Source organism: Labilibaculum antarcticum, from assembly GCF_002356295.1.
GTDB lineage: Bacteria > Bacteroidota > Bacteroidia > Bacteroidales > Marinifilaceae > Labilibaculum > Labilibaculum antarcticum.
In genome coordinates this window covers 403,700-634,385 of record NZ_AP018042.1, presented here as the reverse complement: position 1 = coordinate 634,385, position 230,686 = coordinate 403,700, and the positions used below count along the sequence as shown (strand labels likewise).

Here is a 230,686-nt window from a genome sequence, read left to right as displayed (position 1 = left end):
AAAGCTTTCTTTTAGTTCCTGCTTTTACTTCAAACGTATAATTGCCATAAGGGATATTTGTATAAGTAGCCACCCGTGTGTTTTTAGTTGTGATCCAGTCTTTATCAAATCCTTTAAGTCGGTAGGCATAAAAATAGTTTGGATCCAGGTGATCGTTTATTACTGAGAATTGAAAAGAAAAAGAGGTTTGCTTATGATTGAGCTTTAAAGTTTTGATTTGCTCTATCCCAACGGAAAGTTGTTCAGGAATTAATTCTTCCGCATCTCTGTTAACAATTTTAAGCTGATTAATGCGAAGCCGTAACTCCATTTTTGTTTTTTTTATTCGGGCCGGATCAAAATGATTTAATCCTCCCACACCTCCAAAATAGAGGATACCATCTTTATCTTTGGCAGCACTTCCTGAAAGAAAGCGATTTTTTAATGTTCCGTTTTTCCATGAATAAAAATAACTGTGACCTGTTGAAAGATCCAGATGAGAAATACCGTTTATTCGTGAAACCCATAAATTAGAGCTGTCTTCAGCAATCACAGCTACTACTCCGTGAATCTCTTCATCACTAAATCCGATAATAGGTTTTGTTTTTTTTTCCTTAGTATTGAATTTAAGTAGTTTGGAATAAGAATTTACAAAATAGAGATTTCCTTGATCATCTGAAGCACCATGACTTATACTATTCTCAACCTTATTTTCAGTATTTACTAATTGAAAAGGGATGAAAAAGGAATCTTCCAATGTTTTTTCCTCTTGAAATAAGAACAATCCACCGTCAACCATTCCTATCCAAATCTGATTGTTTTCATCTTTCAAAAAGACCTCTGCGATACTTCCTTTAAGACCGTTTTTATTGTGCGGATAAAAGGCTATTTGTTTGTCAGATAGTGAGTAGACAGATATCCCCACATTGCTGCCAACCCAAATTCTATTTTTACTGTCGATGAATAAAGACCTGATATCTGTAGCTATCTGTCCGACCTTATTTACTGTTTTTATCGATGAGAATTTATTTGTCTTTGTATCGTAATGGAGTAATCCGTTAAGGTAAGTTCCAATCCATTTGTTTTGTTTTTCGTCCTCAACTATTGTTTGTATGTAATCTCCGGTCAGGCCATTGGCCGTGTTGGTTTTTGCAATGAATTGCTGAATTGCTTTTCCTGTGTTATCAATTATGGTGATTCCTTCTCCATCGGTACCAATCCAAAGATTGCCATTTTTACATTTTAATATGGATAGAACTCTTGTAGGAGAACCGGAAATACTGCCACTAAAATATCCAAAAGTAAATGATTCACTGAGTAAGATATTGATATTGCCATAATTTGTGAATATCCAAATGTCATTGTTGTTTGTTTCTCCCAGTCCTATAATCGTATTGCTCTGTAACGAAAATTTATTGGTTTTAGAATGAGTATATCTTCTCACTTCTTTTGTTTTCGGATTCACTCGGTAAAGTCCGCCACCATCCGTACCTGCCCAAATGATTCCTTTACTGTCGCAAAAAATGCGAATGATCATATTGGTTGGAACGAAATGTGAAGTCTTGGCTTTGTTGTAAAAATGTTCGTAGGTTTCAGTTTTTAAGTCATAGAAGAACAATCCGTAAAGTTCTGTTCCAATCCAAAGATTTCCATTTTTATCGTTGCTTAAAATGATTGTGTTAAAGGGATTACTGAAAGGTCCTTTTAGTTCTGTTAGGGCCATAGTTGATGTATTTCCCTTAAAGATCCGGCCTTTGTTGGTACTGAACCATACAGTATTATCTTTTCCTTCAGCGATAGAGGTAATAGTTTCACCGGATGAGTAAATGTCAAAGCTAATAATTGTTGAATCTGCAAAAGATTGACCAATTACAGTTCCGAAATTGCTGCCTAACCAAAGTCTCGATGAACCAATCTTTAATGACTCCAAGCTTTGATTCTCAGCCAACTTTGTAATACTGGAATATTGTGGTACAAACTTTTCTGATGGCATCAGTTTGGATATTGATCCTTTTTTAGATACACACCATATGTTACCATGAGAATCTTTTGATAAGTCTAGAATTGAGGTTGAAGATGCATCCTTACCAAATATTTCACTGTTTGAATATTGACGGTAATCATATCCGTCAAAGCGTAGAATGCCTGTCTGAGAATTGAGCCACAGATAGCCAAGTGAATCTTCAACAACGCTTGTGGCAATAGTTTGCTGTTGACCTACCTCTGCTATTACATGGATAAAGTTTGTGGGGTCATCTGCATATGAAAGGAGAAAAGTATTGCAAGCTATTATTAGAAGAATAGATTTAGTGATATACAATTTAAATTTAAGCATGATGAATTCGTTTCTACATTTTGGTCATGGTAAAAATACAGTTATGCCTAGAATAATCACAATAAAAGCACGATGAAGTTATTCTTAAATCTTAAAATGAATATCTTGCAAACTCGCTGTTTATGAAGGATTGTGAAAATTTCCCCCTATTAGACTAAAATTTCTGCTTTATTACAAAGACTATTAGTCAATTTTGAAACTATAGAAGTGACGACCAGTAGCAACCAGTGCTATAATAAGAAAGGGGGCGTTATTTCGAATCCCTAAATTAAATATATTTCTAACTTAATTTTAAAATTTATGAAAAACATCTTATTGACTATTTGTCTCTGTTTAATAGGTATGTCTTTGCATGCTCAGAGCTCAGTCATTAAAGGAACGGTTCTGGATAATAGTGGACTTCCTCTTCCTGGAGTCAATATCATTGTAAAAGGAACCATTAATGGAGTTTCCACTGATTTTGATGGAGCTTACGAATTAACATGTAGCATGGGAGATGTACTTGAGTTTTCTTTCATGGGATTTAAAACGCAAACGATTACTGCGTCATCTTCTGTTATTAATTGTACCATGGAAGAGGAAACAGAATTGCTTGACGAGCTTGTTGTAGTTGGTTATGGAACACAGAAAAAGGTAAATATGACTGGGTCTGTAGTTTCTATTGATGCAAAGAAAATTGAGGATAGACCATCCGAAAACATCTTGAAATCACTTCAGGGAGCAATTCCAGGAGTAACTATTATCTCTCGCCCAGGTGGGACTTCAATCAATATTCGTGGACGTGGTAATTTAGGTTCATCTTCTCCTCTTTATATTGTGGATGGTATCGAAGTGAGTTCTGATTTTTTTAGCAATATGGACCCAAGTGTTATTGAGAATCTTTCCTTCTTAAAGGATGCTTCTTCGGCTGCTATATATGGGGCAAAAGCTGCTTATGGGGTTGTTTTAGTGACTACTAAAACAGGAACCAAAGGGAAGTTGCAAGTGGTCTACAATGGATCTGTAGGATTTAGCACTTCTACTTATACACCTGAAGTTGTTGATTCATGGACTTATGCTGAAATGTATCGTACTTCGGAGTTAAATAGTGGTGTTGGTGAAGATGGTTTGCGCTTTAGTGCTGAAGATGTAGCAAACTACAAGGCAGGTACAGATCTTGATCGTTATCCAAATACCAATTGGTTTGATGAAGTATTGGATGATAAAGCTCTTTTCACAAAGCACAACATGTTGTTTTCTGGAGGTGGTGATAAAACAACATATGCTTTTGGTTTGGGTTTTTTAAGAAACGAAACTTTCACTCCTGGAGAAGCAACTAATCGTTATAATTTTTCATCGAAAACGACTTCGAAATTAAAGCCCTGGTTGACTGTTACCTCTAATGTGAATTTTATTTATAAAAAATACGAAAGAGAGAAGGGATATGCTGCACTAACTGAGTTTTTACGTGTTCCTCCAACGCAAGTAGCGAAACACACCAATGGAGACTGGGGATCGGTTCGTGATAATTCTATGGCTTCTCCTGCACAGATTAATGCTAATCCTCTTAGAACCCTGGAAGAAGGTGGCCGCGCTAATTCTGACACCAAACATCTTTTGGGTTCAATGACAGCAGAAATCACTCCGATGGAAGGTTTAAAGATCAGTAATCAAGTTGGTTATAGGTACTGGGATTACAGAGGATTTTCTTTTCAGAATAAAAAAGAAGGTGTTCCTAGTTTTCTGAATCCTTCCTCTGGACTTATTTCAGGTACTGAATCGGATGTGAATCAGATGGATGTGAATTGGCAGTATTCAGAGAAATTGAATTACGATGGATGGGTAAATTATGAAAAGACTTTAAATGAGGTTCATAATATTTCTGCTATGGCCGGAATACATGCCGACACCTATACTTTTAAGAATTTAAAGGTTGGACGGAAAGATTTTGCCAGTAATGAGATGAATGCTTTAGATGGAGGATCCAGAGATCCAGAAAAGCAATTGACAACAGAGGGGGATGTACAAGAATCAAGTACACTGTCTTATTTTGGACGATTAACTTACAATTACAATCAAAAATATCTATTTGAGGCTAATTTACGTGCTGATGCATCTTCCCGTTTTGCTAAAGAAGGACGTTGGGGATATTTCCCATCATTCTCAGCAGGATGGCGTATGGATCAAGAAGCATTTTTAACTGATGTAGAATGGTTAGATAATTTAAAACTGAGAGCTTCTTGGGGACAGAATGGTAACATTAACAATGTTGGTTTGTATGATACTTATTCAACTTACGAAGCAAGTGGGACAGCATTGGTTAGCGGAAACGTTCTCCCAACTTTAGTTGAAGGACGTATTGGAAATCCTCACTTAACATGGGAGACTGCTACTACTACTAACTTTGGAGTTGATGCTATTTTTGGCAATGGTCTTTTAGGGTTTTCAATGGATCTTTACAACAGAATTACTGATGATATCTTAATCCAAGCAGAGGATGTTTATGCTGAAACAGGATTAAGTAGTGATAAGGTTCCTGCACGGAATGTTGGAAGTGTTCGTAATCGTGGTATCGAATTGGCTTTGACTCATCGTAAAGACATAGGTGATTTTTCTTATCAGTTTGGTTTTAATTTAGCGTACAACAAAAATGAAATATTAGACCTTGGTGATAAGGTTGATCAATTACCTCCTGATAGTTATTTTATTTTAGAAAAAGGTGAGTCTGTTGGGTCTTTTTATATGTTAGAGGCAGATGGGCTTTATTCTACAGCAGATGAAGATGCTGGTAATCTGATTCCTTACGGTACACAAATGCCGGAAGCTGGTATGGTAAAGTTTGTAGATCAAAACGAAGATGGTGTAATTGATGCTAAGGACAGAACTATTGTAGCAAAAGATGTTCCTGATTTTACTTATGGTATAAATTTGGAGCTTAATTATAAGAATGTCTCTCTTTCTGTTACAGGGCAGGGTGTTTCTGGAGTAAAGATGTATATGGATAATGAGGCTTCTCAGGCATTCTTTAATAATTCAGTACCTCGTAACTGGCAAAAGGATAACTGGACAGTAACAAATCAAAATGCTAATTATCCAAAGTTATTTAGAGAAACAGATGACCGGTACACATACAATAACAAAATGTCTTCATATTGGTTGTTTGATGCTTCTTATTTCCGGATCAAGAATATCTCATTAAGCTATAATATCTCTAAGGAACTTGCACGAAAAGTTGGTCTTAACAAAGTAAGAGTTTATTTATCAGCCGATAATCCTTTTACAATTAGAGGTGATCACCGTATGAAGGATTTCGATCCTGAAAGATCTTCAGGACGTGGAGCTCAGTTGGGTGTAAAAACATTTACATCAGGAGTTTCGGTTACGTTTTAATTAGTGATAACAACATAGCCCTTGAGTTATGTCAATATAAAAAAATAAAATATGAAAAATATTATAAAACTCTTTATTGGTGCAAGTCTTTTGATAGGGACGGGTTGTTCAGATGATTTTCTGGATAAATCACCACAGGGGTCTTTAGATCCATCAAAAGTAGATGCCTCTCAATTACAGAATTTAAGAAATTCAGTCTACAACCAGGTTATTGGTTCTGATGTTGCTTTTTATGAAGGATACGCTGACAATGGTTATTCACGTAATTCCTGGGATAGTCACGGAGCTAAAATTCAAACGAATACCGTTTCCGGATCTGAAAGTTTTGGATATGGAGAATGGAAGAATTATGGTGATATGGGCAATACCTATGGTTCTGTAAGAGTTTGTAACCTGATTATTAATAAGGTTGATGAGTTTGACAAGGTTGATGAGGCACTTCGCAGCAAGTATAAAAGTGAAGCTCGTGTTATGAGAGCTTGGCATTATACAAATTTGACTCTGTTTTATGGTGATATTTCCTTGGTGAAAACTGTTGAGAATGAATTTGAAATTTTAACTAGAGAACCAAAAGAAGAGGTTCGCGCATGGATTCTTCAGGAGTTCGACGAAGCAATTGCTTTACTTCCGGAAGTAAATGACCCTGGTCGTTTTACAAAGTCTATAGCTTATGCATTAAAGGCTCGTTCAGCTTACTATTTTGGTGATTACACAGCTGCTGAAGGTGCCGCGAAATACGTTATTGATAACGGGGGTTACCAACTTTACACCATTGGAGAATTAACTGATGAGATGAAAAAGGATGCTGAATTTTTTAAATCATTGGTAGATTTTGATCAATTAGGTATTGATGAGAATGCGTTCATTAAAGGGGTTTTTAACTACATGAACTTGTGGCATGTAGATGGTAATACAGAAACAATACTGGCAAAAGAATATGCGGCAAATGAGGATTTTGGCGATTTTAACCCTGTAACTTCTTTCTTGTCTCCAAATTTAACGAGCAAGCAAGGTTGGGCAACTATTGCTCCAATTCAAGACTTGGTTGACGTTTACTGGATGGGTGATGGAAAAACAAAACCTGCTCTGTCACCAATTACTAGTCGTGTAGAAGATTTTAAAGCCTTAAAGAGCGAAGTTAGAACCATTCAGAATGGTGCCGATGGCAATGAAAGTACGGTAGAGGATAATATCTCATTTAGTGATGCCGTTTCAACGATTAAAGATGAATTGGCTAATAAAAAATACATGCAGCAATTTCTTAACCGCGATAGTAGAATGTATGCTTCAATAGTTTTTCCTTTTTCGGCGGTAAATACCTTTGTTGATGACAGTTATTTTGAATACAGGCATGATAATAACAATTACGGACAAACCGGTTTTGTTTTTCGTAAAATGAGTGGTGGTGATGATGTTGCCTCAGTATGGGGCGATGCTTACCATATGAGTGGAGCAGATTTTCCGGTAATTCGTTTAGCAGAGATGTATTTGATCTATGCAGAAGCCCACACTCAAACAACAGGCTTTGACGGAAGTGTTTCTGGTGTCTTAAATGAATTACGTACTCGTTGCGGAATGCCAAATGTGCCTGCCGGTTTAGGTAAAGATGCTGGTGTTAATTTTATCCGTCGTGAAAGACGTGTTGAATTAGCTGGAGAAGGTCTGCGTTATTTTGATATTCGTCTTTATGAGGATTCTGAACGTAATGGTGGAATAAAAGGCGATCAGGCAGCAAGTGTTGTGATGAATGGTCAAACCTTAGATCCTATTGGAAACAATAGTGCTAATAAAGTTTGGGCACCTCGATTGATGTTGATGCCGATTCCAACCTTAACGATGGATAAAAATCCAGATATTATACAAAATGATGGTTATTAGTTAGTAGTGTGATTATTAAAAGGTGCCTTAAGGTGTTTAAATAACACTGTAAAGCACCTTTTTACTTTAGTGGATTTTGGTTTACCCTTTTGGTTCTTTACGATATTGTGCAGGAGAGATCCCGACAACTTTTTTGAAGATACGAGAGAAGTAATAAGGATCTTCATATCCAACATGATTACCCACGTCATTAATACGACGCTTTGTAGCATCAAGTATCTGACAGGCCTTTTGTATGCGTAAATGAATGAGATAGTCCATGGGCGGACGTTTTGTTTTATGTCGAAATAGCATTGAATAATGGGAGGGCGAGAGTCCCGAGTGGCTTGCAAGAGTTTCAAGATTTAGTTTATTTGATAGATTTTCACGCATATAAATGATTGAGGTTTCAATCAGATCTTTTTCAGGTTTTGTTCGTATTTGTCCAAATTGACTCGGATATTTGAAAGAAGCTAAAAAGTGCCACAAACAGATATTGGCATAATATAGATTTTCCTGACTATAACCCATTTCCAGGTTTTGAATGATTTCCTCAAAAAGTTGAATTCTATCGTTAGTCATTGCTACAATAGGAATATTTTTTATTTTAACTTTTCCTGAGGGATCATCAAAATGAGTTGCTAAATGCCCGGAGTAGTGTAACCAGTAAATACTCCATGGATTATTGTTGTTGCTTCCGTAGTCATGGGGAGTTCCTTCGGGGATAATGAAATACTGATTGGCTTTAATAGGTGTTATTTTACCAGCAATAGAAAGCCAACCTTCTCCTTGGGTACAGTAAATAAATATATTTTGCTTGCATCCTTCATTTCGCGAACGTTGGTGTGATTTAGCATATGGATAAAATCCTATATCACTCAGATAGAGTTGACACCCTAATTCATCATTACGAAGTTCGTTGAGAATGAATTGAGGAATAATAACTGTTCGTTGACCTGTAAAGCCCTCTTTCTTTTTCATTTGATATGCTTAGAGCTGATGTTTAAATGTAAAAATAGTAATATAGTCCATTCTTTTAAGGAGAACTTCCATTTTTTATTCGCTGTTTATAAGCTTATTTTGAGATATATAATAAAGAGTAGTAAAACTTAGTAAATCAATACTTTTAAAAATGATTAAATTTAATTCGAAATATATTTTTGCTATTTCTATGGTTTCAGCCATGGGAGGCTTACTATTTGGGTATGATTGGGTGGTTATTGGTGGTGCAAAGCCATTTTACGAGAAATTCTTTGATATAGCACAATCGCCTAATTTACAAGGATGGGCAATGAGTTGTGCTTTGGTTGGCTGTTTGTTAGGATCAATTATTTCCGGAATTTTAAGTGATCGCTTTGGGCGTAAAAAATTATTGATATTTTCGGCTTTTTTATTCTTAATATCAGCCTTAGGAACAGGTTATTCCGATATATTTAATGTTTTTGTTTTTTATAGGATATTAGGAGGTATTGGTATTGGGTTAGCATCGAATTTATCGCCCATGTATATTGCAGAGGTTTCCCCTGCAAGTATGAGAGGGCGTTTTGTTTCTTTGAATCAGTTAACTATTGTAATTGGTATTTTGGCTGCACAATTGGTTAATTGGCAAATTGCCGATGTGGTGACAGTTGATGCTTCGGATGCTGAAATACTTGCTTCATGGAATGGCCAAGTTGGTTGGCGTTGGATGTTTTGGGCTGAATTATTTCCTGCAGGTTTGTTTTTAGTTTTGATGTTTTTTGTACCTGAGAGTCCTCGTTGGTTGGCTAAAAACGGAGCAGAAAAAACGGTTGAAAAGATTCTGACTCGTATTGGAGGAACTATTTATGCCCAATCAGAATATGTAAGTATTAAGGAATCTTTAAGCTTGTCTCCAGAGAAAGTAAACTGGCGTCAATTGTTTGATCCAAAATTGAAAAAAGTATTACTTATTGGTATTGTATTAGCAGCTTTTCAGCAGTGGTGTGGTATTAATGTCATCTTTAATTATGCCGATGAAATTTTTACAGCGGCAGGTTATGGAGTTTCTGATATTCTATTCAATATTGTGATTACTGGTAGTGTAAATCTCTTATTCACTTTTGTAGCAATTTACACCGTAGATCGCTTTGGAAGACGAAATTTGATGCTTATTGGTGCTGGAGGATTAGCAGGTATCTATGCACTTATGGGAGCAGCATATTACTTCCAGTTTAGTGGATTTATCTTGCTTTTCTTGGTTATTTTAGCAATTGCTTGCTATGCAATGTCATTGGCTCCTATTACGTGGGTTGTTTTATCTGAAATATTTCCCAATAAAATTCGTGGAGGCGCAATGGCTGTGGCCACAGTTTCGCTTTGGACAGCAAGTTTTCTTCTTACATATTCTTTTCCTTTTCTTAATAAATTGCTTAATGCCTCAGGTACATTTTGGTTGTATGGATTGATATCCGTTATGGGATTTTTATTTATTTGGAAAAAACTTCCTGAAACAAAAGGTAAAACATTAGAAGAAATAGAACATGAGCTAATCAAGTAGATTGGATGTCTAATTTTATGTGTCGTAATTTTAAAACTTCAATAATGAAAATATTAATATCATCTATAATGTTACTATTTGTTCTTGTTGCTTGTAACAGCGATGAGAATGTAAAACAAATAAATGTTGCTGATTTTGGAATTGCAGCCAATACAAATCAAAGTGTGACTGCTTTGGCAAATCAGTTAATTGAGAACCTGGGGGATGAGCCTGTGAAAATTGTTTTTCCAAAAGGGCGTTATGATTTTTACCCCGATTCAAACTATTACAAAGCCTATTTTGAAACCAATACCTACGATGTAAATCCTAAAAGATTAGCGATTTTGATTGAAGGGAAGAAAAATATTACGATAGATGCTCAAGGCTCCGATTTTATCTATCATGGACATATACAGCCATTCACCTTGGATCATTCTGAAAATATTACTATTCAGAATGTAAATATCGACTGGGATATTCCTTTAACCGCTGAATCGGAAGTTGTTGAGGCTGATTCAATCCATATTTTAGTTCGAATTGATACTCTTCAATTTCCCCATAGAGTTCATAAAAAAGGATTGACTTTTATTGGTAAGAATTGGGAAGAGGAATGGAAACTTTCAAATGGCTCATGGTTGATTGAATACAACAATGATCACATAATTCCAGCATTTACAGGGGGACATGGTTGTGTGAATGGAGATATAGAGAATGTAAAATATACCGAAACAGCGCCAGGCCTTATTTTAATGCAGGCGGATTTCACCAAAACACCTGCTGTTGGGAATCATTTAATCATGCGGCATAGTACCCGGGATCATGCAGGAATGTTTTTATTTCACAGTAAAAATTCGAAACTGGAAAATATTAATGTATATCACACTTCTGGCCTGGGTATTCTTTCTCAATATTGTGAAAACATAGAGATGAGAAATGTAAATATGATACCGAATCCACACAAAAAAAGATACCTAAGTGGCCATGATGATGGTTTGCATTTTATGGGATGCAAGGGAGAAATTATTATTGATGATTGTGACGCCCAGGGTTTAATGGATGATCCAATTAATATTCATGGAACCTGTGTTCCTATTGTTGATAGAATAAATGATTACTCGTTGAAATGTAAGTTCGCACACAGCATGAGTTGTGGATTAAATTGGGCTGAGAAAGGGGATAAACTTAGTTTTATTGATAAAAAATCAATGAATTCCATTGGCAATGGAATGGTTAAAAGCTTCAAACTTTTAACAAAAGATACTATCATACTCGAATTTGAATCCGAAATACCTAAAATTTTAAATGCCGGATATTCTATTGAGAATTTAAGTTGGACACCTAATGCTACCATAACAAATTGTTTTGTGGGGAGCTGCAGAGCTCGGGGGTATCTAATTTCTACACCAGGCAAAGTAGTGATTGAAAATAATGTATTCGAAACGAGTGGTTCTGCCATTTTAATTGCGGGAGATGCTAATAATTGGTACGAAAGCGGTGCTGTTACAGATGTTACCATTAGAAACAATGAGTTTAGAACACCTTGTAATTCTTCCTTTTATCAATTCTGTAATGCAATTATTAGTATTTACCCCGAAATTCCTGAGCCGGATTCATTGCGCCCATTTCATAAAAATATAAGAATCGAAAATAATTCATTTGCACCATCCGATTATCCTATTCTGTACGCCTTATCAGTTGATGGTTTAAGTTTCATGAACAACATCATTACACGTAGCTACGACTACAATCCCTGGCACTTTCAAAAGGCTTCTTTTTTGATTGATGCATGTTTGAATGTGAAAATATCCGGAAATAAAATAGGTGAGGATGTCTTGGGTAAGAATATTGTGTTAAAAAGAATGAACAGGAAGGAAGTAGATTTGGATAATGAAGAGTTGACGATTCAGTAATTGAAGTATAAGCTGAGATCGTGAAGCCTTTTGAACTTGGTAAATAGAAAATGAACTTAAAATTTAATGAAATGAAACGGTTAAATTTATTACTAATTATATTCATGTGTCTTTTGGGAGCATGCGCACCAATTCAAAAATCACAAGTTGATCTGTCTGGAGAATGGGCTTTTCAACTCGATCCCGAAAATGTAGGTGTTCAGCAATCTTGGTTTAATCAAGATCTTAAAGATCAAATTAAGCTTCCGGGTACAACAGATGAAGCTGGGTATGGTGAGAAAACAAGTGGATCTGACTATGGGATTTTAACCCGAGTACATAAATATATTGGTGCAGCATGGTATCAGCGCGAAATAGAGATTCCAGAGGAATGGAAAGATAAGGAAATTACTCTATTGTTAGAACGCGTACTGTGGCAGTCTAAAATTTATGTTGATGGCAAAGAGTTAAGCACAAAAGATGCTTTAGCAACGCCTCACGTGCATCATTTAGGAGTTCTTAAAGAAGGAAAACACCGTTTAACATTGCGAATTGACAATAGCCTCATTCGCAATATGGGCGATAAGGGACATGCTTACGGAGAGTACACTCAATCCATATGGAATGGAGTTGTAGGTAAAATAGAGTTACAAGCCCGCAACGATCTTAATATTGAGAGTATTCGTACTTTTCCCTATGCAGAAAACAATCAACTTGAACTTGATGTGAAGCTTTCAAAAACGGGAGGATTAACTACTTCTCTTGAAGTAAAAGTGTTCGATACATCAAATAATAAGCTGCTTGTTGAAAGCTTGGTGTCAGTAACAGATATGCAGCAACAAGTTGTTATTCCCATTACTAACAAGATCAAACTGTGGAACGAATTCAACCCGGCTATTTATCGATTGGAGGCAACTTTGAAAGATGGAGAATCTGTTGATACTTACGAAACAAATTTTGGTTTTAGTAAGGTTTCAGCATCCAAAAGTCATGTTTTAATAAACGGCGAATCTGTTTTTTTACGAGGAAATCTGGATTGTGTTCATTTTCCATTAACAGGTTATCCAAGCATGGATGTAGAAGGATGGAAGCGTATTTTCCGAATTTATAAAGAGTATGGATTAAATCACGTTCGTTTTCATTCATGGTGTCCGCCCGAAGCGGCTTTTACAGCAGCCGATGAGTTAGGAATATATATTCAGGCAGAAGCTTCAACATGGATCGATTGGTGGATGGCTTTAAGTAAAGAAGAGTCGAAAGACAGACCCGAAATGTACACACAAGGTGAACCTAAAGGGTTAGGACCAGATAACCCCGACGCATCAGAATTTGTAAAAGCGGAAATTAATCGTGTTCTCGACACCTATGGGAATCACCCGTCTTTCATTCTGTTTTGCATTGGAAATGAGTTAGGAAACTCCGATTTTGATGTAATGGGTGAATGGATGCGTCAGGCAAAAGAAAAAGACTCACGTCGTTTGTATGCAGCCTCTACAGCCCGAACGGTAACCCCAAATTGTGAATACTCAGCAACCCATAGTTACCCTGGCATTGGAGGAGTACGTCAGCACATGACCAACAACAACAATTGGGATTATGAGAAAAACTACGGACAAACACCTGTTCCTGTAATTGCCCATGAAATTGGTCAGTGGCCGGTTTATCCTGAATGGAAAGAAATTGACAAATATACTGGTGTGCTTCGTGCCCGAAATTTAGAAGGTTTTAGAGAACAGGCTAAAAAGAATGGTGTTTTTTCTCAGGACAAGGAGCTGCATCAAGCTTCGGGTAAACTTTCTGTTTTGTTGTACAAAGATGAAATAGAATCCTTTATGCGCACCCCTTCTTGTGCGGGAATTCAGTTGTTGAGTATGCAGGATTATCAGGGACAAGGAGAAGCTTTAATTGGGTGGTTGGATTGTTTTTACGATTCGAAAGGAATTGTTACCCCCGAAGAGTTTCGCCAATTTAGCAATACCATTGTTCCTTTGGTAAAATTACCGTCCTATACTTTTTGGGGAGGAGACTCATTAAAATCAGAAGTTTTACTACATCATTTTGGTGAAGCCGATTTAAATAATCAAAGCATTAGATGGAGTTTGGTTTCGGATATTGAAGAAGAATTACTTGAAGGTGTCTTTTCTGCTGCTGATTATCAGAAGGGAACATTATTAAAAGTTGGCGTTCTGGAAGTAAAATTACCCGACGTAAAGAAAGCTTCCCAATACACATTGCAACTAAGTGTTCAAGGTACCGAATTTGTGAATGCCTGGCACATCTGGATTTATCCAAAACAATTGGACTTGAAGCAGGATGACATTTTAATTACCGAAAGTTTAAATTCCGAAGCTTTTAATAAGTTGGAACAAGGAGGAAAAGTTCTGCTGTTGGCTCATCAATGCGGAGATCCTGCTAATACAAAGTTTGCAGCATGGAAACCTTTATATTGGTCAGCATCTTTCTTCCCGGGTCAAAGCATCGAAACTTTAGGTTTAATTGTACAGGATAAACATCCGGCTTTTGCCGATTTTCCAACAGAAAATTACAATGATTGGCAATGGTGGAACATTTGCAAAGGAGCTCATGGCTTTGCTCTGGATTCTTTCCCAGAAGACTATAAGTCAATTGCTCAGCCTGTAGGCGATTTTCATTACAACCATAAATTGGGATCTATATTTGAATTAAAATATGGCAAAGGGAAATTATTGGTTTGCGGTTACGATCTTTCTGAAAGCAGAACTCAATTTCCAGAGGTACGCCAATTAAAGTATAGCTTGCTAAATTACATGAAGAGTGATCTGTTTCATCCAAATTTAGAGCTTGACAGACCTTTTTTAACTGAGAAATTTAAAAAGTTCGAGCTCGCAACTTCGTTAGCACCCAAAGGATTCGAAGAGGCGATACTCTACGTGAAATCAGCAGCCAAGATGAAAAAAAATGGTAATTCATCATGGGCAAAAGAAACCGATCAGGTAGTAATTGCGAATAAAGTAGATTATAAAATTGAAAAAGGAAACTCGTATAAAGATGAACAAAGCTCTTGTTGGGTAGGTAGCGAGCTGGAGATTTTGATAAAGACGCCGGAAGGAATTAAAGGAGAATTTTATGTGTTTTTTCATGATTGGAACAACCAGGGAAGAAAAGGTGTTCTCAATTTTGAAGGACGTGATTATATTTTAGGAGCTCATAGTAAAGAGGGAGAATGGGTGAAGCTGAATGTAATGCGGGAAGACTCCAACGACGGAAAACTGATACTAAAAGCAAAATGCACAAGAGGTGGCAATCTCATGATTAGTGCCATTGCTTATATTACTAAGAATTAGATTGTGTAGAAGAAAAATTAAAATTCACCAACAGTAGTTTGAATGCATCTGTTGGTGAATGGTAAGGATTGTTGCGTTTGAATGTAAATAAAAAAGAGTGAAAATTGGCAAGAGAAATTTCTTGCTGATAAAATAAAGATGTATGGAAAATACAGTAAAAGCCTGGAAAGAAAAAGTAGTGATTCCTACCTATGGGATTGGAAAACCAGAGAAGAATCCAATATTTTTGGAGAAACGGGTTTATCAGGGAAGTAGCGGATCAGTTTATCCTTACCCCGTTATCGAAAAAATAGAAGACCTAAAAGAAGATAAAGAATGGGATGCCATTTATCTGGAAAATAAATATTTGAAAATCATGATTCTTCCTGAGTTAGGAGGACGTGTACAAATGGCATACGATAAAATCAAGCAACGTCATTTTGTTTATTACAATCAAGTAATTAAGCCGGCTTTGGTTGGTCTTACTGGTCCTTGGATATCAGGAGGGATTGAGTTCAACTGGCCACAACACCACCGACCCTCCACTTACGATCCTTTAGACTCTTTAATTGAGCAAAATGTCGATGGAAGCGTAAGTGTTTGGTGCAGCGAATTGGAACGTATGTTTCGCACCAAGGGAATGGCTGGTTTTACCCTATATCCCGATAAGGCTTACATGGAAATTAAGGTGAAACTGTTTAATAGAACGCCTTTCCCTCAAACTTTCTTATGGTGGGCAAACCCTGCCGTTAAGGTAAACGACGATTACCAATCCGTCTTTCCTCCCGATGTGAATGCAGTTTTCGATCATGGAAAACGTGATGTATCTGATTTTCCAATTGCAAAAGGCACCTACTATAAAGTCGATTACTCGGCAGGTGTAGACATTTCTAAATACAAGAACATTCCCGTTCCAACCAGTTATATGGCAATTAACTCGAAATATAACTTTGTAGGAGGTTACGAAAATGACAGTAAGGGAGGCTTACTACATGTGGCCGATCATCATGTGTCACCTGGTAAAAAGCAATGGACCTGGGGAAATGGTGACTTTGGACAAGCATGGGATAGAAACCTAACCGATGAAGACGGCCCATACATTGAACTCATGTGCGGTGTATATACCGACAATCAGCCCGACTTTACCTGGTTGCAAGCCTACGAAGAAAAAAGCTTTAAACAATATTTTATGCCTTATCGCGATTTGGGCGTGCTAAAAAATGCAACGAAAGAGGCCATGCTTAATTTGGAGATACAAGACGGGAAAGTACGTGTTCGAGTGTACACAACCGCTTTATATCCTCAGGCAATTATTCGCTTAGAGGAAAAAGGGAAATTGATTATGGAACAAGTCTTGGATTTATATCCGGAAATGAGCTTCGATCAATCCTTTGATGCACGCGTGAACAGAGAAGATTGTTCCCTGACTGTTCGAGATCATCAAGGGAATTTATTGGTTGATTGGCAAGTAGAAGAAGCCGAAGAAAACAAGCCCGAAGCAGCAAAACCCGCCAAATTACCAAAGGAAATAGAATCAATCGAACAACTTTATTTAAGAGGCTTGCATCTGGAACAATACAGACATGCAACTTATGATCCAACCGATTATTATTTGGAGGCCTTGTGCCGGGCACCAAGCGATGCACGCAACAACAACGCCATGGGTTTATGGCTTTTGCGTCGCGGTCAGTTTTCTAAAGCCGAAATACATTTCAGAAAAGCCATCGAAACACTTACCGAGCGAAACCCCAATCCATATGATGGAGAACCATTGTACAATTTGGCTTGCTGTCTGCGAATGTTAGGAAAACCAAACGAAGCTTACGACAAATTTTACAAAGCCACGTGGAATGCCGCTTTTCAGGACAGTTCATTTTTTAATTTGGCTCAAATAGCTGCTGAAAAAGGAGAATACCATAAGGCATTGGAACTTATCGATCGCTCTTTGTGGAAAAACTGGGTGAATCAAAAAGCAAGACACTTAAAAGTAAGTTTGCTGCGAATTGTAGGACAAAAAGAGGAGGCGCTGCATTTAATCGAAGATTCACTACAAATGGATCGCTTTAATTTTGGAGCACTTTACGAAAAATACCTTCTTCTGAATGATACTGCAATCTTGTTCGAACTAAAGGAATTAATGCGTGATAATGTACACAACTACATCGAATTTTCTCTCGATTACGCCATGAGTGGCCTCTATACCAATGCAAGCGATTTTATAACACTTTATACCCAAGGCAAAACCGAAATTTACCCAATGGCTTTGTATAGCAAAGCCTGGTATTTACAAAAAGCCGGTTGTGTTAAGGAATCTATTGAAAATTATAAGATTGCATCTCAAATGCCGGCAGATTATTGCTTTCCAAACAAGTTGGAGGAATTACTTATTTTACAGCAAGCAGTTGAAGCAAACCCCTCCGATGCTCGTGCATACTATTATTTAGGGAATTTATGGTATGCAGCACGTCAGTATAATGAAGCTTTATTTTGCTGGGAAAAGAGTTGTCAGCTAGACCAAACCTTCCCGACAGTTTTTCGCAATTTGGCTTTGGCTTATTACAATAAACAGAACAAACCTGAATCTGCGAGAGAAGCTATGGAAAAAGCTTTTGAATTGGATAAAACTGACGCCAGAGTTTTGATGGAGCTAGATCAGCTATATAAGAAAATGAATGTTTCATTAGAGGATCGTTTATATTTATTAGAAAATTACCCAGAACAAGTTGATTTTAGAGATGATTTATATTTGGAGAAACTCAATCTTTATAATTTGAAGGGAGAAGAAGAGAAAGCTTTGGAATTGATCATGAGACGAAAATTCCATCCTTGGGAAGGAGGAGAAGGAAAAGTAACAGGTCAATATCTATACAGTCATATTGAAATTGCTAAGAAACTTATCGAAGAGAAGCAATATATTGATGCTATTAAGTATTTGAAGGCTACCGAAAGCTATCCTCATAATTTAGGTGAAGGGAAATTAATTGGAGCTTTGGAAAATGATATTCATTATTGGATGGCTAATGCTTATGAGGGATTAGGAGATCTGAAACTGGCCAATAAATATTGGGAAAAAGCCAGTGAAGGAGATGCTGTTCCCGCAGCAGTTATGTATTATAACGATCAGTCGCCCGATAAAATCTTTTATCAGGGAATGGCTTTACGCAAGTTAAATCGTGAAGAAGAAGCCACAAGCCGATTCCAAAATTTATTGGAATATGGATTGAAGAATAAGGAGATACCTTTTAAAATGGATTATTTTGCAGTCTCTTTACCTGATTTGTTAATTTTTGAAGAAGACTTGCAAAAACGACATAAATTATTTTGTATTTATTTAATTGGATTAGGACAGCTTGGTTTAGGAAATATAACTAAAGCTAAAGATGCATTCAATGCTGTTTTAGCAGAGGATAACTGGCATATAGGTTCAATTATTCATAGAAAGTTTATTTAATGATTTTAAAAACTCGTTATTGAGCGTAACTTGCTTTTATTGAGCCGATTAGAGAGGGGTTGGAAGGCTCGTCGAAACGACATAAGAATTAAAGAAAGGAATGAAATAAATAAAATGATTAAGCTGTACAGAAGAGTTACGTTTATTTAGATGAGAAATCAAAAATGAATAGGGATATCTTTCCTTCTAGGGATGCTAGGTACTTATGATCTGGGAGATGCTAATTTGACCAGAATTGAATAGTTTTTGCAGAATAATCGAATAGTGTTCTGTATAATTTTCACCAAAATTTAATGTATAAACAAATAACATGATAGGAAAACAAGATTATAAATTTAAAAGATTTATTGCAATAGCAGCAATGTTGATAATGATATGCAGTTTTGGCAATGCAACCAACTATTCAGGTAAAAATCCTGGTTCTGCTAATTTAATAAATACAGGTAGTCAATATACCTTTTCAAACAATGTATTGTCATTCACATTTCAGTTAGATTTTAATAATCTTTCAATTACCACTATTTCAGATTTAGAAAACAACTCTAAAAACTATCTGCAGGTGGGTGAGCTTTTTAAATTAGTATTAAATGATGAAAGTACAATTATTGATTCAAAGATGACTGCAGGAACGGCGTCGATAGAAAAATTGATTGGTAATTCACAATCTTTAAGAGTTAGGGAGCGATTTAATGGATGGAAAGTTGTTATTCCATTTATTTATAGTTCTGGAGATAAAGAACTATCGTTAACATGGAGTGCAATTTTAAGAGATGAATCCAATTATATCAACCAGGAAATAAGTTTTACAGCAACAGCCGGAGATTGGGATATCGACCGCATTTATATGATTGATATCACAGGAGCAGGTGCAATAAAAGTAGATAGAGATGCTGGTTCTCCCTTTTTGGCAGGACAATTTTTCTTTGGACAGGAAACGCCTGTCGCTCAATGTTTTGTTACTAACGATCAGGCAACGGCTTATTTTCCTCGACAGTATTTAACCCATGAAGGTGAGAGTTTTACGCAAACCTCAGCCATTGGTGTCTTTTCTAGCAATCAGGCACGCCGTGGTTTTCAATACTATCTAGAGCGTGAAAGAATTCGTGAGCATTATGCATTTCTTCACTACAACACTTGGTGGGATATTAATGATTCTGCTGTTAATGAAACCAATATAATAGATAGAATCAATGCATTTGGTCAGGAATTGGTTGTTGAGCGAGGCGTAAACTTAAAAGGTTTTATTGTTGATGATGGTTATGACGATCTTAATAATAATACTGCCAGTACGATCTGGGAATTAAATAAAAGTCAGTTCCCAAATGGTATTTCCCCATTAAAAGAAGCTGCTGCTAAATATGGAGCCAATATGGGATTTTGGATGTCTCCTGCAGGTGGTTATGGCGGTGTGGCCGAAAGAGTTGCAATTGCCAGGAAGGTTAATTCAAATACCGAAACTCATACTGATGGTACATTTAAAATAAGCGGATCAAATTATTATTCTATTTTCAAGACTGCTGTTTTTAAAAAGATGGATAGTGATGTGCAGAGTTTTAAATTCGATAGAATTTCTGGTTCTGAAGATGTATATGCAGTAGCTAAGTTGTCGCAGGAGATGAGGAAGAAAAACAACCAGGTATTTATTAATGCAACGGTTGGAACTTGGGGATCACCTTACTTTTTGTGGTTTTTTGATTCATTTTGGAGACAGGGATATGATGCAAGAGGAGCTGTTGATGTGACAAGAGATCAGCAAGTCACCTATAGAGATTCAGAATCGTATAAGTTAACTTATCACAATCCGTTGGTTCCCCTTAATTCACTTATGATACATGGAATTGGCCAGGGTGTAAGTTATCAGGGAAAATCATATAGTCATGATGCAGACGGTAATCCGCTTGATATGACTAAATTTGCTAATCTACAAGATTTCCGAGATGAAGTAAAAAATTATTTTGCTCAAGGATTAAACCTTCAGGAGCTATATATCACGCCTAGCTTAATGACTGAAGAATGCTGGGATGTGCTAGCTGAAGCAGCCAAATGGGGACATGCCAATCATGATGTTTTGTTAGATGCACATTTTATTGGTGGTAATCCAGGACATAGTGAGTTGTATGGAGTTGCATCATGGAGTAAAGACAAAGCTATTTTAATGTTAAGGAATCCATCCGCAAAGGCAGATACTATTTCATTAGATCCTTTAACTGCTTTTAATATTCCAAAAAGCGATTATACTGATTTTATACTAGTAGACCCTTTTGACTTTAGTGCCCAAAGATTATCTTTTGAAATTGGCGTTACAAGAATCTTCACTATTCCTGCATCATCAATATTATTATTTGAAGCTATTCCAGTAAAAGATATCGATCTAAAATAATCAGCAATACGGTAAATCTTTTGCTGTATTTCATTTGTAATCAAAATATGCGAGTGGCATACATCTCTTCAGTTTACGAGTCTATATAAATACTGGGATTTCTGTAAGGCTTGTAAATGTTTGTTATCGTTTTGTGATTATTTGAGTTTCTTTTTAAAATAAATTGGAACGTAAACAAATAGTCTTGTGATTAAAAATTATGATTTGGATATTTAAAACGAAATAGAATAACCTGTGGGTTATTGGTATGGTTTATATATTTATGCTCTTAAAAAGAGAATGAATAGTAATTTATTACCTTTTTAATATTGATAATGAAGAAACTACTTTTAAGTTTGGTGTGTATTACAGGAGTAATTTTTGTTTCTGCACAAAATAAATTTCCTTCCGAATTAGAGAATCCCGAAATGGTGGGAAGAGGAAAAGAGAAAGCCCGTACTGAATTTATTTCCAATTTGGACGATAATTCCGTTTTATCTCTAAATAGTAAATGGCAGTTCAATTGGGTGAAAAACCCGGCCCATCGGCCTATTGGTTTTCAAGAATCCAGTTATAGTACAAATAACTGGGACGAAATCAATGTGCCTGGTAATTTCGAAATTCAAGGTTTTGGGGTCCCCATTTATGTGAACACAGAATATGAATTTGCTGATACCCGTGCGGTTATCACCGAACTCGAAGCGCCCAATCCTCCTCATGTACCTCACGATTACAATCCGGTTGGTTCCTGTCGTAAGACTTTTACCTTACCATCAGGTTGGGATCATAAACAAGTGTACTTGCGGTTTTCTGCTTTAAAAGGCGCTTTCTATGTTTGGTTGAATGGACAAGAGGTAGGAATGAGCAAAGGGTCTAAAACTCTGGCTGAGTTTGATATTACTTCCTATTTAAAAGAAGGTGAGAATTTATTGGCCGTTCAGGTGTTTCGCTGGAGCGATGCCAATTACCTCGAAGCTCAGGATTTTTGGCGACTGACTGGTTTCGACCGTGATGTATATCTTTTTGCTCAGCCAAAACTTAGAATTGAAGATTATGCAGTCATCACCTCTCTGGACGACAGTTTTCAGGACGGAGTATTGGATCTGAAAATCAATCTGGAAAATAAAACAGGGAAAAATAAGAAAGTGATTGTTGGCTATGAATTGAAGAATGCTGAGGGCAAACTTGTTTTGGCTGATGAGCAGGAGCAATCCATAGATGCAAATTCTTTTAATGAATTTCGTTTCGAAAACAAACTTAAAGATGTGAAGAGCTGGTCAGCTGAAATCCCTGAATTATATGACTTGACCATTCTTTCAAAAGATAAAAAAGGAAATGTGCTGGAATCGGTGAAGTCCCGAATTGGATTCCGTAAAGTGGAAATTAAAGACGGATTACTCTTGGTAAACGGTGCTTATGTATTGCTAAAAGGTGTAAACCTGCACGAGCATCATCCGGTAAATGGGCATGTAATGGATGAGGAAACCCTTCTGAAAGATCTGGCTTTGATGAAGGGCTGTAATATCAATGCGATTCGCACCAGTCACTATCCTCATACCAAACGTTTTTATGAATTGTGCGATCAGTATGGATTTTACGTGATTGATGAAGCGAATATTGAATCACACGGAATGGGGTATAGTCGAAATGTAGGTGGAACTTTGGGTAATAATCCACAATGGATAAAGGCTCATTTAGATCGTACACAACGAATGTGGGAAAGAGATAAAAATCATGCTTGTATCATTATTTGGTCTTTAGGGAATGAAGCCGGTAATGGCATCTGTTTTTATGAAACCTATTCTTATTTGAAGAATCAGGATGATGGAAGAATTGTTCAATATGAAGGAGCAGGAAAAGAATGGAATACAGATGTATTTTGCCCTATGTACCCATCAATTGAATATATTGGTAAGTATGCAAATAGCCAGCCGGTTAAACCTTTGATTATGTGTGAATATGCTCATGCAATGGGAAATAGTTTGGGGAATTTGAAGGAATATTGGGATATGATTGAAAAACACCCTGCCCTGCAAGGAGGGTTTATATGGGATTGGGTTGATCAAGGAATTCTTCAGCATGATGTAAAAGGTGAACCTTATTGGGCTTATGGTGGTGATTTTGGACCGGAAGGAACTCCCAGTGATGGAAATTTCTGCATCAACGGCGTCGTTTTTCCTGATCGGACTGCACATCCAGGATATTTCGAGGTGAAAAAGGTTTATCAACATGTGAAATTTATTTCTGAAAACCTCGCTGAAGGTAAACTTACTATTCAAAATAACTATGCCTTTCTTTCTTTAAAAGAGTTCCAATTGAAATGGCGTTTGGAAAAGAATGGTCTGGTTCAACAAGAAGGGACAATACTTTGTCCTGATGTGAAAGCTGGAGAAGAAAGTAAGATCGAACTGTATGATCAACTTTCCAATTTGGAGGTAGATGCTGAATATTTCCTGAATGTCTACTTAGTGAAAGAGGATGTGGATGCATTGTATCCTGCAGGACATGTATACGCCAGCGAGCAGTTTAAGGTAGATTTTGATGAGGCAGAACCAATTTTAAGTAGTGTTAAAGGTGAGCTTCAAATAAAGAAAAATAAAACATCCGTACTTGTTTTCAATGATCTTTTTTCAGTTCAATTCAATCATGAAAAAGGACAACTTGTGTCTTGGAAATCCAACGGCAAAGAAATTTTGGAAAATGCTCTTGAATTTAATCTATGGAGATCACCTATTGATAATGATTATGGTAATCGTTTGGATAAGAGATGTCGTATTTGGAGAGATGTGAAATCGAGACTGAAGGTAACAAATTATGATATTGAAAGGATTAATTCGTCTACTTATAGTATTCGTTATCAATTTGACTTGTCTGATGAGGAAGGTAATAATATAGTCGCAAACTTATCGCAAACTTATTTGATACAGGCAGATGGTAGTGTTACAATCCAACAACAAATGAGAAAACTAGATCAAAACTTACCCGAGTTACCTCGTTTTGGTCTGAATTTTATTGTGAATCAGGATTTTAATCATGTGAAATGGTTTGGTCGTGGACCATTCGAAAATTATTGGGACAGAAAAACAGCCGCTTTTGTTGGTCTGTATCAGGCTTCTGTTCAAGATCTTTATGTACCCTATGTTCGTCCTCAGGAAAACGGAAATCGATGTGACGTAAGATGGGCAGAATTGAGCAATTCAAAAACAGGTCAAATAATTCGCATGAGTACGAAAACGCATTTTGATTTTAGCATGTTTCATCAATTTAATAGTGATTTTGAATCGGCAGAAAGATCCGATGGCAGACAGAAAAAAGGTGTGAAGATCAAAAATCGTCACATCAACGATATTGTAAAGCGGCCATTTACAATGATCAATCTTGATGATCGTCAGATGGGTGTTGGAGGTGATAATTCCTGGGGAGCGAAAACTCATCCTGAATACCAACTTGAAGGAGATATCTTCAGTTTTGAGATTCAATTGAAATTAGAAACGTTAAAATAGTTTCAACTATCCTTCTGAATAATTATTGAAGTTTAAAATATAGATAATGAAAAAGGCATTATTATTAGTGGCAGCAGGTATACTTTCCTGTGGATTGTTTTCTCAACAAGTAAAAAAGCCAAATGTTCTTTTCATATTAGCTGATGACTTTGGGTATTATGACATGAGCTGTATGGGGAGTAAGTTTTACGAAACACCTAATATTGATGGTATTGCTAATCAGGGAATGATATTCACCAATGGTTATGCAGCCTGTGCTGTTTGCAGTCCTTCCCGTGCGAGTATTATGACAGGAAAATTTACTGCAAGACATGGAGTTACTGATTGGATTGGTGCACCATCCGGAGAAGCCTGGAGGAATATGAAAAGGCACAATAAATTATTACCTGCTTCTTATGTGCACGATTTACCATCTCAATTTGTTACGCTTCCTGAGGCTTTAAAAGAAGGTGGATATAAAACTTTTTTTGCTGGTAAATGGCATCTTGGAGGTAAAGGTTCTTGGCCCGAAGATCATGGTTTTGATATTAATAAAGGAGGTTATCATGCAGGACATCCTGCCAATGGATATTTTTCTCCATATAAAAATCCTAATCTTAAAGATGGACAAGACGGAGAGAATCTTTCGATACGCTTAGCTGATGAAACGATAAGTTTCTTGAAAGAGAATAATTCTAATGAAACAGGACAGCCGGTATTTGCATTTCTTTCTTTTTATGCAGTTCACGGACCAATTCAAACAACTCAGAATAAATGGAATAAGTATCGTTTGAAGGCAGAAAAAAATGGGCTCAAAAATAAGGGGTTCGAGATGGGACATTTTTTACCAACTCGTCAGGTTCAGGATAATCCGGTATATGCGGGTTTGGTGGAATCAATGGATGATGCCATTGGAAAAGTAGTGAGTGCATTGGAAAACTTAGGATTGGATGATAATACCATCATAATTTTCACTTCTGATAATGGTGGCGTATCTTCTGGAGATGCTTTTTCTACATCGAATTTACCCTTAAAGGGAGGGAAAGGATCTCAATTTGAAGGAGGTACTCGCGAACCTTTTTTTATTAAAGTACCTGGGTTAAATGCAGGTCAGGTTTCTGATACTCCCGTTATGGGTTCAGATTTCTACCCTACAATATTAGAACTTGCAGGATTGGATTTAAGGCCTGAAGAGCATAGCGACGGACTTAGCTTAGTTCCTTTACTTCAAGGAAAATCAATTGAAAAGAGACCATTAGTCTGGCATTATCCACATTATGGAAATCAAGGTGGTGAGCCTTCATCAATCATTCGTATCGGAACGTGGAAGCTTATTCATTATTATGAAGATGGACATAAAGAACTTTTCAACTTAGTAGATGACTCGGAAGAAATGAATGATTTGGCAGAGGAGTATCCGGAGTTAGTTGGTGAATTAAGTGATAAATTATTTGAGTATCTGGATAATGTGGGAGCAATTTATCCGAGAAAGGATCCGGAATACAGTGAGTTTTTGGAACAAAAATATTTAGAAAATGTGAAAAATAATTTACTGCCTCGTTTGGAAAAAAAACGCTTGGAATATCTTTCAAAAGATTTTAATCCGGGAAACAACTGGTGGGGTAGTATCGTTACACATGACTAACTGTTTTATTTTTTTTTTGCAAAAAAATGAATGTTAAGAGGATTCTCATCTTAACATTGGTATGTAACTAAAAGTAGCTCTGTACCGGTATTTTCAGTAAAATAAGTGATTGTAAATTGCTAAGTTGAATGGATTGCGGAAAAATCTACCTTATTACTAAATATGTCCACTTTTTTATAATGGAGATTTTTCATTTTTGAGGTGTAAGAGAAACTAAGCTTACTACTGGTTTTATAAGCCTATTCTAAATTTGTAAAATATATTAAAATGAAAAAAAATATACTTGTACCATTTTCCTAATAAGCCTATTGTTTAGTTTTCTCCTGAGGAAATACTGGATGGTTCCTTTTATCAACGAAATTGAATAAAATAATTAAACTGTTTTTGATATGAGTTATTGGATATTTAAAGTAAAGGTCAATTTTTTTCTAAAGTAAACCATTTAATTATCGTTTAAGTCTGCTAATATCAGTTGACTCGTGAAATTTTTAAGCCTGTCGTATCTAAGCTTTTGAAAAATACAAAGTAAATAAAAGAGACTCTATGAAAAAAACTGTAATCGGATTGCTTGTGTGTTTTGCTACACATTGTTATGAAGCCTCGGCACAGCTTGAGGGCTTCACCTATGGTGATAAAAATGCTCCGACTGGTGAAGAGTGGGAATTACCATCTCACATCGCTCATAATAAAGAACAGCCTCGTGCTACTTTTTATTCTTTTAAAGATGTCGAAAGTGCTCGTAAAGTACTGCCAGAAAATGCGGAGTACTGGAAGTCACTTGATGGTGACTGGAAGTTTAACTGGGTAAAACGTCCGGAACTGCGTCCTGTAGATTTTTTCAAACCTAGCTTTGATGTAAGTAACTGGAGTGAAATTCCTGTTCCTTCTAATTGGAATATTTATGGTCTTGGTAAAGAGGGCGGTCAGAAATATGGTACGCCAATCTATTGTAACCAGCCTGTTATCTTTCAACACAGTGTAAAAGTTGATGACTGGAAAGGCGGCGTGATGCGTGAGCCTGCGAAAGATTGGGTAACTTACGAAGCACGTAATGAAGTAGGGTCTTACCGTCGCGATTTTGAAATTCCAAAAAACTGGGATGGACGCGAAATATTTGTTCAATTCAATGGTGTAGATTCTTTCTTCTACCTATGGATCAATGGGAAATACATTGGTTTCTCAAAAAACTCACGTAATGCGGCTACTTTTGATATTAGCAAATATGTAAAAAAAGGCAATAACGTAATTGCTGCTGAAGTTTACCGTAACTCAGACGGTTCTTTCCTTGAAGCACAGGATATGTTCCGCCTTCCAGGTATTTTCCGTACCGTTCAACTTTATTCTACTCCAAAAGTACAGATTCGTGACCTTTTCGCAATTCCTGAACTTGATGATAACTACGAGAACGGCTCACTGAAAATTACTGCCGATATCCGTAACTTCACTGCAAAAGTGGCTAAAGGCTATAAAGTAGACTACTCACTTTTTGCTAACAAACTTTATTCTGATAACAATGAAGTTGTTGCTGGTGCTATTGCAACGGCATCTGTTCCAGTTGTAAATGCTGGTGCTGAGAAAGCGACTACAACTGTCATGAACGTGACTGCTCCAAACCAGTGGTCTGCGGAATTTCCTTATCGTTATACACTTGTTGCAGAACTGAAAGATAAGACTGGCAAAGTTGTTGAAACGATTTCTATTTACACTGGTTTCCGTGAAGTGGTCATCAAAAATACTTTGGCTAAAGACGATGAATTCGGTCTAGCTGGTCGTTACTACTATGTAAATGGTAAAACAGTAAAACTTAAAGGTGTAAACCGTCACGAAACACATCCAGAAACAGGTCATACTTTGACTCGTGAGAATATGAAAGAAGAAGTGATGCTAATGAAACGTGCTAACATCAACCATGTTCGTAACTCTCATTACCCACCAGCACCACACTGGTACTACCTTTGTGACAAATACGGTATCTATCTGGAAGACGAAGCCAACATAGAATCACATGAGTACTACTACGGTGAGGCGTCTCTTTCTCACCCGCCAGAGTGGAAAAATGCTCACGTTGGTCGTGTTGTAGAAATGACTCACCAGAATAAAAATCACGCATCTATTGTTATTTGGTCTCTTGGTAACGAAGCAGGTCCAGGTAAAAATTTTGTTCATGCTTACGATGCACTGAAAAAAATTGATGCATCACGTCCAGTTCAGTACGAACGTAACAACAGTATTGTTGATATGGGTTCAAATCAGTATCCATCTATTGGTTGGATGAAAGATGCGGTAACTGGTAAAATGGATATTAAATATCCATTTCATATCTCTGAATATGCCCACTCTATGGGTAATGCCTGTGGTAACCTAATTGATTATTGGGATGCGATTGAGTCTACCAATTTTTTCTGTGGTGGCGCAATTTGGGACTGGGTTGACCAATCCATTTACAACTATAGAAAAGATGGTACTCGTTACTTAGCGTACGGTGGTGACTTTGGTGACAAACCCAATAGTGGACAGTTTGTAATGAACGGTATCATTTTTGCTGAGCGCGATCCAAAGCCTCAGTACTATGAAGTGAAAAAAGTATACCAGAATATTGGTGTCAAGACTCTTGATATCAAAAAAGGATCTTTCGAGATCTTCAATAAGTACTATTTTAAATCTCTTGCCGATTATGATCTGAAATGGTCGATTTGGGAAAATGGTTCTGAAGTTGAAGATGGTAAACTTACTCTTTCTCCAATCGATGCAAGGACTAAAACAACTGTTTCAATTCCTTATAAATTTGCCGATCTAAAACTTGATTCTGAGTACTTCGTAAAACTTCAGTTTACACTGAAAGAAGATCAGCCTTGGGCAGACAACGACTTTGTTCAGGCTGAAGCTCAGTTCTTGATCAAAGCGAAAAGCGAAATTCCAGCAATTGCTGATGTAGCTAAAGCAAATGGCAGCGATAAGGTTGAAATCTTAGATGCTGGCAACAACATCAAGATCCTTAGTGGGGAAGACTTTTTAGCTAAATTTAATCTTGCTGATGGTTCACTTTACGGACTTACTTACAATGGTGAGACAATCATTGCCGATGGTAATGGTCCAAAACTTGACGCATTTCGAGCATTTGTAAATAATGATACATGGGGATACCGCAGCTGGTATGAAAAAGGTCTTCATAACCTGAAACACAAAGCGACTAGTTCTAAAATTCGCACCAATGCCGACGGAACTGCTACATTGGCTTTCACAGTTGTTTCTCAAGCTCCAAATGCGGCACGCCAGCATGGTGGTACAAGTGGCAACGTAATTACAGTTGAAGAGCTTACGAATCATAAATTTGGGGAAGATGATTTCCGTTTTGTAACGAACCAGATCTGGACAGTTTATCAGGACGGATCAATTGAGTTACAGTCAAGTATTACTTCAAATGAACCAAATTTCGTACTTCCACGACTTGGTTACTCAATGACAATTCCAAGAGCATATAATTACTTCACTTATTACGGACGTGGCCCTATCGGTAACTACAACGACCGTATGACAGGTCAGTTTATACAGAAATACACAACTACTGTAAAAGAAGAATTTGTAAACTTCCCAAAACCTCAGGACATGGCAAATCACGAAGAAACTCGCTGGTGTGCTTTGACCAAGGGTAGTCAGGTCGATACAAAAGGAGCTGTATTTATTGCTACTGGTAACATGGCAGTAAGCGCACTTTCTTATACTGCACAGGATATGGGAACTGCCGCTCATATTTATGAACTACCAGAAGCAGGAGCCACAACACTTCATCTTGACGTGAAGGTTTCTGGCCTTGGTGGTGCAAGTTGCGGACAAGGTGGACCTCTAAGTCATGATCGTGCTTATGCTGGTCAGAACGACTTTGGTTTCATCATTCGTCCTGCCAGTCATGAATTGGACAAAATTGCCAATGTATCTCCTTCGGGCGAAGTGCCAATTGCTATCACACGTTCTTATAACGGCGAAGTAAAAATTTCTTCAAGCAAAGCTAATGCAGAACTATGTTACTCTGTAAACGGTGGTGCTACTAAGTATTATAGCGAGACTGTACCTTTACGTGCTGGGGGAACAATTAAAGCTTGGTACAAAGGCAACGAAGACTCAGAAGTTACAATGAAGTTCAGCAAAATCGAAAAAGTTGATACAATTGTAGTATTCACAAGTAGTGAAGAGCCGGGCAGCGATAACACTGCTAAAAATCTTGTTGATGGTAACCCTTCTACAATCTGGCACACGATGTACTCAGTAACTGTGGCGCAGTATCCACACTGGGTCGATTTTGACTGTAGCGAAGCCAAAAGCATCAAAGGTTTCTCATACTTGCCTCGTCAGGACAGTGGAACCAACGGTGACATCAATAACTATTCTATTCACGTAAGTCTTGATGGCAAGAACTGGGATAAACCAATATACGAAGGTAGTTTCTCTAATGATAAAAAAGAGAAGCGCGTATTGTTCGATAAACCTGTAAAAGCGCGTTTCATTCGCTTTACTGGCAAAAGTTCACAGAACGGACAGGATTTTGCTGGTGGTGCAGAATTCAGTGTTCTTGCCGACTAATACAGCATTTTAACATTGGATGTTCGAAGTTGAACGTCCGAAGTTAAAATATTTGCAAAGGTGCTTCCTTCGAGGAAGCACCTTTTGTTAACAAGTATGAATCTTTTCTCCTTCCTGAAGGTTCTTTTTTATAAATTCAGTATTCAATATGAAAAAACAGACACTTCTACTTCTATTATTCACTGCATGCTTTAATGCTAGTTTCGGTCAGAATAATCCAATTGTATTAGGCAATGCACGCTTTACAGTCATCACGCCAGAACTTGTTCGTATGGAATATGCTGAGGATGCTGAGTTTATTAATGAACCAACACTTTTTGCGATTAATCGTGATGCTACATGCGATGATTTCAAGTTGTCGACATCAAGCAAAGGCTGGACTCAGATATCTACTTCTCGAATGAGGATAGAGTATCTTAATGATGGATTTCCTTTTGGACAATGCAATTTCAGAATCTTCTACAAAAAAGGCAAGGAAGAGAAAAGGTTCATGATTTATCAGGAAAATAGTAAAGAGAGCAATCTAGGAGGAACAGTTCAAACTCTTGATGGTGAAAACGGACGCATTGAGGTTGATAATGGAATTTTGAGCCGTGATGGATGGTTTGTTATTAATGATGATTACAAACCCATTCTAAAAAATGGATGGATTGAAAATCGCCCCAAAGCGAGTATTATGGATCGTTATTTCTTTGCTTACGATAAAGATTATAATGCAGCTTTAAAGTCCTTAACTGCGATTAGTGGAGAAGTTCCATTGCCTCGTAAATCTGCTTTAGGCGCGTGGTATTGCAGATGGTGGGATTATTCGGAAGATGAATATCGCCAAATTGTGAAGGAATATAAAGAGCATGATTTTCCTTTGGATATTATGGTTTTTGATATGGGGTGGCATACTCAAAAAGATGCAACAGAAGGAACAGGACATGCTGGTAATAGAGGTTGGACTGGTTATTCATGGAATAAAGATCTTTTTCCAAACCCTGATAAATTGATAAAAGAGTTTAATGATGATAACATTCAGGTTGCTTTAAATGATCATCCACATGATGGCATTCGAACCCATGAAACTACTTACAAAGAGTTTATGAATAGTTTGGGAAAATCGGCAATTGACCGCACACCACTATTCGATGCGGGCGACTCTGTTTATATGAATTCCTTTTTTAAATATGCATTGGAACCTCATGAAAAGATAGGGGTTGACTTTTGGTGGTTGGATTGGCAACAGGATTATTTGTACCCATATGTTCGTGGTATATATGGTTTAACTCACTTAGAATGGTTGAATCATTTGTATTTTAAACATTCTCAGAAAGACAATAAACGAGGGATGAATTACAGCCGTTGGTCTGGATTTGGGAGTCATCGCTATCCAATACAATTTTCGGGAGATTATGTGGGGAGTTGGGAGTCCTTGGAATACCAGATTCCGTTCACAGTAACGAGTGGTAATTCTGCATGTTTCTTTTGGGCGCATGATATAGGTGGTTTCTATGGCGATTCAAAAGAAAAGGCTTGGGAGCTTTATACACGTTGGACTCAGTTTGGTTTAACAAATACATCTTTACGGATACATTCAGTATATGATGCTAACTTGGACAGAAGACCATGGCTATGGGGCGAAACTGCAGAAAAAAGTATGCGTATTATTTACCACATGCGTTCAGAACTAATGCCTTATTTGTACTCAACAGTTTGGCAAGCACACAAAGAAACTTTGCCAGTGTTAAGGGGAATGTATTTTGAGTTTCCAGAGAATGAGAAAGCGTACAAACAAGAAGGTCAGTATTTTTGGGGCGATGCATTTTTATCTGCACCGATAACTGCAGCAGGCACAGGAGCCAATAAAATTGCAAAAAAAGAGGTGTGGCTTCCTGATGGCATTTGGTATAACTTCTTCGACAATAAAAAATATGAAGGGAATCAAACAATTACTGCTAGTGCAGATATTTATGAATTTCCGTTATTTGCTAAAGGTGGTATACCAATACCCATGCAAAAATACACCGATAGGATGACAAGTAAGTCTCTAGACAAATTAGTGATTAGGTGTTTTCCAGGTGTAGATGGACAGTCATCGACATTTGAATTATACGAAGACGATGGTGTAAGCCTTGATTATAAGGAAAATAAAAAAGCACTTACTAAGTTGAACTATTCCCGTAAGAAAAATGTTCATACTATTACAATCGATCCTACTCAGGGAATGTACGAAGGTCAGCTAAGCAAAAGATCGTATGAGATACAGTTAGCAGCAACACAAAAAGCAAGTAAAGTTCTTGTTAATGGGCAAAAGGCAAAGTTTACATACAATTCAGAAAATAGGATAAATGAAATTGCTATATCCGATAAGAATATTAGATCACGTACTGTTGTTGTAATCACCCTACCTTGAGGAAATTAGGTGAAAGTGTTTAGGTGTTAGTGCGTTAAAGGCTTAACTGTTGTGATATCAATTGAAATAATTTTTAAAGTGTTTCATTATTGGTGATGGAATAATTCGTCTTTATAATTAAGATCGTGGTCTTGTTAGGGCGAACTTGAAAAATGTACTTTTTGCGATAATAAATTGGAGTATGGACAATGTTTTATTTGATAATATTGAGAGTTTTCAATGAAGAAATTTTACTTAAGACAATTGACTGGAATAAACAGTTTAATAAAGAGAGGTTATATGAAAATGAATCAAAGTTTACTATTGCTCGTAACTAGTCTTTTTTTGAGTACCTCATGTGTAAGTTCGCATAAAAGTAAACTCGAGCAAGCCAGTCCCAATATTATCTATATTCTTGCTGATGATATGGGCTATGGAGATTTGGGTTGTTATGGACAAAAGATCATCGAAACACCCAATCTGGATTTAATGGCCAGTGAAGGTGTTCGATTCACAAATCATTACACAGGTAGTACGGTTTGCGCGCCTTCACGTTGTGCATTACTTACAGGTAAACATACAGGTCACTCTGTTGTGCGGGGAAACAAGGAGATACAGCCAGAAGGGCAGATGGCTATGCCTGCTGGCACAAGAACGGTAGCTCATCTTCTTCAGGAAGCAGGCTATAGTACCGGATGTGTGGGAAAATGGGGTTTAGGCTATCCCGGATCGGAAAGTGATCCTCTAAATATGGGATTTGACTATTTCTTTGGATACAATTGTCAAATGAAAGCCCATCATTATTTCCCTGAATATTTGTGGGAAAATGATCAAAAAATATTCTATCCCGAAAATAGCAAAGGGCAGCAGAAAATGTACAGTCATGATGAGACAACAAGAAAAGCAATTTCTTTCATCAAAGAGAATAAGGAGAAACCATTTTTCTTGTATCTGGCTTATGCAATACCTCATGCCGAATTGGTTATTCCTGAAGAGTATCTGGCTAAATACAAAGGCGAATTTGCCGAAACTCCTTTTGCAGGCGGTCATTATGGGAAACAGAATTATCCAAGGGCGGCTTATGCTGCAATGATTTCACATTTGGATTCTGATGTCGGAAAATTAAATTCATTATTAAAGAAATATGGTTTAGACGAGAATACAATCGTGATGTTTGCTTCGGATAACGGACCTCATGTTGAAGGAGGAAATGATCCACTCTTTTTTAAGAGTTCCGGTGGTTTACGTGGGGAAAAGAGATCCTTATACGAAGGTGGAATTCGAACTCCTTTTATCGTGAAGTGGTCTGGGAAAATAAAATCAGGAGTGGTTTCGGAGCATGTTTCTGCTTTTTGGGACGTGTTTCCAACACTATGCGATATTGCAGGAGTAAAAGCACCTGGCGATTTGGATGGTATTTCATTTTATCCTGAATTAATGGGCGAAAAACAGAAAAATCATGAATTGCTTTACTGGGAGTTTCATGGTTATACTGGCGATAAGCAAGCTATCCGAAAAGGAAAATGGAAAGCTGTTCGGAATAAGATTATTGAGGTAAATTCGCAAATTGAACTTTACGACTTAGAGTTAGATCCTTTTGAACAAAACGATGTATCAGAGCAATTCCCTGAAATTATTAATGACATGAGAAGCTTGTTCGATAAAACCCATGTTCAATCAGAGGAATTCCCATTTGAATATGAATTGTAAAATTAACAAAGAACTAAATGATATTAAGTTTGAAAAAAATGATATTGCTCTGTTTGATCTTTCTTTCCTTTTTTAATGCCAAAGCGATTGAAATTACGCATGGACCCTATTTACAAAAGGCAGGAACTAATGATCTGGCAATTTTATGGCATACTAATAAAAAAGGGTTTTCATATATCGAGTATGGTGAAAATAAATTGGATTTGATTTCGAAAGCATCTATCCATGGTCAGTTTGATGCAAATAATTCATTTCATAAAATTATTTTAACAGACTTAAAGCCAGACACGAAATATCAGTATAGGGTGCTTACGGTAGATATTTTAAAAATGGCTCCTTATCGGGTAATATATGGTGACACCATTAAAAGCGAAATTTTTTCTTTCACCACTCAAAATAAGGTTTTCGAGACGTTTTCCTTTTGTACCGTGAACGATATTCATGGACGTTCTGATGTATTGGATTCATTGCTTAAAGTTGGAGTGAAAACCAATCCTGATTTTTATTTCTTTAATGGAGACATGATTAACGATTTTACAGATGAAAACCAACTATTTAATGGCTTTTTGGATGTAAGTGTGAAGCGTTTCGCATCAGAAAAACCATTTGTTTATGTTCGTGGTAATCATGAAACAAGAGGGAGCGAATCTCGAAACCTGGGTGCTTTTTTGCATTTTGATGACGGTAAATACTATCGTGCATTTACTCATAAGGGAGTTAATTTTATCATACTTGATTCTGGCGAAGACAAGGAGGATTCAAATAAATATTATTATGGCTTAGCCGATTTTGACAGTTATAGATCAGAACAGGAGAAGTGGCTTCAAGCCTATGTGAAAACGTCAGAGTATGTAAATGCGAAATATCGAATTGTTCTTCTTCATATGCCTTTTATTAGTCAGGAATTTTATGATGGTGAATATGTTACGCCATCCCATGGAATTCAGGATTCTCAGAAGAAGTGGGCTCCACACTTGAAAGATATTGATTTATTGGTGGCTGCTCATACTCATGAGTATTCTTTTCTTAAAGTTGGAGAAGACAATAATCAGTTCCCAATTTTGATTAATGATGATGAAAGTATTGTAAAGGTAGAAATTACACCTAAGGGATTAAAATTTGTCGTAACGGGAACGAAGGGTAATATTATTGATCAGAAGTTTATTCCAAAAAAATAGGTTTATCCAGAAGAGCTTGCAATGAAAAAACAGATTGTTTTAAACCGAAAGGGTGTCCAAAAATGGACGCCCTTTTTTTTACACAATCACTTGATAATCACATGAACAACATCATTTTTAGTGTGTTAAGGTATTAAAAGGTCTAATTTTAAAGAGTATAATCAAGGTCAAATAAGTATGTTTCCTGAATGACTTGATTTCTACATTCCAGAGAATTTTCCTGTTAGATTTGTCAGCTCTATTGTTGACCAATTAGATATTTATAAAATAATGTTTGGTTACAAAGTAGGAGGTTGTAAGGGATATCAACCACGTATGCTATTGAAAGTAGTTGTTTTTAGCTATTTGAACAATGATTTTTCATGCCGTAAGATGGAGAAAACTTTGAGAGAAAATATCAATTATATGTGGCTCTAAGGTAAACAGTTTCCCAAACATAGTTGTATTAACGACTTTAGGAGCAAAAGACTCAAATCACAAATCAATAAGTTTTTACAGACGTGGTCATGATCTTGTTAAAGCTATTTTTGGATCATTTAGATTAAAAAGAGGATGTCCTTGATTTTGGACACCCTCTTTTTTTAGTGAAAAATGAGAAAGAGTATGCAGAAAGAGTTTTTTTAGTAGCAGTTTGCGAAAAAGTCGACCTTGTAGCCTAATATGTCTACTTTTTTGTAACGAACATTTATCATTTTTGAGATTGTAAAAATAAGACAAATGAAAATAAGCAGATATTTAATACTAGGTTCTTTTCTGATGGTTTGTATTCTATCAGCATGTTCTTCAAATACAAGCTCGAAGAGAGCCACAGATCTGTCAATTGAAGATTTAGTAATAGAAGTGCCGCTTAGCGGAAATGCCTGGATCGTTGATGATGTTTCTTTAAATGAGAGCATGATCATTGAAGCTGGTCTCTCCAATTGGTCGGAAAAATCAAATCTCATCCGAACTTATGTCAGAGTAAATAGTCCGGGTAAATTGAATTTGGGAATAAAAGCCAAATTGCTTAAGGGATCTTCAAAAGTGAAAGTAACCATTGGGGATGAATCTAAAGAAATAGTGATTAAAGATATTCAATCAACACTTATTCCTGTAGGAGAATTTGATATTTCAGAAGAGGGATATGTTCAAATCGATTTACAGGGCATTTCTAAAACAGATGTTTTTTTTGGGGAGGTGTCTCATTTTGTAGTAGGAGGAGAAGCAACTGCTAAGGGAACCTATTTTGTGAAAGATGATTTTTATTGGGGACGACGCGGTCCTTCTGTTCATTTGGGCTACGAAATACCTGCCGAAGCTGGCGATATTGAATGGTTTTATAATGAAATTGAGGTGCCTGAGGGAAATGATCTTGTTGGTTCGTATTATATGGCAAATGGTTTTGGCGAAGGTTATTTCGGTATTCAAGTAAATTCCGAAACAGAACGCAGAATCTTATTTTCGGTATGGAGTTCCTTTAAAACAGATAATCCTAATGATATCCCGGAAGATGAGAAAATTAAGCTTTTAAAAAAGGGGGATGGAGTTAAAACAGGTGAGTTCGGTAATGAAGGGTCTGGCGGACAGAGTTACAGAATATACGATTGGAAAGCCGGAAACAAATACCGTTTTCTGTTGGGAGCTAAACCGACTAATGATAATTCAACTGATTATACGGCCTACTTCTTTGCTCCTGAAATTGGGCAGTGGGAGCTGATTGCAAGTTTTAGAAGACCAAAAACCTCAACATATTTAACTCGTCCACATTCTTTTCTTGAGAATTTCATGACCGAAATGGGGCAATTTACCCGTAAGGGAACTTATTTAAATCAGTGGGTGAGAAATACTGAAGGCACTTGGTTCGAAATGACCAAAGCAAAATTCACTGCCGATGCTACAGCGAGAAAAGATGCTCGTTTAGACTACGCAGGTGGTGTTGAAGGAGAGTGTTTTTATTTGAAGAATTGTGGCTTTTTTAGTGAAAAAACAAGCTTCGATACATTTTTTAATAGAACGGAATTGGGCATAGAACCTATGATTTATTTTGAAAAATTACCCTGAACGCATTGAAATTATTATATACGCATTTAATTAAGGTAAATTATGGTAATGAAACCAGAGAGTAGGCTTGGTTATATTCGGCTCTCTTTTTTGAGCGTTTTTCTATCCAAAACCTGATGACATATTAGACTATTTTAAAAGTTATTTAAATAAATTATGATGGATTTTCACAGCCGAATGAATTTGTTTCTTGGATCAATATTGTTTTTGACCGCAACTCTTCCTTTTTCAAAGGAGGTTTATTCGCAATCTCAACAAAGACCTAATATTATTCATATTCTTGCCGATGATGTAGCTTTTGATGATTTGAGTTGTTTCGGCTCCAAGGATATCAACACCCCAAATCTGGATTCATTAGCAGGACAAGGTGTTAAGTTTACCAGTTTTTACGCTCCTCATGGAACATGTACCCCCTCTAGGGCAGCCCTTTTGACTGGGCGTTATGCTCCGCGTATTAACGACGGAAAAGGGTTGTTTGTTTTGTTTCCCCATTCTAAAGAGGGATTAGAAGACGAAAAGGAAGTTACCATAACCGAACTATTGAAGGAGCAAGGTTACATTACAGGATTGTATGGTAAGTGGCATCTTGGCCATTTACCCCAGTATTTGCCTTGTGTTCATGGTTTCGATGAATTTCTGGGTATACCCTATCCCAACGATCATGGACCTGAGCGAATTGGAAATACCGGCTTTAGATCCAATGGAATCAGTGATCCGAAAATTCCTTTAATTCAGCAAGCGCAGGTGATTAAGAGATGTAATAACAATGATTTGGCAGAATTGCCGGCTTTGTTTACAAGGGAAGCCTGTAAATTTATGTATCGGGCTGTTCAGGATAATAAACCATTCTATTTGCAGTATGCCAACATCGAAACACACACACCTTGGTTTGTTCCCAAAGGTTTCGAAGGAGTAAGTAAGGCTGGGGCTTATGGTGATGCTGTTGAATATCTGGACAGATCAGTAGGGATAATCATGAATGCCTTAAAGAGATTAAAAATCGAAGATAATACGATCATTGTTTTCTCTTCGGATAATGGACCCTTGATTCATAAGGATGAGGAGCTGGAGAATTGCTACGGACGATTTGGTGCAACCGATCCGGATCGGGAACATGTTTTGCGAGAAGGAAAATACCAGGAACGTTACGATGGCGGTATTAGAGTATCTTGTATTATGAAATGGCCTGGAGTGATTCCTGAAGGCATAGAATGCGATGAAATTGTAGGAGCCTTTGATCTGTTTACCACCTTTGCCAATATTGCTGGTGCTGATATTCCAACAGATCGTATTATCGATGGTAAAAATATTCTCCCCTTGATGAAAGGTGAAGATGGAGCCGTTTCACCTCACAAAGCCATTTATGGATTTAAGGCTAAAGGAGGTTTAATGAGTGTTCGTTATAAAAATTGGAAATTGGTACTTCCGGGCAAGCATTGGACAGGAACTTTTGAAAGGGCACAACTATATGATTTAACTCAGGACATTGGCGAGAAGAATAATGTGGCAGAAAAACACTCAAAAGTGGTGAAAGAGATATTGAAAATGGCAGAAGAGGCCGAAAAAGCAGTTGAAGAAAATAAATCAATCGAATAAAAATATATTATGGCAACAGACAGAAGATCATTCCTTGGGAACCTGGCCTTAGGCGCGGGGATTCTTGCAGCAGCCCCATTGGCGGCTTGCAGCGGACCAAAAGAAGAAAGTAAATTATCATATATTAAAGATTCAGTAGGGAAAAATCCTAAAATGAACTTTAATATGTGTGGTTACGCTGCACCCAAATTAGAGACCGTTCGTGTTGGCTTTGTTGGTATTGGCGATCGTGGCTCGGGAGCAGTAAAACGTATGACATTTATCGAAGGTGTTGAAGTTACTGCTTTATGTGATATTCGACGAGCAGCGGTTGACGGTGGACAAAAAATACTTTCTGAAGCAGGCCTTCCTAAAGCAAAAGAGTTTGTGGGCGGAGATCTTGGGTTTAAGGAATTATGCGAAAGCGGATTGGTTGACTTGGTTTATATTGCAACACCATGGGAATGGCACGTACCTGTTGCTATTGCAGCTATGGAAGGAGATAAACATGCAGCAGTAGAAGTTTCAACGGCTAAAACACTGGATGAGTGTTGGCAAATGGTAGAAACATCGGAGCGTACCCGCAAGCACTGCGTTATTCTGGAAAATTGCTGTTATGATTTCTTTGAGATGTTGACATTGAATATGGCTCGACAAGGTGTGTTTGGAGATTTAGTTCATGGTGAGGGTGCGTATATTCATGATTTGGACTATTGGCAATTTAACAAGCCTAAAGACAATCAAATGACTGATGGTGCTTACACCAAAATGTGGCGGATGCACGAGAACAAGCGAAAAGCCAACGTGTATCCTACCCACGGTTTAGGTCCAATTTGTCAGTCAATGAATATCAACCGTGGTGATAAAATGGATTATCTTACCGCAATGATGTCTGATGATTTTACCTTGAAAAATCGTATCGCGGAAAAGGCAAAAGAAGATCCATTTTTTGAGCAGTTTGTAGGATGGGATATGCGTGGTAATATGGATATGCAAATGATTCGTACCAATAAAGGTCGTACCATCATGATTCAGCACGACATTAGCTCACCTCGTCCTTATTCTCGTATTCACATGCTAAGTGGAACGAAGTGTTTTGCTCAAAAGTGGCCGTTGCAGCACATTGCCTTTGGACATAATGTAGTTGACGATGTTCAGATGAAAGAATTGGAAGAAAAGTATACTCCAGAATTGATCCGTAAAGTAGGTGAGATGGCCAAACAAGTTGGTGGTCACGGTGGTATGGATTTTGTAATGGATTGGAGATTAATCGATTGCTTGCGAAATGGTTTGCCTGTAGATATGGATGTATATGATGCCGCATCATGGAGTTGTATAACCCCATTAAGTGAATGGTCTATTGCGAACAAATCCAATTCAATTGAAGTACCAGATTTTACAAGAGGTGCATGGGAAACCAATGCTCCAATTGACCTAACTTTAACCGGTGCAGGAACAACTGAGGTTCGAAATTTAATAAAAGCGAATTCTAAAGGACAATTAAACGTACATTAATTAGGCAACTAATTTTATAGAATGGTGGGGGAATATCAGTATTAGGTTTCCCTTTCACCTTTCCAAATGGTGGGCAGAGAGGATGCTGTATGGATTGTATTTTTCGGACTGTAGAGAGAATAATAAAGTGATTTAAAAAAATAGTTTCTCAGTTGGGACATCACTGAAGAAAGAGATTTTGAGAAATGTTGGAATTTGTGGGTTAAGTCATTTGGTTTCATTTAAACTAAAATCTTCTACTAACAGAAATTGTAACTACGGATGATTTTCGGGAATTTAAAATTGAATTATTCGACGAACTAAAATCAATCCTGAAAGAACATTACGGACAATTATCCAGGAAATGGATGAAACCTTATGAGGTTTGTGAACTACTATCTCTTCAATGTAGATCCCAATGATAGAAGCAATAAAAGGATATTCAATGGCGGCTTAGTTTCGTAAATTGATTAAACAGACAGATAAATTATTCAATTAAGATGAAGAAATTAGTGTTAAAAGGTAGTGCATTCTTAGCGTTCATGTTTTTTATTTTGACGCCAACTTTTATTGTGGCTCAAAACGACGTAAAAACGGAAACAGGCACTCAGCAGGAACAACTAAAACTGGTTGCCGCCCGAAAAACAAATCCCACAACAGTCGAAATCGAATTTTCCAATTACCAGAAAATGTTGATTGATTTTTATGGAAACAATGTTTTCAGAATGTTTCAGGATAACAGTGGTAAAGGATTGAGAGCCCCTCTGGCAGAACCAGCGGCAGAAATATTAGTGAAGGAGCCCCGAAAATCGGTTTCGGAACTTGATGTGGAAGACAAGGGAAACAAGATTACCATCAAAACGCCTGCTATTCAGTTAACGTTTTACAAAAACGAGACAACTTTCGAACTTAAAAACCTGAAAACGGATAAAATAGTTGTCAAGTCGATGGCTCCGATTGTATTCAATAAAAACAAAGTGAAAATTGAATTGAGCGAAGATCAGGATGAATACTTTTATGGTGGTGGTGTGCAAAACGGACGTTTTTCGCACAAAGGAAAAATCATTGCCATCGAAAATCAAAACAGTTGGACCGACGGAGGTGTTGCTTCTCCAACACCATTTTACTGGTCAACCAATGGATATGGTTTTATGTGGTACACTTTCAAAAAAGGAATGTACAATTTCGATGCTAAAAACGAAAATAAAGTAAGCTTATCGCACGACACCGATTATTTGGATGTATTCTTCATGGTAAACGATGGCCCGGTGGCTTTACTGAACGATTTCTATCAATTGACCGGAAACCCAATATTGATCCCTAAGTTTGGATTCTACGAAGGTCACCTAAATGCATACAACCGCGATTACTGGAAAGAGAATCCTAAAGGAATTCTTTTCGAGGATGGGAAACGTTACAAAGAATCGCAAAAAGACAATAGTGGCACCAAAGAATCGCTAAACGGTGAGAAAGATAACTATCAATTCTCGGCCAGAGCCGTTATAGATCGCTATAAAAATCACGACATGCCATTGGGCTGGATTTTACCTAACGATGGTTATGGTGCCGGATACGGACAGACTTCAAGTTTGGATGGCAATATTGCAAACCTGAAAGAGTTTGGCGATTACGCCCGTAATACTGGTGTTGAAATTGGTTTGTGGACTCAATCGGACCTGCACCCCATTGATACCATTGAAGCACTTTTACAACGTGATATTGTGAAAGAAGTTGGGGAAGCAGGTGTTCGTGTACTTAAAACCGATGTGGCTTGGGTAGGTGCTGGATATTCTTTTGGATTGAACGGAGTACAGGATGCCGCTGAAATCATGCAGGAGCATGGAAATAAGGCCAGACCATTCATTATTTCACTCGATGGCTGGGCAGGAACGCAACGATATGCCACGATCTGGTCGGGCGATCAAACCGGCGGTACTTGGGAGTACATTCGATTCCACATTCCAACATTTATTGGATCGGGCTTATCGGGACAACCAAACATCTCAAATGATATGGATGGTATATTCGGAGGTGGTAATCAGATCGTTAATACGCGCGATTTTCAATGGAAAGCATTTACGCTTATGCAGTTGAATATGGATGGCTGGGGTGCAAACGAAAAATATCCGCACGCTTTGTGCGAACCTACAACGTCAATCAACCGCAACTATTTGAAGCTTAAATCGGAATTATTGCCTTACGTTTACAGTGTAGCTCATGAAGCGGTTGACGGAATGCCAGTCATGAGAGCAATGTTCCTGGAAGAAGAAAATCCTTATACTTTAGGAGAAAATACCGAATATCAATTTATGTTGGGCCCCAATTTCCTTGTTGCTCCCATCTATCAAGACACAAAATCCGACACATTGGGCAACGATATTCGAAACCATATTTATTTACCCCAGGGAAGTTGGGTGGACTATTTTTCAGGTCAGGTTTACGAGGGGGGACGAATCATCAATAATTTCGATGCACCAATTTGGAAATTACCGGTATTCGTAAAAAGAGGAGCCATCATTCCAATGGCGAATCCGAACAATAATGTAAGTGAAATAAACCGGCAACGGAGAATTTACGAAATTTATCCCTACGGAAATTCATCCTTTGTTGAATACGATGATGATGGTTTAACCACCGATTACATTCGTGAGCAATACATTACAACACAGATTGAGTCGGTGGTCGATGGCGATGTGGTGAATATCCTTGTAGAACCTACAAAAGGGTTTTTTAATGGTTTTGTAAAAGAAAAAGAAACTGAATTCCGGATCAACGTAAGCAGTCAGCCACAAAAAATTACAGCTAAAATAAATGGCAAAAAAGTGCGCATGAAGAACGTGAAATCAATACAAGACTTCAACGCTCGCACGAATGTTTACTATTACAATCCGGAGACAAACATGAACCAGTTTGCCACAAAAGGAAGTGAATTTGAAAAAGTAAACATCACCAAAAATGCGCAATTGTTAGTGAAGGTTGGAAAAACAGATATTAGCCAAAACAACATTAGCCTTAAGCTTACCGGTTATGAATTTAATTCGGTAAACCAGATACTTAAAAATACCGGGGAGTTGTCGACAGTGAAAAATCCGACTGTTCTTGACAGTAATGCTACGGCATATACTTTGAAACCAATCTGGGATAAAATAGCCAATGCTGATTGCTACGAACTTCAGTTTGACGGAATGTTGTATTCTAACATCAAAGATAACGAATTGCTGTTCGGAAATTTAACTCCGGAAACAGAATACACATTCAAGGCCAGAGCCGTTAATAAAAGTGGAAATTCAGAATGGGCTAACTTCACTGCTAAAACACAAGGTGATCCGCTGCAATTTGCCATTAAGGGAATCACGGCTGAAAGTGCGACTATGATGCAGGGTGGACATGGCTTTAATCGATTGTTCGACTTCGATGAAAATTCAATGATGCACACCAAATACTCAGAGAAAGTCGATCACTTTGAAAGCATAATCGACTTGAAATCTATCAACCAATTAGAGAAAATTGTTTATTTACCACGCCTAAGCGGAAGAAATGGGATCATTCAAAGTGGTAAATTCTTGTACAGCGACGACAAAGAAAACTGGACAGATGCTGGTAGTTTTGAGTGGAAAGCCGATAATGAAGTGAAAACATTCATATTGAAGGACCAAGCGGTAGCTCGTTATATCAAAATGGTGGTTGATAAAACGAATAACCACTTTGGTTCGGGCCGACAACTTTATATCTTCAAAGTTCCGGGAACAGAAAGCTTCCTGCCGGGTGATATCAACAACGATGGCGTGATCGACAGCAACGACCAGACATCGTACATGAATTATACAGGCTTGCGTGAAGGAGATAGTGATTTCGGGTATGTAAGTCGTGGGGATGTAAATAAGAATGGATTGATCGACGCTTACGATATTTCAAATGTAAGCACTCAACTTGATGGTGGAATTAGTAACACACCAATAGAAAAAGTGAAAGGGAAACTAATTTTGTCCGCTTCGAAAAGTAAATACCAAGCCGGGGAAATGGTTGAAATTAATGTGGATGGCAGTATGCTTAAGTCAGTAAATGCCTTTAGTTTTGCTATTCCATATAACAGCAGCGTTCTTGAGTATGTTGGCTTGAAATCGGTTGATACAAAAGAAATGGACAACATGACTTACAACCGATTGCATTCCAACGGCGATAGAGTTTTGTACCCAACTTTTGTAAACGTGGGCGATCAGCCAACCTTAGAAGGCGACGGAACAATCCTGATTCTTCAGTTTAAAGCTAAACGTTTTTTTGAATTCAACTTAAAGTTACAAAATGGGCTGGCTGTTGATAAATACCTGAATACGGTAAAGTTCTAAATTAAAGCAATTGCCAAATAACGAAATAGGCTGTCCAAATGTGGACAACCTATTTTATGTTCGAATGCTTACATTACTTTTAGTAGGTGGTTGTGGAAATTTGAGGCGTAGAGTTCACCCAAGTCCTGGAATCTTCAATTTTACTGAAAGTTTTAAGTTTCTTTTCCGCTAACAAAACCAAATCAATCGAAGACCTTGCTTTTACTCGCGGGGCATGGGAAACCAATACTCCAATTGATTTAACGCTAAAAGGAGCAGGCATAACAGAGGTGAAAAACTTAATTAAAGCAAATTATAAAGGACAATTCCATTTTCATTAAGAAAATTATAGGCTTAGTTTAAGCAATAGTGAAGTATTTGTCTTTATTGATTATTAGACTACACTATTATTGTTTTTGATTATCGATACTAAATTATATTAAATGAGCAAACAAATCCTTGTTACCGGAGGCACCGGTTTTATAGGTTCACATACCGTTGTTGAATTGCAAAACAGTGGCTTCGAGGTAGTCATAGTCGATAACCTTTCGAATTCGAAAGTTGAAGTGTTGAAACAGATTCAGGAAATATCTGGCATTCTTCCGAAATTTGAACAGTTTGACTTAACGGACAAACAAAAAGTAAAGGATTTCTTTCAGAGATATCCTGATTTGGACGCCATCATTCATTTTGCTGCCTCGAAAGCGGTTGGCGAATCGGTCGAAAAACCATTGATGTATTACAACAACAACCTGAACTCTTTGATGAATATCATGGAGTGCATGATTGAGTACAAGGTGCCAAATCTTGTGTTTTCATCATCGTGCACGGTGTACGGACAACCCGATAGATTGCCGGTAACCGAACAAACTCCCCGCAAAGAGGCCGAATCTCCTTACGGAAACACCAAAACCATTTGTGAAGATATTATTCGCGATACGATTGCTGCCTATTCGGGTTTAAAAGGGATCGCATTACGATATTTTAACCCGATTGGAGCACATGCTACGGCTAAAATTGGTGAGCTGCCACTGGGAGTGCCCAACAATTTAATTCCTTTCCTAACACAAACCGTGGCAGGAATTCGCCCCGAATTAAGTGTGTTTGGCAATGATTACGATACGCCCGACGGATCGGCAATTCGTGATTACATTCACGTAGTAGATTTGGCAAAGGCTCACGTTGTGGCCATTGAAAGGTTGCTGACTAATAAAAACAAAAAGAATTACGAGTATTTTAACGTGGGTACGGGGAATGGAGTTTCTGTTCTCGAGATCATTAAATCATTCGAAAGAGCAACGGGAGAGAAAGTTCCTCACAAGATTGTAGTCCGCCGTGCAGGCGATATCGAAAAAATATATGCAGATACGAGCCTGGCAAATGAAGAATTAGGATGGAAAGCAGAAAGCACTCTTGATGAAACGCTTCTTTCGGCATGGAAATGGCAAAAACACATAATGTAAATTGTTGAATAAAATAATTAAGATAGTAGTCGGGGAAATTTTACTGTGATTTTTATTGCTGATATTCTATATTGACAAGATTCTTTGGTGAATTACTTGATTTAAATTGTTTGGTCTTAAAATAACTCCAATACAAGGAATGGGGAAAAAACTGGATTGCACAGCAGATACAGATGCAAGAACAGAGGAAGCTCAGCGAAGTATAATGCCTTTAATGATTTTGTAAAAAATCAGAATCATTAGTACTGAAAATCATTAACACTTGAAGGTTTTAAAGAAAGGATAATGGTCTGGTTAAAAATGATAACTACAATCTTAAGAGGGGCATGCAAGATGTGTTTTTGTTCCACAAAAACTCTTGTGCCTTCCGGCAGGGACTTTTCATCCCAGGATGAAAAGCTTGATTGTCCAAAGGACAAAGTAAGGGGATAAGAGTTGGTGATTTATATATTTACTTGATAATAAAAATACCTGTGTAATAGATAATTTATTTTTACAGAAGATGGATGGCTGTCGAAACCTGAGTGATATTTTAATTCGCATTCAGGTTTCCAAAGCCTATTAAAGCCATCTGATCTTCGTTAATCACTTCAGATCAGATGGTGTTTTTTGAGGTTTTTATATTCCCAAAAGATTTAAGGTAGCATTAATGGTTTGCATCCGTTAATTACTTCTTTCTGAGAGATAAAGTTATTTCCATTTTGAAACCAATTAGAATAATGGCGTAAGATTGTAGTAAATTGTAAGATACAGACCTTAATACATGCGTTAGCAAAGTTGGAATCGGCCGTGGATTGACAAAAGCGTTCGGCATAAACGCGCTCAATCATTTCAAAGCGTTTTTTTCTTACGCACAGGCCAGGCAGCAAAGAGCTTTGTATTGATTGCATTCTGCAAAATACAAAGCCCATTGCCAAGCCTGCTTAAAACACATTGAAATGATTTTCACAGCCGGCGCACAGGCCATTTATTCCGTTTCCTTTTGGCAATTCATGACCTGAAATTAAAAAGGGATGCTTACGCAAGTATGAAGGCCTCCTTGTATGAAAATAAGATGAAAATAAAATGGTTGATTCATTTACAGGTTAAGTTATCACTTTGAAGATGTACTAAGCAAGTTTATGTTTTGGTGCGACCAAAACCTTAATAACATCCCGGTGGTCTCTATTTAGAAATTGTATAGTAAAAGAATATTAAAAAGGGGAGGAGTTAAAATGGGAGAACAATCTTATTCTATGGTAGTGGAATGGGTCAAGTAAATTATAATATTTTTCTGAGTTTGTTCATGTCTTTGCTGACTTTTTCATTGACCACCTTCGAATAGATTTGAGTAGTTCTAATATTTTTATGACCAAGCATAGAACTAATAGACTCAATAGGCACACCATTGGCTAAGGTTACTGTAGTTGCAAAAGTATGTCTGGCTATATGGAAGGTTAAGTTCTTGTCTATAGAAGCCAAGTCTGCCAGTTCTTTTAAATAAGCATTTAATTTTTGGTTACTCAAATGTGGGAGAATATGCTCCTCTGTTTTTTTTGCAGGGAACAATTTGTATTTATCAATTAGCTGTATTGCTTTTGGAAGCAGAGGAATGTTAGAAGGTACTTTGGTTTTCTTTCGTTGTGTAATAATCCAAAGATTACCATCTATACCATTTCTAATGTTATTCGTTGTAAGATTTGTAACATCAATATATGCTAATCCTGAATAGCAGGAGAATATAAATATATCCCGAACAATATCTAATCGAGGTGTCGATAGTTTTAAGTCTTGAAGTTTTAGTAATTCTACCTTGTTTAGATATTCTCTTTTTACGTCAACTAAAGTTGATTTGTATTTTGCAAAAGGATCTTTGTTTAGCCAATCATTTTTGATCGCAATATTAATTACTTTTTTTAAATTTTTGATATACTTATAAGTGGTGTTGTTATTGCATTTCCGAACTGTTTTAAAATAGTGATCCAAATCGACTATAAATGAATACTTAATCCGGAATAAAGCAATATCCGTTAGCTTGTATTGATGTTTCAGAAAACTCTTAATATGATCTAATGTCGTAATATACCTTTGAATAGTAGCAGGAGCATATGAAATGCCGATTAACTCTGAAATTTGCTTGTTATGGTATTCAAATACCTGTATCAGAGTTTTTTTGTCTTCATCAAGGCCAAGAAACCGAGCTTTCAATTTTTTAGCAGAAATAAATTCACCATTTTTTACCATTTCAGTATGATGCTCATAGATTGCATTTTTAAGAGCATCTAAAAATTGATTGATTTGAATACCACCTTTCTTTTTAGGAAAAGCTTTATTCAATTTGCTATTCCAATTTTGGAAATTAATGTATCTGCCAGTTGCAATTTCCACACGTCCCACATCTACAGAGATACGCATATAGATTGGAGCCTCACCCTGTTTATTAGAGCGATTCTTTCTAATTAAGAAACTGATATTAAGTGCTGAAAAGGTGTTCATGCTTTAATAAAATCAATTCATACTAAATGTGAATTTTTCAGAATTTTGATTAATTATTGAATGATGTTTAATAAATTTACTAAAAATCAAGTACAATTAAAATTTTATTTTTGAAGTTTGTGCGGTTTAACCTGTTTTGATACAGTTTGTTATATTGGTTTTGGTGAACAAAGTGGATTTTGAAATCTGTTCACCGGAGAGTTCTTACTCCTATTGATATTATTTGTAGTAGAATGAATAGGGGAAAAACAAAAAAGACTGTAAATCAGTAGATTTACAGTCTTTTGGTTTAGGATGATTCCTAAGTTGCGGAGAGAGAGGGATTCGAACCCCCGGTACCTTGCGGTACACATGCTTTCCAAGCATGCACAATCGGCCACTCTGTCATCCCTCCAGATGATATCCAATAGGATAATTGTGCGGGACAAAAATAGAACAAAATAGTTGATTACAAAAGATATTATGAGAAAAATGATTGAGAACCGTCAAACGATTTTTTTAGGTTATCCATTGTTTTTTGGAAATAACTATAGATGTGCTTTTTAGACCATTTTAAATAATTTGTGAGCCATGGAGAGCGAGAAAAAACGTGGTCTAATACCTATGGAATAAATGTAGAAAGCTATGTTTAGCATGGCGAGATGTAGGCTACGAATTTATCCAATCGGTATTATTGGTCAAATCTTACTGATTGAACCCCGTTTTTTCAATTTGTAAAATGTCCTTTTCTAAATATTCAATTTGTTTTCCCTTTTCTAACTTTAAAATGTTTTGAACACTTTTCGGTATGTCGTGATAGTAATGGCTCACATATATTAAACTTACATTGCTGTGTTCACATATTTTTTCAATAATGTATTTGAAATTATTTTGTTGATGGCTGTCCAAGCCTTGAGTTGGTTCATCGAAAATCAGCAATGGCGGATTTTTTACCAGCGCACGGGCAAGCAAGCACAATCGTTGAGTACTTGCCGATACATTTTTGAATAGTTTGGTGGCAGAGTTCTCAATTTCTAGGAGTTCCATCCATCGTTTTGCAATTTCAACTTTTCCAGGATTTGATTTCCGAAAGAGACCTAATGTGTCGTAAAAACCTGATTCAATTACCTGCAGGCAAGAATTTCCATTAGGAAAGTATTGAAAGAATTCAGGAGAGACAAAACCGATTTTCTTTTTAATATCCCATATGCTTTCACCGCTTCCCCTTTTTACATCAAAAAGAGATATGTTGTTGGCATATGCCTGCGGATTATCTCCGTTGACTAAGCTTAGTAAAGTTGATTTTCCCGCGCCATTGTGGCCAAGTAATGCCCAACGTTCACCTTGCTTTATAGTCCAGTTTACATGATCAAGAATGGTGTTTTCACCATATTTAATCACTACATTTTTCATTTTAACGATGTTTTCAAAATTTTCTTGCCTGCTTGACGCCAGTAGTTTTTTTAGTTCTTGGCTATCAATTTCCGATATGGCTGAGAAATGTAAATTTTCCGGTTTGAATTCATATCGGGGAAGGATTTTTGCGATTTTTCCATCCTCAAGAACAGCAATGTGAGTAATTGCCTCTGGTATTTCGTTTGGTGAGGTCGCCATAATGATACTAATACCAGATTCTGATATTTCAGTGATCAGATTATTGATATCCTTTCGTGTATCTATATCGAGTCCGGTGAGTGGATTGTCTAATAGGATCAGAGAGGGATTTTTTAGTAATGCTTTGGCGATAAGTAGTCTTTTTGTTTCTCCATTGGAAAGTTTAATCAGATGTTTGTCTTTCAATTCTTGAAGATGCAGGCGATTCATTACTTTATTTAACGTCCATGTTATGGCCGAAGTTGATGATTCTATTTGTGAAAGAAACTGCTCAACGGTTAAAGTGTCCTCCGAGTCGGAAGAGTTAAAGCGTTGTTGGTAGTAAAAAATGGTGGTGTTGGATAGATTTGTGAAGTTATGCTTTGGCGAAACCTGACTGATTAAATTTTTCCAGGTAAAGAGAACTTGTTTCTTTTTTTTAGCTTTTTCATCCAGAAATGGATGTGTGAATTCTCCTTTTGAGATATGGAATTTGCCTGCAATTGTTTTTAAAAGAGCACTTTTCCCCGAGCCGCTTTCTCCGATTACGGCCCATTGTTCACCCGATTTAACAGTAAGACTAATGTTTTCAAGTAGAATCTGATTAAGATATTGCACATATGCGTTTGTAAAGGAAATTACGGTTTTATTGCTCATTAATAGTGCTTTAAATTTTTAGAGAAGTAAAGATAATTTTTGTCTTGGATTTTATTGTGTTGGAGTGACGAAAAAGTCAGCTATTAAATTGAGTATACTATGTTGATGGCAGAGAATTGTAGCTTTCAGGGGCACATAAAATTACTCTATATGGAATTTGAATTGATCCGTTTGCAACCTTTCTAATCTATAGCGAATGCCACACCTTTTTCTTCTATTGCATTTCTGCATGGCGGAGAGAGTGAGTTTATTAAATAAAAGAGCTTGATTTACAGTCGTTTATAGTGGTGTGATTATTTATGTTCCCTTGAGAGTACAGCAATGTTTTAAGAAAGGGGCAGTAATAGGATGTATCTTTATAAATAAATGGTTCTATAGTAATAATTAAATGAATTTCTCTTGATAGCTTTTTATCTTTTAAAAAGCTATCGTTTTTTCTTTCTCTAACTTGTTGCATTTTATTCGGATATAATTTCAGAAAATAGAAATTATTTAACTCAAGTTTCACACCCAGATAATTAGAATATTATAGGCATAATAAAAGTAGCATGTAGCCAAGGCAAGCCATGGTTTTATTGTAACTACTAGATTACTAGACAAAAAACACAAAACATGTTACTACGCGAAGATATCTCTAAAACTAAAGAAATAAAAATCAAATTTAGAGAAAATTGGATCAGACCAGACTTCCTTATTTCTCATCTTGAAATTTAAGGATATAGTAAGATCAAGAAACGTTTTGGCCTTGTAAAAAATCGGGTATATCTTTAGACTCTTTAGTCATCACATTGCTTGTTTTACCAATTATTGGATTTAATACGATTTCTTCATTAACAAAAAGGAATGAACCTCATATTAGTATCTTAGGTTAAGATAGCTCTAAAAAAAATACCAATTTTGCTTAGTGATTAAAGATTACTATTTTGACTGATAGGTAGTAAATGGAAAAAAAAGAATAGAAACATTTTCAATTATGATTTAGCTCTAATCTAAATAGGAGTTTTTGTTATTCGTAATAAGCCATAGCAGCTTATTAAGCTGCTATTCTACGGTTTTAATGTATCTATTTAGATGTTCTGCAATTTTAATATTTGGGGGCCTTTTTTTCGTACTTAATAAAGATGTCTTTTGGTATTTAGTAATGATCTATATAAAATAAAAAATAGAGTTGTTTCGATCATAATATTAATCAATGTTGATTTAGCTTTCTTTATTGGTTACTTCGCTTTGTTTAATGTATTCGGTTGGACTTATCCCATATTCTTTATTAAAACATTTACTGAAATACTTTTGATTATTAAAACCGGTCATGTAAGCAACTTCAGAAATGTACATTTTGTTTTGCTCTAATAATTGTGCGGCTCTTTTTAGTTTAATGGTTTTAATGAAATTTATAGGTGTATCATTTAAAATTGTTTGCACTTTTCTGTAAAGATTTGCTCTACTCATACCTATTTCTGATGCTAGAAATTCAACATTCAAAATGTTATTATTCATGTTGTCTTCAATAATTTTAATGATTTTTTTTATAAATTTCTCATCATTTGAATCTACTTGAATATCTATAGGAGCCGTAGTTATTAGTTTGCTATATTTAACTTTAAGGTCTTGTCTTGTTTTAAAAGTGTTTTTTAATTTCCATTTTAAAAAATCTAAACTAAAAGGTTTTTCTATATAATCATTAGCTCCAAGACTCAAACATTCAATTTTCGATTCGCTAGAGTTTTTAGCCGTTAACATAAATATTGGAATGTTATTAAACTCAGGATTTTTCTTAATTTGTTTAAGCATCGAAATACCATCCTGTATGGGCATCAAAATATCACTTATAATAAGATCTGGTTTTTCTTCTAATGCAACTTCATAACCTTCTTTTCCATCTGATGCTTCTATGATGTTAAATTCTGTACTTAATTCTTCTTTAATCATTTGTCTTAAATCATCATTGTCTTCTACAATAAGAATTTTTGATTTTTTATGTTGTTTTTTTTGTTCAATGTTAATAAAATCATTAGATGGTTTGTCGATAACTTGAAATTCTGAAGCTTTAATGAAATTTCTCTTTAACGGCATACCTTTATCCATAAGCTCATTTTTCTGGTATCTGTTTTTATAAATTGGAAGATAAAAGGTGAATTCTGTATAAACATGTTCTTCACTTTCAACCATGATGTTGCCATGGTGCCTTTCAATTAGTTTATGAACAAGCTCCATGCCAATACCAGTTCCTGGAATTTGTTTTCTTTGTGATTTTGTTGCTTGGTAGTAGCGGTCAAAAATATAATTTAAATCCTTTTTTGGAATACCAATACCGTTATCCCTAACACTACATTTTATTTTATTACCATTTAAACTATGCTCATCAGTTGAGGGCTCTTTTGGTTTTATAAGGCTTAATGTCACGGTTATTTCTCCTTTTTCCTTAGTATACTTAAAGGCGTTTGATAGAAGATTAAAAAGTATTTTTTCTAAAATATCCACATCATACCAGCCTGTAAGTATTTTCTCTTTTGATATAAAATCATATTTTATATTCGAATTGTTGGCGAAATCATTAAAGGCGTTTTTGATGGTTTTAATGTCGCTTATAATATCATTTCTTGAGATATTTAATTGAAGTTTTCCTTCATCAAATTTTCTTATATCCATAATTTGATTGATAAGGCGATGCATCCTTAGTACGTTGTTGTAAATACGCTGAGAACTTAAGGGATTTAAAGTAAACTCTTTGTCTTTGACTACTTTTTCAATGGTTCCAAGTATAAGGGATAATGGCGTTCTTAACTCATGAGAAATATCTGTAAAGAAAGCCATTTTCATTTTGTTATGCTCATTATCTTTTTCTCTACTTATGGTTTCTCTCACCAAATTTTTCTTCAATAAATACCATCTTCTAATTAATAGGGCATTTATATATATTATTAATAATACTATTAAAATATAGATTAAAATGGCCCAAGTGCTTTTCCAAATGGGGGGGGCTATGGTGAAGGTTACTTTTGATGGTTCTTCGTTCCAGACCCCATCACTATTAGAGCTTTTAACCATAAAGGTATAAGTTCCTGGGGCAAGATCGTTATAATTGGCATTTCTATTAAACGCACTGGTGTATACCCAATAATTATTAAGTCCCTTCAATTTATAAGCATATTCGTTTTTATTTGGTGCAGTTAGGTCTAAAGAGGAGAAGTTAACTGCAATGTTATTTTGGTCATAAGGTAAAATAATTGGGTTGTCAGAAAATATATTTATTTCGTTTGACGTATTTGCAGTATTATTTAAATTGTTATTAAAGGTTTTACCAAGTGTAGAAAAACTTGTTATAACTGTAGAAGGTAAAATATTTTGAGTGCTTAGTTTTTGTGGGAATACACTATAAAAACCATCCGAACAACCAAAGTATAAAATAGTTTTTTGTGCATTAGAACTACTAGAGTTAAATACAAATTGATTTTCATTTATTCCATCTTCAACACCAAAAGGCATAAATCTTTTTGTTGTTAAATTTAGCATCGTAATACCATCTCTAGTACTCATCCAAATATTACCATTAATATCTTCTTCTATTGCAGAAATAATTTTAGGACTAGCAGTATTGGTATCATTGAAGTTTTTAAAGATTTTTAGTTTTTTTTCATACATATTTAAACCACCACCTCTGGTTCCTATCCAAATATTCCCACTTTTATCTTCATGAAGAGTTAAAATAGCATTAGAGGTTAAACCGTTTTCTAATGTTGGTAGATAGTGTTTGTAATTTTCATTAACTAAATCTACGATGTATAATCCTTCACCTCTAGTGCCTATCCATAATTTATTTTCTCCAGTTAATAAAAGTGTTGAAGTATGATTGTTTTTTAGTTTGTCTCGGATTTGTTTTTTAAATTCAGACAAGGGATTTTCATTGTTAATAATGTCTATGCCTTGTTCCCAAATTGCTACCCATACTTCGTTTTTGTTAATAGGGACTATGTCTTTAATTCTGTTTGAGTAAGTTTTAATTTTCATTAAATCAAACTTAGTTTTATCAGGTTTGTAATTTTGAGTCTTATAGATGCTTAATTTATCGGCTATAAAAAATTCTTTTTTTTCATAGCTCTTGTTAATAATACTTACATCTCCAATATCATTTTCAATTTTTAAGTTGGTTTTAGTTTTGTTGTCATAATTATATAGACCATTGGTCATCCCTACTAAAAGATGTCTGTAATTTTCACTATATAAATTGCTAGCTAATTTGTTATCGGTAGTGATTTGATTATATTCAAAAAGTGATGTTCTTTCCAAATATTTATTTACCCCTTTTGATGATCCAACCCAAAGATTTCCATATGTATCAAAGATTGAAGATGTAATATTATTATTTAATAAGTTAATGTTATTAGCATGGTTTGAATAATAGGAAAAATGATATTTATTATTTTTTCTATTGGCTTTTATTAATCCATCTGTTGTACCAATCCAAAGGGCATTGTTTTTCTTGTTAATTGCTATTGTACTTAAGGTGGCATTTGAGTTGAAATTATTTAAAATATTTGGATAATGTTCAAGAATTTCTAATTTACTATCCGATTTATTATACCCGAAAATATACATGCCATTATGGGTAATGGTTATAATTTGATTATTACCAAAAAGTTTCATGCCTACAATTTTTTCTTTAAAATTTGTAGGAGTGAATTTGCCGTTCGCATTTAGAATGAAAATACCCTCATTTGTTCCAATCCAATTTCTTCCCAAGCGATCTTCAATTAATGCAATTACAGTTTTCTCTATTTTGTAAATATCCTTACTTATTTTAGGAGTAAATTCAGATACTAAATTTATTTTGTTAAAATCCTCATTAGTTTGAATTTTTAGCAAGCCATAATTTTCTAATCTAACCCATATATTTCCAGTTTTAGTTATATTCTTAACAATAGAAGTTTTGTTTTTTAAGAAGCCTTTAAACTTGTTCTTTTTTCTATTATAGGTAATTAGATAGCTTTCACTACCTATCCATAAATTATGAAAATCATCTTCAAAAATTGAATTTATATTATTATTTGGAAGAGAATAAGGATTAAACACATCATTTTGATATTCGGTAATGTTGTGACCATCATATTTGTATAAGCCAGAATTACTACCTATCCATAAATACCCAAAACTATCTTCAAACAAGGTGCTAACGTTTGCATTAAATAATACACCATGAATATCTAATTTACGAAAATTAATTGTTTTAGATTGTGAAAATATGGTTAATGAAGTTAATAGTAAGGTTGTTAAGACAAAGAGATTTCTAAACAGTTTTATGATTTTAAAAGTTTCCATAAATATTCTAACTAAGAATGTTGCATAATAGACTGATGTGAGATTTTAAGCAAAGTACATAAGTTTACTGAATGTTTTAGCCTTGCTGATTATTTTTAGGGGTAATTATGCTGACAAATAGGGGGTGTAATGTTGCATTTTCAATGTTTTAGAGGGATTGGTCTGTAGTGCAACATTTATAGGTCGCTTTTGGTATTTTTATTTTTCATTTCAACTGTATATTTGAATTTACTGATGTGTTAAACTTTATAGCACATTAGTGAAATTCAAATATAACTATATATGAAAAAAGGTATTCAAATTTTATTATCAGCTATTGCTGTCATGTGTATGTTCTCATGTGCGATTAAATACAATAAAGCAGGTGGAGAATTGGCTTTAGCTGATGAAAACGAGAAAAAGCCAAATATCATCTATATTCTTGCTGATGATCTTGGTTATGGAGATTTGAGTAGTTACGGCCAAAAACAATTTAGCACTCCGAATATTGACAAACTTGCTTCACAAGGACTGGTTTTCACACAACATTATGCAGGTAGTACAGTATGCGCACCATCGAGGTCTGCTTTGCTGACAGGTATGCATACGGGGCATACACCTGTTAGGGGGAATAAAGAAATTCAACCAGAAGGTCAATATCCAATACCTGATGATACTTATACTTTAGCCGAAACCCTTAAAAAAGGAGGTTATGTAACGGGTGCATTTGGTAAATGGGGTTTAGGTTATCCAGGTTCCGAAGGAGATCCAGTTAAGCAAGGGTTTGATGTTTTTTACGGGTATAACTGTCAGCGTTTAGGTCATAATTATTATCCGTACCATTTGTGGTCAAATAGAGATTCTATAGTTTTAAAGGGTAATTCGGGACACAAAAGAGAAGAATATGCACCAAATTTAATTCAAGAAAAAGCTCTTGAGTTTTTAGAAAAAAATAAAGACACAACTTTCTTTATGTATGTGCCAACTATTATCCCACATGCCGAATTAATTGCGCCAGATTCCATTATGGCTAAATACAGAGGTAAATATTTGCCTGAAAAGCAATTTAAAGGTACGGATGATGGGCCTAATTATAGATTGGGATATTATGAGTCTCAAAAGGAAGGACACGCTGCTTTTGTTGCTATGATAGAAATTATGGATAAACAAGTGGGGGAAATCATGGATAAAGTGAAAGCCTTGGGAATAGAAGATAATACTATTATAGTGTTTACTTCAGATAATGGCCCGCATACAGAAGGTGGTGCAGATCCTAGATATTTTGATAGTAATGGACTTCTTAAAGGATTTAAAAGAGATTTATACGAAGGTGGTATTCGTATTCCTATGATGGTAAGATGGCCAGGTAAAATACAGGCTGGTAGTAAAACAGATTTGATTTCTGCATTTTGGGATGTTTTTCCAACATTTTCAGAAATAGCTGGAGTAAATGTTCCTGATAATTTAGATGGTATTTCTTTTTTACCAACATTATTAAACAAATCAGAAGAACAAAAACAACACGAATATTTGTACTGGGAGTTCCATGAAAATGGAGGAAGGCAAGCGATTAGAAAAGGGAAATGGAAAGCTGTAAAGTATAATGTTTTAAAGCATCCTGATGCACCGATTGAATTGTATGATCTTTCTACAGATTTAGGAGAAGAAAATAATGTAGCCGAAAAATATCCTAAAGTAGTAAAAGATATGGAGCGTATCTTAAAAGAAGCCAGAACTCCATCTGAGATATTTACTTTCGATCAGGTTTCGTTTTAAGTGAAAATAAAAAGTCCATTGGGTGTAGTTTTTATAAAAAACTAGATCTAATGGATTTTTGCAATTTAAGTTCTTCATGAAAATTAAAATGTCAAAAAAGATACAGCTTGTTCTTATAGTATGCTTGTTACAAGTGACCGGAGTAATTGCTCAAGATGTGAAATTTATTGAGATAGATACCACCCAAGGACATGCTATAAAAAGAGGTGCAAGTGGTTTTAATGTACGAATTGCTGATAAAGTTTGGAGTTATACTCATCCAGATTTTATAGAAGTTGTAAAAGAACTAAAACCAGGTTGGTTGCGTTACTTTTCTGGAACTATGGGGGATGCTTTTAGCAGTGCTACAGGACAGTATGATTTGGATTATATTGCCATGTTCGATCATCCAAAGTCTTTTTTAAAAGGACATCGGTTTTTAGAAACAAAAGGAGCACATAGAATTATAGATTTATATCAGCTGTTAAGTGAGGTAAATGGAAAGTTGGTGGTCACCGTAAATGGATTTACCGACACTCCAAAAATGACCTTAGAGTTGGCTAGATTCTGTAAGAACAACAACATAAAAGTAGAAACGTGGCAATTTTGTAACGAACCTTACTTTTACGTTCCTAACAGAAATCGTTATTGGTGGAACGATGGCTATGACTACGCTGCAAAAATGCAAGCTCATGCCGAGGCTATTAAACAAATTTTTCCTGAAGCAAAATTAGCGCTGAATTATACTTGGGACGGGGTGTGGACTTTTATGAAAGAAATTAATCAATTTCAAAAAAAGAACGGAGCTTATTGGAACGTGTTTTCGAAACATTCATATGCACCACATACGGGAAAGAAAGAAACTGTAGAACAAGCATACCAACGAGCAAATTCAAAGTTGTTAGAGGCTACTTCTGCTTCTGCAATGAAAGACATCGAAGCTTATACATGGAAAGATGTCCCTATGGTAATTACCGAGTTTGGAGTTTGGAACAAACCTTTAAACGGAATTTATGAGAGTGTATACAATATAGAGTATGTAATGAGACAGTTGGAGCATACCAATACTCGATATGTAGGAGTACATGAAATAAGTAGTAAATACACTCCATTAAAGGATAAAAACAAGATCATTGAAAATGCTTTTGAAAATCACATAGAAATTGATACAGATACGCTACTAACGGGAATTCGTAGGAATTTAGAAGGAAAGGCTTATAAAATATATCACGAAGCAACCAATAATTCCAATTATTTGTATGAGACTTCTATTGTTAATAACGTTCAAGTACAAGGTCTGAAAAGTACAAAAGTGAATGGAATGTTTGCTCAAACATACAAAGGAATCAACGGGTATAATTATCTAGTCATTACCAATAGAAGTGGAGAGTCTAATCAGTTTCAAGTAAAAATCAATGGAGCTGTGCTTCAAAAAGAATTAAGGACAGCATATATTTCAGGAAATTCATTAGCTACTAAAGATACAGATATTCATCATACGGTATATGAAAACGGAACCATTATGGTAAAGCCTTATAGTGTTTCTGTAAGCAAATGGAGATCGGATGAATATAAATTGCAACAACCTTGTATATATAAAGCAACTGTAGAAAAAGATGGTGTTTTGTTAAAATGGGGAGTTGTACCAAATGCTACTGGCTATAAGATTCATTACGGAACAGAGGTGTCCCATATAAACAAGACCATTGAGGTAGATGCTGAAAATAGTTTTTTGATAAAAAATCTGATTCTCAATAAAAAATATTTTTTTAGAGTAGAAGCACTAAATAGCAAAATAAATAGTGTTTTTTCAGAGCGTGTTTCGTTAGGGTATAAATTGCCTATAAAGCCAAAAATATTCAAAGTTTCAAGAAGAGATCATACTGTTACACTTTTTTGGCAAAGTGTAGCTAGTGCAACAGGTTATTTAATAAATTATATCAATACTGAAGGGAAGGATATATCAATAAATACGAACAATGTTTATGGATATAGAATTGAGGGCTTGAAAGATAACACAAGCTATCAATTTTCTGTAACGGCATACAATGGATTAGGAACAGGAGTTGCTTCAGAAAAAGAAACGGTTTTGGTATCATCAAGAGTACCTTTAAGTCCAAGAAATGTATCGGCAATCAAAAAGACATCAAATAGTATTGAGGTAAAATGGTTTGCTCAAGATATAGTATTAAGCAATACTTGTTACAATGTTTATAGAGGCGAAAAATTACATGAGTTTACCAAAATAGCTAGCTGTGTACAAGACAGTGTCTATGTCGACAATTCTATAGTGGAGAATAAACAATACTATTATACCGTAAAATCGGTTACAGAAGTAGGCGAAAGTAATTTTTACCCAAACATAGCCACGGCTTTTTCTTTACAAAATAAAAACAAAATGAATATTCAATTCATACAAACTCAAATAGATGGCTATTTGGTTAGGGTGAATTTAAATGAAATGAGCCTAAAGCCTAAAGATTCTTATGGAGTAATCATTAACAATGTTTCTTATTTAAATGTAGAGGATATTAAGATTTTAGGAATCCCAGAAGAAGAAAAGCGAAACTCTTTTCAAGTGTTTATTCCAAATTCAAAAGTAAAAGAAAACTCAAATTATGCTATTAAGACCTTTTTGATAAAGGATGGCAAACAGATTGAAAGTGCTATTGTAAATCAGTATATAATAAAAAAATAAAATGAATAAGTATTTAATCATTCTCATCACGATTGTTTCTTTTATTTCTTGTAATAGTCAAGTAGAAACAAAACCTATTTATGTAGCTGATAAATGGGAAAATCCAGAATGGGAAAACCCAGAAATATTTCAAATAAATAGAGAAGAACCAACAGCTACATTTTATAGGTATGCAGATGAAAGATCGGCATTAGAGCATGTTAGTTGGAAAAACTCGCCACTATATCAATCCTTAAATGGAACGTGGAAGTTTTATTATGCAGATAGTGTACAAGCTAGACCTGCTGATTTTTATAAAACAGATTTTGATATCGAACAATGGGATACCATAACGGTGCCATCAAATTGGGAGTTAAAAGGACACGGAATCCCTGTATATACCAACAGAACCTATATGTTTCCTCCAAACCCACCTTATATTCCTCACAATATAAATAGCAACGGTAGTTATAAAAGAGATTTTGAAATATCTGATGATTGGAATGGTAAAGATATTTATCTTCATTTTGAAGGGGTTAGTGGCGCTATGTATGTGTGGTTAAACGGTAAAATGCTAGGTTATAATGAAGGAAGCAAAACACCTGCCGAATATAAAATTACAGATTTTGTAAAAGAAGGTAAGAATAGTTTAGCGGTGCAAGTATTGCGTTGGTCTGATGCAAGTTATATGGAAGATCAAGATTTTTGGAGATTGAGCGGTATTGAACGTGATGTGTATGTGTATGCTACTAATATAGTAAGCCTAAGAGATTTTAGAGTAACATCAGATTTAGAAAATGATTATAAAGATGGTGTTTTTAAGGTAGATTTAAAAGTTGATAATCATACAGATGGAATCGTTGAGAAAGAAGTGAAATTTCAGTTGTTTGATAGGAATATAGAAGTTTTTGCTGAAACAAAAAAAGTAGAATTAAAGCAAGGAAGAACAAGCATTAAGTTCAAAAAAAATATTCCAAATGTAAAAAAATGGAATGCCGAAACTCCTAATTTATATACACTTTTACTAAGTGTAAATGGTGAATCAACTGCGATAAAAGTTGGATTTAGAAACATTGCTATTAAAAACAATCAGTTTTTAGTAAACGGTCAACCTGTATTGTTAAAAGGAGCAAATCTTCACGACCATAGTGATACTGAAGGCCATGTTATTTCTGAAGAATTAACCTTGTTAGATTTAGAAGTGATGAAACAAAACAACTTAAATGCAATTCGTTGTAGTCATTATCCTAAAAATCCACATTTTTATAGATTGTGTGATAAATATGGATTTTATGTGGTTGATGAAGCTAATATAGAAACTCATGGTATGGGAACAACCAACCAAGGTTTAGACAAAAACATAAAAGCACAAAAAATTCATCCAGCCTATTTACCACAATGGAAAGGTATGCATATGGATAGAACCGTAAGAATGTTTGAGCGCGATAAAAATCACCCTTCTATTGTAATATGGTCCCTAGGTAATGAAGCTGGAAATGGAGAAAACTTTTTTGCCACTTACGCTTGGTTAAAAGAAGAAGATACCACTAGGTTAACGCAATATGAAGGTGCAACTAAATATACTAATTCGGATATTCAAGCACCTATGTACTGGAGCATACAACGTATGATACAGTATGCAGAAAACAATCCAACACGCCCGTTAATTCAATGTGAATATGCACATGCCATGGGGAATAGTACCGGTAATTTACAAGATTATTGGGATGTGATTGAAAAGTACGATATTATGCAAGGCGGTTTTATCTGGGATTGGGTAGATCAAGGCATTTTGTCCAAAAATAAAAAAGGTGAAGAATTTTGGGCTTATGGTGGCGATCTAGGAGGAGCTGACTTACAAAATGATCAAAATTTTTGTTTAAACGGTATTGTAAATCCTGATAGAACAGCACATCCTGCTTTATACGAAGTAAAAAAAGTATATCAATACATCAAGTTTAAGAATGTAGACATCAGGAAAGGAAAGATAGAAATTAAAAATAGATATGATTTTACCAACTTAAATACCTTTGATTTTATTTGGAGATTGTTGAAAAATGGTGAAGAAATAGCAAACGGTACGTTGCCAGTTTTAAATGTGGCTCCTTATACTTCTAGAAAAGTAAAAATTAATTTACCTAAGCTATATGATGCAACTGCAGAATATCATGTAAATGTGTATGCAACAACTAAAACCGCTACAGATTTAGTGCCAAATGGTCATATTGTTGCTTATGAGCAATTTGAGCTGGCAAGACCAAATGCTCAAACAGTGTTTTCTAAGAATGATGGTTCTTTAAAATTAAACACAAAAGAATCGTCTATTCAAATTACTGGTAACGGATTTAATATGTCCTTTAGCAAAACCAGTGGTGAGTTAACATCGTTAGATTATGGTTATGGTAATATATTATTAAGAGGTGTTCAAGTTAATTTCTGGAGAGCAACTACCGATAATGATTTTGGGTTTAAAATGCCAAAAAAACTAGCTGTTTGGAAAGAGGCTTCAAAAAACCAAGTATTAGAATCTTTAGAAACCATTAAAAATGCAACTAGTAATATTGTTGTAACAGCAAAGTATAATTTAAAAGACGTTAAAGGAAATTTAGTTATTGATTATACAATTGATGCTAAAGGTAAAATTTTAATTAAAACAAGTATTTCAGGCATCGATTCTGAATTACCAGTGTTACCAAGATTTGGAAATAATTTTATTGTGAAAAATGAATTTAGCAATGTAAAATGGTTTGGAAGAGGTCCTCACGAAAACTATCAAGATCGTAATACATCGGCATTGGTAGGCTTGTATAAAGCATCTGTTGAAGATTTGTACTTCCCATACATTCGTCCGCAAGAAAATGGATACAAAACAGATACACGTTGGGTATCGTTAACAAATAAAAAAGGTAATGGGATAAAAGTAATAGCTACAGATCTAATTTCATTTAGTGCACATCATCAATATAATGACGATTTTGATGCAGGTAATGTAAAGGCTCAGCGTCATACCACGGATATTATAAAACGAGATTTGGTAAACATTAATATAGATTATAAACAAATGGGTGTTGGTGGTGATAACAGTTGGGGTCGAATGGCTCATGATAAATATCAGATCAAAGCTCGAGATTTAAGTTATAGCTATAGTATTGAGGCTATAAAAGCAGAAAAATAAATAAATTGTTAAAGTGAAAATCCTTTTGTAATAATAGAACTCTATGTCTAAACATATTAATAATTGTAAAAAAATCGGAATATATGCTGCCCTTTTTTGTGTAATTAGTTTTGTACTACTAGGATGCAAAACTAATTCTGAACAAATAAATACTAGATTACGGTTAAGTTTTGATACAGATTGGAAATTCATACAGAAAGATGTAGCTGAAGCACAGCAGGTTATGTTTGATGATGCATCTTGGCGAACTTTAAATTTACCACACGATTGGAGTATAGAAGGTGAGTATGAGGAAAATAACCCCATGGGAGACGGGTGTGGTTATTTGCCAGCAGGTTTTGGATGGTATAGAAAAACCATTTCTGTTCCAGAATCATGGAAAGGAAAATACGTTGATATTGCTTTTGATGGTGTGTTTATGAATAGTACAGTATGGGCCAATGGACAAAAGCTAGGAACGAGACCGTATGGTTGGACTTCTTTTGCTTATGACATTAGTGAGATTGTGCAAAAATCAGATAAAATAACTTTTGCAGTGCGCGTTGATAATGATAAACAACCATCTGCACGTTGGTATACAGGTAGTGGTATTTATGCACATACTTGGATTGATATAAAAAATAAAACCCATATTTCTAGAAATGGAATTTTTATTAAAACTAAGGGTAAAAAGGTTTTTGTTGAAACAGATTTATCTAATGTAGATCTAAAAGTTAAAAGTGGGTTATTAATCACATCCGTTATAGATAATAATGGAAATACAGTTGCTACTAGTAAAGATGAAATAAAAATACATTCAGATTCAATTGTTAAAACAGAGTTGGTAATTAAAGAACCTAATCGTTGGGCAATAGAAAATCCGTATCTCTACAGATTAAAAACCGAATTACTACTAAATAATGAAATAGTAGATGTTGTTGAAACTAAATTTGGTGTTAGAGATATTGAATGGAAAGCCGAAACAGGTATGTGGTTAAATGGTGAAAACGTGAAGTTACAGGGTGTTTGTAATCATCAAAGTGCTGGTGCTTTAGGAGCAGCTGTGCCAAATAAAATTCTTCGTTTTAGAATTCAGCAATTAAAAGATATGGGAGTAAATGCCATTAGAACAGCTCACAATCCACAAACTCCTGTTTTTTATGATATCTGTGATGAACTGGGGATGTTCGTAATGGATGAAATTTTTGATGGTTGGAAGAAAAAAGCCAAAAATGATTATGGAGCACGTTATTTTAATGATTGGTGGAAACAAGATTTAACCGATTGGATCAAACGCGATAGAAATCATCCTTCTATAGTCATTTATAGTGTTGGTAATGAAACAGGCGGTGAGGTTGCTAAAGATTTGGTAGAAACGTGTAACACTTTAGATCCAACCCGGCCAGTAACTTCAGGTCATTCAGGTTCAGAATATATGAATGTTTTAGGGGTAAATGGCAGTAGCGAAAAGAAGGGCTATTTAGAAAATTTAGAGGCTAATCAAAAAGGAAAGGTTTTTATTGGTACTGAGAATACACATACATGGCAGGTGAGAGGTTATTACAGAACAAAAACATGGTTTAGAGATGGTTTTCCAAATAAAAACCAAAAACCTTATGTATTGCCAGATTTAACAGAAAAAGAAGTGTTTACGAATGATTGGATTGATAAATTTGATAGAAAAAATAGAAAGCAAATTTTTAATTCAAGTTATGATAATGCTACTGTACGTGTATCTTCTCGTTTAAATATTGCACAACTTCGCGATATTCCAGCATATTCTGGTTCTTTTCGTTGGACAGGTTATGATTATATAGGCGAAGCGGGATATGTACATGGTGGATGGCCATTTAAAGCATTTATGGGAGGGGCCATAGATTTAGCAAATTTCAAAAAAGATTTATTTTATCTATACCAAAGCCAATGGACAAACAAGCCAATGGTACATATCTTACCACATTGGACACATCCTAAAGTTAATCTTGGAACAGAAATTCCTGTTTGGGTATATTCTAATTGTGATGAGGTTGAATTGTTTTATAATGACACATCATTAGGGAAAATAAAACCAGGAACAAAGTGGGATAAAATGCAATGCCAGTGGCTAGTAAAATGGCAACCAGGAACTTTAAAAGCAGTTGGGTATAAGAATGATAAAATCGTTTCAGAAGAAATTATAAAAACGGCTAATGAACCTTCAAAAATTAAATTATCCATTGATGGGGAATCTTTAGAAGATACTGCAAATGATATTGTACAAGTTAGGGTAACAACTACAGACAAGGCAAGCGAGTTTTATCCTTATGGTGAAAATAGAACCTATTTTAATGTGATAGGAGCAGGAAAAATTAAAGCTTTAGACAACGGAAGTCCAGTGGATATTGAACAACATGTGGGGCCAAATAATAGAAAAGCATTTTATGGACTAACACGTGCTTATATAGAATCTACTGACAATTCCGGAGAAATTAACCTTTTAGCCAGTTGTATTTTAGGGGAGAAAAAATTAATTACTTCTAACAAGGTAAGTATCGATACAGAAATTATCAATTTAAGAGGAAATAAAATTCAACCAAAAATTGAAATTTTCTATACAATAAATGGAGACGAACCAACTACTAATTCAAAGAGTTACAAAACCAGTTTCGAAATTGACAATGAAACTACTGTAAAAGCATTACTAGTTATTGACGGTCTCCCAATTCAAGTTTTAGTAGAGCGATTTGGAAAAAACGAAGGATTTACTTGGAATGAAAACTCGAGGAATGATGCTCCAATTGGTGAACAGGCTGAGGATGCCAATATAATTAGTGGTAAGGTTCAATCAAAAGGAGCAAAATTTAACGGTACTGGTTATGTAAGTATGGATAAAAAAATTGGTGCTTCTGTAGCCTGGTATCAAGAAAATGATGGTGGAGCAGGAAATGCAGATTTATATATTCGTTATAGTTCTAAAATACAGAATGCTAGTGGAACTTTCATTAAAATTAATGTAAATGGTAAAGTTGTGGAAAATAAATTTTTCTTACCAAATACAGACAATTTGGGCGGTTCTTGGAATAAAGTAAAAGTTCCAATTCAAATAGACCGTGGAGCCAATACTATAAAAATAGAAACGCTTGAGGATAAAGGACTTTTAATTGATGAGATTGTGATTAAATAAATGAGGTTTGGTTATGAAACTCTAGCTCCATGGCCAAGAACGCTGGAAATTATAAGAGCATCTATTTCGATTATTATGGGTTAATTAGCCATCTGGATGATCGAATTGGTGATATCATTCAAATATTTAAAGTTGTATGATAATATCATTATTGTTTTCACTTCAGATAATGGTCTTGCGATAGGAAGTCATTGGGTACTTGGGAAGCAATTTTTTTTATATGACATTTGTCCAACATTTGCAGATTTGTGTCAATTACGAAAACCAAAAAACATAGATGGTGAAAATTTTTACTTTTTTATTAAAAGGGGTAAATGAATACATGTAAATTCTTATACTCAGTTTATCTGTTCTAACAGCTAGAGCTGTTAGAACAGATAAAGTGAAACCTATTACAACTCCCTGCAAACGGGAATGTATAAAGATTATATAATCGATCAACTTATTGCATTATTGGTCGATCAGGAATGGGAATATAGATACAATAAGAAAATCGCAAATTTAAAAGTATCAGCCAAATTCAGAAATCTGGCCACTGTTGAGGATATTGATTATGCAACAAGTAGATCACTTGATCGAAATGTTCTGGAACGCCTCGCATCATTTGATTTTTTAAAACGAAAAGAGAATCTAATCATCACAGGATTAAAGGAAAAGGTAAGAGTTATATTGCCCAAACATTAGCACACCGAGCTTGCATGATGCTGCACAACCTTGTATTATAGCTGATTTATTGATGATATTAGACTCTCTAGAACCGAAGGCACTTTTATCAAGCTATTAATAAAGATTGAAAAGGCAGACCTATTGATACTTGATGATTTAGGATTGAATAGTTTTAATGCAATTGTGAGAACAACTCTACTGGATATCGTAGAAATTAAATACGATAAAACCTCAATTATTAATACAGGCCCTTTAGCATCGGGTGAAATATACCCAGTAGATATAAAAGTATTACGCGAAGTTAGGTACTGAAATTAGAACTAAAGGTTGGACTGGAATTCTAAATTCTTAATGATAATTATATGTTAAATTAATCTCTAGAAATAGATATTTGCAGCAAAATGACTCAAATACACTTGAATAGAAAGTGGAAACCTACAGATAAAGCTAAAAAGCAACATTTTGACCCCTTATTTGAGAATTTTAAGATTTCAATACTTACTATATTTACAGCAATGAAATCATAAAACCTATATGAAGTTAAATTTTAATAATTAAACTATGAAATTGATTTTAATGACATTTATTCTATGCTGTTTTAATTTTGGCCCTTTGTGGGCACAAAACACAGTCTCTGGAACAGTAACCGATGAAGGGAGTATTCCTTTACCTGGAGTATCCATCGTAGTTAAAGGAACGTTTACTGGAACATCCACGGATATTGGAGGAAATTACACAATAGACGTAGCTAAGAATGAAACCCTAGTGTTTAGTTATTTAGGGTTTACTGCACAAGAAATTTTAATAGGAGAAAAAACAAACCTTGTAGTAGTCTTACAAGAAGATTTTACTAAACTTGAAGAGGTAGTCGTTATTGGATATGGTACGCAAAGAAAAAGCGACCTTACTGGTTCTATATCATCTGTCAGTAGTGATGAACTTACAGTTAGACCCGTTCAATCTGTTGGGCAAGCATTACAAGGACAAGCAACAGGTGTGCAGGTAAGAACTAATTCAGCTGCTCCTGGCGGTGGTACATCAATTGTTATTCGTGGACAAAATTCAGTAAATAGTGGTTCATCTCCTTTATATGTTGTTGATGGTATACCTTTAGATAATATAGATAATATTTCTGTTGGAGATATTGAATCTATAGAAGTGTTAAAAGATGCTTCTAGTACAGCAATTTATGGTTCTAGAGGGGCAAATGGGGTTATTCTGATGACTTCTAAAAAAGGAAAAGTTGGTAAGCCAAAAATTTCATACTCTACAAGATTTACTGTTGAAAATATTGGTACAGATCTTAATTTGATGAATGCGAATGAGTTTGCTACTTTCTTCACAGATTGGGAGATTGCAGGAGGTACGGATCCAAGTGAAGTGTTCTATAATGGTAGTTCTATAACCCAACCATCTCCATCATCTTTAGGAGAAGGAACTGATTGGTTTGATGAAATAACCAGAACTGGTTATGTGCAGAGTCATCAAATTAATATTTCGGGTGGTACTGAAAATAGCCGTACGAGTGTCTCTCTTAACTATCTTGATCATCAGGGAATTATAAAAGGTGGTGATTATAAAAGATATGGTGTGCGTTTAGCAAATCAAATGGATATAACACCTTGGTTAACTACGGGAGTTAACGTATATCTTACTCATGAAAACACAAACGATTCCGGAGAAAACACTTCTGGTGAAGGTGGGGGAGGAACCATTAATCAAGCCATTAAAATGTCGCCTGCATTACCTGTTTATAATGAAGACGGGACATATACGGCTAACAACTTACCTGGTGCTCAGGGAATAGAAAATCCTCTGGCAACGGTAAATGAGTTGACAAATGGAGCAAGAAATTGGGATGTCTTGGGAAATTTTAACGTAACTGTAAAGCCTTTCAAAAATTTCAGTTTTAAAACAAGTTTCGGAGGAGATTTTAATAACTATAAACAAGGTACTTATAATCCTACTACAACAATTACCGGAGGATTGGTAAATGGAAGAGCTTCTATTGTGAATAGAAACACTTCTCACTTCGTGACTGAAAACATTTTTTCTTATAACAATGTTTTTAATGATAAGCATAGGCTAGATGTAGTTGCGGGTACAACATATGAAGAACAGTCTTATGAATCTGTTTCTGTTTCTGCAACAAATTTTTTTACAGATGCATTTGAATATAATAATATTAATGCTGCATCTGAATTTGGAACGCCTTATTCCAGTAAAAATAAATGGCAATTGTTATCTTATTTAGGTCGTGTTAATTATTCTATGGATGGTAAGTATTTGGTTTCTGTTTCTGCCAGATATGATGGTAGCTCAAGATTTGGTGATGGAAATAAATGGGGGTTTTTCCCAGCAGCATCTGGTGCTTGGGTAGTTTCTAATGAAGATTTCATGGAAAATACTAAAGATGTAGTTAACAGATTAAAATTGAGAGTAGGTTGGGGGAAAACAGGAAATCAAAATATTGGACTACAGAAATCATTGGCAGTTTTTGGTTTAGCTAATTATCCTGTAGGAACTGCTATTGAATCAGGTGTGTCTGCAACTAGACTTGCGAATTCTGATTTAAGGTGGGAAACTACCAAAAGTATCAATATAGGCCTAGATGCTAAGTTATTTAAGAGAGTTGATTTAACTATTGATTACTATGAAAAAACAACTACAGATCTTCTTTTAAGTGTTAGTTTAATTGAAACTTCTGGTTTTAGTAGTGCATTATTAAATACTGGGGAGTTGCAAAATAAAGGATTTGAAATTTCGGCTAATACTAGTATAGTAGACAACGATAATTTTAAAGCTAGTATAAAAACAGATTTATTTTTAAACAAAAATGAAATTGTTAGCTTAGTTGGAGATGCTACTCAAACATGGAAAATAGGAGAGTCGTTAGGCGTTCAAAGAGGTTATTTTAGTGATGGAATCATTCAGAATCAAGAAGAGCTAGATGCTTATTCAGATAGTGATGGAAATCCAATTAACGGTTTATCTGTAGGAGATGAACGAGCAGTTGACATGAATGAAGATGGTGTAATAGATGGTGATGATTTAGGAATTATTTTTGATCCTAATCCAGATTTTTCATATGCAGTTAGCGCTAATTTTTCTTATAAAAGGCTATCATTAGATCTTTCCTTTTATGGTGTTCAAGGGAATGAAATATATAATGGAACTTCTTCATATTTGGAGGGCACTAAGATAATTAGAACTAATTTATCAACGAAATTAATTGATAATACTTGGACACCAAGTAATCCTACTGCGAAATACCCTAGACTTACAGGGGAAACTGAATTTAGTAAGCAGAGACTTCGGGTAGAAGATGGAAGTTATTTAAGATTACAGAATATTCGTTTAGGTTATACATTACCAAAATTTGGTGTTTTTGAGAATGCCTCGTTATATTTTAGTGCTCAAAATGTTTTCACAATTACTAAGTATTCTGGTTTTGACCCTGACGTTAATTCAACACCAGGTAATAATACATTTGGAGTTGATAGAAATTCCTATCCTAATCCACGATCATTTACTGTAGGATTTCAGGTCAATTTTTAATTTTAAATTTTTTTATGATGAAACATATATTTATATTATTAGCAACAGTATTATTACTCTTTTCTTGTGAGGATGTATTAGAAGAAGAAGTGTATGACGCTGTTACTCCGGAAAACTTTTTTCAAACTGAAAACGATGCAATTGTTGGCGTTATAGGAGTTTATGATGGATTGCAAAATAATAATTATTGGTATCAACAATTTATGTTGAGTGAAGCCTTACCTGGTTCATTAGGTCATTTTTGGGATCAAAATTTCAATACGTTGACATATACTGATAATACAGGGGGTTTATGGGCACTTTGGACGCAAGGCTATAAAATTATTGGAACAGCTAATTCGATGATTTCAGTATTAGAGAATTCTTCATTAGAAGATGACTTAAAGAATCAGTTATTAGGTGAGGTGAAGTATATTAGAGCAATGGTATACTTTAATACAGTAAGAATGTTTGGTCACATACCATTAGTAACTGTTGTTCCAAGTTCAATTCAAGATGCTGTTACGCCTTTAGAGGGAGCAGATGAATCTGTTTTTGAATCTCAATTTTTAAAACAAGTAGATAGAAGCGAAGTGTATGATTTTATAGTTGAAGATCTGCAATTTGCAGAAGCCAATTTACCTGAGGCTTCATTTGCAAATGGTGTTGAAAACGGAAGAGCCAAAAAAGGGGCTGCTACTGCACTTCTAGCAAAAGTTTACTTAACCCAAGCAGGTTTGCAATATAATTATACATCAGGAACCTTAGATCCTGGTGATGATTCTAAATGGGCTTTAGCTGCAGAAAAATGTGCAGAATTAATTACTAACGGTCCATATGCTTTAGAACCAAATTTTGCCGATATTTTTAAAAATGAAAATGAAAATAACGAAGAAATTATTTTTTCAATTCAATATTTAGAGTCTAGTATAGCAGGTGTTACTGGAGAAGGAACGCAAGCTGCTGCCAGATTGGGTATAAGAGGAGCTGATATTACACCTTATGCATGGAAACAAGCTTTTTCTAATAAAAGTTTCTTTGATCAGTGGGTTGATACTAATGGAGAATCTGATAACAGGTTTAGTACTACATATTTAACTAGTTATGTTGATAATAGTGGGGATACAATAAACTATGGTTCGGGTAATTTCTTACGTCCTCAGGTTTGGAAATTTGCTAGTGATTATGACAATCCATCAATTAGTGCTCTTGGTTCTGGTGATTATGGCGATAATACTGTATATATGCGCTATGCAGATGTGTTACTTATGCATTCTGAAGCATTAAATGAAGCAAATGGTGCTCCTGATAACAATACTATTTTTGGAATTAATGAAGTGAAGCAAAGAGCCGGACAGCCTTTAATTGAGCTGCCAATTTCTAAAGAAGAGTTAAGAGAAGCTATTTGGAAGGAAAGAAAATGGGAATTAGTATATGAAGGACATTACTTTTATGATTGTCAGAGAACAGGTAGGCTAAAAGATGAAATTGAGCTTAACTGGGATGTTAGTGGTGGAACTGTTAGAAAAATTACTCTAGATGCCATTACTGATAAATTTTATATTTTACCTATACATTTTAATGCACTTTCATCTAACACAAGTCTAATTCAAAATTATGGCTGGTAGTTCATTTTTTTTAAAAGTAAAATCAAGAAACGATATTTTTAATCATGTTTAAATACAATATAATACTCGTGATTTGAATATATTTTATTTTTAACTGCCTTTGGTCTAAAACTGAAGGCAGTTTTAATTCGCAGTCATTTGTAATGCTTAGAATTAATTTTGAAGGAATATTTTAGAATAAATATTTTAATAAAATAGCTGAAAATTCATACAGAAATCACGTCAACAAATCTATTGTGTCTTGAAGGAGTTAAATTATTCTTTATGATTTCTTGACTTACACTTTAAAATATTATTTGTGATTCTAAATTTTAAATAATCAATTAAAACCTAAAAATGAAGAGTTTTTATATGTCGGTTTTTTTTCTTTTATGTACGTTATTCTTAACGTCGTGTAAAGAAAAAGTTGAAAATGTAAAACCAAATATTTTGTTTATTCTGGCGGATGATTTTGGATATTACGATACAGGTATAATGGGTAGTAAATATTACGAAACGCCCAATATTGATAAGATTGCCAGTGAAGGCATGAATTTTACGAATGGTTATGCCAATTGTTCGGTTTGTAGTCCTTCGAGAGCTAGTATTATGACAGGAAAGTATACTGCTCGACATGGAATAACTGATTGGATTGGTGCAGCAGTTGGAACAAAATGGAGAAAAAAGAATAGACATAGCAAATTACTTCCTCCAGACTATAAACACCAATTAGACTCGTCTTATGTTACTATGCCAGAGGCTTTAAAGGAAGAGGGATATAAAACATTTTTCACTGGCAAATGGCATTTAGGAGGTTTAGGTTCTTCTCCAGGAGATCATGGATTTGATATAAATAAGGGAGGATGGGAAAGTGGTAGCCCTAAAGGAGGTTATTTTTCTCCATGGGTAAATCCATCTTTACCAAATGTAAAAAAAGGTGAAAACTTGTCTATGCGCCTAGCGAATGAGACAATAAATTTTATGAAAGAAAATAAGGATACCACCTTTTTCGCTTTTCTTTCATTTTATGCTGTACATGGTCCTATTCAAACTACTCAGGAAAAATGGGGTAAATATCAAAAGAAGGCTAAAGATCTGGGTATTGCAGAACAAGGCTTTAAAATGGGGCATTTTCTTCCAATCAGACAGGTGCAAGATAACCCAATTTATGGCGGACTAGTTGAAACAATGGATGATGCCATTGGGAAAGTAATGAATACGTTAAAAGAAATGGGACTTGATGAAAATACAATTGTAATATTTACATCAGACAATGGTGGTGTGGCTTCTGGAGATTCATTTTCTACATCTAACCTTCCATTGCGTGGAGGAAAAGGGTATCAATTTGAAGGTGGAATTCGGGAACCTTATTTTATAAAAGTTCCAGGTTTAACAAATGGTCAAAAAAACAACACTCCTGTAACTGGGACCGACTTTTTTCCAACTTTATTGGAATTGGTAGGGGCTGATCTTTTGCCAGAAGAACATTCTGATGGAGTGAGTTTGGTGCCGCTTCTTAAGGGGGGAACTATTGCTGAACGTCCACTAATTTGGCATTATCCGCACTATGGAAATCAGGGAGGAGAACCTTCTAGTATTATAAGAGAAGGAAATTATAAATTAATCCATTATTATGAAGATGGACATAATGAGTTGTACAATCTTAAAAATGATATAGAAGAATCTATAAATATTGCTGAGAATAACCCTGGATTAGTAAAAAAGATGAATAAAAAACTTTTTGATTACTTACATGAAGTTGGTGCAAAATTTCCAGAAAAAGATGATGAGTATAATGCAGAGTTGGAGAAACAATATTTGGAATCGGTTGTGAAAAATCAATGGCCTAAATTAGAAAAACAACGAATGAAAATGCTTTCAAAAGACTTTGACCCAGATAATAGTTGGTGGGGTAGTTCAATGACAATTGATTAAAGATGAAACACGTCAATATACGATTGAAATACCAAAGTCATTCAATTCTTTACTTTTCACAAGCTTGTTAAATACCTCGTGGGCTTGCTCCGAGGGTGTTTATTATTTTTTAGTGTATTGTCGCCTAAATTATTGATAGTAAATAAAAATTAAAAATAGATGAAATTAATTAACATACTTTTAGTTTCTGGTATTGCCATAACTTCTATGGTTTTAATTACCAGTTGCAGTAGTTCTGAGAAAAAAGTAGTGGAAAACACGAAGCCTATGAACGTCATTTACATTCTTGCAGATGATTTGGGATACGGAGATGTAGGCTACAATGGTCAGGAAATCATCAAAACACCTAATATTGATGAGATGGCCAAAGAAGGAATGAAATTCACCCAACATTATGCAGGCTGTACCGTTTGTGCTCCTTCTCGTTGTTCTTTAATGACGGGGCTTCACACAGGACATGCTCAAATCCGTGGTAATAAAGAAATTGAGCCCGAAGGACAAGCTCCAATGAAAGCCAATACTTTTACTTTGGCTGATATGTTTAAATCTAAAGGTTTTACTACTGGCATTTTTGGCAAATGGGGACTTGGTTTACCTGGATCTGTCTCTACTCCGAATAAATTGGGTTTTGATGAATCTTATGGATATAACTGCCAGCGCCAGGCTCATGATTATTATCCAGATCATTTATGGCATAACGGAAAAAGAGTAGAATTTCCTGAAAATGAAAATTATGGTCGTAAAACATATTCTCACGATCTGATTCATAAGCAGGCTCTTAAATTTATTAAAGACAACAAAGGCAAACCATTTTTTGCCATGCTTACTTATACATTGCCTCATGCAGAGATAAATTTACCTCACGATTCTGTTTACTCTAAATATCAGGCTATATTTAAAGAGAACAGTACGAATCGGGAACCAACAGAGAAAGATACTTATTATCCATCTGATCGTCCACATACTTCTTTTGCGGCGATGGTTTCTCGTCTAGACAAAAGTGTAGGAGAAGTTCTGACAGAATTAAGAGAACTTGGTCTTGATAAAAATACGCTAGTTATTTTTTCAAGTGATAACGGCCCTCACAATGAAGGTGGTGCCGATCCGAAGTTTTTTAATAGTAATGCTCAATTTCGTGGTATCAAACGCGATCTTTATGAAGGCGGTATTCGTGAGCCTATGATTGCGTGGGCTCCTAATATGATTAAAGCCAATTCCACAACTAATCTTATAAGTGCATTCTGGGATGTTATGCCTACACTTGGAGATTTGATAGGTAGCAGTTATCCTGAAACTACTGATGGTATTTCGTTTCTTCCAACCTTGCAAAATTCTAATAAAAAAGAAGGTGATTCTGATGTGGAAATTCAGAGAATACATGACTATCTTTATTGGGAATTTCATAGCCATACAACCAACAAACAAGCTGTCCGTAAAGGAGACTGGAAATTAATCAGGCTTGGTATTGGCAGTAAAAAAGGTCCGAGGGAAGAACTTTACAACATTAAGGATGACGAGAGTGAAACAAAGGATTTGTTTAAATCTAATCCTGAGAAAGTAAAAGAGCTGGAGGATATAATGAAAAGCGCACATACCGATTCTTCTGTCTTCCCGTTATAATTCAAAATTATCACTCCAAAATAAATTATCAGATTAAAAATAACCTACAGAAGCTACTTATTTAAGTGATTGTGTAGGTTATTTTATGATTTTCATTTTATATCAGCATTGTTTCTGGATTATAAATTTTATTGCTATCGGCAGAGATTTTTAATTATTCAAAAACCAAACAAGTACTGGTAGAACCTGATTATTACGTTTGGGGATTATCTGTAGTTGTATGGAATAGGGAAATACCACGAATACTGTTCCCTAGTTTATTAAACGCATCAGAAGCTAAGTTAATACATCTAAACAAGATTACTATTTACCGTTTAAAAGTCTCCAATATTCAAGAATAAAATCTATTTCGTTCTAAAAATATAAAGTGTGATTGGGTTCCTTTAATTTATAAAAAAGCAATTTTTTTATAAAACAAGCTATATCATACCAGGAAGAATAATAAATGAAAAATGTAAATTTTACTGTAATATCTTATAAAAAAATGATTCCCAATTTCATCTATCTTAGATAAAATAGGGAATTATGCTATTCTGAAAGTTTTATGCAACATTATGAACCCTCTATTGAGAAGTTTTCACCTTAAAAAAACACTAGTTTTAACTCTATAAAATTAAAAGACTTATATTATTTAATATTTCAAAAAAAATGAAAATTAAACTACACATATTGCTTTTAACAGCATTTTTAATATTTGTAAACTTTAGTTGTAAAAATCATCAAACTACAACTTCAACATCTACTGATGAAAAACAAAAACCAAATATCGTAGTCATCGAGCTTGATGATTTAGGGTATGGAGATTTAAGTTGTTATGGTGCTACCGAAATAGAAACTCCTAATATTGACGCTTTGGCAAAAGGAGGTCTAAAATTCACTAATGGTTATGCATCCTCGGCTACTTGTACTCCCAGTCGTTATGCTTTGCTAACTGGTATATATCCGTGGCGTAATAAAAATGCTAAAATTTTACCAGGAGATGCTCCTTTATTAATAGATACCCACCAACAAACATTACCTAAATTACTTTCAAAAGCAGGTTACCAAACTGCAATTGTTGGTAAATGGCACCTAGGTTTAGGTTCAGGTTCTGTTGACTGGAATGAGACTATAAAACCGGGACCCAATGAAGTAGGTTTTGATGAATCTTATATTTTTGCAGCAACTCAAGATCGTGTGCCTACAGTATATATTGAAAATGGAAATGTTGTTGATTTAGATAAAAAAGATCCGCTAGAGGTTAATTATAAAAAGAATTTTCAAGGAGAACCTACAGCACTATCTAATCCTGAACTAACAAGCATGAAATGGCATCATGGTCACAATAATAGTATTGTAAACGGCATTCCAAGAATTGGCTATATGAAAGGTGGAGATGCTGCAAAGTGGAGTGATATAGATATTGCTGATACTTTTTTAGAAAAAGCGCAAACGTATGTTAAAGAGCATAAAGATGAACCATTCTTTTTATATTACGCTATGAACCAGCCACATGTTCCAAGAACACCACACCCTAGATTTGTAGGTAAATCAGGTATGGGACCCAGAGGTGATGTTATTTTAGAAGCAGATTGGTGTGTAGGTGAGTTTCTAAAAACCTTAAAAAAAGAAGATCTTTTAGAAAATACACTTATTATCTTTTCTAGTGATAATGGTCCAGTTTTAAACGATGGATATTTTGATGATGCTGTAGAGAAATTAGGTAATCATGATCCTAAAGGAGGTTTGCGTGGTGGTAAATACAGCCTTTTTGAAGCTGGTACACATGTACCCTTTATTACATATTGGAAAGGTCATATAAAACCGAATGTGTCTAACGCCATTGTATGTCAGATTGATTTGTTGGCCTCTTTAGGTAATCTTGTAGGTATAGATGATGTAACAACAGATAGTGAAAATATACTAGGTTCACTTATGGGTGAATCCAACAAAGGGCGTGATCATTTAATTCTAGAAGCAAAATCTAAGACTGCTTTACGAAGTGGCGATTGGATCATGATTCCTCCTTATAAGGGGAGCTCTATGAATAAAAAAGTAGGTATAGAAACAGGAAACTCACTAGAATATAAATTGTTTAATCTTGATAAAGATATTGGACAACAACACAATTTAGCAGATGAAAATCCTAAAAAACTAAAAGAAATGATTGAGATTTTTGCGAGTTTAAAGCAATAAAATCTCTTGGATTTAAACTCGGTGTAGGAGGAAGTTTAGGTGAGAATGATATTAACATGAAACTACCTGTGGTAAAAATCAAATATTGATATTTCTGTGATAGAACTAATCTTGAATACCGAAGATTAACTGTGCTTCGATAGAAAACAGAGACTTATTTATGATAATTAAAGTATAGAGGTTCATATTTATATGAAAAATAAATTAAGTGAAAATGAAAAAAACGATTAATTGCTTTTTAATTTTATTTATAATTATTCTATCTGCTTGCAGTGCAAAATCAAAGCAAAAGGATAAATTAAATAAACCAAATATCATCTATGTCCTAGCTGATGATTTGGGATATGGCGATGTACAATGCTTCAACGCTGAAGGAAAAATACCTACACCAAATATGGATGGTATGGCTGCTAATGGCGTCATGTTTACTGATGCACATACCTCATCTGCCGTTTGTACACCAACACGATATGGTATTTTAACAGGTCGCTATAACTGGCGCTCTAGATTAAAAGAATCGGTATTGGGAGGATACTCAAAATCACTGATAAAACCAGATCGTGTTACCGTTGCTCAGATGCTAAAAACACAAGGATATGCAACGGCTTATATTGGCAAATGGCATTTAGGCTGGGATTGGGCTATTGAAAATGAAGATTCAAATCTAAACCTAGACACACCAAAAGCAAGACCAAAAGTAGATTTTAGCGCCCCTATTAAAAATGGGCCCTCTACACACGGATTTGACTATTCATTTGGATTTTGCGGATCACTAGATATGCCGCCGTATGTATTTGTTGAAAACGACATGCCGACTATGGTACCAACAAAAACTACGTTTTCTAATGATAAAAAAGGTGTTTGGAGAAAAGGACTCACTGCTGATGATTTTGTACATGCAAATATACTACAAGACCTAACCAACAGGGCTATTGATTACATCGAGAAAAAAGCAAACGGAGAATCGCCTTTCTTTTTATACTTTCCTCTACCTGCTCCACACACACCTATTTTACCTACTGCTGAATTTTTAGGCAAAAGCAAAACTAATGAATATGGGGACTTTGTAATGCAGGTAGATGATGTACTGCGACAGATCAGAGAAACACTTAAAAATCAGGGTATTTCAGAAAATACAATTTTGGTATTCACTAGTGACAATGGTTGTTCTCCCAAAGCTGATTTTAAAGAACTAGCCGAGGTAGGTCACGACCCAAGTTATGTTTTTAGAGGAATGAAATCTGATATCTTCGAAGGCGGTCATCATGTGCCTTTTATTGTTGAATGGCCCAATAAAGCGCTAAAAAATGCAAGCTCTGATAAAACAATTTGTACCACCGACTTTTTTGCTACTTGTGCCGAATTAACCAACTATCAAACTACAGATATTGAAGCCGAAGATAGCTACAGTATGTTGTCTTTAATAACAGGTGAAAACGGAAAAGATATACGCGAATACATTATTTATCACTCTATAGATGGTGCATTTTCTATAAAGAAAGGTGACTGGAAATTATGTACCACCGCTGGATCAGGCGGATGGAGTTACCCAAGAAAGCGTGATGTAAAAAAGGAAAACTTAAATTTACCATCAATGCAGTTATATAACATAAAAGAAGATGTAGCTGAAACGAACAATTTAATAAATACAAATCCTGAAAAGGCAGCTGAATTAAAAGCAGCTTTGAAAAAAATCATTCTCGATGGACGTAGCACGCCTGGGGCAATTCAGACAAATGAAGGGATGGAAGGCTGGAAGCAAATTGAAGATATTGTTAATTAACTGCTAATCCGTAAACCGATTGTTCTAATTATAATATGTAAGGCAACTTCTTCTCTAAATCAATAAAGGAAGGGGTTGCCATATACAATCAATTGTATTTATTTAAATACGAATATGAAACACCATTTATTACGAACATTGAAAGGTGTAGGAGTTGTTATAATTACGCTCTTTTTGTGTTATGCTTGTTCGGTAAATAAAAAGCTCAAAGTTATCGAAACAACTAATAGTATTAAAGCTGATTCTATTAGTTTCCATTATTCCAAAATAAGTGGTGTCGGATTCGATTCTGGATGTAATCGGCGCGACAATAGCGACATCATAAAGGTGGATGATAAATATTACGTGTATTATTCAAAAATGGACAGCTTAACAACATCTGGTTATTGGGCAAGCATTTGGTATGCAACTTCTGAAGATGAGGGATATACGTGGCAAGAACAAGGCATCGCTTTAGGTCTTGGCGAAAAAGGAACATTCGATAGCCATTCGGTATTTACGCCAAATATACTTGAATACGAAGGTAAATATTATTTGTATTACACTGGGGTAAAACCTACTCCAGGAAACAAGGATAATATTTTTGAAAGTAATTCGACAAACGATTATACAGCCATTGGACTTGCTGTTGCAGATAGTCCAAATGGACCATTTCTTCGGTCTAAAAACAATCCTGTTTTGGAAATAAGCCAGGTAGCAGAAGATTTTGATAGCTACCGAATTGATGATGCAGCTTTATTGGTTCGCGACAATAAAGTGTGGTTGTATTATAAAGGACGATCTATTCTTTATGGAAAAGAAGGGCCAAAACATACAAAAATGGGACTTGCAATTGCTGATAAACCTGAAGGACCATTCATAAAACAGACTAAACCCTTGATCGATAAAGGACATGAGGTAATGATTTGGAATCAAAATGGAGGAATTGCATCACTAGCATCTCTGAGCCAATCTATTCATTTTGCAGATGATGGCATTCATTTTTCGCCTATATATATAGGCTTAGTAAACATTCCCAAAGCTCTTGGTTTGTACCGTCCGAGTTTAAACGATGGTAATAGAAATGCTCAAGTACCAGGCTGGGGTATTGCTATGACTCATAAAAATAAACGGGTTTATTTAATGAGATATATAATGAGCAAGAAATAATATATGAAATACACAAGAGAAATTAGTACAATCATCCTACTTATATTTATTATTTATGGATGCAAAGGAGCTAACAAATCAATTAATAAACAAAAAAGAAAGCCCAATATTGTTTTAATAATTGCTGACGATCTTGGCTATTCTGATGTGAATTACATGCATCAAAAATCTGAGATACAAACGCCAAATATTGACCAGCTAGCTAAAAGGGGAATCGTTTTTAGTGATGCTTATGCTGCTTGTCCGGTGTGTTCACCAACAAGGGCAAGCTTGATGACTGGTAAATACCCAGCAAGCTTAAAAATCACATGTCACATTCCGGGAATGGGAATGGATAAGTATCTAGCGAAGCTTAATAAAGGAAAAAAGTTAAAAGAAGCTTTCTTTTTAGATCATTTACCAAATGAAGAAGTAACCATTGCTGAAGTTTTAAAAGAACAAGGATATGCTACTGGGTACTTAGGAAAATGGCACCTAGGTGGTGAGGGTTCTATCTATACAAAAGATGGAATTGTAAATAGAGCTTACAATCCCGATGCTCAAGGATTTGATGTAAACATTGGAGGTTGTGCATATGGACAACCTGCGAGTTATTTCTCCCCTTATCGTAATGGCACCATTCCGGATGGCCCCGACGGAGAATATCTTACAGACAGACTTGGTGACGAAGCTGTAAAGTTTATTGAAGAAAAAAAAGATCAACCATTTTACCTCAACTTGGCCACATATACCGTGCATACTCCTTTAGCAGCTCCTACCGAATACGTTGAAAAATACGGAGGGAATAAATATTTTGCTATGATTGAAAAGCTTGATCAAAATGTTGGTAAAGTAATGGATAAGTTAAAGGAATTGGATTTATTGGAAAATACGATCGTTATTTTTTATTCCGACAATGGTGGATTATGGGGTAACCCTCCGTTGAAAGGCAAAAAGGGAACTTTGAATGAAGGTGGCATACGTGTTCCTTTAATTTTTAGATGGGATAATAATATTAAAGCCGGAACAACTTGCGATAAACCTGTTACAACAGTCGATTTTTTTCCAACAATGCTTGATGCTGTAGGAGTTTCACCTTCGGATTATCCACAATTAGAAGGACTTAGTTTACTCTCCTTACTAAAAGGAAAAAATAAGTTTCCTGAAAGATCCATCTATTGGCATTTTCCACATCACCGTAAAGAAGGATTATCTATGGGTGCTGCTGTTCGAAATGGTAAGTGGAAATATATTTATGGGTTTGAATCTGAAAAAGAATACCTCTATAACCTAGAAGAAGACATTACAGAACAATTTAATTTGATGGAGAAATATCCTAAAAAGGCAAAAGAGCTTTCAAGTGATTTGAGAGAATGGCAAGCAAAAGTTGGTGCTGAGATGCCAGAAATAAACACCGCTAATTAAATTTTACTTTAGAAAGTATGAAAAAGGTTTAGCGAGAGTTATTACATTCAATATCAGATCATAAAACATCTTAATGGAAAAATTTAACGGATGAAACGAATTGTCTTTATTATATCAATAGTAGTACTCGGCGGACTTCTGAATGCATGTTCTGACCAATCGAATCATACTTCGGTGCAATCGCCCGATAATTTAGTTCAACTATCAATTAATAATATAGGTGGCACAATTAAATATGAGCTACGTTGGCAAAACGAACTAATTATAGATTCGTCTACAATTTCGATATCACAAGATGTTCCAGTTAAAATACTGAATACCAAAATTCAAATAATAGATTCAACATGGAATCCGGTGTGGGGTCAGTTTAGTGAAATTCGTGATAATTACAACGAAATTGTTATGACCCTTGATGTAAACGGCAAGTCAGGTAAACTATTGGCCAGGGTTTATAACAATGGGATTGGATTTCGATTTTTATTAAACGACGTAAAAGCAGAGGACGCCCTAAACTTTTTTTGCGAATACAATCTTGCAGATGGGGATAAGGTTTATTATCCTTCGGGTGAAAATGAACCTAAAGGGCCTATCGCCATATCAGATTTGATAAATCTGAATTCAAATGCTAAAAAAATAGCCATACCAGTGGTTGTTGAGAGAACAAATAAAAAACACCTTTCTATATTAGAGTCAGATCTGTATTCTGCGAGAGGATTCGCTACCATGCGAATGCAAGTTAATGCAGAAACCGGGCAACTTTCGTCAACAAGTAAACTTAAGGATCAAAAAGGAAAAGTCGTAACACCATGGAAAGTTATTTTATTGGGCGAAACTGCTGGAGATATGCTTACCAATTCAGTTACGATTAATCTGGCAGCACCATGCGAGTTGAAAAATACAGATTGGATTAAACCCGGAAAAACACTTTGGGATTGGCGTGTTCATGGTTATACTGCACCCGATGGATTTGTATATGGCATTAATACCGAGAGCTACAAAAGATTTATTGATTTTGCTGACGAAAAAGGGATTGAATATTTTTTGATTGATGATTCCTGGTATAAACATGCAAGCAAAGGTCATTTTGAATTGTCGGACGAACTTGATTTGCAGACAGTAATTGATTATGCAGCCGATAAAAATGTAGAGCTCATACTTTATTACGACCGAAAACATGGAGAGTACGGCGATGCCGAATTGTTCTCCTATTATCAATCACTTGGCATGAAAGGAATAAAGTACGGTTTTATGGGAAATAATACAGATTTTTCGCGCGATGCTATTCGTTTAAGTGCACAAAATGAGTTACTCATAGATTTTCACGATGGGCCCGTTCCTTACACTGGTGTTCGTAGAACATCGCCCAATGCAATTACACGTGAATATTGCCACGCTCAACAAGATTCAAGAAGAGCATTTACACCCGAAGCTTTTATTAAAATGGCGCATATAAATGCCTTGCAAGGGCCTTTGGATATGAATAACGGCAACTTTGATTTGAATGGAATTAACAGTGGCAAAAGGCAAAAAGGTCCTAAGAAGTTGAATTCTTATTTATCAACCGTAGTTTCAGAAATGGCTCGTACTTTAGTCATTTTTAGTGGTTTGGTATGCATTCCTGATGCACCTGAGGCGTACGAAGCCAAAGCTGACTTATTCGATTTCATTCAGAAGATGCCTGTTGGAAAATGGGATGAAACTCAGGTGTTGAATTCAAACATAAACAAATTTATCACGACTGCCCGACGACATGGAAAAGAGTGGTTTATTGGTAGTGTTATCGTCCAGCATGGTGGCACATTGGATATAAAACTCGATTTTCTGGAAGGAGGTCAGACCTACGAAGCAACTTTTTACGAAGATACCGAAGACACCAATTGTAGAACCAATCCGGAGGCATATCAAATTCGAAAAGCTAAAGTTAAAAAAGGTGATTTGATTCAGGCAAAGCTGGCTCCTGGTGGTGGTCATTGTATGTGGATTCGTCCTGAAATAATTAACTAATATTTTGATGAGTTTAAATAAGCCAGGTTGTGAAAAGAATCACCACATACCAACATTTGTTTATTTTGCTATTACAGTTTGTTCTGACTTTACTTAAGTTAGTTCTTACTCAGGAGTCGAATAATATCACGAACATACAAAATGGTGGAATGAAGATCATTTAGGACTGTTTAATTGTTAGGGGGAAATATTCCATTACTACATCATAAAAAGAATTGTTCATATTAAAACCTAAGCAACAATATTAATTGCGCATTCGCAATAGGCACTATTTAAGAAATTATAAAATTATATAAAAAAAAGCATGATGAAAATACAAAAGTTTGCAATAGTAGCGATACTGTTGGGTATATGCTTAAGCTGTACAAACAAGACTAAGAAGATGAAATTAACCTATGTTGGTGTAGCAGCAGAACAGGAAGGCATGCATGTATGGGGATCATCTCCCGTTATGGACAAAGAAGGCAAAGTGCATCTTTACGCAGCTCAGTGGCCAACGTCCACACAAACAAATTTTAGCGGATGGTTCAAAGATTGTGAAATAGGTCATTACGTGAGCGATAGTCCCGAAGGTCCTTTTAAATATTTAGGTGTGGCTGTACATGATAGAGATAGCTTATTCAACTCACCACATAACCCTACCATTAATTATATCGATGGTAAATATGTACTTTGTTTCATTGTAAACGAAAATAGTAAATTAACCACACAACGTATTGTGATGTATGTGGCAGACGACCTCAATGACAACTGGCGTCCAGCAAAAGGAGCTGAGGCAGATGGGACAGTAATACGAAAACCCCAAGACTCTACCATATGGAACTACAATGCAAAACTAGGCGTTTCGAATCCATCATTAATAAAATACAAAGGTCAATATCTTTTGTATCATAAATCGGTTATCCCAAAACAGCCAAAGGGTTCTGCTTATACTTATGGCGTTTCTGTAGCCAATAAATTGGAAGGTCCATACATTCCTTACCCTGAAAAAATAACGCCCCCTAAAATGCAGCTCGAAGATGCTTATGCCTTTACGATGAACGATTCTGTATATCTTATGAGTCGTGATTTCGTGGGTTCGTTAGGAAGCAGAGGAGGAGGTCTTTTATGGCAATCGGCAGATGGATTTCACTTTGACAGCAAAAGTACAAAGAGAGCTTATGAAGACTTAGAGCACTATGTAGGTAAAGCACATCTAGAAAACGCTACGGCCTATAGAGGGAAAAAAGATGGACACCTTGAACGAGCACAAATATTATCTATCCAGAACAAACCTGCGTACCTATATTTGGCTACTGGCGTTCAAGTAAAACCCGGTTATGGCAGTAGTTCGCATGTATTCAAAATTAGTTTTGAATGATATAACAATGGTCACGGTCAGGCAAAGCGTTGATACCAATTATGGATTAGGATTTTCTATAAAAAGAAGTAATTATCAAAATAGGATGATGAAGGTAAACCTGAATTTTTATTTGTGGCCACTATATACAAGGGAGTCAGTGATAATAATGTGATTAAAATAAATGAAAATTAGTAAAATGAAATCAAGAAAAATCAGATTAACGCTTTTACTATTAGTATGCACAATTTTTACTGTTGAAGCTCAAAATATTGTGCCGGATAAAAAATTACTATACAAAGAAATAAATGGGGATAGCCTTTATTTGCATGTGTTTGAACCGCAATTATCGAAAGAACCGACAGCTGTTATCGTATTCTTTTTTGGAGGAGGTTGGACAGGTGGTAATCCCAAACAATTTTACCAACAAAGTAAATATTTGGCTTCGAGAGGCATGTTGGCGATATCTGCTGAATATAGAATAAAGAGTGTTCATGGCACTTCTCCTTTTGATTGTGTTGAAGATGGGAAATCGGCCATTCGTTGGATTCGCAAACATGCTTCGGAACTAAATGTTGATCCGAATAGAATTGTTGCTAGTGGAGGTTCTGCTGGTGGACATGTTGCTTTATGCACTGCTGTAGTTAACGGATTAGAAAATCCTAACGAGGACTTATCCATAAGCTCAGTTCCAAATGCTGTGATTGGATACAATCCGGTGTATGATACGACAGACAAAGGCTATGGCCATAAAAAAGTTGCTGGTCGCGAAACGGAAATATCTCCTTGTCATCAAGTAAAAAAGAATATGCCTCCCATGTTATTGTTTCATGGAAAAGAAGACAAAACGGTTCCTTTTGAAAACGCTAATCGTTTTAGAACACTGATGAAAGAAGCAGGGAATTCAATTGAGCTTATAGCAATAGGTGACGTTGGGCATGGGTTCTTTAACGGTGATTTTTTTAGAAAAGGCACTGGAAATAAATACTTTAATTTAACAATGTATGATACTGACTTATTTCTAGCGAAAATGGGCTATCTTACTGGTAAGCCAGTGATTTCAAGAGATTTAAAACACGTATCATGTGTTGGCGATAGCAATACCAAACGCAAATATCCCCAATTCCTGCAGCAAGAACTAGGTGATGAATATCAGGTGAAAAATTATGGAAGGGGTGGAGCAACCCTCATTGATGGATCCTTATATCCATACTTTAAAACAAGCGAATACAAAAACTCGCTGAAATTTATTCCCGATGTTGTTTTAATAATGTTTGGTACAAATGATGCAAACCCCAGATGGAGCTCAGATGCTACTCGTAAAACTAAATTTAAAGGTTCACCTCAAGAGGAATTTAAAAGTGAATTTATTAAATTGATAAATACATATAAGGAAAAGAACAATAAAGCTCAAATTTATGTTTTAACTCCTATGCCGATTTGGGCAAATGAAAATCCTAAAAAAGAAAATATAGTAGGGCGTAAAGAGCAACTCAATAAATGGGTAATTCCTATGGTTAAAGAAATTGCACAAGAGCAAAACGTCAAATTGCTAGATGTACATAAATTAATGAAGAAAGGATTTAAATACACTATTGATGGCGTACATCTTAGTCGTGAAGGGTATAAAGTATTGGCGAAAAAAATTGCAAAGAAAATAAGGTAATATACTTTTTGTTTAATTATTAAAGTTAGATTTTTTTAAAATGAAGAATTTATATATCATAGTATTTTGTGGACTTTTATTATCATGTAGTTCGCAAAAGCTAGAAAAAAAAGATAGTAAACCAAACGTCATTGTTATTTTAATTGATGATGCTGGTTATGCAGATTTTGGATTTATGGGTTGTAAAGATTTAGAAACTCCTAACATTGATAAACTCGCAAAAAGTGGTGTTGTACTTACGGATGCACACGTAAGCGCAACAGTTTGTGCACCAAGTAGAGCAGGTTTAATTACAGGTAAATACCAACAACGTTTTGGTTTTGAAGCTAATAATACTGGAGATGAAAATTCAGGAGATATTGGGCTTTCAGATGATGTAGTAACAATGGCAGATGTTTTTAAAGAAAACGGATATAAAACAATAGCATTAGGTAAATGGCATTTAGGAGCACATAAGACTGATCATCCTAATAAGCGTGGATTTGATGAGTTTTATGGTTTTGAGGCAGGAAGTAGATCTTATTTTCAGATAAAAAATCCTAGTAAAGCTAAAATGCTTCAGCATAATCTAAAACGTGTACAATTTGAAGGTTATTTAACGGATGTTTTAGGCGATCAATCGGTCAAATATATTGAAGAAAATAAAGACAATCCATTCTTTATGTATCTTGCTTACAATGCAGTACATACACCGTTGGAAGCTAAGGCTGAGCATTTAGAAAAATACAAAAATCATTCAAGACAAAATTTGGCAGCTATGACTTGGTCTTTAGATGAGAATATTGGAAAGCTACAAAAGAAATTAGTAGAACTTGGAATAGCAGAGAATACGTTAATTTATTTTTTAAGTGATAATGGAGGAGCTGCAAATAACACTTCGAGTAGCGGACCATTAAAAGGATGGAAGGGAAATAAATTTGAAGGAGGACATCGAGTGCCATTTATTGTTAGCTGGCCATCACATATTAAATCAGGACAAACATTTGGTGGGCTTTCATCTTCTTTAGATATTTTCACAACTTCTTTGGCTGCTGCTCAGATTAAAAAGGATAAGGATTTAATTTTAGATGGTGTTAATCTTTTGCCATATTTAAAAGGAGAGAAAAAAGGAGACCCTCATGAAAAACTATTTTGGAGAAAATTAGAAGAAGCAGGAGCTAGAGTGGGAGATTATAAGATGATACGTCTTAAAGATTACGGATCTACTTTATATAATCTTGAAACTGATTTAGGTGAAATGGACGATTTAAAAGATTCTAATAAAAATGAATTTAATAAAGTAGAGGAAGCATTAAAAACATGGGAATCTGAAATGATTACACCCCTTTGGATTGAGCCTAGAGATTGGATGGATGTTACCTATCATATTCATAAACGTTTAATGCAAAACAAGAAGGTATTGTATTCTAATCCTTATAAAATGAGGCAAGTATTGTCAAAAGACAAATGAAAACGACAATAGATTTATATTCTTTTGAAGTTGGCTTTGTTTTTCATATCAGGCCCAAAGATGTTATAATCACAGGCACAGATAATCTCAATAGTTTCACCGATACAATCAAGACTGTTTTTCCTGATTCTACAAGCCAAATCTGTGTGGTACACTAAATTCTGAATTTCTATTAAAAGTACTAAAGAGGAATTGAAGGTTTATGGAGTTTGATATTTATAATTTAAGTTTTCTAATTGTTAGATTTATTTTATTCAGGTTGTTATGTTTTAAAGGTATATAATAAAATTAATCAATTTTTACTAGCCTATTTTTTTAGCGTGGGCTCGTTAATTAACCCAATTACTAATTATGAACACAAAAAAGATTTCTCTTTTATTTTGTCTGGCGATACTTGTATTTTCCGGACTTCGTGCACAGCAACACGACTGGGAAAACGAACAGGTCATTGGAATCAATAAGGAACTTGGACATAGCACATATGTGCCATACGCGACTATTTCACAGGCATTGTCGGATTATGCAGAAGATTCCCCGTATTACGAATGTTTAAACGGGACATGGAAATTCAATTGGTCAAAGTCTCCTGATTTAAGACCATTAAGTTTTTACAAATCCGATTTTGATGTAAGCTATTGGGATGATATTGATGTTCCCTCAAACTGGCAGACGAAGGGATACGGTAAACCTATTTATACAAATGCTAAATATCCCTTTGGCAAAAATCCTCCGTATGTAATGGGCGAAAAAGTTCCCGATACCTGGACGCATTCAAAACTTCCGAATCCAGTAGGCTCATACCGGCGTACTTTTGAGATTCCTGATAGTTGGGATGGGAAGAAAATTTATCTTCATTTTGCAGGTGTTCAGTCAGCGATGTATGTATGGGTAAATGGTGAAAAAGTCGGATATACTCAGGGAAGTATGACGCCTGCCGAATTTGATATAACACCATATATCAAAAAAGGTGAAAATATGATAGCCGCTGAGGTATACAGATGGAGCGACGGCAGCTATTTGGAAGATCAGGATTTTTTTCGTTTGAGTGGTATATTCAGAGACGTATTTGTTTTTGCTGTTCCCGAATTGCATATAAGGGACTTTTTTGTTCAGTCAGAATTAAGCAGTGATTTTTTATCAGCGGTACTAAAAACGAATTTATCATTTAGTAATGATAAATACAGAGGAGCCGCGAGCATAGAAGCTTATCTTTTAAAAGACGGTGAAACTTATAATGGAGAAAAGCCTGTTTTTGTGAAGAATATATCAAAAAGAGAAAGTGCAAAAAAAGATTTTAACCTGAATATAGAAACAAATATTGAGCATCCAAAACTATGGTCAGCGGAAATCCCCAATCTTTATACTGTGGTATTTGTACTAAAAGATGCATTAGGGAATACAACGGAAGTACTTGGAACGCCTTTTGGATTTCGAAAGATAGAAATAAAGGATTCCCAGTTATGGGTAAACGGGAAAAGTGTGAAATTAAAAGGAGTAAACAGACATGAAATCGATCCTGTAAATGGAAGAGCATTATCTTATGATTTGATGTTAAGGGATATCCGTTTATTTAAACGTTTTAATATAAATACTGTAAGAACATCCCATTATCCTGATAATACATGGTTTTATAAATTATGTGACAGGTATGGAATATACATGATCGACGAAGCAAACCTTGAGACGCACGGATTTGGATACGGAAAAGAGTCCCTGGCACATGATGCAAAATGGCAAAAAGCACATGTCGACAGAAATGTTTCCATGGTAGAGAGAGACAAAAATCATCCGGCCGTGATTATATGGTCCATGGGAAACGAAGCAGGTCACGGCGTTAATTTTGAAGCATGTCGTAAAGCCATAAAAGCAATTGATAGTATACGACCTATTCATTATTCGATATACAATAAAGTAGCAGATATAGAATCAAAAATGTATCCTAGTGTGGAATGGCTTGACAATACCGGAAAAAAGGAAAGCCCAAAACCTTTCATTATGTGTGAGTATGCACATGCTATGGGAAATGCAGTCGGTAATCTTCAGGAATACTGGGATGTAATTGCAAAACATAAAAGACTCATAGGAGGATGTATCTGGGACTGGGTAGATCAGGGGCTAAATAAGGAAATATCCGGTAAACCCGGTGAATACTTTTTTGCATATGGCGGAGATTTTGGTGATCGGCCTACAGACTGGAATTTTTGTGTAAACGGACTGACGACACCCGATCGTAGTATCACGCCCAAGATGGAAGAAGTAAAAAAAGTTTATCAATATATCACTGTTAGCCCTGAAGATATAGTTAATGGGAAGATCGAGATCAAGAATAATTATCAGTTTATTAATCTTAATAAGTTTGATGCCAGCTGGGAGATGAGTTGTAATGGAAAAGTTATTGACGCTGGATCTCTGGCTTCTGTAAACTTAAAGCCGGGAGATTCCAAAGAATTAGTCATTCCATTTACAGAACCGCAATTACAACCAGGTGGCGAATATTTTCTAAAAGTTTTGTTTAAACTTAAGAAGGACGAATTATGGGCAAAACGCGGATACTTATTAGCATGGAATCAAATGGCAGTACCCTTTGATGTTCCAGAGGTGAAATCGGAGCAAGATATACCCGGTGGAATACAGTATGAAGAAAAAGGAGACAGGATTGAGGTGTTAGGAAAATATTTTACATTATGTTTTAATAAAAAAGTAGGAACAATAACAGACCTTAGCTATTGGGGTACAGATATATTTAAAACAAATGAGGAGGCCGTCTATGGAGGCAAAAGAATAGAGGACCAGAGACATACTATATGGCAGGATACAATAACCAGTGAAAAAGTGGCTGGCCCAATGCTGAATATCTTCAGAGCACCTACAGACAACGACAGAAAGATTAGTCAGAATTGGAGAAAAGCAGGAATGGATGACATGCATCCTGAAGTAAAAAGCGTAACAGTTTCTAAAGATGACGGAGATGTAAATATTAAGACATTTATAGTTTCAAAATCATCGGAAGGATATATCGTACGACAGCATACCAGTTACAAAATCTATGGAAATGGTTTTATTGATGTAAACACAGAATTTGATCCTGATACCCTGGACTATTCACTGGCAAAACTTGGTTTTATAATGAGAATGCCCAAAGGTTTTGAAAAGGTAAACTATTATGGTGCTGGCCCTCATGAGAACTATAGGGATAGATTGCATTCAGCCTCTATCGGGCAATATAAAACTACGGTAAATGATATGTTCGTGCCTTACTTGAGAACACAGGAATGTGGCAATCGAAGTAATGTGAGATGGTTTACAATAACAAATTATAATGGTATAGGAATGATGATAAAGGGAGATCCAATGGTGAACTTCAGCGCCCTGCATTACACGCCTGAGGATTTGGATAGGGCAAATCATCCCTATGAATTAAAAAAACGTCAGGAGACGATTGTTAGTGTTGATCTTGAACATCTTGGTCTGGGCGGAGGAAGCTGTGGTCCCGGTCCTTTGGATTGTTATCAGTTAAAAACTCATAAGGCAGTTTTCAGCTTTTCAATTCGTCCGTATTCTGATATTATGGGAACCTTTTCGCAGGTTGCAATTAAGAAGGTTGGGGAATAAACACAAAATTAAATGGATGTTTTGCTTCTATTATAAAATTAAATATATGCTTATTTTATTTTAGGAGCTGACTCAATAAAACAGTACCGACTAAATTGGTTCACTTGACAATTCAGGAGGATTTTATATTAGTGCAATTTTTTTTAATATTAATTGAAATAGAAACTTAGACCCAAGGATAAATGAGAAACTTCACACATTCCGTAATCGGCCTAATTCTTTTTTGGGTCGTGCTTAGCGGATTCACCGAAAAACAACCAGACACTTATCAGCAACGTCTTTCCTTGTTAAATGAGAAAATTAGCGACGTAAAATCAGTTCTTGAAGACGCTGAAGGATTTCAGAAGAAATCAGGAAACATCGATCTGCAGACTGCAGAGTTCTTTTCTGAATATATTGCTTGGGAAATTGACAATCCTGAAATTACTAAAGACGCTCTTATGGGTAACGAAGCAATTGTTATTTCTGTTGGAGCCTCATCTCTTGCAGTTAAAACGGGTGCAAATATCGATTCTTTGGAGCGTGAAAAACGTTACCATCATCTTATAAATTTTGAGCTGACAAGTTCCATGGAGATTCTTGACCAAGCATTGATACGTCTAAAAAAAGACGCAGTGTGGCCAGATCAAGAGGACATCCAATGGGACCAGATGAAGTTCGAAAATGGCTACTTTCGCATAAATGACCGTCCGGTTTTTTCTGGAGGATTTAATGTAATAGATCACAGTTTGGTGGATGCCGACAAATACCCCGAGTGGGCAGAAAAGGATAAGACCTTAATACCATTATTTCTTAAAAAAATGCAGGGGCTAGGTGTTGGTATTATCAACATGAATATAAATGTCCCTAATTTGATAATGAGCGACGGGAGTATCGATAGAGCGAGTATCAAGGTATTTACTGATAAGATCCAAAGCTATGATCAAATGGGTTTTAAAGTTGATGTTAGATTAGGATGGAGTGGAAGTAGGGATGTTCTGGAAAAGTTCTGGCCAGGTATCACCAAATATTATGCACATTCTGTCCCTTTTGATATTGATCACCCAGGGGTCAATGCAATGATGTCAAAAGCTATGGACGTATTGATGCCCGAACTGCAGAAACTTCCTGCAATCATATCCTGGGACTTGGCCAATGAACCAGGATTCTATCTTCATATGTGGAGTCCACATACCTTAACGAAGTATCAAGCACGGCTTAAAGAACAACATACAACGGTAGAACGGTTGAATACAGCTTGGAAATCAAATTATTCTAGCTTTGCGTCGATTCCTCTTCCTACGGCTAAAAAGCCGAATCAATGTTCGCCTGGTGAATGGTACGATATTGCGACATTCCAGAGTTACAGGGTGAAGCTATTTTTTGAATTAGCACAGAGCAGTATTCGTAAATATGTGCCTGATGCCACTATTCACATGAAAGCCCAGGATAATTCAAGCCTTGGGCCTAGGCCAAACGCAGTGACTGATGGCATAGATCGTGAAATGTTGACACCTTTGTTGAGTCTGCAGGGGGTTGACACCCGTCCGCTGCCAGTAACTGAACCTCGTATGGCTGCAAGTAACTATGATGAATCTATCTATGGATTTCACTGGTTAGGCCAATCGTTTTTATATGACTATCTGACCTCCCTGGAGCCCCAACACTCAGTGGTAGATTTCGAATACCATGCTTTTTCTATCAATGGCATTCGCATTCCTGATATGCCACAGAATCATTCCAAAGCTTCGCTTTGGTTGGCTCAACTTCACGGACAAATTAGCAACATTACCTGGTATTGGCATCGTCGCTACGGCCCCAACCCCTTTTATAATGAAAGAGCTCGATTGTGGTTTTATGGAAACATTTCTACGCAACCCTTGGTTGCCGCAGAGTATTTTCAAACCATGTTAAGACTTAACACATTCGCTGAGGAAGTGGAAGCCTTGGCAACCGATCCGATTGGACCAGTTAGGTTACTGGTTTCTAAACCGTCCTTTATTCAGAATCAGGCGCATATCGATGCTTTGCATAGAGTATATGAAGCCACCTGTTTTCATGGTAGGCGTATTGGTTTTGTAACCGAAGACATGCTAAAAGTCAATGGGATTCCAGAAGGGTGCAAAATGATCATTATCCCCGATGTTGAGTATGTAAGTGAATCAGCCTTGCAAGTACTTCAAGAGTCTTTGCAACAGGGTGTACAGTTGGTACGGTTTGGCGACATAACTCCTGCTTTTGATCCCCATGGCTTACCACATGCTCCGTCAAGACTTGAATTTTTAGAGGATGTGCCTACGTATAAATATGCATCAGCACCAGAGCTTTCAATGGCATTTGAATCTATGCTTGCACCTTATAGTAAAGATTTACCTGTAAAGGTTAGTGTCGTAAATAGCAAAGGTGCTTTCGGCGTCATGCACAGACAGGTTGAAGTCAATGGCAAAAGGGTGGTATTGCTAGTAAATGTGTCTGACAAACCTGTACAGGTGCAATTGCAATCGAAAAAAGGAAGAGCAATCGACGGCTATGATATGCTAAGTGGAGAGGAAGTAAAGGGCGATAATATCAACATGTCTTTTGAGGGTGTTCGGCTCATAAGGGTAAAATTATAATATGGACATATATATTGGGGGTACAATAGAATATTAGTTTTTATATTTGTAGTCTCAAATCAGAATTGGTGGTACTTCCTAGGAGTACTGCCTTTTTTTATAAAAGAATAATTGTTACAAATATCTGTACTTTGAGTTGTGGTTTTGCTTTGGAAAAAGTATTATAAATTAAGTACTACTACTACTACTAATTTAGTGGGTAAAAGTTATAACAGGTTATTTCTTGATATTATCAATAGGTTTAAACATATTGATTATTGTGCAATTTAAGAGATTCACTTCAGTTGCAAAATATCGTTTGCTATAATATTATTCAATCTTCCACTAAAATGGTAGTAGAACCCTAAATTAATATTTCTAATTCGAAATTGAATGAAGTTAATGACTAAGATTTAAGTCTTAAAAGTTTTGTTCAAAGATTGGCGCGTTATTTTTATCCAGTAATTCGAAGTAATCGATATAACCACTGCCATGAAATCTTAGCGAAACACCCAGTACTTCACCTATTGAGTTATTGTATTCTTCCTGAAAGACTATTGCCGAATTGATGTTTACCTGAACGTGTTGATTCGTGTTTTTAATTTCAATTTCATTCCAGCTTTTAATATTCAGTGAAAAATTTGTTAAGTCGGCATAAGACCCCTGTGCTGTTTTTTCACTTAAAGTAAACTCCCCAAATTGGCTACATCCTTCGTTGGTAAGTTTAAAACTTATCAATCCACTTTCACCAATGACATTAATGTAGGCAGAATAACAGCGAATAGTTGGCCAGTAGTTTATGTTTTTTATCCGCGTTTTTAAGTTGAATGTATCGCCATTTATTCCTGTTTTTTTGAAATTATCCAAACGTAGAACAATGATTTGAGTGGTGTCCATTCCAATATTTGCTAAATCTTTTCGTGTTGGATGGAATCCTTCATCACCTGTTGTCAATTCTATGGGTACGGGAAAATACCTTTCGGTATAGTTTTGATGATAATAGTGGGCCAAAGCTTGCCAATCGGTAGTCGGAATAAATAGTTTAAGTGTATCAGATAATACTTGTCTTCTAGTGCTTACGTTAACATTGAAAATTCCCGGATGGCGATAGAAATGTGAAATTAATTGCTTTGTTGCCAAAAGATGCTTTAGTGGGTATTCATCGCCAAACGAAACAAAAAGGGAGTCTTTCGTATCTGGAATTTCATAATGAAAAAATGCCGTTGCCGGGTTGGCTCCATCTATTTTTTTTAATTCAATTTTTGCCGAGATTAATTTATCTGAGGAAGATATTTGTAATCGATAAAGAAGTAGTATACCAGCAATCAGAATGGGAACAATTAGTAATAAGAAAGTTGTCTTTTTAAAGAAATGCAGAATCGTGATCTTTTCATTTACTGTTATTGTCGCATACTTTTCCATCGCTTCTAGTGTCGATTCCTGTGGATAGTATTTGTCAGAAGTTTTACTCTTACCAAAAATTCTTTTTAAGGTGGTAGCACTGATTAAAACCTTGCTTGCCTTATTAATGTCAAAACTTAAATCTTCAAAATCACGATTTCGCCAGTTTGTGGATTGACCTTTTCCAAACTTTTGTATAACTCCTTTTTTTATGAAGTTAAGACGTTTTTTATATTTATTAGTGATCAAAACCATAATTTACAACCATCAATTAGTCAAATATTTAAGTTGTCCATAGTTCTGTTTTCACTATGGACAGCTGAAGATCGTAATTTTTGTGGACATTTTAATAGTTTCGAAGAAGATATCGGTGAAATGGAGGATCTTATTAAAAACTCATCCTGTAAAAATGCAATTGAAGAATTACAAAAACGGGTTGACAATTCTAAAGTGGAGATCCTTACTATTGAATGATTTCTTTTCGCTTTCCTAGAATTTGAATAGTACTTATAATTGAAATACATATTCCTTTATTAAAAAATAGTAAACTTATAATTATGAATAAAATACTTTCTTTTTTAGCAATTCTTCTTTTGGCTTTACTATTTTTTTCATTCAAAGTACCTGAGAAAGAATCGAAAAATCAACCTAACATTATTTTTATTTATTCCGACGATCAACGGCAAGATGCAACTGGATTTAATGGGAATGAGATAATTATTACCCCTGAGTTAGACCGGTTTGCACAAGAAGGCATACGATTTTTAAATGCGAATGTTGTATTTGCCCTTTGTAGCCCAAGTCGTGCAGCACTGCTCACCGGTCGTTATGGAAGTGCAAATGGTGTTTTGCATTTAAATAGCGATTTAAACGAAAATGAAATTACTATTGCTTCTTATCTGAAAGAGGCGGGCTACAATACGGCCATGTCAGGAAAGTGGCATTTAGGAACAAAACCAGAGGAGGCTGGATTTGATTTTTACTGTTATTTTAAAGGAAATGGAGCTTATTACGGAAGGTCAATTTTCGATATGGGCAAAAAAGTGAATCCTGAAATCCACTGTGACGAATATTGTGTCAATCGTTCAATCGACTTTTTAAAAGATGCCGCGTCGAAAGATCAACCCTTTTTTCTTTTTCATAACACCCAGCTACCACACATGAATGGCAAATTAATTTGGAATGCAAAACAGGAAACGCTTGATAAGTACAAGCAGGAAGAGATGCCGGTATCTACAACTCGTCTTGATAACCTGAACAATAAGCCAGATTACCTAAAAACAGTACGAAATTGTACGAAATCCAAAGATTACGGATATCCCGATTCTGTAGCCATTCAAAAACACACCAAAGAGTATTATTCGGTAATCACCGAGATGGATGATGCTCTTGGGCGCTTGTTTAAGACAATTGAGGAACTGGATTTAATGGAAAATACCTACATATTCTTTATGAGTGATAACGGTTGGATGCTTGGCGAACATGGTTTTACTAGCAAGGTATTACCTTATCAGCCGTGTTCATCTGTTCCTCTTTTTGTTGTAGGTCCAGATATTAAACCCGGTTTAAACAATAACCTGGTCTTGAATATTGATATGGCTCCCACAATTATGGAATTAGCAGGTATTGAAAGTTCGAGTGCTATTCATGGGAAAAGTATTGCTGGCATTCTTTCTGGTGAAAAACTGTCGATTCGTGATGCTTTTGTTTACGAAGGCTTGGGGAATTATGGAGGAACCTTACCAAACCTTACGGTGGTGTCAAAAGAATACAGATACATTGTAACCTACGAAGATGAAAGCTTGAAAAAGGTTGTTTTCAGAGAGTTATATAACCAACAATACGATGTCGACGAAATGGATAATCTTATTGAAAAGTCTTCCTACAAAAAAGTTATTAAAGAGCTTCAGAAATGGATTGACAAGCATAAAGAGGAAGTACTCGGTATTCAATAATCTCTTTCCCGTTTTCCGAAATTTAACTAGACTCAAATAATACTAATACAGATCACTTAATTAACTGCAAACTAATAATTATGAGGAATTCACTTTGCTTATTAGCACTAATTACACTTCTTTTTTCGTGTCAGAGCACACAGACGACAACGAAAAGTCCCCGTCAAGTGAGTGGGATTTATCCACACTTGGCGATGTATAACAGCCAAGGTGAGTGTGGAACAGGTGCTATTGTGCCCTGGGCCGATAGGCTATGGGTGATTACTTATGCTCCTCATTGGCCTGTTTATACCGATGATAAACTGTACGAAATAACACCTGATTTACAGCAAATAGTGAGAGAAGAAAGTCTTGGAGGAACCCCTGCTAATCGTATGATCCACAAAGAAAGCCAACAGCTTTTTATTGGACCTTATGCTGTTGATACAGCGAGGAATGTTCGAGCTATTCCTTACACAGATATGCCAGGTCGCCACACGGGGAATGCACGTCACCTCACTGATCCCGAGAATAAGATTTATTACGGAACAATGGAGGAGGGTTTTTATGAAGTGGATGTCAAGACTCTCGAGCATAATGAATTGTATAAAGACAGAAATAATGAAAAAGGAAGGATTGCTCAACATCCTAAGCTTAATGCCAATCAAAAATTGGCTGATTTACCAGGGGCACATGGTAAAGGTTTGTATTCAGGACAGGGTGTTATGGTATTTTCTAATAATGGAGAAGCTGGTAAAAAAGCTAAAACCGATTTTGATACAGAAGCTGGAGTGCTTGCTGAGTGGGATGGTAAAGACTGGAAGGTTGCACGCCGTAACCAATTTGTCGAAGTTACCGGGCCTGGTGGTATTTATGGTAATAAGAATCCTGAAACTGATCCCATATGGGCAACAGGTTTTGATTACAAATCTATTATTTTAGGTGTTAGAAATGCCACAACGGGCTGGGATTTTTACCGCTTACCAAAAGCCAGTCATAGTTACGATGGGGCGCATGGTTGGAATACAGAATGGCCACGTATTAGAAATGTAGGCACCACAGAAAAATCCGATTATTTAATGACTATGCACGGTATGTTTTGGAAATTTCCAGAAACGTTTACAGCTAAAAACTCTGCGGGGATTCGTCCACGATCAGCTTATTTAAAGGTTATTGGTGATTTTACACGATGGAATGATCAATTGGTTTTTGGCTGCGATGATTCTGCTCAAAAGGAATTTCTGAATAAAAGAAAGCAAAAAGGCAATATAGAAGGACCTGGACAATCCAATTCAAACCTATGGTTTACTTCGTTCGATAAACCTGACCAACTGGGACCTAATACGGCATCTGGTTCAGTGTGGTTAAATGATAAAGTAGCTGCCAATGAAACGTCAGAACCTATGCTCTTTGCTGGATGGCCTAAACGAATGGCTTGGATTCAGAATGGAGGAGCTTCGGATACTAAATTCGTTTTTGAGGTAGATAAAATGGGGAATCAGAATTGGGATGAAATAAAAACGGTAGCATTAAAAGCTGGAGCATCAGCAAATGTTGAGTTTACTTCAGAAGAAAAAGGGGAGTGGATTCGCGTACGTTCTACATCGAAAACGGTGGCTACAGTTAGTTTTAACTACTCTGATATAGATGAAAGACAAAACCAAGCTGCAGCCATGTTTAATGGTCTAGCGAAAGTTGAAGAAGCCAATGTAATGGGTGGCTTGTTATATGGTTTGGGTGATAACCGTCGTGCGCTTGGTGTTTCGTCTAAGACTTTTGAGAATGGAGTGGAAAAAGAAACAGGATATTACGAACTGGATGATGCGTTTAATCTTGTTAAGAAAGAGGATGTTAAAACCAATACATTCATCAATGAAAAATTTGCTATACCCGAGAATGCAGTAGATATTCAAGAATCGTCGGTTTTAATTGTTGATGATAGAGATCGTAGATGGCGTTTGCCTTTGGGCAGTGAGCTGTATGAAGGATTAACTAATCAGGCACAATTAAGAATCTGTCGCGAGGTAGCCACAGAACGTGACCTACTAAGTTGTTCAGGTACATTTTACGAATTACCAGCCGAAAATGCTGATGGCTTTGCTAAGATAAGACCTATTTCGTCTCATCATTTCCGCATTCATGATTACGCTTCGTACAGAGGTATGCTTGTGATGACAGGTATAGATACTGACGCAAAAGCTGGAGAACACATTGTGCGTTCTGATGATGGTAAGGCAGCCCTTTGGTTAGGTGCTATTGATGATCTTTGGACTTTGGGTAAACCCGTAGGTAGAGGTGGGCCATGGAAAAATACGGCTGTAAAAGCTAGTGTTCCTTCTGATGCCTATCTAATTGGGTTTTACGATAAAAGATCTTTGTCCCTCTCGCATGATTCGGAAGAAACAGTTACTTTTAAAATTGAGGTTGAACCTATTGGGCATGGACCTTGGATGAACTATAAAGAGGTGCAGGTAAAACCTGGAGAAACATTCGAATATGAATTTCCTACAAGCTTTCAGGCACGTTGGATACGATTTGTATCTGATAAAGACTGTTCTGCAACAGCTTGGCTGGTTTATCAATAACACTAAATATAATATGAAGCAAGAGTAAATAATTATTAATTCACACACGAGAATCGCCAGATCGACGAAATTAATGATTATTTGCGAATTGATAAATCGGCGTAGCCAATTGAAAGTTCCATATGACCATTGAAAGACAAATAGAAACATATGAAAACACTAAAATTAATTCTATTTATTTGTATAACATCATTCTATACAAATAGTGTAGCACAGGATGTATTAATAGAAGCTGAAAGTTTTGTTGATAAAGGAGGATGGGTTGTAGACCCTCAATTTGTGGAACAAATGGGGTCACCTTATTTAATGGCTCATGGTATGGGAGTTCCGGTGGAGAATGCCATTACTAATGTGAATTTTAAAGAAAAAGGAAAGTATCATGTTTGGGCTAGAACTAAGAACTGGGCTCCAGGAAATTGGGATGCTCCTGGGCAATTCAAAATATCTGTTAATGGAAAGGTCTTAAAAAACACACTTGGCCTTACTAGTGGATGGACTTGGGAATATGCTGGGAAAGTCAATATAGAATCTAATGAGGTCGAAATCCAATTGTCCGATCTAACAGGATTTAATGGTAGATGTGATGCTATCTATTTTAGTCAATCAAAGAAAATGCCCACAGAGGCGGAAACTAATTTGGCTTCTTGGAGAAAAGCTAAATTAGGAGAGACTACCATTCCTGAACAACAAAAATCTTACGATTTAGTCATCGTTGGAGGTGGTCTTGCAGGCTGTGCCGCGGCTATTTCTGCCGCAGAACAAGGATTAAATGTAGCTTTAATTCATGATAGACCAGTGTTAGGAGGTAATGCCAGTGACGAAATTCGAGTGCATACCTTAGGTATATATGGAAAGTTCGAACGCATCTTAAAAATGATTGATACTGAGCACTACCCTAATGGTTCTTATAAGGCAAAATATGACCAGGAAAGACGCGATAAAAATGTTAAGAGTTATAAAAACATAGATCTCTTTTTGGATTGGAGAGCATACGATGCTATATCTGAGAATAACGCTATCAAATATGTAGATGCGAGGAATACAGCTACAGGGGAACGTATCCGCTTTAAAGCACCGCGTTTTGTTGATTCAACAGGTGATGGATGGATTGGTTTTTGGGCTGGGGCCGAGTTTTCATATGGCCGAGAGAGTTCAAAAACCTATGGCGAGGCTTGGGATAAATGGGGAGAGCTGTGGAGCCCCGAAGAAGGGGATGATTTTGTTATGGGAGCTTCTGTGCTTTGGCAGAATGAAAAAACAAATGAAGTGCATGATTTTCCAGAATTACCGTGGGCTGCGGATGTAGCTAAAGAACATAAAGCTATTGCAGGCGAATGGCAGTGGGAGTTCTCAAGAAATGACCTCCATCAAATTGATGATGCCGAAGAAATTAGAGATCATATGTTACGTGCCATCTATGGCTCGTTTGCTAATGCAAAGAAATTAGATGAGAACAAGAATTATAAATTGGAGTGGGTTTCTTATTTAGTAGGAAAAAGGGAATCTAGAAGATTAATAGGAGATTATATATACACTTTTAACGATGTAAAGAATCTTACAAAATTTGAAGATGCTGTAGTAGAGGAAAAAAGAGCCGTTGATGTTCATTATCAAATAAATCTAAAAGATAGCGAAGAACCCGATTTCCTTTCGGAAGCGCTCTTTTATAAAGGCCCGAAGTATTATATTCCGTACAGAAGTTTGTATTCCAAAAACATAAGCAACCTATTTATGGCGGGTCGAAATTTTAGTTGTTCTCATATAGGTTTAGGCGGTCCAAGAGTAATGCTTACTACTGGACAAATGGGGGCTGCCGTTGGAATTGCAGCCGCAATATGCGAGAAGTATAACGTGACGCCAAGAGAGGTATATACAAAACACCTTCAAGAATACTTAGAGGTAATAGAGAAGCAACAATAATGTGTAAAAAGTTAGCATTCATAATTATACTATTCATTAGCGTGGGGTTCCAGGAACAACGTAAATCTGATTATAGCCCTATGTTTTTTAGTATGACGAATGAATGGAAAGATATTTCTAAAGATGAGTTCATTTTCGAATTTGAATCTTTAGACACTGTTTACCATACTCAAATAAGTCATCAGGTGCGATTGTTATCTAATAGTGCAGGAGCACCTCGATTATTTTTCTCAGAAATAGAAACGCCAGTTTGTGCTGATGGTGTGTGCCAACTAGCACATATTAATGTGTACTGGGATTTATTGGGTAATTATGTGGGGTACGGTATATCTCCAGAGTTTCAACTGACTAAGTTTGAACACGAACAATTTGGAAAAGAGGATTATATTAAGCTGCATCAATTATTATTAGATGATAATTCGATTCTTAAAAGGCGAAAAGTATCTGACTTAATTGATGAAGCACCAGTGGCGACTTCAACTATAGACTCAGAAGTTATTGATGGAATTTCTGGAGCTACAAAAACAGAAATTGCAGAATCGCTTGTGAAAGGTGGCTTGTATTCCTGTTATACGATATGGCACCTAGTACATGGCGAAGCACAAGAGAAAATGGAAAAATATTTGACATCGATAAGTTCTGATACGTTGATGCATTATTTTTTATATGCGCCATATAACGATTATCAGATGTTTGCTTTAAGGGAATTGCCTAAAGAAGATTTTAAAGAACATGCCACACAAATCTTAAACATATTTAGGACAGCTGATGGGGTAGGCAAAGCTTATATTCTAAAAAAGATACCCAGTGATATTTTATCTGAAAAAGAAATAACGAGCCAATTTTATAATGAATTTTCGCTAATAGATGTCAATTCAAGGACATTGCTGATTAATAGATTAAAATCGGCACACCCAGATGCAATAGAAATACTTTCAAATTATTTAGATCGTATGACCAGAAATCAACTGAAGCTTTATCTAAAGTGCTTAAATTCTGATCCCAACTTTATCAGTAAAAATTGTCTGTCTAATCTAAAAAAAGCAAGTAAAAATACGGGGTTTACTTATCATTATTTATTAAGAGAGTTTTTAAATAAAATATAAAATGATCTCTAGGACAATCTATTATCGAATAATTCTGATAACTATAATTGGCTTCTCTAGTTGTTTTCTATCAGCAAAAAATGATAAACCCAACATCATAGTCATCTTAGTTGATGACATGGGTTACTCTGATCTGGGTTGTACGGGTTCCGAGATAAAAACCCCAAATCTCGATAAAATGGCTTCGGAAGGAGTCTTGTTTACCCATTTTTACAATGCCTCGCGTTGTTGTCCTTCGCGCGCCAGTTTGCTCACAGGCCAGTACCAGTGGGATGCCGGTATCGGACACATGGATTATACAAAGTCTGAATTGCCCGAATATCAGGGCTACTTGAATAATCAGAGTATAACCATTGCTGAAGCTCTAAAAGATAATGGTTACCAGACTTTTATGAGTGGTAAATGGCATGTCGGCAACAAACAACGCGAATGGTGGCCCGATCATCGAGGCTTTGATCAATTTTATGGAACTCCGGCAGGAGGGGGGCTTTATTTTTACCCGTCACAGTTTTATGATCGCCCGGTTTATTGGAATGGTGAAGAGCAAACACCAGACAGTACTTGGTATTCTACCGATGCTTTTACTGACTATTCTATTGACTACATTAAAAATCGTAGAGATAAGGGAAAGCCCTTTTTTATGTACTTGGCCTATGTTGCACCACATTTTCCTCTTCAGGCTAAAATGGAAGACATCGATAAATACCGTGATACCTATAAGGTCGGTTACGATGTGATTCGAAAGGCGCGGTTTAAAAAGCAAAAGCAGCTAGGCATAGCGTCAGCTGATTTGCCTGCGTCAGAACCGGTATACGGCGATTGGGAAACAGTAGAGAATAAGAATAATGAAGCCCTTAAGATGGCTGTTTATGCCGCCATGGTTGACTGTCTAGACCAAAACATAGGAAAGTTAATGAGTACACTGGCAGATGAGCATATTGATAAAAATACAGTGGTCATGTTTTTGTCGGATAATGGCGCTTGTCAGACTTCATGGAACAAAACACCAGAAGCCAGACTGGGAAGTCGGGATTGTAATGCTGCTTATGGAACTTGGTATAATGTGAGTAATACACCTTATAGGATGAGAAAGTCTCAAGAGCACGAAGGCGGAATAATAACTCCTTTAATAATGCATTGGCCAGAGGGTTTAAAAGGACGAGGGGTACGTATTTCAGAGCCGGCACATATCACAGACATCATGCCTACTTGTCTCGATATTGCGGAAGCTAAATACCCCGTGTCATATAAGAATAAGGTATTGGATCCTTTAGATGGTAGAAGCTTCATGCCTCTTACTCGTGGAATTGAACAAGATAAAGATAGGGCTTATTTCTGGGAGCACGAAGGTAACCGCGCTGTTCGTGTGGGTGACTGGAAACTAGTTAGTCTTCATAAAAAAGATTGGGAGCTTTATAATCTTAAGGCAGACCCCTATGAAATGGATAACTTGGTAGAATCACATCCTGATGAGAAAAATGAACTGCTTAAAAAATATAAAATTTGGGCCGATGAACATGGTGTTCAGAGGTGGCCATTGAAACGTTAATAATAGTTGATACTGCATTCAAATAATGAAAATTCTCTCTTTAAAAAAGTATAATATGTGCAAAATAATTGATGTTCGAATATTACTATTTCTAGTTTTATTGACGGGTTTTAGTCAGCAACTATTAACAGCCCAAGAAACTCAAGTAGAAATAAAACCAGCGCAGATTTGGGTGGATACCAACGGCCATCAGATCAATGCTCATGGTGGAGGTGTCCTCTTTCATGATGGTGTTTACTATTGGTATGGCGAGCATAAATTGGAAGGCAAGTCGGAAGCTCAATTTGCTGATGGCGGTATTCATTGTTATTCTTCCACAGATCTGCTCAATTGGAATGATGAAGGTCTTGTACTGAGTGTGGACTATGAGGATGAAGACCACGATTTGGCTTATGGTTGTATCTTAGAACGTGTAAAAGTCGTTTACAACGAAAAGAATAAGCAGTTTGTGGCTTTCTTTAAACTTTATTTGAAGGGCGTTGGATACGAGAGTAATTATGTGGGTGTAGCTGTTGCCGATAAACCAGCAGGACCATTCACCTATCACCATAAATTTCGTGGGGGAGGTACCTCAAAAGGCTCAGGCGATTTTTCCATGTTTAAGGATGATGATGGTACGCTTTATCACTTAGCAGTGCGTAAACCAGATAAGGCATTTGTTATAGGGAAACTGGATGCCGATTACTACTATCCCGATGGCGAATATCAGATAGCCGAAGGTGTTAAAGTACACACCGAAGCACCAGCAGTCATTAAAAGAAATGGGGTGTACCATATGTTGGGGTCTGGATCGAAAGGATGGAATCCCAACCCAGCTCGTTACCATACAACAGATAACCTTCTAGGGACATGGACTTATCACGGCAATCCTTGTCGCGGTTTCAATGCTATTGATAGCCTAGGTGTCGAAAAAACGTTTGGTGGACAAGCCTCCTACATAATTCCAGTTCAGGGAAAGAATGATGCCTACATTGCGATGTTTGATATTTGGAGACCCAAACAACCCATAACAGGAAGATACATTTGGTTGCCCATTAAATTTGTGGATGCTAAAATGTTAATCTCATGGCGGGATACTTGGGGTATTGATGTCTTTGATTTAGAATAAACGTCTGTTGTTAATAAGGTTTGTTCTCTTATTAATATAAATATTTTGACATTAGGTCGTATTTATTGTAGACATTACATAAAAGTAATAATATGAAATTTAGAATTAATAGAATAGAAATATTATTGTTGCTAATAGTTTTTCCTTTTCAAGGCTGTCAACACAAAGAAAAACAAGATGAAAAAGACAAAAAGCAAAAAACGTATACCGTCCTAGGTTTAGGAGATTCTATTACGGAAGGGAAAGGTGAAAAACAAAGTTATCTTTTTCCTCTTTGGGAGAAACTTTTTTCGGCAGGTTATAGGACTGAATTTATAGGTCCTAATGTGCATAAGTGCCGAATAGGAAGCATTATGAATGCTGGTTTTAGTGGGGAAAATGTAGAATACCTGAATGCACACATTGATAGTATTTATACAAAGTATCCTGCTGATATCGTTTTATTGCATGCAGGGCATAATCATCTTGCAGAAGAGCTCCCTATCCCTGGTATCATTACCATGCATAAATCAATCATAGCAAAAATTTTTGCCATTAATCCAGAGGTGAAGATTTTGGTGTCACAAGTTATTCAAAGTGGTAAGTTGCCTAAATATTCCTATATACCAGAATTAAATGAAAAAATAGCACTGATGGTACAACAGCTATCTAATGAAGGTTATCCACTAACCTTGGTTAATCAGGCTGAAGGGTTTAATTGGAAAGAAGACTGTTTACCAGACAAAGTACATCCAAACATAAAAGGGGCAAAAAAAATGGCCAATAAGTGGTTCGATGCCCTTGAGGCTGTTTTAGAAAAACCTTTACAATCATTCAATCCAGAAGAAGTTGTTTATAAGAGAATAGATTCAACTGAATTAAAACTACATATTTTTAACTCATACCCATCTGATACAGAAAAGAAGAAGGCATGCATTGTTTATTTTTTTGGTGGTGGATGGAATGTGGGTACACCTCTTCAGTTTTATAGGGAGTGTGCTTACTTTGCATCGAAGGGAATGGTTTCCATTAGTGTCGATTATAGGATAAAACAGGAGCATGGCACAAGTGTTTTTGAGAGTGTTCGTGATGCCAAATCTGCCATCCGCTGGATAAGGGGAAATGCAGATAATTACAACATTGATACAGCTAGAATTGTTGCTGCTGGAGCATCAGCGGGTGGGCATTTAGCTGCAGCAACGGGAACGCTTAGTCAGTTTGATGAAGTTGGCGAAGATCTATCTATTAGCTCAAAACCTAACCTTTTATTACTCTACTATCCAGTTGTTGATAACGGACCTGGTGGTTATGGGTCTAAAGAGATGAAGAAGAGGTGTGAAGAAATTTCACCCATGTATAATATTGACTCGGAAACACCACCAACTTTAATAATAGTGGGAACCAATGATCCTTTGGTCTCTGTTAAGCAAGCTGAGTTATATCAAGAAAAAATGACAAATGCAGGGGTATCATGTGAGTTGAAATTATATGAGAAAGCAGGTCATCCAATATTTTATTACCGTAAAGGAGTGTCAAACTATTACTACAAAATATTAGAAGATTCTGAGTCATTCTTAGAAAAGCACGAATTTCTTTAAGCTATAATAAATTATCCAAGTTTTAAAAACGATTAATAGGATAAGAAAAAAACGTGCTGTAATAAATAGGAACGGTCAAGACCCAGCGATTAGTTCCGGTTGAACCACATCCAGGCCATTATTTAAGCTATGTACTTATCTACGTTTCCGGTATTTCGGATTTAAAAGAAGAAGTTAAGAAGCGCTACAAAAGAAATATAAACCTACGGCATTATCCCTAAGAGGTCTCCTATACAAGAAAGAAGTTTTTAAAACATTACGATATTAGCAGGCATTGGTGTCTGCTAAACTTTTTAAATTATGCGCACAACTCTATATTTATAGAACCTTGAGAGTTATTGCATTAAGATAGGGCTCATTTCCGCTTCAGAAAAACGATGGTTCTTTGATACCTTTTAAATTAAAATTCCATCAAAAATTTTCGTTAAAAAATCAGACGGATTGGCGTCAAAATATTCGGGCTGTTTGAGCGCAGCGAGTTCCTGAATTTTAGCCAAGTAGTGGACATGTTCTTGGTCATATTATACTCCACTTTAGTCAGTTTGTACTAGTCGCGAATTCTTATTATTCGTTGCTTTACTAATAAGGTCGAATAGAAATAGAATATTCTTTTGACTATATTTTTTACAATATGGAATGTTTGTAAATGGTGTATTAAAATATTCGTAAATGGTTTTTTCAATATAGATGTAATATAAGAGTGGCTCATACAATGTGGGAGATTTGGAGCCTACTTTGTTTTTATTATCTTTGAAATTCATGAAAAGAATTGGATGCGAGGAAGGATTTTAGTTTGCAGTGTTGTTTTTCTTTTAATATTCAGCTCGAAGCTGCAGGGAATTCAGTATTTTCAAAAACTAGCTAAGTTCACCACAGAACATGGTATTCCTAATAATACAGTTTTATCTTTATTTCAGGATTCTTCAGGTTTAATGTGGATAGGTACTTTGGAGGGCTTAAGTAGTTATAACGGTGCGGAGTTTGTCAGTTATCCAATGTCAGACTCTATTGTAGGACATGCCATTCACTTTATTGACCAAATTAATGTAAATCAACTTCTATTGGGAACTAATAAGGGAAATTATATTTTCATTATTTCTGAAAGAAGATTTGTGAAAATTAATTTGCCTCAAAAGGTTTATTCTTCGATAACCACTCTTTTTCGAATTAGAAACAAATTATATATCGGAAGTGAATCTGGAATATTCGAGTATGATGAAAACAAACAAACTGGAATACAAAAATCAAATAAAGCAACTATATGTAAACAGTTATCACCAAATGGGCAGCTGTTCTTGGGGACAAAGGCGAATGGTATATGGGAAGTAAACTTAAAATCAGATACATTACTATTGGTTCGTTCTTTTCCAAAGCTTAAAGATGAAAAATTGATATCTATTGAATATCAGGAGGATGGAACACCTGTGTTTTTAACAGATAAAGGTCTTTGGATTTCTGGTAAAGAGGAAATAAGAATGGAGGAATCTGGTTTCTTTACATCTTTGAGCATTTCGCAAAATGACGAGATTGTAATAGGAACAAATAATGAATTCATTAAACAGGTACAGTTTGCTAATGGGATTTATAGCTTAAAGAATTACATTATCGGGGAAAATGAAATATTTAATGATTATTACGATTCTCAAATAAATGTACTTTTTAGTGATTATTCCGGGGCTATTTGGATGGGGACAAATAGAGCTGGATTAAATAGAATTGATCGCAAAAAACTGACATATAAAAAATATGGAAATTGTGATCAGAAACAAAATTGTGTCGCCGGTTATATAAATGGTTTAACCCAAGGGGATGATGGTCAGATATGGATTGGAACCTCTGGTAAAGGCTTGTACTTGCTTAATCAGGAAAAAGTAGAGTTAGAGCCGATTCCTATTTTACAGGGGAATATGAATGATTTATTTATTGAAGCCATTTTGCAGTTCAAGAACAAACTGTATATTGGAACCAGACATATGGGTATTATTACGGCTAATTACCCATATGTAAGTTCGAAAAAAGTTGAAGCATCAGGTCAATTGTTTTCTGCTGAAGCAGGATTGAATAAAAATGACTATATCTATGCACTTAAGCAGTTTAATGGGAAACTTTATATTTGTTCAAATAAAGGAAGTTTTGTTTGTTCGGGCGAAGCAGATGATTTAGTAAGACTGGATAGTATGTCTTGCATGGATATAGAAGTGGATTCCTTAAATAATATGTGGGTTTTATCTTTAAATATGGAACTGTACTATAATTTGAATAAATATGAACTAGGTACAGAAGTTTCGGATTTCTATATAGAAGATAGTAAAGAAATATGGGTTACCACATCAAAAGGACTCGCATTAATTCAGATTGATGGAACCAAACCTGTTTTTTTTAATCCCCCTGATAAGGTAATTGAATTTACTTCTATCGAAAAGGATAAGGATGGGCAATTTTGGTTGGGATCAAGAATGGGGATGTATCGGTTTGATTCCCAAAACAAATTGTTTGCAAGTTACCAGATACCAGGTGGTTCAAAAGCGAATAGTTTTAATCATGGGAAATTGATTTATAGTCAGTTGGGTGAGTTGTATTTCGGAAGTAATGATGGGGTTGTTTCTATTCTTCCAAATTCAAATAGCTATTTATCAGAATCTTTGTATAAAGTAGAACAAGGTACAAAAGGGACAGAATCTGTTTTTAAGGTTTATAGCTATTCTTTTAATCATCATGATGAAAATGGGGTAGCTTATAGATTCTCTCATCCTGATTCTACATGGAACTATATTTCTGGAAATCAATCAACTCTTGATTTTTCTCATTTTAGAAAAGGATCTTACCAACTTGATATTACTACTATAAATTCAGATGGAATAGTAAGTCCGGAATATGCCTCATTCCAATTTAAGATGAAGCGTAGTTATAATGGCTCACTGATATTGTGGCTTGTTTTTGCTTTTATTTCAGGCGTAATTATTTTACTCTATTGGAGATCAAAGAATGCTGTTACATCATTTATTGTTGAAGATGAAGAACCTTTCGTAATAGAGACACCAGTAGATATTATTTACAATGGGTGGATGAGAAGTGATTTTATGCAAAAAGCAATTGTTTTGATTGAAAACAACCTCTCTAATAGTTCCTATGGTGTAAATGAACTTTATGCTGGAATTCAAATGAGCAAATCAAACTTTTACCGTAAACTAAAAACCAATACAGAATTATCTCCGAATGAATTAATTCGTTTTGTGAGACTTAAAAAATCAACCCAATTATTAATTGAAGCAAAATTAAGCGTGAACGAAATTGCTTATGATATGGGTTTCAATTCACCTTCCTATTTTACCCGTTGTTTCAAACAACAATTTGGAATTTCCCCATCGGAATACAAAAGTTATTACGAAAGTCTTTGTTGCATTCCAGAACCAGTACAGTAATTCGCACAACTTTTAAAGCTTCTATTTTGAATATGCATGAGTTTTGAATTAACTTTTTTCTCAACTCATGCATTTTAATGCAAATTGGTCATTTCGTACTCAATTTTGGTCAATCCGTACAATCATTTCCCTCCTATAATCACGTGTTTTGAAAGGTCTTTAAGAGACAATAAGAAACTTGTGGGATTATCTCGAAAGAGTGAATACTAGATCAATATTCTTGGGAATGCTCCCACCATCCCACTTAACCAGATGTATTAATTTTAATCTAACCTAAAAATTTATGAATCAAAACTCAAGAGTTTTAGCAAGGCAAAGTAGCCTTCTAAAGAAAAGTTTTTCATGGATTGCAAGCTTGTGTTGCGCCGTTTTTTTTATTTCGGTTACACCAGCATATGCATCTTCCGATAATGGAAAAATGGAAACAACTGTACTCCAAACTCAGGAATACAATGTACAGGGAAATGTGGTTGACAAAAATGGAGAAACTTTAATTGGTGTGAATATCATTGTTAAAGGAACTACAACAGGTACCGTTACTGATTTTGATGGAAATTATCAAATTAAGGTTCCGAAAAATTCGACCCTTGTTTTTAGCTTTATTGGTTACTTAAATCAAGAAATTGTAGTTACGGACAATGCAATAATTAATGTTAGTTTATTGATGGATGCCCTAGGACTAGACGAGGTTATAGTTGTTGGTTATGGTACTCAAAAGAAGGCAAATCTAACAGGATCAGTATCTTCTGTTAAAGGAGACGAGATGGTTAAAAAACCAATGACCGATGCTCGACAGGCTCTGCAAGGAGTTTCTACAGGTGTAACAATCGTTGATCGTGGAGGAGCTCCCGGAGACGAGAATCTTAACATCAATATTCGCGGAATTGCGAGTATTCCAGATGCCAATAATGCTTCAAAAACTTCGCCCTTAGTGTTGGTTGATGGAATTGAAATGTTATTACGAGATGTTAATTCAAATGATATCGAGAGTATATCTATATTGAAAGATGCAGCATCGTCATCTATATATGGAGCAAAAGCTGCAAATGGCGTTATTTTGATTACCACGAAAAGAGGAAAAGTAGGTGAGTATAAAGTTGATTACAATGGTTATTATGGATGGCAGACGCCCGCAACACTTCCTGAATTGGTTGATGCCGAAGATTATCTTAATCTAGTTAATGAGGCACTTGTAAATGCTGGCTTAAATGCAAAGTATACTGATGAATATATCAGAAATACAGTAGCTGGAGATGATCCAATTAACTATCCGTACGTAAATATTCTTGATGAATTATTTGAAACAGCTCCAATATTTAATCAATCAATTCGTATTAGTGGAGGAAATGAAAAGTCAAGAATTGCATTATCCTTGAATCATATGGATCAACAGGGAATGCTTAAGAATGTAGAGTCAAAAAGATTTGGATTTAGATTGAATACGGACTTTCAGGTAAAGGATAATTTAAAAATTAGAGCAGATATTTCATTTAGTCGTAAAAATAATGAAAGACCATATAGGTATAACTCCGCTTTAAGTGAAATGATTAACACCTCGCCCGTTATGGTATTAAAATATCCAAATGGTGCTTATGGTTTAAACAAGGACAATACAAATGCTCTTGCTTCACTTGAGGTCGGGGGAACAAATAAAATTGTAAAAGAGGCGCTTAACATGAAAGTTGGAGCTGATTTAGAGGTTCTTTCCGGATTAACTTTAAAAACAGACCTTTCATACAAGAGCATTAATAATCGCTATAAGGAGTTCCGAGCTGAATACGATTTTGTAGATCCGCAAGATACTGAGAGTGTTATACAGAAATGGTCGCCAAGTAGATTGGTTGATAGACGTTTGCAACAAGAGGAATTAAATTTTAAAGCTCTACTAAATTATAATAAGACGTTTGGAGATCATCAATTGGATTTATTAGCTGGTTCTGAAATTACTGAAAATACGGCCTATGTACTTAGAGGTATGAGAACAAATATATATGCTGAGAACTATGATGAGCTAAATACTGGTGATGCTGAAGGTCAAACTAATAATGGCTATCAGGAAGATTGGTCATTACTATCTTATTTGGGGAGGGTTAATTACTCCTACAAAGGGAAATATCTCTTAGAAGGTAATATTCGTTACGATGGTTCCTCAAGATTTGCAGAAGGACATAAATGGGGTGTTTTTCCTTCTTTTTCAGCTGGCTGGAGAATGAGTGAGGAGAACTTTATGGATCGCTTTAGTGAAATTGACAACCTTAAGTTGAGAGCCAGTTGGGGACAATTAGGCAATCAAAATATTGGACTTTATAGATTCACATCTACTGTGTATGCTGATTATTCATATAATTTCAATGATAATGAGGTAAATGGATATTCTCAGAGATATTATGCAAATACAGATGTAACCTGGGAAACTACTGAGATGATTGATTTTGGTTTTGATGTAAGTTTATTCAACAACAAAATTGAAATTGTAGCTGATTGGTATCAAAAAGACACAAAAGATGTGCTCCTGAATTTACCAATTTCTTATTTAACAGGTTTAGAAGCGTCTGAAACAAATGCAGGACAGGTTCGAAATACTGGATGGGAATTAGCGATTATTCATCGAAATAAGATTAATGATTTGACTTACTCAGTTGGTTTTAATATCTCCGATGTAAAAAATGAATTGATCGATTTTGCTGGGAATGAACCATCAATAAGTGGTTTTAATATTTTAAAAGAGGGAGAGTCGATTAATTCTTTCTATGGATATGTATCTGATGGTTTATTTCAAACTCAGGATGAAATTGATCAACATGCAACTCAACCAAATCAATCCGATTTAAGACCTGGAGATATCAAGTTGGTTGATCAAAATGGAGATGGTGAAATAAATGATGATGATCGAAAAGTGATTGGTTCTCCTATTCCTCACTATACCTTTGGTTTAAATTTGTATATGGAATACAAAGGCTTCGATTTTAGTGCTTTTGTGCAAGGTGTTTTAGAAGCTGAGAATTACTTCTATGGAGCACCAAATGAAGGTCCATCATATGAAATATTCACAACCAAAAGAGTTTTAGATCGTTGGACACCTGAAAATACTGATGCATCTTTTCCACGATTACAGGCTGCTTCGAACAAAAACAACTACTTGTATAATGATTTTTGGATAAGAGATGCTTCATATATTAGACTCAAAAACCTACAAATAGGTTATTCTTTTCAAAAATCAGTTCTCGAAAAATTAAAACTTGAGAAGCTTAGAGTTTATGCTGGAGCGACAAACCTTTTTACCATTACAGATGTTGAATCTGGACTTGATCCGGAATCTTATGACGGTAGACCAAGTTACTATCCTCCGGTTTCAACCTACACGGTTGGAGTACAAATTCGTTTTTAATAGAATACAAGAGAGAAATAAGTGAAATTTTCGATAGTTATCGGATTATTTAAAAATTGATTATATGAAAACAAATATAATATGCTTAGCCACAGTTTTTTTGATGGTATTCGCAGGCTGTAGTGATGATTTTCTGGAGCGAACTCCCAGTGATCAGGTTTCTTCAGCAACATTCTTTACTCAAGAAAAAGATTTAGTTTATGCCGTTAATGGAGCTTACGCATCCATTGGTTTTAATAACTGGGGAGTAGATTACGGTTATTCGACAGATTTATTGCGAATTGAAGCAATTACGGATAATGCTCTTGACCATCACTCTTGGAATGAAGGTTACCGTTTGGCTGACGGAACTGCATCTGCTTATGATTGGTATGTGGAAAGCCGTTGGATGGAACGCTACAAAGGAATACAGAGAGTGAACAGAATATTGGAAGGCGCTGAAGGTGTAACGGATATAAATGCAGATTACAAATCTCGTTTATTAGCTGAAGCAAAATTTTTAAGAGCATTTTTCTATTTTGATTTGGTGTACTTGTTTGGAGATGTGCCATTTATAACTTCTAGTCTTACTCCTGAAGATACAAGTCCAGAAGAAGATGCAGAGGGCAATAAAGTTGCTTCTGAAACTACTCGACGTACCGATAAAAGTGTTGTTTTGGATGCTATCGTGAAGGATTTATCAGAATCCGCTATTATTCTACCAAGTTCATATGGTAGTGACGATGAGGGAAGAGTAACGAAAGGTGCTGCAATTTCACTGAAGGCTAGAATTCTTCTTTACCAGGAGAAATGGACAGAGGCAGCTAGTACGGCAAAGGAAGTAATGGATTTAGGAGTTTACACAATTTATCCGAGTTACGAAAAGATGTTCACGTATGAAGGAATTGGAAATTCAGAAGTGATATTTGATCTTCAGGAATTAAAAGAAAAGCAGTACAATTTTACGGTTAAAAACTATGGCCCAAATTCAGTAGGAGGATGGAGTAGTGGTTGTCCAATGCAATCTCTTGTTGATGCTTATGAATGCATAGATGGAGAGCTTATTGGTGAATCAGGTTTGTTTGATCCTAATAATCCATATACAAATCGTGATCCTAGATTAACTTATTCTATTCTTTATCCTGGCCATGACTGGAGAGCCGGAGTTTTTAATTCTATACCAGGTGCTACGTACCCAGGAAAGGAAATAGTTACTGGAGATGATTTAACTGATGGAACAGGTGGTCAATGGAATAAAACGGGTACTGGATACAATTGGTTAAAATACATTTCTGAAGAGGATGTTGATAATGGTGATTTGTGGAATGGTTCCATTCATTATATTCTGATCCGTTATGCAGAAGTGTTATTAACTTATGCAGAAGCTAAGATAGAAGCTAATGAAATTGATCAGTCGGTTTATGATGCGATTAATGAAGTGCGTCAACGGGCCGATGTTAATATGCCAGTTGTAACATCAGGTAAAAGTCAAACGGAACTGCGTACAATTGTAAGACGAGAGCGTAGAGTAGAATTAGCTTTTGAAGGATTGCGTTTACTAGATATCCGCCGATGGAGAATTGCTGAAACGGTAATGCCTGGAGTTCCAAAAGGACTTACATATACCGACCCAAATAGTTTAGAAGAGGTAACTCTTTCATGGGGAACACGTTCCTTTGATCCAGGCAAACACTATTTGTGGCCAATTCCACAAACAGAGATTGATCTGACTCACATAGAACAAAATCCTGGATGGTAATAATTAGAACATATTCCTGGAGTGATTACTCCAGGAATATTTCATAAAATCACAAATTTACAACAGAATATTTCAAATTATATCTAACTTTTAGTTGTTAGCGAAATGAGTTGAATTAGGAAAGAAAAAACTAAAATGAATAGACTATTTTTATTAATCATCTGTTTACACCTCTTTCAAACTGTCATTGGACAGGAAAAGGTGTTCCCCGGAGCCAATGAACAGACTCCTTCCAGAGCTCAGTATTTTTCATGGATCAATAATACTAATGAAGGAGCTACAGAAAAACAAACACTAATAAATCTTGAGTTTTTTAAGTGGCTTCAAGATGAATATGGTATGATTTTGGATATTTATGCTTTTGATGCCGGGGCGATTGATGGGAAACGATTTTATGGTGACATTCATTCCGAACGATTTAAAAAACAATTTCCAAATGGTTTTGATCCGATATACGAAAAAGCAAAATCAATCAATACACGTTTAGGCGTTTGGGGTGGTCCCGATGGTTTTGGAAATGCTGAGTTTGAAAAGGAAGCTAGGATAAATCAGATGGTAAGTCTCTGTAAGGATTATGAGTTTGCCTTGTTTAAATTCGATAAAGTTTGTGGGCCTTTGCGTCCTGAAAAAGAAGATGCTTTTATTGAGATGATGAAGGAGTGTCGTCGATATAGCCCAGATTTAATATTGCTTAATCATCGATTAGGCTTAAAGAAAAGTAAAGCACACGCAACAACCTTTTTATGGGGTGGACAGGAAACCTATATTGATGTCTTTACAACCAATGCTACAACAGCGCCTCATCATAGAGCAGGAGCTTTGGATAGAGGTTTAGTACCAGGTTTAAAACGATTAACCGAAGATCATGGTGTATGTATTTCATCATGCATAGACTATTGGGATGATGATCTGATTATGCAATCATTTAATCGCTCCATGATACTTGCTCCCGAAATTTATGGTAATCCATGGTTACTTAATGATGGTGAATTCGCGAAACTGGCAAGAATCTACAATCTCCACCGGAAATATGGAAAGATATTGGTGGATGGGAAAGTCCTGCCAGAAGAGAAATACGGTAAATCGGCCGTATCCCGAGGTGATGACAATACCCGTTTGATTACCTTATCGAATCTAACATGGGAGCCGATTAGCTATAAAATCAAACTTGATGAAGAGGTCGGTTTGAATACTGATATAGATATAGAACTTAGACAACTTCACCCAACTGAAAAAATTATAGGGAATTATAAAAAGGGATCAGAGCTTGAAATTGAAGTTGCACCTTTTCGCTCTTGTCTGCTTATTGCTAGTTCTCAACCGAATGACGAACCAAGTTTAATAGGTACTGATTATCAATTGGTACGCAATGTACCGGATAAATCTGTTTTGATTAAAGTTTTGGGAATGCAAGGTGGCAGTACTAAAATTAAGCTTAAAAATGCAAGTGATTATAAAACGGCTAACCTTAACGGGAAAGATGTAAGTGAATTATTAAATGATAAATCGGTAAAAGTAAATTTCAAAGGAGAATTGTTGCAAAATGCACCCCATCGAAAAATAGCTGATTTTAAAGCAATTGAAACACCTGCAGATGCAGAGGCATTATACGAAGCTACTTGTTATGCGGCAGACAACAATGCTCTTGAAGTGAGATCACTTGAACGATCGGGCGCTACATCAATTCCTGAAGTGCAAAAAGCCAGAGATGCCTTTTTTGAGCAATCAGCATTTGTAAAGCGTGGTATATGGGACAAGAATTTGTTCGATGGTGATATGAAAACAGGATTCTGGCCATCTAGAAAATACGATATCGACTTAAAAGTAAAGGGTGGTTGTTTTCGGCTTGATTTAGGTGAAGTCACTGATATCGATCAGATCATTATTAAAGTACCTGATGATTTTTCTCTTCAGCCACTTTTAAAGGATGAGGGTAATTATGCTGAAGTTTCTTCGGATTTAAAAAACTGGACAACCATTACCTATTATGCGGGCGAGGAAATGGTGATTGACGTAAATGATTCTATTCGTTACCTAAGATTGAAGGCTCAGCCAGGACGCATTGTTGAAATTGAAGCAGTAAAAGAGGGTAAGTATATAGAGAGAGAGAAGTGGAGAGCATCTAACTTATTTGCTCATGCCGATAAAATGAAAGTTGTGAAAACCTGGATGTCGACATTCAAGTTAAATGAGATTCCTGAAGGTTCGTATCTGTCGTTTGCTATCAATGGAAAACATGGTGTTGAAGGAGCTTATGCTGCAGTCAAAATAAATGGCAAATACCAAGGTTGTTTTGATCGTAGTGTTTCATTCCCGTCGAATACTTGGGAGTATGTAAATGCCGAAAAAGATAGTAATTATACCTATTACCTGCCTCTAGATGAGACCATGATAGGGCAAGAAATTGAAGTGTTTGTAATGGGATATGATAGCGAGAATATCGATTTAAAACCCGAAGTATGGATTTCTGCTAATCCTACGCCATTTGTAGAGCAAATGTTGGAATTGAAACGCTAAACATTAAAGCTAGCCAATAAGGCATTTTAGCTAAAGCTTAAGACTATAAATAAGAAACCAAATATCAAGTAATTTAAGATAATTATGAATAAAAGAATACTAGGATTGTTTTGCTTTTGCTTACTGATAAGTACAGTTTTTGCAAAAGATTATAAACTGCAATCGCCTAATAAAAAAATAAGCATAAACTTATCAACTGATAGTAAATTAAGTTTCTCAGTATTTCATAATCAAACGCAACTTATTGCTCCAACGACTATTTCTATGGAGTTGGGGAATGGCATTATTTTAGGTGGAAATCCTCAGGTTATTAAAGATATTGATAAAAGCGTTAATCGAGAACTAAGACCAGTAGTTCGCGAAAAAAATGAAATTATAGTTGAAAACTACAACGAAATAAAGTTATCATTCAAACAAAATTTCAATCTGACTTTCAGAGCTTATGACAATGGAATAGCTTACCGTTTTGAAACTAAATTTCCAAATGAAATAAAGATCAAAAAGGAAACAGGAGAATTTAATTTCCCTGATAACAAGCTCGTTTATTGGCCAAGAGAGAAAAGTTTTCATTCAAACAATCAGGTTTATTATGATTTTACTTCTTTAGGTGAACTATCATCAAAAGATCTTGGATCTCTACCTGTTCTTATGACATCGGAAGATGCGCCAAGTATTCTAATAGGAGAAACTGACCTTGAAGACTATCCTGGTATGTGGTTTCATGGAGCCGAAGGGAATGCTTTAGTTTCAACATTTCCAGCTTATCCTGACAAAACAGAACAAGTAGAAGATAGAGATGTATTTGTACGAACAAGAAAAAATTACATTGCAAAAACAGAAGGAACAAGAACTTTTCCTTGGCGTTATGTTGCCATTGCTGAAAATGATGGTGATTTAATCACCAATCAATTGTCTTGGTTATTAGCTGACACTTGTGTGATTGAAGATCCAAGTTGGATTAAGCCTGGTAAAATCGCCTGGGATTGGTGGAATGCAAACAATATTTATGGGGTAGATTTTCGTGCTGGTGTAAATACAGAAACTTATAAATATTATATCGACTTTGCTGCTGACTATGGTTTGGAGTACATCATTATGGACGAAGGTTGGTATGAGCTGGGAGATTTATTAAAAATTGTACCTGAAATTGATATGGATGAATTGACATCGTACGCTAAGGAAAAAGGCGTAGGTATCATTCTTTGGGTAGTTTGGAAAACTTTAGATGATCAACTAGAAGTAGCTTTAGATAAATTTCAGGATTGGGGAATTAAAGGAATAAAAGTGGATTTCATGGATAAGGATGATCAATGGATGGTCAACTATTACCATAAAATTGCTCGTGAATCTGCTAAACGTGAACTATTAGTTGACTTTCATGGTTCGTATAAACCATCTGGCATCAGAAGAAAATACCCTAATGTATTGACACGTGAAGGTGTAAATGGAGGGGAACAGTACAAATGGAGCATGAACCAAACACCAGAACATAACTTAACAACACCCTTTTCGAGAATGGTTGCAGGTCCTATGGATTATACTCCAGGAGCAATGAATAATGCACAGAAAAAGGATTATAAGCCTATTTTTGATACACCTATGAGTATGGGAACTCGTTGTCATCAATTAGGAATGTATGTTGTTTACGAGAGCCCTTTACAGATGCTTTGCGATAATCCATCAAACTATAAGAAAGAGCCAGAATGTATGGAATTCCTTTCTGCTGTACCTGCAGTATGGGACGAAACAAAAATTTTAAATGCCAAAATATCTGACTATATAACTGTTGCAAGAAGATCAGGAACTGATTGGTATATTGGAGCAATGACAGATTGGGATTCACGTGATTTGGAATTTGATTTATCATTTTTGAATGAGGGAGAGTATAAAATGATTCTTTATCGTGATGGTGACAATGCTGATCGTAATGCAATCGACTACAAAAAGGAAGTTCAAACTGTTGATTCAACAAATAAATTAAAAATTCATCTTGCGCCAGGTGGTGGTTGGGTTGCTAGATTGATTCCTATGAAATAATTTGTTATATGTAGGATGAGGTATTGTAATCCCAAAACTTCATCTTACTAACTAACTAATAATGATTACAATTAATAAATAAACATAATTTTGTCAATTCTTTTTTTTAAAATATAATCATGAATTTTTTTAAAAATGTAATTCTATTACTAATTATTGCGTCTACTTTAGTTCTAAATGCATGTAGTTCAGTATCAAAACCGGATAAAAAGCCAAATGTTCTATGGATAGTCCTAGAAGATACAGCTCCACTTATGGGCTGTTATGGCACAGAGATTATTTCAACTCCAAACATTGATAATCTTGCCAAAGAGGGTCTTACATTCACAAATGCAATTATGCCAGCACCTGTTTGTTCTGCGAGTAGATCTAGTATGATTACAGGAGTAATGTCTACAACATTCGGTGGTCATAATCACCATAGTGCAAGAACTAAAGAGTCTGCAATTTATCTACCAGAGTATATGAAAACAATTCCTGAGTTGTTTAAAGATGCTGGATATTTTACTTTCAATAATGGCAAAGATGATTATAACTTCACTTATAACAGATCTGACCTTTATACTCAAAAACACCGAGCACATCCATTATATGGAAAAGGTGGAGTTAGAATTCCTCTTGATTCATTATCTAGCAAAACTCCATTTTTTGGACAAATACAACTTGATGGTGGAAAAGAAATCTTTAATGGTAATTTTGAAGGAAGAGTAAAAACACCTGTAGATAGATCTCTTATTAAACTTCCACCATATTTACCAAATAATCCCGTAATTATTGAAGAATATGCTAATCACCTTGATGCTATTCAAATTACTGATGAAATTCTTGGTAATATAATTGAAAAATTAAAAGAAAATGGTTTACTAGAAAATACAATCGTATTTTTCTTTTCAGATCATGGTATGCGTTTAACACGTCACAAACAATTTTTATACGAAGGTGGAATTAAAGTTCCTCTAATTATTGCTGACTTTACTAAATCAAAAATTACTAAATCAGGAGAAGTTTTTGAGGGTCTAGTGAGTGGAATAGATTTTGGACCAAGTTCTCTTGCATTAGCAGGTATTGCAATTCCAGAATATATTGAAGGACAAGATTTTTTAAGTAAAGGTGCTAAAGAAAGAGAATATGTAATTTCTACTAGAGACCGTTGTGATTTTACTATTGATAGAATTAGATCTGTTCGTTCTAAAGATTTTAAGTATATCAAAAACTTCATGTTAGATCGTCCTTATACTCAACCTACTTATATGGATGTTGACGGCATTGCTTTCGTAAAAACAATGAATGAGTTAAATAGAGACAATAAACTAGATAGTATTCAGAAAATATTCTTTGCCAAAGACAGAATCAGTGAAGAACTTTATGATCTTAAAAATGACCCTTACGAAATTCATAACCTTGCTCTAGATCCTAAATATGCTTCAGAATTAAAGAAACATGCTGATATTTTAGAGAACTGGATTAAAGAAACAGATGATAAAGGTCAATATCCTGAAAACGAAGAAAACTTAAAACTAATGCTTGGTATATGGGGCGATAATGCTACCAACCCTGAGTTTGATGCTTTAAAAGTAAAATACCCAGACCTAGCAGGATCTCAATTTTGGTTGAAGAGCGAACATTGGGGAGCTATAGAAAATTAATATCATGAATACCGATTAGGCTAAGATTATACAACATGGTGTTTTAATATTTTGAAACCCTATTATTGCTATAATTATCCAATCAATAATTATAAACTTTTATTAGGTTTTTATATCTAATAAAAGTTTATAATATCTTTAAAAAGGCACCTCCAAAGGTTCCTAATCAAAATAGTGAAGACTGTTTAATACTGATTTAATGAGTGGACTTGATATTGGAACTACTACATTAGGATTAGCGGGTATTGAAAAACCTTCATACACAGAAGATCAGGATTTCTTAGCATCAGATTACACTCCCAGAGAGTATGTTATTTCAACTAGAGATCGTTGCGATTTTTCCATTGACAGAATTCGATCAGTACAATCTAAAGACTTCAAGTATATTCGTAATTTCATGACAGATAGACCATACATGCAACCCAGTTATATGGATGCAGATGGAGTAGGATTTGTAAAAGTTATGAAGCAGTTGCACGATTAAAATAAACTGGATTCTATTTAAGATCTATTTTTGTTGGATTTTAGACCCTCCGAAGAGTTATATGATTTAAAAGAAGATCCATTTGAATTAAATAATCTTGCATTAAATCCAAAATATTCTGAAGAATTATCACATTACTCCCAAATATTAAAGAATTGGATTATTGAAACAGATGATAAAGGACAATTTCCTGAAAAGATAAGGAGCCTTAAAATTAATGTTGGGAATATGGGGTAATTATGCAATCAATCCAGAATACATTCCGCTAAGAAAAAAATATAAAGATTTATCGGGGTCCTTATATGAATTAAAAAATTTAGAATGGAAAAAAGTGGTTAAAGATTAATTGACTTTTAATATTATGGTAGCATTTCTTAAAAAATATTTTTATATATACCTGAACCGTTTTATAATGGATTAGGGGAAAATAAAACAAAAGACTGTGAATATTCAGATTTACAGTCTTTTTACTTTAGGATGATTTTTAAATTGTGGATATAAGGAAGTTTACAAGTTCAATTTTGCTTAGTCAATAAGTAGTTTTAAAATTGGTTCGATAATAGTGGAGGTTATTCCATACCTGTACTCGATAATATCCATTAGATCTAACTGCTGCTGTTGTTCCAAATGAGTGAGTCCAAAATCATCAAGTATTAGCATATCTGTTTTGGTCATCTTTTCAAAGAACTTGTAGATGGTTGCTTCGATGCGGGTCACTTTGGTTTTCTGCAATTCCAGCTTCTCTAAAAAAGCCTTGAATACTGACTGGTAAAGAGTATCTCTAGCATGTCAATCCACCAGTTCTACACTTGCTTTTCCCAATTCTATGTTAATTAATCTTTTATTACTAACCCTTAATTTTTTATTGTCATGGGAAAATACTCTCAAGGGATCCAGGGCCCGTTCTCAGGAAAAATAGGAACCGTTGTTGGTTCCAGTTGGAAAGGTGTAAATTACATCAAGTCACTTCCGGTCCAAACACCTCCAATACGGAGAAATAGAAGGAGCAGAGAAGCTGGTTTAAATCGGTAGTAAGGTTAGTATCCTTGCTTTTGGCAATCCTGATTCGTCCGGTATGGAATCTTTCTGCAGGGAAGATGACCGGTTACAACCTCTTTGTAAAGACCAATGTTGCTGCTTTCGATGAAAGTGGTGAATTGACCAATTTTAAGGACTTCAAAGTATCAGTTGGTCCTTTGGCTCTTCCATCTGGTATTAGTATTGCCAATGATATGGATGTGAGTTCTGGAATCACAGTCTCCTGGACTGATGATAGTGCAAATGGAATTGGCAAAGCCGATGACCAGTTGGATCTAGTCGTTTTGAAGTCAGATGATGATGTTCAGGTTTTGCATCCGGGAACTTTACGTTCTGCCGAAACTGCAGATGTGACATTACCATTTAGCATGGCATGGTACAGGTGTATGCTTATTTTGGTTCTACAGATGGAAGCGAATTTTCATCTAGTCAGCACCATTTGAAAAGAATCTATTCTTTAAGCTGCTGCGAATTTCGTAGCAGCTTTTTGTTTTCTAGAGCAAAATAGTAAGAGATTTGTTGCAACTAAAGATTATTTAATACAAACAAAGCAGCATCTTAGATGCTGCTTTGTCCGTAAATACTGGCGGAGAGAGAGGGATTCGAACCCCCGGTACGTTGCCGCACAATAGTTTTCAAGACTACCGCATTCGACCACTCTGCCATCTCTCCAATATTTTTTTGAGCTTTGATTATTGAAATCATTACCCTGATATCTCTTGTGATAACGGGTGCAAATGTAGGACAAAAAATACTTACAGCCAAACATTATTTTACTTCTGAGAGTAATTAATTTGAAATAGCTTGATTCTCAATTCAATTAATTTTATTTACCCATGAATATCCAGCTCATTCATCATGTAAAGCGAGTGTTCAATGGTCTTAAAAATCTCCGCGCAGTATTCATTTACGGCTTTTGGACTACCAGGCATGGTGTAAATTAGAGATTCATTCATAACTCCAGCAATGCCACGACTAACCAATGCATTTGGCTTTTCCATCCCATATTTTACCCGAATCAACTCCATGATTCCTGTTATCTCTTTTGTGATGTGTCTTTTTACTACATCAGGAGTAATATCTTTGGGTCCTATTCCGGTTCCACCTGTAGTGAAAACAAGATCGAAGTTCTCTTTTTTTGCTTTTTCCAGCAAATTAGTCAGGTCGGATTCTTTGTCAGGAATAATAAATTTTTCTATTTGATAATGGCGGTTTTTAGATTTGAAGAAGTCTTCAGCCAATTTCTCCAATAAAGGCCCGCTTTTGTCTTCATATTCACCTCGGCTAGCTCTGTCGCTAAGAGTTATTACCATGGTTTTAATAATTCTTGGATGATAACTAAGCACATCACCAGCTTTCAAATTACCTCCATTTAAAACTCTGCAAAAAATACCTTCTTTTGGCATCACGCAGTTTCCTATTTCACGAAAAATACTGCAATTGTCACCATGGCATTTTTTACCAATCTGAGTTACTTCCAAAACCATATCACCAATGTGGAAACGATCAAGTGGAGCAGTATGGTGAAGCCAAAGCCCTTCAGTGGTAATGTTCTCGGCAAATTCGCCAAAATTGATTTTACGTTTGGCTTGTATCGAAAATTTATCGATACTTTCTTTAGCCAGCAAGCTAACCTGACGGTGCCAGTTTCCCGCATGTGCATCATTTACAACACCTAGTGAATTCAATTCTATAGAATCAACAGGTTTTTTTATGACTCCTTTTTTCTCAGATATATTTACAGAGAGTACTAATACTTCTTTTGTGCTCATGCTCATCGTGTTTTATTGCTTCAAATCGGTTTTTGTTTTTTCTACAAGCGTAATTTCACCTAATACCATTGATTTATCAACAGCTTTACACATATCGTAAATGGTTAGCAGAGCTATGCTGGCAGCGGTTAACGCTTCCATTTCTACTCCCGTTTGTCCAATGCATTTTACTCGGGTATTTACCTGAATACCCTTCTTAATAATGCTGCATTTTACTTCAGCCTTTGTTATCTGAAGCGTATGACAGAGAGGAATCAAATCACTCGTGCGTTTAGCCGCCTGAATACCTGCTATTTCTGCAATAGTCAAAACATCACCTTTTTTCATTGCATTTTCATTTATTAATTCGAGGGTGCGAGGCTCTAAAAGAATGATGCCAACCGCTTTGGCTTCTCTTATTTGTGGCTCTTTATGACCCACATCAACCATATTGGCTTTACCATCCTTATCTATATGACTAAATTCTCCCATTATTAAATGTTGTTTACTGAAAACGTTTTCTGTTAGAGCTCCTTGATCCTTGTCACTTGATCCTTGCCACTTGTCCCTTAATCCTTAATCCTTGTACCTTATACCTTTCTTCTTGTCACTTGATCTATCCACCAATTCCATAAAAACTACCATTTTTATTCTTAGTCCCAGCTTCCGGTTTTTGATTGATCGAATTATCGATTGCTTTTTTAATTCCTAATTCTTTGATATCGAATTCGCTGGCATTAAATAAACAGGGTTTAACTTTTCCGTTGGCCGTAAGTCTAATCCGGTTGCATTCCAAACAGTTTCCACCTTTACCTCCTTCAACAACAGAGAACTCGCCGCTTGCCAAATCCATTTGTTTGATGAATCGTAAATCCAGATTATTACTCTTGCAAAATTTGCGTAAATCTTCCAGATCATCCAAATCGGCATCAGGCATTCGAACGCAGTTTATTTTTACGGGGTTCAATCCGGCCTTTTGAGCCGCTTTAATTCCTTTAAAAACATCTTCAATATTACCCAAACGGGTTATTTCTCTGTATTTTTCAGGCTTAAGCGTATCTAAACTGATGTTAACTCGTTGCAATCCGGCTTTAGCCAATCGATCAGCATATTTTTCAAGTAATATGCCATTGGTCGTCATTGCGATTTCATCAATACCAGGAATATCAGATAACAACTGTACCAAATCGACAATTCCTTTTCTAACCAAGGGTTCGCCTCCGGTAAGCCGTATTTTGGTGATTCCACTTGCAACAGCTTCTTTCACAAAATCGGTAATCTGCTCAAAACTCAATACTTCATCATGAGCCATTAAATCAATACCTTCTTCGGGCATACAATAAGTACAACGAAGATTGCATCGGTCTGTTACCGAAATTCGCAAGTAATTTATATTTCTGTTATAATTGTCTAACATGAACAAATTCTCCTTCCATAAATTCATCAACATCAGTAGGTATTAGCATAATCCCATTGGCTGATGTAAAAGCATTAATATGAGCTGAACCATGATATTTTATCGGTACAACTTGATTGTCTGCATTAAAGCGGACAGGCAAAAATTCAAGTCTGTCAGCTCTTTTTCGTTTGTAATCTGATGCGATTGGCATTCTTACCATTGGAGCATTGTAATCATAGCCCATAAGGCGGTATAGTAATGGTTTTCCGAGTAATTCAAATTGCACAAAAGAGGAAACCGGATTTCCAGGTAAGCCCAAAACGTATTTCTCCTTGCAGGTTGCGAAAACGGTATGTTTACCGGGTTTTACCATAAGGGTATGAAACCAAATATTGAAACCTAATTCTTTTAAAATTTGTGGTATAAAATCAAAATCACCAACAGATACACCACCAGATATAATTAGTACATCATTTTCCTCAAGGCTTTTAATCATTGCCTCTTTTGTAGCTTGCTTCGAATCTAAAACAATCCCTTTATTATCACCTTTAATGCCCATTTTTTGCAATTGAGCTTGAAGTTGCCAGGAGTTTACATTGCGAATTTGAGATATTTCTGGTTTTTGATCGGGTTCAACCAATTCGCTTCCTGTTGCAATAGTTGCAACTTTTGGCTGTTTGTAAACAACAGGATTTGCACATCCAACACTTGCTAATACTGATATATGTTGTGCTTTTAATCGGGTTCCTTTTTTTAGGACAACATCATTTTCTAAAATATCTTCCCCTTTAAGGCAGATATTCGATTTCGTTTTTTCTTTGGTGAAGTGAATGTGATTGTCATTAATTTGTTCGGTATGCTCAATCATGATTACTGTATCTGCACCTTCAGGCACCATTGCTCCGGTCATTATTTTAGAACACTGATTGGTTCCAACAGTTTTAGTTGGGGCAGATCCTGCAGCAATAACCTCCAATACTTCAAGATTATTAGCTAAATCTGATTGTTTGCAGGCATATCCATCCATTGCCGATTTATTAAAGGGCGGAAGTGACATGTCAGAAAGTACATCTTCTGCTACAACTCGATTTAAACAGTCAGCCAAATTGATAATTTCTGTATCTAACTTTTTCGTGGCATGTTTTACGGTTTTTAATGCCTCGTGAAACGTAATCATATTATTAGTTTTTTATTTTCCATTCATTATTGGCAAAAGTAATTTTATCTGCAGTAAAATTGAAATTCTCACCATTAAATTCAAACCATTTATCTGCTAATTTTCCATAACCAATAGCTCTGGGTTTTATGTCGTTATTGTTTTTTTTGTTGATCATTAAAAACAGACCCGGTTCAATAAAGTCTCTCAAGCCTCCCGATTCAGAAATTACAGGTGTTTCGGGCGTAAGTATTTTCTCGAAATAGGAGAGTACCTCAGGAAGATGATCATCTTTAGCCTGCACATAATACACTTTTTTGCTTCCTGCCTGAAACAAGCGATTGCTGTCTTTACTGCCTTTTTTATTATTTTCTTTTGCAATGATAAAATCTTCAGTTTCTCTGATGATTTCCAATTCCTTGCTTAATTCATGAAAGTGAGGGGATACTTTAATGCAAACCAACTCATTTTTACACGCCAATTCTTCAATCAATCGACATGCAAATAAGGTTTTACCAACATTTCTGCCAGTTCCTGCAATTAATAATATGTTCTTTTTAATATTCCTCATTTCTTAAATATAAAAAACCTCCAATTCAATTTAGAATCGGAGGCTTATGTATTTAGTCCCGATAGTGTGTCAATTGCTAAGCTAAAGTGCAATTACTTAACTGTCGGTATCGTCTAAAATTACAAAAAACACTCCTTTCCAATTTTAGGGTCTTAGCCCAGCGGGAGGCAAATTCGTTTCCAAATTTACCCATCGGTTTATAATTCGTTCCATTTTTCAATGGCTTAGAGATTGTAAACTCGGAGATCACTTTATTACTGGGGTAAAGATATTAATATTAATGAATCTACAAATGTATATGTGTGAAGATTAAAAAAAATGAGTTATGAGTTCGTTAACCCAATAATAATGGCGTTCTTCCGGAAAGCCTATGGTCTTTAGGTTCTAAAATGTAACTGATTGTGTTATTAGTCAGCAATGGCTGTATTTTATTTTGTAATTTATAATTAGTTTGATTAAGAAATAGAATTCATGACTATATTTATAGGCTGATTTAATTTAGAAAGAAACATGGGGAAAGGGAATCATGGACATTCTCATCACGATCACGGTGAGTTGAAAGGAAGAAATTTGGGAATTGCAATTTTATTGAATGTTGGAATTACGGTGGCGCAGGTAATAGGAGGAATTGTATCGGGTAGTTTGGCTCTTTTGTCCGATGCCATGCATAACTTCAGTGATGTTCTCGCTTTAATAATAAGCTGGTTTGCAAGTAAATTGTCGAGTAGGAGACAAACGGCTAAACAAACATTCGGATATAAAAGGGCAGAGATATTAGCGGCTTTATTTAATGCAATATCATTAGTTGTAATTGCATTTTTCCTTTTAAAGGAGGCCGTCCAGCGGATTTCAGAACCTCAGGATATTGAATCGGGATTGGTCATGATTTTGGGTGGATTATCAATCCTTTTAAATGGACTTAGCGTGTTGTTGGTAAAGAAAGATGCTAAGAACAATATTAATATGAAATCAGCTTATCTGCATCTATTATCCGATATGGTTTCATCGGTTGCTGTTGTTTTAGGAGGATTGGCAATGTACTTATGGGAAATTCCTTGGATTGATAGTGTTCTGTCAATTGCTATTGCTCTCTATTTGGTGTATTCTAGTTGGGCTTTGGTGAAGGAAAGCATACGTATTCTCATGCAATTTGCTCCAATTGATATCAATATGGATGAAATCCATGAGAAAGTTAAAGAACTGGCAGAAGTGGAAAACATGCATCATGTGCACATTTGGCAATTAGACGACAAGCAAATTAATTTCGAAGCTCATATTAGTTTCAGAAACGATTTGGCTTTGAGTGAAGTAAATAATGTTCTGGACAGATTGGAACACATGCTTCATGATGAATTTGAAATAAGTCATGTAACACTTCAGCCTGAATTGAATGGCTTTTGCGAAGATGAAAGTGTTGTAAGACAGGAAAGAAAACATATTCATTAGTAGGCCTTCTTTCCTGCTTTTGCTGACTGTTAGTCTAGTGAATTCAATAAATCCATTGGGTTTTCAACAAGCACTTCAGCTCCATTTTCGAGTAATTCTTCCATGCTTCGGAATCCCCAAAGAACACCTGCTGCATACATTCCTGAATTTACAGCCGTTTGCATATCCACACCCGAATCGCCAACATACATTATTTCTTCAGGCGCAATGCGCATTTTTGTGCTAATCATTATTGCTCCTTTAGGATTTGGTTTTCTGGGAATATCTCCACCAGCACCAATCACCATTTCAAGCTGCCAGTCAGCAAGCAGAGCTTTTGCAACCTTTTGAGTTAATTCATTTGCTTTGTTCGAGAATACGGCAATCTTGATGTTTCTTTTCTGTAATTCAGTAAGAAGTTCTGCAATTCCCGGATACAAACAAGTTTTGGCAACGCAATTTTCATCATATACACTCATCATTCTGTTATAACAGGCTTCTAATGTTGCTTCGTCAATTCCGGACTCCGGCAAAGCATTCTCTACCAATGCTTTTAATCCTCGGCCAACAAAAGTTTTGTATGTGTCGTAGTCATGTATTGGAAAATCTTTTTCGCTTAGAACTATATTCATTGAATCGGCAATATCTTCAATTGAGTTAGCGAGTGTGCCATCGAGGTCAAAAACAACTCCTTTTATCATTACAATCTTCATTAAGTTTATGGAGTACAAATATTAAAAACTAAGTTTGAGTATGCAAAAGGAACTGCACAAATTTTTAAGCATAAAAATGAGGCTATCCAGAAAGAACAAATGAATTGTCATTTTAAGCGATCCCGATGGTTATCGGGACGAAAAACATTCACAATACGGTTGAGATGTTTCAACAGGCTCAACATGACAAGAGCATATTGAATGGTTCTTTTTGGATGGCCTCTTTTGGTCTTTATTTATCTAATGATGGTTCTTAATTCGGCATTGTAATCAATGGTAACATCCATCCATTCATTGAACATGTTTTGCCATGAACCTTCTCCGTAAAGCTTTTCAAACTCTTTTTTAAATCCATCATCTGTCGACCAATCTGCATAGCTTTTAAAGTCCCACACAATTCCAACATCAGCACTATGGGCTGTGTGCAATGGATTATTGAAAACTAAGAATGCTACTCCCATTTTTTCAGAAGTCTTCATAAGTTTAATCGCAATTTCCTTAAAACGATAATACTGTCCTTTTTTTAGATCAATTGCCCAGGCTTCATAATGCTTGGCATTCATTAAAATATCTTTTCCAAACGATAAATTTTCATTGTAATTCCAAAGATTCACGGGGCCATATTTCTCAACGAAAGGTTCTACCGTTTTGTCCCAGTCAGCTTCATGACCATTTTCTTTTGCAGGTCTGCTATCTAATGCAGCGTAAGTTGTAGGTCCCATAATCCAAACATACCAGCCGGATTTATCTCCGTATTCTACTCTTCGCAAACCAGCCACGTAATCACCTTTTGGGTGAAATTTTTCATTGTGAGCCTTAATTGCTTTTTCAAACTCATCAGCCATTCCTTTTTTTGGCAAAATGTAAACACTTTCAACAACTGTCTTTTCAGTCTTCTCGCTGGTTTGTGCAACAACTGCAAAACTTAAACATAAAGCAATTGCCAAACCAATTATTCTCTTTCTCATGATAATATTGTTTTGGTGAATAATGATCCAATTTACAATATTTATTTAGAACAATTCTAATTAATATTTCTTAAACATCTCACGATGAGTATTGTGCGAGTCTTTGTGCGCTCTGCATTGATATGAAAATGAAAATGATATTTACTTGAAATACATATGGTTAAAATCGTAAGAAAGATAGATTGATATCGTTTGCGCATGGCCAACATAGTAAAAGGGAGCGATATTATTCGAAAGAATCCTTTAGAAATGGTGTAGATAAGAGAAAAAAAAGCATATATTTGAAACTCTTAAAGATGAGGAATAGCTTTTTTGAAACAGATAAATAACATAGCGGTTGAAATGAACATGTTGGGAACCAACATGGGAATGTCTATGTCTGAAGCTTCTATTTGTACTATTCCTACAATAATCACAACTACGACCACAACCCTTTAGGGGGTTGAATTATTACATATCGCCACAGGTGAGTAGTTGATTGCTCAAAAAACCATAGGGTATATTATACCTTGTACAATACTAATTACGCAATAATTGGTGTTGTCGGAGCATTCTTAGTAACAAAGCAGAATAACTATTTAACCAAAATTTATATCAATCGATGGACAACTGGACATTTGTACGGAAAGGAATCTATCTTAAGAAATTAATCAATGAAGGTTTTGAAATTTGGAGGAAGCTCAGTTTCCAATGCAGAAAATTGTAAGCGGGTTCAGGAGATTATTAAAAGGGATTATGCCAACTGTAAGCAAGTTGTAGTTGTTTCAGCTTTTGGTGGAGTTACCGATGAGTTGGAGAGGTGCATTAATCTGGCCAGTCAAAGGAGTAACGAATATGAAAATTCCCTTTTAAAAGTAAAAGAAAGGCATTTTCAGGTTATAAACGAACTTAATTTACCAGTAGAAATAGAAATTAGTACATCAAGGAAATTTGATGAATTAGCAGAATTGCTTCAAGGAGTTTATTTGTTAGAGGAAATCTCTCAGAAAATAAAAAATGCAGTAATGGGATCAGGTGAGATATTATCATCCCTGATTTTTTCAGCTTATCTGAATCATTGCGGGATGAATTCTGTCCTTTTCGATTCTAGAGAATATATCAAAACACAGAATGGAAAAGGAGTATTTTTAAATAGCCAGCAGACCAATAAGAATTTAGAGGCAATAAAAGATATTGAATTTCAAATTGCGGTGTTTCCTGGCTTTATAGCTTCTGGTCAAAATGGCGAGATGACATTGCTAGGGCGTGGAGGATCGGATTACACAGCTTCTATTTTGGCCGCAGGCTTAAATTGCAGTGAGTTGGAAATATGGACGGATGTAAGTGGTATGTTTACTGCCGATCCAAGACTAGTATCGCAGGCCTTGCCAATTGAGCAAATGTCTTTTCAGGAAGCAATGGAACTTTCCCATTTTGGAGCTAAAGTCATCTATCCTCCAACATTGATTCCAGTTTTACAGAACAAAATTAATGTTCGCATTAAGAATACTTTTGCTCCCGATGAAAAAGGGACTCTAATTACTGATACACCTAAAAGTGACCGTTCTATAGTTCGAGGACTTTCTTCAATCGATCATATTAATTTGTTTACCCTTGCGGGTAGTGGAATGGTTGGGATTAGCGGATTTGCTGCCCGTTTATTCACCTGTTTGGCTCAGAATAAGATTAATGTCATTCTAATTACTCAGGCTTCTTCGGAGCAAAGTATGAGTGTTGGTATCAAAGAAGATGATAGAGAATTGGCAATCGAAGCTGTTCGTGCTGAATTCGAAATGGAAATTAGAATGAACTTGGTAAATGAACCTGCTGTTGAGGAGAATCTATCAATTGTTGCTGTTGTTGGCGAGGATATGGGATACACTCCTGGGATTTCCGGAAAAGTATTTAGTGTGCTTGGCAAGAATGGTGTAAACATTCGTGCGATGGCTCAGGGAGGAAATGAATTGAATATTACTTTCATGGTTCCAACTTTCGATGTAAAGAAAGTGTTGAATGTTATTCACGAAGATTTCTTCATCTCAACTCATAAAAAGGTAAATCTATATATTGCCGGTGTTGGAAACGTAGGAGGTAAGTTATTGGAGTTTATTAAAAATCAATACGATTATCTACTTGAAGAGAAAGGGTTGCAATTAATTGTGCGTGCTGTGACTAACAGTCGAAAAATGCACTTTGCACAGGATGAAAATATGCTTCAGAATTGGAAGCAGAAATTAGAGAATGAATCAGAGGTGGCCGACTTGCAGGAATTTGTAAAACGAATGGATCAGGCTAATTTGAGAAACTCGGTGTTTGTTGATATCACTGCAAGTGATGTTGTGAGTAAGGTATATCAACAAGTCTTGAATTCTACCGTTTCTATTGTAGCATGCAACAAAATAGCCGCTTCTTCAGAATTTGATAATTACATGAGAATTAAAGCCGCAGCAAAAAAACACAATGTGGAATTCATGTTTGAAAGTAATGTCGGGGCTGGTTTGCCGGTTATTAGCACTATAAACAGTTTGATTAATACCGGCGATAAAATTGTTGGAATTGATGCTGTCGTTTCTGGAAGTTTAAATTTTATAATGAATGAGTTTAACAATGGTAAATCATTTGTTGAAGCAGTTAAAATGGCAATGGAGCAAGGTTTTACCGAACCGGATCCTAAAATTGACCTGAGCGGAATGGATGTATTAAGAAAGCTTCTCATATTATCGCGTGAAGCAGGATACAAACTGGAAGAAAAGGATGTGGAGCATGAACCTATGATTCCGTTATCTTGTTTGAATGGCGAAACTCCAGAGGATCTAATTCGTGACTTGGAAGCTCATAATGATCATTTTGAGGCTTGGAGAACTGTTATGGCTGAAAAAAACATCAGATACCGATACATTGCTTCCTTCGCAGACGGCAAGGCTAAGGTGAGCCTAAAAGAAGTAACGCCCGATCATCCATTTTATGACATTCACGGTAAAGACAATGTGATTTCTTTAAAAACGAAGTGGTATAACGATCAACCACTGATTGTTAAAGGAGCCGGAGCAGGTGCAGAAGTAACGGCTTCAGGAATTTTTGGAGATATCATTAGAGTTACTAGCAATTAATTACCTACAAAGAAAATTGAATAACATGTCAGATAGTGTGAAAGTTTTTGCTCCAGCCAGCGTTTCAAACGTTGGTTGTGGTTTCGATATATTAGGATTTGCCATCGATGGGGTGGGCGACGAAATGATTATTAAAAAAAATGATCAGAATAAAATAGTTATACAAGCGGTAAAGGATTACGAGAATCTCCCTACTGATCCAAAGAAAAATGTTGCTGGTGTGGCCATTCAGGCTTTATTGGATGAATTAGGAAGCAATCAGGGTTTTGATGTTGAGATTATTAAGAACATCAAGCCGGGTAGTGGAATCGGATCCAGTGCGGCAAGTGCGGCAGGAGCCGTTGTTGCAGTAAATGAACTGTTAGATAAGCCTTATACCAGATTGCAGTTGGTTGATTTTGCCATGAAAGGGGAGGAAGTTGCTTCGGGTGATGTGCATGCCGATAATGTAGCTCCTGCAACACTAGGTGGATTTTGTCTGATCCGAGGATATAATCCTTTGGATGTGATTCATATTCAGCCACCGGCAAATCTATGGTGCGCTGTTATTCATCCTCAAATCGAAATAAAAACAAAAGAGGCACGGGAAATATTGTCTCCTGAAATTCCTTTAAAAAAGGCAATTCGTCAGTGGGGAAATGTCGCCGGTTTGATGGCCGGACTGTATACTTCAAATTACGATTTAATAGGTCGCTCACTTGAAGATCATATTGTAGAGCCGCAAAGAAAAGTGTTAATTCCTGAATTTGATGAATTAAAGCTGTCCGTTATGAAAGCTGGAGCTTTGGGCTGCAGTATTTCCGGCTCGGGACCTTCAGTATTTGCATTGGCCAACGGCAAGGAATCCGCAGATTCTATTGCTGCTGCTATGAATACTGTGTATGAACGTACGGGTATTGATTACAAAATCTACGTGTCCAAAGTAAGTGAAGACGGAGTGAAGATCCTGTAACAGGAAGATATTAGTTAAGAAATCGGATAGATTTCAATTCAAGAACTTGAAGAAAGAAATTACTGTGAAATATTTTAGTACAAATAATATAGATTTACGTTATAGCTTTAAAGAAGCTGTAATAAAAGGGCTTGCGCCGGATAAGGGCTTGTTTTTTCCGGTTTCGATACCAAAATTGGGAACTGATTTTTTTAAACGATTGCCCGGATTAAGTCTTCCGGAAATTGGCTTCGAGGTGGCCCGTCATTTCGTTGGCGATGATATCTCAGATGCTGATTTGAAGAAAATTACGGAGGAGGTGCTTAATTTCCCGATTCCTGTTGTGCCAATAGAAGATAGTGTTTACACCTTAGAGCTGTTTCACGGTCCAACTTGTGCATTTAAAGATGTAGGTGCCCGATTCATGTCACGATGCCTGAGTGCTTTCGCAAAGCAGAATCAGGAAGCGGTTACAATTTTGGTTGCAACTTCCGGAGATACTGGTAGCGCGGTTGCCAATGGTTTTTTAGGAGTTGAAGGTGTTAATGTTATTATATTATATCCTGCAGGCAAAGTAAGTAAGATTCAGGAGCAGCAATTGACCACAATGGGACAAAACATTACAGCTCTCGAGGTAGATGGTACTTTTGATGATTGTCAGGCTTTGGTGAAAACAGCTTTTGGTGATAATGATTTGAATGCTAAATTAAGTTTGACCTCAGCGAATTCAATAAATATTGCTCGATTGTTACCACAAAGTTTCTACTATTTCTACGCTTGGGCGCAACTGCAACCAACAGATAAAAAAGTTGTGTTTTCAGTTCCTAGTGGGAATTACGGAAATCTTACAGGAGGATTGCTGGCAAAACAAATGGGATTGCCGATCGATTCATTTATTGCATCGGCAAATATAAACAAGGTTGTGCCAGATTATTTGAATACCGGAAAATACGAGACTAAAGCTTCGGTTCAAACCATTTCAAATGCAATGGATGTTGGTGCTCCAAGTAATTTTGCCCGTATGATGGAATTGTATCAGGAGAAACATTCAGACATCATTAAGGATGTAAAGGGCGTTTGGTTTTCTGATGAAGAAACAGAAGATGCGATAGCAGATGTATATAATAGGACTAAGTACATTCTCGATCCTCACGGTGCAGTTGGGTATTTAGGCTTGAAAAAGTACTTAAATAAAGAAAGTGAAGTAGGTGTTTTTTTGGAAACAGCCCATCCGGCAAAATTTAAGGATACGGTTGAAAAGGTACTAAATATTGAAATTAAAGTTCCTGATTACCTTCAGGAGTGTTTGGGTAAAGAAAAAAAGAGTATTTTAATAAGTAAGGAGTTTTCAGAGTTTAAAAGCTTCCTTTTACTTAAATAATGAGTTCTAAAAAGGCTGTCATTCTTTATGAACAGCCTTTTTAGAACTCATTATCTCGTAATGATGTAGATCATTATATACTGCTTTTATAGTGATGTAAAAGAAGATGGTAGTATCACTCAGGAGAAGAAGCTATACTTTTTTTAATTGTCTATTAATTAATGCTTTACGTCCTTTTTTCTTTAGGAATTGTAGAATCTTTAAATTTGTCATAATTGAATGTTAGTACACCTTAAATTTGATGAATTAGTTAAATAAAAATCATCTTTAAATAGAGTTATGATTTAATTCTCATTCTTCTTTTAATTGTTTATGGGGAATAGCTTGAAAATTCTTTGATTTATTATGTTGCAATCTTTTAAAGGTTAAATTTCTTATTTTTTCTTAAAGGAAATTTGCAAACCATCAGAAATCCTTTATATTTGTATATGAATGAAATTTAAAAGCAATTTTTAACCCTAAAATTTTATAAAGTTATGAACAAAGCTCAATTAATTGATGCAATTGCTAGCAAAGCTGGTTTAACTAAAGCTGATTCTAAAAAAGCATTAGATGCTTTCATTGAAACTACTACTGAAGCATTAAAAGGTGATGATAGAGTAGCACTTGTAGGATTTGGTTCGTTTTCTGTTTCTAAGCGTGATGCTAGAACTGGAAGGAATCCACAAACTGGTAAGCCTATCAATATTCCAGCTAAAAAAGTTATTAAATTTAAGGCTGGTTCTGAATTAGCAGACTCTGTACAATAGATAATTGTCAGTCAAAAGATGTTAGAGGGGGGTGTATTTATAATACCTCCTTTTTTTGTATCTAATTTTTTGTGGATGGAAGAGAGATTATTGAAAGAAGCTGTAAATTTTCTAGAAGGTTTTTCTAATGATAATCGTAAAGAATTACTGAGAAAAAATGTTGAAGATAGAACGAGATACATTACCCTGGTTTTAGAGGATATATTTCAAGCTCAAAATGCCAGTGCGGTAATTCGTACGTGCGATTGTTTTGGTATTCAAGATTTACATGTGATTGAAAATTACAATTCGTACAAATTAAATCCTGATGTGGTTATGGGGGCTTCAAAGTGGGTTGATTTGCATCGGCATCATAAAGAGGAGAGAAACACCTTAAGTACAATTTCAAAATTAAAAAGCCAGGGATACAGAATTGTGGCTACTACACCTCATACCAATGATATTCTTTTACCTGATTTTGATTTGAGTAAAGGAAAGGCCGCTTTCTTTTTTGGAACCGAACGAACTGGTTTGTCTGATGAGGTAATGAATAATGCCGATGAATTTGTGAAAATCCCAATGTATGGATTTACTGAAAGCTTTAATATTTCAGTCTCTGCAGCCTTGGTATTAAGTCACCTCACAACTGCACTTCGCAGATCGGATGTAGAGTGGCAATTATCTGATAATGAAAAGTTAGAGTTGAACTTGAAGTGGCTAAAGAAAACGGTTAGATCTGGAGACGAATTACTCGAGAAATTTTTGAAAAAGAATCAATAGAGATAATAATTTGATAAAATTAAGTTTAAGTTAAACTTAATAGTGCGGATTATTTTGCTTAAATATTTCGGAAATGGTAAAAAGATTATTATTTTTGATGAAAACTACCATAGCGTAGATAAATACGATTTATTTAACTACTTTGAATAAAAATTAACTACCCCTATATGAATTGTGTTGTAATCGACGATGATAAACTTTCGAGAAAAGTTGTTGAAAGTTATATTGAAAGAACGGATTTTTTATCATTTGGAGCCTCTTATCCAAGTGCAATTGAAGCAATTAATAATATCAAAAAGAACGAACCTGTCGATTTGATATTTTTAGATATTGAAATGCCTGAAATGAGTGGCATGGAATTCCTGAATAGTTTAAGTACTACACCACAAATTATTATTATCTCTTCAAAGGAACAGTATGCTCTGGAAGCTTTTGAATATGATGTTACTGATTATCTTTTAAAGCCAATTAGTTACAGTCGATTTTTTAAAGCTGTTAGCAAAGCAAATCGACGTTACAAGAATAGCGAAGGTTTCATGCAGGATAAGAATGAGATTTTCATCAAAAGTAATTCAGCATTGGTTCGTTTGAATTACGACGATATTTTATGGATTGAAGCTTTAGAGAATTACGTGGTTGTGAATTCATATCATGAAAAATACACCATTCATTTTACCATGAAGGCAATTGAAGAAAAAATGCCGGCTACACGTTTCTCAAGAATTCACCGTTCTTATATCGTTAATTTGAGTAAAATTGGTGTGATTGAGGATAATTCTGTAGTTATTGAAACCGAAAGTGGTTCAAAAGCTATTCCTATTGGAAAATCTTATCGCGATAAATTATTAGGAGATATTAATTTAATGACGAGATAGTTTTTTAATGGCAGGATTTTTATTGAATTTTGTATTTAAATAAAATCTTGTTTATGATCACGAATCGACAACTATTTCTGCAGCATGTCGCTACAACCTCCGATTTTCCTATTGCTTTGGAGATTGAGAGAGCAGAAGGAATATATATGTACAGCCCGGACGGAAAGCCATATTTGGATCTCGTATCGGGCGTTTCTGTGAGTAATATCGGACACGGACATCCTCGTGTTCGTCAAGCCATAAAAGATCAGGTTGACAAGTACATGCACTTGATGGTGTATGGTGAGTTTATTGAAACTCCTCAGGTTGAACTGGCCAAGTTATTATCTGATAATTTGCCCGAGAGTTTGAATTCTGTTTACTTCGTAAATTCAGGAAGTGAAGCAAACGAAGGAGCTTTAAAATTAGCCAAACGATATACAGGACGATCGGAAATTATCTATTTTACTGGAGCCTATCATGGAAGTACACATGGTGCATTGAGTGTTTTGTGTGATGAGGAAATGAAGAATGCATATCGTCCCTTATTGCCGGATGTTCGAATGATTGAATTTGGTAATGTATTGGATTTGGAGCAAATCACCGAAACAACTGCTTGTGTGATTCTTGAACCGATTCAATCCGAAGGAGGAATGATTATTCCATCCAAAGAGTTTATCCAAACATTACGTGCCAAATGTACCGAAAAAGGTGCTTTACTGATTTTCGATGAGGTTCAAATGGGATTTGGTCGAACAGGAAAGCTTTTTGCCTTTGAACATTTTGATGTAGTTCCGGATATTCTTTGTTTGGCGAAAGCCATGGGAGGAGGGATGCCTATAGGTGCGTTTATATCTGATAAAAAAATTCTTGATTGCTTCAAAAGTAAGCCAATGTTAGGTCATATTACAACATTTGGAGGTCATCCTGTTTGTTGTGCTGCTGCCAAGGCTGCCTTGGAGGTTTTATTAGAAGAAAATATTGTGGCTGATGTTCAGCGCAAAGGGGAGCTTTTTGTATCTCTACTTAAAGATCATCCAATGGTAAAAGGATTTCGTCAGTTAGGGCTTTTTATTGCCGTAATCGTTGAATCTCAAGAAATTATGGTCGAGATTATGAAAGAGGCCTATGAAATAGGTGTTGTGATGGATGCGTTTCTTTTTTGTGATAATGCATATCGAATTGCACCCCCTTTAAATATTACGGATGAGGAAATTCGGCATGCTTCGGATTTGCTGATTCAAGCTATGGATAAGGTGAGAAAATAAAATTTCACGAATTTGTGCTGTTCTTGTTAGAATATTCAAAAGTAGATTGATGAGAAAATTATTACTTGTGTTTGTTGTCTTACTCGGTTCTTCGAGTCTCTTTTCACAGATTAATTTAGTAGAAAAGGAACAACAAATTAAATCAGAATTTGATAGTTTGGTCCTGGCTGATTCTGATTCTCTAAGATTGAGTATCTGTAATGAAATTGAAAAATTGTTTGGCGATTTATTGAGCGAAGAACAGAGTTTTGATTATCCGTTTTCTGAATTGTCTAAAATGGGGAAGTTGATTTCTCCTGATCAGCAATTTCGAATTTTCAATTGGAATTGTGTTTTGGGTGATGGTACTTATCGATATTTTGGATTGTTGCAAATCAAACTGAAGAAATCAATTCGTGTTGAGGTTTTGCAGGATTCGAAGCTTGCCACTGATATGTTTCATCAATATTCAGCAGGAAATTGGCCGGGAGCACTTTACTATCAAATTATTCCGTTCAAGAAGAAATCCGGCTATTCTTATTTTCTGCTAGGCTGGGATGGGAATGATTTCCGAACAAATAAGAAAATTATTGAAGTGCTCAATTTTGATGAGAAAGGGCAAGTCACTTTTGGTCTGCCGGTGATTTTGTGGAAAGGGAAAAAGCTAAGCAGAATTGTCTTCGAATATGCCAAACAGGCTGGAATGACTATTCAATACAATGAAAAAGAGGAAAGAATTGTTTTTGATCATTTGGCGCCGTCATTGCCAGTTTATCAGAACCAATTTGAATATTACGGACCTGATTTTTCCTACGATGCTTTGGAGTATCAGAAAGGAAAATGGGTATTAGTTGAAAATGTTGATGTAAGAAATAAGTAAGAAATATGAGTGATACATTCCAATATCAAACCGAGCAGTTTGCCGATATAAAAATACTAAGATACCAGGTTCCTGGTTTCGAAGAACTGACATTAAGACAGAAAGAACTGATATACTATTTGTCGGAGGCAGCACGTTGTGGTCGAGATATTATGTTCGATCAAAACAATAAGAATAATTTGAGTATTCGTCGTACCATGGAGGCAATTGCTAGATCGTACGATGGAGATCGGGAATCTGATGAATTCAAAAGCTTTTTGATTTACACCAAGAGAGTTTGGTTTTCAAACGGAATTCATCATCATTATTCTATGGATAAGTTCATGCCGAAATTTACCGAAGAGTACTTTGGAGAACTCTTGAGCAATACAAATCATAAATTGCTGCCTTTGTTGAAAGGCGAGGATGTTGTTGGTTTGATTACCCGATTGGTTCCCGTCTTATTCGATGAAGCTGTGGATGCCAAAAGAGTAGTTCTGAATCCTAAATTGGATTTAATAAAGGATTCAGCTAATAATTACTACGAGGACGTTACTGAGAAAGAGGCAGAAGATTTTTATGCCAAGATCGAAAAAGGAGATCCGGAAAGACCAATATCTGCAGGTTTAAATTCCAAGTTGGTAAAGGAAAATGGGGAGTTGATTGAAAAAACATGGAAAGTTGGAGGAATGTATTCCTATGCAATCGAGCAAATTGTATTTTGGCTGGAGAAGGCAATTCCTTTTGCTGATAGTGAACTTCAAAGAGCATCCTTGGTGAAATTGGTGGAGTTTTATAAAACTGGTGATTTAAAAACCTTCGATGAATATTCAATTTTATGGGTGCAAGATTTAGATGCTCATGTTGATGTAGTGAACGGTTTTATTGAAGCCTATGGCGATGCTTTGGCAATAAAAGGCAGTTGGGAATCTATCGTTAATTTTAAAGATCTTGAAGGCACCAAAAGAGCTGTGATCATTTCCGATAATGCACAGTGGTTCGAAGATCATTCTCCTGTTGATGAACGATTCAAGAAAAAAGAGGTGAAAGGAGTGAGTGCAAAGGTAATTACTGTTGCTATGTTGGGTGGCGATTGTCATCCGGCAACACCTATAGGTGTTAACTTGCCAAATGCAGAGTGGATTCGTAAGGAACATGGCAGCAAGTCTGTTACCATTGATAATATTACGCATGCTTACCATCAATCATCATTAAAAGGTGGTATGGTGGAAGAGTTCGCTTACTGCAAAGAAGAAGTTGCACGGGCAAAAGAGCATGGATATTTGGGCGGAAACCTGCATACCGATTTGCACGAATGTCTTGGTCATGGTTCCGGACAATTACTAGCAGGAGTGGGAATGGATGCTTTAAAAAATTACCATGCGACTTTAGAAGAGGCTCGTGCCGATTTATTTGCATTGTATTACATGATGGATCCTAAGATGGTTGAGCTGGGATTAATGCCAAGTCTGGAGGTTGCTAAAGCTGAATACGACGGTTACATTCGTAATGGCTTAATTACTCAGCTGACTAGAATTGAGTTGGGAAAAGACATCGAGGAATCGCACATGAGAAATCGCCAGTTAATTGCCAAGTGGGTTTATGAGAAAGGTGAAGCGGAGCAGGTTGTTGAGAAGCTTCAGGAAAATGGGAAAAGTTATTTTGTTGTAAAGGATTATCAAAAATTGAGAACTCTCTTTGGAGATTTACTGGAAGAAGTACAGCGAATAAAATCGGAAGGAGATTTTGAGGCTGGAAAAGTATTGGTTGAAGATTATGCAGTTAAAGTAGATACCGAATTGCATAAAGAAGTGAAGGAACGATTCGGAAAGCTGAATTTGGCTGCTTATGCTGGCTTTATTAATCCCGATTATCATCCGGTTTACGAAGAAGATCAACTTGTTGATGTTACAATTTCCTACCCAATGGATTTTATGGAACAGATGCTGGAATATGGAGAGAGGTATTCCTTTCTTCCCCACATAAATTAATACCGATTGTTGTTTCGTTATAAAGCAGAAATTCGCAAGCTCATTGACGATCCAATTCAACATACATCGGCATTATACCCTTTAGCTTTATAGCCAAGACTATAGTTCATTTGGTATAAGATATAGGAGATGATTTTTCATCTCCTTTTTTCATCTTGGAAATTGAAGACTTTATCGAATAAACCATAAAGCTTAATTTACTTCAATCATCTTTTGCTAATTTTAAGCACAAGCTTAAAAACAGACAAAAAATGATAAAACGAATTGTACTACTTGCAAGTTTTGGAATGATGTGTTCCAGCACTTTTGCGCAGGATATGAATTATACCAAGCAATTGGTGAATAAATTGAGTTCAGAAGAATTTCACGGACGTGGTTATGTGAATAAAGGGGATAGTATTGCTGCTGTTTACTTGTCGGAAGAGATGAAAAGCATTGGACTAAAAGGATTCGGGGACAATTATTATCAGTCGTACACAACTTCGATTAATACTTATCCCGAAAATCCTAAGTTGATATTGGATGGCAAGGAATTAGTGTCAGCAAGTGAATACATCGTGAATCCAAACGCAAAATCGTGTAGTGGAGAATCCGAATTAACATGGATTACGAAGGACGTTTTAACCAATTCTCGTGTGTTGGGCGATTTTATGAAGAAAGATCATTCCAATTCATTTTTGGCGATTGATTCTGCAGGACTAAATAATAAGGATTTGTATAATTTTGCTCAGACCATGTTGAAAAAGAATGTGTTTGATGCAAAAGGAATTGTTTTAATCAATGGGAAATTGAAATTTTCTGCACGAACTAAAACGGTTGACTATACAACTTTTATGCTGAAGTCGGATGTGATTTCGCCTGATGCAAAGAAGATTACTTACGACATAAAAAGCGAGTTAATTGAAGATTATCAAACTCAGAATTTGATAGGCTATCTTCCAGGAAAGTCTGATACTTGTATTATTTTTTCGGCTCACTACGACCATTTAGGTCATTTTGGAGATAAGATTTATCCCGGAGCAAATGATAATGCAAGTGGCGTTGCAATGGTTTTGAATTTGGCAAAACATTTTAAATCCTTAAAAAAGAAGCCTCACTACACTATGGTTTTTGCATTGTTTAGTGGAGAAGAGGCTGGATTACTTGGCTCGAAGCATTACGCAGAAAATCCTTTGATTTCCTTAGACAAAACCAAGATCAATCTTAATTTTGATATGGTAGCCACTGGCGACAAAGGGATATTTGTAATTAACGGAAAAATGGTTCCTGATGAGATGGCAAAATTTAATACCATCAACAACGAAAAAGACTATGTGTTTAAGATGTCTGGAACAGGGGAATCATCTTCTTCCGATCATGCTTCATTTCATGAGAAAGGTGTGAAAGCAGTTTTCTTTTACACGCATAGTGATAACTCAGATTATCATGAAACAACCGATACCGCTGATAAATTGCCATACACACAGTTCGAAGGAATTTTTAAATTGGTGAGAGATTATACTGAGCTGCAATAAGAAAAGACATTTTTATAAATATAGAAGAGCTTTTGCTGATGGTAAAGGCTCTTTTTATTTAACCGCAAAGGAAAACGAAGGAATACACAAAGGAACACAAAGGGAAATAGTTGAGTTTTTAGGAATCTGAAGATGCTTGATTGCTTGTGTGAGTAAAACACGAGCAACTAACTCTTTTTTTTTAGCCACAAAGGAATATTAAAGAAATTTATTGCCTCTTGATGCTCTCACTTTGAGTGAGGGGTTCAATAATAAGAAATCTACATGAACAGCAATTACCCCAAGCCCCTAAAGAGGCTTAAAAGGACAGCTGATTTTGAAAGTCCTCTTCTGAGGATTTAGTGGTAAAAAGATAAATGCTTAAGTTACTAATGCTTGGTTTCGTTCACTAAGTTGAAAAAAATAGAATTCTAAAAGCAGCATCGCAGCGGAGTATTTGTAGAAAATATATTTTTGCATGAATAAAAAGGTGCAGAGCACCGAGGCACTGCTGTAATCCTGATTGTTCCCATGTCAGAGATAAGAGCAAGCTTGTGCAAAAAGGAGTTGATTAGTTTTTAAAGCATTAATTCGCGCTGCGGTACGCTGTACCTCATTCCATAGGAGGATTTTTCACCTACAAATACTCAGGTGCTCTGCACCTAAAATGCTTAAAGCATGTTGTGGTTCACTGAATTTAGAAATTTTGAATTCTGAAAAGCAGCATAGCTGCGAAGTATTTATAGCGAATATATTTTTGCAGGAAAGAAAGGTGCAGAGCACCGAGGCATTTGCTGTCATGTTGATTCCTTATGCTGGCACGAACTAAAAGTTCGCGCCAATGGTTATTATAAATTAAACTTCAATTTAATTCCTGTATCTCTGTGATGTTTGCCATCAAAACTCCAGACTACCTCTACATCCAGTACAAGAAATATTTGCGATAAACCGTAACCAACTTCCCAATAATTCTTTTTATCGGCATGAGTCAGGTAATTGGCAAATAATCGCTCCTGAATTACTATTGCATTATTCAGAACGGGCAATCGCTTTAGCAGAAATCGATCTGACGTGAATTCAAGATGCGCTTCGGCATAATCGTTATTGGTTGAGAATTGATAATAATCTAACAAACGAAAAGTATTTAAATCGCCGCCGAGCATAACCAGGGGTTTACTTGTATTAAAATGGGTGTAGTCTGTAAAATGCATTTGATTGTTCGAGAGGTATCTGCCTGCTTTTATTTTGTAGGATATATTATCGTTAAAGCCAATGGAAAAGTTTTGTTTTACTGATGCTTCCAAAAGCGAGAAATCGGTTTCAGAATCAAATACATTCTTAATTCCTTGACGGTACGATAGTCCAAAAGTGGGATTCGAATTGGCATAACTCATGTGTTTCACTCCTTTTTTCACATAGTATCGGTGTCGGGGAGTATATTCAAGATTGGCTAAAATGGTAAATGCTTTATTGTTTTTAACCAATTCAGGCGCAATTCCTTCCGGAATATTGGATGTATAGGCTTCATCATCAGCATCGTAAAAATAAAAAGAACAGTTGTTCCGGAGTTGTTTTCTATGTTCATATTCCAATTCGGTTGAGAAATGCAGGCCGTTTTCAATATCAAATTCATGCCAGATATTCAAATAATTCTTATCAAATACTTTTAGGTAATTATCTCTGAAGTACAAACTGGAAATATCGTTTAGCATTGGATTTATGCCGGATTCTTGATTGAAATCGACAGCCTCGCTACCTGCTTTAATTCCAATCCATGCTCTTTTAAAGCCATTGTATCTGTATTTCGATTCAACAGAGAAGTCAACATGTTTTCGTGAAAAGGCATAGCTTACACTCGGGATAAGACTAAAATGGTGACCAATGGTATCCCATTTTTGAAATTCAAAAGGAGCTTTATAGGTAAATCCCTGCACCGTATTAAAAGATATTTTATCAATATTGAGAAGTCCGGGAGTAGAAAAACTAGAATTTTCATCTTCGTATTTGTATGTTTTCCCGAACAGGAGATTCTTGAATTTAAACTTTCGATTTGCAGTACGAACAGAATCTTTGTATTCCGGACTGTTACGAACAATTTGAAGGGAATCTTTTTTCGTAAAACTGATCTTTTCATCATCCGATAAGGGGATGGGTCTCATTTGAGTCCAGTACAAGGAATCTTTGTCTTTGGCATCTTTAGCCATTTTCACTTTTTCGATTTTGATTTCCAGCGGCTCTTTCACTTTCTCTTCGCGCTTTTGCTGATTTTCTTTCTCCATCAACCGGTATAGCTTTCGCATGTCCGAATTATTCATATCATCCTTTTCCAGAAGATTTTGAATTTCATCTTTCCGCTTTTTTTCTTTAACGGATAGAACTTCCGAATCTTGCTGATTGGTTAATTCATTAATGTTTTCAGCTTCCTGCTTTAGGGCCAGTTCTTGTTGCTTTAAATAATCATGATCTATATTTGGATTGAGCTTTATTTTATAGTCTTTGATAGAGGCCACATAGATTCCATTGAGTCCAAATCCCAGTGCCTTAAATTGGATGTCGAAATCGAAACTTACCGGCATCCACACGCCTTCACTAACAGGTGCATACAATTGATGCATGCTGATTTCTGTCATGGGAAGGCTCACTTGTAAATCGGCAGAGTGAATGTTCCAATAGTTTTCTGCAATATTTAAATATCCTCGGAATAAATCTTTGCCTTTGCGTCGGGGAATCACTTTAATTCGATTAATCATTCTTCCCTGATCCTCAAAAACCGATACCAGCTCATATCTATATACTGAAAGTGCATTTTTATCCAAAGGGGAAATCAATCCTTGATCTTTTGTGTCGTACAAATTGGAGGTTATAAATGGCATTGGATTGGCCTGATCGTCTAATCCGGATGAGCGAAAGGATACAACCTCCTCCTCAATTTTATCAGGTAATTCGAAGTGAATTTTTGATATGTTTTCGGTTACAAAGGTTTTGTTTTCGGTAATGTCATCTTCGGCCAGTTTCTTTTTAAAAAGCCACGGTACACTGGTAATCTTTCCCGATCCTTTTAGGTAAACAGTATTGTCGTACTCGCTAACTTGCTTGGTATAATAATCGCCCATTGCAATTGCCTTCCGCATTACATAGTAGGCCGGGTCTTCACCGCTGGCTAACACTTTTACTTCTTTTAGCTGATAGGTTTGAGGAGCAAGAGCAACATTCATTTCCACATCTTTGTCGTTTATGCTCACCTTCACTTCTTTGGTTTTAAACCCCAAATACCTGAATTCCAGATCCCATTCTCCTTTAGGAAGAACCAATTGATACTGCCCGTCGATATTTGAAGTTGTGCCTGTGGCCAGCGTTTTACTGTAGATATTGGCAAAGGGGATTGCATTTCCATCCGTATCGGATATTGTTCCGGTAATTTGTTGAGAATATCCTGAAAAAGATAAAAGGCAAAAAAGAAAAAGGAGTAAATGTTTTGTCATGATTTAAAATTTGCTTTTAATTTTTATGAGACAGCTTTGATTTTTAGATTGTTACACTTGTATTCTTTTTTGTTTATTTTGGTATTTGTCGACAATCATTATCAGCTGTATTAAGTAATAATGCATTTTTCATGAGTATGCTTGCCTGTCATAAATTTTAAATGTGCTTTTTAAAAACGATTTTGCTTGCTGTAGGTGTCTTTAATTGAATAAAACAATATAATTTGAAGTTCACGTTGTGAATTTATCAAAATAAATAAATATAGACAATGCTAGTTGGCGTTTTTATGTTTTTTTAACAGCTTGCAATTCGAAGAGCTTTAGTCGTTGATATAGGTTTTTTTTTTGATGCAATTTCCATGAACACCAGTTAAGTAGCACAATTGAGTGAAATAAGGATCTTAACTGTTCAATGTAAAATGTGACTCCGAAGGTGTCAGATTACGTTTAAAGTTTAAATGCATTTTGTCTGGGACTGAGGCTGGTTTTGTTGAATATCAAAGCAAAAATAAAAGCCATCTCTTGCGAGATGGTTTACTATCCTTTACTCCGAAATCTTAGCCCAGCTAATTTTCTGATAACTTCTCAGATTAAAATAAAGAAGTAGAATCAATATTGGGATGGCAACAAACAAGCTGTAAGGAATAAAGCTTAATCCGTAATTTATACCTCCCAGAAAGCCGCCAGAAACCATTAACAACATCCCTTTAACAAAATTACCACCAAAGTCATTGGTATTTCTTTCTACAGAGAATGGGAACTGTGGGTTTTGCCACGAAAATAGTAGGGAGGTAACCAGAAATATGGAAAGTGCACCAAAAATGATATCATCCAGCACCTGAATTCCCCAAATGTACAAGCAAACACTTCCGATGATTACCATTGTTGGAAGATAAAATTTCACCATTACCGATTTAAAGGCACCCATCAGAATTTGTCCCGGGTTCGATAAGGGAAGTGATCGGTAAAACCAGCTTGATTTAGGTTCATCGCTATAGGCCAATTGATGTGTGATACTAAAAGCAAGAAAAATGCTTGTGTAAATAAACCAAAGGTATTTTTGACTTTCAGCCAATGTCTCCAGATTGAATGCCTCTTTCGATTTAAATGCAAACACTAAGCAGAAAATAAGAATGTAACCAAAAGAAGGAAACACGCTTTGCTTGTATTTTCTCTCACGTCCACTCATTAACCATACCATTTTAAATGCCGTGGCTTCTTCTGTTGTTTTGCTAAAGATCTTACTCAGTCGATCAATAAATTGATTTTTCTCTTTGCTTTCTGTTTTTGTCTTTTTCTTCTTATCACTTGCAACATCTAATTGAGCCAAAGCATAATTAAACTTCGGAGCCAAAACTTTTATCACAAAAAATAGACTCAATACCGGAATTAGTATAGCTAATAAGGAAAAAAGAAGGTGAGATCCATCGTAAATGCCATTAATATATGCATCGAAACTACCACTCATCCATACAGGAGGAATTAAATAGGAATACCACTCAATAGACATGCTGATGTTGGCAAGGTCATATAGATCCATCATTCGGGGCATTAATTGGTAAGCACCCATAAATAAAATAGCCATTCCTATTTGAAAATATACAATGATGTCTTTTAATTTTTGCCCATTGACCACATTCATTAAGCCTAAATAGAAAATATTGGTTAAGAATAAAGTGAAAAGAGCCGAAAGAACAATTAGTAGCAATAAAATTAGCATGGCAATAAAACCATGATTTACGATCGTTACAATAATCATCACAAGAGATAATGAGAGACTCGTTTGTAGCATATAGAATGCGATGTGCAGAATCTTAGCCAAAACCAATGTGCGGCTGTTAATGGGGCGGGGCATCAAAATGCTGTTGTCTCTAGTGTCTATTAGTACATTGCTAAATTCAGATATCATTAGCATGGCAATCATCACCATGATAAATGCAAAAAAGATGGTGTAACTTACCAGATCGTTCTCAATTCTAATGAGACTAACTACCATAAGTCCACCTAAGAATGCGTAAATAAAAGATTGTAGCCAAAGCTGATTGTTTGAATCTTTTCCTTTTTGCGACATGGACATACTTCTGCGGTTATCCATCATTAATTTCACTTTCAGAATGCTGCAAAGATGCTCGAAATCCACACCCATTGCACGAATAATTCCTCTGAATGGAAGTAAACTGAGAAGTATTATTTTTACCATACTTTAGTTCTCAAATACATGAATAATCTCTTCTGCTTTTTTGCTGTGACCCGAAGTTCCCGTAAGCTCGGTGAATAGTTTTTCTAAGGATCCGGTATGATCTTTTGAATTCAAGTCTGCAAAACTGCCATCGGCCACAATATTTCCATTGTCAATTAGAATAATCCTGTCGGATATTTTCTCGACTACATCCATAATGTGCGAACTGTAGAAAATGGTTTTACCGTCTCTGGCCAATTGTGTGAGAATTTCTTTTACAATAATTACCGAGTTGGCATCTAATCCCGATAAGGGTTCATCCATAAAAATGATAGCAGGATTGTGAATTAAACCTGAAATGATTAATATTTTTTGCCGCATTCCTTTCGAGAAGGAGTTGAGGCGTTCATCGGCATGGGCTTTCATCTCAAATAAATTCAGCAGCTTCCCAATTTTTTGATTGATGTCATCATGAGCCATTCCGTGCAATTCGCCTACAAACTGAAGATATTCTCTCGGTGTTAATGTGTCATACAAAGCTGCATTTTCGGGAATGTAGCCAATTCGCTTTTTAATTTCGATTGGCTGCGTTCTTAAGTCGTATCCGAGAATCGTAATATCGCCTTCGAAATCAGGCAGTAAGCCGCATAGTATTTTAACTGTCGTTGATTTCCCAGCACCATTAGGTCCTATGTAGCCAATAATTTGGCCCGGCTGAATTTCAATGTTAATTCCTTTTAATACTTTATTTGCTTGTCTGCCATTTTGGTAGCTTTTCTCTAAATTCTGAATGGAGATAACTGCAGGTGATTTTTCCAGCATAAGATATTGATTTCGTTTTCTGTGACATAAAATTAAATATTCAAAAAGTTACTGCCAACTATTACAGGATTTATTGTTAAGCTTTTCGACTTAAGCCTTAAAATGGAAGAGTAAATGTTGTTTTTACTCGTTTTGTTAAGATAAACTGACAGTATTCTATAATTTTAGCTTATTTCATGTCTTAATGACAGAAGTTTTCTCTTGGCATAGGCTTTGCCTATTCCTCATTCGAAAAATTGTAATTCAAAATTTAAAAACGATATAACTATGTCAACAGGAAAAATTGGTGTTACTAGTAATGATCTGTTTCCAATCATTAAGAAATTTTTATACTCAGATCACGATATCTTTTTGCGTGAAATTGTTTCCAATGCAGTAGATGCAGCCCAAAAATTGAAAACTTTAGCTGCAACCGGCGAATTTAAGGGAGAAGTAGGAGATCTAAAAGTTTCAGTTGCGCTTGATAAAGAAGCAAAGACGATTACTATTTCCGATAACGGTATTGGTATGACTCAGGAAGAGATTGAGAAATACATCAATCAGATTGCCTTTTCGGGAGCTGAAGAGTTCATGGATAAGTACAAGGATCAGGCGAATGCCATTATTGGTCATTTTGGATTGGGTTTTTACTCTTCTTTTATGGTATCCGATAAGGTCGATATTATTACTCTTTCGTGCAAAGAAGGTGCTGAAGCAGTAAAATGGAGCTGTGAAGGAAATCCAGAATTTACTTTAGAGAAAGTAGAGAAAGCGGGTAGAGGAACTGACATTGTAATGCACATTTCAGAAGAGGAAGAAGCCTTTTTGGAAGAGAGCCGTATTCAGGAATTGTTGAATAAGTATTGTAAGTTTTTACCTGTTGAGATTTCTTTTGGAAAGAAAAAGGAGTGGAAAGATGGTGCTAATGTAGATACTGAAGAAGAGAATATCATTAACGATACAAATCCTACCTGGACTAAGAAGCCAGCTGATTTGAAGGATGAAGATTACAGCAGTTTTTACCATCAGTTGTATCCTGCAGGCGAGGACCCATTGTTTCACATTCACCTGAATGTTGATTATCCTTTTAACCTGACCGGTGTACTGTATTTCCCGAGAATTAAGAACAGCGTTGAAATTCAGAAGAACAAAATTCAATTGTATTGCAATCAGGTATTTGTTACCGATTCGGTAGAAGGAATTGTTCCGGAATTTTTAACCATGCTTCATGGTGTGATTGATTCTCCGGATATTCCATTGAACGTATCCCGTTCTTACTTGCAAAGTGATGGTAACGTGAAGAAAATTGCCAGTCATATCTCCAAGAAAGTTGCCGATAGCTTGCATGATATTTTTAAGGCTGACCGTGCAGATTTTGAGAAGAAATGGGATGATTTGCGCATGTTCGTTCAGTACGGAATGTTGACTGAAGAGAAATTCTTCGATCGTTCTAAAAAATTCATGTTGTTCAAAAATACCGAAGGAAAGTGTTTTACAATTGAAGAATATGAGGCATTAGTTAAAGAAAATCAGACCGATAAAGATGATAATATCATTACTTTATATTCTACTGACGTAGATGCTCAGTATACTTATATTGAGGCTGCAAAAGCAAAAGGATATGATGTATTGGTAATGGACAGTCAGTTGGACAATCACTTGATTAACCACTTGGAGCAAAAAACATCGACTACAAAATATGTTCGTGTTGATTCTGATATCGTCGAAAAATTGATTCAAAAAGAGGAGGTTAAAGCATCTAAGCTTAGTCAGGAGCAAAGAAATGATTTGATTCCTGTATTCAATGCTCATTTACCTTCGGGAAAAGTAAATTATATCGTGGCTTTCGAATCGTTAGGAGAGGAAGCACAGCCATTGATGATTACTCAAGCTGAATTTATGCGTCGTATGAAAGATATGGCTGCCATGAACGCTGGAATGGGATTCTATGGTGAAATGCCTGATTCTTACAACTTGGTTGTAAATTCTGATCACGCTTTAATTGAGACTATCCTGAACGATAAGGATGCTAAAATGGGTGAAAAACTTGCTGAGGTTTCAGTAAAACTGACTCCAATTTTAGAGGAAAGAGCCCAATTGGATGCTTTGAAAAAGGACAAGAAAGAAGAAGAAGTTCCTCAGGAGGAAAAAGATAAAATGGCTGAGGTTCAAAAGCAAATCTCTGCGGTGAGTGCTGAAAAAGAAGCATTGCTAAAAGGATATGGTAAGGACAATCAATTGGTGAAACAATTAATCGACCTTGCATTGCTTGCCAACAACATGTTGAAGGGCGAAGAATTAGCAAAATTCGTAAAACGAAGTGTTAATATGATCAAATAGTGATCGTATTCATATAATATCTAACAGCCGGACTTTATCGTTCGGCTGTTTTTTTGCCGATAATTGGAACAAAGGCCTGTGTTGTAAGAAGAATAAGTGATGCAAAAGAAAGGTATCGGCAATGGTATGTTTCCTTTGAATAAAAAGGGAGTCGATTCAATTGTGATGTGGATTGCACATTTAAGTAAAACGTCCACCTCTGACGGTGATGATGGTTTTAAGAAATTGTGAAACGACCACCTCTGACGGTGACGACGGTTTTAGTAAATTGTGAAACGACCACCTCTGACGGTGATGACGGTTTTATAAAATTGAAAAACGGCCACCTCTGACGGTGATGATGGTTTTAGAAATTGTGGAACGACCACCTCCAACGGTGATGACGGTTTTAGAAAATTTTGAAATGAGCACGAACGTCGGGCTTGGTCGAAAAATAGTTTAGAAAGTGATTACGCCAGTGATTGAGGATGTTTTACTAAAAAAAGAAGGTGGGGAAGTGGTTTGTTTTGACACTGTACCGCAAAGTGTGTAAGTATCTAATACCACAGAACTCATTAATGAACCATTAACAAACTTGCTTCAGTAGCTACTTGTTCGAGCCTCAATGTCTTCACCTAAGACTAGTTGTTTTACGTTAGCTGTAAATGCATCTAAACGTTCTTGTTTTATTTCGTGTACTCCAACAATTTAAAACGTTAGCTCCAATATCAAATAAAAGCCACAATCATTATAAGTGTGGCTTTTCTATATATATTTCGCGGTACGCTGAAAATATTTCGGATCTAACTATTATTTCATAATAAAAAAGAATCTTACTCTTGAACATTTAAGTTCATAATAATTAATTGTTCTTTTTTTACTAAACTATTAATAAGATCACTTTCCATCTCATACTGTCCATTCTTCTTACGCAAGAGTATTTTGTTGTCGAGATCAGAGTTACTTACTTTAAATGTTATTGAATTATCTTTCACTTCGACAATATCAAGTTCATGGTTTATTTCTTCTGCATAACTAAATAAATAAAAAGTTGCTGTCTTTTTAGAAATATCAAGCTCTACTGTTGCCCATCCCCTTGGATCTGCAGATTCTCCTTCTAATCTTAAAAACGACCCATCGAAGCTTCCAATCCATTGATTAGGAACAGAACATAGATCTATATGGTCTTGCTTAACAGCCATATTTGTGGTTTTTAACGCCATTTTACTATTTGCACCATTTTTACATGCTAAAGTTAAAACCAACAATAAATAGACTAAAATTTTCATTTCTTCTCACATTTTATAAATACTAATAATTTTTTTTCATAAATCTTACGCAAAAATATCAATGCATAATAAAAGTAATTTATTTTTTCATATTGATTTAAAAGCCAATAATTTCATATATATATATCATCACAACTTTTATTTTCATAATCTTATTGGTACTAATAATCATACCCAAATTCATTTAAAAATCCATTTTTCAAATGCATATTAGTTTTGCCTTCTAATTCATCATTATAGAATTTCTCGAAATGTTCCAACACATCTTTCATTGGTGTTGCTGGTTGGGGTTTCCCCTTAAATTTATATCTACTATTATCTCCTTTACATGGAAGACTAGCCCATATTCTACTACCACATTTTCTTGTAGCCTTTTCAATTTCTCCTTTAATTATTAAGTCAATAAATTCACTACAACCTGCGTGATACTTCATTAGAACTATACAGAATTTATCCTGCGACTCTTTACTAAAAGAATTTATATTATGCTTTTCCCTTTTCAAAGAAAGATTTGTGTCGTCCCAAGTATACGTCATTACTTGATAAGCACCAGCAGCACTAGACCCCCCATAATTTTTTCTTGGATGATCACTTAAATCTGATATTTTATTCCCTCCGAAAGCAGTAGTGTATCCTTTTTCAAAATCATTTGTAACATAAATGACCTTATTCGTTTTTTCATCAAATGATTTAATAATTTCTCCAGTACCTTCACCGATTCTTAACATTCTCATATATGCTCTAACTTTCGCTTCTTCGGCTGAAATTACTCTCATCCTCATCATCTGTTCCACAAAAGCCACGGGATGAAAATGATAAACCACAGGATTAGCTATTGGAAATGGACTAAGTGGTATTGCTTCTTCTTTTTTATCGCCGTATGCCATTCTTTCGTAAATCCATTTACCTGCTTTATAGGTTAAATATCCTCCCATAGTAACAGGAGAAGTCATTAGAGCTCCATTAATAAACTTGGTTCGATAACTACTTTCACGTACTTCAATATCTTCCCAAATGGCTAGCTGTTTTACTTTGGCTTCAAATGCATCTTTTCGCTCTTGTTTTATGGCATCTAATTCTTGCTGATTGGCTAAAGCTTTGCCATCTGCATCTTTCTCAATGGCTTTTGTGTAAAATTGTTCAAGTTCTGCTGTAAGTCCGCTTAAATACTGTCCTCCATAGGCCCACTCGTTATGATGCTTACAGACCAAATGCGATAGTTTTTCGGCTGCATAATGATTATTTAAAGCTCGTTGCAATTCGTAGGTTTCTAAAATGCCATCTTCATCTTCGTCTACAATGGCGCAAACATCGGCAAAAAAAGGCTCTTTATTATCGAAGTTGTAGATATATGTATTAGTCGCATCTTCTTTTACTTCAAAGCCAAACTTGGTCCAATCGTATGCCGAAAAAAGGTCACCCAAATCATCTTTACTAATTAAACCTTTATAATTGATTGCCACTCCATTTTTCTGCAAACCAATTGGTTCTATATAGTACCATTCCTTATCGTCTTTGTCTTTATAGGTTTTTCCTTCTTTTATATTTACAATTGTATCGACTACTATTTTTGTGTTTGTATTTTCATCGTCGGGACTGATAAGGTAAATTTCCAGAACGTCTTTGTTGAGCCTAAAATAGGTTTTGCTTTCGTTGGTCGTTGTTGCTACAGGAGGATTCGCAACTGCCACTGCTGTATCTACTGCACGATTCTGAGCTCTATAACTGGATACTGAGGACACCCCTGTAGTTTGATCTGAAACTTCATCTGTAAAAGCTAGTTGTACTGTAAAGTTTAGTGTTTTTTCTTCTATATCTTCGTTCTTCACCCAGAATCTAAGACCTTTATTATCATCTAAATAGGTCACTCGTCTCTGTTCACCTTCAAGCTTTTTATTTAGCTTTACCGTATCACCTATTTTAGCAATATCTCCAACAATTTTATTGAAATTGGTCAGCCTAGTAGCATCGCTTTCATCACTAAAGGTATATATGTCTGACGCATATGTATTTGGAAGTTCCGTGTCTCTGTCATCAACAATAACTTCAAGGTTGTCTACTTCTACTTCGATATACGCTAGGGTGGTTTTACCTGTCTTTTTAACTGGTGTATTTGTTATCAGTTTTAACGAAAATTTCTTTTTAAGCTCACTTCCTTCGCTAAGTTTTGCAAAATTATTGTTTTTATCGCCATCCATATTAACGTTAGTTAAAAATGGAGTCACATCATCGGGAGTAAAAACTTCAACGTGAGCACATCGATGTTCTTTTTTCTTTTCGAAACCATTCAAGCCAGCGTAACCTATAATGTCTCCTGCTTTTACTTCAATGCAAACATTCTTAACCTGATCTAAATCTTCATTTGTCAAGGTTAATACATCTACAATTGTTAATCCGTCGGTATGGCAATATCCAGTGAGGCTTTTACCATCCATTTTTTTAACTTTTAGCCAACCTGTTTTACCTTGGTCTTTTTCATCAATTTCAATGGATGTGCCTCTTGGTAAAAGCTGTTTTACATCCGAATCTTTTTCGGCTTTTTCACGCAAATTTGCCCCTAAATCTCCATCAATATCAGTATCCGGCTCTTCTAACACTTTACCCGTTTCATGATCAAAACTAAATTTGCCATTCTCTTTTAAAGCATAGGCATAACCTTCAATAACTTTCCCCAAAGGTGTAGTATATTGCACTTTCCATCTGGTCTTCTCTTTATTTGTTTCCTTTATGGTAAGTGTCTTACCTTTGGGCGCTGTTGCTAATACCGATCCACCACTTTGTGTCAATCTGATACGCACACCTTTCACTTTTTTGTTGGAATCATTAGCCGTATCGGCAACCGTATACGAATCTATCTTGTAAATTTTAGGAAACGTTTTGGTCTGCATTTCCTCAAAACTGCTCAAATGATTGTATAGAGAATAAAAAGTCATCTTTAGCTCCTTGGGACTTACATAGTCGTGCTGAATCAATACAAAAGCATTGGAATACTTACCATTAAAATTTGCTGTATCCTCAAAGTATTTTTCAGGTACTCTGTAGGCAATTATTTTTCCATCGGCAATGGCTTTTATTGGATTACTTCCCTCATAATGAATCCCTCCGTGCCAGGTATTCATTCGTCCTATGGGATAATATCCTGTTCTGTTAGATGCGCCTTTTAAATAGAATGGGTATTTATCGTTGCCATTTTTAGGATCAACTGGATATACAAATTTCATAATTTATTTTTTAATGACTAAAATCAATATCCGGCAATACTCCATTTTTTTCTGCCTCTTCCCGAATGGCATCCTGATTTGTTTGTGCATCGCGAAGATCTTGGCTTAAATCGGCACCTGTAACTACGCCAACAACACTTGAAACCATTTTTTGAGCAATGGTAATTTCCGGAAAAGGAATTTCATTGATTGGTAAGCTTGTTGTAGGACTTGGAGCAGAGGTGCTGATTAAGATGTTTGGCTCGCCCGACATAACGATGCCGCCGTGTGCGGTCATATCGCCCTGACAAACTACGGGTACTCCGCTGATAAGTACCGACGGATTTCCCTGAGCAACGACATCGGGAGGGCCTACACATACGCACATATCGCCCATAAGAGCGGCTGGTTTTCCGTTAATTAATACATTGGGTGCTCCGGGGCCAACTATTGGCCCGCCTACATGAGGAATGAGTCCGCTACACATCGGACAAACGTGCATACTTCCTACTGTTGCGATTGGTTTTCCAGCCATACTATTCGTTATTTGGATTTTTAAAATCTGTTATCAAATTTGATTCTGTACTTTATTTCAGAAAAAATGGAACTTATCCTCTAATTCCTCTACTAATCAGTAATAAATAGGACCAAAACAAGTAACCGAGGTGACTAAGGTAATTATTCTATTTTATATAACAAATTACAAATAAAATAATAGCGCAGATACTTTAACAAAAAAAAATAACATTAACACAATGTAAAAACAAACAGAACTCTTTAACTTATTGGTGTTGAAATCCCCTGGAATCAAGAATTGATACTGAAAGAACAGGTGAAGCTCAAAATAATTGGATGTATTGTGTTTTGTGGAAAAGGTACAGCTTACTATAAGTTGTTTTGGGTTTTCTTGCTTGTGAAGAGCAAGTCTAAACAGAATTTTATCATAAAAAGTCAATGAGAATGCCAGTTTGTGTGCGTGAAGGATTGAAATGGAAACCCCGCAGCGCTGATTCAATATTCAGGAGAGGAGATAAATAACGAAACCTGTTTGATACAGGTGTAAAACACCAAAGAGGAAGGCGAGGAGTTGGAATGGAAAGCCTGACCCGAAGAATTGAGGGGCACGCCCCCAAAAAAATGCCGTTCCAAATGAATGAAACGGCATTAATTGATATTATCCCGCAAAGAGTGTCGGTGATATTTTTTTTATTTCTTAGATTTCTTCTTGCTGTTTCGTTTCTTATTTGCAATTGCCTTTTGCCGACCTTTGGAACCCGATGGAGTTTTTGAATTTTTAGCCGATTTCTTATGAAAGGCACCACTGGCTAAATCCAAACGGATGGTGTTTTTAACTTTAATATTTCGTGTCTGTATTTTCTCATCCTCAAGCAATTGGCTTGTAAATACCACTTCGGTTGGTACCAGTCCTATTTCAATAGGCTTGTTAATTAAGGCTTCTACCTTTTCTATCAATTCCTCTTCGCCCTTATTTACAAAACTAATGGCAGTACCATCTTTTTCGGCACGACCAGTACGACCTACACGGTGAACATACTCAACGTGGTTGCTCGGAATGTCGAAGTTAATAACGTGGCTAATATTTTCTATATCGATACCACGGGCAGCGACATCAGAAGCAATCAAGACTCTTGATGTTCCTTCTTTAAAGTTGGTTAGTGCTTTAATCCTCGTGTTCTGTGCCTTGTTCGAGTGAATCACACTCAAATCTTCGCCCAAAAATTCCTCCAATCGATTCACAATTCGATCGGCATTCTTCTTGGTCTCGGTAAATATCATCACCTTGTTAAATACCTCTTTGTCTTTTAAAAGGTGCTTAAGCAGTGCTATTTTACTTAGAATGTTAGGAACTTGATATTGAATTTGATGAATGTTCTCTACGGTAGAAGCCTGTGGAGCAATTTCTATTCGCTCTGGCGATATCAGGAAATCATCAGCTAATTGTGCAACTGTATCCGAGAATGTTGCTGAGAATAGTAAGTTCTGATGAGCTTCAGGTATGATTTCGAAAATTGCTTTTAACTGTGGCATAAACCCCAGATCCATCAATTTATCAGCCTCATCAATCACAAGGGTTTTTATCATGGTGAATTTCAGGATTCGGGTCATGTAAATATCCATTAAACGACCAGGAGTTGCTACAATGATATCGATACCAGAGTATAATTTTTCCTTTTGTGTATTGATGTTGACCCCACCATACACACCAGCAGCACGAAGATTGATATGAGGAGAAAGTAATTCAATTGTTTCAATTACCTGTAAAACCAATTCACGGGTAGGAACAACGATTAATGCTCTTGGATCAAATCCTTGCGCATAGTTTAATTTCATTAAAATCGGCATCAAATAGGCCAGGGTTTTACCTGTTCCTGTTTGAGCAATCCCAATTACATCTTTACCTGCACGAATAGGGGAAAATACTTTTTCTTGTATTTCTGTTGGTTTATCGAATCCCGCCTCGTCAAGCGCCATTCTAATCTGTTTGCTTATTTTGATGTCGTCAAATGAAATCATTACCATGGTATTTGAAAATTTGTGCAAAAATAGGCAAATAAACCGACATTAGCGTCCTTTCATTGTTGATCATCCTTATTTGTATGACTATTTAATGCTTTAAATTAGTTCCAAATTTGTTGAATTTCGTTTTTTATGGCTGAAATTGCTCTTGCAATGGCTGGTTTTTGTTGTTGCATGTGCGATTCAATAATGGCCTTGCACAAAACAATGGAAGAATCTCCAGGTGCTACTTGTCCGGCTTCGGTATTAATTAGGCGAATCATGCTGTCTTTGGCATTTTTCAATTGCAGCCATGACTCATCAGATACATATAGTTGCTGAGCAAGGTTGTGTTCGTATTCCGTACGAATAGCAGCAATTAGTTTTTGCTGTAATTGTAAGTTTGTTAAACCACTCGCATTTTCCCTTATAATTAATGATTCGGGATGAATACGTTCCAGAAAGATAATTAAGCGTTCACAGGCCTGAAGCCGTATTGGAGTTGTTTGTTTTTGGTTTTTCAACAAAATCTGATGTTTGATTTTACGTTCTTCGAGCTTTAAAAATTGCTTTATCAGCAGATAAGCAGTGGCAAAAACAACTAATGATGGAAGGATGTACTTACTAATTTCAAGAATGTCTCTCATTTTTATGGTTTCTTTTAGATATTTCGTTTTTTATGGATACCCTATGTACTTAAAAACATTATATTTGTTTCGGATCTGATGTATTTAATTAGATCCCGCACACAGTAAAAATTTTGTTTACAAGGGGGAAAGTTGTACACAAAAGTATTAAGCAATTTACTAAATCCCTAAATTAATTTGTAATGTTGAAAGTTTCGGATCGTATTGCAGGAATGGAAGTATCTCCAACTCTTGCTATGTCTCAAAAAAGTAGAGAAATGAAAGCTCAGGGGATTGATGTTATCAATCTGAGCGTAGGTGAACCAGATTTTAATACTCCTGACCACATTAAAAAAGCAGCACAAAAGGCCATTGATGACAATTATTCTCATTATTCGCCTGTTCCTGGTTATATAGAATTGCGTCAGGCAGTGGTGAATAAGCTGAAACGTGAAAATAATCTGGAATACACAGTTGATCAAATCGTTGTTTCGAATGGAGCCAAGCAATCCATTACCAATGTTATTTTAAGTCTCATTAATCCGGGCGACGAAGTAATTATTCCTTCTCCTTACTGGGTTAGTTACAGCGAGATTGTAAAATTGGCCGGTGGAATTAATGTGTTTGTATATGCACCAATCGAGCAGGATTTTAAAATTACTCCTGAGCAATTGGAAGCTGCTATCACTCCAAAAACCAAAGCCTTTTTGTTCAGTTCTCCAAGCAACCCTACTGGAAGTTTGTATTCCAAAGAGGAGCTAAGAGCTTTGGCTGACGTTTTCGTTAAATATCCAGATATTACTATCCTTTCGGATGAAATATATGAGCACATCAACTACGTTGGAGCTCACGAAAGTATTGCTCAGTTTAAAGATATTTTTGATCGTGTTGTTGTAATTAATGGCGTATCAAAAGGTTATGCCATGACGGGTTGGAGAATTGGTTACATTGCTGCTCCACTGTGGATAGCTAAAGCTTGTAACAAGTTACAGGGACAAATGACATCTGGAGCTTCTTCTATAGCTCAAATAGCTTCTGTTGCTGCTTTGGAGGGAGATCAGTCTACTACCATTGCCATGAGAGAAGCTTTTCGCAAAAGAAGAGATTTGGCATTGGCACAACTAAGAGAAGTACCTGGTTTCGAAACTCGTGAACCAAATGGTGCATTCTACTTATTTCCAAAAGTGTCTCAATTGTTTGGAAAGGCAAGTGGAACTTATACCATTAACAGCTCTACAGATTTAAGTTTGTATTTGTTGGAAGATGCTAATGTTGCAACTGTTACTGGTGAAGCATTTGGATCTCCTGAATGTTTGCGTTTATCTTATGCAACCAGCGAAGAACAAATGGCAGAAGCTATACGTAGAATTAAAGCATCGGTAGAGAAACTGAAGTAATCTATCAAATAATATATTGGAAAGGCCATCTCGTTTGTACGGGATGGCCTTTTATTTTTGTTGTCAATTGATGGATTGGGATAAGTGAAGTGATGGTTTTGTGTGTCTTATTGATGAACAGCATTCATTCTAATTAAGGACATCATGAAAATTTATATCTACTTAGCTTCCATCTTACCCTTTTTGTTGATTTCAAATAGTTCTTTCGCTCAATATACCTACCAAAAACCTGTCGAGAAATATTCTCCTGATGTCGATCATATCTCAAAATTTGAAGTTGGCTTTCATTATGGTCCGGCATGGACATTGGGAGGTGTAAAAGAGTTTGCAAAATCAGGCAGTGCTTTTAGTTTGGATTTAGGTGTGAATTCAGGCCATGTTTATGTTGGAACTGAATTTACGATTACCTCCTGGAAGGATTATTATGATACCGGTGGAGCAAATGAATTAAATTTTGAGCAGACCAATTTTTTATGGTTGGTGAACGCTAAATATTTGATTGGGGAAGGAAAAGTGCAAGCTTATTTCGGAATGGGAACGGATTTAATTAGTTTGGCTATAGCGATTATTGTTCCTGAAGATGACGATGATTGCTATTATTCCGATTGTTACGATGACGATAGGATACTGAATTACAATGCATGGTTTGTTCCTTCATTTGGAATACGTTGGAAAATGGGGCCAAAAGTTAGTGGTGATATTGGTTTTAGTGCAAATTTTTCGGATAATTATGATTCCCTTCGACTGCAGGTGGGGATTGTTTTTTAGGGCACAAAAAAAACTCCACCAAGAGTGGAGGAGTTCATTATATCGAGTAATGATTTTCTATTTGTAAAGTTCTTTTAAACGGCTTGCCATTCCTTCAGCTAAAGCTTCGCAAGCATCGAAATCCGCTGAGTTTGGAGCACAAAGAGCTTCCGGTGTTGCTTCAATAGTTTCCCATTTAATTTCTTCGGCAAATTTATTCAAGCGTTTCAATCCGCCACCGCCCCAGGATTTGGAACCGAATACGCCTAAAACGTGATCTTTAATGGCCATGTGCTCCAATTCATTAATCAAAGTTTCCATGGTTGGGAAAACATCACCGTTATATGCACAGCTACCTAAAATTACACCGCGGTATTTAAAAATATCGTTGATGATATAGGATGGATGTGTTTTTGAAGAATCGTGAATACGAACTTTCTTAATTCCTTTTTTAACCAACTGACGAGCAATGTTATCAGCCATTTTCTCTGTGTTTCCATACATCGAAGAATATACAATAACACAACCTTCATCGGTTTTGAATTGACTCCACTTGTCGTATTTTGCAATGATGTCGGCTACATGACTTCTCCAGATTGGGCCGTGAGTTGCACAAATCATTTTGATCTCCAAGCCCGCTAATTTTTTCAAGGCATTTTGAGTAGGACGACCGTATTTTCCAACAATGTTAGAATAGTAACGGCTGATTTCTTCGTCAAGGTAGTCCAAATCTAATTCATCGTCGAAAATTCCACCATCCAAGGTTCCGAAGGCACCAAATGCATCTCCTGAGAATAAAATTCCTTGAGTAGTTTCAAATGTAACCATGGTTTCTGGCCAGTGCAACATAGGCACCATATAGAAATTCAATTTGTGTTTTCCCAAATCGATTAAATCACCTTCTTTCACTTCAAGAAGATTTTCTTTGATTCCATAGAAACGCTCCAACATAGGAAAAGTCTTCTTGTTTCCTACAATTTTCATGTCAGGATATCGCTCAACCAAAGAACGAATAGATCCTGAATGGTCAGGTTCCATATGATTGATGACCAGGTAATCTGCTTTACGACCGTCTAGTACTTCGGTGATGTTATCCAAATACTCATCCATAGTACCTTTTTCAACAGTATCTACAATGGCTATTTTTTCATCAAGGATAACATAGGAGTTGTAAGCAACACCTTTTGGCAGTGGCCAGTAGTTTTCAAATAAGGTGGTTCTTCGGTCATTTGTTCCTACCCAGAAAATTTTGTCAGTAATGTTGTTTCTATTGTGCATTCTTTATGATTTTGTCGATTTTGCATATTCAGACCTTTCTATCTCATTGTTGCAACTACTTTTGGGTTGAATATGAGTTTAAGATCTTATGTGCTCTGATTAATAACAAGAAATTGGAACACTTTGTTTACAGCCCACAAAATTAAGAATATTTTTATTTTCGAAATGCTTCTACAACATCTTCTTTAAAAAATCTTGCCTATTGCTGCAAAAGTCTGATGAGTTGTTGTTTATTTAGGATTTTTATTTCCCTTCTGTTGATTTCAATTAAGCCTTCCTGTTCCATTTCTTTTAAGCTTCGGGCAAAAGAGGGGCGAGTAACGCCAAAAAACTGAGCCATTTCTGCTTGAGATTTTGGCAAGGTAATTTCAGTTTTATCGGGAGCCGATAGTTTTAAAAGATAATTGGCCAACTTTCCCTTTATCGTTTTAAAGTTTAAGAACATTAGTTTGTTGGCTAAAAACTGACTTCTGTTTGATATGGAATTCAGGTAATTGGTAAGGAATACCTTGTTTTTTTGAAAGAGTTCGATCACCGAATTTTTCGTCAGATAAAAGACTTCCACTTCATCATTTGCCGTAACATTTACCGGAAATTGATTTCTCTGTCCGAATAAAAATGCGGAAGCAATAGGATAGGGAGCCATAATGTCTTCAATTTTAATACTTTTTCCTGATGGATCGAGCATTTCACCTTTCACACTGCCTTTTAAAACAATCATCAGATTTTCGCACTTATCCTCTCGAAAAGCAAGCATGTCACCTTTCGAAAACTTTTTAATCTGATACTGTGAGTCGATCAGTAAATTTTCCATTTCGTCGGGAGAAATTCCTCTGAAGACAGGTGATTGTGATAGTTGTTGAAATAGCATTTATCTAATGTTCGGTTAATATTTCTCCAATATTAGAAGTTTCTTGGCAGTTTCCAAAGAATAGGGGATGAATTTGTCTTAAATTCCCGGCATCGTATTAATTATTCTACTTTTAAAATCGTTTTTAGACTAATTTAAGAAGATTTCTTTTGAAACTTATTACTGAAATAGTAGTTAGAACGGCACCAATTCCCAGTAGGACTAGCATTTTTGGATAAATTTCAGATAAAGGAAGTTGTCTCCAGAAAATATCGAAAAAACCTTCCATAGCCCAATAGTTAACAGAAATAACGGCTAGTTTGTGCATAATTTCCGGCATGAAAATAAGTGGCATCATACTGCCCCCAAGAGCCGAAATAACAAGTATTACTAATGTCGACAAACTCTCAACCTGTTTTCTGCTCTTACAAATGGAAGCCATAAAAATTCCAAAGCTGGAACAGGCAATTGCTGCTGCAAGAATCATAAGAATTAAAGCTGGTAGGTTAATAAAGATATCTAATCCTAATGCAAGCCAGGAATACAAGAACATGACTGTGAGTTGCAATACTGCCATAAAAAGTGTTGAGAGCATTTTGCCGTAAAGGATACTTGATGGAGAGATAGGAGATACCAATAAACGGCGAAATGTTCCATCTTCTTTTTCCTTTAGTAAAGAAGCACCACTGCTTGATACACTAAAAAGAAGCATCATGATTGCGATACCGGCAATAGCCTGCACCAATCCCAGATTGCCGTTTTTTTCTTCACCAACAAGCGCAGTCATGGGTAGGTTCGAGTTTTCTTCCATTTCTTTTGAATCATCAGATTGTTCAAAATCACTAAACTGATCCTCAACCTGTGCCTGAATATCCAGGAGTTCCGCATCTGCCAGATTCGGATTTTTTTCTCTGATCCAGGTGTTGACTTTTCCTTTGATTCCTTTTTTCATTGTGATACCAAATAAATTAGACCACAATGCCTGTTGCAGTAAACCCATTTCAATTTCCTTGGCTTCATCGTAAAATAATTCCATTGGGGCTTTGTTTCCTGCTTCCACAGAATCTTGAAATCCTTTATAAAGAACCAATACTGCTGAGTTTTTCCCTTTTTTTATAAGGTCGGCAGCTTCGTCATAACTTTTGGTGAAAAGTTGCATTCCATCCTGATCGTTCAAGGTTTTAAATACTTCTTTAGATAGTTCAGTATTGTCCTGATCAGTAAATAGAAGTGAGATGGGGCGAGCTTCCTTAGGTTTGCCGATTCCCCCGTACATCAAGGCGAAAATTGTTATTAATACCATGGGTAGAAGCAGTGACAATAAAACTGCGGTACGGTCTTTTAAATATTGACGAATGTCTTTTAAGGCTATTGTGAACATGCTATTTTGGGTTTATGATCGAATGATAGATTGAAAAATTAAAAAGGCTTGAGGAACGTTTAATCCCGTAAGGATTTACCCGTTAATTCAAGAAATACACTCTCAAGACTCAAACTTTTTACATCAAGCCTCTCCAAATGTAAATTTGCATGGGTACACATTTGAATTAGGCTTGGTAAATCGGTATTGGCCTGCGAAGTTGACAGCACCATTTGATTTTCCTGAATTAAAAGTTGGCCATTAAAATGATTGGAGATATTTGATAGGTCTGTTTTAAGCGTATTCGTAAACTTTACATGAATTTCTTCTTTGATTTTTGATGATTTTTTAAGCTCTTCGAGACTGCCTTCTGCAATAATTTTACCTTCATCAATAATACCAATTCTGTCGCAAAGACGCTCTGCTTCTTCCATGTAATGGGTGGTGTAAATCATTGTCAGACCACGTGAATGTAATTCTTGTATGACTTCGAAAATAAGATTTCTACTTTGCGGATCGATGCCTACGGTTGGCTCATCCATAAAAACGATCGTGGGATCGTGAAGAAGGGCGGCTGCAATATTAATCCTTCTTTTCATTCCACCCGAATAGGTTTTAATTTTGTGATTTTTCCGATCCGATAAGCCTAAGAATTCCAGGAGTTCTTCTATTTTTGATTGCTGTTTTTTGCCTTTTATGCCGTACAAAGTTCCCCAGAATTTTAAATTCTCAATGGCTGTTAGGTCTTCATAGAGAGCAATTTCCTGCGGAACAACGCCAATCATTCTTTTAGATTCGCTAAGGTTTTGGTAAAGAGATTTGCCCTGATAAAGAATTTCTCCGCTATCTGGTTTAAGCAGCGAACTTAAAATGTTTATTGTTGTGGTTTTGCCTGCACCGTTTGGTCCTAATAGGCCGTACAATTCGCCTTCCTTTATGGAGAGAGAAACATTGTTAAGAGCATTTACTTCGTTGTAGGATTTGGTTAGGTTGTTGGTAGTAAGCATGTTAAGAGGTGTTTAGTTTGTAACAGCTCTAAAAATACGCAATTTATATGACAAACAGAAGCTTGGTTTTATTGTAAGTTATCGGAGAAGAGCTACATTCCCTTTTTTCATGATTGTTTTACCATCCAAAAAGGTTACCTCAAGAACATAAACATAAACATCGATGTCTTGCAGTTGCCCCTTAGAAAAGCCATCCCATCCAGTATTCATATTATTCGTTTCAAAAAGTTTGTGACCTAATCTGTTGTAAATAATTAAGCTTATTTCTTTTACATCATCACCTCTAATAAATAATTTATCGTTATGACCATCTCCATTGGGGGAGAAAGCCTTAGGTAAACCAACATATGGATAGTTCTCCATAAAGCCTACATCTATTGTATCGCTTGCCGTACAATTGGAATCAGTGGTAACTTTCACCCAATATTTACCTTCTGTTTGAACAGTTATTTTTTGAGTAATATCACCTGTCACCCATTTGTAAAAGCAGTTTGGGGTTCCGGCATCCAATACAATTATTTTATTTGCGTAGCTCTCTAAGTCCTGTCCTAAATCGACCTCAGGAGTGGGCAATATATTAATCTCCAGACAATCCGATTCAGTATTTCCATTTGCATCTGTTACCTCCAGACAATAATGACCATTGTCGCTTAAGTATACTTCTGAGGTTTTTTTCCCAAGACCGAGCCAGTTGTATTGCAGTGGATAAGATGGATTTCCTTCAATAATTGGAATAACACGAAGCGAATCACCAGAACAAATTGAGTGATCTTCACCCACAAATACACCGAATTTTTCACCTTTTCGGTGATGAACATATAGGGTGTCTTTATTTGTACAATTGTTTTCATCCGATACTTCAACAACAAATACACCGCCGCTATTTACAGTTATGCTTTGGGTACTTTCGCCTGTATTCCAAATAAATTGAGCATTTTCATTGCCAGCATCTAAAATTGCGGTTTCTCCATCCCATAAAGTAATATCTGTTCCCAAAACAATAATTGGGTTCGGATGATAGATTACTTTTGTATAGGCAGTTTTTTGAAAACCATCCGGATCGGTAATTTTAACCCAATAATCTCCAGCTTGATCTATGGTAATTGATGGATCGGAAGAGCCATTATTCCATAAAAACCGGTATGTCTGATCTATTGATAAACTAGGCTCTAAAATCATTTTTTGAATTCCGCACATTTGAACTATTTCCGGAAGGTTTATTTCAAAAAGTTCAGATTTCATTTTTGCTGAAATTGATTTTGTTGAAGAGCAACCATTTTTCGATTTTACTGTAACAGAATATGTGCCTGACTCCGAAATGTTGAGTTCTGAATCCGTAGAGCCATCTGACCATAAATAAGTAAACCCCTTTTCGAAAATATCAATGATAGGATTCTCGTCATCCAAAACCACATGATCTTCGATGTTTATAGTAGGGGATTCCTGAGTGATCACTTCCACCTTCGATTTTACAATTTGATTGTCTTTTAAATCGGTTACAGTCAGGTTATAGGTTCCTTCTTTGTCTGCGTGAATATTTTTTGTTGTTTCTCCGGTATTCCATAAATAGGAATAATCAGATAGTAAATCAATAATTGGCGATAGTTCAAGACTTTCTCCCTCACATAGAGTGTTATTTTCATCGAAAGTAACATGAAAACTTTTTACTACTTCCAGACCAGCAAAAATGGTGTCACTATTACAGCCAAATGCATCTGTCTCTATCAATTTAAAATAGTTTACTTCTTCATAGTTTGGCCACTTAATTTTCAATTTAATTTCTTGTATGTTGTGTTCTATTTCACTTTTATTTTCGAGCAAAGTCGCCCCCTCTGGTACCCATACGGAGTAGCTTGAATTTTTACCAACCTTAGCAGAATAATTTTGTGACGTATTTATTTTTGCCTTTGGGTAATAATCCTCAATTTCAGGATCTGCCAATGGCATAACTTGAATCGTTGCAGATTTGTATTCTTCTGGAATAACAAGAGGCGATAAATCCTCCAGCCATGCTTCCTTTAATTCTATGGTATAGTTTTTTATGTGCCCCGAAGTATTCTTAAAGAACAAGGACATATTGTATTCGGAAAAATTAATTCCTTCATTATCATTAAGAATCATTGCTGGACTGTTGTTTACAGAAAAGCTCACATACCATTTTTTATCTTTTGGTCCTTCAAGCAGAAGTTGTATCTCCTGCATTGGCAGTACAGTGCCGTTTGTTGCTGAGCAATACATTATCTGATAATCGGAATTGATACGAACAGTATCGTTTTGTGAAAAGCCTGAAACCGTTGTGCACAGCAATAGAAAAACAAGATTTGTTTTTACTAACAGATGCTTTATTTTGGCTTTGTATCTGGTCATGATCTTCTTTTATTTAAAGTAATATGAATTAAAAAGAATCAATTTTGATTGATTTAAAGGTAGTGCATTTTTTTACGCGGCTAACTTTAATCATTAAAAGAATGTTTTTCGTCACGAATGAAAATCGTTTCGTCACATATTCTACGTGTTTTCATCATTTTTTGTTCATCATTCCTGCTTCTATTTTTTAGATGTGTAACATTGGTTACAGTTTTCTGAATCGATCAGTGATATATTTGTATCAGAAAATAATTAAAAACCTGTTTCAAAATGGAGAATCAATATTTTAAGACCTCAGATAGTTTGCTTGATATTTGTACTAAATATCCAGAAACAATTAAAATTTTTGTTTCAAATGGATTCAAGCAATTAGAGGATGAAGCGAAGAGAGCAGTCTTTGGTAAATCTCTTTCTTTGGAACTGGCTTTGAAGATGAAAAAATTAAATGTGGATACTTTTTCTACCTTATTAATTGAGGGAATTGATGGAAATAGAAATTCGGTGGATGGTGACTTGAATAAAAATAGCAAAGTACAAAAATCTGATTCTATTCATGTGCAAGGCTTGTTGCCTTGTCCGGTTCGTATTCCTTTAGTGGAAGGGATTGATGCATTTATTGAAGAATACGAAAAGAATCATGAAAATGAGATTGTTTATGATTTGAAGGCTGCTTCGATGGGATTGGATTGGTTAATCGATGATGTGATTAATCAGGAAAATACCGATAATTTAGCAGATGTATTTATTTCAGCGGGTTTCGATTTATTCTTCGATGATAAATTGATGGGGAAATTTAAAAAGCAGGGTGTTTTTAAAGACAGTACTGGTTTTAAGCGTTTGAACAAAGATTTTGACAACGATGAGATTTGTTTGAAAGATCCGCAAGGACATTATTCAATGATTGGAGTAGTACCTGCAGTTTTTCTTGTAAATACTACTGAATTGGGCGATCGTCCGATACCACGCACATGGGCAGATATTTTTAAACCAGAATTTAAGCGCAGTGTAAGTTTGCCAATTAGCGATTTCGATTTATTCAATTCGATGTTATTGCACATTTATAAGGCATACGGAGAAGAGGGAGTAAGAGGTTTGGGCGCTTGCTTGTTAGAAAGTATGCATCCCGCTCAAATGGTGAAGTCTCATACCAAAAAAAGCGTACGACCTGCAATTACAATCATGCCTTATTTCTTTACTAAAATGGTTAAAGTAGGCGGTCCAATGGTTGCTGTTTGGCCGGAAGATGGTGCTATTATCAGCCCTATTTTCATGTTAACCAAGAAGGATCAAATAGAAAAAACGCAACCTGTTATTGATTTCTTCGCTTCGAAAGCAGTAGGAGAGATTCTATCGCATCAAGGATTGTTTCCAAGTATCAACCCTGAGGTTGATAACCGATTGCCTGAAGAGAATAAATTTATGTGGTTGGGTTGGGATTACATCAATAGTAACGATATTGGTAGTTTGATAAAGAAATGTGAGGGGATTTTTAATAAATCCATACAGGATGAATCGTTTGCAAATTTGGGACCGTTGAATTATACGCCTCAGAAGTAGTATTGTTAAAATTACAGATTTAAAAATAACCAGATATGAACTTAGTTACAGTTTCAGGACCTCCATCATCAGGAAAAACAGCAGTGATTTTAAAGACCATCGATTCGTTGCAAAAGCGGGGATTAGAAGTTGGTGTGGTGAAATTTGACTGCCTTTATACCGATGATGATATTTTGTATGAAAAGGCAGGAGTGAAGGTAAAGAAGGGATTGTCCGGTTCACTTTGTCCCGATCATTATTTTGTAAGTAATATTGAAGAGGTAACTCAGTGGGGAATTAAGGAAGGATTAGATTTATTAATCACGGAAAGTGCTGGTTTGTGTAACCGTTGCTCTCCATATGTAAAAAGTATTACCGCTGTTTGTGTTATCGATAATTTGAGTGGAATTAATACGCCAAAGAAAATTGGGCCGATGTTAAAGAGTGCCGATATCGTGATTATCACAAAGGGTGATATTGTATCGCAAGCGGAAAGAGAAGTGTTTGCATCAAGAGTAAATCAAGTTAATCCAGGAGCAAGCATTATGCATATAAACGGATTAACCGGACAGGGCGCGTACGAGTTAAGTACTTTGCTTTACGATGAAAAAGTTGAAATAAAGACTTTAGTGGGTGAAAAATTGAGATTTTCAATGCCATCGGCTTTGTGTTCCTACTGTTTGGGCGAAACGCGAATTGGAGAAAGCTACCAAATGGGTAATGTTCGCAAAATTGATATGAGCGACAAGAAGGAGGAAAAGTAACAGGGAGAAAGTCCCAAGTGGCAAAAAACTATCAGAGTGCAGAGCTACTGACAGAGTCAATTGTAAAATTAATGATTTTGCCACCTGCTTTATCTGGTGCTGATTAATAAGCTAAAACAAACACAACATGATCACAGTTCAAGATATACAACAACAATCAATCGCCGAATTATTCGAGCAATATCCTTTTCTTCCCGGTTTTTTTGAGGAGAATACATTGAAGGTCAATGGCCAGATTGATGATAAATTAATCGATTATCTGAAGTTTTTAGATGATGAGGAGGTGGCAGAAGATAGAGCCATTGATAAAGATCAGCTATTGGCTTCGATGACAACATACATTACTCAGATGTTGGAGTTCTTAGGTGAAGATGAGGATGATGGAGTTCATAGTATTAGCATTCTTCCCGGAACCAATAAATCTGGCGAGGCTGAGCAGTTTGGTGAATTAAAAATCAGCAAAAGCGAGATTGTTTGTATTGTTGGACCTACCGGATCGGGTAAAAGTAGATTGCTGGCCGATATCGAATGGGTGGCCCAAAATGACACTCCAACTTCACGTACCATTTTGGTGAATGAACAAATAGGAGACAAAAAATGGCGGGTAAGTTCAGGACATAAATTGGTTGCACAGCTATCGCAGAATATGAACTTTGTAATGGATCTTTCTGTTTATGAGTTTTTGGAATTACATGCGCAAAGTAGACTGGTTGAAGATATTGAAGGTGTTATTGCTAAGATAATTGAACAAGCCAATAAGCTTGCCGGAGAAAAGTTTGAGTTGACGACTCCTATTACAAGTTTGAGTGGCGGACAATCGAGAGCATTAATGATTGCGGATACTGCTATTTTAAGCAAGTCGCCGATTATTTTGATTGATGAAATTGAAAATGCAGGTATCGATCGTAAAAAAGCACTTGACTTGTTGATTGGTGAAGAAAAGATTGTTTTGATGGCAACTCACGATCCTATGTTGGCGTTAATGGGCGATAAGCGAATCGTAATAAAGAATGGTGGAATTCATAAAGTGATTGAAACCAGCGATGAAGAGAGAAATTTATTGGTTGATTTGGAACGTATGGATTCTGTGGTACAAAACATGAGAACAAGACTTCGTAACGGCGAAATCATCAAAAAAGAAGACATTGGGTTTTAATTAAGAATAATGAATTATTAATTAAAAATAGCATGGCATTTGCTTCTTATTTAAGAAACAGATGATAGTATAAGAGTTCTCCCTTTTTGAGGGGAGATGGCGATAGCCAGAGGGGTGTTTTTATTAGAAATTAATGCAAATTATAAAATAGGATATTGAAACTGGGGAATTCATTTCTACAATCTCATATCTGTAAAAACAGGAGGATAAAATTATGCATGACGGATGCGCAGGAAGTTTCGAGAACGGACAACAAGTAGTTGACAAAGTAAGAATGATGGGTTTTTCAGAGCAATTAATGCCAATGCCTTTGGATATTGAATGCCATGGTTGCAAAGAAACCTTCTTGATGGAAGAGTTTGAAGGACATTGTCCTAAATGTGATATGGTGCACGGTGTTACACCTTGCCATGCTTTTGATCCTAATAACATTATGGCTGCAGGAGTAGGATATTAATTTGATTGGTAGGGACACAATATGTTGTGTTGTTATGGTGAAATATTAGATATTAATCCCAATGGAACGAATTGTTTTGTTGGGATTTTTTGTGCGCTATTATTAGTAAATTGATCCTGATTTATAAATAGAATATACAATGAATTTAAATTTAGTTGATCAATTAACCCTTCTCGCATTAGATGATGAAAAAGGGAGCTTTATTGCAGATTCCTTTTCTTTCGAATATGGATTGGCAGGAGCTATTATTTTGGAGCTTTCGTTGCAAAATAAGATTGAGATTAAGGAGAAGAAAATAGAGGTACATACACATAAGACTTGTGGAGATATTTTGCTTGATCATTTTATGGCTGAGATACGAAACTCAAAAAAGAAAAGAGACTTACAGTCTTGGGTTGAGATAATCGGAAACAAGATTTCATACATCACAGAGGAAACAGTAAAAAAGCTGATTGGTGATGGTATTCTAAGCAAAAAAGAAGAAAAGATACTTTGGGTATTTTCCAATGATAAGTATCCAACCATAAATGCAAAACCCGAAAACGAACTAAGAAAACGACTGAATGATATCCTTTTAAATGATCGTAATCTTGACTTGAAGGAAAGTATGTTGATTAGCTTAATTGATATGTGTTCTTTAAATAAGGAGGTTTATGGCAAGGAAAGAGCCAAGCAATACAAAAAGAAGATTAAGACAATTATTGAAAATGCTAAATTAAGTTCTGAGGTAGGGAGAGCAGTTCAAGAAATTCACGATGCCTTACTGTTTGTAATTGTTTTAATGATCACGGCTTCTACTGCAACTACAACAGCAATTGCTACTAGTTAATCATATTTAGATTTTATTATTGTTAACACCCTGAGTTTTTATCAGAAATTTAAGGTTTAACTTTTCTGGTGCGCTTCCTCAATTTGGTAATTTTATCGGCATAGTAATCTCTCAACTCTTCAACAAAAAGGAGAGGATCAGGATATTCAGTGAGTACTTTATAGGTATGTCTGTTTTTGGCTGTAAACAACAATTCTTCCAGCTGTTCTTTCTCTTTTTTCAGATATAAATCTTGAGGAATCATTTTTCTTGCCTCCGGATAAATATCAATTATCTGATTCAGTGCATTGCCACTAAATATATGTGTATGGTACAACTGCAGCTCCTGTAGGTTGCCAGCTTTGTAAATGTCAACCAGCTTACTGGTTACTTCTGTTGCCAGATCAATTTTCTCTTCGTTCATCGAAAATTTATCGGGATGAACATGAAGCATGGCTTCCCGATACAATCGCTTTTTTTCTTTTTGTTCCTCTGTACTCGAAGGGGTGATTTTTGCTTTGATAATCGGTTTAATTCCAATCGGTTCTTTGTAATTCTTACCTCGCTTTTTTTGTTCCAGTCTTTTTTCCTTCTTGGCTTGCTGTCGTTTTTTGTAGAGAATACGTAGTTCTTGTTCTTCAATTAATTCTTCAGCCAAACTGGTGCGAACTAGGGATTCAAAAGCATTTGTTTTTTGCTCGATGACTTCCAACTCTTTTTGCAAAGCTTCAATCTGTTCTTTTAGGAAGAGCTGTTCGCTGGCATTCGAAATAGGTTGTTTCTTCTCAAGCATAGGGCAAATTTATAATGCTGCAAAGTAGATGATTTTTTATTAAAAACCTCATTCCATTCTTCTCCTGAAAGAGAAGCGAACACCTCTTCAAATTAGAGCAAATAAAAACTCTTCTTCGCCTTTAGGAGAAGGGGCTGGGGGATGTGGTATTTTTACTCCAAAACAACACTAACATAAGCTTTGTTCTAAACCTTTTTTTATTCAAGCACAAAACAATTTCCCCTGTCTTTCATCCTTTGAAAAATTAACTTCAACATGAAGAAACGACTTATCATACTATCAAGTATAAAAGACAAATTGAATTGTAAGTTTTATCCGTGTAAACAAGATATTTTCTTATTTTTATATACTTATTTAGCCCACCAGCCAAATAGTATTAACCAAAGTGAATGAAAGTAATGTTAAAAACAATTCGATTTACCCTATTAATTGCCTCTTGTCTTGTGATTAGTGAATCTGGCTTTGCTCAGACCCATAAAGTGCCAAGTTTAAAGGGCAAAAATGTACTGATTGTATATGGCGGATGGAAAGGTCACAATCCACAGGCATTTGTTGAAAGAATTACACCATGGCTAAAGAGTGAAGGAGCCATTATCACCACATCCGAAAGTTTAGATTCCTATACCGATGAGAAATTGATGGCAGAAACCGACTTGGTAATTCAATCGTGGACCATGGGAAAGATTAGCAAGGAACAAGTAAAAGGATTGCTGAAAGCAGTGAAGAACGGAACAGGTTTGGCTGGCTGTCATGGTGGTATTGGTGATTCGTTTCGCGATCAGTCGGAGTATTTGTTCATGGTGGGCGGACAATGGGCTGCGCATCCTGGCGGTAAAATTAATTACGAAGTCAATATTTGTGATACCGAAGATCCTATTACAGAAGGATTGAGTGATTTTAAGGTTGATAATACGGAACAATATTACATGTTGGTAGACCCAAATTCGAAGGTGCTGGCAACAACAACATTTAGTGGGGAGCATGATTCATGGATAGAAGGTGCTGTGATACCGGTTGTTTGGAAAAAGTATTACGGAAAAGGTCGTGTATACAACTTATCAATTGGTCATGAACCTAAAGATTTTGATAATCCTTCGGTATGGACTCTGTTGAAAAGAGGATTTGCTTGGGCTGCCGAAAGTAAATATCAAGCCAAAGAGAATTTAATTTCGCCAGTTTACAAGTCCAAAGATTAACCGAAATAAGTTAATCAGAAAAAAACAGCTCATTCTTACTATTTAGGAAATGATGAAAAAAATATACCTCGCATTTGTATTGTTGACAATTGCCTTAACAATAAATGCACAGAATTTAAAGGATTATAGTTGGGAGATCATAGAAACGAGTGGTGATGTTGTAGGACGTCATGAGAATGCTTTCGTTGAATTTAACGATCAGTTTTATTTGATTGGTGGCAGAGGAATTAAGCCCGTGAATGTGTTTGATCCGGCAACGAATAGTTGGGAAACGAAAGGAAAAACACCAATAGAACTGCACCATTTTCAGGCAGTGGTGTACAAAGATGCAATTTATTTTGCTGGAGCTATGACTGGGCCTTATCCAAAGGAGACTCCTTGTGAATACATTTGGATCTATTATCCGAAGCAAGACAAATGGGAAAAAGGTGCTGAAATACCTCTTGAAATGAGAAGAGGTGGAGGAGGTGTCTTTATTCGCGATCATAAAATTTATAGGGTATGTGGAATTGAATACGGACATACGAGTGGCACAACAAACCTTTTTGATACCTACGATTTGGAAACTAAGAAATGGGAAAGCTTAACCAAAGCCCCACATGTTCGCGATCATTTTTCAGCCATTGTGGTAAACGACAAGTTGTATTGCATTGGCGGTAGAAATACCAGTGTGCATTACAAAGATAATTTTGGTGCCTTTTTTACGGCAACCATCCCTTTTGTTGATGAATATGATTTTAAATTGGGTAAATGGTTTACGCATAAAAACACACTTCCTGTCCCCACCGCAGCGGGTGGAATTGTCACCATAGACAACAAAATTATTTATATGGGAGGCGAAGGAATGAGCAAAAAAGCATACGCAGAAACTCAATGTCTTGATTTAGAAACAGGAGAATGGTCCTTACTAGCTCCCTTACAAATAGGCAGACACGGTAGTAATGCGATTTTTTATAAGAATAAAATCTATTTTGCCGCAGGTAGCCCAAAACAAGGGGGTGGAAATATGAATACCATCGAGGTTTTTTCAGCAAAACCGTAGAGACTCGACATGTCGTGCTGGTTCTATAAAAGCACGATTTTATGCCATAATTAGTAAAACCCCAATGAAGCAAATTGTTTCATTGGGGGTTTTTAATCTAATCCTTTTTGATAGCTATTGGGACTTCTTCTAAAATACAGATAGTAAATATCCATTTATTGTCCGCATAGAAAACTTTTAAATTGTTATTCGAAATATCTTTTGTCCTTTAGCCGGACGGGCTTTTCATTTTTGCTAGGATAAAAAACGAAACAAAAAATCATTGACAACGTCCTCAATCACCCTTTATTAGTTCGGTGGTTAAACAAAAAGAACTCGCTTTGCTCAAACAGCTTTTTGTTCTTAACACCCCCTTCACTTAACGGGTCCCGATCTCCAGACTTAATGTCAAAATTTCGTGATTATACTTTTAATTCTTTAATCATTACAGCGTCTTCAAGATGTGTATCAAGAATAGCTCCTGAAGGAGAAGAGAACACCTCTTCAAATTAGAGCAAATCAAAACTCTCCTTCGCCTTTAGGAGAAGGGGCTGGGGATGTGGTATTTTATATCAATTTTTCCTATCTTCCGCTACCGCAAAAATAAACTGCAACATGAAGAAACGACTTATCATTTTATCCGATTTGTGGGGCTTTGAAGAAGCTGAGTGGATGGATTGTTATCTAAAGATATTAAATCCACACTTCAAAATTGAATTCTTCGATTCCCGTAAATTGGTGGATCTTGATTTGTCGGATAATTCTGAAGGCAGGCTTCATGCGCGGTTTGTGAATGGAGGAATTGATAGGGGAGTGTACAAACTGGGATTGCAGGAGAAACAGACTGTTATTGTTCTTGCTTTTAGTGTAGGAGGAGTAATTGCCTGGAAAGCTGGGTTAAAAGGCCTTAGAATCTCCACCTTATATGCCATATCATCAACTCGATTAAGATATGAAAAGGAAAAGCCAGATTGTAAGTGTACCCTTTATTTCGGGGCCAACGATCGATACAAACCAGAGGTAGAATGGTTTCGGGATTTGGAGTTGGATCTTAATTTGATTGATGATCAGGAACATGAGCTGTATCAGGATGAGGAATTTGCGAAAAAGCTTTGTCAAAAGATAATTGAAGAACAAATTGAAGCTGATAAATAGATAATGATGAACAAGGAAAGTATAATTGCCCAAACAGTTGAATTTGTAAAACAAACACTTGCCGATGCCGAAGGAGGGCACGATTGGTGGCACATTTACCGGGTGTGGAAATCGGCTAAAGAATTGGCCCGAAGCGAGAAGGTAGATTTGTTTGTGGTAGAGCTGGGTGCCTTACTGCACGACATTGCAGATTCTAAATTTCACAATGGCGACGAGGAAATTGGTCCGCGTTTGGCCAGAGAATTTCTTTCTTCCCTTTCGGTGGATGAGGAAACTATTATTCATGTTGAGAACATCATTAATAACATCTCTTTTAAAGGAGGTAAAGAAACTCAAAAATTCAATTCACGAGAATTGGATGTGGTACAGGATGCCGACCGAATGGATGCTATTGGTGCCATTGGTATTGCCAGAACTTTTAACTATGGCGGACATAAAAACCGCGAAATATACAATCCAACCATCCCTCCAAATTTAAACATGAGCAAAGAGGAATACAAGAATAGTGATGCTCCAACCATCAATCATTTCTACGAAAAATTACTTTTGCTGAAAGATCGGATGAACACCAATGCAGGTAAAGCGATGGCCGAAAAACGTCATGCTTTTATGCAGGTGTATCTTAATGAATTTTATCAGGAGTGGGAAGGGAGATAAGGTTCAAGTTCCAAGGTTCAAGTATCAAGGATAAAGGTAAAAGGCAAAAATAAGCCTGTTGTAATAGTCCACCCATCTTGAGAGAATCCCGAAAGTTTTCGAGGACCCGACAGGGAGAGGGGTGTTATAATTGAAAAGTCGAATGGTTCAAAAATCTCTATTGGTGTATATGAGTGTTCTTAGTATGAATAATATACAAACTGAGAACAGCAGTAGATTCATTTAAAACATTAGGATGACTTTTTTTTATTAATCAAATAATAGTATCTTGAAAAATAGTTGTATTGATTAATAAAAGTTAATTATATGGCAGGAAAACCAAGCTATGAGGAGTTAGAACAAGAAATTAAGGATTTGAAAATCAGCTTAAGGAAAAGTCAATGTCCTGATGATTTGTTTGGGCGTAGTGATACCTATAAGCTAGCATTTGAAAATTCGAACATCGGAGTTTGCTTTGTCGATTTGCAAGGGAATTTTTTAAAGGTTAATCCAGAGTTTGCTTCTATTTTGGGGTATTCGGTAGGCGAAATTGAAAAGTTGAACGTAGCAACAGTTAGCTCCAAAGAATATTTGGTCGAGAGTCTGGACTACATGAACCGAGCTATTCGTAAAGAGATCTCTTCTTTTTCTTTCGAAAAAAAATACATTCGAAAAGATGGCCAACTAATTACTTGTTCCATAAAGAGTTCTCTTGTTTGTGATGAAAAAGATGTTCCCCAATACTTTATAACACATATTGTAGATATTACAGAAATACAAAAAGCAGAAGATGCGATTTTGAAAAATGAAAAACATTTGCGTACCATTTTTCAGGCGATGAGTGAGGGATTTTCGATTCAGGATGTAATCTGCGATGAGTATGGAAATCCATGCGATCTTCGATTTATTGATGCTAATCCTGCATTTGAGCAACAAACAGGATTAAAAAATGATGAAACTTTAGGGCATACCTTATTAGAGCTATTTCCCGATTCGGAAAAATATTGGGTGGAGCGATATGGTAAGGTGGGACTAACAGGTGAGCCAACCACATTCGAAGCAATATTTGGCCCTTTAAGTATTTATTATCAGGTGAATGCATTTCAAACAAAACCGGGGCAGTTTGGAGTCATGTTTACTGATATTAATGAACGAAAGCTTGCTGAAAATGTTTTGAAAGAAAAAAATGAGGAGATCGAAGCTAAAATTAAAGAAGTAAATAAAGTTAACGAGCTCTTGTTGAAGGCAAAAGAGAAAGCAGAAGAGAGCGATCGGTTGAAATCTGCCTTTCTTGCAAATATGAGCCATGAGATACGAACACCAATGAATGGTATTTTAGGATTTGCAGATTTGCTGAAAACACCTAATCTTACTATTGACTCGAAGAAACAGTATTTCGAAATTATTGAGAAGAGTGGTGCTCGCATGCTTTCTATTATTGATGATATTGTAGATATTTCGAGGATAGAGTCGGGAATGATGGATGTTAATTTAAAAGAGTTGAATATAAATGAACACATGGAATATATTCAAACTCTTTTTAAGCCCGAAATAGAGGAAAAAGGAATTCAGTTTCGTTGGACAAATTCAGATGCAAATAGTGATACTATAATTACCAATGATTCGGAAAAGTTGTATGCGATTCTTACCAATTTGGTGAAGAATGCTGTTAAATATACCGATAAAGGTTTTGTTGAATTTGGATACTGTGAAAAGGGAGAAGATATTGAGTTTTATGTGAGAGATTCAGGTTTAGGAATTAGAAAGGACAGACAGAAAGCAATATTTGAACGATTCATGCAGGCTGATATTAATGATGAACAGGCTCGGCAGGGGGCTGGTTTGGGCTTATCGATAAGCAAAGCGTTTGTAGAAATGCTGGGTGGAAAAATCTGGGTGGAAAGTGAATTAGGGAAAGGATCCGTTTTTTATTTTACACTTCCTTCTAAAAAATAGCATCGTAATCCTTCTAACTAAAATACCAGTATCCATTATTTGCCAACTGTTTTAGCTGCTCCATTGTTTGGGAAAGTCTCGAAAAGTAGAAAAGTCGAACGGTCCAAAAGTCAAACAGTCGAACAGTCGAACAGTTGAACAGTCGAACGGTCCAAAAGTCGAGCGGTCTAACAGTCAAAAATAAGTCCGTTGTAATAGTTCTCCCATCTTGAGGGGGAGATCCCGACAGGGAGAGGGGTGCTTTAATTGAAAAGTCCAAAAGTCGAACGGTCCAAAAGTCAAAAATAAATCCATTGTAATAGTTCTCCCTTCTTGGACATCTTACCTTATTTAGCATCACCGGGCTGCAAGTACAAGGAAATTAGATTTTGGAGCTCTCGCGGGCTGCATTGTATAAGGAAATTAGATTTTGGAGCTCTCGCGGGCTGCAAGTGCAAGGAAATCGGATTTTGAAGCTCTCGCGGGCTGCATTGTTCAAGGAAATTAGATTTTGGAGCTCTCGCGGGCTGCATTGTAAGGATATATTCATGAAACTGTGTCTGATCATTTTTGTTGCTGTACTAAACTTTATAATCAACGCCGAAGGATTGATTATAATTCGGTAAATTTGGGTTTGTGAAACAGGAATAGGTGTTGTTGTTTCTCTATATTTTGGCCTCAAATGACCTCTCGACTATATATTTGAAATTCGTAAAGATGGACCATGAAGAACAAATAAGAAATAAAGACTTCAAGTTGCTAAGAAAACTTGCAGGTGAACGTATTGCCGAGAAATATGCAGGGCCGGACAATTATGATTTTAAAAGTGTGGGGGGTGCGATCTTAAAATATTTATTGATCAATTATGCCAAAAGGAAACCTCTGACCTCTCTCATAGTTGCAATTATAGTTTTTATTACCTTGACTAAATTAGTCTGGAACTATTGGATATATTAGTTGAAATTTAGACACTGTTACCGCACCCCTGCTGATGCGCGATTCTATTGCGTACGTTTTTTTAAATTTAAAGCCACACGATACAAATGTACAATAGTAGGCTTTTCCCATAGGCATCGGGAGCGCAAGAAACCAAGCAAAACCGTCATACTCTAAAAAAAAGTATATCTTAATAGGAATTTATTTAGGGACTTGTCTTTATTAATGAAGAGATATAAGAATTTAAGCGGGTTGATTTTAAGACAAACTGCCCTTGGCTGTACTAAAAAGAACAAAATATGATTGAGATCTACTATAAAAATAATGATGTAAGAAAATATAAATCGATTGATGAAGTTGAATATTTACCAGACAATATATTCAGTGTTCGGTTTATTGATTTCCTGAACTCAGATTTGGAACTGATTTCAGAGAAGTTCGATCTTGATTTAACTTCCTTTAGTAAAAAAGAGGATATAGAAATAAGTTCCCACTATATTGAATCACCTGACCAATTGTCGTTAAACTTTACGATTCCAAGCTATTCTTCCAGCAATTTTTTTGAGGAAAAAGACATTTACATTCTGATTAAAAACGAAATTGTATTTACATTTCTTTCGCCGGATATAGAAAATATTTTAAATCACTTAACACAATCTATTTATAATTTTAAGAATACAAAAATTGACACCTATCATCAACTTTTTGTTTTTCAGATAGGGGTAATCTCAGATTACTATGCAGATATTGTCGAGTTAATTTCAAAAAAGATTAGAGACCTTTTCAAAAATATTCTCAAATCGGAACAATTCAAGGAAAAGGACTTGGATTACATTGCCGAATTAAGGTTTAACAATCTCCTTATTCGGGAATCACTTTCCGAGTTTCAACGAATTCTTCTTCTCTTAAAAAAGAGTTTTAAAAAAACGGACAATGCATTCATTAAGATTAGTGAAGAGTTGAAAGATCTTACAGTAATAGCAGATTATTTACAATACAATTTTAGTAGACTGGATGATTTGCATGGGAATATAAATTCGAAGATAGAATTGGAACAAAATAAAATTTTTAAAATCCTTACCATTATCACGGTGTGTATATCGCTGCCTACTTTAATTGCAGGCGTATATGGAATGAATTTTAAATACATGCCCGAACTGGATTGGGGGTTCGGATATCCAATTACTTTACTGATTTTAATACTGAGTTTTATCATCCCATTAATCTATTTTAAAAGAAAGAAATGGTTTTAAGATAATATCAAAGCAGGACCAAATACTGCAGCCAATAATGTATAAGAATCTAAGCAAGTTGTTTTAGCTTATTGAACAGACAGCCCTTATCTAAATAAATAGAATCATGACAAACAAAATCAAAATTACAATCGGATTTCTCTGCCTTGCAGCAGGAGTAATTTATCATTTTTATTACCAAGGTCAGATTATTATTATCGACGAAGAAACTACCGATTTTTTATCTGGAATGCTTTTTGGATTAGGTATCTCTCTAATTGTTGTTAGTATTTTCAATCCGAAGAAAAAGAGACTTTAAAACGCTTAATAAATGAAAGAATCAGCTTACAAAGAAGTTCAAGTATTTATCGAAAAATTGGGCAATACAGATTCTGTAAAGCATCAAATAATTGAGGCTTCTCGTAGATTGGTTTTTGAAAATTATCCGAATGCTGCGGAGCGCATGATGTATGGTGGAATTCTATTTTCTTTAGAAGAGGATTTTGGAGGTGTGTTTGCGTATAAAAATCATGTCTCTTTTGAGTTTAGTATTGGATACCAATTTAACGATCCTGAAAAGCTTTTGGAAGGAAATGGGAAATATCGCCGTCATGTAAAAATTAGATGTTTGGATGAGGTGAAGACAAAGAAGCTCGACTTTTTTGTGAAACAAGCTCAAATGGACGATCAGTAAATTTGCAAGCGAAGCCCATAGCTTCGCTTTCTTATTTGAATGATATTTTCATTTCGAACCGAACTGTTTATGCCATTGATGGCAAAATATTTGAATACTACTTTTAACTGAATTATATTTGAAACGAATTCATGAGACTTATTCGTGTTTCTATTGAATAATCCCCGCGACACCACGCAAAACAAACAACAAGCTAAAAAAACAATCATGTTGAGAACAACAAGAACACTAAGTTTATTCCTTTTTCTGGTATTTAGCGTTTGTAGTCAGGGAGTAAAAGCTCAGGGGCTAACCAGTCACCAAATCGATTCCATCGCGAATAAATCATTGAACTTTTATATTTGTAACTCGATTTATATACGACAAGAGCCGTATGATTGGAGACTATCCTTTCTTGTCCCGTTTTTACGGGATACGGCTCTGTGAGAGGGTTAAGGTGAAACTCACTTTGCCTACTCGACGCAAGACTGTTCCAATTAATAGCGGAATTTATCAAAACAACGGAGAAAAAAGCAGAACGAAGTCAAACATTGTAACACTTTATAATATTTATGGTAAAAAGATCAGATTCAAATAATATCCTACAAAGAGAACTGCAACTGCCCTGCGGCGCAATTCTAAAGAACAGACTTTCAAAATCCCCTATGTCCGATTCACTTGGGGACGGTGAAGGCAATCCGACAGAAGCTCAGATACGACTTTATGAAAAATGGGCGGATGGTGGTATCGCTTTGTCTATTGTAGGTGAAGTTCATGGGGATTCTCGTTTCCCAGAGAAACCAGGAAATCTGATTCTTAATGAAAATTCCAATCATGAAATCTTTAAGTCATTCACAAGCCGAGCGGTGATTGAAGGTGCTCACTTATGGGCTCAATTAGGCCATGCCGGAGCTCTTTCACATTTACCAATTAGTCTACCCAAAGGGCCGTCGGCGCTTAATCTTGAGAGTCTTAAATGTGAAGGCATGTCAATTAATGATATTCAAGAGTTACCTCAAATGTATGCAAGAACGGCACTACAGGCAAAAACTGTGGGTTTCAGCGGTGTGCTTATTCATGCAGGACATGGGTTTTTGTTGAGCCAGTTTCTTTCACCTTTGTTTAATCATAGAACTGATAGATATGGTGGTTCTATCGAATCACGTTGCCGTATTATTCTTGAAGTTATAAAAGAAGTAAGGAATGCTGTTGGCCCATCTTTTCCTGTCGGTATTAGAATTAATTCATCAGATCAACTAGAAGGTGGATTGACCGAAGTTGATGCTTTGGAAGTTGTACGTTTTATCGATAAAACAAGTATTGATCTTATTGATATTAGTGGTGGAACATACTTTCCCGGAGCAAAGGCAAGTTCTGAAGGTTCAAGTGCTGGACCTTATTTTCTTGACTTTGCAAAACGTGCGAGAAGTATAACAACAGTGCCACTAATGTTAACGGGCGGATTCAAGAAAAGCGATCAAGCAGTTGATGCCATAGCTAGTGGTGTTGTTGATATGGTAGGTTTAGGACGCGCAATGGTACTTGATCCTCGACTTCCAAAATCCTGGTTAAGTGGAAATGATTATGAACCTAATTTCCCGAGATTCAAAAAGACAATTCCTGGTGGTATGACAGCATGGTATACCATGAGACTGATTGCTTTGGGTGAGGATAGGGAGAATGAATTTGAATTAGATCTACCCACAGCCATTAAGAAATATGAAGACAGAGATGCACAACGTGCTTATAAGTGGAAGAATAAGTTTCCTTTATAATTTTGATAATTATAATCGGCTCGATTGTTTTCTCTTTAGGTTAAATTCCTCGGGGCTTTCCTCGAGGATTTTTCACTCAAAACCTATTGAAACGGATGAGATATGAACAAAATAGAATAGTTGGAACAAAAGCTACTCAATTGCAACAATACGCATAAAAAATTGCTGAATTAAGCAAGACAAAATGGGTATGGTAAGGGGGCATCGTTTACAAAGTTAAAGGGACATGGTTTACACTTTTTAAGTGGTCATTTGAAGGCAAAAATAAATCACTAAGCCTTGGAAAGAAACAACGACTATGGAACAAAAAAACGAATTTATTTGTGAATGGCGAACAGGGAAATATCGCCGTCATGTAAAAATTAAATCTCTTGATGAGGTGAAAACAAAGAGTCTCGATTTTTTTGTGAAACAAGCTCAAATGGACGATCAGTAAATTTACAAGCGAAGCCCATAGCTTCGCTTTTTTATTTGAATGATATTTTTATTTCGAACCGAACTGTTTATGCCATTGATGGCAAAATATTTGAATACTACTTTTAACTGAATTATATTTGAAACGAATTCATGAAACTTATTTGTGGTTTTATTGAATAATCCCCGCGACACCACGCAAAACAAACAACAAGCTAAAAAAACAATCATGTTGAGAACAACAAGAACACTAAGTTTATTCCTTTTTCTGGCATTTTGCGTGTATAGTCAGGGAGTAAAAGCACAGGGGCTGACTAGTCACCAAATCGATTCCATCGCGAATAAATCATTGGAATTATTTCCTTCGGCAGGAGTTGCTGTTTCTGTCGTAAAAGATGGCAAACTGATTCATGCAAAAGGCTATGGCTACAGCTCGATAGAGAGTAAGAAAGCTGTCGATGAAAATACGCTGTTTGCCATTGCATCAAACAGCAAGGCATTCACGGTTGCGGCTCTTGCCATTTTGGTTGATGAGGGAAAACTTTCGTGGCACGATAAGGTGATCGATTATATCCCTGAATTTACCATGTACGATTCCTATGTGAGAGCGAATTTTACGATTGAGGATTTGTTGTGCCATCGCAGTGGTTTGGGCTTGGGAGCAGGCGATCTCATGATTTTTCCCGATGGAGGCGATTACACCATTGATGATATCTTGAAGAGTTTTCAGTATCAGAAACCCGTATCCGCTTTTCGAACCAAATACGATTACGATAATTTGTTGTACATCGTTGCAGGGGAGATTATTCACCGGATTAGCGGCATTACCTGGGCTGAGTTTGTCGAAAGCAGAATTATGAAACCATTGGGCATGGATAGTTCGGTAAGTTCGTTTGAAAGGCTAAAGGATAAAACAAATCTTGCTCTACCACATTCATCGGAAAGTGGGGAGATGAAACAAATCGAGGCTTACTCATGTTCCTTAACCGATGCGGCAGGGGGTATTAATTCCAGTGTAAATGATTTAAGCAGGTGGTTGTTGGTGCAGTTAAACGGCGGAAAGTATGGCGATAATCTGGAGAAAGAATTGTTTTCGGAAGCCAGTCAAAAAGAGATGTGGAAATTGCATACCATGATGACTTTTTCAGCGAAGGGAAGTGAACGTTATCAAAATCATTACCAGGCTTATGGCTTGGGCTGGGTGATTAAAGATTATAAAGCTTATACGATTATTAGTCATACTGGTGGTTTGCCGGGAATGCTATCGAAAACTCTTGTAATTCCTGAATTGAACTTGGGAGTAGCTGTACTCACCAATTCGATTCCCGGGGGGACTACTTATTTTACGCTTCCTCAGGCTATTATCGACTCTTATATTGGTGCAGAGCCTAAAGACTGGAATGCTTATGCTTCTGAAAGATTATCGGGCGAAAACAGGATGGTTGATTCTGTGGTAAATGCGGTATGGGAAACCGTTGAGAAGGCAAAATCTTTTCCGATTAATTTCGAAGACTACACCGGCACATACGAAGACAATTGGTTCGGAGCCGTTGAGGTGTACAGTAAGGACGATCAGTTGTGGTTTAAATCACTACGCTCTCCAAAATTGGTGGGTCGCATGCAGTATTATAAAGGCACAACTTTTGCTGTTAAATGGAATTATGCCGCTATGAACTGTGATGCATTTGCAACCTTTAATTTAGATCAGGAAGGAAAAGCGGTACTAATTAAGATGAATGGCATATCCCCGAATATCGATTTCAGTTTTGATTTTCACGATTTGGAACTAAAAAGAGTAAAGAAGAATTGAATATGGAGTAAAAGATATTCATCAAATTTAAGAAAAGCGAAGCCCACAGCTTCGCTTTTTTACTGATTCACTTGATTTTTCCAGCTAAGATCACAAGCTTCATTTAAAATCGTATAAACATCATATTCCGAAAGACTGGTCTGATTTATTATTTGATCACGAAAATTATCGGCATACATGTTCATGTAGCTAAAATCGGCTCCCGAACCTAAAAGGTTACGTGCATAAGGTGTAAATAATTTCACAAGTTCATCCATAACTTCTTGTTTGGTCGATTGCTTGTTTAGTGCTGACAAATTATTCATTATATCGTTTTTATAAGTAATAGCTATAGATTCATTATGATTTGATAATCCTGTAATAGGCTTCGAATTTAATGAATAATATTGAAAGCCCTGTGAAAACATCAACTGTAAGACAAAAGCAAAATCCCATCAGGTTCGGTTTTTGTTGAATCTGTTGCTTCAAGTTTACTAATTGTTTCGATTTTCGCAAGCTTAAAATTGAAAGACTAACGCCTTGTTCGTTAGGGATAAAAAGAAGAGTCCACACCCAAATTACTTCAAAGGGAAGATCTCTAAATTGGAAATCATTTTATGTGAGAAAGAAAGAGTTGCGAGAAGAAAAAATGTGATGGGAAACTTCTCTCACAAGTCTGCAAACGACTCAGCTACATAAAAAACTATTTACAAGGGCAGTGCCAATCTTAATTTGCTGTAAAATATCACAATGCTTGCCATGAATAGGGATATTGATTTTTAGGCTTTTATCGACGAATTCTCTTATTTTTAGAAGTAATTCCTATCTTAGAGGGAACGAAAAAAAATAGAGTAATGAACAATCATTTGATTCATAAGTTTGTTACAATATGAAACGTCCATGACAAGTAATTTTGACACACAGGAGGATGATTATTCCAGCATGGTAAGTTCCATATGGCAAAAACTTAAAATTATAATCATATGAAATCAAATGGATACAATCAAACGATGAATACTATTGCTGATAAGTAGAACTCTGGGCGGTCTGCAAGGCCTGGCGACGAGTGCATGTTGCAGTTGCTGGTAATTTACCGACTGCTGCGATAAAATATTAAAATTCCTCGAACGAGATAGCGAGATCCATCTCATCGCAGGGTGTCATTTCAAAATCATAATCTTACTTTCCATGAAAGAATCAACAAGAAGAGATTTCATTAAGAAATCGATGATCGCGGCAAGTGTTATCCCTTTTTTGGGCTTGCCTGGTAATATTTGGGCTCTGAACAATGAATTCAACCCAGAGGAACTTTCGGTGCATATTTTTTCGAAACACCTGCAGTTTTTAGATTGGAAAACCATGGGACAGCGAGTGGTCGAAATGGGTTTCTCGGGCATCGATTTAACGGTTCGTCCCAAGGGACATGTATTGCCCGAAAATGTGAAGACAGATTTGCCTCGTGCCATAAAGGACATTCAGAATGCTGGTTCTACTTGTCAATTAATCACCACAAGTGTTGAAGACGTAAACAATCCATTGGATGTGGATGTTTTAGAAACTGCAGCCAGCTTGGGTGTTCAATTCTATCGACCAGGATGGTTTCGTTATCCGGAAAACGGAACGATGGAATCGGCCATAGCGCATTACGCGCAGAAGGTGAAAGCCTTGAGCGAACTGAATCAAAGTTTAGGAATTGTGGGCTGTTATCAGAATCATTCCGGGAAATTCGTTGGGGCTTCGATGTGGGAGGTGAAGCAAATTTTAGCCGAAGCGATTCCTGAATATTTTGGTGCGCAATACGATATTCGACACAATATGGTAGAAGGGGCCAATTCCTGGGAGAATAGTTTGCGACTCATTCATCAAAACATTAAAACCATTGTTGTAAAAGATTATAAATGGGGGCAGGAAAACGGAAAGTGGCAGCCTGTAAATGTGCCTATTGGTGAAGGGATGATCGATTTTAAACGCTACTTCCGATTGTTGAAGAATTATGGAATTAATGTTCCTGTTTCGTTGCACATGGAATATCCTTTGGGGGGTGCCGAGAAAGGGAAATCGATACTCACTGTGGACGAACGAGTTGTGTTTGATGCCATGAAAAAAGATGTAAACAGCCTGAAAAAATTGTGGAGGGAAGCATAGATTTGTGAATCAACTTCAATATTGATCACCAATTAATTAAGATGTAAAGGCAGGTGAAGTCATTTTTAGTAGGAGTAAATTTTACGTAACTATTCTTGGCAGTAATGAGCATTTGCTGTATGTCCTGCATAATTTGTTTGAAACATAGAAAAAAACGAAAAAATAGTACCAACTCATTGGATTTGTATTTACTTTTGCAAGCTGAAAATGAAACGCCTAAAGCATTGCTTGCTAGGTGAGACAGGAAAATTCCAGAACATTGGATTCATTGATAAAATCTTTAAGTGAAAATTGCTTTGAAAAGAGGAGGAATGATTTGTGTGTGGGAGAAGATGAAAATACAAAGAGATGAATTATAAGATGTTGGTACTGGATTTGGACGATACGCTTTTGCGTGACGACCATTGCATATCGGAAAGAAATAAGGACGCGCTGATGAAGGCGCAGGAGAAAGGTGTTTATGTAGTTTTGGCATCGGGCAGGCCAACACCTGCAATGCTTCAATATGCCGAAGAGTTGGATTTGAAAAAAAACGGATCTTATATTATCTCCTACAACGGAGCGATAATTACCGACCTAAATAAGCAAATCCCAATTTTCGAACAAACGCTAAGCAAAGAACAGATTCATGGTTTGTACGATTTTAGCCTTGCAAATAATGTTGATATTATCACTTATACCGCTGATAGTATCATCAGCGAAACCACTTCTAAATATATCGATGTAGAAGTGCAGCTTACGCAGATGAAATTTAATAAGGTAGATTGCTTTAAGGCAGCAGTAACCGAACCAGCCGTAAAATGTATTCTCTTACAAGATCCTGATTATCTGAAAACTGTTGAAACAAAGTTGAAGCAGGAAAAACCAAATAAGAGTGTTTCCATTTCGAAACCCTTCTTTTTGGAGGTTATGCCAAAGGGAATCGATAAGGCGACAAGTATTGCCCGTTTGGCTGAGAAATTAGGGATTCGTCAAGAGGAAATTATTGCTGTCGGCAACGCAGGCAACGATTTAGCCATGGTAGAATATGCTGGTTTGGGTGTTTGGGTAGATAATGTACCACCAGAGCTTCGAGGCTGTGCCGATGTTATTGTTGCTTCGAACAACAACCATGGTGTTGCCGAAGTGGTTGAGAAATACATTCTTGCGAATTAGTCAAAACTCTCATAACGAATAAAAATAGTGTCAATAGCGGAGTCTTCCTAGGCTTCGCTATTTTTATGGGAAATTTCATAGTTCAGCTAAATTGATTGGTGAAATAGCGAGTTTGTGAATTAAGTAGGAGGACTAAATTTATGCTTCAAACAAAATTAACTTGACGACGTATTAAACCAATGACATATTTTAGGGTCTTATCACTATATATTTAAACTAAGAATAATGAGAATAATGACCCTTTTTCTTTTGATGAGCATGTTTGCTTCATGCGGATCGAACGATAATGTAGTTGAAGAAATTGCTGAACTTCCGGAAAATACTTACAGTATTGTTGATACGGGTGTAAAAGATTTTTATAGCGATGACGCAATCATTTCTGAGCCACAGGCAAACGATGCTTTCTACGGTCAGGATGCCACATATCAATCCAATGAGCCATCTTATACCAATAATGGTGATGAAACAATTACCGATAATGTTACTGGTTTGATGTGGGAACAGGATATGGGCACTAAGCTCAGTTTTGGAGATGCTTTTTCGAAAGCCGAATCATCTGGTTTGGGCGGACATAGCGATTGGAGAGTTCCAACATTAAAAGAATTATATTCTTTAATCCTGTTTACCGGGAGTGTGAAAGGAGAACAAGCAATTGAACTTTTTATCGATACAGATTATTTTAATCAATCCTTGGGTGATGTAAGTATTGGTGAGCGTGAAATTGATGCTCAAACCTGGTCATCTACCGAATATGTAGGGCGAACCATGAATAGCGACGAAACTGTATTTGGTGTTAATTTTATTGATGGTCGCATTAAAGGATATCCAAAGTACAAACCGGGAACAGGTGCTGCTAATACCATGTATTTTCGTATGGTTCGGGGGAATGTTGAGTATGGGAAAAATAATTTTGTTGACAATGGAGATGCTACCGTGAGTGATTTGGCTACGGGTTTAATGTGGCAAAAAGCGGATGACGGAACTGGAAGAGATTGGGAGGAATCTTTAGTTTATGCCGAGAATCTTGAACTTGCCACCTATTCTGATTGGCGCTTGCCTAATGCTAAGGAGTTACAGAGTATTGTTGATTATTCAAGATCGCCACAAACAACAAATTCTCCTGCAATAGATCCTATTTTCGAAACAACTGAGATTAATGATCCTGATGGGAATCCTGGTCAATATCCTTACTTTTGGACAAGTACTTCCCATTTAGATGGTGCAAATCCATATGCAAGTGCCGCTTATATTGCTTTTGGCGAAGGGCAGGGGGAAATGAACGGAACACTGATGGATGTTCATGGAGCTGGTTGCCAACGAAGTGATCCTAAAAGTGGAAATGCAAATGATTATCCTGAATTTTGGGGACCTCAAGGAGATGTTCGTTACGTGTATAATTATGTGAGATGCGTTCGCGATATAACCAACCAATAATGATAATCAGAAACAGCCCATTTATGAATGCTATAAAATATTTTCTGCTTGCACTTATCTTACATTCAATAATTGCATGCGGCAAAGAATCAGATGGTATAGAAATTACTGACGAGCCTATATCATGGAGGTTTGCAGTGGTAGGTGATACGCATGTCGGCTATAATTCAGACACAATTGCTGAAATGATTCCTTATCTGCTTGAAGACAACATTGATTTAATTTTGCTTTGTGGAGATCTTGTAGAAGGTGGGAAAAAAACTACAGCCGAAGAGTTGGAAACGGAATTTGAAATGTGGCAAACAATATTTCAACCTTTGTATGATAAAGGGGTTGGAATTTATCCCGTTCGGGGAAATCATGAAGATGATGCAGACGATAATATAATGGTATGGAATAGTATTTTTACCGGAGATAAAGCCTTGCCACAAAACGGACCTACGGGGGAAACAAATCTTACTTATTCATTTCAGCATAAAAATGCGATGTTTATTGGGCTCGATGAATATGTAAATATTCATAAAGTAAACCAAAGCTGGTTGGACGAGGAACTTGCCTCCAATGAACAAGCACATGTATTTGTTTTTGGGCACGAGGCTGCTTTCAAAGTTTTTCATTCCGATTGTCTCGATGATTATTCTACAGAACGAAATACATTTTGGAACAGCCTGACCGAAGCTTGTGTTAAAACCTACTTTTGCGGGCACGATCATTTTTTTGATGCTACCCAAATTGATGATGGGGATGGCAATACGGAAAACGATATTTATCAATGTTTGGTTGGTGGTGGCGGAGCTTGGTTGATGCCTAAATACAATTACAACGGAGAAAATTCGCCTTATACAGTTAATGCAAAGTATCATAGAGAAGAGCACGGATATGCTCTTGTTGAAATTAGTGGTGAAACTGAGTCAGACCTTAATGTGAGCATAACATGGAAAGAACGAACTGTTGAAGGTGCAAGTGTAGAATATTTAGCTACATCGTATGTGATTACTTACGAGCAGAAACCCTGATAACAGATTCAAATCGATATTGAAAATACAAAAAGCGAAGCCTACAGCTTCGCTTTTTTTCGCAAAAATAAATCTGCTTAAAACATTTTACGGTAACAGCGTTTTCGTTTGTGCTGAATATGATCGAATGATTTCCATATTTGAATAGCAACATGATTGTTTTCCAGCATTCCCGTTGTTTCTGCAAACTTGAGCCCATCGCCATTAGCGGTTTTTAGGAGTTCATTCATAAGGATGGAAACAAATCCCAATTTTTGGCAATCGTGATCAATACCGGTAAGCATCAAATCCATTTCGACAGGATATTTGAGTGCCTTTCTTAAATGCCACCATCCGAAAGGAAAAAGTTTGCCCTTGGCTTTTTGCAATGCTTTTGATAGGGAAGGCAAAGCAATAATGAATCCGACCAATTTGTCTTCCTTGTCTAAAATAATTTTCACATATCTTGGATTTAGGATCGGAAAGTATTTAGAGATGTAAAATCGAATTAGTTTTTCTGGTAGCTTAAAGGTGCCAAACAAATCGGAAAAAGCATCGTTGAATACTTTAAAAATTTTTTCCTTGTAAGGTTCCAGCTCCTTTTTTGTAACGAAGTTAACAGTCTGCAAGCCATATCTTTTTTTGATGAGCTCGGCAACTCTGCCTGCTTTTTTTGGTGTTTCTTTCGGAAGAGAAATTCGAAATTCCAGCCAGTCAATCTCCTTTTCATAAGCCAATATCTTGAAATGATTTTCGTAGTAGGCAAAATGATAATCGGAAGCCATAGATGGAAGCCATTCATGTCCTTCAATCAACAAACCGGCATGATCTAAATTCGAAAATCCAAGCGGTCCATTCACACCAATCATTCCTTCACTTTTCAACCACTCTTCGGCTACCGAAAAAAGCTTTTCGGAAACTTCATAGCTGTCAATAAATTCCATGCGGGTAATTCGGCCAATTTTTTCGCCTTGTTTCTGAATACTTAAATCGTTTACAATGGCACCAATTCTTCCAACGGCTTTCCCGTTTTCATAAGCCAGCCAGAATTTAGCCTTGCAAAAATCAAAAGCAGGATTTTTTTCGGGCATTAATAGTTCCAGTTCTCCTGATTTTAAAGGAGGAACCCAAAATTCATTATTCTTATATAACCGAAAGGGGAGGTTTACGAAAGCTTTACGCTGATTTTGATTTTGAACTTCTACAATTTGGATACTCATAAATGAAATGTTTAAGCGAATTCAGCATCAATTGCCGATACTCCTTTCTCTAATAAATTAGCTGAAGGCCAAAAGTAAGGATTTATGACTAAATGCAGTCCAGAGATTGTTCTGTAAAGTCGTATTTAGAATGGGTAAAGCTAATAAGTTTTTGGCCCATAAATTGAGGAAGGTGTAAATCCAATACTATTACGAATTGAATCGTGTTGCATTCGAAAGCTAATTTTGCTTTAAGTTGCTTGATATTTGAGTTTTAATAATTAAATAGTCGTTTTATGGATTTGTAGAACGATTCTAATTAGTTAAACATGCAATCGGATACAGCACAGGATGAAAACAAATAGGTAAACTTTGCGTAATAAATAAGCATGTTAAAATCACTTGTCTGCTATGGCTAAAGAAAATTGTTGGGAAGTTATGAAATGTGGAAGGGAATTAAATGGTGCAAAAGCTTCTAATTTGGGGGTTTGCCCCGCTGCTCAACCAAGCGCTTTTGATGGTGTTAATATGGGAACTGGTGGAGGCCGTTTTTGCTGGGTAGTTGCAGGCACTTATTGTGAAGGTGATGCCGCAGGAAGTTACGCTCAAAAATTAGCAAATTGTGTTAATTGTAAATTTTTGAAACAAGTAAATAAAGAAGAGGGGCGAGATTTTGTTTTATCACCCAGAAAAATACAAAGGAGAAAATAAAAGAATTATAAGTGAAGAATTATTTCTTCACTTATTTTCGTGTAAACAACCAAGCACCAATAATTGCAGTAAAAGGAGCCACCAGCACCAATCCAAAACTACCTACTAAAGTGTGCAGGATTTCGCCTGAAACGTAATTCAGGTTTAAAATGTTTACCATCGGAGTTCCTTGGGCAATAAACACCATTAGCAAAGCTGAGAACCCACCAGAATAGGCCAAAAGAAGTGTCGTTGTCATGGTTCCCACAACGGCTTTTCCTACTTCAAAACCAGACTTTCGCAATTGTTTGGTGGTGATGCTGTTGTTTTGTTGGTACACTTCAGCTTGCGAGGCGGCAATATCCATCGAAATATCCATCACTGCTCCCGATGAGGAAATGAAAATCCCGGCAAGGAAAATTTCGGTAAGATTTAAATAAGAATAGCCTGAATACAATAAGGTCTCGGAGAATGGCTTAATGGCACCGTGAATATTGAATAGTTTGCCAAATAGAAGGGCCATTATACAGGTAATTGCGATACCACTCATGGCACCAAAAAAGGCAACCAGCCCTTTTTTATTTGTTCCGGCTACCAAAAAGATGATAAAAGAGGTAATCAAAGCAACAATACCTAATGAAAGGGGGATAGGCGCAAATCCTTTTAGTAAACCAGGCAATAGTAATTTCCAAATTGTAATGCCTGTAAACAGAAACGAGAGCATTGCTTTTACACCTGTCCATCCTGCAAATAAAATCAGGAAAAGAACGAATAAACCAAGCAGAAAGGCTTCTATGTTAATTCGGTAATGATCGATTACATTGGCACTAATGATTTCCGTTTTATTCTTGCTTAAATTAATAACGGTAAGTGTTTTATCGCCTGCAAAGAAATATTTATCGAATTCCATTCTTCCAATCAACTGATTATAGGCAGTCAATTCTTTTCCTTTAAATTTCCCGTTTAAAATTCTAATTTGAACCGTTTGCGAGCCGGTTTTTATAATTCCGGTTTCTACAACCAGAGAATTGTCTGTTTCTAACACCAAAGCTTTTACACGTTCTGAATTCTGATAATTTGTTTCAGAAAAACCGGTTGGAAGGTATAGGATAACTGCACTTAAAACCAAAAGTAAGCTTACTAATACAAGATCTGATTTTTTAGGAAGCTTGAATTTGAACATGGATGTAAAGGTCTTAAAAGATAAACGGTTGAAAAGCTAATGAGTAAAAATGGAAGTGGAGTTGCCTTCTCTGCTTCTTTAAGAGAAGGAAAAGATGAAGTGACAAAAAACGCCCCGCATTGCTGCAGAGCGTTTCATATATGTTTCAACTCTTATTTGGTTTCAATTAGTTTCATCAAGTTTTTAGGTATGTCGGTATTGTCGAAAAAACCTGTGAATAGTTTTGATCCTACCCCAATCGATCGAATTGGAATTGGTGTTGCAGTGTGCGAATAAGATGTCCAGCCGATACCTGCTTTGTGCGATAGAATATGACAGGCGGTTACTGTAAAAGGATCGTAACTTCCGTACAGTAAATAGAACTGATCGTTTTTTGTCATCGTATCAACATAGGTCATGCTTTTTACAAAGGCATCTTTTAGTTGCTGGTTTTCAAAAGGAGTTAATTCTAAGCCTTTCGAGGCATCGCCCAAGCCAAAATTCTCTTTTACAATTTCTAAACCATCTGCAATACTGTAGTTATCGGCATGTTCTTTTTTATACAAAGCTATTTTATTCGAAAATGCCTCGTAGGATGTATTTTGGTATTGAAGCAAGCTAAAAGATGAATTGTAATGGCTTCCGGCAAATCCCAATGCCAAACCTCCTGTTTCGTGATCACCGCAAACAAGAATTAATGTTTCTTTCGGATGTTTATTATAAAATTCGATCGCTTTTGTTACAGCCTTATCGAATTGTAATACTTCTTTTATTACCGTTGCAGCATCGTTGGCATGACTGGCCCAATCTATTTTTCCACCTTCAACCATCATGAAAAATCCCTTGGAATTATCCAAAAGTTTGATGCCTTTTTCGGTGAAATCTGCCAATGAAATATCCGATTCATTTTCCTGATCTATTGAATAGGGAAGGGAAGAACCAGCAGCTAGTTTAGGGGCAATCGCAATAATTTTATCATCTCCCTTTTTTAGTTTCTTAAAATCCTGAATGGTATTCACAAAAGTATATCCTCTCGATTCAGCAACTCGCATTGAGTTAGGCTCTAACTCTTCAATATCTGCAGTTGCTCCCATTCCAAAATTCGACAGGGAATTTTTCTCTTCTGTTGTTCCATCTCCTTCGGGATGCTTGAATCCGCCGCCGGCAAAATAGTTGAATCCACTTTTGCTTAAGTCCAGACTAATATTGTAATACATGTTACGGGTAGGCTGATGGGCATAGAAAGTAGCAGGTGTAGCATGATCGATGGATACTGAGGATACGATTCCTACTTTATAGCCTTTGTCTTTCGCCATTTCGGCAATGGTTTTAAAGGGAATTAATCGTTCAGCATCCATAGAAATGGTGTTGACTGTAGTTTTATGTCCCGTTGCAAGTGCGGTACCTGCAGCCGCCGATCCTGTAATAAAACGGTTCAGTGCGTAGGTCGTATAAAATCCTTGATTAGGAAGAGTGCTTAACTGTAATTTTTTAATTCCGTTGCTATCTTCCAAAGCTCCCAAATAAGCTTCGGCTGCGTTTGATTGTGATAAGCCCATACCATCGCCAATAAAATAGAATATGTATTTAGGCGCTTTGCCACTGTATGCTTCTCTTTCACTAGTCTGAGCAAAGCTGTTACAAGAAATCAGCAGGATTGCAATTGTAAGTATTTGTCTTAGTCTTATCTTAGTGTTTAACATTCGATATTGTTTAAATTCCCCCAAATTTACTAATTAATTACTATCTGAATTGAATTCAAATAGTTAATTTAATATTAATTGAATGACTGCTGTTTTAAACCATTTTTCAGGCTCTCTTTATTCTTTGAATTAAAAATGTTTTTTCCCTCTGGTGTATATAGAAAATCGACATATTCTTTAAAATAGCTATTCACCCTGTCGCGAACCACTTTCATGGTTGAGTTCAACAGCTTATTCTCTTCGGTAAAAGCTTCAGGTAAAATTCCAATTGCTGTTGGCAACCATCTGTGAGGGAACATGTCTTCGTGTTTTCCTCTCGGACGATACTGATTTAATTCATTTTGTATGAGCTTCAAAGCCATCATTTGCCCTTCCTCCGATTCTAAAGTAAGATTATGAGGTTTTAATTGAGACATAATAGCTCCTTTGTTGGGGACAATAAGTGCAATTGTATAAGCATCCTGATTGTTATGTAGAATGCATTGATCCAGTAAGGGGGATTGATCTACAAATGCTTCTTCAATTCCTTCAGGACTAAATTTTTCACCATCGCTGGCAATTAAAAGAGATTTGAACCGACCCAAAACGTAAAGAAATCCATCCTGATCCACATATCCCATATCACCGGTATGCAACCAGCCATCGCGAAGAGTCTCAGCCGAAGCTTTCTCATTTTTCCAGTAGCCTTTCATCACATTGCCACCTTTTATTACAATTTCGCCTTTTTCTCCCACAGCAAGAGAGTTTCCATTGTCGTCGCAGATTTTTAAATCCATATCCTGAACAATTAATCCTGAAGATCCTAATTTATGCTTGTGATGTGCATTGGAAGAGATGATTGGTGAGGCTTCCGATAATCCATATCCTTGATACATAGGAATCCCAATTGCATAAAAGAAGCGTTGCAACTCAATGTCTAGGAGAGCTCCTCCGCCAACAAAGAATTTTAAGTTACCACCAAAATTCTCTCTCACCTTCGAGAATAATATTTTATCGTAGAACATGTACAATGGCTTAAGGAACATACGAGAACCTTTCCCCTTGTCCCAACCAGAACCATTGTACTTGTAGGCCACTTCGAGGGCTTTGTTAAAAAGCTTCTCGACCTTAGGACCTTTGGCCTTTATGCCTTTTTCAATGTTCTTTTTAAAGTTTTTAGCCAGAGCCGGAACACTCAATATAATATCAGGTTTAATTTCTTTGATGTTATTTGGGATATTCTTCAAGGCCTCCATTGAAGATTTTCCTTGTTGAACAGCCGCAATAGAAGCACCTTTTAGCATGAAACTGTAAATTCCTGCTGTGTGAGCAAATGAATGATCCCAAGGAAGTATCAGCAAGGTTTTAAAGCTGGCGGGAATTTCCATTAAGCTCGAAGCTTGATAAACATTGCTTGCATAGTTATTATGCGTAAGAATAATTCCTTTCGGATCGGCAGTAGTTCCTGAGGTGTAGGAGATATTTGCATCATCATCTGCCTCAATGTTTTTTTGTATTTCATTTAGTTCAGAACGGTCATTTTCAGATAGCTCTTTACCCAGTTTTATTAGTTGAGATAGTGAAATTTCTTTTTCTTGAAGCTCAATGTTTTCATCAAGAACAATTATGGTTTCAATACTTTCTAAATGATCCTTAATTGATCTGATTTTTTCGAGATGATTTTTTGAAACAACAACAATACAGGCTTCCGAATGATTCAATCGAAATTTGAGTTCGTTTTGAGCATCTAACTTTACGGATAAAGGAACATTGACTGCGCCAGCAAATAAAATCCCAAGTTCTGAAAGAACCCAGGCATTTCGGCCTTCCGAAAGGAGACCAATTCGATCTGTTTTTTTTATCCCTAACGAAAACAAGCCTGCAGCAAATTGCTGTACCTCTTCGTACAATGATTCATAACTGACAGATTGATAGCTTGAATTGGTTTTTTCCCATAAAAATGGGTTTTTGCCAAATTGATCAACACTGTTCTCAAAGAGTTGTATAATCGTTTTCATTTACTTCTAAATTGTAAGGATGCACTTCTTTTTACGAATCCCAAAAATAGCTGATTAGCCTGTCCCAAACAAGCTGTATGTATTAAAAAACAGTAAATGTATTTCTTCAGGAGTACTTTAATATGTAAATGGTTAAAAACCTGAGGAAACTCCTTGATTTTCACTTGCAGAATATCTAATTTCCCGCTGGATTCAGAGGAGAGGAATAAATAAGTGTTTTTTTTTCTAACGATTTTTCACCCAGAATGGGTTTTTGATTGTCTTTAAGGAAAGGATAATTAATAATTGTGCGACACAAACAACAATAACATACTTAAGCCTAACACTAAATGAGTAATCTGGAAAATTATTTTAAGAAATTTCGTAAAAATACGATTGGTCACGATGCCAGTTTCTATTCTCCATTCGGAAAGCAGAAAATCGTATATGGTGATTGGATTGCAAGCGGTCGTTTATATGCACCTATTGAAAAGAAAATAGCGGAGGAGTTTGGTCCTTATGTTGCAAATACGCATACCGAAACCAATGAAACGGGTACTCTGATGACTCAGTCCTATCACCGGGCGCAAGTCTTAATTAAAGAGCACGTTAACGCAGGACCAGATGATGTGATTATTCATGCAGGATTCGGAATGACTGCTGTAATTAACAAGTTGCAGCGTATTCTTGGCCTGAAAGGTTGTGGAATTATTGGGAGACAGATTTGTCAAAAAGAAAGGGAAAAACCAGTTGTGTTCATTACGCACATGGAGCATCACTCCAATCAAACTTCTTGGTACGAAACCAATGTGGATGTAGTGGTGATTCCTCCGGGAAAAGATCTGACCATTGATCTGAATGAATTGAGAATTCAGTTGGAGAAATACAAGGAACGCAAAATGAAGATTGGATCGTTTACTTCTTGTTCGAATGTAACAGGTATTGTAACTCCATACCATCAAATGGCAAAATTAATGCACGAATTTGGTGGAGTTTGCTTTATCGATTTTGCAGCATCAGCTCCTTATGTTGATATCGACATGCATCCGGCAGATGAATTGGAAAAATTGGATGGTATTTTCTTTTCACCCCATAAATTTTTGGGGGGACCCGGTTCTTCTGGTGTGATGATTTTCGATTCGAAACTATACAAGAACGAAGTACCTGATAATCCGGGTGGAGGAACAGTTGACTGGACAAATCCATGGGGGAAATACAAATATGTTGATAGTATTGAACTTCGCGAAGACGGTGGGACTCCAGGATTTTTGCAATCAATTCGAATTGCATTGGCAATTGAAGTGAAAAATCAAATGGGAACTGAAAATATCGCTAAAAGAGAGGCCGAACTTCTTGATTTGGCATTTGAACGTTTAAAAGCAGTGAAAGATGTTCATGTGTTGGCTGATAATATTCAAACCCGTTTGGGTATTTTATCATTCTATGTAGAATACATTCATTATAATTTATTGGTGAAATTATTGAATGACCGATTCGGGATTCAGGTGAGAGGGGGTTGTGCTTGCGCAGGAACTTACGGACATTATCTGTTAGAGGTTAGTGAGATGCAATCGCAAGCCATTACCGATGAAATTACATCAGGCGATTTAACACACAAACCAGGATGGGTGCGTTGGTCTTTGCATCCTACAACAACAAACAAAGAGGTTTTGTTGTTTATTAATGGTTTAGAGCAGATTGTTGAAAATTTTGAAGACTGGAAAAAGGATTATTCCTATAATCGTAAAACAAATGAGTTTTTCTACAGTGGAGAAAAGAAGGCCAAGAAAAAGATTGTTGTTAATGATTTATTTAAATTCTAGCAGATAATTCTTCTTGTTACTAATATGATTTTGATCCTGAGAATTCGTTCTCGGGATTTTTTTATATTTTTGATTGAATAAATAATAAAATTAGCGTGTACGATATTATAGGAGATATTCATGGTGAGGCAAATACATTGAAACATATGTTGCTAAGTCTGGACTATGAGGAAGGCAAAGAAGGATATTTTCATCCTGAAAGAAAAGCTGTTTTTGTTGGTGATTACGTTGATCGTGGACCGGGAATTTTTGAAACACTAAGAATTGTCCGGGAAATGGTTACTGCAGGGAATGCCTATGCTATAGTGGGAAATCATGAACTAAATGTACTTGCATTTTATACCAAAGATAGTGATGGCCTGTTTTTAAGAGCACATAATTTGAAGAACAAAACTCAAATTAAAAAGACCTACGAAGAGTTCCGGTTAGACAAGGTGAAACGAAAATCCTATCTGAAATGGATGCGGTCTTTACCTATATTCCTCGAGCTGGAAGGATTTCGTGTCGTTCATGCTTGTTGGGATCAGAAAGCGATTGAACTTCTTAAAAAAGAAAATCCGGAAAATTGTTTGAGCAAGAAGTTTCTGACAAAAATATATTATGAAAAAGGTGAGGTTTTTAATGCGGCTATGTTGCTGCTAAAGGGGAGAGAGTTTGCTTTTCCTGATAATTTAGTGCTGAAAGATGGTTATGGTTTTAAGCGTTCGGCCTATCGAATTAAGTGGTGGGAGCCAATGAATGGGAAAAGTTTTGAAGATATTTCGTTTGGAAATAGATTTCACCTGCCTGAATACAGCATTCCATCTCAACTTTATTTTGATATTCCACTTTACCCTGAAAATGAGAAGCCGGTATTTTTCGGACACTATTGCTTGGGGGATAAGGCAGGTGTTGTTCGCAGCAATTTGTGCTGTGTGGATGGTTGCATTGCCAATGATGGTGTTTTTGTTGCCTATCGATGGGATAATAATCTTCCTCTTAACCAAAAGAATATAATTTCGGTAAAGAAGGTTAAGAAATCATCATTAAAATAGTCTTTATTTAGTAAACTTTATTCATCGTTGAGAAGCCCGGTGAGTATCTGTTTTGTTGAGATTTGTTCGTGTTTAATTGATTAATTCATTGTTTGATTACGAATACGTAACAACCAGTTACTTTGATTTCTTCCCAGAAGAGCATGTTGTACATAGCCTATAGTGAGAAGGTTAATGACTTATCGAGATTGTTAGGATTGGTCTTTTTTCCAATATATCAGGAATAAAATACCCGGGAAGTAAAGAGGGATAAAGAAAAGAAAAACGGCCCAACTTTTAGAATCAATAAATGAGTAAAGTGTAATTAAGACACTGCTGATTACGAGTAGTAAACCTCCCAAACCGACTTTCCAAAAGGTTAACAAAAAGCCAATTCCATAGGCAAGTGAAAGAAGATAAAAGAGTAATACCCATCCTTCGCTGTTGGTTGGTTCGTTACTTAGTAAGACAATAAATTTAGGTACCATAAATAGAATGAAAACAGTGGTAATCAGGAATCCGATAATTCGGGCCACAAGCAGATAAAATTGAGATGGACTGTCTTGAAATAACATACGTTTTTCCATAGGTTAATGTCTTTAGCAGGATGTGTATTTTAAATTTACGGATTTGTATAAGTAAAGTCAAATTTAATTGGTAATGAGTCGGTTGTCGCATTTGGAATATTCGTCAGGTTTTGTTTTTGTAACTATTTTGTGTGTTTTCGCAATTCAGTTTTTGTATTCTTGATGTCTTTTTGCAGTTTTGTGCTAATAAAAAAAGTGAACATGGAAGGAATAAAAGTAATAGCTTTTGATGCGGACGATACCCTTTGGGTGAATGAACCCTATTTTAGAGAATCTGAAATGGAGTTTTGTAATCTGTTGAAAAATGGGATGAGCATTGAAGAGGTTAGCGAAGAATTGTTTGCCACAGAAATAGGCAATATTCCTCTGTATGGGTATGGTACAAAGGCATTTATTTTATCGATGATTGAAACCAGCCTGAAAATCACAAAGGGAAATATTAGCTCGGAAAAAATTCAGTCAATTATTTCGTTGGGAAAGCAACAAATGAATAAATCCATTGAATTGCTCGATGGTGTAGTTGAGGTACTGGAAAGTCTTCAGGGAAAATACAAGTTAATTGTTGCTACGAAAGGTGATTTATTGGATCAGGAAAGGAAGTTGGAAAAATCAGGTTTGTTAAGATACTTTCATCACATCGAGGTAATGAGTGATAAGAAAGAAGATGATTACAAAAAGTTAATTCAACATTTAGATATTGATTTCAATGAGTTTTTAATGGTTGGTAATTCCTTAAAATCGGATATTATTCCAGTACTTAATTTGGGAGGAAAAGCGGTTCATGTTCCATTTCACACAACTTGGGAGCACGAAATGGTAAGTGAGGAAGAACTGCAAAAGGCTGGAGTAAGTGAGATTCAAAATATTCGGGAATTGATTTCGATTGTATAATCTATTTTCGGATTATCGATAAAATGTCAATTCGTTCTACCAGCATTTGTCCATTGTCTTTTTGCTCCTGTATTAGTTTGACTACATCCATTCCTTTTGTCACCTTACCAAAGGCTGCAAATCCCTGTCCGTCGGGATTACGCATTCCCTCAAAATCTAAATTTGGTTGCTCTCCTACACAAATAAAGAATTCCGTGGAGGCTGATCCAGGATTATTTCTAGCCAAAGAAATAACACCGTTGGTATGTAAAATGCCAGTCTCTTTTGTTGTTTCATGAGCAATTGTTGGTTTCTGATCTACTAGCTCCTCGAAGTACAAACCACCTTGAATCACCTCAATTTTAATATCGCTGTTTGGTTGGTTATCCATTCGAACTACACGATAGAAGCAAGCATCTTTAAAGACATTGTTATCTACATTCTGCATAAAATACCTTGCTGTAACAGGAGCTTTGTCTTCAAAAATTTCCAGTTCAATTGTGCCTAAAGTAGTTGTGATTTCAACTTTAGGATTTTGAGCGTTTGCACAATTCGAAAGTGTTAGAACAGATACAAGAAGAAGATAAATGTGTTTCATGATTCGCGTATTTCTCATATCCATTGTCTCAATTCATTTTTCCATTTAGATCAATCCTCTGGACTTAAATTCAAGATATTTGTTGAGTGTGTTAATAGTCAGATCTTTTGGGTCACTCAATATCGCATGAATTCCATATTTTTCCAATTCTTTTACGATTAATTTTTTATCGTAAATAAACTTTTCGCCAATGGTTTTAATGTAAATCTCTTCAATGGTTTTGGCTGATTGTTGAGTTATTTCCTGAATCTCTGTATTTGTAAAAAAGATAACCATTAACAAATGATCTTTTGCCAAGCCTTGCAAATAGGGTAGCTGACGCTTCATTGAATCAAGACTCTCAAAATTTGTGAACAGAATTAGTAAGCTTCTGTTTCGAAGTAATCGCCGGGCTGAACTGTGCAGTAATTCATAATTTGACTCAGGATAATTGGTTTTCTGATTGTACAGAACCTCCATTATTTTTCTTATTTGTGTTCTTCTTCCATCAGCAGGAATATGCGCATTTATATCTTTCCCAAAACAGATTAAACCAGCTTTATCATTTTTAATTACGGCAGTGTTCGAAATTACCAAACTGGTATTAATGGCATAATCAAGAAGAGTTAACCCATTAAAGGGCATTTTCATCGATCGTCCCGTATCAATAAGGCAGTACACAGGTTGCGATTTTTCATCCTGGTACTGGTTCACCATTATTTGTGATTTGCGAGCGGTCGCTTTCCAGTTAATGGTTCTGTAATCATCACCTTTCACATATTCCCGAATTTGGTCAAATTCCATCTGGTGACCAATTCGTCTGATTCGTTTTACCCCATAATCATTTAGTCGATTCGAAAAAGCCAGCAATTCGTATTGTCGCATCTGCATAAAAGAAGGATAACATGGAAGCATTTGTTCGGCCTCTATTTTATATCTTCTTTGGATCAGTCGCAAAAAAGAGGAGACATATACATTCAAAAGTCCAAAATGATATTCGCCTCTTTCAGTGGGTCTTACGTCGTAATCGATTTGTTTTTTCTCTCCAGATTTTAGCTGAAAAGAATAAAGAAAATCTCTTTTTTGAAACTGAGCAGGCAATTCATCGATAATATCTATCCTTGTAGCCAAAGGGTTTTCGTTTTCTACAAATATTGAAATGGAATTGTCATCTCCATTGGATAGTTTCTCCGGGCACTTTCGTGATGCGATAATGCCTTTTTTACTTCGGTATAGAATAAAAATATCCAGTCCGAGGCATACGAAAAACAAAAGTAAGAGAAGTCGGGCGACAGGAAACAGCAGAGGGATAAAATGCCCGAGAATGGAAATTAAAGCCAAAAGAACCATTCCCCAGTACAAATTTTGTGTTAGATATATCGATTTAATGAATTTCATTAATTGTAGTTCATTTTTGTTGTGAACAATGAATTTATGGAACTGACTGGTTGCTACTATCGTGGAATTTCAATTCCTTCTATAATCTGTGCAATTATTTGCTTCGGAAGAACACCTTCCATTTCCTTTTCAGGAGTTAATATCAATCTGTGATGCAATGCCGGAATAATAACCTCTTTAATATCATCCGGAGTAACGAAATCTCTGCCTCTAATAGCGGAAAGTGCTTTTGCGGCCATCATAACTGCAACCGATGCTCTGGGAGAAGCACCTAAAATAATTCCAGGGTGATTTCTTGTACTTTGAACAATTTGAACAATGTATTTTTGAAGATTTTCTTCGATATGTATTTCCTGTACCTGATGACGCAACTGGTTGATTTGTTCCGAATTCAGGACTTCTGAAATTACCGCAATTTCGTTTTTACCTTTTCGTTCATTTTTGGTTGCCAGAATTTCAAGTTCTTCCAGTTCATCAGGGTAAGTGAATTCTATTTTCATCAGAAAACGATCCAGTTGGGCCTCTGGTAAACGATACGTACCTTCTTGTTCAATAGGGTTTTGTGTTGCAATCACCCAGAACGGTTGCTCCATTTTATGAGTTGTTCCATCAATAGTGATTTGAGCCTCTTCCATTACCTCAAAAAGAGCCGATTGGGTTTTTGCCGGAGCACGGTTAATTTCATCTATCAAAATGATATTGGAGAAAATAGGACCTTTGTTAAACTCAAATTTAGATGTACTTAGGTTGAAAATTGTGGTTCCTAAAACATCCGAAGGCATTAAATCCGGAGTAAATTGAATTCTCGAAAAATCGGAAGAAATTGATTTTGCCAATAGTTTTGCAGAAAGGGTTTTAGCAATTCCTGGAACACCTTCAATTAAAACGTGTCCTTGGGCAAATAAACCAACAAGCAATAGGTCGATATTTTTCTCTTGTCCAATAATTACTTTTTTAATCTCGTATTTAATTTGTGCAACCAAATGATTGAGTTCTTCCAAATCGATACGGTTTTTAAATTGAGGTTTATTTTCCATTCTGCGTTTATATTATTTGCCGGATTTATAAATGTAATCAACTTTAGAATTTAAGTCTTCCAATTCTTCTTTCGAGATGTTATTGGAATTTGATATTTTGTTTATTAGTTTAAATAGAATTTCAAGAGTTTTTAAGGAAATTCCCGATCGTTTACTTACTTCATTTAAAGTATCGATGCTTAGATCGATGTGGTAACGACTCTTACAGAATTCTTTTAGGTATTTTATTTTTTTGAGGGCAATGTCTTTGTGGTTTTTACGATTGTAATACAATCTACCCATTGTTCTAATGAACTGCAGAGTTGTATTGGGAATCGGTTTTAGTATTGGAATCATTTTTTGTTTGCGTTTTCCTTGAAAAATAAGAACAAGAATAAGACAAGTCAAAAGAAGATAGTACGCCATTTTTAAGGGTGGACTTGAGAGCAAAAATACAATTGGACTAGTCGATCGTAAAGCTCTAAGAGGTTTGTAATATTCATCCCAAACTATAGGATTGGCAGGTAAGTAGCTGAATACGCCTGCAATATAATCTGCATTTTTGTTTTGAACCACATTGTAATTTGTGAAGGCTAAAGGCTGACTGCTTATGAAAAAATTTCCTTTGCCATAGGGGATCTTTACCAATTGAATTCTTTTTTGGTTGTCGCGTCCCAAAACGATCAGACTGTCCTTGTGAAATTTATTAATTGATGTATTATCAAATGCTTTTGAATATTTTGAGTTGTTTTTATCTTTTAAATTTGGGTTTTCAAAATTCTGAGACCTTGCATTTTTTACGGCCAGATCTGTAAATTCAAGATCGCTGTTAAATTGCACATGTATGGTGTCCGAGAAAACTTTACCCAAATTAGATGTTGCAATTACTATCTGATTTCCATTTTTAACCAAATTCAGTAGTCGTTTAATTTCCCATTTCTGTGGAGAAAAATCATCTGTCACAAAAATATAATTCTTGTTTGGCGCGAGACTGTCAAGAATCGGATAGTTGAAAATAGCCTCTCTACTAATTTCAAATTCCTGTTCAGGGAAGAATTCTTCTTCTATTAATTCACGCAAGAGAAAACAACCAAACGGGCGTTTGTCATCCTCATTAAAACTTCTTGTCCAGTCGATTGGCTGAGGGGCAAAAAGTTCCATTAGAATCAGGATAATCAAGATTCCAATTACGGGAAACGCATTTTTAGGGATATTTATTTTCATGAGGCGAATTCTTTGGTTTGTGATACTAGAATGTTCAAACGTGCAAATTCATCATCAATTTGATGATAATCATGTTTAGCAATGGGGAAATCTCCATACCAAACGGCCTCGTACAATTCGCTTAATTCAATGAAATCTGTTTTTATTTTATCATGTTTTATTTCTTTGATGTAATCGTAATTGGTTTTTTCCGATTTCCAGGCAATAATTTTATGCTGGCTTAAGCCTTTTAAAAGGGATAGATAATGATAGCGTACTGCTAAGCGGTATTCTTTTTGAAGATGTGCTTCTTTAATTTTTTGTTCCCAATTTACCTTTGTTGGATTTGCTGTATCGCTAAATTCCATGGCTGTAACTTCCTGATTGGGATGAAATAAACCTGTAAATTTACTGCGATAAATTAGGGTGATTAGCAATAGAACCAGAGCGGCAAGAATAATGTATCTTAAATACCAGATAACTCCAAGCCCTTTAATCATGATAGTAAACCAATTTTTAATCCATTGAACAAAACGTCCCCAAACAGTTTCCTGTTTTACTTCAGTTAAATTGTAATTAAAATCGCTTTGTTTGCGGTAATTTTCAATTCGTTCTTCAGGAACAGATTTTTCCCATAGTTGAACTTGCCCAGTATCCATCACAAGGCTATCTGAATTGAAAGTTTCCTGTGCTAAAATAGGGCTGGTTCCAATAAAGAAGTGGAGCCAGCCGATAAATAGTATTGCTAGTATTTTTTTACTCATTCGCCCCAACGTTTTCCAACTCTTTTAATAATGCAGGATTTTGTTTTTGTTCTACAAGACTAAAGTAAAGAATTCCAATTCCTACAAATGGAATTATCTGCATTAAGCATGCTCCCATTGATTGGAAAATAGAAAATAGAATACTTAAACTTTGACTCGTTGATGTAACTCCATTTTGCACCATCTGAAAACCTGCAATTGCTTGATAAATAACGGCAGGTAATTGGAAAACAAATTGCAATGCTGTAGCTATCACGCCTAGTATTAGTAGAAAACCAAATGTTAGCCACCAGTTATTTTTAATTAGTGAAAAACAAGAACTCATAGCTTCGCCAAGCGAATCGCCTTGGAATATAATAATTGGGATAACCAGACTAAAACAAATCATTAAATAAATACCTGGAATAATTAAGAAAACAAAGCCAAGGCCTGATAGAAGTCCAATAACAAATATTGATAGGAAAATTTTTGGAGCAACCCCAAGCATCAATTTCCAAACTTGTTTTAGTTCAACTTCATTATTTTCCGATGTTTTGTATAGTTTGATATATTGGAATACAAATGCCATTGCAAATGTATAGGTAATCATGGTAAACAGATAGGTGATTAACATTGAACTCATTGCTCCTTCCATTGCTGCAAATGGATTTGATGATTGCTCAGTAATAGATGATAATGATTGATATTGATACACTCCGAGTGCTATTCCTTGTAATAATGCAAAAGGAATAACAAAATAGATCATTCCCATTAGTAAATTTTTGAAATTGTACTTAATAAAAAGGAATGTGTCGTTAAAGAGTTCTCCGAAATCACGGTTCTTTTCGAGTTGTAATTTACTGTCTGTCATTTCTTTAAAAAATTAGATTGGGTTTTTAGGAATTACTTATTTTTTGATAAACGAGTTTGGGGTTAATAATAAAATACCAAATAACGAATAGGAGGGAACAAATAATAATGACCCAGCTAAGCCACATAGGCATTTCGGTAAGGCGGGTTACATAGCCTTCTAAAAAGCCGGCAACTATAAACATTGGAATTATTCCTATAATAATTTTGATGCCTTTACGAACTCCTATTTGCATGGATGTTTTTCGAGGCAGAGTACCTGGGAAGATCATACTGTTTCCCAAAACAATTCCTGCTGCTCCCGATATTATAATTGCTGATATTTCAAGTGTTCCATGAATCCAGATGACTCGGGTGCTTTCCCAAAACAATCCATTTTCAACAAAGAAATAGGTGAAACCTCCCAGCATAACCCCATTGTTAAATAGAACGTAACCCGTACCAAAAGCGGTAAGTATTCCAAAAACAAAAGCCATAAATGATACTTTAATGTTGTTAATGGTAATTCCAAGAAACATTGCTGTCTGTCCTTCCTGTTTATAAACGGCCATTGGGTCTCCTTTTTTAATGTTATCGATGGTCATATTCACGTAGTTATCACCAAGAATAGCACGCACAAAAGACTGTTCGTTACTTGCAGATACAGCACCTAAAATTGTTGAGACAAGAAATATCAGTAAAGAATAGAGTAATTGTTTTCGTGTCTGGAAAAGGATTAAAGGCAATTCGGTAGTCCAAAATTGTTTGAATTTTCCCTTTTCAGCTTTCTGATTTTTATAGATTTCCTGATGAACACTTACACTTAGTTGATTTAGGTAATCAGTTGTTGAAGAGTTAGGATAAAAGGTTTGAGCGTAGGATAGATCATCCGTTAATTGAATGTATAAATCAGCGATGGCATCCGGATCACTATGTGATTCATTAGTGAGAATGTTTTCAAATTCTTTCCATTTTTTGCTGTTACGATCCAGAAAAACTACTTCTTTCATTTAGGGGGTTTCTATAAAACAAAGCTAAAGTTATTGTAATTAAACAAAAATACAAATAAAGGATTAAGGTTAAATTGTAAAATTGTTTACTAACTAGCAATAAGTCAGTCGAATGATTTTAAATGTTGAAAATATTTATTTAAAAATTTCTTTTGCTTTCTTATGATAGGTATATTCGTTTGCACAAAAAATATAGATTGCAATGGCAGATGTAGGAATAGAAACAACTCAAAATGTTCGAATTAATTTTCAATTGGCTAGTGTAGGCGAAAGAATTTCAGCAAGTTTACTCGATTTCTTGTTCTTATTTGTCATGTCTATAATTATAATGCTATTCGCGGGTATACTAGGGGAAAGTAAGGTTTGGGGGTTGTTGTTCATGATTCCTTTGTTATTTTACACCTTGCTGTTTGAAGTTTTTATGAATGGGCAAACACCGGGTAAAAAGATCATGAAAATTAAAGTGAGTATGGTGGATGGATCTGCGCCAACTTTTTCGAATTATTTGATTCGATGGATGTTTAGGTTGATTGATATTTCATTGACTTATGGCATTTGTGGAATTCTTTGCATTGTAATCGGCGAAAAAGGACAACGATTAGGCGACATTCTTGCAAAAACAACAGTAATTAAAACAAAACGGAAAGTATCAATTCAAAATACTATTTTAGTCGATATCCCGGAAAATTATGAGCTTGTTTTTCCTGAATCAAAAAATATTAATGAACGAGATCTTCCTCTGTTCAAAAAGGTGATTGCCCAGATCGAGAGTTTGGAGGATCCGGTTGAAAAATTGCAATTTGGATTACGTGCACGAAAGAATGTAATGGAAAAGCTCGAAATTAAGACTGAGATGCAGCCCTTACAGTTTTTTAAAACATTACTAATTGACTACAATTTGATTCATCGCGACAAATAAGTGGTTAAAAATATAGCAAGAGGCAGAAAATTATTTTTCTACCTCTTTTTTTTGCGTCTTTTTCTCAAACACTACGTCTACCCAAATAAGACTAGAAAATTGAAGTGAAATCAAAAAAAACAAGAAGCATATGAATAATGAATGTTGTGGATCTCAGTTGTATCATACGGGAGTGTGTTGCAACGATCAATCGGTGAATGCGATATTGGTAAGTCAGGTAGTAAATGCACAGGAGGAAAAGCCTCTTAAGGATTGTGCATGTCAGGGACTTGGCCCTTGTCAGTGTGCGCCGGAGGATAAAAAAGAAGAATCTATTTCTGATCAATTTAAAGACATTAAATACGCAGGAAGCGGATGTGCTTGCGGAGGAAATTGCGGATGTAATTAAAGCAGATCAGACTAAAGTTTAATTACGAAATGTGATAATGTTAATTAATTTTCAGGCTGTTATTGGCTTTCAGATTTTGGCGGATTTTAAGTGGTTCGCCCTATAAACCCTGAAAGCTGGTAGTAGCTATCCTTATATTATTTAGAATCGATACAGATTACTGTTTCTTTTTTGTATTTTTGCGTCTACCAAAATAAATTTCTCAAGAATGGTAGAACATATCTGGCAAACATATCACAAGCAGTTGCTTTCTTTTATTCAACAGAGAGTATCGGATTCTTCGATGGCCGATGATATTTTACAGGAAGTATTCATTAAAATTCACACAAGAATTGATAGTTTGCAGGACAATAAGAAGATAAAAGCCTGGTTGTTCCAAATTACCCGCAATACCATTATCGATTACTATCGAAAAGCAAATCCACTTGATGGAAGTCTGGATGAATTAAACGATTTGGAAGATGAAGATGAACCTATTGCTTTGCAGGATATTCAGTCTTGCATTGTTCCTATGATTAAATCTTTACCTGAAGATTATCGGGATGCACTTTTAATGACAGAGCTTAACGGTTTAAGTCAGAAGAAGCTGGCCGATAAATTACACATCTCTTATTCTGCAGCCAAATCGCGGGTTCAGCGTGGTCGTTCCTTGCTAAAAGAAGCACTTAGTACTTGTTGCAGTTTCGAGCACGATTCAAAAGGAAGATTGATCGATTATGAGAAGAAATCACCCAGTTGTGATAACTGTAAGGACAGCAATGCAAATTGTTAAGAGTGAGAAAGGCCATCCTAATGGACAGCCTTTAGCTTGTAAACTTTGTTTGAATATTTTAGTATTTGTTATAGAACCGTCGCAGTTCTGAAGTAAGATCAGTGAAAATTGGTTTTGTAAATTCTACAAATAAATTCTGGTGAGCAGGAGGTAGGATTGGCTCACTATTGCAAATTTCCAATTCTTCCTTTGTTAAAGCTCTTTCGTCACCATTGTAATTTCCCCATTGGTGAAACCAGTTAAATTGACCACCAAACTGTTTGTTATTCAATTCTTTTTTATTGTCGAATTCAATAATGTGTAGAGAAAGAATTCCTTTCGAAATCACTTCGCGCTTGTGAATATGTAATTTTGCTTTCACGATATTGTAAACTTTAATTGTTTCGCCATTTTTTAGTTTGGTCGAGCCAACTTCAACACTATCGGCACTTACTACTTGCTTTTCGATATCTGTATCGTGAGTTTGGCCCACCACAAAATCTTCAAAACGCATCCCGATAATTTGATCAGGATATTCTAATTTCTCCAATTCAGCTTGTTGAGGAGTGTAGAATCGTACAAATCTTCGTTTGATATTGTGAAAGATATATTGCGTTACCTGATCTTGAAAAAATTCAGCACTCAGCTGATATTTAGTCGAGTTAACAGGAACATGATCGATAATTACTTTCAAAGTCGCCATATCCTCAGCTTCAGCCAATTTGTCGTTAACATCTTTATAGTTAGGAACAAAACTATTGGCTTTTTCGAAGTGTGAGAAGGCAGTTACTGCATTTTGTCGAGTGCCTTTCGCCAGCTCTAGCATTCCGGCAGCATAACATTCCGGAGCTGCATTTTGCTTGGCCATATCCTCTTCAGTCTGATATTGTTTTGGATAAGGAATAACTTGCAAAGCACCAGGACATCTTCTTATTTCGTCAGTCATACGATTCAAGGTTTGGTAATGCCCAACTGTTTTCGAATACTTAAATGGATCACCCGAAGATAAAAGGGTACTAATCTCTTGCTGATACCAGTTCACTGCCAATGGATAACTTTTCTTTAAAGTTACTTGTGCCTTTGCCTTATCGGGATTTGATCGTAACCGATCTACCGATTTAATAACTGCAGAATAGTAATCTCCATTTTGCAAGGCTTTTTTTCCAGTACTGCAAGCCGCTGAAATAAATAGTAGAGCAATAATTGTGTAGCGTATCATTTTATTCATAGATGTAGGATATAGGTTACGGTGCAAATTTAATTTTAAAATTGAGAATACGCTAGCCAACTGTTAAGGTTCTGTTTTTTTCTGATTTATTCTCCTCATACAACTAGCGACTAGCATGATTATTATTTCCTAATCAAATAGCATACCATTATTTCAGCAGTTCTCAATTGATGATTTGTGGAGATGAATTCATAAGTACTTTTCTTGGTCGAATTAATTTCTACTGATTCTAAGCATAATATTTAAAATAGAGTAGGAGTGCTTAGTGTGTAATAATTAAATTTATGAATGATTTTTGTTGAAGATCTGATTTTGTATTTCTTAAACGCGATTTTCTCTCTAATTTGATGTGAAGCTTAAAAAATCTCTTGCAAAAAGGTAAAGTCTTTTATCGAGATGTATTTTTAGGCTACATAAACGATAAATTTTTAAAATATAGAGAAAAGAGTATTCGGTTAACAGACCACATAGTGCCAACCATGTGACTTGTACAACTGTAAACTATCTCCCTGTACACATACATACACACATGCACGCATACATAATTCCGATATAACAAGAAATCTTTAATAAGGCTCATTTCATCAAAGAATACAATATATTTATCAAATATTAAAATGCTAACGTATAGGTTAATGTTAAAGCACAAAGGGCTAAAGGGCATACATACATTGCCTTACGTTGCCTTTTGCCATGATAGATTCAAAATAAACGATCAATTGTTTGTTTATACAAGTAATTAAAACTGCTGATTTACTCATGAATTTTTCTTTATCTTTATTAAGATCAGTATTATAAAAACAATTAACCAAAGAGATATGAAAAGATTAAGCAAACTGTTATTGATAATAGCCATCTTGGGCTTAGGATTTAATTCTTGTGAAAAAGAAAAATCAGAATTGGCAGGTGAAATTCCTGGTATGGGAAATGCCGTTGGGGAGCTTGAGGTCGAAAAATACGATTTTCATGAGGACCTCGTGTTTAGTCCAATAATTGGTGTTGGCGATAATTTAAAGTCTGCTTCATTTGATGAAGTGGTTATAGAAGGAGTTGCGCAAGGCTCTGGCGATGAGGTTGTTGTGACCTTAACAATAACAAATACTAATTCTGCTGAATGGAGATCAGTCTATTTGAGAGCAGGAACCGTTTTTGAAGTTAATCTTCCAGGTTATCAGAATGGCATATCATTAGCGCCTGTGGTTATTTGTTTATCCCCTGGAGAGGAAAGAATTGTAACTTTGTATTTATATTGTTTAAATGCTGGGAAAAGTGATTCAGATGATAGTGCTTCATATAAATTATTGGGTGTAACTCAATCTGAGGTTATGATGGAACTGGTTAATACTCTTCAAGGTAAGATGGTGAATTATGAAGATTATATGATTTATTATGGAGATGGTGCAGGTAGTTTTTACAATGATGTAAAAGATATGTTGCAGAAAATTGTTTGGCATATAACCAATGGAGCCGGAATGACAGACGAGGATTACAAATATATTAATAGCCTTCCTGAGCTTCCACAAGGTGTGCTTCCTGAGGGTATTTATGATCTGGGTTTTGTTTTGCCTGCAAGTTGGTGTGCTGATTGTCGTTTAGAAACGGCATGGGGTGGTGCTTTTAAGGGAGAAGGACGTGCTTGGTGGTTTTACTATGACGCTTCTGTTGGTGGCCAGCAAGCAATATATGCAGGACAATATGTAGTAGACGGTGCTTATGTTGAATATGTTAACGGTGAAATTAGAATTGAGCTTGGTGATAGTATGTCGTTAATAGATGATGATGAAGCTGTGAAAATTAAAGGATACGATACTCTTCCAACAACGAGACCTGCAGCTGGACATTTCACATACAAAGGAACAGATTTAACTGTGCCGGTTGATGAATATGCATATTATGCCGTTCATCTTGATGTGGCTGTTTGTAACTAAAAGAATTAAGTGTTATATAAAAATCTCAAAGCCAATGGTTTTGAGATTTTTTTTTGATACTTTTATTAAGCAGTACACTCAGTTTATCTTCCATATTATACCAATTGAATATAGTTAGTGTTATTCGTTATTGTGAAAACTGTAGGTCACTAGATGATCTTTTATTCTGATCGCGCATCCAATATGCTTCAGAATCATTCCGTAAGGAATTAAAAGTTGTAATGTGATACAAAGTATGAGCAGAAAACGTAATTGCTGGGATAAGTCGCTGAAAACTTCTTTAAGATATTAAATCTGAAATGGCAAATCACAATAAATCAAAGCTACTTTCAAGCCCGAATAGATATTTTTGAATTTATAGAAATATGATACGACAGGCAACGGCAACATTCATACCTTGGTTATTTAACGCCTGAAGAATATGGAAAATCAGTAATAAAACAAATCGCTTAATTATTTGTTCGGGGAAAAGTTGCAAATCTACAATCATGATTATTCTATTGCTTCGAATAAAATGACTTGGATAATAAAAAACATACCATATTTTGTGTAAATATTTGCAGAATATCAGGGTTTGTAACCTGCTTAAACTACCTAGCGGTTGGACAGGAAAGTGCCCAGCAATCTGCGATCATGAGAGTGAACTACATCCCGGCCAGTAGGTTGGTGGTTTTGCTTTTATCCACAGTTTTAACTCTTTGGCAGTGGCAATGGGAAACAACTTGCAACAACGAAAGATGGAGATCAGTATTTAGGTGGATTTTTTTTAAAGAGGTGGGTTACTTATAATAAATGAATAGAGAAGCGACACGTATCGTGTCGCTAAACTAGTTAATAATTTTTATAGCAAATTGATTATTTGTATTGACACAAATAGGAGGTTTGTCCAATCGATTTTACTTTAAAAGAAGCATTCGCTTCAATTTCAAAAGTTTCGCTTGGTTTGTAAGATTTCCATTCAGTTTTGTTAGGAAGTAATACAATTAATTCACCTTCAAGAACAGTCATTGTTTCGTGCATTGAAGTTCCAAATTCATAGTTGCCTTCTTCCATAACTCCAACAGTTGATTTACCCGATGCAGTTGTGTAGCCTAAAGATTTTACGGTATCATTAAAATATGCGTTAGCCGAAATCATAATTTTATTTTTTAAAATTTAAGCAAATATAGTTAAATGAATTAAAGTTGCAATTTTTTTATAGGCTTGTAAGAAAGGAGTAAGGGGATAAACTTGAAACAAGAGCTAAGGCTAAGAAAGAATAAAAAACAGCAAGCAAAACTCATTAGCTATATTGATAAGACGACTTTTTGAAATGCGCAAGCTTCCATATTTGAATTGTTATTCAATAACTCTGGTATATATTGAAATATATGCTTTGTGTCAGTTTGGATTATTAAAAAAAGTTAAAAATTTGCTTTTAACTAAGCAGTTGTTTAGTTTTGTATTGTAGTAAGAAAAAAAATGGCTAGACGAAAAGAATATATTGAAGAGGAAGTGATAGAAAAGGCGATGAACCTTTTCTGGCTGAATGGTTATGAATCTACTTCAACTCGTATGTTGGAAAAAGAAATGGGTATCAACCAATTCTCCATATACTCTAGTTTTGGAAGTAAAGAAGGTGTTTTTTTGGAAAGTTTAAAGTGCTATAAAAAGAAATTAGGACTACTTACAGATAAGCTAAAGGTATCGGCAAATGGGAAAGAAGGAATTAAGCAATACTTTATTGATTTTATTGAATTTTCGAAAGAAAATGAAACTAAAAAAGGATGTTTAGTTACGAATGCGGTTAATGAATTAGGAGGAAGTGCGGACAGTTTAATAATGGAGGAGAGTTTTAAATTTACAAATGAGGTTAGAAACTTATTTGTGGATAATTTGAAATTTGATACAGGCAAAAGTGAGGAAACGATAGAAAAACAGGCTAACTATTTAATAATTTCAATGTTAGGATTGTCGATGGCATCTAAGTTTTTTAGTAGAGATCAGTTAGATGATTATATTGAAAATGTTTTTGAAAATCTCTAGCATTTTTTTTATCAATAAACTAAGCGGTTGCTTAGTAAAATTTTGAAATCAGATAATTATAATAATAAAAGGAAAAATCATGAGTAAATTAAAAGTTCACAGTATAGATTCAGCACCGGAAAACAGTAAAGTATTATTAGAAAAATCAGTAAAAGCTTTTGGTATGTTACCTGGTTTGCACGGAGTTTTGGCTGAATCGCCACAATTGCTTGAAGCTTACCAAGTGTTGCATGAATTATTTTCTAATTCTTCATTCAATAATGATGAGTTAACAGTGGTGTGGCAAACAATTAATGTAGAACATGAATGTCATTACTGTGTGCCAGCACATACAGGTATTGCGAACATGATGAAAGTAGATCCTGCGATAACAGAAGCCTTAAGAAATCAAACTGCAATGCCAACTGAGAAACTGCAAGCATTACATGAAATGACACTTTCTGTTGTTCGTAAGCGTGGAAATGTTTCTGGTGAGGAATTAGAGGCTTTTTACGCCGCAGGATACGAGAAACGTCATCTATTGGATATTATTCTAGGTCTTTCGCAAAAAATAATCAGCAACTACACAAATCATATTGCCGAAACACCAATTGATAAGCCATTTGAAAAATTTACTTGGTCGAAGAATTAGTAAATTGTTGAATCAGGACGAACTTTATTGTTTGTGTTGTAATAAGCGATTAAGGAGAATGGATAATTTTAGTAATACAATTTTAATATGACAGATAAAATAAAATTAGACATCATATCGGATGTTGTTTGCCCGTGGTGTATTGTAGGGTATAAACGACTGGAACAAGCTATTTCTGAAATGGGAATACAAGATAAGGTGGAAATTGAATGGCAGCCGTTCGAGTTGAATTCGAATATGCCTAAAGAGGGGGAAGATATTTTGGATCATGTAAAACGAAAATATGGAAGTTCTCCAGAACAATGGAGAGATTCACAGTCAAACATGCTAAAACTAGGAGAAGGTGTTGGATTCGAATTTAATTTCTTTGAAGGAAAAAGAATTGTAAACACCAGAGATGCACATGTTTTACTTGCTTATGCAAAAGAAATGGGCAAGCAGACCGAACTGAAAATGCGTTTGTTTGCGGCCTATTTTACGGAAGGAAAAAATGTCTCTGATCGTGAAATTCTAAAAGAGGAAGTTAAACGTGTTGGTTTAAACCTTGATGAGGCAATGGCAAGATTGGAGAATAATGAGGCTCGAGAACGTGTTCTAAGTCAGGAATCGTTATGGAAAAATGCTGGAATATCATCGGTGCCAACAATAGTTTTTAATCGATCCAGTTCGCTTGTTGGTTCTCAATCTGTAGATGTATACAAGCAGGTTTTAGCGGACTTGTTAAAATAAAGAGATGAAAACCTCATTCTGGCAAAATAAATAAAAATTTGGACTGCATTTGCGAGAGGGGCATGTTTATACCAGGAGATCAAGCCTTTTTTTAATAAATTTGGACAAATTAAAATCCCAGTCTTTACCAAAAAAATACAACAGGGATGAAAATGATTTCTAAAAATCAAATAAAATGGATAAACTAAACATACTTTGGACAACTGACAATAAGGATACCGTAATAAACATGATCTCAATGTATTCTACCAATGCTAAGAAACAGGGATGGTGGAAAGAGGTCAATGTGATTATTTGGGGACCTTCGGCTAAACTTGTTGGTGAAGATGTTGAAATACAAAATGAAGTTCGTAAAATGCTGGCGGCTGGAGTTCAGATTGAAGCATGTCGGGCCTGCTCAGATAATTACGGTGTAAGCGAAATATTGGAAAATTTAAATCTTGACGTTAAATACATGGGAGAACCATTAACGGCATATCTTAAAAATGATGAAAAAATGCTGACTTTATAAGCTGTTAATTATTTACAAAACCGATTTACTATAGCGCATATGAAATTCAAATTTACTACAGAGAATTACAAATTTACCCAAAATACAAAGTGCGAATTTTTCCCTTGTCATAAAGTTGAAAATGAGGCCGAGTTTAATTGTTTGTTTTGTTTTTGCCCCTTGTACATGTTAAAAGATCAATGTGGAGGTAATTTCAAATATACCAATGGACATAAAGATTGTAGTGATTGCACATTGCCTCATACCAAAAATGCCTATAAGCATGTAATGAGCAAGATGAGTATGGTTACTAAAATTGGAAGTGAAAGGGAGTAAGAAACTAGTAAAACTTTAAAGGATGAAATATACATTGGCATTTGATGTTTACGGGACATTAATAAACACATCTGGCATTTTTGATTCATTGGAAGAATTGATCGGAAAACAAGCAAAATCCTTCATGGATACTTGGAGAAATAAGCAACTGGAATATTCTTTCAGACGGGGACTGATGAATAAATATGTTGACTTTTCGGTTTGTACTAAAGATGCATTAACATACTGTTGTAAAGTCTTTAAAATTGATTTAAGTGAAGCGCAACAAAGTGATTTAATGTATGGATATACAGTATTGCCAGCTTTCCCAGATGTAAAAGCTGGATTGGAAAAGCTAAAGGAATCAGGACACAAATTATTTGCCTTCTCAAATGGAAGTTCAAGTGCTATTTCGGAACTTTTGGTAAATGCAGAAATTATCGATCTTTTTGATGGCATTGTGAGTGTGGAAGATGTACAGGTTTTTAAACCAAGCCCTTTAGTTTATGAGCATTTCAATCAGCAAACAAACTCTACTAAATCCGATTCCTGGTTAATCTCAAGTAATCCTTTTGATGTAATAGGAGCGGTTTCTTACGGCATGCGCTCCGCATGGGTACAACGATCTCCAGATACAGTTTTTGATCCATGGGGAATTGAGCCGACAACAGTAATAAGTGCATTAACAGATCTATTTAAAACAAGCTAGATCATTATAAATACGATATCATGTATACGAAAACCATATTAACAGTAATCACGGGTTTACTGATCACTGTAAGTTGTCAAACGAAAGACAGTAAAGAAGGAAAATCAAAAGAAATGAATACGAAACAACAAGTTAATAGTAGGGAAGAAAGTAGTACTGAAAACACACCATTAGCTTCATTATTGAATGTAAGACGTGAGGAATTTACAAAAGCTGCTCCAGAAGAAGTGAAAAAGGCTTATGCTGAAGGTATTGATGCCGTAAAAAATTCTGGGATACTTGAAAAAGCATTAAATATTGGAGACAAGGTTCCTGATTTTACCTTAAATAACCAAATGAGTAAGCCGGTTACATTATATAATGAGCTAAAAAAAGGCCCGGTTATTCTTGTTTGGTACAGAGGTGGATGGTGTCCATATTGCAATATTACCTTGCATAATTTGCAAGAACGACTTCCTGATTTTCAAAAGGCAGGAGCTTCTTTAATCGCTCTAACACCAGAGATACCTGACCAGTCTTTAAACACAACGGAGAAACACTCACTTGAATTTACTGTATTGAGCGATGTTGCTAATAAAGTAGCAAAGGAATATGGTGTCGTATTTAAACTTACTCCTGAAGTAGCAGCTTTGTACCAGAAAGCTTTCGATATGCACAGTTACAATGGAGATGAAAGCGATGAATTGCCTTTAGCTGCAACCTACGTTATCGATCAAAAAGGAATCATACAATATGCCTTTTTAGATGCAGATTATAGAAATCGTGCTGAGCCTAACGATGTGATAGCTGCTTTAGCGAAACTTAATGCAGGAAACTAAGGAGTAAATTATTCTATAGAAAGTATTTGGGCTTAAAGAATTCTATCGTCCATTGATTTAGAGTTCAATTCCGTAAAAACACCAATTAATTTACATACAATTAAGATGATCTTTTATGATGGGGAACCCCAGCATAAAAGATCATAATTGCTTATAGTGATTGGATTTACCAACAATAATTATTTGTAAGTGAATTATTTTTTTTTATATTTATGCTGGTGAATACTAACATTAAATATATTTAAAAGCATTAGTGATGGCAAATACCAACATGGATTGGGTTTCGATGAGTGATAAGGCAATCATTTCTACCATTGGTGGGTATGTGAAGCAGCAACGTTTACTGCAAAATAAAACACAAGCAAAAATTGCTGAAACTGCCGGTGTTAATCGCTGGACAGTGAGTCAAATTGAAAAAGGGGAAGCTGTTTCATTGATTTCCCTACTACAAATTCTGAGAGCGCTTGACTTATTGCATGTACTTGATAATTTTAAGATTGAAAGTCAGTTAAGTCCATTGGAACTGGCCAAGTTGGATAAGCAAAAAAGGCAAAGAGCAAGAGGCAAGGATGATAATGAGCAAAATGAAAGCGAATGGTAGAAATAAAAACAGCATATGTCAAAATTTGGGGTCAGACGGTTGGGGCTGTAGCTTGGGATGAGAATCAAGGCCTTGCCAGTTTCGAATACGAGCCTAAATTTAAATCGCTGGGGATAGATTTAGCACCAGTCAAAATGCCCATTCAATCCAGTCAGCGCATATTTTCATTTCCTGAACTCAGACCTTCAAAAAACAGCGAATACGATACATTTAAAGGCTTGCCAGGTTTATTAGCAGATGTATTACCCGATAAATATGGAAATCAGCTTATAAATGTTTGGTTAGCACAAAATGGTCGTCCCGAAAATAGTATGAATCCCATAGAACAACTCTGTTTTATCGGAACAAGAGGTATGGGTGCTTTAGAATTTGAACCTACTCAACTCAACTCAAATAAAAATTCTTTTCAGGTTGAGATCAATGGACTCGTTGATATTGCACAAAAAATGCTTGGTAAACGAGAAGATTTTGAAGCCAATTTGAGCAAAGATGAACAACGGGCAATGATGGAAATCCTAAAAATAGGAACATCAGCTGGTGGAGCAAGACCCAAAGCAATTATTGCCTATAATAAAAAAACAGGACAGGTTCGTTCCGGTCAAGCGAATGCTCCGAAAGGGTTTGAGCATTGGTTAATAAAGCTGGATGGTGTAAGTGATGCTCAATTTGGAAAAACCATTGGTTATGGAAGAATCGAAATGGCCTATTACAACATGGCAAAAGACTGTGGTATTGAGATGATGGAATCTGATCTATTGGAGGAAAATGGCAGAGCACATTTTATGACCAAGCGATTTGACCGTGAAAATGGATCTGAAAAATACCACATTCAAACATTTTGTGCGATGCAGCATTATGATTTTAACGAGGTAAGAAGTTTTAGTTACGAGCAATTGTTTCAGACCATGAGAATACTTCGTTTGCCATACCCACAAGCAGAGCAAATGTATCGAAGAATGATATTTAATGTAATTGCACGTAATTGTGATGACCATACAAAGAATTTTGCTTTTAGATTAAAAGAAGGAGAGAGTTGGGAGTTGGCACCAGCATACGATATTTGCCATGCCTACCGGCCGGATAGTATTTGGGTAAGTCAGCATTCTTTAAGTATTAATGGCAAAAGGAAAGATCTGCAAAGAAGTGATCTGTTAGCCTTTGCTAAAGCAATGAATATCAAAAAATCAGAAAAAATCATCTCTGAAATAAATGCTAAAGTGCAAAACTGGGATCGTTATGCAGATAAAGTTAGCGTAGATTCTAAATTGCGAGACGCCATTAAAGGGACACTATTGAATTTTGGAAAAGAAAAATCTAGCTAATGACATCAAACTTTGATTTTTCAGGGGTAAAGGAGCTGGTTTACGACAAATGTGCTTTTGAAATTAAGAACTTTGTTTTGGAAAAAGAGAGTAGGGAATATGATGCCTGCACATTCGAAATCAACAAATCTTTTGTTATTGCAAGAAGGTCCAAAATTACTCCTACAAAAACAGGACAATTTGTTACGGTTTGGAAAAGAATAGGGAATGGACCCATACAGGCTTTTGATAGTTCCGATAGAATTGATTTTTTCATCATAAATACGTGCTCGGACAACTGTTTTGGACAATTTGTTTTTCCTATATCAGAATTAGTAAAGCAAGGCATTATTTCTACTGAAGGGAAGGGAGGGAAAAGAGCATTTCGGGTTTATCCACCTTGGGATAAGACAAATAGTAAGCAAGCAGAAAAAACACAAAAATGGCAGTTGAAGTACTTTTTATCCCTTGATATTGACCAGCCTATTGATTTAGATCGGGCAAAGTTTTTGTATTCTAAAACAGATTAATCAGAACTGGGAGAAATAAGTCGGTCTGCTTTTTTGAACAGAAAATTCATTTAGAGAATTCATCTGAAAATATTCACCTTATAGATTTCGAAAGGCAATATAACTAAATGATTGGCAATATAGTTTTGACAAAAATCATCTCTGTTTTGTAGTTTTGTGTTTTCAGATATCAATATAGATTTAATTTGATAGCTGACTTATAAAACTTATCCTGAGCATCATGAAAAAATCAATTTTAGCTTTAGTACTTCTTTTAGCAGTTACCTCATCTGGTTTTGCTGATAATTCACGAACAAATAAAGATTTTAATTTTGATTGGAAGTTTCATCTTGGAGATGTGAATGAAGCTCAGAATTCTCAATTTGACGATGCTGATTGGCGTTTGCTAAATCTTCCTCACGATTGGTCGATCGAACAAAGCTATACGACAGAAAATACGGCTGGCTCTACAGGTTTTCTACCTACAGGCATTGGTTGGTACCGAAAAACATTCGAAGTAGCTTCTGCTTGGAAAAATACAATTACTCATATTGAATTCGATGGTGTGTATCGTAATTCGGAGGTTTGGATTAATGGGCATTATTTAGGGAAACGACCTTATGGTTACAGCGCTTTTACTTACGAGCTAAGTCAATATCTAAACTACGGAGGTGAAAACACCATTGCAGTAAAGGTAGACCATTCTAATTACGCAGATTCCCGTTGGTATTCCGGTTCTGGAATCTACCGAAGTGTACGATTGGTAAATACATCTAAAGTATATGTTCCTCAGTTTGGAGCTTGGGTTGAAACTCCACAGGTTACAACACAAAATGCAAAAGTAGTTTTGGCTGTAGTTGTGAAAAATGCTGAGCGTAAATCACAAAAATTGAATATTAAAGTCTTGATAAAAGACAAACAGAACAATACAATTGCAAAAGCTGATGAAAAGCTGAGCTCTACATCTTGTGATACTGCAAATTTGAGTTTATCGCTTAAGAATCCAAAACTATGGAGTATTGAGCAAACCAATATGTACAAGGCCGAAATTCAGGTTCTATCAGGGAAAAATATAGTAGACACTTATACTGTTGATTTTGGAGTTCGATCGATTCGCTTTGATGCGAACAAAGGTTTCTTTTTAAATGATAAGAGTGTTAAATTAAAAGGAGTTTGTCTTCATCACGATGCAGGAGCCGTTGGTGCCGTATTTATTCGTGACGTTTGGAAAAGACGATTGTTAAAACTGAAAGAGATTGGTGTAAATGCCATTCGACTGGCTCATAATCCTGGTGATCCTGGTCTTTTAACATTGTGCGACGAAATGGGATTTGTGGTAATCAACGAGGCCTTGGATGAGTGGAAACGTAACAAGAGTAAATGGATTACTTCTCGTTTTGCAGATGATATGCGACCTGATTTAGAAACTGGATACGGTGATGATTTTGATGAATGGGCAGAGCGTGATGTGAAAGATATGGTTCGTTATTCGCGCAATCACCCTTCGATAATTATGTGGAGCATGGGCAACGAAATCGAATGGACCTACCCGTATTACTTTAAGATGGAGAAGAGTAATCAAGGTTTGGGTAATAAAGTTTTGGTTGAAGAAACTGGCGATGGACATGATGAGTTAAAAGAAACGGCAGAGCAGATCGAAAAATGGATCAAAGAAGTGGATCAGAGCCGTTTTGTTACTACTGGAGGAGTACTTCCCAGAGCTGGAAATATTACTGGATATTTTGATGTGCCCGATGTAATTGGTTATAATTACAGAGCGCAGAATTATGATGAAGATCATAAGAATTACCCAAATCGTCTCATGTATGGATCAGAGAATTGGGGAACTTATCAGGAATGGAAAGATGCTGTAGATCGTGATTTTGTTGCTGGTATTTTTATCTGGACCGGTATTGCTTATTTGGGCGAATCAGGTCCGTTTCCATGGAAAGGTTTAGAGATTTCTTTACTGGATTTCAGTGCATTTTATACACCTAGAGGTCATTTTTACAGAACCCTTTGGAACGATAAGCCATACACTTATTTGGCTACCAAACACGCTAAAAAAGCGCAGTGGAAATACGAAAATGGAAAGTTTATCGATAATCGGGTGCAAAATTGGTTGGATAAATGGTTGTTTGAAGATGTAGAACAAACCTGGAATTATAACGAAGGCGATTCTGTATTTGTTGAGGTTTATTCGAACTCTCCGCAAGTAGAACTGTTCGTGAACAAAAAAAGCTATGGTTTAAAAAGTCCATCTGATTTTAGCGATCATATTGTGAAATATTTGGTGTCCTATCAGGTAGGAGAAATAAAAGCAGTAGGGGTAAACGCAGATATAAAAGAAGCAGAGTATGCCATTAGAACGGCTAAGTATATATCGAAAATTGTTCTAAAAGCAGACAGAACAAATATGAATGCAAATGGCTATGATGCAATCCATATTGAGGCATTTACTCAAACAAAATCGGGCGATTTAGTTCCCGACAAAGAAATGCAGCTTTCCTTTACTATCGAAGGAGAAGGAGTAAACATTGGGGTTGACAATGGATGGGATCGGAACGTACAAAATCATAAATCCAATTTAATTGTAACTCATAATGGCAGGGCAATGTTATTGGTTCAAAGCACACGAAAAGCGGGTGAAATAAAAATATCTGCGAAAGCAGGTAAATTGGAATCCAACGAGATTGTAATTATAACGGAATAAGGTTGAGGTGTTTGTCTTATATCTTTTTATACCTTGAACGGTATTCCAGTGGTGACATATCGCTAATGCTTTTAAAACATTGGTTGAAATAGGCTACGGAACTAAAACCGCATTCAAAACCAATCTGATTGGATGCTAATTCGGTATTAATTAGTAATTGCTGAGCAAAATCAATTCGGGTTTCTTTTACATACTGAGAGAAAGTTCGTTTGGTCATTTTTTTGAAGAAACGGCAAAAAGAACTCACATTCATTTCAACTAATTTTGCTGCATTTTGCAGGCTAATATCATCCATGTAATAATTCATTACATACTCATGTACTTTCCTTATTCGAACAGATTTTGAGATAAATGAATCGGTAAAGTAATCTTTTGAAATAATAAGCTGGGGTTTTCCCTGCATAAAGAGCTCCAGTATTTTTATTAAAC

150 protein-coding genes, 2 tRNA genes, 2 pseudogenes and 1 riboswitch (2 of these 155 cut by a window edge) are annotated in these 230,686 nt (G+C 35.9%); of the genes and pseudogenes, 108 read left to right on the top strand and 46 right to left on the bottom strand.

What is annotated here, in order from left to right:
• Positions 1-2,314: the 5' portion of a hybrid sensor histidine kinase/response regulator transcription factor gene (locus ALGA_RS02315; RefSeq protein ID WP_096427767.1), read on the bottom strand. 1,787 nt of this gene lie to the left of the window's left edge; only the first 2,314 of its 4,101 coding nucleotides appear in the window; the start codon lies at positions 2,312-2,314; its stop codon lies off the left edge, out of view.
• 300 nt (positions 2,315-2,614) lie between these two features.
• On the opposite strand from ALGA_RS02315, the gene ALGA_RS02310 reads away from it, so the two are divergent.
• Positions 2,615-5,683 (top strand): SusC/RagA family TonB-linked outer membrane protein, encoded by a 3,069-nt coding sequence (locus ALGA_RS02310; RefSeq protein ID WP_096427766.1) that lies wholly within the window; start codon positions 2,615-2,617, stop codon positions 5,681-5,683.
• Positions 5,684-5,734: 51 nt separating this feature from the next.
• Complete coding sequence (locus ALGA_RS02305) at positions 5,735-7,561, top strand: RagB/SusD family nutrient uptake outer membrane protein (RefSeq protein WP_096427765.1); 1,827 nt, start codon at positions 5,735-5,737, stop codon at positions 7,559-7,561.
• 81 nt (positions 7,562-7,642) lie between these two features.
• Here ALGA_RS02305 and ALGA_RS02300 read toward each other — a convergent pair whose 3' ends face one another.
• Positions 7,643-8,521 carry an AraC family transcriptional regulator gene (locus tag ALGA_RS02300; RefSeq protein WP_096427764.1) on the bottom strand — a complete coding sequence of 293 codons (879 nt, stop codon included), beginning with the start codon at positions 8,519-8,521 and terminating at the stop codon, positions 7,643-7,645.
• Between the two features lie 139 nt (positions 8,522-8,660).
• On the opposite strand from ALGA_RS02300, the gene ALGA_RS02295 reads away from it, so the two are divergent.
• The 17 genes from ALGA_RS02295 (at position 8,661) to galE (ending at position 46,905) form a co-directional block, all read left to right on the top strand.
• Positions 8,661-10,058, top strand: a complete 1,398-nt coding sequence (locus ALGA_RS02295) for a sugar porter family MFS transporter (RefSeq protein WP_262496490.1) — start codon at positions 8,661-8,663, stop codon at positions 10,056-10,058.
• A 44-nt stretch (positions 10,059-10,102) separates the two neighbouring features.
• On the top strand, positions 10,103-11,947 hold the full coding sequence (locus ALGA_RS02290) for an alpha-1,3-galactosidase-related protein (RefSeq protein ID WP_096427762.1): 1,845 nt from the start codon (positions 10,103-10,105) through the stop codon (positions 11,945-11,947).
• 71 nt (positions 11,948-12,018) lie between these two features.
• Entirely contained in the window at positions 12,019-15,249 is a 3,231-nt protein-coding gene (locus tag ALGA_RS02285; RefSeq protein WP_162845369.1) for a sugar-binding domain-containing protein, read from the top strand.
• Between the two features lie 142 nt (positions 15,250-15,391).
• Positions 15,392-18,679 (top strand): DUF5107 domain-containing protein, encoded by a 3,288-nt coding sequence (locus ALGA_RS02280; RefSeq protein WP_096427760.1) that lies wholly within the window; start codon positions 15,392-15,394, stop codon positions 18,677-18,679.
• A 310-nt stretch (positions 18,680-18,989) separates the two neighbouring features.
• Complete coding sequence (locus ALGA_RS02275) at positions 18,990-21,059, top strand: alpha-galactosidase (protein WP_096427759.1); 2,070 nt, start codon at positions 18,990-18,992, stop codon at positions 21,057-21,059.
• Between the two features lie 314 nt (positions 21,060-21,373).
• Positions 21,374-24,541, top strand: a complete 3,168-nt coding sequence (locus ALGA_RS02270; RefSeq protein ID WP_096427758.1) for a glycoside hydrolase family 2 TIM barrel-domain containing protein — start codon at positions 21,374-21,376, stop codon at positions 24,539-24,541.
• A gap of 46 nt (positions 24,542-24,587) precedes the next feature.
• Positions 24,588-26,165, top strand: coding sequence for a sulfatase (locus tag ALGA_RS02265; protein ID WP_096427757.1), 1,578 nt, complete (start codon positions 24,588-24,590; stop codon positions 26,163-26,165).
• Positions 26,166-26,708: 543 nt separating this feature from the next.
• Positions 26,709-30,743, top strand: a complete 4,035-nt coding sequence (locus tag ALGA_RS02260; protein WP_096427756.1) for a glycoside hydrolase family 2 TIM barrel-domain containing protein — start codon at positions 26,709-26,711, stop codon at positions 30,741-30,743.
• 148 nt (positions 30,744-30,891) lie between these two features.
• Positions 30,892-33,141 carry a glycoside hydrolase family 31 protein gene (locus tag ALGA_RS02255; RefSeq protein WP_096427755.1) on the top strand — a complete coding sequence of 750 codons (2,250 nt, stop codon included), beginning with the start codon at positions 30,892-30,894 and terminating at the stop codon, positions 33,139-33,141.
• Between the two features lie 279 nt (positions 33,142-33,420).
• The gene (locus ALGA_RS02250) at positions 33,421-34,830 is read left to right on the top strand and encodes an arylsulfatase (RefSeq protein ID WP_197705681.1); all 1,410 of its coding nucleotides are present in this window, start codon (positions 33,421-33,423) and stop codon (positions 34,828-34,830) included.
• 38 nt (positions 34,831-34,868) lie between these two features.
• Positions 34,869-36,008: a metallophosphoesterase gene (locus ALGA_RS02245; RefSeq protein WP_231706120.1), complete on the top strand. Its 1,140-nt coding sequence runs from the start codon at positions 34,869-34,871 to the stop codon at positions 36,006-36,008.
• Positions 36,009-36,278: 270 nt separating this feature from the next.
• On the top strand, positions 36,279-36,425 hold the full coding sequence (locus tag ALGA_RS23535) for a transposase (RefSeq protein WP_096427753.1): 147 nt from the start codon (positions 36,279-36,281) through the stop codon (positions 36,423-36,425).
• A 300-nt stretch (positions 36,426-36,725) separates the two neighbouring features.
• A complete protein-coding gene (locus tag ALGA_RS02235) occupies positions 36,726-38,048 on the top strand; it encodes a DUF3472 domain-containing protein (RefSeq protein WP_096427752.1) in 1,323 nt (440 codons plus the stop codon).
• Positions 38,049-38,207: 159 nt separating this feature from the next.
• Entirely contained in the window at positions 38,208-39,644 is a 1,437-nt protein-coding gene (locus tag ALGA_RS02230) for a sulfatase family protein (protein ID WP_162845367.1), read from the top strand.
• A 9-nt stretch (positions 39,645-39,653) separates the two neighbouring features.
• Positions 39,654-41,138: a Gfo/Idh/MocA family protein gene (locus ALGA_RS02225; protein ID WP_096427750.1), complete on the top strand. Its 1,485-nt coding sequence runs from the start codon at positions 39,654-39,656 to the stop codon at positions 41,136-41,138.
• A 479-nt stretch (positions 41,139-41,617) separates the two neighbouring features.
• Positions 41,618-45,463 (top strand): TIM-barrel domain-containing protein, encoded by a 3,846-nt coding sequence (locus tag ALGA_RS02220; protein ID WP_096427749.1) that lies wholly within the window; start codon positions 41,618-41,620, stop codon positions 45,461-45,463.
• A gap of 422 nt (positions 45,464-45,885) precedes the next feature.
• On the top strand, positions 45,886-46,905 hold the full coding sequence (gene galE, locus ALGA_RS02210) for a UDP-glucose 4-epimerase GalE (protein ID WP_096427747.1): 1,020 nt from the start codon (positions 45,886-45,888) through the stop codon (positions 46,903-46,905).
• A gap of 1,260 nt (positions 46,906-48,165) precedes the next feature.
• Here the strand turns inward: galE and ALGA_RS02205 are convergent.
• From ALGA_RS02205 to ALGA_RS02190, 4 genes are all read right to left on the bottom strand, one after another.
• Entirely contained in the window at positions 48,166-49,380 is a 1,215-nt protein-coding gene (locus ALGA_RS02205; protein WP_096427746.1) for a site-specific integrase, read from the bottom strand.
• A gap of 309 nt (positions 49,381-49,689) precedes the next feature.
• Positions 49,690-49,774 (bottom strand) — tRNA-Ser (locus ALGA_RS02200).
• Positions 49,775-50,064: 290 nt separating this feature from the next.
• Positions 50,065-51,609 (bottom strand): ATP-binding cassette domain-containing protein, encoded by a 1,545-nt coding sequence (locus ALGA_RS02195; protein ID WP_096427745.1) that lies wholly within the window; start codon positions 51,607-51,609, stop codon positions 50,065-50,067.
• Between the two features lie 1,200 nt (positions 51,610-52,809).
• Positions 52,810-56,925 (bottom strand): hybrid sensor histidine kinase/response regulator transcription factor, encoded by a 4,116-nt coding sequence (locus ALGA_RS02190; protein WP_096427744.1) that lies wholly within the window; start codon positions 56,923-56,925, stop codon positions 52,810-52,812.
• A 282-nt stretch (positions 56,926-57,207) separates the two neighbouring features.
• Here ALGA_RS02190 and ALGA_RS02185 point away from each other — a divergent pair, with 282 nt between their 5' ends.
• From ALGA_RS02185 to ALGA_RS02085, 19 genes and pseudogenes are all read left to right on the top strand, one after another.
• On the top strand, positions 57,208-58,680 hold the full coding sequence (locus ALGA_RS02185) for an arylsulfatase (RefSeq protein ID WP_096427743.1): 1,473 nt from the start codon (positions 57,208-57,210) through the stop codon (positions 58,678-58,680).
• Between the two features lie 76 nt (positions 58,681-58,756).
• Complete coding sequence (locus ALGA_RS02180; RefSeq protein WP_096427742.1) at positions 58,757-61,357, top strand: fibronectin type III domain-containing protein; 2,601 nt, start codon at positions 58,757-58,759, stop codon at positions 61,355-61,357.
• A gap of 1 nt (position 61,358) precedes the next feature.
• Entirely contained in the window at positions 61,359-64,511 is a 3,153-nt protein-coding gene (locus tag ALGA_RS02175; protein ID WP_096427741.1) for a glycoside hydrolase family 2 TIM barrel-domain containing protein, read from the top strand.
• A 43-nt stretch (positions 64,512-64,554) separates the two neighbouring features.
• Entirely contained in the window at positions 64,555-67,653 is a 3,099-nt protein-coding gene (locus tag ALGA_RS02170) for a glycoside hydrolase family 2 TIM barrel-domain containing protein (RefSeq protein ID WP_096427740.1), read from the top strand.
• Between the two features lie 414 nt (positions 67,654-68,067).
• A pseudogene (locus ALGA_RS23320) lies at positions 68,068-68,631 on the top strand (ATP-binding protein).
• A gap of 249 nt (positions 68,632-68,880) precedes the next feature.
• On the top strand, positions 68,881-71,877 hold the full coding sequence (locus ALGA_RS02150; RefSeq protein ID WP_096427736.1) for a SusC/RagA family TonB-linked outer membrane protein: 2,997 nt from the start codon (positions 68,881-68,883) through the stop codon (positions 71,875-71,877).
• Positions 71,878-71,894: 17 nt separating this feature from the next.
• Entirely contained in the window at positions 71,895-73,484 is a 1,590-nt protein-coding gene (locus ALGA_RS02145; protein ID WP_162845366.1) for a RagB/SusD family nutrient uptake outer membrane protein, read from the top strand.
• A 336-nt stretch (positions 73,485-73,820) separates the two neighbouring features.
• Entirely contained in the window at positions 73,821-75,398 is a 1,578-nt protein-coding gene (locus ALGA_RS02140; RefSeq protein WP_096427734.1) for a sulfatase, read from the top strand.
• A 159-nt stretch (positions 75,399-75,557) separates the two neighbouring features.
• Entirely contained in the window at positions 75,558-77,018 is a 1,461-nt protein-coding gene (locus tag ALGA_RS02135; RefSeq protein ID WP_096427733.1) for an arylsulfatase, read from the top strand.
• 648 nt (positions 77,019-77,666) lie between these two features.
• Entirely contained in the window at positions 77,667-79,193 is a 1,527-nt protein-coding gene (locus tag ALGA_RS02130) for a sulfatase family protein (protein ID WP_096427732.1), read from the top strand.
• 214 nt (positions 79,194-79,407) lie between these two features.
• Positions 79,408-80,976 carry a sulfatase family protein gene (locus ALGA_RS02125; RefSeq protein ID WP_096427731.1) on the top strand — a complete coding sequence of 523 codons (1,569 nt, stop codon included), beginning with the start codon at positions 79,408-79,410 and terminating at the stop codon, positions 80,974-80,976.
• A 114-nt stretch (positions 80,977-81,090) separates the two neighbouring features.
• Complete coding sequence (locus tag ALGA_RS02120; RefSeq protein WP_096427730.1) at positions 81,091-82,125, top strand: family 43 glycosylhydrolase; 1,035 nt, start codon at positions 81,091-81,093, stop codon at positions 82,123-82,125.
• A 3-nt stretch (positions 82,126-82,128) separates the two neighbouring features.
• Positions 82,129-83,529 (top strand): sulfatase, encoded by a 1,401-nt coding sequence (locus tag ALGA_RS02115; RefSeq protein WP_096427729.1) that lies wholly within the window; start codon positions 82,129-82,131, stop codon positions 83,527-83,529.
• Between the two features lie 90 nt (positions 83,530-83,619).
• Positions 83,620-85,533: a glycoside hydrolase family 97 protein gene (locus tag ALGA_RS02110; RefSeq protein WP_096427728.1), complete on the top strand. Its 1,914-nt coding sequence runs from the start codon at positions 83,620-83,622 to the stop codon at positions 85,531-85,533.
• A gap of 382 nt (positions 85,534-85,915) precedes the next feature.
• On the top strand, positions 85,916-86,893 hold the full coding sequence (locus ALGA_RS02105; RefSeq protein WP_197705679.1) for a glycoside hydrolase family protein: 978 nt from the start codon (positions 85,916-85,918) through the stop codon (positions 86,891-86,893).
• 163 nt (positions 86,894-87,056) lie between these two features.
• Entirely contained in the window at positions 87,057-88,538 is a 1,482-nt protein-coding gene (locus ALGA_RS02100; protein WP_096427726.1) for a GDSL-type esterase/lipase family protein, read from the top strand.
• 40 nt (positions 88,539-88,578) lie between these two features.
• A complete protein-coding gene (locus ALGA_RS02095; protein WP_096427725.1) occupies positions 88,579-89,988 on the top strand; it encodes a sulfatase-like hydrolase/transferase in 1,410 nt (469 codons plus the stop codon).
• 351 nt (positions 89,989-90,339) lie between these two features.
• A complete protein-coding gene (locus ALGA_RS02090; protein ID WP_096427724.1) occupies positions 90,340-93,600 on the top strand; it encodes a glycoside hydrolase family 2 TIM barrel-domain containing protein in 3,261 nt (1,086 codons plus the stop codon).
• Between the two features lie 182 nt (positions 93,601-93,782).
• Positions 93,783-96,194: a beta-galactosidase gene (locus tag ALGA_RS02085; protein WP_096427723.1), complete on the top strand. Its 2,412-nt coding sequence runs from the start codon at positions 93,783-93,785 to the stop codon at positions 96,192-96,194.
• 399 nt (positions 96,195-96,593) lie between these two features.
• Here the strand turns inward: ALGA_RS02085 and ALGA_RS02080 are convergent, their stop codons facing one another.
• Complete coding sequence (locus tag ALGA_RS02080; RefSeq protein WP_145957560.1) at positions 96,594-97,823, bottom strand: hypothetical protein; 1,230 nt, start codon at positions 97,821-97,823, stop codon at positions 96,594-96,596.
• A 308-nt stretch (positions 97,824-98,131) separates the two neighbouring features.
• On the opposite strand from ALGA_RS02080, the gene ALGA_RS02070 reads away from it, so the two are divergent.
• From ALGA_RS02070 to ALGA_RS02000, 15 genes are all read left to right on the top strand, one after another.
• Positions 98,132-99,529 (top strand): sulfatase-like hydrolase/transferase, encoded by a 1,398-nt coding sequence (locus tag ALGA_RS02070; protein WP_096427720.1) that lies wholly within the window; start codon positions 98,132-98,134, stop codon positions 99,527-99,529.
• Positions 99,530-99,723: 194 nt separating this feature from the next.
• Complete coding sequence (locus ALGA_RS02065; protein ID WP_197705678.1) at positions 99,724-102,093, top strand: hypothetical protein; 2,370 nt, start codon at positions 99,724-99,726, stop codon at positions 102,091-102,093.
• A gap of 150 nt (positions 102,094-102,243) precedes the next feature.
• Entirely contained in the window at positions 102,244-104,013 is a 1,770-nt protein-coding gene (locus tag ALGA_RS02060) for an FAD-dependent oxidoreductase (RefSeq protein ID WP_096427718.1), read from the top strand.
• A gap of 92 nt (positions 104,014-104,105) precedes the next feature.
• Entirely contained in the window at positions 104,106-105,119 is a 1,014-nt protein-coding gene (locus tag ALGA_RS02055) for a hypothetical protein (protein WP_145957559.1), read from the top strand.
• Between the two features lies 1 nt (position 105,120).
• Positions 105,121-106,668, top strand: coding sequence for an arylsulfatase (locus tag ALGA_RS02050; protein WP_096427716.1), 1,548 nt, complete (start codon positions 105,121-105,123; stop codon positions 106,666-106,668).
• 55 nt (positions 106,669-106,723) lie between these two features.
• Positions 106,724-107,776, top strand: coding sequence for a family 43 glycosylhydrolase (locus ALGA_RS02045; protein ID WP_162845365.1), 1,053 nt, complete (start codon positions 106,724-106,726; stop codon positions 107,774-107,776).
• Positions 107,777-107,868: 92 nt separating this feature from the next.
• Complete coding sequence (locus ALGA_RS02040; RefSeq protein WP_096427714.1) at positions 107,869-109,353, top strand: alpha/beta hydrolase fold domain-containing protein; 1,485 nt, start codon at positions 107,869-107,871, stop codon at positions 109,351-109,353.
• Positions 109,354-110,126: 773 nt separating this feature from the next.
• A complete protein-coding gene (locus ALGA_RS02035) occupies positions 110,127-112,775 on the top strand; it encodes a helix-turn-helix domain-containing protein (RefSeq protein WP_096427713.1) in 2,649 nt (882 codons plus the stop codon).
• A 283-nt stretch (positions 112,776-113,058) separates the two neighbouring features.
• Positions 113,059-116,163, top strand: coding sequence for a SusC/RagA family TonB-linked outer membrane protein (locus ALGA_RS02030; RefSeq protein WP_096427712.1), 3,105 nt, complete (start codon positions 113,059-113,061; stop codon positions 116,161-116,163).
• A 64-nt stretch (positions 116,164-116,227) separates the two neighbouring features.
• Positions 116,228-117,901: a RagB/SusD family nutrient uptake outer membrane protein gene (locus tag ALGA_RS02025; RefSeq protein WP_096427711.1), complete on the top strand. Its 1,674-nt coding sequence runs from the start codon at positions 116,228-116,230 to the stop codon at positions 117,899-117,901.
• Positions 117,902-118,036: 135 nt separating this feature from the next.
• Positions 118,037-120,418 carry a hypothetical protein gene (locus ALGA_RS02020; RefSeq protein WP_096427710.1) on the top strand — a complete coding sequence of 794 codons (2,382 nt, stop codon included), beginning with the start codon at positions 118,037-118,039 and terminating at the stop codon, positions 120,416-120,418.
• A gap of 84 nt (positions 120,419-120,502) precedes the next feature.
• Entirely contained in the window at positions 120,503-122,455 is a 1,953-nt protein-coding gene (locus ALGA_RS02015) for a glycoside hydrolase family 97 protein (protein WP_096427709.1), read from the top strand.
• A gap of 119 nt (positions 122,456-122,574) precedes the next feature.
• Complete coding sequence (locus tag ALGA_RS02010) at positions 122,575-124,101, top strand: sulfatase family protein (RefSeq protein WP_096427708.1); 1,527 nt, start codon at positions 122,575-122,577, stop codon at positions 124,099-124,101.
• A gap of 199 nt (positions 124,102-124,300) precedes the next feature.
• Positions 124,301-124,585, top strand: coding sequence for a hypothetical protein (locus ALGA_RS02005; protein ID WP_096427707.1), 285 nt, complete (start codon positions 124,301-124,303; stop codon positions 124,583-124,585).
• Between the two features lie 30 nt (positions 124,586-124,615).
• Positions 124,616-124,822, top strand: coding sequence for a hypothetical protein (locus ALGA_RS02000; protein WP_096427706.1), 207 nt, complete (start codon positions 124,616-124,618; stop codon positions 124,820-124,822).
• A gap of 288 nt (positions 124,823-125,110) precedes the next feature.
• On the opposite strand, the gene ALGA_RS01995 is transcribed toward ALGA_RS02000, so the two are convergent.
• Positions 125,111-125,317 (bottom strand): ATP-binding protein, encoded by a 207-nt coding sequence (locus ALGA_RS01995; RefSeq protein WP_231706030.1) that lies wholly within the window; start codon positions 125,315-125,317, stop codon positions 125,111-125,113.
• 284 nt (positions 125,318-125,601) lie between these two features.
• Between ALGA_RS01995 and ALGA_RS01990 the strand changes: the two are divergent.
• Positions 125,602-126,066 (top strand): annotated as a pseudogene (locus tag ALGA_RS01990) (DUF6266 family protein); the annotation flags it as partial.
• A gap of 141 nt (positions 126,067-126,207) precedes the next feature.
• Here ALGA_RS01990 and ALGA_RS01985 read toward each other — a convergent pair.
• From ALGA_RS01985 to ALGA_RS01960, 6 genes are all read right to left on the bottom strand, one after another.
• Positions 126,208-126,295: transfer RNA gene (locus ALGA_RS01985), tRNA-Ser, on the bottom strand.
• 158 nt (positions 126,296-126,453) lie between these two features.
• The gene (locus ALGA_RS01980; RefSeq protein WP_162845364.1) at positions 126,454-127,395 is read right to left on the bottom strand and encodes an MOSC domain-containing protein; all 942 of its coding nucleotides are present in this window, start codon (positions 127,393-127,395) and stop codon (positions 126,454-126,456) included.
• Positions 127,396-127,407: 12 nt separating this feature from the next.
• Positions 127,408-127,866, bottom strand: a complete 459-nt coding sequence (moaC, locus tag ALGA_RS01975; protein WP_096427702.1) for a cyclic pyranopterin monophosphate synthase MoaC — start codon at positions 127,864-127,866, stop codon at positions 127,408-127,410.
• Between the two features lie 124 nt (positions 127,867-127,990).
• Positions 127,991-128,824, bottom strand: coding sequence for a GTP 3',8-cyclase MoaA (locus ALGA_RS01970; protein WP_197705677.1), 834 nt, complete (start codon positions 128,822-128,824; stop codon positions 127,991-127,993).
• Positions 128,775-129,950 (bottom strand): molybdopterin molybdotransferase MoeA, encoded by a 1,176-nt coding sequence (locus tag ALGA_RS01965; protein WP_096427701.1) that lies wholly within the window; start codon positions 129,948-129,950, stop codon positions 128,775-128,777. Before ALGA_RS01965 ends, ALGA_RS01970 begins: the two co-directional genes overlap by 50 nt.
• A 4-nt stretch (positions 129,951-129,954) precedes the next feature.
• On the bottom strand, positions 129,955-130,500 hold the full coding sequence (locus tag ALGA_RS01960) for a P-loop NTPase family protein (RefSeq protein ID WP_096427700.1): 546 nt from the start codon (positions 130,498-130,500) through the stop codon (positions 129,955-129,957).
• 115 nt (positions 130,501-130,615) lie between these two features.
• Positions 130,616-130,757, bottom strand: a riboswitch (molybdenum cofactor riboswitch).
• Positions 130,758-131,010: 253 nt separating this feature from the next.
• Here ALGA_RS01960 and ALGA_RS01955 point away from each other — a divergent pair.
• Entirely contained in the window at positions 131,011-131,946 is a 936-nt protein-coding gene (locus ALGA_RS01955; protein ID WP_096427699.1) for a cation diffusion facilitator family transporter, read from the top strand.
• Between the two features lie 29 nt (positions 131,947-131,975).
• Here ALGA_RS01955 and ALGA_RS01950 read toward each other — a convergent pair whose 3' ends face one another.
• Both ALGA_RS01950 and ALGA_RS01945 read right to left on the bottom strand, forming a co-directional pair.
• Entirely contained in the window at positions 131,976-132,626 is a 651-nt protein-coding gene (locus ALGA_RS01950; protein ID WP_197705676.1) for an HAD family hydrolase, read from the bottom strand.
• A 248-nt stretch (positions 132,627-132,874) separates the two neighbouring features.
• Positions 132,875-133,606: a hypothetical protein gene (locus tag ALGA_RS01945; RefSeq protein WP_096427697.1), complete on the bottom strand. Its 732-nt coding sequence runs from the start codon at positions 133,604-133,606 to the stop codon at positions 132,875-132,877.
• A gap of 653 nt (positions 133,607-134,259) precedes the next feature.
• On the opposite strand from ALGA_RS01945, the gene thrA reads away from it, so the two are divergent.
• The 10 genes from thrA to ALGA_RS01895 all read left to right on the top strand — a co-directional run bounded on the left by thrA (position 134,260) and on the right by ALGA_RS01895 (position 146,980).
• A complete protein-coding gene (thrA, locus tag ALGA_RS01940; RefSeq protein ID WP_096427696.1) occupies positions 134,260-136,695 on the top strand; it encodes a bifunctional aspartate kinase/homoserine dehydrogenase I in 2,436 nt (811 codons plus the stop codon).
• A 25-nt stretch (positions 136,696-136,720) separates the two neighbouring features.
• Positions 136,721-137,647, top strand: coding sequence for a homoserine kinase (locus ALGA_RS01935; protein ID WP_096427695.1), 927 nt, complete (start codon positions 136,721-136,723; stop codon positions 137,645-137,647).
• A gap of 46 nt (positions 137,648-137,693) precedes the next feature.
• Positions 137,694-139,007, top strand: a complete 1,314-nt coding sequence (thrC, locus tag ALGA_RS01930; protein ID WP_197705675.1) for a threonine synthase — start codon at positions 137,694-137,696, stop codon at positions 139,005-139,007.
• 476 nt (positions 139,008-139,483) lie between these two features.
• Positions 139,484-139,756 (top strand): HU family DNA-binding protein, encoded by a 273-nt coding sequence (locus ALGA_RS01925; RefSeq protein ID WP_054717818.1) that lies wholly within the window; start codon positions 139,484-139,486, stop codon positions 139,754-139,756.
• A 75-nt stretch (positions 139,757-139,831) separates the two neighbouring features.
• Positions 139,832-140,515, top strand: coding sequence for a TrmH family RNA methyltransferase (locus ALGA_RS01920; RefSeq protein WP_096433334.1), 684 nt, complete (start codon positions 139,832-139,834; stop codon positions 140,513-140,515).
• 167 nt (positions 140,516-140,682) lie between these two features.
• Positions 140,683-141,390: a LytR/AlgR family response regulator transcription factor gene (locus tag ALGA_RS01915; protein ID WP_096427694.1), complete on the top strand. Its 708-nt coding sequence runs from the start codon at positions 140,683-140,685 to the stop codon at positions 141,388-141,390.
• 53 nt (positions 141,391-141,443) lie between these two features.
• Positions 141,444-142,637, top strand: coding sequence for an aspartate aminotransferase family protein (locus ALGA_RS01910; protein ID WP_231706028.1), 1,194 nt, complete (start codon positions 141,444-141,446; stop codon positions 142,635-142,637).
• A gap of 49 nt (positions 142,638-142,686) precedes the next feature.
• Positions 142,687-143,496 (top strand): hypothetical protein, encoded by an 810-nt coding sequence (locus ALGA_RS01905; protein ID WP_096427693.1) that lies wholly within the window; start codon positions 142,687-142,689, stop codon positions 143,494-143,496.
• 5 nt (positions 143,497-143,501) lie between these two features.
• Positions 143,502-145,466 carry a dipeptidyl-peptidase 3 family protein gene (locus ALGA_RS01900; RefSeq protein ID WP_096427692.1) on the top strand — a complete coding sequence of 655 codons (1,965 nt, stop codon included), beginning with the start codon at positions 143,502-143,504 and terminating at the stop codon, positions 145,464-145,466.
• Between the two features lie 251 nt (positions 145,467-145,717).
• Positions 145,718-146,980, top strand: coding sequence for a M28 family metallopeptidase (locus tag ALGA_RS01895; RefSeq protein WP_096427691.1), 1,263 nt, complete (start codon positions 145,718-145,720; stop codon positions 146,978-146,980).
• An 827-nt stretch (positions 146,981-147,807) separates the two neighbouring features.
• Here the strand turns inward: ALGA_RS01895 and ALGA_RS01890 are convergent.
• The 3 genes from ALGA_RS01890 to ALGA_RS01880 all read right to left on the bottom strand — a co-directional run bounded on the left by ALGA_RS01890 (position 147,808) and on the right by ALGA_RS01880 (position 153,442).
• On the bottom strand, positions 147,808-150,441 hold the full coding sequence (locus ALGA_RS01890) for a DUF5686 and carboxypeptidase regulatory-like domain-containing protein (protein WP_096427690.1): 2,634 nt from the start codon (positions 150,439-150,441) through the stop codon (positions 147,808-147,810).
• Positions 150,442-150,985: 544 nt separating this feature from the next.
• Positions 150,986-152,641: a hypothetical protein gene (locus ALGA_RS01885; protein WP_096427689.1), complete on the bottom strand. Its 1,656-nt coding sequence runs from the start codon at positions 152,639-152,641 to the stop codon at positions 150,986-150,988.
• A 3-nt stretch (positions 152,642-152,644) separates the two neighbouring features.
• Entirely contained in the window at positions 152,645-153,442 is a 798-nt protein-coding gene (locus ALGA_RS01880) for an ABC transporter ATP-binding protein (RefSeq protein WP_096427688.1), read from the bottom strand.
• Positions 153,443-153,709: 267 nt separating this feature from the next.
• On the opposite strand from ALGA_RS01880, the gene htpG reads away from it, so the two are divergent.
• Both htpG and ALGA_RS23435 read left to right on the top strand, forming a co-directional pair.
• The gene (htpG, locus tag ALGA_RS01875) at positions 153,710-155,761 is read left to right on the top strand and encodes a molecular chaperone HtpG (RefSeq protein ID WP_096427687.1); all 2,052 of its coding nucleotides are present in this window, start codon (positions 153,710-153,712) and stop codon (positions 155,759-155,761) included.
• A gap of 99 nt (positions 155,762-155,860) precedes the next feature.
• Entirely contained in the window at positions 155,861-155,992 is a 132-nt protein-coding gene (locus tag ALGA_RS23435; protein WP_262496442.1) for a hypothetical protein, read from the top strand.
• Positions 155,993-156,573: 581 nt separating this feature from the next.
• Here the strand turns inward: ALGA_RS23435 and ALGA_RS01870 are convergent.
• The 5 genes from ALGA_RS01870 to ALGA_RS01850 form a co-directional block, all read right to left on the bottom strand.
• Complete coding sequence (locus ALGA_RS01870; protein ID WP_096427686.1) at positions 156,574-157,029, bottom strand: hypothetical protein; 456 nt, start codon at positions 157,027-157,029, stop codon at positions 156,574-156,576.
• A 161-nt stretch (positions 157,030-157,190) separates the two neighbouring features.
• Entirely contained in the window at positions 157,191-160,250 is a 3,060-nt protein-coding gene (locus ALGA_RS01865) for an SH3 domain-containing protein (RefSeq protein WP_096427685.1), read from the bottom strand.
• 10 nt (positions 160,251-160,260) lie between these two features.
• Positions 160,261-160,764 carry a PAAR domain-containing protein gene (locus ALGA_RS01860; RefSeq protein ID WP_096427684.1) on the bottom strand — a complete coding sequence of 168 codons (504 nt, stop codon included), beginning with the start codon at positions 160,762-160,764 and terminating at the stop codon, positions 160,261-160,263.
• A gap of 671 nt (positions 160,765-161,435) precedes the next feature.
• The gene (locus tag ALGA_RS01855) at positions 161,436-162,764 is read right to left on the bottom strand and encodes a DEAD/DEAH box helicase (RefSeq protein ID WP_197705674.1); all 1,329 of its coding nucleotides are present in this window, start codon (positions 162,762-162,764) and stop codon (positions 161,436-161,438) included.
• Positions 162,765-162,868: 104 nt separating this feature from the next.
• Positions 162,869-163,393, bottom strand: a complete 525-nt coding sequence (locus ALGA_RS01850; protein WP_096427683.1) for a DUF7935 family protein — start codon at positions 163,391-163,393, stop codon at positions 162,869-162,871.
• 182 nt (positions 163,394-163,575) lie between these two features.
• Here ALGA_RS01850 and ALGA_RS01845 point away from each other — a divergent pair, with 182 nt between their 5' ends.
• Both ALGA_RS01845 and ALGA_RS01840 read left to right on the top strand, forming a co-directional pair.
• Positions 163,576-164,769 carry a pyridoxal phosphate-dependent aminotransferase gene (locus ALGA_RS01845; protein ID WP_096427682.1) on the top strand — a complete coding sequence of 398 codons (1,194 nt, stop codon included), beginning with the start codon at positions 163,576-163,578 and terminating at the stop codon, positions 164,767-164,769.
• A 144-nt stretch (positions 164,770-164,913) separates the two neighbouring features.
• Positions 164,914-165,537: a hypothetical protein gene (locus ALGA_RS01840; RefSeq protein WP_096427681.1), complete on the top strand. Its 624-nt coding sequence runs from the start codon at positions 164,914-164,916 to the stop codon at positions 165,535-165,537.
• Between the two features lie 57 nt (positions 165,538-165,594).
• On the opposite strand, the gene ALGA_RS01835 is transcribed toward ALGA_RS01840, so the two are convergent.
• From ALGA_RS01835 to ALGA_RS01815, 5 genes are all read right to left on the bottom strand, one after another.
• Positions 165,595-166,794: an FprA family A-type flavoprotein gene (locus ALGA_RS01835; RefSeq protein ID WP_096427680.1), complete on the bottom strand. Its 1,200-nt coding sequence runs from the start codon at positions 166,792-166,794 to the stop codon at positions 165,595-165,597.
• 199 nt (positions 166,795-166,993) lie between these two features.
• Entirely contained in the window at positions 166,994-167,665 is a 672-nt protein-coding gene (locus ALGA_RS01830) for a Crp/Fnr family transcriptional regulator (RefSeq protein WP_096427679.1), read from the bottom strand.
• Between the two features lie 124 nt (positions 167,666-167,789).
• Positions 167,790-169,025, bottom strand: a complete 1,236-nt coding sequence (locus ALGA_RS01825) for an ABC transporter permease (protein WP_096427678.1) — start codon at positions 169,023-169,025, stop codon at positions 167,790-167,792.
• 59 nt (positions 169,026-169,084) lie between these two features.
• Positions 169,085-170,011, bottom strand: a complete 927-nt coding sequence (locus tag ALGA_RS01820) for an ABC transporter ATP-binding protein (RefSeq protein ID WP_096427677.1) — start codon at positions 170,009-170,011, stop codon at positions 169,085-169,087.
• A gap of 78 nt (positions 170,012-170,089) precedes the next feature.
• Positions 170,090-172,378: a gliding motility-associated C-terminal domain-containing protein gene (locus ALGA_RS01815; protein WP_096427676.1), complete on the bottom strand. Its 2,289-nt coding sequence runs from the start codon at positions 172,376-172,378 to the stop codon at positions 170,090-170,092.
• A gap of 270 nt (positions 172,379-172,648) precedes the next feature.
• Here ALGA_RS01815 and ALGA_RS01810 point away from each other — a divergent pair, with 270 nt between their 5' ends.
• The 5 genes from ALGA_RS01810 to ALGA_RS01790 all read left to right on the top strand — a co-directional run bounded on the left by ALGA_RS01810 (position 172,649) and on the right by ALGA_RS01790 (position 177,120).
• Positions 172,649-173,935 carry an ABC transporter substrate-binding protein gene (locus tag ALGA_RS01810; protein WP_096427675.1) on the top strand — a complete coding sequence of 429 codons (1,287 nt, stop codon included), beginning with the start codon at positions 172,649-172,651 and terminating at the stop codon, positions 173,933-173,935.
• A gap of 35 nt (positions 173,936-173,970) precedes the next feature.
• Positions 173,971-174,678, top strand: coding sequence for a GTP-binding protein (locus ALGA_RS01805; RefSeq protein ID WP_096427674.1), 708 nt, complete (start codon positions 173,971-173,973; stop codon positions 174,676-174,678).
• 127 nt (positions 174,679-174,805) lie between these two features.
• Positions 174,806-175,834 (top strand): ATP-binding cassette domain-containing protein, encoded by a 1,029-nt coding sequence (locus tag ALGA_RS01800; protein ID WP_096427673.1) that lies wholly within the window; start codon positions 174,806-174,808, stop codon positions 175,832-175,834.
• Positions 175,835-176,048: 214 nt separating this feature from the next.
• Entirely contained in the window at positions 176,049-176,291 is a 243-nt protein-coding gene (locus ALGA_RS01795; protein ID WP_096427672.1) for a hypothetical protein, read from the top strand.
• Positions 176,292-176,430: 139 nt separating this feature from the next.
• A complete protein-coding gene (locus tag ALGA_RS01790; RefSeq protein ID WP_096427671.1) occupies positions 176,431-177,120 on the top strand; it encodes a GOLPH3/VPS74 family protein in 690 nt (229 codons plus the stop codon).
• A gap of 49 nt (positions 177,121-177,169) precedes the next feature.
• Here ALGA_RS01790 and ALGA_RS01785 read toward each other — a convergent pair whose 3' ends face one another.
• Positions 177,170-177,892 carry a DUF5320 domain-containing protein gene (locus tag ALGA_RS01785; protein ID WP_096427670.1) on the bottom strand — a complete coding sequence of 241 codons (723 nt, stop codon included), beginning with the start codon at positions 177,890-177,892 and terminating at the stop codon, positions 177,170-177,172.
• A gap of 389 nt (positions 177,893-178,281) precedes the next feature.
• On the opposite strand from ALGA_RS01785, the gene ALGA_RS01780 reads away from it, so the two are divergent.
• From ALGA_RS01780 to ALGA_RS01725, 11 genes are all read left to right on the top strand, one after another.
• A complete protein-coding gene (locus ALGA_RS01780) occupies positions 178,282-179,088 on the top strand; it encodes a ThuA domain-containing protein (protein WP_096427669.1) in 807 nt (268 codons plus the stop codon).
• Between the two features lie 49 nt (positions 179,089-179,137).
• Complete coding sequence (locus tag ALGA_RS01775; protein ID WP_096427668.1) at positions 179,138-180,130, top strand: Kelch repeat-containing protein; 993 nt, start codon at positions 179,138-179,140, stop codon at positions 180,128-180,130.
• 594 nt (positions 180,131-180,724) lie between these two features.
• Positions 180,725-181,264, top strand: coding sequence for an alpha/beta hydrolase (locus ALGA_RS01770; RefSeq protein ID WP_096427667.1), 540 nt, complete (start codon positions 180,725-180,727; stop codon positions 181,262-181,264).
• 6 nt (positions 181,265-181,270) lie between these two features.
• Positions 181,271-181,921, top strand: a complete 651-nt coding sequence (locus ALGA_RS01765; protein WP_096427666.1) for an HD domain-containing protein — start codon at positions 181,271-181,273, stop codon at positions 181,919-181,921.
• Positions 181,922-182,227: 306 nt separating this feature from the next.
• Entirely contained in the window at positions 182,228-183,856 is a 1,629-nt protein-coding gene (locus ALGA_RS01760) for a PAS domain-containing sensor histidine kinase (protein WP_096427665.1), read from the top strand.
• Positions 183,857-185,070: 1,214 nt separating this feature from the next.
• Positions 185,071-186,024: a CorA family divalent cation transporter gene (locus tag ALGA_RS01750; protein WP_096427663.1), complete on the top strand. Its 954-nt coding sequence runs from the start codon at positions 185,071-185,073 to the stop codon at positions 186,022-186,024.
• 106 nt (positions 186,025-186,130) lie between these two features.
• On the top strand, positions 186,131-186,322 hold the full coding sequence (locus tag ALGA_RS01745) for a hypothetical protein (RefSeq protein WP_096427662.1): 192 nt from the start codon (positions 186,131-186,133) through the stop codon (positions 186,320-186,322).
• Positions 186,323-186,334: 12 nt separating this feature from the next.
• Complete coding sequence (locus ALGA_RS01740) at positions 186,335-186,697, top strand: DUF1801 domain-containing protein (protein ID WP_096427661.1); 363 nt, start codon at positions 186,335-186,337, stop codon at positions 186,695-186,697.
• Between the two features lie 551 nt (positions 186,698-187,248).
• Positions 187,249-188,451 carry an NADH:flavin oxidoreductase/NADH oxidase family protein gene (locus ALGA_RS01735; RefSeq protein WP_096427660.1) on the top strand — a complete coding sequence of 401 codons (1,203 nt, stop codon included), beginning with the start codon at positions 187,249-187,251 and terminating at the stop codon, positions 188,449-188,451.
• A 298-nt stretch (positions 188,452-188,749) separates the two neighbouring features.
• A complete protein-coding gene (locus ALGA_RS22900; RefSeq protein WP_153244835.1) occupies positions 188,750-188,887 on the top strand; it encodes a hypothetical protein in 138 nt (45 codons plus the stop codon).
• 207 nt (positions 188,888-189,094) lie between these two features.
• Positions 189,095-190,675, top strand: a complete 1,581-nt coding sequence (locus tag ALGA_RS01725) for a serine hydrolase (RefSeq protein WP_096427658.1) — start codon at positions 189,095-189,097, stop codon at positions 190,673-190,675.
• 59 nt (positions 190,676-190,734) lie between these two features.
• Here the strand turns inward: ALGA_RS01725 and ALGA_RS01720 are convergent, their stop codons facing one another.
• On the bottom strand, positions 190,735-190,980 hold the full coding sequence (locus ALGA_RS01720) for a hypothetical protein (protein ID WP_145957557.1): 246 nt from the start codon (positions 190,978-190,980) through the stop codon (positions 190,735-190,737).
• Positions 190,981-191,842: 862 nt separating this feature from the next.
• Between ALGA_RS01720 and ALGA_RS01715 the strand changes: the two genes are divergently transcribed.
• The 4 genes from ALGA_RS01715 to ALGA_RS01700 all read left to right on the top strand — a co-directional run bounded on the left by ALGA_RS01715 (position 191,843) and on the right by ALGA_RS01700 (position 196,404).
• Entirely contained in the window at positions 191,843-192,799 is a 957-nt protein-coding gene (locus ALGA_RS01715; RefSeq protein ID WP_096427656.1) for a sugar phosphate isomerase/epimerase family protein, read from the top strand.
• Positions 192,800-193,147: 348 nt separating this feature from the next.
• Positions 193,148-193,954 (top strand): Cof-type HAD-IIB family hydrolase, encoded by an 807-nt coding sequence (locus ALGA_RS01710; protein WP_096427655.1) that lies wholly within the window; start codon positions 193,148-193,150, stop codon positions 193,952-193,954.
• 225 nt (positions 193,955-194,179) lie between these two features.
• Positions 194,180-195,388 (top strand): Lcl C-terminal domain-containing protein, encoded by a 1,209-nt coding sequence (locus ALGA_RS01705; RefSeq protein WP_197705672.1) that lies wholly within the window; start codon positions 194,180-194,182, stop codon positions 195,386-195,388.
• 23 nt (positions 195,389-195,411) lie between these two features.
• Positions 195,412-196,404, top strand: a complete 993-nt coding sequence (locus tag ALGA_RS01700; protein WP_162845363.1) for a metallophosphoesterase family protein — start codon at positions 195,412-195,414, stop codon at positions 196,402-196,404.
• A 77-nt stretch (positions 196,405-196,481) separates the two neighbouring features.
• On the opposite strand, the gene ALGA_RS01695 is transcribed toward ALGA_RS01700, so the two are convergent.
• On the bottom strand, positions 196,482-197,603 hold the full coding sequence (locus tag ALGA_RS01695; protein WP_096427653.1) for a hypothetical protein: 1,122 nt from the start codon (positions 197,601-197,603) through the stop codon (positions 196,482-196,484).
• A gap of 390 nt (positions 197,604-197,993) precedes the next feature.
• Between ALGA_RS01695 and ALGA_RS01690 the strand changes: the two genes are divergently transcribed.
• Positions 197,994-198,293: a two-CW domain-containing protein gene (locus tag ALGA_RS01690; protein ID WP_096427652.1), complete on the top strand. Its 300-nt coding sequence runs from the start codon at positions 197,994-197,996 to the stop codon at positions 198,291-198,293.
• 31 nt (positions 198,294-198,324) lie between these two features.
• Here the strand turns inward: ALGA_RS01690 and ALGA_RS01685 are convergent, their stop codons facing one another.
• The 3 genes from ALGA_RS01685 to ALGA_RS01675 form a co-directional block, all read right to left on the bottom strand.
• Entirely contained in the window at positions 198,325-199,455 is a 1,131-nt protein-coding gene (locus ALGA_RS01685) for a YibE/F family protein (RefSeq protein ID WP_096427651.1), read from the bottom strand.
• A gap of 152 nt (positions 199,456-199,607) precedes the next feature.
• Positions 199,608-201,137: an alkaline phosphatase gene (locus tag ALGA_RS01680; RefSeq protein ID WP_096427650.1), complete on the bottom strand. Its 1,530-nt coding sequence runs from the start codon at positions 201,135-201,137 to the stop codon at positions 199,608-199,610.
• A 74-nt stretch (positions 201,138-201,211) separates the two neighbouring features.
• Complete coding sequence (locus tag ALGA_RS01675) at positions 201,212-203,134, bottom strand: AMP-dependent synthetase/ligase (RefSeq protein WP_096427649.1); 1,923 nt, start codon at positions 203,132-203,134, stop codon at positions 201,212-201,214.
• A gap of 329 nt (positions 203,135-203,463) precedes the next feature.
• Here ALGA_RS01675 and ALGA_RS01670 point away from each other — a divergent pair, with 329 nt between their 5' ends.
• Both ALGA_RS01670 and ALGA_RS01665 read left to right on the top strand, forming a co-directional pair.
• The gene (locus tag ALGA_RS01670) at positions 203,464-204,936 is read left to right on the top strand and encodes an aminotransferase class V-fold PLP-dependent enzyme (protein WP_096427648.1); all 1,473 of its coding nucleotides are present in this window, start codon (positions 203,464-203,466) and stop codon (positions 204,934-204,936) included.
• 95 nt (positions 204,937-205,031) lie between these two features.
• Positions 205,032-205,970 carry a metallophosphoesterase gene (locus ALGA_RS01665; protein WP_096427647.1) on the top strand — a complete coding sequence of 313 codons (939 nt, stop codon included), beginning with the start codon at positions 205,032-205,034 and terminating at the stop codon, positions 205,968-205,970.
• Positions 205,971-206,161: 191 nt separating this feature from the next.
• Here ALGA_RS01665 and ALGA_RS01660 read toward each other — a convergent pair whose 3' ends face one another.
• Positions 206,162-206,536 carry a DUF7670 domain-containing protein gene (locus ALGA_RS01660; RefSeq protein WP_096427646.1) on the bottom strand — a complete coding sequence of 125 codons (375 nt, stop codon included), beginning with the start codon at positions 206,534-206,536 and terminating at the stop codon, positions 206,162-206,164.
• 201 nt (positions 206,537-206,737) lie between these two features.
• On the opposite strand from ALGA_RS01660, the gene ALGA_RS01655 reads away from it, so the two are divergent.
• Entirely contained in the window at positions 206,738-207,427 is a 690-nt protein-coding gene (locus ALGA_RS01655) for an HAD family hydrolase (RefSeq protein ID WP_096427645.1), read from the top strand.
• 1 nt (position 207,428) lies between these two features.
• Here ALGA_RS01655 and ALGA_RS01650 read toward each other — a convergent pair whose 3' ends face one another.
• Genes ALGA_RS01650 through ALGA_RS01620 form a run of 7 tightly spaced genes read right to left on the bottom strand, consistent with a single transcriptional unit; the run spans position 207,429 to position 214,202 of the window.
• The gene (locus ALGA_RS01650) at positions 207,429-208,022 is read right to left on the bottom strand and encodes a peptidylprolyl isomerase (protein WP_197705671.1); all 594 of its coding nucleotides are present in this window, start codon (positions 208,020-208,022) and stop codon (positions 207,429-207,431) included.
• Positions 208,023-208,049: 27 nt separating this feature from the next.
• Entirely contained in the window at positions 208,050-209,381 is a 1,332-nt protein-coding gene (locus tag ALGA_RS01645) for a DUF58 domain-containing protein (protein WP_096427644.1), read from the bottom strand.
• 56 nt (positions 209,382-209,437) lie between these two features.
• Positions 209,438-210,418: an AAA family ATPase gene (locus ALGA_RS01640; protein WP_096427643.1), complete on the bottom strand. Its 981-nt coding sequence runs from the start codon at positions 210,416-210,418 to the stop codon at positions 209,438-209,440.
• A gap of 12 nt (positions 210,419-210,430) precedes the next feature.
• Entirely contained in the window at positions 210,431-211,621 is a 1,191-nt protein-coding gene (locus ALGA_RS01635; RefSeq protein WP_096427642.1) for a DUF4350 domain-containing protein, read from the bottom strand.
• Positions 211,618-212,364, bottom strand: coding sequence for a DUF4129 domain-containing protein (locus ALGA_RS01630; RefSeq protein WP_096427641.1), 747 nt, complete (start codon positions 212,362-212,364; stop codon positions 211,618-211,620). Before ALGA_RS01630 ends, ALGA_RS01635 begins: the two co-directional genes overlap by 4 nt.
• Entirely contained in the window at positions 212,357-213,214 is an 858-nt protein-coding gene (locus ALGA_RS01625) for a hypothetical protein (protein ID WP_096427640.1), read from the bottom strand. Before ALGA_RS01625 ends, ALGA_RS01630 begins: the two co-directional genes overlap by 8 nt.
• A 25-nt stretch (positions 213,215-213,239) precedes the next feature.
• Positions 213,240-214,202, bottom strand: a complete 963-nt coding sequence (locus ALGA_RS01620) for a stage II sporulation protein M (protein ID WP_096427639.1) — start codon at positions 214,200-214,202, stop codon at positions 213,240-213,242.
• A gap of 202 nt (positions 214,203-214,404) precedes the next feature.
• On the opposite strand from ALGA_RS01620, the gene ALGA_RS01615 reads away from it, so the two are divergent.
• The 3 genes from ALGA_RS01615 to sigZ all read left to right on the top strand — a co-directional run bounded on the left by ALGA_RS01615 (position 214,405) and on the right by sigZ (position 216,281).
• Positions 214,405-215,121, top strand: coding sequence for an RDD family protein (locus tag ALGA_RS01615; protein WP_096427638.1), 717 nt, complete (start codon positions 214,405-214,407; stop codon positions 215,119-215,121).
• Between the two features lie 130 nt (positions 215,122-215,251).
• Positions 215,252-215,509 (top strand): hypothetical protein, encoded by a 258-nt coding sequence (locus ALGA_RS01610; protein ID WP_096427637.1) that lies wholly within the window; start codon positions 215,252-215,254, stop codon positions 215,507-215,509.
• A 208-nt stretch (positions 215,510-215,717) separates the two neighbouring features.
• Positions 215,718-216,281, top strand: coding sequence for an RNA polymerase sigma factor SigZ (sigZ, locus tag ALGA_RS01605; protein WP_096427636.1), 564 nt, complete (start codon positions 215,718-215,720; stop codon positions 216,279-216,281).
• Positions 216,282-216,339: 58 nt separating this feature from the next.
• Here the strand turns inward: sigZ and ALGA_RS01600 are convergent, their stop codons facing one another.
• The gene (locus ALGA_RS01600) at positions 216,340-217,488 is read right to left on the bottom strand and encodes a hypothetical protein (protein ID WP_096427635.1); all 1,149 of its coding nucleotides are present in this window, start codon (positions 217,486-217,488) and stop codon (positions 216,340-216,342) included.
• 818 nt (positions 217,489-218,306) lie between these two features.
• Here ALGA_RS01600 and ALGA_RS01595 point away from each other — a divergent pair.
• Positions 218,307-219,416, top strand: coding sequence for a hypothetical protein (locus ALGA_RS01595; RefSeq protein WP_096427634.1), 1,110 nt, complete (start codon positions 218,307-218,309; stop codon positions 219,414-219,416).
• A gap of 855 nt (positions 219,417-220,271) precedes the next feature.
• Here the strand turns inward: ALGA_RS01595 and ppnP are convergent.
• On the bottom strand, positions 220,272-220,553 hold the full coding sequence (gene ppnP, locus ALGA_RS01590) for a pyrimidine/purine nucleoside phosphorylase (protein ID WP_096427633.1): 282 nt from the start codon (positions 220,551-220,553) through the stop codon (positions 220,272-220,274).
• Between the two features lie 324 nt (positions 220,554-220,877).
• On the opposite strand from ppnP, the gene ALGA_RS01585 reads away from it, so the two are divergent.
• From ALGA_RS01585 to ALGA_RS01535, 11 genes are all read left to right on the top strand, one after another.
• A complete protein-coding gene (locus tag ALGA_RS01585) occupies positions 220,878-221,441 on the top strand; it encodes a TetR/AcrR family transcriptional regulator (RefSeq protein WP_096427632.1) in 564 nt (187 codons plus the stop codon).
• A 79-nt stretch (positions 221,442-221,520) separates the two neighbouring features.
• Positions 221,521-222,072 carry a carboxymuconolactone decarboxylase family protein gene (locus ALGA_RS01580; RefSeq protein ID WP_096427631.1) on the top strand — a complete coding sequence of 184 codons (552 nt, stop codon included), beginning with the start codon at positions 221,521-221,523 and terminating at the stop codon, positions 222,070-222,072.
• 87 nt (positions 222,073-222,159) lie between these two features.
• Entirely contained in the window at positions 222,160-222,801 is a 642-nt protein-coding gene (locus tag ALGA_RS01575) for a DsbA family oxidoreductase (protein WP_096427630.1), read from the top strand.
• A 175-nt stretch (positions 222,802-222,976) separates the two neighbouring features.
• Positions 222,977-223,312, top strand: coding sequence for a DsrE family protein (locus tag ALGA_RS01570; protein WP_096427629.1), 336 nt, complete (start codon positions 222,977-222,979; stop codon positions 223,310-223,312).
• 39 nt (positions 223,313-223,351) lie between these two features.
• On the top strand, positions 223,352-223,627 hold the full coding sequence (locus ALGA_RS01565) for a cysteine-rich small domain-containing protein (RefSeq protein WP_096427628.1): 276 nt from the start codon (positions 223,352-223,354) through the stop codon (positions 223,625-223,627).
• A gap of 22 nt (positions 223,628-223,649) precedes the next feature.
• A complete protein-coding gene (locus tag ALGA_RS01560; protein WP_096427627.1) occupies positions 223,650-224,315 on the top strand; it encodes a haloacid dehalogenase type II in 666 nt (221 codons plus the stop codon).
• 20 nt (positions 224,316-224,335) lie between these two features.
• Entirely contained in the window at positions 224,336-225,133 is a 798-nt protein-coding gene (locus ALGA_RS01555; protein WP_096427626.1) for a peroxiredoxin-like family protein, read from the top strand.
• 256 nt (positions 225,134-225,389) lie between these two features.
• Positions 225,390-225,734: a helix-turn-helix domain-containing protein gene (locus ALGA_RS01550; RefSeq protein ID WP_096427625.1), complete on the top strand. Its 345-nt coding sequence runs from the start codon at positions 225,390-225,392 to the stop codon at positions 225,732-225,734.
• A complete protein-coding gene (locus ALGA_RS01545) occupies positions 225,728-227,056 on the top strand; it encodes a type II toxin-antitoxin system HipA family toxin (RefSeq protein WP_096427624.1) in 1,329 nt (442 codons plus the stop codon). Before ALGA_RS01550 ends, ALGA_RS01545 begins: the two co-directional genes overlap by 7 nt.
• Entirely contained in the window at positions 227,056-227,565 is a 510-nt protein-coding gene (locus ALGA_RS01540) for a MepB family protein (protein ID WP_096427623.1), read from the top strand. The genes ALGA_RS01545 and ALGA_RS01540 overlap by 1 nt, the downstream gene beginning before the upstream one ends.
• Positions 227,566-227,785: 220 nt before the next feature.
• Complete coding sequence (locus ALGA_RS01535; RefSeq protein WP_096427622.1) at positions 227,786-230,257, top strand: sugar-binding domain-containing protein; 2,472 nt, start codon at positions 227,786-227,788, stop codon at positions 230,255-230,257.
• 16 nt (positions 230,258-230,273) lie between these two features.
• Here the strand turns inward: ALGA_RS01535 and ALGA_RS01530 are convergent, their stop codons facing one another.
• A protein-coding gene (locus ALGA_RS01530) for an AraC family transcriptional regulator (protein WP_096427621.1) crosses the window boundary here: on the bottom strand, positions 230,274-230,686 show its end. Its footprint extends 454 nt past the window's final position; the window shows 413 of its 867 coding nt (coding positions 455-867); its start codon lies beyond the right edge, outside the window; the stop codon is at positions 230,274-230,276.

Excerpts from the sequence above, each read along its gene's own strand:
- ALGA_RS01770 (WP_096427667.1), top strand. The coding sequence starts at position 180,725 with ATGAAGAAACGACTTATCATTTTATCCGATTTGTGGGGCTTTGAAGAA.
- ALGA_RS01825 (WP_096427678.1), bottom strand. The coding sequence starts at position 169,025 with ATGTTCACAATAGCCTTAAAAGACATTCGTCAATATTTAAAAGACCGT.
- ALGA_RS01835 (WP_096427680.1), bottom strand. The coding sequence starts at position 166,794 with ATGCACAATAGAAACAACATTACTGACAAAATTTTCTGGGTAGGAACA.
- ALGA_RS02175 (WP_096427741.1), top strand. The coding sequence starts at position 61,359 with ATGAATAAGTATTTAATCATTCTCATCACGATTGTTTCTTTTATTTCT.
- ALGA_RS02230 (WP_162845367.1), top strand. The coding sequence starts at position 38,208 with ATGGATTTTCACAGCCGAATGAATTTGTTTCTTGGATCAATATTGTTT.
- ALGA_RS02235 (WP_096427752.1), top strand. The coding sequence starts at position 36,726 with ATGAAAATAAGCAGATATTTAATACTAGGTTCTTTTCTGATGGTTTGT.
- ALGA_RS01635 (WP_096427642.1), bottom strand. The coding sequence starts at position 211,621 with ATGAAAATAAATATCCCTAAAAATGCGTTTCCCGTAATTGGAATCTTG.
- ALGA_RS01885 (WP_096427689.1), bottom strand. The coding sequence starts at position 152,641 with ATGGTAAAAATAATACTTCTCAGTTTACTTCCATTCAGAGGAATTATT.
- ALGA_RS02095 (WP_096427725.1), top strand. The coding sequence starts at position 88,579 with ATGAAGAATTTATATATCATAGTATTTTGTGGACTTTTATTATCATGT.
- ALGA_RS02030 (WP_096427712.1), top strand. The coding sequence starts at position 113,059 with ATGAATCAAAACTCAAGAGTTTTAGCAAGGCAAAGTAGCCTTCTAAAG.
- moaC (WP_096427702.1), bottom strand. The coding sequence starts at position 127,866 with ATGGGAGAATTTAGTCATATAGATAAGGATGGTAAAGCCAATATGGTT.
- ALGA_RS01880 (WP_096427688.1), bottom strand. The coding sequence starts at position 153,442 with ATGCTGGAAAAATCACCTGCAGTTATCTCCATTCAGAATTTAGAGAAA.
- ALGA_RS01600 (WP_096427635.1), bottom strand. The coding sequence starts at position 217,488 with ATGAATAAAATGATACGCTACACAATTATTGCTCTACTATTTATTTCA.
- ALGA_RS01545 (WP_096427624.1), top strand. The coding sequence starts at position 225,728 with ATGGTAGAAATAAAAACAGCATATGTCAAAATTTGGGGTCAGACGGTT.
- ALGA_RS02170 (WP_096427740.1), top strand. The coding sequence starts at position 64,555 with ATGTCTAAACATATTAATAATTGTAAAAAAATCGGAATATATGCTGCC.
- ALGA_RS01840 (WP_096427681.1), top strand. The coding sequence starts at position 164,914 with ATGAAAATTTATATCTACTTAGCTTCCATCTTACCCTTTTTGTTGATT.
- ALGA_RS01620 (WP_096427639.1), bottom strand. The coding sequence starts at position 214,202 with ATGAAAGAAGTAGTTTTTCTGGATCGTAACAGCAAAAAATGGAAAGAA.
- ALGA_RS23435 (WP_262496442.1), top strand. The coding sequence starts at position 155,861 with ATGCAAAAGAAAGGTATCGGCAATGGTATGTTTCCTTTGAATAAAAAG.
- ALGA_RS01760 (WP_096427665.1), top strand. The coding sequence starts at position 182,228 with ATGGCAGGAAAACCAAGCTATGAGGAGTTAGAACAAGAAATTAAGGAT.
- ALGA_RS01610 (WP_096427637.1), top strand. The coding sequence starts at position 215,252 with ATGAATAATGAATGTTGTGGATCTCAGTTGTATCATACGGGAGTGTGT.
- ALGA_RS02015 (WP_096427709.1), top strand. The coding sequence starts at position 120,503 with ATGAATAAAAGAATACTAGGATTGTTTTGCTTTTGCTTACTGATAAGT.
- ALGA_RS01660 (WP_096427646.1), bottom strand. The coding sequence starts at position 206,536 with ATGGAAAAACGTATGTTATTTCAAGACAGTCCATCTCAATTTTATCTG.
- ALGA_RS01965 (WP_096427701.1), bottom strand. The coding sequence starts at position 129,950 with ATGATTACGTTTCACGAGGCATTAAAAACCGTAAAACATGCCACGAAA.
- ALGA_RS02025 (WP_096427711.1), top strand. The coding sequence starts at position 116,228 with ATGAAAACAAATATAATATGCTTAGCCACAGTTTTTTTGATGGTATTC.
- ALGA_RS02220 (WP_096427749.1), top strand. The coding sequence starts at position 41,618 with ATGAAGAAATTAGTGTTAAAAGGTAGTGCATTCTTAGCGTTCATGTTT.
- ALGA_RS01980 (WP_162845364.1), bottom strand. The coding sequence starts at position 127,395 with ATGAGCACAAAAGAAGTATTAGTACTCTCTGTAAATATATCTGAGAAA.
- ALGA_RS02050 (WP_096427716.1), top strand. The coding sequence starts at position 105,121 with ATGATCTCTAGGACAATCTATTATCGAATAATTCTGATAACTATAATT.
- ALGA_RS01890 (WP_096427690.1), bottom strand. The coding sequence starts at position 150,441 with ATGACAAAACATTTACTCCTTTTTCTTTTTTGCCTTTTATCTTTTTCA.
- ALGA_RS02055 (WP_145957559.1), top strand. The coding sequence starts at position 104,106 with ATGACGAATGAATGGAAAGATATTTCTAAAGATGAGTTCATTTTCGAA.
- ALGA_RS01705 (WP_197705672.1), top strand. The coding sequence starts at position 194,180 with ATGAGAATAATGACCCTTTTTCTTTTGATGAGCATGTTTGCTTCATGC.
- ALGA_RS01690 (WP_096427652.1), top strand. The coding sequence starts at position 197,994 with ATGGCTAAAGAAAATTGTTGGGAAGTTATGAAATGTGGAAGGGAATTA.
- ALGA_RS01810 (WP_096427675.1), top strand. The coding sequence starts at position 172,649 with ATGGAGAATCAATATTTTAAGACCTCAGATAGTTTGCTTGATATTTGT.
- ALGA_RS01905 (WP_096427693.1), top strand. The coding sequence starts at position 142,687 with ATGAGAAAATTATTACTTGTGTTTGTTGTCTTACTCGGTTCTTCGAGT.
- ALGA_RS02180 (WP_096427742.1), top strand. The coding sequence starts at position 58,757 with ATGAAAATTAAAATGTCAAAAAAGATACAGCTTGTTCTTATAGTATGC.
- ALGA_RS01720 (WP_145957557.1), bottom strand. The coding sequence starts at position 190,980 with ATGAATAATTTGTCAGCACTAAACAAGCAATCGACCAAACAAGAAGTT.
- ALGA_RS01685 (WP_096427651.1), bottom strand. The coding sequence starts at position 199,455 with ATGTTCAAATTCAAGCTTCCTAAAAAATCAGATCTTGTATTAGTAAGC.
- ALGA_RS02255 (WP_096427755.1), top strand. The coding sequence starts at position 30,892 with ATGAAAAAACAGACACTTCTACTTCTATTATTCACTGCATGCTTTAAT.
- ALGA_RS02130 (WP_096427732.1), top strand. The coding sequence starts at position 77,667 with ATGAAAATTAAACTACACATATTGCTTTTAACAGCATTTTTAATATTT.
- ALGA_RS01780 (WP_096427669.1), top strand. The coding sequence starts at position 178,282 with ATGAAAGTAATGTTAAAAACAATTCGATTTACCCTATTAATTGCCTCT.
- ALGA_RS01795 (WP_096427672.1), top strand. The coding sequence starts at position 176,049 with ATGCATGACGGATGCGCAGGAAGTTTCGAGAACGGACAACAAGTAGTT.
- ALGA_RS01850 (WP_096427683.1), bottom strand. The coding sequence starts at position 163,393 with ATGAGAGACATTCTTGAAATTAGTAAGTACATCCTTCCATCATTAGTT.
- ALGA_RS01900 (WP_096427692.1), top strand. The coding sequence starts at position 143,502 with ATGAGTGATACATTCCAATATCAAACCGAGCAGTTTGCCGATATAAAA.
- ALGA_RS02145 (WP_162845366.1), top strand. The coding sequence starts at position 71,895 with ATGAAACATATATTTATATTATTAGCAACAGTATTATTACTCTTTTCT.
- ALGA_RS01715 (WP_096427656.1), top strand. The coding sequence starts at position 191,843 with ATGAAAGAATCAACAAGAAGAGATTTCATTAAGAAATCGATGATCGCG.
- ALGA_RS01655 (WP_096427645.1), top strand. The coding sequence starts at position 206,738 with ATGGAAGGAATAAAAGTAATAGCTTTTGATGCGGACGATACCCTTTGG.
- ALGA_RS01725 (WP_096427658.1), top strand. The coding sequence starts at position 189,095 with ATGTTGAGAACAACAAGAACACTAAGTTTATTCCTTTTTCTGGCATTT.
- ALGA_RS01925 (WP_054717818.1), top strand. The coding sequence starts at position 139,484 with ATGAACAAAGCTCAATTAATTGATGCAATTGCTAGCAAAGCTGGTTTA.
- ALGA_RS02150 (WP_096427736.1), top strand. The coding sequence starts at position 68,881 with ATGAAATTGATTTTAATGACATTTATTCTATGCTGTTTTAATTTTGGC.
- ALGA_RS02290 (WP_096427762.1), top strand. The coding sequence starts at position 10,103 with ATGAAAATATTAATATCATCTATAATGTTACTATTTGTTCTTGTTGCT.
- ALGA_RS01700 (WP_162845363.1), top strand. The coding sequence starts at position 195,412 with ATGAATGCTATAAAATATTTTCTGCTTGCACTTATCTTACATTCAATA.
- thrA (WP_096427696.1), top strand. The coding sequence starts at position 134,260 with ATGAAGGTTTTGAAATTTGGAGGAAGCTCAGTTTCCAATGCAGAAAAT.
- ALGA_RS01735 (WP_096427660.1), top strand. The coding sequence starts at position 187,249 with ATGGTAAAAAGATCAGATTCAAATAATATCCTACAAAGAGAACTGCAA.
- ALGA_RS02275 (WP_096427759.1), top strand. The coding sequence starts at position 18,990 with ATGATAGGAAAACAAGATTATAAATTTAAAAGATTTATTGCAATAGCA.
- ALGA_RS01895 (WP_096427691.1), top strand. The coding sequence starts at position 145,718 with ATGATAAAACGAATTGTACTACTTGCAAGTTTTGGAATGATGTGTTCC.
- htpG (WP_096427687.1), top strand. The coding sequence starts at position 153,710 with ATGTCAACAGGAAAAATTGGTGTTACTAGTAATGATCTGTTTCCAATC.
- ALGA_RS01800 (WP_096427673.1), top strand. The coding sequence starts at position 174,806 with ATGATCACAGTTCAAGATATACAACAACAATCAATCGCCGAATTATTC.
- ALGA_RS02185 (WP_096427743.1), top strand. The coding sequence starts at position 57,208 with ATGAAAAAAGGTATTCAAATTTTATTATCAGCTATTGCTGTCATGTGT.
- ALGA_RS02045 (WP_162845365.1), top strand. The coding sequence starts at position 106,724 with ATGTGCAAAATAATTGATGTTCGAATATTACTATTTCTAGTTTTATTG.
- ALGA_RS01955 (WP_096427699.1), top strand. The coding sequence starts at position 131,011 with ATGGGGAAAGGGAATCATGGACATTCTCATCACGATCACGGTGAGTTG.
- ALGA_RS01650 (WP_197705671.1), bottom strand. The coding sequence starts at position 208,022 with ATGAGAAATACGCGAATCATGAAACACATTTATCTTCTTCTTGTATCT.
- ALGA_RS01535 (WP_096427622.1), top strand. The coding sequence starts at position 227,786 with ATGAAAAAATCAATTTTAGCTTTAGTACTTCTTTTAGCAGTTACCTCA.
- ALGA_RS01560 (WP_096427627.1), top strand. The coding sequence starts at position 223,650 with ATGAAATATACATTGGCATTTGATGTTTACGGGACATTAATAAACACA.
- ALGA_RS01680 (WP_096427650.1), bottom strand. The coding sequence starts at position 201,137 with ATGTTAAACACTAAGATAAGACTAAGACAAATACTTACAATTGCAATC.
- ALGA_RS01970 (WP_197705677.1), bottom strand. The coding sequence starts at position 128,824 with ATGTTGATGAATTTATGGAAGGAGAATTTGTTCATGTTAGACAATTAT.
- ALGA_RS02245 (WP_231706120.1), top strand. The coding sequence starts at position 34,869 with ATGATATTGCTCTGTTTGATCTTTCTTTCCTTTTTTAATGCCAAAGCG.
- ALGA_RS01555 (WP_096427626.1), top strand. The coding sequence starts at position 224,336 with ATGTATACGAAAACCATATTAACAGTAATCACGGGTTTACTGATCACT.
- ALGA_RS02120 (WP_096427730.1), top strand. The coding sequence starts at position 81,091 with ATGAAACACCATTTATTACGAACATTGAAAGGTGTAGGAGTTGTTATA.
- ALGA_RS01745 (WP_096427662.1), top strand. The coding sequence starts at position 186,131 with ATGACAAACAAAATCAAAATTACAATCGGATTTCTCTGCCTTGCAGCA.
- ALGA_RS01750 (WP_096427663.1), top strand. The coding sequence starts at position 185,071 with ATGATTGAGATCTACTATAAAAATAATGATGTAAGAAAATATAAATCG.
- sigZ (WP_096427636.1), top strand. The coding sequence starts at position 215,718 with ATGGTAGAACATATCTGGCAAACATATCACAAGCAGTTGCTTTCTTTT.
- ALGA_RS02110 (WP_096427728.1), top strand. The coding sequence starts at position 83,620 with ATGAAACGAATTGTCTTTATTATATCAATAGTAGTACTCGGCGGACTT.
- ALGA_RS02005 (WP_096427707.1), top strand. The coding sequence starts at position 124,301 with ATGAGTGGACTTGATATTGGAACTACTACATTAGGATTAGCGGGTATT.
- ALGA_RS01860 (WP_096427684.1), bottom strand. The coding sequence starts at position 160,764 with ATGGCTGGAAAACCAATCGCAACAGTAGGAAGTATGCACGTTTGTCCG.
- ALGA_RS02070 (WP_096427720.1), top strand. The coding sequence starts at position 98,132 with ATGAATAAAATACTTTCTTTTTTAGCAATTCTTCTTTTGGCTTTACTA.
- ALGA_RS02065 (WP_197705678.1), top strand. The coding sequence starts at position 99,724 with ATGTATAACAGCCAAGGTGAGTGTGGAACAGGTGCTATTGTGCCCTGG.
- ALGA_RS01630 (WP_096427641.1), bottom strand. The coding sequence starts at position 212,364 with ATGAGTAAAAAAATACTAGCAATACTATTTATCGGCTGGCTCCACTTC.
- ALGA_RS01640 (WP_096427643.1), bottom strand. The coding sequence starts at position 210,418 with ATGGAAAATAAACCTCAATTTAAAAACCGTATCGATTTGGAAGAACTC.
- ALGA_RS01595 (WP_096427634.1), top strand. The coding sequence starts at position 218,307 with ATGAAAAGATTAAGCAAACTGTTATTGATAATAGCCATCTTGGGCTTA.
- ALGA_RS01845 (WP_096427682.1), top strand. The coding sequence starts at position 163,576 with ATGTTGAAAGTTTCGGATCGTATTGCAGGAATGGAAGTATCTCCAACT.
- ALGA_RS02085 (WP_096427723.1), top strand. The coding sequence starts at position 93,783 with ATGAGAAACTTCACACATTCCGTAATCGGCCTAATTCTTTTTTGGGTC.
- ALGA_RS01585 (WP_096427632.1), top strand. The coding sequence starts at position 220,878 with ATGGCTAGACGAAAAGAATATATTGAAGAGGAAGTGATAGAAAAGGCG.
- ALGA_RS02285 (WP_162845369.1), top strand. The coding sequence starts at position 12,019 with ATGAAACGGTTAAATTTATTACTAATTATATTCATGTGTCTTTTGGGA.
- ALGA_RS02300 (WP_096427764.1), bottom strand. The coding sequence starts at position 8,521 with ATGAAAAAGAAAGAGGGCTTTACAGGTCAACGAACAGTTATTATTCCT.
- ALGA_RS01935 (WP_096427695.1), top strand. The coding sequence starts at position 136,721 with ATGTCAGATAGTGTGAAAGTTTTTGCTCCAGCCAGCGTTTCAAACGTT.
- ALGA_RS01540 (WP_096427623.1), top strand. The coding sequence starts at position 227,056 with ATGACATCAAACTTTGATTTTTCAGGGGTAAAGGAGCTGGTTTACGAC.
- ALGA_RS01565 (WP_096427628.1), top strand. The coding sequence starts at position 223,352 with ATGAAATTCAAATTTACTACAGAGAATTACAAATTTACCCAAAATACA.
- ALGA_RS01865 (WP_096427685.1), bottom strand. The coding sequence starts at position 160,250 with ATGAAATTTGTATATCCAGTTGATCCTAAAAATGGCAACGATAAATAC.
- ALGA_RS02090 (WP_096427724.1), top strand. The coding sequence starts at position 90,340 with ATGAACACAAAAAAGATTTCTCTTTTATTTTGTCTGGCGATACTTGTA.
- ALGA_RS01820 (WP_096427677.1), bottom strand. The coding sequence starts at position 170,011 with ATGCTTACTACCAACAACCTAACCAAATCCTACAACGAAGTAAATGCT.
- galE (WP_096427747.1), top strand. The coding sequence starts at position 45,886 with ATGAGCAAACAAATCCTTGTTACCGGAGGCACCGGTTTTATAGGTTCA.
- ALGA_RS01580 (WP_096427631.1), top strand. The coding sequence starts at position 221,521 with ATGAGTAAATTAAAAGTTCACAGTATAGATTCAGCACCGGAAAACAGT.
- ALGA_RS02125 (WP_096427731.1), top strand. The coding sequence starts at position 79,408 with ATGAAAAAAACGATTAATTGCTTTTTAATTTTATTTATAATTATTCTA.
- ALGA_RS02140 (WP_096427734.1), top strand. The coding sequence starts at position 73,821 with ATGAAGAGTTTTTATATGTCGGTTTTTTTTCTTTTATGTACGTTATTC.
- ALGA_RS01550 (WP_096427625.1), top strand. The coding sequence starts at position 225,390 with ATGGCAAATACCAACATGGATTGGGTTTCGATGAGTGATAAGGCAATC.
- ALGA_RS02205 (WP_096427746.1), bottom strand. The coding sequence starts at position 49,380 with ATGAACACCTTTTCAGCACTTAATATCAGTTTCTTAATTAGAAAGAAT.
- ALGA_RS02020 (WP_096427710.1), top strand. The coding sequence starts at position 118,037 with ATGAATAGACTATTTTTATTAATCATCTGTTTACACCTCTTTCAAACT.
- ALGA_RS02280 (WP_096427760.1), top strand. The coding sequence starts at position 15,392 with ATGGAAAATACAGTAAAAGCCTGGAAAGAAAAAGTAGTGATTCCTACC.
- ALGA_RS02260 (WP_096427756.1), top strand. The coding sequence starts at position 26,709 with ATGAAAAAAACTGTAATCGGATTGCTTGTGTGTTTTGCTACACATTGT.
- ALGA_RS01790 (WP_096427671.1), top strand. The coding sequence starts at position 176,431 with ATGAATTTAAATTTAGTTGATCAATTAACCCTTCTCGCATTAGATGAT.
- ALGA_RS23535 (WP_096427753.1), top strand. The coding sequence starts at position 36,279 with ATGTTTGGTTACAAAGTAGGAGGTTGTAAGGGATATCAACCACGTATG.
- ALGA_RS01805 (WP_096427674.1), top strand. The coding sequence starts at position 173,971 with ATGAACTTAGTTACAGTTTCAGGACCTCCATCATCAGGAAAAACAGCA.
- ALGA_RS02305 (WP_096427765.1), top strand. The coding sequence starts at position 5,735 with ATGAAAAATATTATAAAACTCTTTATTGGTGCAAGTCTTTTGATAGGG.
- ALGA_RS01775 (WP_096427668.1), top strand. The coding sequence starts at position 179,138 with ATGATGAAAAAAATATACCTCGCATTTGTATTGTTGACAATTGCCTTA.
- ALGA_RS02270 (WP_096427758.1), top strand. The coding sequence starts at position 21,374 with ATGAAGAAACTACTTTTAAGTTTGGTGTGTATTACAGGAGTAATTTTT.
- ALGA_RS22900 (WP_153244835.1), top strand. The coding sequence starts at position 188,750 with ATGGAACAAAAAAACGAATTTATTTGTGAATGGCGAACAGGGAAATAT.
- ALGA_RS02250 (WP_197705681.1), top strand. The coding sequence starts at position 33,421 with ATGAAAATGAATCAAAGTTTACTATTGCTCGTAACTAGTCTTTTTTTG.
- ALGA_RS01915 (WP_096427694.1), top strand. The coding sequence starts at position 140,683 with ATGAATTGTGTTGTAATCGACGATGATAAACTTTCGAGAAAAGTTGTT.
- ALGA_RS01815 (WP_096427676.1), bottom strand. The coding sequence starts at position 172,378 with ATGACCAGATACAAAGCCAAAATAAAGCATCTGTTAGTAAAAACAAAT.
- ALGA_RS01830 (WP_096427679.1), bottom strand. The coding sequence starts at position 167,665 with ATGCTATTTCAACAACTATCACAATCACCTGTCTTCAGAGGAATTTCT.
- ALGA_RS01960 (WP_096427700.1), bottom strand. The coding sequence starts at position 130,500 with ATGAGGAATATTAAAAAGAACATATTATTAATTGCAGGAACTGGCAGA.
- ALGA_RS02115 (WP_096427729.1), top strand. The coding sequence starts at position 82,129 with ATGAAATACACAAGAGAAATTAGTACAATCATCCTACTTATATTTATT.
- ALGA_RS01920 (WP_096433334.1), top strand. The coding sequence starts at position 139,832 with ATGGAAGAGAGATTATTGAAAGAAGCTGTAAATTTTCTAGAAGGTTTT.
- ALGA_RS01945 (WP_096427697.1), bottom strand. The coding sequence starts at position 133,606 with ATGAGAAAGAGAATAATTGGTTTGGCAATTGCTTTATGTTTAAGTTTT.
- ALGA_RS02010 (WP_096427708.1), top strand. The coding sequence starts at position 122,575 with ATGAATTTTTTTAAAAATGTAATTCTATTACTAATTATTGCGTCTACT.
- ALGA_RS02100 (WP_096427726.1), top strand. The coding sequence starts at position 87,057 with ATGAAAATTAGTAAAATGAAATCAAGAAAAATCAGATTAACGCTTTTA.
- ALGA_RS01695 (WP_096427653.1), bottom strand. The coding sequence starts at position 197,603 with ATGAGTATCCAAATTGTAGAAGTTCAAAATCAAAATCAGCGTAAAGCT.
- ALGA_RS01870 (WP_096427686.1), bottom strand. The coding sequence starts at position 157,029 with ATGAAAATTTTAGTCTATTTATTGTTGGTTTTAACTTTAGCATGTAAA.
- ALGA_RS02225 (WP_096427750.1), top strand. The coding sequence starts at position 39,654 with ATGGCAACAGACAGAAGATCATTCCTTGGGAACCTGGCCTTAGGCGCG.
- ALGA_RS01615 (WP_096427638.1), top strand. The coding sequence starts at position 214,405 with ATGGCAGATGTAGGAATAGAAACAACTCAAAATGTTCGAATTAATTTT.
- ALGA_RS01785 (WP_096427670.1), bottom strand. The coding sequence starts at position 177,892 with ATGCTTGAGAAGAAACAACCTATTTCGAATGCCAGCGAACAGCTCTTC.
- ALGA_RS02190 (WP_096427744.1), bottom strand. The coding sequence starts at position 56,925 with ATGGAAACTTTTAAAATCATAAAACTGTTTAGAAATCTCTTTGTCTTA.
- ALGA_RS01710 (WP_096427655.1), top strand. The coding sequence starts at position 193,148 with ATGAATTATAAGATGTTGGTACTGGATTTGGACGATACGCTTTTGCGT.
- ALGA_RS01855 (WP_197705674.1), bottom strand. The coding sequence starts at position 162,764 with ATGATTTCATTTGACGACATCAAAATAAGCAAACAGATTAGAATGGCG.
- ALGA_RS02035 (WP_096427713.1), top strand. The coding sequence starts at position 110,127 with ATGCGAGGAAGGATTTTAGTTTGCAGTGTTGTTTTTCTTTTAATATTC.
- ALGA_RS01950 (WP_197705676.1), bottom strand. The coding sequence starts at position 132,626 with ATGATAAAAGGAGTTGTTTTTGACCTCGATGGCACACTCGCTAACTCA.
- ALGA_RS01740 (WP_096427661.1), top strand. The coding sequence starts at position 186,335 with ATGAAAGAATCAGCTTACAAAGAAGTTCAAGTATTTATCGAAAAATTG.
- ppnP (WP_096427633.1), bottom strand. The coding sequence starts at position 220,553 with ATGATTTCGGCTAACGCATATTTTAATGATACCGTAAAATCTTTAGGC.
- ALGA_RS02135 (WP_096427733.1), top strand. The coding sequence starts at position 75,558 with ATGAAATTAATTAACATACTTTTAGTTTCTGGTATTGCCATAACTTCT.
- ALGA_RS01625 (WP_096427640.1), bottom strand. The coding sequence starts at position 213,214 with ATGACAGACAGTAAATTACAACTCGAAAAGAACCGTGATTTCGGAGAA.
- ALGA_RS02195 (WP_096427745.1), bottom strand. The coding sequence starts at position 51,609 with ATGAGCAATAAAACCGTAATTTCCTTTACAAACGCATATGTGCAATAT.
- ALGA_RS01670 (WP_096427648.1), top strand. The coding sequence starts at position 203,464 with ATGAGTAATCTGGAAAATTATTTTAAGAAATTTCGTAAAAATACGATT.
- ALGA_RS01675 (WP_096427649.1), bottom strand. The coding sequence starts at position 203,134 with ATGAAAACGATTATACAACTCTTTGAGAACAGTGTTGATCAATTTGGC.
- ALGA_RS02060 (WP_096427718.1), top strand. The coding sequence starts at position 102,244 with ATGAAAACACTAAAATTAATTCTATTTATTTGTATAACATCATTCTAT.
- ALGA_RS02265 (WP_096427757.1), top strand. The coding sequence starts at position 24,588 with ATGAAAAAGGCATTATTATTAGTGGCAGCAGGTATACTTTCCTGTGGA.
- ALGA_RS02310 (WP_096427766.1), top strand. The coding sequence starts at position 2,615 with ATGAAAAACATCTTATTGACTATTTGTCTCTGTTTAATAGGTATGTCT.
- ALGA_RS01645 (WP_096427644.1), bottom strand. The coding sequence starts at position 209,381 with ATGAAATTCATTAAATCGATATATCTAACACAAAATTTGTACTGGGGA.
- ALGA_RS02040 (WP_096427714.1), top strand. The coding sequence starts at position 107,869 with ATGAAATTTAGAATTAATAGAATAGAAATATTATTGTTGCTAATAGTT.
- ALGA_RS01575 (WP_096427630.1), top strand. The coding sequence starts at position 222,160 with ATGACAGATAAAATAAAATTAGACATCATATCGGATGTTGTTTGCCCG.
- ALGA_RS01765 (WP_096427666.1), top strand. The coding sequence starts at position 181,271 with ATGAACAAGGAAAGTATAATTGCCCAAACAGTTGAATTTGTAAAACAA.
- ALGA_RS02105 (WP_197705679.1), top strand. The coding sequence starts at position 85,916 with ATGAAATTAACCTATGTTGGTGTAGCAGCAGAACAGGAAGGCATGCAT.
- ALGA_RS01910 (WP_231706028.1), top strand. The coding sequence starts at position 141,444 with ATGATCACGAATCGACAACTATTTCTGCAGCATGTCGCTACAACCTCC.
- ALGA_RS01570 (WP_096427629.1), top strand. The coding sequence starts at position 222,977 with ATGGATAAACTAAACATACTTTGGACAACTGACAATAAGGATACCGTA.